The following is a 224642-nucleotide window of genomic DNA, read 5'->3' as shown; positions in this document are numbered from 1 at the left end:
TGCGCCCGGCACGCGAACGTTGCACTTGAATATCCAGTGCGCGCAGCCCTCGGCAATAGGGGTGCGCTTTAACGGGACGCCAGCCGATGGACAGAGTTTTCGTTTTGGGCGTGAGGGGCGTTTTCGTGTGCGTCTCAGACATGCCCTGGTGGATGGACGTGCGGTGCAATGGGCTGTAGCGCACGCGCCAGGTGAGGCGACCAGTGGGCAGTTGTTGCCAGGCAAAGTCTTACTGGCGCAGGTGTCGGGCCGACGATTGTCGGCTCAGGTCGACATCGACGCTGAACTGCCCTTCAGCGCCTTGCAGGTACGCAGCCTGACGTTGCTGGAGGGGCAGGGCAGTTTCGAGTGGGTCAGTTCGGCTGTTCCACTGAACCAATGAAGTTGGCCAGCTCCGGGGTTTGAGGGTTGGCGAACAGCACCTTGGGATCGCCCACCTCATGCACCTTACCCTGGTGCATGAACACCAGCTTGTCGCCGACCTCCCGGGCAAAGCGCATTTCGTGGGTCACCATGATCAGAGTCATGCCGTCTTTGGCCAGTTGGCGCACCACGCTGAGCACTTCATTGACCAGTTCCGGGTCCAGGGCCGAGGTGATTTCATCGCACAGCAGCACTTTAGGCGACATCGCCAGGGCCCGGGCAATGGCGACGCGTTGCTGCTGGCCGCCGGACAACCTATCCGGGAATGCGTCGAATTTTTCCCCCAGCCCCACGCGCTCCAGCATTTGTCTTGCCAGTTGCGCAGCCTTCGCCTTAGGCACCTTCTGCACCACCTGCGGCGCGAGCATGACGTTTTCGCCCACGGTCAGGTGCGGGAACAGGTTGAATTGCTGGAACACCATGCCGACTTTCTGCCGCAGGCTGCGCAGATCGGCGCGAGCGGCGTCGAGGTATTCGCCGTCGACTTCGATCACGCCATCGTTGATCGATTCCAGGCCATTGAGCGTTCGCAGCAGGGTGGATTTACCCGAGCCGCTGCGGCCGATGATCGCCACCACCTGGCCTTCTTCTACGGTGAGGTCGATGCCCTTGAGCACGTGGTGATCGCCGTAATACTTATGCAGGGCGGAAATTCTAAGCAGAGGCATGCAGTCTCCTTTCCAGGTAGCGCGCACTGAGGGACAAGGGGTAGCAGAGCAGGAAGTAACCGAGGGCCACCAGGCCGTAGACCATAAAGGGCTCGAAGGTCGCATTGGCGAGCATGCCGCCGGTCTTGGTCAGTTCGGTGAAACCGATGATTGAGGTCACCGCGGTGCCTTTGACCACTTGCACCGAGAACCCCACCGTTGGCGCGACGGCAATCCGCAGGGCCTGTGGCAGGATCACATAGCGCAGTTGCTCCAGTGGGTTCAGCGCCAGGCTGGCCGACGCTTCCCACTGCCCGTGGGCGATGGAGTCGACGCAGCCACGCCAGATTTCGGCGAGGTAGGCGCTGGTAAACAACGTCAGGGCAATCGCCGCTGCCAGCCAGGGCGAAATGTCTACCCCCAGCAGTGCGACGCCGAAGAACACCAGAAACAACTGCATCAACAGCGGCGTGCCCTGGAACAGCTCGATATAGGTGCGTGCAATATTGCGCGCGAAGGCTTTCTTGCTGATGCGCAGGGTCATCACCAGCAAGCCGATCACACCGCCGCCGATAAAGGCCACCAGCGACAACAGCAAGGTCCATTGCAGCCCTGTCAGCAGGTTGCGCACGATGTCCCAGAACGAAAAATCACTCATCGGCTGTTCCTCATCACAAAACGCCGGCCGATCCAATTGAGCAACTGGCGAATCATCAGCGCCATGCACAGGTACACCAGAGTGGTCAGGGCGTAGGTTTCAAACGCACGGAAATTACGCGATTGAATGAAGTTGGCGGCAAAGCTCAGCTCTTCCGTGGCGATCTGCGAACACACCGCCGAACCGAGCATCACGATGATGATCTGGCTGCTCAGAGCCGGCCACACCTTGCCCAGCGCCGGCAGCAGCACCACTTGGCGGAACGCCTCGAAACGTGTCATCGCCAGCGCGGCGGCGGCTTCCAGTTGCCCGCGTGGGATGGCCTGGATACCGGCGCGGATAATCTCCGTGGAGTAGGCCCCCAGGTTGATCACCATCGCCAATACGGCGGCCTGCCACTCGGTGATCTTCAGCCCCAGGGACGGCAGGCCGAAGAAGATGAAAAACAGTTGCACCAGGAACGGCGTGTTGCGGATCAACTCGACATACACGCCGAAGAACCAGGCGAACGGCTGGATCTTCCACGCGCGCACCACCGCCCCGACGGTACCCAACGCCACCCCAAGGATCGCGCCGATGGCTGTCAGCTCAAGGGTGAACAGCGCGCCGCGCAGCAGCAGGTCGGTATTGGCCAGCACGGGTACAAAGTCAAATTGATACGCCATGAGTCAGCTCCGTCGTATCAAAGGTCGGCGGGCAGCGGCTCTTTGAGCCAATGCATCGCGTTCTTTTCCAGGCTGCCATCGGCCTTGGCCGCGACCAGGATCTGGTTGACCTTGTCCAGCAACGCCGGCTCGTTTTTGTTCACGCCTACGTACACCGGCGAGTCTTTGAGTTTCACTTTCAGCGCCGGTACGCGTTTCGGGTTGCGTTCGCTGATCGCCACCATCACCACGTTGCCGCTGGCGATCAGGTCGACCTGGCCTGCCAGGTAGGCGGCGATGGTTGAGTTGTTGTCTTCGAAGCGCTTGATCGTGGCTTCCTTGGGCGCCACAGCGGTCAGCTCGATGTCTTCAATGGCGCCGCGGGTCACGCTGATGGTCTTGCCTTTGAGGTCGTCGGTGCTGCTGATGGCGGCGTCAGGTGGGCCGAACACGGCGAGGTAAAACGGCGCGTAGGCCTTGGAGAAGTCGATGACTTTTTCCCGCTCCGGATTTTTGCCCAGGCTGGAAATCACCAGGTCGACCTTGCCGGTGGTGAGGAATGGAATGCGGTTGGTGCTGTTGACTGGCGTGAGCTCCAGCTTGACCTTGAGTTGGTCGGCCAGCAGCTTGGCGGTGTCGATGTCCAGACCGCGAGGCTTCATGTCGGGGCCGACCGAGCCGAATGGTGGAAAGTCCTGGGGCACGGCGACCTTGAGGGTGCCACGGGCGACGATATCGTCCAGACCGTTAGCCTGGGCGGGTGCCTGGCTCAGCATCAGGCTGGCAAACAGGGCAGTGAGCAGGGCGCTGTAGCGCTTGGTCATGGCAACTCTCCGAAGGGCGAAGGAATTTTCTGAGTTCGACTGCCGGAGGTGATTGCACAGCCCATGCCAGCATGCTCGAAATCGTCCGTAGCGCTGGAGTTTGTTGAGGTGCAGTGGTCTTACTGGTCTGAACAGTGCTTGGGTTTTTCGCACCCTTTTCGAGCGCCGCTAAAACCCGGCGAGCCCCTTTGGGGCGTGGCTTGCCGTCGGCCTTGAATAGCTTTACAACTAGCCGCTCAGTTGTCTGGAAACTTGAGTTTTTATGAATTCCATCGCCCAAGCGGTACCGGAAGCGGCCCTGCAGGCCATCCGTAAACTGATCAAGGAGCAGGGCTTCGGGCCGGGCGACGCCTTGCCGTCCCAGCGCGACCTGGCGGTTCAGTTGGGCGTGAGCCGGGCATCGTTGCGCGAAGCGTTATCGTCGTTGAGCGCCTTGGGTGTGGTCAGTGTGCAGCCGGGCAAAGGAGTGTTTGTGCAGGCGGCGCAAGAGCCGCCAGGGTTTGCCTGGCCCTTCGCCGCGCAGGCCACGCCGTTGGATATCTTCCAATTGCGCTATGCGCTTGAAGGATTTGCGGCGGGGTTGGCGGCGGTGACGTTGACGATTGATGCGCTGGACAGCCTTGAAGACAACGTCGAGGCGATGCGCAAGGTGCTCAAGGCCGGCGACTTCGAAGCGGCCGCCCGGCTGGACTTCGAATTTCACCGGCGCATCCTGATGGCCAGTGGCAATCAAGCGATGGTGAGCATCCTGAGTGCCAGTGCCGAGGTCTTTCTGGAAAGCCAGAAACTACCGTTCATCCGGCCGGAGCGAGCCATGGAAACCTGGCAGGAACATCGCAAAATTCTGCGGGCGCTGGCCCGGCGCGCCAGTGCCGCCGCTCAGAAAACCATGCAGGAACATGTACGTAATGCAGCGTTGCGTACTGGCATCGCGTTCGTGACGCCCGTGTCACCCTGAGTGGGGCCATATCCAAACTCATGCACCACCATAGCAAGACTCAATCAGAGGCGGCTTCCTGAACGGGGGAAGGGCGGCTATGATGGGCAACGTTTTTTTTGCTTACAATCCGGAGACATCCATGAGCAACGATCTTATCAAGCACGTCACCGACGCGACCTTTGAGGCCGAAGTACTCAAGGCTGCCGGCCCGGTGCTGGTTGACTACTGGGCTGAATGGTGTGGCCCTTGCAAAATGATCGCTCCGGTCCTGGACGACATTGCAACCACCTATGAAGGCAAGTTGACCATTGCCAAACTGAACATCGACGACAATCAGGAAACTCCGGCCAAGCATGGCGTGCGTGGTATTCCTACGTTGATGCTGTTCAAGAACGGCAACGTCGAAGCGACTAAAGTCGGTGCGCTGTCCAAGTCCCAGCTGCAAGCTTTCCTCGACGCCAACATCTAAGCGTCGCCAAAAAAGCCCCGCAAAATCGCGGGGCTTTTTCGTGAAACAGGGCTAGACGCTCCGAAACTCAGGTGGTACATTCGGCCCCGCACTGGTTTCTCCACTGCCCCCTGCAAGCCGTCGCCGACGCACTCCTTTTCGATTAGTAAGCGATCCTGTCGCCTTCTCTGCGGCGCGGCCTCATTAAGCCAAAAGCTTAATTTCCCCCCTCCATAAATGATTACGTCATTCCTATATGAATCTGACTGAACTCAAGCAAAAGCCGATTACCGACCTGCTCCAATTGGCCGAAGAAATGGGCATAGAAAATATGGCCCGTTCGCGCAAGCAGGACGTGATTTTCTCCCTGCTCAAAAAGCACGCGAAAAGCGGCGAGGAAATCTCCGGTGATGGCGTGCTGGAGATTCTCCAGGACGGCTTCGGCTTCCTCCGCTCCGCAGACGCTTCCTATCTCGCAGGCCCAGACGATATCTACGTCTCGCCGAGCCAGATCCGTCGCTTCAACTTGCGCACCGGTGACACCATCGTTGGCAAGATCCGACCTCCGAAGGAAGGCGAGCGTTATTTCGCCCTGCTCAAGGTCGACACGATCAACTTCGATCGTCCGGAAAACGCGAAAAACAAGATTCTCTTCGAGAACCTGACCCCGCTGTTCCCGACCGTGCGCATGAAGATGGAAGCCGGTAACGGTTCCACCGAAGACTTGACCGGTCGTGTCATCGACCTGTGCGCGCCGATCGGCAAAGGCCAGCGTGGCTTGATCGTTGCGCCGCCGAAAGCCGGCAAGACCATCATGCTGCAGAACATCGCAGCGAACATCGCACGCAATAACCCTGAAGTTCATTTGATCGTATTGTTGATCGATGAGCGTCCGGAAGAAGTAACCGAAATGCAGCGCACCGTGCGCGGCGAAGTGGTTGCCTCGACGTTCGATGAGCCGCCAACTCGCCACGTGCAGGTTGCCGAAATGGTGATCGAGAAGGCCAAGCGCCTGGTCGAACACAAGAAGGACGTGGTGATCCTGCTCGACTCCATCACTCGTCTGGCCCGTGCCTACAACACCGTGATCCCGAGCTCCGGCAAGGTATTGACCGGTGGTGTCGATGCCCACGCCCTGGAGAAACCGAAACGTTTCTTCGGCGCTGCGCGGAACATCGAAGAAGGCGGCTCGCTGACCATTATCGCCACCGCGCTGGTTGAAACCGGCTCGAAGATGGACGAAGTGATCTACGAAGAGTTCAAGGGTACCGGCAACATGGAACTGCCGTTGGACCGTCGTATCGCGGAAAAACGCGTGTTCCCGGCGATCAACATCAACCGTTCCGGCACCCGCCGCGAAGAGTTGCTGACAGCCGACGACGAACTGCAGCGCATGTGGATCCTGCGCAAGCTGCTGCACCCGATGGACGAAGTTGCTGCCATCGAGTTCCTGATCGACAAGCTGAAAACCACCAAGACCAACGACGAGTTCTTCCTGTCGATGAAGCGCAAGTAACACGCCGCTGTTGGTCCGAAAGAATGGTGCCCCCAGGGGCGCCATTTTTTTTGCGCATTTTTTAAACGCATTCCGTGACCAAATGCACCGCGATAAGCTGCCAGCGGCCTTCAGAGCAGGTAGGATGTACGCCTATTTTACGGGTGGCATGGTTAATGAAATTCAAGGATCTTCGGGATTTCGTGCAGCAACTTGAGCAGCGCGGAGAGTTGAAACGTATCCAGATGCCGATTTCCCCGGTGCTGGAAATGACTGAGATTTGCGACCGTACCCTGCGTAACAAGGGCCCGGCGCTGCTGTTCGAAAACCCGACCGGCTATGACATTCCGGTGCTCGGCAACCTGTTCGGTACCCCCGAGCGCGTGGCCTTTGGCATGGGCGCCGAGTCGGTCAGCGAGTTGCGCGAGATCGGCAAGCTGCTGGCTTTCCTCAAGGAACCCGAGCCGCCCAAGGGTTTGAAGGATGCCTGGTCGAAGCTGCCGATCTTCCGCAAGATCATTGCCATGGCCCCCAAAGTGGTCAAAGACGCGGTGTGCCAGGAAGTGGTCATCGAAGGCGACGACGTCGACCTGGCGATGCTGCCGGTGCAGACCTGCTGGCCTGGCGACGTCGGCCCGCTGATTACCTGGGGTCTGACCGTCACCAAGGGCCCGAACAAGGACCGCCAGAACCTCGGCATCTACCGTCAGCAAGTGATCGGTCGCAACAAGGTGATCATGCGCTGGTTGAGCCATCGCGGCGGCGCTCTGGACTTCCGTGAGTGGTGCGAAAAGCACCCTGGCAAACCGTTTCCGGTTTCCGTGGCCCTGGGCGCCGATCCGGCGACCATTCTGGGGGCTGTGACCCCGGTGCCGGACAGCCTGTCCGAATACGCCTTCGCCGGTCTGTTGCGCGGTAACCGTACCGAGCTGGTGAAGTGCCGTGGCAACGACCTGCAAGTGCCGGCCACTGCAGAAATCATCCTCGAAGGCGTGATTCATCCGGGCGAGATGGCCGATGAAGGCCCTTATGGTGATCACACCGGCTATTACAACGAAGTCGACAGCTTCCCGGTGTTCACCGTGGAGCGCATCACGCACCGCATCAAGCCGATCTACCACAGCACCTATACCGGGCGGCCGCCGGATGAGCCGGCTATCCTGGGGGTGGCGTTGAACGAAGTATTCGTGCCGATCCTGCAGAAGCAATTCCCGGAAATTACCGACTTCTACCTGCCGCCGGAAGGCTGTTCGTACCGCATGGCTATCGTGACCATGAAGAAGTCGTACCCCGGCCACGCCAAGCGGGTAATGCTGGGTGTGTGGTCGTTTTTGCGACAGTTCATGTACACCAAGTTCGTTATTGTCACGGATGACGACATTAACGCCCGCGACTGGAACGACGTGATCTGGGCCATCACCACGCGCATGGACCCCAAACGCGACACGGTGATGATCGACAACACGCCGATCGACTACCTCGACTTTGCGTCGCCGGTGTCGGGCCTGGGTTCGAAGATGGGCCTGGACGCCACCCACAAATGGCCGGGTGAAACCACCCGCGAGTGGGGCCGGGTGATCGTCAAGGATGAAGCCGTCACAGCCCGTGTCGATGCGATCTGGAAAGAATTGGGAATAGATTGATGCGTGTAACCCTGCAACCTTCCGGCGCTGTGCTGGAGCTGGTCCCCGGCGAACGAATCCTCGAAGGTGCGCGCCGCCTGGGCTATGAATGTCCTCAAGCCTGCCGCAACGGCGTGTGCCACGTGTGTGCGGCGCTGCTGGTGGAAGGACGTGTGCAGCAAGCCGGTGAGGTGCGTGATCACGGTGAGTTCTACACCTGCATCGCCGAGCCGCTGGAAGATTGCGTTGTGTTGTGGGATGGCGTGCTGGCGCCGGGAGAGTTGCCGTTGCGCAAGTTGTCGTGCCAATTGAGCGAGTGCGTGGAGGTGGGTGGCGATGTGTGGCGCGTACGCCTGCGCGCCCCAGCCGGCAAGGCCGTGCGTTACCACGCAGGCCAATACCTGATGATTGAACGGGAAAACGGCGAGAAATCGGCGTTTTCCCTGGCCTCGGCGCCCCATGCCGGGCGCGAGCTGGAGTTGCACGTGCTGGTCCGTGAGGACAGCGCGCGCAACCTGCTGGAGCAACTGCAACGCACCCGGATGGCGCGCATCGAGCTGCCCTTTGGCGATACCCACCTGGCCGAATTGCCGGATGGGCCCTTGGTGTTGATCGCCGCCGGCACCGGCATGGCGCAGATGCACAGCCTGATCGAGCATTGCCGGGCTACCGGGTTCAAGCACCCGGTGCACCTGTACTGGGGCGTGCGCCGCCCGGAAGACTTTTACACCATTGAGCACTGGGAACAGTGGCAGCAACTGCCCAACCTGTTCCTGCACAAAGTGGTCAGCGACCTGTGCGGTTGGAACGGGCGTTGCGGCCTGCTCCATGAAGCCGTGTGTGAAGACATTGCCGACCTCAAGGCCGTGCACGTCTACGCCAGCGGCTCACCCGCGATGATCTACGGCACGCTGGATGCGCTGGTGGACGCCGGCATGGATGCGCACCAGATGCGTGCCGACGTATTTGCCTACGCGCCGCGCCCTTAGAACCGCACGCCTGCGGTCAGCATCGCCGCATTGAAACCCAGCAACACCAGCTCACTGGCCACGGGCCCGAAGTTCACGCCCACGGAAGGGATGATCGCCGGAGCCACGCCGAAGCGGTTGAGCGGGATTTTATCGCGGTACTTGCCGCGATAGCCCTGCAGCGCGCCTGCGGTTACCTTCACGTAGAGCGGCGACTCGGCGATGTCATAGCGCTTGCCGGCGTAGACGTAATACGAGCGCTGGCTGAAGGAGTTGCGAAACGTCGCCCCGCCATACACCAACCCCGATGCTTCGTTACGCTCCAGATTGATCAGGTCCTGATTATTGTTGTGCTTTGGGTCTGGTGAAAAATGTCGGGTGTAGAGGCTGGTTTGTGCGTACCAGAAGCCTTTGTCGTCTTGAGGGGCCGTGTCGTTAGCCAGGGCGGCAGTGGTCTGCAGCAATAGCAGCAAACCGGAAAAAAGATACTTCATGCATCGACCTCGGTAGTCGTTCGAACGGGCGGCTAATGTGGGTCGCTAAACCCGTGCAGTTTGGCGGGTAATGGCCTGAGGGGCCTGAACCTGCGCTGAAACATGGCCGCCTATGCTTATGCATTTAAGGTATTACTTCTGTAGGAAAAATCTCATTAGGCTATAAGTGCCGCGGAAGGCGGTTTTTTGCGCCATACGGTTGCAGCGCCGCGCTGCGATTACGGTAAAGTTGCTTACATCTGGTAACACACAGGAGCGCAGCGCTTTTCGCCATGACCGCCATAGAAACCGATCTTCTGCAATTGGCTTACCCGCCGCGCCTCGATCTGGGGCCGCAACTCACTCACGAACAGTTAATGAGCTCGATGCAGGCCACCATGGGCCGGCACAAGGGTGGCCCGGTCTGGCTATTTGCGTACGGTTCGTTGATCTGGCGCCCTGAATGTTCATCGACCGAGCGCGTGCGGGCGCGGGTGCATGGTTATCATCGAGGCCTGTACCTGTGGTCTCACGAGCATCGGGGCACGCCGGAGTTGCCGGGGCTGGTGTTCGGGTTGGATCGCGGTGGTTCTTGCAGTGGGTTTGCCTACCGCTTGCCGGAGGACCAACTGGAAGCTTCGCTTTACGCCTTGTGGCAGCGCGAGATGCCTTACCCTTCATACCGTCCGCACTGGCTCAGTTGCCGTCTTGAAGATGGCAGTCAGGTACAGGCGTTAGGGTTTGTTTTAGAACGGCACTTGCCCAGCTACGCCGGTAATTTGCCGGATATCGTGCTCAACCATGTGCTGCAAAGCGCTTGCGGGCGTTACGGTACCACTCGCGATTATGTCGAGCAGACCGTGAACGCCCTGCGCAGCCACGCCATGCCAGACAAGAATCTGGAGGCGCGGCTCAAGCGTTGTGCAAAGGGTTGCTCAGGCGATTAACGCGCCGAGCTGACGCTATTGGTGTGCCACAGCGTTGGGATCAAGAACGCGATCGCCAGCAGGCACGCGCCGACCAACAGGACAAAGCCGCCATCCCAGCCGAAATGGTCCACGGTGTAGCCCATGGCCGCACTCGCGGCCACCGAGCCACCCAGGTACCCGAACAAGCCGGTGAAACCCGCCGCAGTGCCGGCGGCTTTCTTCGGTGCCAACTCCAGCGCCTGCAGACCGATCAGCATCACCGGGCCGTAGATCAGGAAGCCGATGGAGAACAGCGCAATCATGTCGACCATCGGGTTGCCCGGTGGGTTGAGCCAGTACACCAGGGTGGCCACAGTCACCAGCGCCATGAACACAATGCCGGTCAGGCCACGGTTGCCACGGAAGATCTTGTCCGACATCCAGCCGCACAGCAGCGTGCCCGGAATACCCGCCCATTCATAGAAGAAGTACGCCCAGGACGACTTGTCGACCGTGAAGTGCTTGGCTTCCTTGAGGTAGGTCGGTGCCCAGTCCAGTACGCCGTAGCGCAGCAGGTAAACAAAAACGTTGGCGAAGGCGATGTACCACAGCATTTTGTTGCGCAGCACGTACTTGACGAAGATTTCCTTGGCGCTGAATTCGTCTTCGTGGCTGGCGTCGTACCCTTCGGGGTAGTCGTTCTTGTACTGCTCGATCGGCGGCAGGCCCACCGATTGCGGGGTGTCGCGCATGGTGATGAAGGCAAACGCCGCCACCAACAGGGCCACGGTGGCCGGTACGTAGAAGGCTGCGTGCCAGTCGTTGAACCACGCCATCCCCAACAGGAACAGTGGGCCGATCAGGCCGCCGCCGACGTTATGCGCCACGTTCCACACCGACACCACGCCGCCGCGTTCCTTCTGCGACCACCAGTGCACCATGGTGCGTCCACTCGGCGGCCAGCCCATGCCTTGGGCCCAACCGTTGATGAACAGCAAAATGAACATCATGGTCACGCTGGACGTGGCCCAAGGCGCGAAACCGAAAATGAACATCACACCTGCCGACACCAGCAGGCCGAAGGGCAGGAAGTAGCGTGGGTTGGAACGGTCGGAGACCAGGCCCATCAGGAACTTGGACAGCCCGTAGGCAATGGCGATGGCGGACATCGCCAGGCCCAGCTCACCGCGGGTGTAGCCCTCGTCGATCAGGTAGGGCATGGCCAGGGAGAAGTTCTTGCGCAGCAGGTAGTAACCGGCGTAACCGAAGAAAATGCCGGCGAAGATCTGCCAGCGCAGTCGTCGGTAGGTACTGTCTATTTTTTCTTCAGGCAGGGGCGCCTGGTGCGCGGCAGGACGAAAGAAAGCAAACATTCAAGAGCTCCAGATTTCTTGTTTTGACTGCGGATGCGAATGTTACAGTTTCATTACCGAAAATAGCATCGTGTCTTGGCGTCAAACACAGGAAATAAGAGCAATTGCATGTTCTTTAATGAACATGTCGCAGATGAGTAAGTGATGGTCGTGAATAGATTCTTCAGGGGCATGAAGCTCAAATGTGCGCGGGCTTGCTCGCGAATGCGGTGATTCAGTCAGCACTTGTGCTGCTGACGTAGCGTATTCGCGAGCAAGCCCGCACATCTGATTGCATTTCAGGTCAGCGCACCTGCACAACGACCTTGCCGACTGCCTTGCGCTGCCCCAAGTCGTTGATGGCCTGTGCGGCTTGCTCCAGCGGGTAAAGCTGCGACACCAGCGGCTTCAATTTGCCTTCGGCAAACCAGCCAAACAGCTGGTTGAAGTTCGCTGCATTGTCCTGAGGCTGACGCTGGGCGAACGAGCCCCAGAACACCCCAACCACCGCCGCGCCCTTGAGCAATGCGAGGTTCACCGGCAGCTCGGGAATGCGTCCGCTGGCAAAGCCCACCACCAGCAAACGGCCATTCCAGGCGATGGCACGGATGGCCTGGTCAAACAGGTCGCCGCCCACCGGGTCGTAGATCACATCGGCGCCGTTGCCATCTGTCAGGCGCTTGATCTCGTCTTTGAGGCTGGCTTCGCTGTAATTGATCAGATCGTCAGCACCAGCGGCCTTGGCCACGGCGAGTTTGTCGGCGCTGCTCGCCGCTGCGATCACACGGGCGCCCATGGCCTTGCCGATTTCCACGGCGGCCAGGCCCACGCCGCCCGAGGCTCCGAGTACCAGCAGGGTCTCGCCGGGTTGCAGGTTGGCCCGTTGCTTGAGCGCGTGCATCGAGGTGCCGTAGGTCATGCTGAAGGCCGCGGCGGTATTGAAGTCCATGCTCGGCGGGATTGGCAGCACGTTGTAACCCGGCACTGCGACCTGTTCGGCAAAACTGCCCCAGCCGGTGAGGGCCATGACCCGATCACCGACTTTCAGATGGCTGACCTTTTCCCCCACTTCGCTGACCACGCCCGACGCTTCACCGCCCGGCGAAAACGGAAACGGCGGTTTGAATTGGTACTTGCCCTCGATGATCAGGGTGTCCGGGAAATTCACCCCCGCGGCGTGCACGTCCAGCAGGATTTCGTTCTTCTTGATCGCGGGGCCGGCGATCTCTTCCAGCACCAGGGTTTCGGCGGGGCCGAAGGCTTTGCACAGCACAGCTTTCATCGGGCTATTCCTTTTGGTGTCGTGGCCGATAAGTGTAGGAGGGTGCGCCCGTGGGTCAACGAGCATGCCCTGGCCTGATAAGTCGCCATAAGCTTGTACTCAGCCTTGCTAGCGTTATGCTACCCGGCAACCGAATTCGAGGAATGAACTGTGAAAGCGTGGATCCTGTTGATGCTGGCCCTGACCTTGCCGATGGCAGCCCAGGCCGAAGAAGCCAAAGAAGGCGAGGCGCCGAAGGTCAGCTATATCAGCCTGAGCCCGCCGTTTGTGGGCAACTATGGCCTGGACGGCACGGCGAAGCTCAAGGTGTTCAAGGCCGATATCGCCCTGCGCGTGACCGGCACCGAGGCTGCGGCTGCCGTCAAAGCCAACGACGCGTTGATTCGTAACCAATTGGTGGCGTTGTTCACCCAGCAGACCAACGAGGCCATGAGTACGGTCGAAGGCAAAGAGAAGCTGCGCCAGGAAGCCCTCAAGCAAACCCAGCAAGTGATGAACGACGAAACCGGCAAGCCGATGGTCGAGGACCTGTTGTTCAACAACCTGATCATTCAGTAACCGGCGGCGTCACGCGCCAGATCTTCAGCAACGCTGCGCTGAAGGATGGTTCAAGCACGCGATTGCCATGGCCACTGAGGTGGTTGGAGTCGAAGAACAACGGTTTGCCGTTGGCGTCGTAGGCCGAGCAGATCGGGCCGGGGCACAGCAACGGCAACGGGTCCCAGACATGCAGTGCCGGGTAGCGTGATTGCAGTGCGAGCAACACGCCCATTTGCGGTGCGCGCAGCCGTTCAAGTTGCTCACGTGCCATCGTCAGGCCCGGCGCGCAGACAGGGTTCATGCGGTTGAAGCTGTCCGAGCAGCGATTGGGGGCGGCCTTGAACAGCGGTTTCGGGGCATCGATCAGGATGTTGAGGCGCGCTTTCTGCAAGCGGCTCAACAGTCTGTCGGCATCGATTCGCGCGGCGTTGAGGCGCTCGGTGGTCAGCTCGCCAGAGGCCTCGTCAACGAGAACCGCTTCACCCTCCTGCCACCTGCGCCCGGCCAGCTCAGGCATGCGCAACGAAGCGAGAAACACCACGTCACCCGGTTTTGCACGGGCCTCGATTTCCTGAAGTTGGGCTTCGCGGGCAGCGGCGCAGGGTGCAGGGTCGGGGCCGATCAGGCTGACGACGCTGCAACCCCCTTTTTCGTATTCCACCACCGTGATGCCGAGCTTCAGCGAAACAAGCTTGAGCAGGGTGCGGTAGGCCGCTGTGTGCGAATCCCCCATGACGAACAACTGTCGCCCCGCCAGGGCAGGGTCGTTGAAGGTTGCGAAGTCTTCCTGGGGGTAGTGTTTGTAGGCATACCAGGTGTAGGCGTCGCGGGTCTGGCTGAGTGACAGGGCGGCGGGGTTCAGCGCCACCCACTGCGCGCACAGTGCCATCAGGCAGGTAGCACCCAAACCACTCGCAAACGTGAGCCACGCCTTGCGTTGCATGGCCGACCGGCCGCTGCGTATCGGCGTTTCTATGCAGTGATAGGACGTCGCCGCGAGGGCGAATACCAGCACGGGGTAAACCAGCTGTACGGCCAACCACTCCAGCCCGACGGTCCAGCGCAAAAAAACGGCGACCGGCCAGTGCCACAGGTACAGCGAATAGGACAGTCGGCCGATGTAGGTGACCTGCGGAAGCTGCAGCACGCGCTGCACGACACCTGGCGCGCAATCGCCGCGCAATACGATCCCGGCGATCATCAAGAGCGAGCCGGCCACCGTGACCATGGCCCAGGGAAAGGGAAACTGCTTGGGGGCGGCGTACAGGCAACCGACGATCACCAGACCGAGGCCGCCGCCGAGTATGGCTGGGGCCAGGCGATTGAGTCCTGGCGTCACACCGCGTATGCCAATGACTTGAAAAAGGATCGCACCCGCGGCCAGCTCCCAGAAGCGTGCGGGCAACAAATAAAATGCCGACAACGGCGCCGCGTCCACCTCGAAGGCGCTGACGATCAGCGAAGCCATCGCCATCAATGGCAGCAGCGCCCAGACAACGGCTGATCGTTGCCGGTAGCGAAGCCATACAAAAAACAGCGCGGGGAATATCACATAGAACTGTTCCTCAACCCCCAGCGACCAGGTGTGCAGGTAGGGGTTGAGTTCAGCGCTGGGTGAAAAGTAGGTGTCGGTGTTCCAGGCCAGCACCACATTGCTCAGGCCAAAAAACGCCGCGAGGCCGGTGTTGTCGATCAGCTCGCTGAGCCAGAACTGTGGCATGAACATCGCGCCCAGCACAAAGCTCACGCTCAGCACGGTCAGCAGCGCGGGCATGATGCGCAGCAGGCGCCGCCGGTAGAAGTCCGCCAGGTAGCGGCCGAAGGTCAGGTCACGGCGCTCCCATAGCGACTGGCTGATCACATACCCGGAAATCACGAAGAACATGTCTACGCCGGTAAACCCGCCGGGCAACAGACTGAACACGTCCAGGTGGAAGACGATGACGCTGATGACTGCAATGGCCCGCAAGCCATCGATGGCCGGTTTGTACGTGCTGGCGAACTGGGACACGAGAAGGTCCTCTGGCATGGGCGGACCCCGGATTCTGCCAAAGCCTGCCTTGGGCGACGACTGGCCGTTCGGACAGGTGTGGGTGCGGATGTGTCCGGATCAGGACGCCAGGCTTTTGCGGAACCTGGCCAGTGCCACCGCAAAGAACAGCAAGCCAATTGCCGCCAGCGCCAGCAGGTCCGGCCACACCACGCTCGCGCTCGCATCCCGGAACAGGATCGCCGCACTCAGGCTGACAAAATGTGTCGACGGCGAGCCCTGCATGACCCACTGCAGCCAGTCGGGCATGCTGTCCAGCGGCGTACTGCCGCCGGAAAGCAGCAGCATGGGGATAATCACCGGGATCGCCAGCAAGCCGAACTGCGGCGTCGAGCGGGCGAGCGTGGCGAGGAAGATCCCCAGGGCGGTGCTGGCAAACAGGTACAGGGCCGTCACCAGCAGAAACAGGCTCAGCGAACCGGCCAGCGGCACGCCGAGCAAGCCTTTGACCACCACCTCCAAGGAGACCCATGTGCACAGCACCACCACCAACATGTTGCTCCAGATTTTCGCCAGCATGATTTCCAGGGCGGTCAGCGGCAGCACCAGCAGATGGTCGAGGGTGCCGTGTTCGCGCTCACGCAACAGCGCAGTGCCAGTGAGGACGATCGCGAGGATGGTGATGTTGTTGACGATCTGGATCACCGCCAGGAACCAGCCGCCTTCCAGGTTGGTATTAAACAACGCGCGGGTGGTCAGCCGTGCCGGCGAGGCGCTGGCGGTGTCGGCCTGGCCGCTGTAGTCAAGCAGCTCGCCCTGGAAGATCCGCCCGATGTAGCCGGCGCCCATAAACGCTTGGCTCATGGCCGTGGCGTCGACGTTCACCTGCACGCCCGGCTCGCGACCTGCCAACAGGTCCGCCTGGAAGTTGGCCGGTACATTGACCACGAAGGTGTACTGGCCGCTGTCCATTACCTTGTCCAGTTGGTCGTAGGCCAGTGGCGCCGGTGCCTGGAACTCCGGCGGTTGCAGGGCCTCGGCCATCTGCCGTGAGAGTGCGCTGTGATCTTCATCAACAAACGCCACGCTGGCGTTGTGCACGCCGATCACAGACCCGGCGGCAGGCATGTAAATGGCGACGGTGAAGGCATAGAACAGAAACAGCAGCAGCACGCTGTCGTGGCGCAGGCTGGTGAGTTCCTTGATTCCCAGGCGCAGGATATGCGCGAACTTATGCATCACACCTCCTGCTTCTTGAGCATCACCAGGCTCAGCCCGGTGAACCCGACGAAAAACCCGAACAGCGCCAGGCATTGCGGCCACAGTTGGCGCAGGTCCAGGGCCTTGGTGAAGGTGCCTACCGCGATATCCAGGAAGTGACCGGCCGGAAACAGCGTGCCCATCAGCGCAGCCGCCCCTTCCAGGGACGAGCGCGGCACGATCAGCCCGGAAAACTGGATGGTCGGCAGGCTGGTGATGATCATGGTGCCGAGGATGGCCGCGATCTGCGTGCGGGTGAACGCGGAAATCAGCAGACCCATGCTGGTGGTGGCCAGCACGTACAGCAGGCCGCCGAACGCCAGCGTCAGGCCGCTGCCCTTGAACGGCACACCAAACAGCCAACGGTTCATCGCCACCAGCAGCGCCAGGTTGACCAGGCTTACGGCCAGGTAAGGTGCTTGTTTGCCCAGCAGGAACTCCAGGCGTGTGAGCGGCGTGGCGTAAAAGTTGGTGATCGAGCCCAACTCCTTCTCGCGCACGATGCCCAATGCGGTGAGCATCGCCGGGATAAACGCCAGGATCAGCGCCATCACGCCGGGACCGATGGCGTTCACACTGACCACGTCCTGGTTATAACGAAAGCGGGTTTCCAGCTTGGCACCGGCCTGGGTACTGCGCGGCAGGCTGCTCAGTTCGGCCAGTTGCTGCAGGTTGCCCTGATGCACGGCTTCTACATAATTGCGGCTGGTTTCTGCGCGAAACGGCATGCCGCCGTCGAGCCAGGCGGCGACCGTGGGTTGGCGACCGGCGTAGAGGTCGCGACCAAACCCCGGCGGAATCTCCAGAGCCAGTTTGATTTCCGAGCGTTGCAGGCGCCGGTGTAATTCATTGGCGTCCTGGATTGGCGCTTGCTCGGCGAAGTAGCGCGAGCTGCGAAAGGCCTCCAGGTAGGCGCGGCTCTGCGGTGTCTGGTCCTGGTCGTAGACGGCGAAGGCGAGGTTTTCCACGTCCAGGGAGATGCCGTAGCCGAAGATCACCATCATGAACATCGCGCCGAGCAGGGCAAAGGCCATGCGCACTTTATCGCGCAGCAATTCTTTGCCTTCACGGCTGGCCACGGCCAACAAGCGCGGCAGGCTGAAGCCGCGTTTGCCGATGGGGGGCGGGCCCGTTTCGCTGACGGTGTTGGCTGGCGCTGTGGGTTCGGGTTCACCCTGAGCCTGTTCCAGGCACGTGACGAACGCCGCTTCCAGGGTGTCGCCGTGGAACTGCTGCTGCAAGGCATCAGGGGTGTCGCAGGCCAGCACCTTGCCCGCGTGCATCAATGAGATGCGGTCGCAGCGCTGGGCCTCATTCATAAAGTGGGTGGACAGGAAGATGGTCACGCCTTGCTCGCGCGACAGTTCGACCAGCAGCCGCCAGAAATCATCCCGCGCCGCCGGGTCGACGCCCGAGGTCGGCTCATCGAGGATCAGCACTTCCGGGCGATGCAGCACCGCCACGGCCAGGGACAGGCGCTGGCGCAGGCCCAGGGGCAACTCGCCGGAGGGTTGTTCGGCCACCGCGCCCAGGTCAAAGCGCTGGATCAACTCCTCGATACGCCGGCCACGGTCGGCCTTGGGCAGGTCGAACAGCTGCGCGTGCAATACCAGGTTCTGGCGCACGCTGAATTCGCCATACAGCGAGAAGCTCTGTGACATGAAACCCACGCGTTTGCGGGTGGCCAGGTCCTTGGCGTTCACCGGATTGCCGAGCAACGTCGCGCTGCCTTCGGTGGCGGGCATCAGGCCGGTGAGGACTTTCATGGTGGTGGTCTTGCCGCAACCGTTGGAGCCGAGGAAGCCGAAAATCTCCCCCCGGCCGATCGCAAAGCTGACCTTGTCCACCGCCGTGAAATCACCGAAGCGCAGCGTCAGGTCGTGGGCTTCGATGGCGATATCGTGGCTGTCGCCTTCACGCGGCGGTATCACCAGCGGCTGGTTGTCATGGGCGCTGTCGCCCTGGAAGTGAGTGAAGGCCTCGTCCAGCTTGCCGCTCGGCGTCGCTGCGGCAAGTTCGCAACTGAGGCCGTCGGCGATCAGTTTGCCGCGGTCGAGCATCAGGCAATGTTCGAACTGCTCGGCTTCTTCCATGTAGGCCGTGGCCACCAGCAGTGTCAGTTGCGGGCGTTCACTGCGTACGGTGTCGACCAGCTCCCAGAAGCGTCGGCGTGACAGCGGGTCGACGCCGGTGGTGGGCTCATCGAGGATCAACAGGTCCGGGTCATGAATCAGTGCGCAGCACAGGCCGAGTTTTTGCTTCATGCCGCCCGAGAGTTTGCCCGCCGGGCGCTCGGCAAAGCGCGCCAGGTCAGTGGCCAGCAGCAGGTTGTGCATGCGCAGGTTGCAGTCGGCGGTGGACAAGCCGAACAGGGTGGCGAAGAAACGGATGTTCTCGCTGATCGACAGCTCTGGATACAGGTTGCCGCCCAGGCCCTGGGGCATAAAGGCGATGCGCGGGTAGAGGTTGTTGCGGTGTCGGCGGTCCGCGATGGAACCGCCAAGCACTTGCAGTTCGCCGGCCTGGAGCTTTTTAACCCCGGCGATCAGTCCCAGCAGGCTCGACTTGCCCGCACCGTCCGGGCCGATCAGCCCGCAGCGTGTGCCGGCGGGCAGGCTGAAGGTGACGTCGATCAGCGCCTGTTGCTGGCCGTAACGGTGCTTGATACCCGTGGCGTGCAGCGCCAGGCCGGTCATTGCAGGTTGGCCGGCCAGTCGATATCCGCAGTGCGCACGTAACCTGCACCCGGCATGCCGGGCTTGGCTTGAGGCACGGCGCTGGGTTGGGTCAGGCGCAGTTTGACGCGGAACACCAGTTTCTGGCGCTCGTCACGGGTTTCCACTTCTTTGGGGGTGAACTGCGATTTGGCGGCGACAAAGCTGATTTTCGCCGGCAACGGTTGCTGGGGCAGGGCGTCGAGCAGGATCCGCGCGTCGCTGCCGACGGTCAGGCGACCGGTGACGGAGGCGGGCAGGTAAAGGTTCATGTACTGATCACTGGGATCGATCAGCAGCAACACCCGTCCGCCCGCGCCAAGGACTTCGCCGGGCTCGGCCAGGCGCAGTTGGATGATCCCATCGATGGGCGCGCGCAGGCTGCTGTCGTCGATTTCACTGGTGAGCTGGGCGACCTGGGCCTGTGCGGCGCCGATGGCAGCCTTGACCGCATTGACCTGGGCTTGGGCAGCGACCACGGCGGCGTTGCCGGTGTTCTGGCGCGCTTGCTGCTGGTCAATCAATTGGCTGCTGGCGAAGCCGCGTTTGTACAGCTCCTGGGTGCGCCTGAGCTCCTGGCTGGCCAGCAGTTGTTCGCTTTGGCGCAGTTGCACATTGGCTTCGGCGGCGGAGAAGTTTTCCTTGGCGCGCAGCACCTCGGCTTCAGCCTGGGCGCGCTGGGCTTCCAGGGTGCGGGTATCCATGCGCGCCAGCACCTGGCCCTTGAGCACCTTATCGCCTTCGTCCACCCGCACCTCGGCCAGACGCCCGGGGATCTTGGCGGCGATCTGCACTTCGGTCGATTCCAGGCGCCCATTGCCCATGCTCAGGCCTTCGGGCAAGCGGTCCTGGGTGGAGCGCCAGTAACCGAAGCCGCCGGCGCCCACCAGCAGAGCGATCAGTGCGATGGCGAAAACGCGAGAGGTGTGATGGTGCGTCGACATGGCGGCTTCCTGCGGCATTAGCGTCCTAGTTTGACCGGTGCTGCCCTGTAGGCGTTGATGCCGATCAAATGAAGCGCAAGCCTAACCCGGTTAAGCCGTAGATGCATGCGCCGGGGGCGTGACTGCAGGGTTCTGGTCAGCGCAGCGCCAGCACCGCCGCCCATTGTTCGGCGGTCACCGGCATCACTGACAGCCGGCTGCCTTTTTGCACCAGCGGTAATTCGGCGAGGGCGGTTTGCTGTTTGAGGAGCCCCAAACCCAGCACCTTGGGAAACGTTTGGACATGGCAGACGTTAATTGCAGTCCACGGGTTTTTCTCGGGGGTGGCCTTGGCGTCGAAGTAGTGGCTGTCCGGCTCCAGTGCGGTCGGGTCCGGGTAGGCGGCCTCGATGATTTTGCCGATGCCGGCAATGCCAGGCTCAGGGCAACTGGAGTGATAGAAGAAAAATTGGTCACCCACGGCCATGGCGCGCAGGAAGTTGCGCGCCTGGTAGTTGCGCACGCCATCCCAGCGGGCTTCGCCAAGTTTTTCCAGGCCTTTGATAGAGAGTTCGTCGGGCTCGGATTTCATCAGCCAGTAGGCCATTCTTGGGCTCCTGAAAAAGGCAGTGGGCAAGTTGTCGGGCAATTTGATGACAAACCGACGGTCGGTTGGCGTCAAGGTTTGCGTGTTGGTTCACGTTATCGCAGAATGCCGGGATTTTAAGCTTGACGCAGCTGCAACGGACTACTTTGGAACGTTGTTGTCATCGTGTACGAGGTGCCTGAAGGGGGGCAATCGATGCAACGTAAACCGGATTTACTATGGATTTTGGTGATTTTGTTTGGTCTGGGCGTCGTGACCACCGGGTATGCGCAAAGCTTGTGGTCGAACAAGACCGATGCGCCGGTTGAGCTGACTCAACAGCAGCCGCAACCTTTCAAGCGTTAACCCTTCCTTCCAGAACGCCGCTGCTTACAGCGGCGTTTTTGCGATATACCACTGCCTGTCGGTGACGGTGCCCGCCAACGGCACATCCCAGCTGGCCTGTGCCAATCGATCGACTTTCTGACATTCGTGGGCCAGGCCCAACAGCGTCGGCTTGCGCCAGTTTTGGCGGCGGGCCATGTACGCCAGGCTGCGGTCGTAGAAACCGCCACCCATGCCCAGGCGGCCACCCTCGTCATCGAACCCCACCAACGGCAGCAATACCAGGTCCAGCGCCCACACCTGGCGTTGGCGGGCTGCGTTGACCCGTGGCTCCAGAATGCGAAAGCGATTGGGAGACAGTTTTTCCCCTGGTCGCACGCGCTGGAACACCATCTTGGTACGCGGCCATGCGCTCAGTACCGGCAGGTAAGTGGCCTTGCCCCGGCGCTGAGCGGCACGCAGCAGCAATCGCGGATCGATTTCACCGTCCGTCGGCAGGTATAGGGAGATATGTTTGGCCCGGCGAAACAGCGGGTGCTGTGCCAGTTGGCGATACAGGCCATGGGCGGCCTGGCGCTGTTCGCTCGGCGTGAGCGCGCGGCGGGCCTTGCGCAACATGCGTCGAAGGTGCGGACGGGACAGCGGCGCAGGTTCGGTCATGGTTTTCGGCTCATAAAACAATGCCAGTCCGAAGACTGGCATTGAGTTTGGGAATTCAGGCTCCCCGACAGAGCCGCTGTCGACTTAGCCCTTGAACCCGAAAGTTCAAGGTGGAAGATGCAGTAGGCTTTAAGGCTTTCCGTCTAGCGGACATGCACACCAGCCCAACGTGCAACTTCCAGGGTAGTGCGAATCGGCTCAGGGACATCGCCGACTGGCAAACACGCCAGGGAGTGGGGCGAGTATACCTTAAACGGACGCGGCAATCAGCCCTTGGGTGTGTCCGAGTCGGTGGAAAGCGCCAGATCCACGCGTTCGAGCAGGTCACGAACTTGCTCTCGGGTCGAACCGCTGGCCTGTACGTCAGGGCGTTCCTGCTTGTGCAGCAGGTCATGGGTAATGTTCAGCGCGGCCATTACGGCGATACGGTCGGCGCCGATGACTTTGCCGCTGCTGCGGATTTCACGCATCTTGCCATCCAGGTAGCGGGCGGCGCTCACCAGGTTGTTGCGCTCTTCCTGGGGACAGATGATCGAATATTCTTTGTCGAGGATCTGCACGGTGACGCTATTGCTTGAACTCATGAGTCTTGCTCCAGGGCCTTCAGGCGCGAAATCATCGATTCGACCTTACGCCGGGCGATTTCGTTTTTTTCAATGAGGTGAGCGCGTTCCTCGCGCCAGGTCTTTTCCTGAGCTAATAGGAGTCCGTTTTGACTCTTAAGTTGCTCGACCCGAGTAATTAGCAATTCGAGTCTGGCCATCAGCGCTTGCAGGTCGGTGTCTTCCATTGGGTTCCACTGGATTTTGTCTGATGAATGGCAACTGCAGGATAAACGATCTGACGCCCTTGATAGTCTTGGTACGTCTGCCGGTGCTAGGATACAGCGCTCCATTCTAGACATTGCGCCGTCTGGCGCCTAGCTCACCATGCCCATTCAGAACTCCCCGTACGATGCTTTTTCCAAACTGCTGAGCGCCAGCGGTCACCCTTGCTCGCCTGCCGAACTGCACGGCGTGTTGCTGGGCCGCAGTTGCACCGGTGTCGGCTTTGATGCCGACAACTGGCTGGCCGATGTGGCCGAACTGCTGGAAACCGAACCGACCGAGAACGTGCGTAACGCACTGATCGGCCTGCAAGAGATGGTCAAGGGCGAACTGACCGGCGACGACGTCACCGTGGTCCTGCTGCTGCCGACCGACGACGCACCGCTCACCGAACGTGCCGCTGCACTGGGCCAATGGTGCCAGGGCTTCCTCCACGGTTTCGGCGTGAATGCCGGTGGCCTCGAGCTGAGCACCGACGCCAAGGAAGTGTTGCAGGACCTCGCCGCGATTTCCCAGGTGCAAGATGCACTGGAAGAGTCCGAAGACGGTGAAGGCGACTACATGGAAGTCATGGAATACCTGCGCGTCGCGCCATTGCTGCTGTTCACCGAGACCAAGAAGTCCGCTGAACCTGCAGCACCCAAGCCGTCGCTGCATTAAGAAAGGAAACCCATCTGCCCATGATCCATATCCCTAAAGCGGAATACACCCGGCGCCGCAAGGCGCTCATGGCGCAGATGGAACCCAACAGCATCGCGATCCTGCCGGCTGCCGCCGTGGCGATCCGCAACCGCGATGTGGAGCACGTCTACCGCCAGGACAGCGATTTCCAGTACCTGAGCGGCTTCCCCGAGCCCCAGGCGGTGATCGTGCTGATGCCCGGTCGCCAGCACGGCGAGTACGTGCTGTTCTGCCGTGAACGCAACGCCGAACGCGAATTGTGGGACGGCCTGCGTGCCGGCACCGAAGGTGCGATCCGTGTGTTCGGCGCCGACGATGCCTTCCCCATCACCGATATCGACGACATCCTGCCCGGCCTGATCGAAGGCCGCGACCGGGTCTATTCGGCCATGGGCAGCAACGCCGAATTCGATCGGCACCTGATGGAGTGGATCAATGTGATCCGCTCTAAAGCGCACCTTGGCGCCCAGCCGCCGAACGAATTCGTTGCCCTGGATCATTTGCTCCACGACATGCGCCTGTATAAATCGGCGGCGGAAGTGAAGGTGATGCGCGAAGCCGCACGGATCTCCTGTGCGGCCCATGTGAAGGCGATGCAAGCTTGCCGCGCCGGCCTCTACGAATTCAGCCTCGAGGCCGAGCTGGATTATGAGTTCCGCAAAGGCGGCGCGAAAATGCCCGCCTATGGCTCTATCGTCGCCGCCGGGCGCAACAGTTGCATCCTGCATTACCAGCAGAATGACGCGCTGCTCAAGGACGGCGACCTGGTGCTGATCGACGCCGGGTGCGAAATCGACTGCTACGCCAGTGACATCACCCGCACCTGGCCGGTCAATGGCAAGTTTTCGCCTGAGCAAAAAGCGATCTACGAGGTTGTGCTGGCCTCCCAGGAAGCCGCCTTTGCCGAGATCGCGCCGAACAAACATTGGAACCAGGCCCATGAGGCCACCGTGCGGGTCATCACCGCCGGGCTGGTGAAGCTGGGTTTGCTGCAAGGTGATATCGATGAACTGATCGCCAGCGAAGCCTACAAACCCTTCTATATGCACCGCGCCGGCCATTGGCTGGGCATGGATGTGCATGACGTGGGCGAGTACCGAGTGGGTGGTGAATGGCGCGTGCTGGAAGTCGGCATGGCGTTGACCGTGGAGCCGGGGATCTACATCTCGCCGGACAACACCAGCGTGGCAAAGAAATGGCGTGGCATTGGCGTGCGCATCGAGGACGACGTGATAGTGACCAAACAAGGCTGTGAGATTCTGACCAGCGGCGTGCCCAAGACTGTCGCCGAGATTGAAGCCCTGATGGCGGCTGCGCGATGAGTCGGGTCAACCTGGCGATCATCGGCGGCGGTCTGGTCGGTGCGAGCCTGGCGCTGGCATTGCAGGCGGGGGCCAAGGCGCGGGGCTGGAAGATCATGCTGATCGAACCCTTCGCGCCGGGTGACAGCTATCAGCCAAGCTACGATGCGCGCTCCTCGGCGCTTTCGTTCGGCGCCCGGCAGATCTATCAGGGCCTGGGTGTGTGGCAGGCTATTTCCCCGCGTGCCGAGCCGATCAAACAGATTCACGTGTCGGACAAAGGCCGCTTCTCCACCGCGCGCTTGTCCGCCATGGAGGAGGGCGTGCCGGCTCTGGGCTATGTGGTGGAAAACGCCTGGCTCGGCCAATGCCTGTGGCAGGGCCTGGATAAAGATGTGGTGAGCTGGCGCTGCCCTGCGGAAGTCTCGCGCCTGGAGCCACTGCCCGACGGCTACCGCCTGACCCTCAACGACGAAACCGTGCTGGAGTGCGACCTTGCGGTGCTCGCCGATGGCGGCCGCTCCGGCTTGCGCGAGCAATTGGGCATTGGCGTGAAAACCCGGCCTTATAACCAGAGCGCGTTGATCGCCAATATCACCCCGAGTGAATCCCACAACGGCGAAGCCTTCGAACGCTTTACCGATGAGGGGCCGATGGCCTTGCTGCCGCTGCCGGATAACCGCTGCGCACTGGTGTGGACCCGTATCGGCATGGACGCCCAGCGCCTGGCCGGCCTCGATGAGCGCAGTTTTCTGAGCGAATTGCAGGATGTGTTCGGCTATCGCCTGGGCACCCTCAAACAAGTCGGCGCGCGACATTTGTATCCGCTGACCCTGGTGGAGGCCGAAGAGCAAGTGCGTTCGCACCTGGCTATCCTCGGCAATGCCGCCCACAGCCTGCACCCGATTGCCGGGCAGGGGTTCAACCTGTCCCTGCGCGATGCCAACGCCCTGGCCGAGGCCTTGCTGGCCGGGCCGGCGGTACCAGGTGACCTGGCGACCCTGCAGGCCTATCGCGAGCGTCAGCGGCTGGACCAGCAGTTGACCGTGGGCTTCTCCGATCAGGTCACGCGCCTGTTCGGCAGCGCCCAGCCGCTGGTGGCGTTCGGGCGCAACATGGGCCTGTTGGGCCTGGACTTGTTGCCGCCGGCCAAGCGCTGGTTCGCCCGTCAGGCCATGGGCCTGGGTACGCGTCCCGATGCGTAAGTGGCTGGGTGAGCGTCTGGGCAAGGCGCGGTTGTTGCGCTGGGTCATGACCCTGTACCCGCCGTACCTGGGGGCCGGGGTCAGAGTGCGGCACATGAGTGCGGATTTTCGTCATGTCAAAGTGCGCATGGGCCTGGGCTGGTACAACCGTAACTATGTCGGCACCCAGTTCGGCGGCAGCCTGTATTCGATGGTCGACCCGTTCTACATGCTGATGCTGATGGAGAACCTGGGCCGCGATTACATCGTGTGGGACAAGGCCGCGAGCATCGACTTTATCTCGCCGGGCAAAGGCCCGGTATATGCGGAATTTTTCATCGATGACGCTTTGCTGGATGAAGTGCGTCGACAGACCGAAGGTGGCGAGAAGTACCTGCCCCACCTCAAGGTCCAGATTCATGACGGCTCCGGCACCCTGGTGGCGCGGGTCGACAAAACCCTTTACGTGCGGCGCAAGCCGTCAGCGAGACAGGCTTAAAGCATGGACATGCGCGCAGATGTGCTGATTGTCGGGGCCGGAATGGTCGGAAGCGCCCTGGCGCTGGCGTTACAGGGCAGCGGCCTGCACGTGCTGTTGCTCGACGGCAGCCCGCTGAGTGTCAAACCGTTCGACCGCGACGCGGCCTTCGAGCCCCGTGTGAGCGCGTTGTCGGCCGCCAGCCAGCGCATTCTTGAGCGCCTGGGTGTGTGGGACGGCATCATTTCGCGCCGTGCCAGCCCGTATGGCGAGATGCAAGTGTGGGACGGCAGCGGCACCGGGCAGATCCACTTTGCGGCCGCCAGCGTGCATGCCGACGTGCTCGGGCATATCGTCGAAAACCGTGTGGTGCAGGATGCCTTGCTCGACCGTCTGCACGACTGCGACCTGGGCCTTTTGGCCAACGCGCGCCTGGAACAGATGCGTCGCTCCGGCGATGACTGGCTGCTGAGCCTGGCCGATGGCCGTACCTTGCGCGCACCGCTGGTGGTTGCCGCCGACGGTGCCAATTCCGCCGTACGTCGCCTCACCGGTACCGCGACCCGTGAGTGGGATTATCTGCACCACGCCATCGTCACCAGCGTGCGCAGCAGCCAGCCGCACCAGCGCACGGCCTGGCAGCGGTTTACCGATCACGGCCCGCTGGCGTTTTTGCCGCTGGAACGGGACGGGCAGGAAGATTGGTGCTCCATTGTCTGGTCGACCACGCCGGCTGAGTCCGAGCGCTTGATGGCGTTGGATGACGAACCGTTCTGCCGTGAACTGGAGCGCGCCTTCGAAGGGCGCCTCGGCACCGTGCTCAGTGCCGATCCGCGGGTCTGCGTGCCGTTGCGCCAGCGTCATGCCAAACGCTATGTGGCCGAAGGGCTGGCATTGATCGGCGATGCGGCTCACGTGATCCATCCTTTGGCGGGGCAGGGCGTGAACCTGGGCTTTCTCGATGCGGCAGTGCTGGCCGAAGTGCTGTTGTCGGCCACTGAGCGCGGTGAGCGCCTGGCGGATGTGAAAGTGCTCAGCCGTTACGAGCGTCGGCGTATGCCGCACAACCTGGCGCTGATGGCCGCGATGGAAGGCTTTGAACGGCTGTTCCAGGCCGATCAACTGCCGTTGCGCTGGTTGCGTAATGCCGGCTTGAAGATGGTCGACCAGATGCCCGAAGCCAAGGCGGTATTTGTGCGCCAGGCCCTCGGATTGACCGGGGATCTGCCGGAGCTGGCCAGGCCCTGAGGCATCTGTGCAACATCTGGTAACGCCTCCGCCAAGCGTTACCAAATGTGAGTCCCTATCATTTGCGCTCCCTTTGCAAACGAGAGACCGCACCTATGTTGGCACCCAAGCGCCTTCTGACTGCCCTGGCACTCACCCTGATCGGCAGCACCACCGTGCAGGCAGCCGACGAAGTGGTGGTCTACTCCTCGCGCATCGACGAACTGATCAAGCCGGTGTTCGACGCCTACACCAAAAAGACCGGTGTGCAGGTCAAGTTCATCACCGACAAGGAAGCCCCGCTGATGCAGCGCATCAAGGCCGAGGGCGAAAACGCCACCGCCGACCTGCTGCTCACCGTCGATGCCGGCAACCTCTGGCAAGCCGAGCAGATGGGTATCCTGCAACCCTTCACCTCACCGGTGATCGACAAGAACATCCCCCTGCAATACCGCTCCTCCAAACACGCCTGGACCGGCTTGAGCCTGCGCGCGCGGACCATCGCCTATTCCACTGACCGGGTAAAACCGGCAGAGCTGACCACCTACGAAGCCCTGGCCGACCCGCAGTGGGCAGGACGTCTGTGCCTGCGTACGGCGAAAAAGGTCTACAACCAGTCGCTGACTGCGACCCTGATTGAAACCCACGGCGCGGCCAAGACCGAAGAAATCATCAAGGGCTGGGTGAATAACCTTTCCACCGACGTGTTTTCCGATGACATCGCTGTTCTGGAAGCGATCAACGCCGGGCAATGCGACGTGGGTATCGTCAACACCTACTACTATGGTCGTCTGCACAAGCAGAAGCCGGACCTGGCGGTGAAGCTGTTCTGGCCGAACCAGGGCGACCGTGGTGTGCACGTGAACCTGTCGGGTATCGGCCTGACCAAGCACGCGCCACACCCGGAGGCTGCCAAGGCCCTGGTGGAGTGGATGACCACGCCTGAGGCGCAACAGATCTTTGCGGACGTGAACCAGGAGTTCCCGGCCAACCCGGCGGTACCGCCGTCGGCCGAAGTGGCCACCTGGGGCAAGTTTGTTGCGGACACCTTGCCGGTGGAAGTGGCGGGCAAGCGTCAGGCTGAGGCGATTCGGTTGATGGATCGGGCGGGCTGGAACTAAGTACAATCTGCGCGACACCGCAGGTCTAAATGTTAGCGGCGACTTCAAGATTTTCATTTTCATGAGAGTTTTTCCTTGGCCCACCCCGCCCAACGCCGTTGGTACCTGCCGGTCTTCACCGTCGCCGCCCTGGTGCTGCTGCCGCTGAGCGTGCTGTTGCTGTCCTGGCAAAGCATCGACGTGCAGATCTGGTCCCATCTCTGGGAAACCCAGATGCCGCGTCTGCTGGGCAATACCTTGACCCTTGTGCTCGGCGTTGGCATCGGCGTGACACTGCTGGGCGTCAGCCTTGCCTGGTTGACCAGCCTGTGTGAGTTCCCTGGGCGACGCTGGCTCGACTGGGCATTGATGCTGCCGTTCGCCATTCCGGCTTATGTGTTGGCCTTTGTATTTGTTGGCCTGCTGGACTTCTCGGGCCCGGTGCAAACCCTGCTGCGAGATTGGCTCGGCAGCGGCTTGCGCCTGCCGCGCGTGCGCTCCACCAGCGGCGTGATCATTGTGCTGGTGCTGGTGTTTTATCCCTACGTTTACCTGTTGGCGCGCAGCGCATTCCTATCCCAGGGCAAAGGCTTGATGGAGGCTGCACGGGTGCTGGGGCAATCGCCGTGGCAAGCGTTCTGGCGGGTGGCACTGCCGATGGCGCGGCCAGCGATCGGTGCCGGGGTTGCGCTGGCGTTGATGGAGACCCTGGCGGATTTCGGTGCGGTCTCGGTGTTCAACTTCGATACGTTCACCACGGCCATTTATAAGACCTGGTACGGCTTTTTCAGCCTGTCCAGCGCAGCCCAACTGGCCAGCCTGTTGCTGCTGGTGGTGATGCTGGTGTTGTACGGCGAACGCCGCGCACGGGGCGCCAGCCGCCCGAGCAACGAGCGACCACGGGGCAAGGCGCTGTACCACCTGACCGGTTTCAAGGCGGCAGCGGCCAGTACCTGGTGTGGTCTGGTGTTCGCGTGTGCCTTTGTGATCCCGGTGCTGCAACTGGTCGCGTGGTTCTGGCAGCGCGGGCGGTTCGATCTGGATGAACGCTATGCGGGGCTGATCGTACATACCCTTTATCTTGGCGGCATTGCGGCGCTGATCACGGTGAGCGTGGCGCTGGTGCTGGCCTTCGCCAACCGTCTGGCGCCGACACGGGCGATTCGCTCCGGTATCAGTCTGGCCAACGTCGGCTATGCCTTGCCGGGCTCGGTGCTGGCAGTGTCGATCATGTTGGCCTTCAGCTACCTGGACCGTGAACTGGTGGTGCCGCTGTCGGGCTGGCTGGGCGGTGCGGGTAAGCCGTTGCTGCTGGGCAGCCTGTCGGCGCTGGTGCTGGCGTATCTGGTACGTTTTCTGGCGGTGGCCTACGGACCGTTGGAAAACAGCCTGGCACGCATCCGGCCTTCATTGCCGGAAGCCGCGCGCAGTCTCGGCGTGAGTGGACCACGACTGTTTTTCAAAGTGTATCTGCCGCTCTTGCTCCCCGGAACCTTGAGCGCGGCGTTGCTGGTGTTTGTCGATGTGCTCAAGGAAATGCCGGCCACCTTGCTGATGCGCCCGTTTGGCTGGGACACGCTGGCGGTGCGGATCTTTGAAATGACCAGCGAAGGCGAGTGGGCGCGGGCCTCTTTGCCGGCACTGACGCTGGTGCTGGTGGGCCTGCTGCCGGTCATTGGGTTGATTCGACGCTCTGCTCGACCCATCGGTTAGGTGCCAGTCCTACGGCTTGCGGCTACAATGCGCGGCATTCGGTGCGCTCCGCCTTTCGGATCGGGTCGCTGTACGTGGCTGTAGCCCTTGCTTTTCAAGGTTTTCAGCACGAACAGCAACGCTGCGCACCTTCGCCAAGCCCGGAAGGAGAAACCCATGGGACAGCGTACGCCTCTGTATGACCTGCATCTCGCCCTCGGCGCGAAAATGGTCGATTTTGGCGGTTGGGATATGCCTCTGCACTACGGCTCGCAAGTTGAAGAGCACCATCAGGTGCGACGCGACTGCGGGGTGTTCGATGTATCTCACATGACCGTGATCGATGTCACAGGCCCCCAGGCCAAGGAATGGCTGCAGCACTTGCTGGCCAATGATGTGGATCGTTTGCACGGCTGCGGCCGTGCGTTGTACAGCGCCATGCTCAACGAGCGCGGCGGCGTGGTGGACGACATGATCGTGTACCGCACCGAGGCCGCGTACCGGCTGGTGGTCAACGCCGCCACCCGTGATCAGGACATGGCCTGGATGCAAGCGCAACTGGGCAGCTATCAGGTGCAACTGCATGAGCGGTCGGAGTTGGCCATGCTCGCCATTCAAGGCCCCAATGCCCGGCAGAAAATTGCCGAACTGGTCACCCAATCGCGCGGTACCCTGATTCACCAGCTCAAGCCCTTTGAAGGCCAGGCCGATGGCGATTGGTTCATCGCCCGCACGGGTTACACCGGCGAAGACGGCCTGGAAATTGTCCTGCCGGCCGATCAGGCCCCAGGCTTTTTCAACGACCTGGTGGGCGCCGGTATTTCACCTATCGGCCTTGGCGCGCGGGACACCCTGCGCCTTGAAGCCGGCATGAACCTGTACGGCCAGGACATTCACCCGGACGTTTCGCCCTTGGCGGCGAACATGGCCTGGAGCATCGCCTGGGAGCCCGCCGCGCGTAATTTCATCGGCCGTGCAGCGCTGGAGGCCGAGTTGGCGGCCGGTGTGCAGTTCAAATTGGTTGGGCTGGTGCTGGAAGAGCGTGGTGTTTTACGGGCTCATCAGGTTGTTCGCATCGCCAATGTTGGCGAAGGAGAGATCACCAGTGGTAGTTTCTCTCCTACGCTTAGCAAATCCATTGCCCTGGCGCGTGTACCGACGGCGACTGCCGATCGGGCCGAAGTGGAAATCCGCGGCAAGTGGTACCCGGTTCGAGTGGTCAAACCGACCTTTGTGCGCCATGGCAAAACCTTGATCTAACCTTCCGGCAGGCCAATGGCCGCTGACACTTTTTCTTGAGGACACAGACTATGAGCAATATCCCTGCGGACCTGCGTTTTGCCGAAAGCCACGAATGGGCCCGTTTGGAAGCCGACGGTACTGTGACCGTCGGCATCTCCGACCATGCCCAGGAAGCGTTGGGGGATGTGGTGTTTGTTGAGCTGACAGAAGTGGGCAAGGTGTTTGCCGCTGGAGATCAATCGGGCGTAGTTGAGTCAGTGAAGGCCGCTTCGGATATCTACTCGCCGATTGCGGGCGAAGTGATTGCCGTGAACGAGGAACTGGGTGGCAGCCCTGAGCTGCTGAACTCCGACCCTTACGGCGCCTGGATCTTCAAGCTCAAGCCAAGCGACGCGGCCGAAGTGGGCAAATTGCTGGATGCCGCCGGTTACAAATCCGCTATCGGCGAGTAAACGCAAGACCGATGTGGGAGGGCGCAAGCCTCCCTCCCACATTCAAGCGCCGCCGGTGGTGAGTGTCAGTTCGCTTTCAGCACTGCCTTGACCGCCGCCACCGACCGTTCCACGTCCGCCTCTGTCATCGCCGTAAACATCGGCAACGACACGATCAAACGCCCAACCCGCTCCGCCACTGGAAACATCCCCTCCTTGAACCCCTGCGCCCGATACAGGCTAAGCAGGTGAATCGGCGGATAGTGATAGCCAATACCCACGCCTTGGGCTTGCATCTGCTCCATGAAGGTCGCGCGGGCGGGCAAGCCATCCTGGCGTTCCGGCAGCACCAGTTGGAACAGGTGCCAGTTGCTGTTTTCGAAATCTGCCGGGGGCAATTGCGCGCCATACCTTTCTTCAAAATCACTGCCAAAGCACTTGAAGTAGTGCCGCGCCAGGTTCTGGCGGTGGGCGGTGATCTGTTCGATGTGGGCAAACTGCCCCAGCCCGATGGCGGCGGCGATATCGGTCATGTTGAACTTGCCGCCCAACACGTCCACATCCAGGCCGTCGAAGCCGCTGCGGGTCACGCCCTGCAAGCGGTATTTTTCTGCCAGGCGTGCCTCTTCGGCGTTATTCAACACCAGGCAACCGCCCTCGGAAGAGGTGATGTTCTTGTTGGCCTGAAAACTGAACGACACGAAGTCTCCCGTGGCACCGATACGCTCTCCATCCCAGCTGGAACCCAGGGCCTGGGCGGCATCCTCGACGATACGCAGGTTGTACTTGTTAGCCAGGGCGTAAAGCATCGGCATATCCACAGGCAGGCCGGCCAGGTACACCGGGATGATTGCCTTGGTGCGCGGCGTGATCGCCGCTTCCACCTGGGCCAGGTCGATATTGCGGGTGACCGGGTCGATATCGGCAAACACCGGTGTGGCGCCCACCTCCAGGATCACGTTCGCCGTGGCGACCCACGAGATCGGTGTGGTGATGACCTCATCCCCCGGCCCGATACCGGCGATGCGCAGGCCGATCTCCATGGTGCAGGTGCCAGAGTTGAATGTGCGCACCGGACGGCCGCCAAAGTACTCCGACAGCTGGGCCTCGAACGCCTGGACTTTCGGCCCGCTGGTGATCCAGCCCGAGCGAAGCACATCGCCTACCGCCGAAATAGTGGCTTCATCGATAGTAGGTTTGGAGAACGGCAGAAAGGGCTGTTGGCTCATAGCGACGAAGGCGTCCGTTTCAGATTGGCGATGAATGAGAGGCTTATCAGTGCGGATATGGTTGCACGGCATGACTGAATATAGCCTGTCGCCTGTGAATGAATCGTCACGTCGCGGGCAAAAAAATGCCGCTGTAGCAGCGGCATTTTTTAAAGCGGGGGGTATCACTCGGTGACAGCGTTTTTCGCGAGGATGGCGTTGGCCAGTTCCATGTCCGTGGCTTGCAGGCCAGGGTTCTCGGCGCGGACTTTTTGCATGGCGGCTTCCAGGTATGGGCCACGGATCCCGCCATCGCTGGCCACGAAGCTGCCCGCGTCGTCCTGGGCGGCAACTACCAGCTTGTGGTCCTTGAAGGTCAGGTACGTCGAGCCGGTGGTGGCGCCCGACGAGATGACATTGCGCCAGAAGCTATCGGCCATGGCTGAACCGACAGGAAGGGAAAGCACAGCGAGGGTTGCGACAGCATATTTGAGACGCATGATGGGTGACTCCGGTGGGGTTATCTGAGGGTTTTGATTGTAGATAGCGCAACCGAGTTCCATCACTGACTAAACAGTTTCAACTTTTAATATCACACCGTCCTGACCCACTACTCGGACTTGAGCGCCTACGGGGCTGTCCGGGCCGGTCACCATCCACACACCATCGCCGACTTTGACTTTGCCCCGGCCGTCCACGATGGCTTGATGCACCAGGAAGGTACGACCGATCAGCTCCGAACCCCGCTCATTCAGCCCCGGCTGATCACTGGCCTTGGCACTGCTGCGCTGGCGTTTCCACCAGTACACCGCCGTCAGTATCGACAGCACTGCGAACAGCAGCAGCTGCCACTCCAGACCAAGTGGCGGTACCAGGAACTTGATCACGCCCACGGCAGCAGCGGCGATACCCATCCACAACAGGTAACCACCGGCGCCGAATACCTCAAGAATCAGCAGCACCGTGCCCAGTGCCAGCCAATCCCAAAATGACAGGTGCTGCAGGAAATCCCACATGGCCTCAGCCTTTCTTGTTATCGAACGTTGCCTTGACGATCTCGCCGATACCGCCGACCGCACCAATCACCTGGCTTGCTTCCAGCGGCATGAGAATCACCTTGCTGTTGTTGGCAGAGGCCAGCTTGCCCAAGGCGTCGATGTATTTCTGGGCGACGAAGTAGTTGACCGCCTGCACGCTGCCCGACGCGATGGCTTGCGACACCACCTGCGTTGCACGCGCTTCTGCCTCGGCCTGACGTTCACGGGCCTCGGACTCCAAAAACGCCGCTTGCCGGCTGCCCTCGGCCTCGAGGATCTGCGCCTGCTTCTTGCCTTCGGCCGTCAGGATCGCCGATGCCCGCAGGCCCTCGGCTTCCAGGATTTGCGCACGCTTGATCCGCTCGGCTTTCATCTGGCCGGACATGGCGGCCATCAAGTCGGCGGGTGGGCTGATGTCTTTGATTTCGATACGCGTGATCTTGATGCCCCACGGTGCGGTGGCTTCGTCCACGGTTTTGAGCAGTTTCTCGTTAATGCCGTCGCGCTGACTGAGCATGGCGTCCAGTTCCATGGAGCCGAGTACCGTACGGATATTGGTTTGCAGCAGGTTGCGAATGGCATGTTCGAGGTTGTTGACCTCGTAGGCGGCCTGGGCGGTATTGACCACTTGGAAGAAGCACACAGCGTCGATCTGCACCGTGGCGTTGTCGGCCGTGATCACTTCCTGAGGCGGGATGTCCAGCACGCTTTCCATCACGTTGATCTTGCGACCAATGCGGTCCATGACTGGAATGATGATATTCAGGCCGGGCTTGAGCGTGTTGGTGTAGCGGCCAAAACGCTCGACCGTCCATTGGTAGCCCTGGGGTACTACCTTGAAGCCCATGAACAGGATGGCGATGGCCAAACCCACGAAAAGAAGCAGTACGGTTCCGATCTGCATGGCGATTCCCTATCTGATGGTGTCAGTGACACGATGTCCGGCCGATTGTAGCGGTGTTGTCACCGATAAGAACGGTTTCAAAGCGCTGCAAGCAAGGGTTTTGTTACTGAATCACCGGGCGTCACCCGTAATACCTCCGCCATGGTGGTCAGCCCTGCCTTCACCTTTCCCATGCCGGCTGTGCGCAGGTCACACATCCCTTGCTCAATCGCGGCCCTCCGTAACGACTGCACATCGGCGCCTGGCGTGATGAGCGCTTTGATCGCCTCGTTCAGCACCATGACCTCGTACACCCCTGCTCGGCCCCGATACCCGCTGTTTCGGCATTGCGCACAGCCAATGGCCTCGTACACCTCACCCGCCGCCTTTTTGCAGTGGGGGCACAGCACGCGTACCAATCGCTGGGCCATCACTCCCAGCAAGGTGGCCTTGATCAAATAATGAGCAATACCCAGCTCCTGCAAACGGCTGATAGCGCTGGGTGCGTCGTTGGTGTGCAGCGTCGACAGCACCAGATGCCCGGTGAGCGCGGCCTGGATCGCCATTTCTGCGGTTTCCTGGTCGCGTATCTCGCCGATCATGATGATGTCGGGGTCTTGGCGCAGCAGGGCGCGGATGCCGCTGGCGAAGGTCAGGTAGATGTTGTGCTGCACCTGCATCTGGTTGAACGCCGGTTCGACCATTTCTATCGGGTCTTCCACCGTGCACAGGTTGACCTCGCGGGTCGCCAGTTGCTTGAGCGTTGTATAGAGGCTGCTGGTCTTGCCCGAGCCGGTGGGTCCGGTGACCAGAATGATGCCGCTGGTCTGGCGAGTCATGGCGTGCCAGCGCTGCTGGTCCTCGGCGGACAGGCCCAACTGATCGAAGTCCTTGAGCAGCACCTGAGGGTCGAAAATCCGCATCACCAGCTTTTCGCCGAAGGCGGTGGGCAAGGTCGACAGGCGCAACTCAACCTCGACACCCACCGGGCTTTTGGTCTTGACCCGGCCGTCCTGAGGTCTGCGTTTTTCCGCGACGTTCATCCGGCCCAGGCTTTTCAGGCGGCTGACCACCGCCATCGTGACGTGAGGAGGGAATTGATACACATCGTGCAACAGCCCATCAATGCGAAAGCGCACCTGCCCCTGCTCACGGCAGGGTTCGACATGAATATCACTGGCGCGCTGGGCGAAAGCGTACTGCAACAGCCAGTCGACGATATGGACGATATGCGCGTCGTTGGCGTCCGGCTCCTGGTCGCCGCTGCCAAGGTTAAGCAGGTCGAAGTTACCCTGCGATGCCGCTTTTGGATCCGCACCGCTGACGGACTTTGCCAGCCGGTAAAACTCGCCGATACAGCGCTGGATTTCCTGAGGGTTGGCCACCACGCGCTTGATGGAACGCCTGAGCATCTGCGCCAGCCCGGCTTCCCAACCGGTCACATTGGGCTGGGCGCTGGCGACGGTGACGGTGTGCGCATCCACTGCGACGGCAAGAATGGCGTGGCGTTGGGCAAACCCTTGGGACATCAGCGGCACCAGCTTTGCCACATCGATCTTCAAGGGATCAATGCGCAAATAAGGTTGCCCGACATGCAGGGCAAGCCAATGGGTCAGGGTTTCCAGGCAGGGCCCCTGGGCTGCGATGCATTCCAGCGGGTGCTGGGTATTGCCGGCCGGCAGCGCGCACAAACGTTGAGCAATGTCGGCGGTGATAAGCCCAGCCTCGAGCAAAGGCGGCAGCAACGCATGCAGTTCCAATCGCTGATCAACAGACATGAAGGTGTTCCTGGATATCTTGGACGTCATCCCAGGCTAGTCGGCCCCTGAATATCCTCCCTTCACTGTGTATTGCAGGCTTTTACCGGGCGGCCGCAATGACCGCCTGAGGCCCGACGGAATCAGCCGACCACATGTCCAGCGTGCACACGTTGATCAAGTTTCGGATCTTTTCGCCGATCACTTGGGCCCGGTGCCAGCTCAGGCCATCTATCACAATGTCGATATTCAACAGGCCGTCTGCGCGGGTTACGGTGACTTGGCTGGGCGTTAAAAACTGCAAAGCGAAAAAGTTGAGTACCCGACAGAGCACGTCAGGCTCGGCCTCGGCGGCGACCCTGTAATGGGCTTGGCAATGAGCGGTGCTGACGGCCCAGGCATCGACGCGACCGGTTGGGTGGTGGGTTTCGACGGCGTGCATGCTGATTCTCCAGATTCGACGGAAGAAATTTTTACATGCGCTTGCGGAGATTTCTTATCTAAGATGGGCTCGAATTGCACCTTATTGAATGAATCAATTCAAGGTAACGACCATAAAAGGTATTTTTATGCGCAGCGAGTTGGACGCTTACGACCGCCGTATCCTGGCCCTGCTACAAGAAGATGCGTCGCTCTCCAGTGCGCAGATCGCCGAGCAGGTCGGCCTGTCCCAGTCGCCATGTTGGCGGCGGATTCAGCGGCTCAAGGACGAGGGTGTGATTCGTGGCCAGGTGACGCTGCTGGACCGTAAGAAAATAGGCCTGAACACGCAGATTTTCGCCGAGGTCAAACTCAACGCCCACGGCCGATCCAACTTCACGGAGTTCACCGATGCCATTCGAGGCTTTCCGGAAGTATTGGAGTGCTATGTATTGATGGGCGCGGTGGATTTTTTACTGCGCATCGTGACGTCGGACATTGAGGCGTACGAGCGGTTTTTCTTCGAAAAACTGTCGATGGTGCCGGGGATTCAGGAGGTCAATTCGATTGTGGCGTTGTCCGAGATCAAATCGACCACCAGCCTGCCAGTGTTGCGCTGACAGGCTTGCCCGCGATGGTGATTACAGGCGCAGCAGCGTCTTCCACGCACGGTTCTGGTACACCGCAATCGCCTGATGCATCCGCGCATCCAGCGACTCATCGGTGATTGGCTGGTTGGCCAGTTGCGCTAACTTGTTCAGCTCGCCGTACAAGCGGTCCAGTTCCGGAATGTCCACCACATGACGTGCGTGGTGCAGCCAGGCCTGGATGCGTTCGATACGCGGCAGTTGCTCGGCCAAGTCTTCCGGTTGTTGCTGGTAGCGCGACAGTTGCAGCGCAACGGCGTCGTCGGCCAGCAGGCGTGGCAGCCAGTTGGTGATTTGCGCGGCGCCCTGGCGGTTGCCACGGACGTTACGCTCGGCGGTCCAACTGCGGGCCAGCAGCCAGCGCGAGGTGTTCAGCGAGAACAGGCCCCAGCGCACGTCTTGCAGTTCTTCGGCGAACTGCTCGGGTGCGGCTTTGCGGATGTCTTCGTCGTCATCACCGGCCTGTACCAGTGGGCGCCAGTCTTCCAGCAAGGCGTCCAGTGCACTGCGCAACTCGCTGGTGGATTGGCGCGGTGCGGCCTGGCCGAGGCTGCCGATCAGCGCGCGCAATTCACCGAGGTTGTCGACCCAGTCCTGCAGCAGGCGCCAGTGACCATTGAAGCGGTATTGCTCGGCCAGACGCTGGCTGCTGCCCAACAGGTGCCACATGATCGCGGCAAATGCGTCGTCCAACGGCATTTCGGCGTGGATCTGCGGCGCTGGCAGGCTCAACGAGTAACTGCCGGCGTCATATAGACGGTAGCCGCGCTCAGCCTTGCTGATATCGCAGGGCATCAGGGCCAGGGTGGCTGCCAGTTCGGCGGCCAGTTCCAGCAGGGCCGCCGGCTCGCCTTCGCGCAGTTCCAGTTCCAGCTCGCAGATTTCTTCTTTCTGCTTGCCGACCACCACGTGGCCCAGGTCCAGGGCAGCTTCGATCACCACCTTGGCTTTGCCACGACCCCAGGCGATTTCAGCGCGTTCACGCACGAAATCGGTGGTGAAGATTGGCTTGAGGGTTTTTTTGTCCAACTCGGCCAGTTGCTCGGGCCAGCATTCGCCGTCGAGTTTTTTCACGTCGAGCTTGGCTTTGGGCAGATCCCAATTGTACTCATTGCGTTCCGACAAGCCTGCGACGCTTTGGCCACGGGTCTTGAGGGTCTGGATGATCTCGTCACCGTCTTTGCGCAGGCGCAGGGCGACTTTGGCCTGGGCCAGGTCACGCTCTGGGGTGTCGAAATACTGGTTCATCAACTCACGGCGTTCCCAGCCACTTTTGTTGCGTTTTTTCAGTAGCGGGTGCTCACGCAGTGCGGCGAGTGTTTCGCGGCTGACGCGGAGCTTGATTTCGGTTTCTTTCTGCATGGCCGGAAAATCCAGGATCGGGAGCGCAGCCGGGGAAAAAGGTGGCTGCCAAGGCCGTGCAGTGTACAGGACTGAGCCCGGCAACGCGCCGCAACGGTTTATTGTGTCGTGCAGATGGTTCTATAGTGGGGTTCATCCGGGAAGTAGAGAGACCGCGCATGCCGTTACCCACTATGAAAGAGCAGTTCGCCGCGCTGATTGCCGCGCCCTCGGTCAGTTGCACTCAAGCGTCTCTCGACCAGACCAACCGCCCGGTGATCGATTTGCTCGCCGGTTGGCTGGGCGACCTGGGGTTTTCCATCGACATCCAGTCCGTCAGCCCCGGCAAGTTCAACCTGCTGGCCACGTTCGGCAGTGGGCCGGGCGGCCTGGTGCTGGCCGGCCATAGCGATACGGTGCCTTATGACGCGGCGCTATGGAAAACCGACCCGCTCAAGCTGACGGAAGTCGACGGCCGCTGGGTAGGATTGGGCAGTTGCGACATGAAGGGCTTTTTTGCTCTGGCGATCGAGGCGGTCTTGCCGCTGCTGGATCAGCCCTTCAAGCAACCATTGCTGATCCTGGCGACGTGCGATGAAGAAAGCTCGATGTCGGGCGCTCGTGCCCTGGCCGAGGCCGGTCGCCCGCTGGGCCGCGCGGCGGTGATCGGTGAGCCCACGGGCCTCAAGCCGATCCGCCTGCACAAAGGCGTGATGATGGAGCGCATCGACATCCTCGGGCAAAGCGGCCATTCGTCGGACCCAAGACTGGGCCACAGCGCCCTCGAAGCCATGCATGACGCCATCGGCGAACTGCGCGGCCTGCGTCTGGCCTGGCAGCGCGAATACCGCAATCCACAATTCAGCGTGCCGCAGCCAACGATGAACTTCGGCTGCATTCATGGTGGCGACAACCCCAACCGCATCTGCGGCCAGTGCTCTCTGGAGTTCGACTTGCGACCTTTGCCGGGCATGGACCCCGAGGTGCTGCGCGCGGCCATCCGGCAGAAGCTCGAACCTCTCGCCGAGCGCCATCAGGTCAAGATCGACTATGCGCCGCTGTTCCCCGCGGTGCCGCCGTTCGAGCAGGCTGAAGACGCTGAACTGGTGCGGGTCGCGGAACGATTGACCGGTCATCGTGCCGAAGCAGTAGCGTTCGGCACCGAAGCGCCTTATCTTCAGCGCCTTGGTTGTGAAACCCTGGTTTTGGGCCCTGGCGATATAGCCTGTGCTCACCAGCCGGGCGAATACCTCGAAATGTCACGCTTGACGCCTACAGTGCGTCTATTGCGAGAGCTGATAGAACACTACTGCCTCAAGCCTGCATAAATTAACCCCTGCCTGTTCGTCCATAGAGACAAGGAGAGTGAGCGTGTCGCCAAGCCTGTTCCGACGATAACCATCAGCCCGCTGTGCGTTTTCACGATTCATCTTTTTTCGGCTGCTTTTTATTACAGGCCCAGGTGTTATGCCCGAATACGTCAATTGGCTTCGTCACGCTTCGCCCTACATCAACGCCCACCGCGACTGCACTTTTGTGGTCATGCTGCCCGGCGATGGTGTGGACCACCCCAATTTCGGCAATATCGTCCACGACCTGGTGCTGCTGCACAGCCTGGGTGTGCGTCTGGTTCTGGTCCACGGTTCGCGCCCGCAGATTGAAGCGCGCCTTGAAGCGCGCGGCCTTACCCCGGCTTACCACGAAGGCCTGCGCATCACGGATGCGGCAACGCTGGAGTGTGTGATCGACGCGGTTGGCCATCTGCGTATCGCGATCGAAGCGCGCTTGTCGATGGACATGGCCTCGTCGCCAATGCAGGGTTCGCGTCTGCGGGTGGCCAGCGGCAATCTGGTGACTGCGCGCCCGATCGGCGTGCTCGAAGGTGTGGATTACCACCACACCGGCGAAGTGCGCCGCGTCGATCGCAAAGGCATCAACCGTCTGCTGGACGAGCGCTCCATCGTGCTGCTGTCGCCCCTGGGTTATTCGCCCACCGGTGAGATCTTCAACCTGGCCTGCGAAGACGTCGCCACCCGCGCCGCCATCGATCTGGGGGCCGACAAACTGTTGCTGTTCGGCGCCGACCTCGGCCTGATCGATGAAAACGGTCGTCTGGTGCGCGAACTGCGCCCGCAACAGGTGCCGGCCCACCTGCAACGCCTGGGCAGCAGCAACTACCAGGCCGAACTGCTCGATGCGGCGGCCGAAGCCTGCCGGGGCGGGGTAGGGCGCAGTCATATCGTCAGCTATGCCGAAGACGGTGCGTTGCTCACCGAGCTGTTCACCCGCGACGGTGGCGGCACGCTGGTGGCGCAGGAGCAGTTCGAACTGGTACGCGAAGCGGCGATTGAAGACGTTGGCGGCTTGCTCGACCTGATCAGCCCGCTGGAAGAACAGGGCATTCTGGTACGCCGTTCGCGGGAAGTGCTGGAGCGTGAGATCGAGCAGTTCAGCGTGGTCGAGCGCGAGGGCATGATCATCGCGTGTGCGGCGCTGTATCAGATCGCCGACTCGGACGCGGGCGAGCTGGCGTGCCTGGCGGTCAACCCGGAGTATCGCCATGGCGGGCGCGGTGATGAGTTGCTGGAACGCATTGAAACCCGTGCCCGTGCCCAGGGCCTGAAGACCTTGTTCGTTCTCACCACCCGTACTGCCCACTGGTTCCGCGAGCGCGGTTTCGTGCCGAGCAGCGTCGACCGTCTGCCGTCGGCGCGGGCCTCGCTGTACAACTACCAGCGTAATTCGAAGATTTTCGAAAAGGCCCTGTAACCCCCGGTTTTGGGAGCACCCTCAGATCTGATTGCAGGAGCAAGCCTGCTTCTTCAGTCAGATCGCGGGTCGCTCTCAAACGCTGAATAGTCCGGCAGCGCCGTCTCAACTTACCCCTGCTCCTTCAAGCATTTCGCTGTTTCCCGATCGCCTTCGCTGTGCCGCCTTTGAGCAGCGCTTCGGTTTGCTGTGCCTTACGCACTACCCATGCTTTAGAAGTATTGATTTGCGCCGATATGTTGAAGACGACGTTGGCTAAATGGCGCAAGTCTGCCGCCGCCGGAGGGCTTGAACCGAGGTTGCCGATGTGTATATCGCCCGGCACAAGGGCGGTGAGTACTCGCGGCCGGCTGTCAAAGCGGCCCCTTAGACAGCTAAAGAAATTATTAGTGACACAAAAACTGTAACAAATTGACGGGAGGATATGCCTTTCGCCATCATGGCGTCGCCTTTTTGATCGTGGGTGACGTATGCGGCAGAGCGTCCATACTGATCGATCTAAAAAAGTGCTAAAAAATACCCTTTAGGAATTAGCTTATGGAGCGTCGAGTCTTCCCTGGCTGGACCGCGCTATGCAAATGCTTATTCCTGGATCGTATGAAAAAGAATGAAATAATTCTTTTTGGGTTTATGAAAAACTCATTACCCTGCAGGGACCAAATCAACGGTGATTAGACCAAGGTAGTAGACACACAAGGTTACGATTGACTTGCCAGTCACTATCCGGTGCTAATCGCGCATCTGTGGATCGAGGGCGTCAGACCTGAGACCAAAGAAATACAAAAATTAGAAACGAGAGGAGCGGTACATGAAGAAGTCCACCTTGGCTTTGGCTGTAGCTTTGGGCGCAATCGCCCAGCACGCAGGCGCTGCCGGTTTCATCGAAGACAGCAAGGCCACACTGGGTTTGCGTAACTTCTACATCAACACTGATAACCGTGACGACGCTACCAAAGCGGCCGGCGCGCAGAACAAGGCGGAAGAGTGGGGCCAAGCTTTTGACCTGCGCTTCATCTCCGGTTACACCCAAGGCACCGTAGGCTTCGGTCTTGACGCTATCGGCCTGCTGGGCGTGCGTCTGGATTCGGGTGGCGGCACCAACGGCGCCACCGCTGCGTCGACTGGTAATGCTGGCTCTTACGGCGGTACGGTTTTCCCGAGCAAGTCCAATGGCGAAGCCGTTGATAACTACTCCAGCCTGGGCCTGACCGCTAAAGTCAAGATCTCCCAGACCGAACTGAAGTTGGGTACTTTGCAGCCTAAGCTGCCGGTCATCGTCACCAACGACGGTCGTCTGTTGCCGCAAACTTTCCAGGGTGGCCAGATCACCACCAACGACATCAAGGACCTGACGCTGGTTGCCGGTCAGATCGAAAAAGCCAAGGGTCGTAACTCCAGCAACGTCGAGAACCTGTCTCTCGCGGGTGCCAACGGCCGTACAGCTGCTGGTCGCGACACCAACAAGTTCTACTACGCTGGTGGCGACTACAAGATCACCAAAGACCTGACTGCCCAGTACTACTACGGCAATCTGGATCAGTTCTACAAACAGCACTTCCTGGGCTTGCTGCACAACTGGGCGATTGGTCCAGGCGTGTTGAAAACCGACTTGCGCTACTTCAATAGCCGCGCTGACGGTGCCAACAGCCACGACGCCAACTACTTCACCACCGGTGACTACGGCACTACCGCTGCTGGCGCTAACGTCACCAAAGGTAAAGTCGACAACAACCTGTACAGCGGCTTGTTCCTGTATTCGGTGGCCGGTCACACCTTCGGTGGTGGTTATCAGGTCAGCAACGGTGACAGCGACTTCCCATGGTTGAACCAAGGCGACGGTTCGTCGGCTTACTTGACCACTGACTCGCAGATCTCCAAGTTTGCCCGTGCTGGCGAACGTACATGGCAAGCTCGCTACGCGTATGACTTCGCTAAAGTGGGTGTGCCAGGTTTGACTGCTGGTGTGGTTTACCTGCGTGGCGACAATATCGATACCCGCGGTCGAGTGGGTGTTGCCCAGGTCCAAACAAACTCCAATGGCGCGAACGAGTGGGAGCGTGACATCACTGTTGCCTACGTCGTACCAGAAGGTACGTTCAAGAACGTCGGTGTGGCCTGGAAAAACGCCATGTGGCGCAACGATATTGCCGGTCAGCGCAACCAAGACGAAAACCGCGTAATCGTCAGCTACTCGCTGCCACTGCTGTAATAGCGTAAAGCTGTTGTAAGACCGTAAAACCTTGCCCGGCGCAACGCCGGGCAAGGTGTCTTGCTTTTCAAGTCGGGCTAAACCCCCGCAAGCCCTTCCTGAACCCCTCTTTACAGCGTCTCAAGGCCTTCTCGAACCTTGAAAGCGATGTTGCACCTCGCCCTTTCCCGCGTCCAATGAACACATTTTTAATATTCTTTTATCGTCTAGATAAATCGATATTTATTCTTTTTAAATAATCTGCAATCCATGCACAGTAGGCTCCATAAGCATTCATCAGGAGCCACACCATGAGCCTAAGACTGGGCGATATCGCCCCCGACTTCGAACAGGATTCCAGCGCAGGAAAGATTCGTTTCCATGAATGGCTGGGCGATAGCTGGGGTGTGTTGTTTTCCCACCCGGCGGATTTCACCCCGGTGTGCACCACCGAGCTGGGGTTTACCGCCAAGCTCAAGGATGAATTCGCCAAGCGTGGCGTCCAGGCCATCGCCCTGTCGGTCGACCCGGTGGACTCGCACCACAAGTGGATTGAAGACATCAACGAAACCCAGCACACCGTGGTCAACTTCCCGATCCTGGCTGACGCTGACCGCAAGGTCTCGGACCTGTACGACCTGATCCACCCGAACGCCAGTGACACCCTTACCGTGCGTTCTTTGTTCGTGATCGACCCGAACAAAAAGATTCGCCTGACGATTACTTATCCGGCCAGCACTGGGCGTAACTTCCATGAAATCCTGCGGGTTATCGACTCGCTGCAGCTGACCGACAACCACAAGGTCGCCACGCCCGCCAACTGGCAGGACGGTGATGATGTGGTGATCGTGCCGTCGCTCAAGGATGAAGAAGAGATCAACAAGCGCTTTCCCAAGGGTTACAAGACAGTGAAGCCCTATCTGCGGCTCACCCCACAACCCAATCGCTGAAGCTCGGGGGCTTGTCCCCGATGGCGTCACCAAGTGCACTGCCTTTCAAGCTGAATGACACAGGGGTTTTCAGGCCGTTTCCACGGCCTTTTTTTCGTCTGGTGACTTCAAAACCGTATATGCAATTAAAGAATAAACAAATGAAAAAATAAGATTTATAGATATATAAATCTACTGATAAGGTCTGTTCCATCTTGGCGCCATCGCCCACCCAGCGAACCGCCGGCACTTGCTCAAGGAATCCCTGCATGTTGGTCGTCACACTTGGAGGCAGTCCCAGTCAGCGTTCCCGTTCCGGGGTCCTGCTGGAAAAAACCCGTCAATGGTTGCAAGACAAAGGCGTTGAAGTGGTGAGTTACCAGGTACGGGACTTCCCGGCCGAAGACCTGCTGCACGCACGCTTCGACAGCCCAAAGGTCATCGACCTGCTGCAACAGGTGGCTAACGCCGACGGCCTGGTGATCGCCACGCCGGTGTACAAGGCGTCATTCTCCGGGGCGCTGAAGACCGTGCTCGACCTGCTGCCTGAACGCGCGCTGGCCCACAAGGTCGTGTTGCCGATGGCCACGGGCGGCAGCATCGCCCACATGCTGGCAGTGGACTATGCCTTGAAACCGGTGCTGTCGGCGCTGAAGGCCCAGGAATTGCTCCACGGCATTTTTGCCGAAGACAGCCAGATCGCCTATGGCGAGGGCAGCGTTCAGGCGCAACTGGTGCCGGTGCTCGAGCAGCGTTTGCACGAGGCGCTTGAAACGCTCTACAGCGCCATGGCCCGTCGCCCGAAACCGCTGGACCCCCATGTATTGAATGATCGTTTGTTGACTGCTCGCTGGAGCATCTAAGCCTCACCCCTTTAAGAAACACTCACCTTACTCAGCCGCCAACGGCCAAGCAGGTGCAGCCAAAACCCTCATCGCATAATTGGAGAGAGCGCCATGCGCACTGTCATTTTGCGTCGTGGTCTGGTCGCACTGTTTGCTGCGGCTGTGTCCTTCGGCGCCATTGTTCAAGCCCAAGCCGCAGAGACCTTGCGGATCGGTTATCAGAAATACGGCACCCTGGTGCTGCTCAAAGCCAAGGGCACCCTGGAAAAACGCCTGGCCGCCAAAGGCGTGCAGGTGCAGTGGACCGAGTTTCCCGGTGGGCCGCAATTGCTCGAAGGCCTGAACGTCGGTTCCATCGACTTCGGCGTGACCGGCGAAACCCCGCCCGTGTTCGCCCAGGCGGCCGGTGCCGATCTGCTCTACGTCGCCTACGAGCCGCCCGCGCCGACCAGTGAAGCGATCCTGGTACCCAAGGACTCGACGATCACATCCGTGGCCGAGCTCAAGGGCAAGAAAATCGTGCTCAATAAAGGCTCCAACGTGCACTACCTGTTGGTACGTGCCCTCGAAGACGCCGGCCTGAAATACACCGACGTGCAGACCGTTTTCCTGCCGCCCGCCGATGCCCGCGCCGCGTTCGAGCGCGGCAGCGTGGACGCCTGGGTGATCTGGGACCCGTACCAGGCCGCCGCCGAGAAACAATTGCAAGCCCGCACCCTGCGTGACGGTACCGGCATTGCCGACAACCACCAGTTCTACCTGGCCACCAAGCCGTATGCCGAGCAACACCCGGACGTGATCACGGCACTGGTGGAAGAAGTGCGTGCAGTGGGCGAATGGTCCAAGGCCAACCCGCAGGAAGTCACCGAACAAGTCGCACCGCTGCTCGGCCTGCCGGCTGACATCACCCTGACCTCGGTGAAGCGCCAGGGCTACGGCGCGCTGTTTCTCACGCCTGAAGTGGTCGCCGCCCAACAAAAAATCGCCGACAGCTTCTACCAACTCAAATTGATCCCTAAACCCTTGAGCATCAAGGACGTGATCTGGACGCCACCGGCCGCTGTGGCCAAAGCGCCGTAATCCGACTTTCTTCAGGAGACAACTCCATGAGCCTCACTATTTTCTGGTTCCTGCCTACCCACGGCGACGGCCATTACCTCGGCACTGCCGAAGGCGCCCGCGCTGTCGATCACGGTTACCTGCAGCAAGTGGCCCAGGCCGCCGACCGTCTCGGCTTCGGTGGGGTGTTGATTCCCACCGGGCGCTCCTGCGAAGACTCCTGGCTGGTGGCCGCCTCGCTGATCCCGGTGACCCAGCGCTTGAAGTTTCTCGTCGCCCTGCGCCCCGGGATCATCTCGCCGACGGTGGCCGCGCGTCAGGCGGCGACCCTGGATCGTCTGTCCGGCGGTCGTGCGTTGTTCAACCTGGTGACCGGCGGTGACCCGGAAGAGTTGGCCGGCGACGGCTTGTTCCTCAGTCATGAAGAGCGCTACCAGGCGTCAGTGGAGTTCACCCGTATATGGCGCCGCGTGCTGGAAGGCGAAACCGTGGATTACGACGGCGAACATATCAGCGTCAAAGGCGCCAAATTGCTCTACCCACCGATCCAGCAGCCACGTCCGCCGCTGTACTTCGGCGGCTCCTCGGAAGCGGCCCAGGACCTGGCCGCCGAACAAGTGGAGATGGTGCTGACCTGGGGCGAGCCGCCGGCGGCTGTCGCCGAGAAAATCGAACAGGTACGGGCCAAGGCCGCCAAGCTGGGGCGTACCGTGCGTTTCGGTATTCGCTTGCATGTGATCGTGCGCGAAACCAACGATGAAGCGTGGAAGGCGGCCGACAAGCTGATCTCCCATCTGGACGACGACACCATCGCCCGTGCCCAGGCTTCCCTGGCGCGCTTCGACTCGGTCGGCCAGCAGCGCATGGCAGCGTTGCACGGCGGCAGCCGCGACAACCTGGAAGTCAGCCCCAACCTGTGGGCCGGCGTCGGCCTGGTGCGCGGCGGTGCCGGTACGGCGTTGGTGGGCGATGGCCCCACCGTCGCCGCGCGGGTCAAGGAGTACGCCGCGCTGGGTATCGACACCTTTATCTTCTCTGGTTATCCGCACCTGGAAGAGTCGTATCGCGTCGCCGAACTGCTGTTCCCGCACCTGGATATCGAGCGTCCGGAGTTGCCCAAGAGCGCCGGCTATGTGAGCCCGTTCGGCGAAATGGTCGCCAACGACATCCTGCCCAAAGCCGCGTCACAGAGCTGAGGCGGCGTTATGAGCTACGAAAAAATAAGCCATCGTGTCGCACCCTGGGTGCTGCCGGTTTTGTTGCTGGCGGTGTGGCAATTGTCGGTGTCGGCGGGCTGGTTGTCGACGCGCATCCTGCCGGCTCCCAGCGCGGTCATTGACGCCGGGGTTCGCCTAGTGGCCAGCGGTGAAATCTGGACGCACCTGGCCATCAGTGGCTGGCGCGCGGGCCTGGGATTTGTGATCGGCGGCGGCATCGGCCTGGCGCTGGGGTTTATCACCGGTTTGTCGGCGTGGGGCGAGCGCCTGCTGGACAGCTCGGTGCAGATGATCCGCAACGTGCCGCACCTGGCGCTGATCCCGCTGGTAATCCTGTGGTTCGGCATTGACGAAACCGCGAAGATTTTCCTGGTGGCCCTCGGCACGTTGTTCCCGATTTACCTCAACACCTATCACGGCATCCGCAACGTCGACCCGGCGCTGGTGGAAATGTCGCGCAGTTACGGGTTGTCCGGCTTCAGCCTGTTCTGGCAGGTGATCCTGCCGGGGGCGCTGCCGTCGATCCTGGTGGGTGTGCGCTTTGCCCTGGGCTTTATGTGGTTGACGCTGATCGTGGCGGAAACCATCTCGGCCAGCTCAGGCATCGGTTACCTGGCGATGAACGCCCGTGAATTCCTGCAGACCGACGTGGTGGTGCTGGCCATCGTGATGTACGCGATCCTCGGCAAATTGGCCGACCTGGCCGCGCGCGGTCTGGAGCGCGAGTGGCTGCGTTGGCACCCGGCGTATCAAGTGAATAAAGGCGGTGCGGCATGACGGCTCAACAACCTGCGCGCCTGCTCAAAGGAATCCCCCTGGCGGTGCGCAAACTGCGCAAGTCGTTCGGTGCCCGTGAAGTGCTCAAAGGGATTGATCTGCACATTCCGGCGGGCCAGTTCGTGGCGGTGGTGGGGCGCAGCGGTTGCGGCAAAAGCACCTTGCTGCGCCTGCTGGCCGGCCTGGACAACGCCACTGATGGCGAGCTGCTGGCCGGTTCCGCGCCGCTTTGCGAGGCAATCGAAGACACTCGGTTGATGTTCCAGGAAGCCCGTTTGCTGCCCTGGAAAAAGATCATCGACAACGTGGGCCTGGGCCTTAAAGGCAACTGGCGCCCTAAAGCACTGCAAGCCCTGGAGGCGGTCGGCCTCGCTGAGCGCGCCCATGAATGGCCGGCAGCGTTGTCCGGTGGCCAGAAGCAACGCGTGGCCCTGGCCCGTGCGTTGATCCACCAGCCGCGCCTGTTGCTGCTCGATGAGCCGCTCGGCGCGCTGGATGCACTGACCCGCATCGAGATGCAGCAACTGATCGAAAACCTGTGGCGCACGCACGGTTTCACCGTGTTGCTGGTGACCCACGACGTCAGTGAGGCTGTATCGATTGCCGACCGGGTCATCCTGATTGAAGACGGCGAAATCGGCCTGGACCTGATCGTCGACCTGCCCCGCCCACGGGCCCGTGGCTCCCACCGCCTGGCCGCGCTGGAAGCCGAAGTGCTCAACCGTGTGCTGGCGTTACCCGGCACCCCGCCGGAACCCGAACCTGTTTCACCGCTGCCCACGCAACTGCGTTGGGCGCAATAAAGCAGCGGCACGCTTCGAGCTTGCCGCTATTTCGACTCGAGGAGAAATCGCATGACTATTAAAGCCATCAACGTACGTAACCAGTTCAAAGGCACCATCAAGGAAATTGTGGTCGGCGACGTACTGTCGGAAATCGACGTGCAGACGGCATCGGGCATCGTGACTTCGGTGATCACCACGCGCTCGGTCAAAGAGCTGGAGTTGGTGATTGGCAGCGAAGTGATCGCCTTTGTGAAATCCACCGAGGTGTCGATTGCCAAGTTGTAAGGGGCGTTGTTTTTGAGGCCGTTATCGAGGGCTTGCCCTTGATGAGGTCGACCTCGTCAGCGCTTGGGCAGGTAAGCCGGTAAATACAGCCCCACATACGCATCAAACACGCGCATGCCTTCTTCCGCCATGCGCGGTGTGATCTGCCCGTGCTGATGCACCGAGCGCGCGTACACGCGGTCGCTCAGCTCCAGCGCCAGGGCGAACACGTCCACGTCATGGGGTAAAGCCGGCACCTCGAAGTGTCGGTTGAAGACCTCCAGCATCAAATCCCCCAGCTCCAGATCATGTTGTCGATCTGCCTGAGTCACTTCGGTGAGGCCGTGCTGCGTCAGGATCAACTGGCGGGCGGCGGCGTCCTGGCTGTACACGCTGAGCATGCGCTGCTCGATCACGCAGGACAGGTCGCGCCAGTGTTTGAGTGAGTCGTGATCGATCGGCGCCTGAATGGCTGCGCGAAACGCCGCGTGAACATCGGCCGTCAAGGCCTCCAACAGCGCCGGCACACTGGCGAAAAAGTGATACACCGACGACGGCGGAATCTGCGCGCGTTCGGCCACGCTGTAGATCGACAACCCGGCCACGCCTTCGGCGGCCAGCAAGGTGCGGGCTGCGTCAAGAATCGCATCAATCCGGGCCTGGCTGCGGGCGCGGGGTTTGCGAGGGGCAGCGGCGGGGCGGGTGGTCATGGAAGTCTCCTACAAGGCAGAGCGCATTGTACGCAGAGCTTGAGGATGATCCATACCTGGGAGGAGGCTGTGGTGAGTGTGCTTATGCGTAGAGCCGGCTTGCCGTGGTGCGCGGGCTTGTCCCGCGCCGGGCTGCGAAGCGGCCCCAATAAAAAACGCCGAGTTCTTCTGAAAGAACTCGGCGTTGGTGTTTAGGGCTGCTTAGCAGCCCGGCGCAGGACAAGCCTGCTCACCACAACATTTAATACAGCAACCGCTTACACGGTATGCAGGTACCAGTTGTATTCAAGGTCGGAGATGGAGTGTTCGAACTCTTCCAGCTCACTTTCCTTACAGGCGACGAAGATATCGATGTATTTAGGATCGATGTACTTGGCCATGACCTCGCTGTCGTCCAACTCGCGCAGCGCATCACGCAGGTTGTTCGGCAGGCTCTGCTCGTTTTGCTCGTAGCTGTTGCCTTCCACGGGTGCGCCCGGTTCGATCTTGTTGGTCAGACCGTGGTGCACGCCTGCCAGGACCGAAGCCATCAGCAGGTAAGGGTTGGCGTCTGCACCGGCCACACGGTGTTCGATACGTACGGCATCGGACGCGCCGGTTGGTACGCGAATCGCCACGGTGCGGTTGTCCAGGCCCCAGCACGGCGAATTCGGCACGTAGAACTGTGCGCCGAAACGACGGTAGGAGTTGACGTTGGGGCAAAGGAACGCCATCTGGGCGGGTAGGGTCTCCAGCACACCGCCGATCGCATGACGCAATGCGGCGTTCTGCTCGGGATCCTCACTGGCGAAGATGTTCTTGCCGTCTTTGTCCAGGATCGAAATGTGTACGTGCAGCCCGTTGCCTGCCTGGCCTGGGTAAGGCTTGGCCATGAAGGTGGTGTCCATCTCATGGTCGTAGGCGATGTTCTTGATCAGGCGCTTGAGCAGTACCGCGTAGTCGCAGGCCTTGATCGGGTCGGCCACGTGGTGCAGGTTCACTTCGAACTGCGCCGGGGCACTTTCCTTGACGATGGCGTCAGCCGGGATACCTTGCTCTTTGGCCCCTTCCAGAATGTCCTGGAGGCAGTCGACGTATTCGTCGAGGTCATCGATCAGGTAGACCTGTGTCGAGTGCGGGCGTTTGCCGGAGATCGGCGAGCGGGGTGGTTGTGGCCGGCCGTTCACGTTCTCCTGGTCGATCAGGTAGAACTCAAGCTCGAAGGCGGCACAGATGGTCAGACCCAGATCGTCGAATTTGCTGACGACTTGGCGCAGGACTTCGCGCGGATCGGCGAAGAAAGGTTCACCTTCAAGTTCGTGCATGGTCATCAGCAATTGCGCGGTAGGGCGCTTTTGCCAGGGCTCATTGCACAGGGTGTCGGGGATTGGATAACAGATTCGGTCAGCATCACCGATGTCCAGACCCAGGCCGGTGCTTTCCACCGTTGAGCCGTTGATATCCAGGGCAAATAAAGAGGCAGGCAGGTTAATGCCCTTCTCGTAAACCTTGTGGAGGCTGGTGCGTTCGATGCGCTTGCCGCGCACCACACCATTCATATCCGCAATTAGAAGGTCTACGTACAGAACCTCAGGATGATCCTTAAGGAACGCGTTCGCTTCGTTAAGCTGAACGGCACGCGGGGGTACCGACATGATGCAACACCTTTGTTGTTAAAAATATCAATCATTGATCTTTTCTGGTTTCAGTCAACCCGAACGGCATGCCGAAGTCAAGCGAGGCCTTTTTTGCCCTAAAAAAGCGCTCCGGTGGCTTTTTTGCGGGGTTTTGGGGCGGTTTTACGGGTTTGACCGGCTTGGGACTCGCGGGCTTGAGCGGGCCGTGTTGTATTTTTTACGGGGGTGTTGTGTAAAAAAATGAACAAGGCTAAGCTCGATTCAAACCCATAACAGCAATAATACCGGGGTGTTTCATGTTTCACCTGCCGCCACTCGGCGTCTCTGCCTGCTTGTGCCAGGCGTTGCCCGCAGTCCGTTCGCCCCGCGTGAATGCCTATGCTCCGGCCAATATTCTTGACGGCCAGTCAAACCTCTTCTTTGCCTCCTCACCTGCCCCCGATCGGCCTCTCTCTGCGCGGGCGATCATGATTCTGCACAACTTTGGCCTGAGGAATGCAACGTTGCAGCAAATGGCAGGTAAGCTCCTACCCTGAACGAAAAAACGACGCGGATGCTGCGTCAACCAACGCCTGGCCTTTAACGGATGCCAGGAAACCCAGCCCAGAGGCATTTATGAGTAACAACCTCGACCAGCTCACCGATTGGTTGAAAGACCACAAGATCACAGAAGTCGAATGCATGATTGGCGACCTGACCGGCATCACCCGGGGCAAGATTTCGCCGACCAACAAGTTCATCGCCGAAAAAGGCATGCGTCTGCCCGAGAGCGTTCTGTTGCAGACCGTGACCGGCGACTACGTCGAAGACGATATCTATTACGAATTGCTCGACCCGGCCGACATCGACATGATCTGCCGTCCCGACCAGAACGCCGTGTTCCTGGTGCCTTGGGCCATCGAGCCGACCGCCCAAGTGATCCACGATACCTACGACAAGCAAGGCAACCCCATCGAGTTGTCGCCGCGCAACGTGCTCAAGAAAGTCCTCAAGCTCTACGCCGACCGCGGCTGGCAGCCCATCGTGGCGCCGGAGATGGAGTTCTACCTGACCAAGCGCTGCGAAGATCCGGACTTCCCGCTGCAACCGCCGATCGGCCGTTCCGGGCGTCCGGAGACGGGTCGCCAGTCCTTCTCTATAGAAGCGGCCAACGAATTCGACCCGCTGTTCGAAGACGTCTACGACTGGTGCGAACTGCAAGAACTGGACCTCGACACCCTGATCCACGAAGACGGCACCGCGCAGATGGAAATCAACTTCCGTCACGGCGATGCACTGTCCCTGGCCGACCAGATCCTGGTGTTCAAGCGCACCATGCGTGAAGCCGCGCTCAAGCACAACGTGGCGGCCACCTTTATGGCCAAGCCGATGACCGGCGAGCCCGGCAGCGCGATGCACCTGCACCAGAGCATCATCGACATCGCCACCGGCAAGAACGTCTTCTCCAATGAAGACGGGACCATGAGCCAGCTGTTTCTCAACCACATTGGCGGTCTGCAGAAATTCATTCCCGAACTGCTGCCGCTGTTTGCCCCCAACGTGAACTCGTTCCGTCGCTTCCTGCCCGACACCTCGGCACCGGTGAACGTGGAGTGGGGCGAAGAAAACCGTACCGTCGGCCTGCGCGTGCCGGATGCCGGCCCACAGAACCGTCGCGTGGAAAACCGCCTGCCGGGCGCCGATGCCAACCCGTACCTGGCGATTGCCGCCAGCTTGTTGTGCGGCTACATCGGCATGGTCGAAGGCCACAACCCGAGCGCACCCGTGGTGGGTCGTGGTTACGAGCGCCGCAACCTGCGCCTGCCGTTGACCATCGAAGACGCCCTGGAGCGCATGGAAAACAGCAAGACCATCGAGAAATACCTGGGTCAGAAATTCATCACAGGCTACGTCGCGGTCAAGCGGGCCGAGCATGAAAACTTCAAGCGCGTGATCAGTTCGTGGGAGCGGGAATTCCTGCTCTTCGCCGTCTGATGCGCCGGGCGCCCGGGGCAACCCGAGCGCCCTTCACTGAAAAGTCTAGGAGATTGGTATGTCCAGCAACAACCCGCAAACCCGCGAATGGCAAGCCTTGAGCAGTGATCACCACCTGGCGCCGTTCAGCGACTTCAAGCAATTGAAAGAGAAAGGCCCGCGGATCATCACCAAAGCCCACGGCGTGTACTTGTGGGACAGCGAAGGCAACAAAATCCTCGACGGCATGGCCGGCCTGTGGTGCGTGGCGATCGGTTACGGTCGCGATGAACTGGCCGACGCCGCCGCCAAGCAAATGAAAGAACTGCCGTACTACAACCTGTTCTTCCAGACCGCCCACCCGCCGGTGCTGGAACTGGCCAAGGCCATTTCCGACATCGCGCCGGCCGGCATGAACCACGTGTTCTTCACCGGTTCCGGCTCCGAAGGCAACGACACCATGTTGCGCATGGTCCGCCATTACTGGGCGATCAAAGGCCAGCCGAACAAGAAAACCATCATCAGCCGCAAGAATGGCTACCACGGCTCGACCGTGGCCGGCGCCAGCCTGGGCGGCATGACTTATATGCACGAGCAGGGCGACTTGCCGATTCCTGGCATCACCCACATTGCCCAGCCGTACTGGTTCGGCGAAGGCGGCGACATGAGCCCCGATGAGTTCGGGGTCTGGGCCGCCAATCAATTGGAAGAGAAAATCCTCGAGCTGGGCGTGGACACCGTCGGCGCCTTTATTGCCGAGCCGATCCAGGGTGCCGGCGGCGTGATCGTGCCGCCTGCCACGTACTGGCCGCGCATCAAGGAAATTCTCGCCAAGTACGACATCCTGTTTATCGCCGACGAAGTGATCTGCGGTTTCGGCCGTACCGGCGAATGGTTCGGCAGCGATTTCTACGACCTCAAGCCGCACATGATGACCATCGCCAAGGGCCTGACCTCGGGCTATATCCCGATGGGCGGCCTGATTGTGCGCGATGACGTTGTGGCAGTGCTCAACGAAGGTGGCGATTTCAACCACGGTTTCACTTACTCCGGCCACCCGGTGGCTGCGGCGGTTGCCCTGGAAAACATCCGCATCCTGCGCGAAGAGAAAATCGTTAACCGCGTTCACGACGAAACGGCACCGTATTTGCAAAAGCGTCTGAGGGAGCTGGCTGATCACCCGTTGGTGGGCGAAGTTCGTGGTGTGGGCATGCTCGGTGCGATCGAGCTGGTGCAAGACAAGGCCACCCGCAAGCGTTATGAAGGCAAAGGCGTGGGCATGATTTGCCGCAACTTCTGTTTCAACAACGGCCTGATCATGCGCGCCGTGGGCGACACCATGATCATTTCGCCGCCGCTGGTGATCAGCAAGGCTGAAATCGACGAACTGGTGACCAAGGCGCGCAAGTGCCTGGACCTGACTTTGGAAGCATTGCAGGGCTAAGTGCTAGGCTCAGTGCCAAGCACACTGGGCAGTTATAAATGTAGGGGCTTTGGTTGAAAGCCGGCCCCTGAACTTGCCAGACTGTCGCCCTGTTTTGTTGCCCTCTCGAAGGGCCGCTGAACATAAAAAAACGTGGCCCAAAAAAGAAAAAATTGGAGCATCACCAAATGAAGGCATTAGGTTTGAAGAACGCTGGCAAGACCCTCCTCGCCTTGTCCCTGATGGGCGCAATCGCGGGCGCGGCCCAGGCAGACGATAAAGTGCTGCACGTCTACAACTGGTCCGACTACATTGCACCGGACACCATCGCCAACTTTGAAAAAGAGTCGGGCATTAAAGTGGTGTACGACGTGTTCGACAGCAACGAGACCCTCGAAGCCAAGTTGCTGGCAGGCAAGTCCGGTTACGACATCGTCGTACCGTCGAACAACTTCCTCGCCAAGCAGATCAAGGCCGGTGTCTACCAGGAGTTGGACAAGTCCAAGTTGTCCAATTACGGCAACCTGAACAAATCCCTGCTTAAAGCCGTATCGGTCAGCGACCCGGACAACAAGCACGCGTTCCCGTACATGTGGGGCTCGATCGGCATCGGCTACAACCCGGACAAGGTCAAGGCCGCGCTGGGCGTGGACAAGATCGATTCGTGGGACGTGCTGCTCAAGCCAGAAAACATCGCCAAGCTTAAAAGCTGCGGCGTGAGCTTCCTCGATTCGCCGACCGAAATGCTGCCGATCGCGCTGCATTACCTGGGCCTGCCAACCGACAGCCAGAAAAAAGCCGACCTCAAGCAAGCCGAAGATCTGTTCCTCAAGATCCGTCCTTCTATCGGCTACTTCCACTCCTCCAAGTACATCTCGGACCTGGCCAACGGCAACATCTGCGTGGCCGTGGGTTACTCGGGTGATATCCAGCAGGCCAAGTCCCGCGCGGCTGAAGCCGGCGGCAAGGTCAAAGTGGCCTACGACATTCCGAAAGAAGGCGCCGGTAGCTTCTTCGACATGGTCGCTGTCCCTAAAGATGCCGAAAACGTCGACGCTGCTTATAAGTTCATGAACTACCTGCTCAAGCCGGAAGTCATGGCCTCGATCACAAACAGCGTGCGTTTCCCGAACGGTAACGAGAAAGCCACGGCACTGGTTGATAAAGACATCACCAGCGATCCAGGTATCTACCCGCCAGCGGATGTGCAAGCCAAGCTCTACGCCATTGCTGATTTGCCTGCTGCCACCCAGCGTGAAATGACGCGCAGCTGGACCAAGATCAAGTCCGGCAAGTAAGCCGTAAAACCGGTGGGAGGGGGAAATCTCCCCCTCCCACACATTAAATGACAGAAAGTTTTGCCGGATCGGTTTATCGAGGGTAAGTTGCGCGCCGGTTTTGTTGCCGGGCAGCCACTTCAAGGCCCAACTATTTAAGAGGACCTCCACTTGCCAATTTCTTTATTTCGTCAAGCCATGCTGGTGGGCGCAGGTATCACGCTGGCTGTCAGCGTGCAGGCTGCACCGACGGTGCATATTTATAACTGGTCGGACTACATCGGTAACGACACCCTGGCCAACTTCGAAAAGGCCACCGGCATCAAGCCCGTGTATGACGTGTTTGATTCCAACGAAACCCTGGAAGGCAAGTTGTTGGCCGGGCGTACCGGTTATGACGTGGTGGTGCCGTCCAACCACTTCCTCGGCAAACAGATCAAGGCCGGGGCGTTCCAGAAGCTCGACAAGTCGTTGCTGACGAACTACGTGAATCTTGACCCGGCGTTGCTCAAGCGCCTGGAGAAAAACGATCCGGGTAATCAGTACGCCGTGCCGTACCTGTGGGGTACCAATGGCATCGGTTATAACGTCGACAAAGTGAAGCAAGTGCTGGGCGTCGACAAGATCGACTCCTGGGCGGTGCTGTTCGAGCCGGAAAACATGAAAAAGCTGGCCACCTGTGGCGTGTCGTTCATGGACTCGGCTGATGAAATGCTGCCAGCGGTGCTCAACTACATGGGTTTGAACCCCAACAGCACCAACCCTGAAGACTACAAGAAGGCCGAAGAAAAGCTGCTTAAAGTGCGGCCCTACGTGACCTACTTTCATTCCTCCAAATACATCTCGGACCTGGCCAACGGCAACATCTGTGTGGCGGCCGGTTTCTCGGGTGATGTGTTCCAGGCCAAGGCCCGCGCCAAAGAGGCGGGCAAGGGCGTGAACATCGCCTACGCGATTCCGAAAGAAGGCGGCAACCTGTGGTTTGACGTGCTGGCGATCCCCAAGGATGCCACCAACGTCAAAGAGGCCCATGCCTACATCAACTATTTGCTGCAACCTGAGGTCATCGCCCAGGTCAGTGATTACGTCGGTTATGCCAACCCTAACCCAGGGGCGGACAAACTGATGGAGCAATCGATACGCACCGACGAAGCGGTTTACCCACCGCAGGCGGTTCTCGAGCGGACATTCGTCAACTTCGAGCTACCCCCGAAAGTGCAACGTTTAATGACCCGTAGCTGGACCAAGATCAAGACGGGCAAGTAAGGCTCAAATTATCCTGGGTTCGTCCGCCTCGGGCGAACTGCACCATTTTTTTTGGGAGTTTCGTAAATGGCAGTTGCCTCCGGCGCCTATAAGAAAGCCCTCGAGGGCGACCAGACACCGAAAAAGGTGCTGGTCAAAATCGACCGGGTCACAAAGAAGTTCGACGAGACGATTGCCGTGGACGATGTGTCCCTGGAAATCAAGAAAGGCGAGATCTTCGCCTTGCTCGGCGGTTCGGGTTCGGGCAAATCCACGTTGCTGCGCATGCTCGCAGGCTTCGAACGCCCCACCGAAGGTCGCATCTACCTCGACGGTGTGGACATCACCGACATGCCGCCCTACGAGCGGCCGATCAACATGATGTTCCAGTCCTACGCCTTGTTTCCGCACATGACCGTCGCGCAGAACATCGCCTTCGGCCTGCAGCAGGACAAGATCCCCAAGGCTGAGGTCGACGCTCGTGTGGCCGAGATGCTCAAGCTGGTGCAGATGAGCCAATACGCCAAGCGCAAGCCGCACCAGTTGTCCGGCGGCCAGCGCCAGCGTGTGGCCCTGGCGCGTTCCCTGGCCAAGCGCCCGAAACTGCTGCTGCTCGATGAGCCCATGGGCGCCCTCGACAAAAAGCTGCGCTCGCAGATGCAGCTTGAGTTGGTGGAGATCATCGAGCGCGTGGGCGTGACCTGCGTGATGGTGACCCACGACCAGGAAGAGGCCATGACCATGGCCGAGCGCATTGCGATCATGCACTTGGGCTGGATCGCCCAGATCGGCAGCCCGATCGACATCTACGAAACGCCTACCAGCCGCCTGGTGTGCGAGTTCATCGGCAACGTCAACATCTTCGACACCCAAGTGGTGGACGATGCCGAAGGCCACGCGGTGCTCAAGTGCCCGGACCTGGACCGCGATATCTACGTAGGCTACGGCATCCCCACTTCGGTGGAAGACAAGTCGGTGACCTATGCGATTCGTCCGGAAAAGCTGCTGGTGACCACCGAAATGCCGACCTGCGAACACAACTGGTCCAGTGGCAAGGTGCACGACATCGCCTACCTGGGCGGCCACTCGGTGTTCTACGTGGAACTGCCAAGCGGCAAGCTGGTGCAGTCCTTCGTCGCCAACGCCGAGCGCCGCGGCCAGCGGCCGACCTGGGGTGATCAGGTGTACGTCTGGTGGGAAGACGACAGCGGCGTGGTACTTCGCTCATGAACATGAAAAAGCTCAAGCGGCGCTTGCACCGCATCGTCCCCAGCGGCAAGCAGGTGGTCATCGGGATACCGTTCCTGTGGCTGTTCCTATTCTTTGCCCTGCCGTTTTTCATCGTACTGAAAATCAGCTTTGCCGAAGCCGACGTGGCGATCCCGCCGTATACCGAGATCTACACCTACGTTGAGCAAAAGCTGCAGGTCGTGCTGAACCTGGCCAACTACGGTTTGCTCGCCGGTGACGAGCTGTACATCGCCGCCTACCTGGGTTCGCTGAAAATGGCGTTCTTCAGCACGCTGCTGTGCCTGCTGATCGGCTACCCGATGGCCTACGCCATTGCCACCGCGCGCAAAGAGATGCAGACCGTGCTGGTGCTGCTGATCATGATGCCGACCTGGACCGCGATCCTGATCCGTGTGTACGCCTGGATGGGCATCCTCAGCAACAACGGCCTGCTCAATGGTTTCCTGATGTCCATGGGGCTGATCAACGAGCCGGTGCAGATCCTCAACACCAACATCGCGGTGTATATCGGCGTGGTTTATTCGTACCTGCCGTTCATGATCCTGCCGCTGTACGCCAACCTGGTGAAGCATGACCAGAGCCTGCTGGAAGCGGCCTCTGACCTGGGTTCGAGCACCTTCAACAGCTTCTGGAAGATCACCGTGCCGCTGTCCAAGAACGGCATCATCGCCGGCTGCATGCTGGTATTTATCCCGGTGGTGGGCGAGTTCGTGATTCCGGAACTGCTCGGCGGCCCGGAAACCCTGATGATCGGTAAAGTATTGTGGCAAGAGTTCTTCAACAACCGTGACTGGCCGGTGGCGTCTGCCCTGGCGGTAGTGATGCTGGCGATTTTGATCGTGCCCATCATTCTGTTTAACCGCAGCCAAGCCAAAGAAATGGAGGGCAAGATATGAAGCGCGTCAGTTTCTCAAGCTTCATGCTGGTGGCGGGGTTGTTGTTCATCTACCTGCCGATGCTGATTCTGGTGATCTATTCGTTCAACGAATCCAAGCTGGTGACGGTGTGGGGCGGTTGGTCGATCAAGTGGTACGTGGGCCTGTTGGACAACACCCAACTGATGGGCTCGGTGGCGCGTTCGCTTGAGATCGCCTGCTATACGGCGGTGGCGGCGGTGGCACTGGGCACCTTGGCGGCGTTCGTGCTTACGCGCATCAGCCAGTTCAAGGGTCGCACGCTGTTCGGCGGCCTGGTGACGGCGCCTTTGGTCATGCCGGAAGTGATCACCGGTCTGTCGCTATTACTGCTGTTCGTGGCCATGGCGCAGATGATCGGCTGGCCCCAGGAGCGTGGCATTGTCACCATCTGGATCGCCCATACCACCTTCTGTGCCGCGTACGTAGCGGTGGTGGTGTCGGCGCGCTTGCGTGAGCTGGACCTGTCGATCGAAGAAGCGGCGATGGACCTGGGGGCGCGGCCGTGGAAGGTGTTCTTCCTGATCACCATCCCGATGATCGCGCCGTCCCTGGCGGCGGGCGGCATGATGTCGTTCGCGCTGTCCCTGGATGACCTGGTACTGGCCAGCTTCGTGTCGGGCCCGGGCTCGACTACCTTGCCGATGGAAGTGTTCTCGGCCGTGCGCCTTGGGGTCAAGCCCGAGATCAACGCCGTGGCGAGCCTGATCCTGTTGGCGGTGTCGCTGGTGACCTTCCTGGTGTGGTTCTTCAGCCGTCGTGCCGAGGAACACCGCAAGAAGGCCATTCAGCAGGCGATTGAAGAAGCCGCCGCAGATGGCTGGCAACAGCCGGACAAGCGTCGGGCTCCGGCGCCGGTCTAACGGCCGTAACAGGCGCAAAAGGTGGGAGGGGGCTTGCCCTCGATGGCGGTGGATCAGTCGATGCTGCAGTGACTGACTCCCTGCTATCGGGGCAGGCCCCTCCCACATTTGCTTGCACTTCGACTCGGCTACGCCCGGCACCTGCCGGGCCGAGCTATCGGGCAGGCATCAGCTTTAACGTGCCGCGGGTATTCGCCGTGACTTCCTCGTCGGTGAAGTGCGCCTGTTCGTACCCACCTTCGATGTAGGTTTGCGCCTGGTCGCTGTAGTGGCGGTCAAACGGTACCCCGCTTTGGCCGACGGGGTTGATGGTCAGGGCATGGGCCACGTCGGCGAAGTCGATCAGACGGCGGGTCGACGGCCCGTAGGTCACCGGCCAAGGCGCCGGGCCGATAGGGGCCGACTGATTGTTCGGCACTTCGTGGCTGCCGGGCGCCGGGAAGGGGCCGACGTTGACGATCAGGTCCAAGGGTTTTTGCGAACCGAGCGGATGGCCGTGGGTGAGGGTGTGGGCCTTGCCCCATTGCCATTGGGCCGGGTCGTCGCCGAAGGCGGCCTTGAGGTGCGCCAGGCTGTTGTCCCAGGCAAGTTTGACGGTGTCGGCGCGTTTGCCGTCCCACCAGGGCGAAGCAGGGTCGGCCGCCAGGCGTGGCAGGGCGGCGTCGATCACGCGGGTGCTGAGCAGGGTCTTGAACATGGCATCGCCCAGCTTCGGGTGGAAAGCTGCATCCGCCAGGTTGAACAGGAACTGGTTGAACAGCGTGGCGCTGGTGGAGTCGAGTGGGTAGTCGCCTTTCCACGTGGCCAATTGCTCCACCTGTTTCAATTGCGCCGGGTCCTTGACCACCTCACGCAGTACCGGCAACAGCGGTGCCAGCAGGCGCGGGCCGAACGCGGTGGTGGTGCCCAGTTGCAAGGCCTGGCTGTTATCCACATCCCACTTCACGCTTTTGTCGCTCAACTGCGCGTTCAACTGCTGGCCCCGGTCGGCCAGGTTGTAATAGCCGGGGATCTCCATGCCAGTGGGCGATACCGGCTGGGCGTTGGCCGACACCACATACCCGCGTGCCGGGTTTTCTTCCTGGGGGTTGGCGCTGAAGGGGTAGAAGCCCAGCTTGTCGGCCTGGGCGGTGCTGCCGTCGAGGATAAACCCGGCCGCGGCGCCTGCCGGGCGGATCGGCAACTGTGCCGCCGCCCACCAGCCGATGTCGCCCTTGGCGTTGGCCCACACGATATTCAGCCCCGGCGCGGAGACCTTGGCCGCCGCGGCTCGCGCTTTGGCCAGGGTATCGGCGCGGTTGAGCTGGTAGAACCCGTCGAGGATCGGGTTTTGGGTGTCGAGGAACGCCCACCACATGGCGATCGGCGTCTTGCCGGCGCTCTCACCGAGCACGTCATTGATGATCGGCCCGTGGGGCGACTGGCGCAGGGTGAGGGTGACCGGTGCCTGGCCCTTCACGGCGATCTGCTGCTCGCTGCTGGTCATGTCGACCCACTGCTCGTGGTACCAGACTTGATTGGGGTTGGCCGGGTTGACCTTCTCGGCGATCAGGTCGAGGTCATCGTTCTGGAACATGGTCAGGCTCCAACCGAAATCCAGGTTGTGCCCCAGGAACGCCACCGGCACCAGTGCGTTGTGATAGCCATACAGCTCAAAGCCCGGCGCCGACAAGTGCGCCTCGTACCACACCGATGGCACCGAGAACCGGATATGGGGGTCACCCGCCAGCAGCGGCTTGCCGCTTTTGGTGCGGCTGCCGCTGACGGCCCAGGCGTTACTGCCTTCGAACTGCGGCAAGCCGTTATCGGCCAGTGCCTGGTCGCTCAGGGCGGCGATGGCGCCCAGGGTCTGCCAGTCGCTGGCGGCAAGGTTGAGCGCGCCCTTGGGTTGCCAGCCGAGGTCGAAGACGTTCAGGTAATTGCTGCCCAGCTCGTCGCGCACGTAAGTCAGCAGAGGCTCGGTACGAAACGCTGCGGCAAAGCTGTAGGCCAGGTAACCGGCGACGCTGATGGTGTCTTCGGCGGTGAACCGGCGCTTGGGGATGCCCAGTACGTCGAACTCCATGGGGCTGGCGTGGCTGTCCTGATACTGGTTGATGCCGTCCAGGTAGGCTTGCAGGGCCTTCCACGCGGCGGACTCGTGGTCCATGTGTTCCACATAGCTCAAGGCGCGCTCACGAATGCGCAGACTGCGAAACAGTTTGTCGGTCTCGAGCAGCTTGGGCCCCAGCACCTCGGCCAGTTCGCCACGGGACAGGCGCCGCATGATTTCCATCTGGAACAACCGGTCCTGCGCATGCACATAGCCCAGGGCGCGATACAGGTCGGCCTCGTTTTCGGCGCGGATATGCGGCACACCACGGTCGTCATAGCGCGCCGTGACCGAGCCTTGCAGGTTGGCCAGCGTGACCGTGCCCTGGCGGGTGGGCTGCTTGCTGTACACGTACCAACCGGCGCCGAGGCCGATCAACATCAGTAGAACCGCGAGAACCCGCAAGACGCGCTTCATGGACTGTCCTTACCTGCAATGGAGTGACTAACGATCTTTAGGCCACGAACAATAGCAGCCCACCGCCAGGGTGTGCGTGGCATTCACTTCACGCCCCGCGCCAAGGGCTTTGAGGATCGGCTCGATAAAGCTGTTGCTCGAATTGCACGTCAGCCCTTCGCTGTAGGGGCCGAAGTACGCAAGTTTGCCATTGCGATCCCAGATGCCCACGGCCGGGCTGGCCGGTACTTGGTCGGCGCCGGGCAGGGCGGCGAGGGTTTTCATGTGGCGCAGGTTGTCGGGCAGTTGGCCGTGGCTGCCAGGCTTTTGCAGTGCGTAGAACTCCACCCCTTGGGGCGCGTACTGCTCGATCAATTCGCCCAGGTGCTGCTGGTTGCCGACGTTGCACGGGCAGGCCGGGTCCCAGAAGTGCACCAGACGGATCGGGCCCGGGCCGCTCAATTCGGCGGGCAGGCGCAGCGGGTCGCCGGAAAACACGGCCGTGTGTTCGCTGAAGGCGCGCAGGTAGCGGCCCTGGAACCAGTCATACGCGGCCCACAGCACGCCGGCGCAGATAACCAGGATCAGGCTGGCGAACAGGGCGGTACGGTAGGGCTGTCGCATTCAGATCTATCCTCGAAGGTCGCGTAGCTTGCCATGCTTGCCCTGACAGATGAATATCGCAGCTCGATATTCATCTTCGCCGCAAGTCTGGAACCCTTTATGCCCGTCACCTTTGACCCCGATCATCTGCGCGACAGCTTGCTCCCCCTGGTGGATGCGCAACCGCTCAGCGCCGAGGCGCGGGTGTACCAGCGTTTCTACGGCCTGGATCTGGCTGCACGCAATGTGCCGGCCGTGAGCCGCCTGGGACGTTTCGAGGTGGACGGGTTCACGGTGGTGGCCCAGGTGTGGTGGCCGCCGGTGCCGGTGGCGACGATGTTCCTGTTCCATGGCTTCTACGACCACATGGGCTTGTATCGCCACGTGGTGGATTGGGCGTTGGATCAGGGTTTCGTGGTGATCGCCTGCGACCTGCCGGGCCATGGCCTGTCCAGCGGCGCCCGAGCCAGCATCGATGACTTTGCGGTGTATCAGCAGGTGGTGCAGGCGCTGTTTGCCCAGGCCGAGGCCCTGCAACTGCCGCAACCCTGGCACTTGTTCGGGCAGAGCACCGGTGGCGCGGTGGTGGTGGACCATTTACTCCACCACGGCGCCGACAGTCCGGCCCAGGGCAAGACCTTTTTGTTGTCACCGTTGGTGCGCCCGCGTGCCTGGGGCTGGTCACAGCTGAGCTATTACCTGCTGCGCCCATTCGTCAACGGCATCGCGCGGCGGTTCAGCGAGAACACTAACGACCCTGAATTCAAACCCTTTTTGGAAGCCGACCCGCTCCAGCCGCGCCAACTGCCCACCGCCTGGGTGGGGGCACTGTCGCGTTGGATCAAACGCATCGAAGCGGCGCCGCGCAGTTCGCGGCGACCGTTGATCGTGCAGGGCGAGGAAGACATGACGGTGGACTGGCAGCACAACCTGCAGGTGCTGCGCGGCAAGTTCGATCAGCCTGAGATGTTGATGCTCAAGCGTGGTCGGCATCACTTGGCCAATGAGATTCCGGAGATTCGCGAAGAATACTTCCAGTATTTGACGGACCATCTCAAGTAAGGCGATCCAACGGTGAGAGGGGGCGGGCGCCTGTCCTTATTTTACGGCGCCAGGCTGGAGGTGCTCTGGCCGACTGCCAGTCCCGCACGAATCGCCGCCAACGCCGCCTGGTAGTACGCCTTGCCCTCCGGCGACTCTGCAAACGTTGCGAATTCTTCCAGTTCAGGGTCAGACAAATCGCGATAGACATACAGCAGCGTGTTGTTCAGGTCATTGCCGATCTGCTGCATCAAACGCTCGCGCTGTCCATTCAACATACCCTGGGCCTGACCGCCGCCGAGCAGGCCGGGGATCATCTGGCTCAAGCTGTCAGCGGCCACACCGGCGATCGCCAGGCTCACTTCGGCGCCGGCTTCGCGGGCAGGCAGGGCCTGGGCCAAGTGGCCGATGATCAGGCTGCGGGTGGCGTCGGCTTCGATCCTGGGCAAACCCTGAGCGTTTTTCGCCAACTGGTCGCGGCGGGTGGCGAGCAGTTCGGCTGCGACAATCTTGCGTCCCAATGGCGACTGGAAGAACGCCAGGGCGGGCTTGGGGTCCGCCAGGTGCTTGCGCAGTTGCGCCTCGGCACGTTGGTCCATGGGCTGGGCGGCAAAGCGTTTATTACTGTTGTCCACCAGCGCCTGGTACACCGCCGGCGGCAGACTATTGCGATAGCGCTGCTGGGCGGCACTGAGGGCGTCATTGAAATGCGCACGTTGTTCGGCCCAGCCGGCGACCTTGTACAACTGGTCATGGCCGTCTGCCCAGGCGGGCAAAACGCAGAACATCAGCAAGGAAAAAAACAAACGACGCATATGGACTCCTGTCAGTCGGCCACTATTGTCCGTGTCGGGCGTAGGATTTGTCGAGAAGTCCTATCAGTCACCTGACTAAAGTGCATTCACACGCTCGACGGCGCTGTCGGATTCACAGGCGTATGGATACTATGCGCGCCATGCAAATACCCCTTGATCACCCACTGCTGCAACGCATCGTCGACGACCTGGCCGAAAAAGGCTGGTCGCAGCAGAACGGCTTCCTGCCCCAGGCTCTGACCCTGGAACTGGCGGCTGAGTGCCGTAAACGTGCGGCCGAGGGTGAACTGGCCCCGGCGGCGGTGGGGCGCGGGCTGTCGCAGGAGATTCGCGAGGGTATTCGCGGTGACCATATCCAGTGGCTGGAGGAGGGCGACGCCGCCGTCTGTGACAGCTACATGCTGCTGATGGACAGCCTGCGTCTGGCGATGAACCGGGGTTTGTTCCTCGGCCTGGAAGACTTCGAAAGCCATTTCGCGATGTACCCGCCGGGCGCGTTTTACCTCAAGCACCTGGACCGATTCCGCGATGATGATCGGCGCATGGTCTCGGCGGTGATCTACTTGAACGACGCCTGGCTGCCCGAGCATGGCGGCCAGTTGCGCATGTACCTCAAGGACGGCGTCGAATACGATGTGGTGCCCACCGGCGGTTGCCTGGTGGTGTTCCTGTCGGGCGAGGTGCCCCACGAAGTCATGCCTGCCACGCGCGAACGGCTGTCCCTCACCGGCTGGTTTCGTCGGCGGGGCAACGAGCCGTTTTAACATGCAAAAGATCCTGATCAGCCGCTGTCTGTTGGGCCACAAGGTGCGCTACGACGGTGGTGCCAGCGGGCCATTTGACCAGCTCGCCGCGTGGCAAGCCGAAGGCCGGGTGGTGGCGATTTGCCCGGAAGTGGCCGGCGGTTTGCCGACGCCCAGGCCTGCGGTGGAGATTGGCGGCGGGCAGGGCGCGGATGTGTGGGACGGCCGCGCGAGCGTGCTGACGGCCGAGGGCGAAGACTTCAGCGCCGCCTTTCTCGATGGCGCGTGGCAGGCCCTGGCGCTGGTGCAGCGGCACAACATCCGCATCGCTGTGCTCAAGGCCAACAGTCCGTCGTGCGGCAACCTGCTGACCTACGACGGCACCTTCCGCGGCGTGAAGGTGCCGGGTGAAGGCGTCACGGCGGCGCTGCTCAAGCGCCATGGCGTGCAGGTGTTCAGTGAGTTGGAGTTGCCGGAGGCGGCACAGGCGTTGGCGCAACTGTAGGGGCCTGGTCTTCGAACCACTTCTGCCACAGTGCCTTTAGTCGCCCATCGTCCTTCACGCGCTTCAATGCCCCGTTCAAACTCGTCTTGAAGGCCGGGTTACCTTTCTGGAACGGGATCGCCAGCTCAGACTTCTCGTCATAAACCTCGCTGAAATCGAACCGATCCTTCATCTCGGCAGTCATAGCGATATGGTTGATGGCCACGTCGTATTTGCCGGTTTCCACACCTGGCAGCAGGTCGGCGTCATCGGTGGTGATAAACGAGGAGCGCACGTCCATTTCTTTTGCCAGCAGTTCACCCAACTCGACTTCAAACCCGGTGAGCTTGTCGCCCTCCTTGAAGTTGTAGGGCGGGGTATTGGCTTCAAGGGCTATGCGCAGTTCACCGCGATCATTGACGTCGTCGATCAGTTCGGCATGAGCCAAGGGGCTCAGAAGAGGTAGCAAAAGTAACAGGCCAGGCGAGAAGCGCATGGTCACTCCTAAAGAATTTGAATGTGCGAGGCGCCGTTCAGCATCGCTTTGCTAGGGTGGTGAGTGCCTTGGACAGCAATTTGTCGCGAAGTTGTCACAACCCTACAGATTTCACAGAAAAACTGGAGAAGCGAATGAAAGCCCTTTTGTCCCGTGCAACGATTGCCAGCCTGCTGCTGGGCACCTCGATGTTGGCCGGCGCCGCAGACCTTCCTCGTACGCCTGCGCCTAAAGGCGCTGAAGTGTTTATCGTCTCGCCCAAAGATGGCGCGACCGTCGACAAAACCTTCACCGTCAAATTCGGCGTCAAGGGCCTGGACCTCGAGCCGATCGACAAACAAGTGCCTAACGCCGGCCACCACCACCTGCTGGTCGACCAGGACGTGAGCGCACTTAAAGCAGATGAGGCGATTCCGGCCACGGCTACCTCGATTCACTTCGGCAAGGCGCAAACCGAAACCGAGCTGACCCTGACCCCAGGCAAGCACACGCTGCAACTGGTGGCTGGCGATAACGTACATCGCCAATTCGAGCCCACGGTAGCGTCGAAAGTCATCACGGTTAACGTCAAGTAAGCTGTGTTCAGATAAAAAAATGGGAGGCCCTCGCGGGTCTCCCATTTTTTGTGCAGCGTTTAAAGCCTTAGAACAACACGCGGCTACGGATAGTGCCGTTGATGTGCTGCAGCTTCTCTTGCGCCAGGTCCGAGTACTCGGCATCGACGTCGATGACCACGTAGCCGACCTTCTCGTTGGTCTGCAGGAACTGACCGGAGATGTTGATGCCGTTTTCCGCGAAGACCTTGTTGATCTCCATCATCACGCCAGGGATGTTCTGGTGGATGTGCAGCAGACGGTGCTTGCCAGGGTGAGCCGGCAGGGCCACTTCCGGGAAGTTTACGGACGATACCGAGGTACCGTTGTCGCTGTACTTGACCAGTTTTTCCGAAACTTCCAGGCCGATGTTGGCTTGGGCTTCAGCGGTGGAACCGCCGATGTGCGGGGTCAGGATCACGTTGTCCAGGCCACGCAGCGGGCTTTCGAAGATGTCATCGTTGGAGCGCGGCTCCACCGGGAACACGTCGATAGCGGCGCCGATCAGGTGCTTGTCCTTGATCGCGTTGGCCAGGGCGTCCAGCTCGACCACGGTGCCGCGTGCTGCGTTGATCAGGATGCCGCCCTTCTTGATAGCGCGGATTTCCTTCTCGCCGATCATCCACTGGGTTTCAGCGGTTTCCGGAACGTGCAGGGTGACGATGTCGGACATGCCCAGCAGCTCGGTCAGGCTCGACACCTGGGTGGCGTTGCCCAACGGCAGTTTGGTCAGGGTGTCGTAGAAGAACACCTGCATGCCAAGGCCTTCAGCCAGCACCGACAGCTGAGTGCCGATCGAGCCGTAACCGACGATACCCAGCTTTTTGCCACGGATTTCGAAGGAGTTGGCCGCGCTCTTGATCCAGCCGCCACGGTGGCAGGAAGCGTTCTTCTCAGGAATGCCGCGCAGCAACAGGATGGCCTCGGCCAGCACCAGCTCCGCAACGGAACGGGTGTTGGAGTACGGTGCGTTGAACACCGCGATGCCGCGCTCGCGCGCTGCGTTGAGGTCGACCTGATTGGTGCCGATGCAGAAACAGCCAACTGCCACGAGTTTCTTGGCGTGATCGAAGATCTCTTCGGTCAGTTGAGTGCGGGAGCGTATGCCGATGAAGTGCGCGTCGGCGATCTTTTCCTTGAGCTGGGCTTCCGGCAGAGAACTGGTGATGTACTCAATGCTGGTGTACCCGGCGGCTTTCAGAACGTCGACAGCCGATGGGTGGACGCCTTCCAGAAGAAGGAACTTGATCTTGCTCTTATCGAGAGAAGTCTTGCTCATCTGCGTAAACCTGTATCCCGGAGAAAAATGGCAGGGAATCGAGCAGCGCAAGCTGACCCGGACGGCAGGAAAGCCGTCACCGCAGAAACGCCCTTGGGCTCTGTCCTGCGGGGGCGGTATGCTAGCATACGCGCCCCGCTAACACTCATTCCTGCGACGTGAAGCGTTCTCAGGATGACCATGAATTGTTCGAGAGTTCTGTCGATGACCCATCCTGCCCTGATTGATGAGCTAAAGACCCTGGTTGAGCCCGGCAAAGTGCTGACCGACGCCGACTCCCTGGAGGCTTACGGCAAGGATTGGACCAAGCACTTCGCACCCGCGCCCACCGCCATCGTCTTTCCCAAGACGATCGAGCAGGTCCAGGCCATTGTGCGCTGGGCCAATGAACGCAAGGTGGCGCTGGTGCCATCGGGCGGTCGCACCGGCCTGTCGGCAGCCGCTGTGGCGGCCAATGGCGAAGTGGTGGTGTCCTTCGACTATATGAACCAGATCCTCGACGTGAACCTCACCGACCGCACCGCCGTGTGCCAGCCGGGCGTGGTCACCAAGCAATTGCAGAACGTCGCTGAAGAAAACGGCCTGTACTACCCGGTGGACTTTGCATCGTCCGGTTCGAGCCAGATTGGCGGCAATATCGGCACCAATGCCGGCGGAATCAAGGTCATTCGCTACGGCATGACCCGCAACTGGGTGGCCGGCATGAAAGTCGTTACCGGCAAGGGTGACGTGCTGGAACTGAACCGCGACCTGATCAAAAACGCTACCGGCTACGACATGCGCCAACTGTTCATCGGCGCCGAAGGCACCCTGGGCTTCGTCGTCGAAGCCACCATGCGCCTGGACCGGGCGCCGAAAAACCTCACTGCCATGGTGCTGGGCACCACCGATTTCGACTCGATCATGCCGGTGCTGCATGCGTTCCAAAGCAAGCTGGACCTGACCGCCTTCGAGTTCTTCTCCGACAAGGCCCTGGCCAAAGTCCTCGGCCGCGGTGACGTGCCGGCACCGTTCGAAACCGAGTGCCCGTTCTACGCGCTGCTGGAATTCGAAGCCACCACCGAGGAAGTGGCCAACCACGCCCTGGAAACCTTCGAGCACTGCGTGGAGCAGGGCTGGGTGCTCGACGGGGTGATGAGCCAGAGCGAAACCCAACTGCATAACCTGTGGAAGTTGCGCGAGTACATCTCCGAGACCATCTCCCACTGGACGCCGTACAAAAACGATATTTCGGTCACTGTCTCCAAAGTGCCGGCGTTCTTGAAGGAAATTGACGCGATCGTCGGCGAGCACTACCCGGATTTTGAAATTGTCTGGTTCGGCCACATCGGCGACGGCAACCTGCACCTGAACATCCTCAAACCGGAAAGCCTCAGCAAAGACGAGTTCTTCGCCAAGTGCGCTACCGTGAACAAGTGGGTGTTTGAAACCGTCGAGAAGTACAACGGCTCGATCTCCGCCGAACACGGCGTGGGCATGACCAAGCGCGATTACCTGCACTACAGCCGTTCCGCGGTTGAGATCGAATACATGAAAGCCGTCAAAGCGGTGTTCGACCCGAACGGGATTATGAACCCGGGCAAGATCTTCGCTGTTTAACCGCCCCTGAAGGAGTCGTTTCATGAGCTACCAGCACAAGTATATCGACGGCACCAGCATCCACTTTCCGGTGGGTAAAGTGGTGTGCATTGGGCGTAACTACGCCGAACATGCCAAGGAACTGGACAATCCGGTTCCGACTGAGCCGTTGCTGTTCATCAAGCCAGGCAGCTGCGTGGTGCCGTTGGAAGGCGGGTTCGCCATCCCGACCGAGCGCGGTTCGGTGCATTACGAAGCGGAAATCGCGGTATTGATCGGCAAACCGCTGTCGAACAAACCGAGCCGTGAAGAAGTGCTGGATGCCATCTCCGGCTTCGCCCCGGCCCTGGATTTGACCCTGCGCGACAAGCAGGCCGAACTCAAAGCCAAGGGCCTGCCGTGGGAAATCGCCAAGTCTTTCGACGGCGCGGCGGTGCTGGCGCCTTTTGTGGTGAGCAGCACCTTTGCCGACTTCACCGACATCGGCATCCGCCTGACCATCAATGGCGAAGTGCGCCAGAACGGCAACAGCGCGCAGATGCTCAACCCGATCATCCCGATGATCCAGTACATGGCTGGCTGCTTTTCGCTGCAGGCCGGTGACGTGATCCTCACCGGCACCCCGGCCGGCGTGGGCCCGCTGAATGTGGGCGATGAGCTGGTGCTGGAACTGTCGGGCGTCAATCGCTTCGAAAGCGTCGTTCGCTGAGGTCTGACCCGGCGCACTGGATCTCTGTGGCAAGCCCGCTTGCTGTAATAGGCGGGCTTGCTGTGGTAAGCGGGCTATTTGTTGTAGTCGGCTTTTTGTGGTGAGCGGGCTTGCCCCGCGCTGGGCTGCGCAGCAGCCGTCAAGCTCCTACGCCTTCGCCACACCCCCCCATCCGGTCTTTTTGCATTTTTTTCACACGCCATCCGGATAATCCCCAGCCTCCAGGGCGCGGGCCTGTTGATCCTGTGCTATCACCTAACGCTGACTTTCCGGAAAAGCGCCCAATGGCCGTGCCTCTGCCCTCCGTTACACCCAAGCCGCGTTCTCGTTTTGCCCTGCGCTGGTATTCCTGGCTGCTGCTGGCAGGGGTGATCGTCTATGGCGTTTCCTGGGCCATGCATTGGGACGACCGCGGCGTACTCTGGGTGCTGGAACGTTTTGAAACCCCAGCCGAACGCAGCGAAAGTGTATGGCTGCCGGACTACCACGTGGTCATCGATGCCAAGGTGTTGCCGGGCATGGAGAAAGACGAGGCCTCGGATGTGGCCTATAACCCGCAGACCAAAACCCTGTTTTCGGTCATGGGCAAAAACCCCTTCCTCGTCGAGTTGAACCTGCAGGGCGATGTACTGCGCAAGATGCCGCTCAACGGCTGGGACAACGCGGAAGGCGTAACGGTGATGGAAGACGGCATGATGGCGATCGTCGATGAGCGCCAGCATGGCCTGACCCTTGTCAAGGTTGATGCCACCACCCAGCAACTTAATAAGGCCGATTTCCAGACGGTCGACCTGGGGCCCTCCAAAGACCAGAACAAAGCCTTTGAAGCGGTCGCGTGGGATAAGCGCCACCAACAGTTGGTGCTGGGCGAAGAGCGCCCACCGGCGTTGTTCACCTGGAAAAGCGATGGCAGCCAGCCTCTGGTTGGCGACAAGCAGAAACTGGCCAGTAAAGAGCTGGACATGCGCAACCTTTCGGCCCTGGCCGTGGACCCACGCACGGGCCACCTGCTGGTGCTCTCGGCTGACTCCCACTTGCTGCTGGAGCTGGACGAGAAGGGCGAACAAGTCAGCTTCATGACGTTGCTTGGCGGATTCAACGGGCTCAAGGACACGATCCCGCGTGCGGAAGGGGTGACCATGGACGAGAACGGCACGCTGTACATCGTCAGTGAGCCGAACCTGTTCTACCGTTTCGAAAAGCAGAAATAGCACACCGATTACGTCGCATACCTCGCTGGCAGCGGCATTCGCCAGACATTTGGGCGCGTTTAAGTTTAAATTCAGACAGGCGTGATATTCATTCGCCACTTTTGATTTTGAGCCCGCCCCGATGCGTCGATTAGCCCGCCCCAAACCCATCCTATATGTACTCGCGCTGATCGCCCTGATCAGCGCCGGGGCTGTTGCGCAGCACTTTCGCCTGTTCGAGCGCGCCTGGTTCAACTGGCAGGCATGGCGCCAGCCGGCAAATGCCGGTTCGATTGGCCTGGCGGATTACCGGGTGGCCGTGGAGGCCCAGGTCATCGAGGGGCTTGATGACGATGTCTCGGCGCTCACCTACGACCCGGTGCGCAAAAGCCTGTTTACCGTCACCAATAAAAATGCCGAGCTGATCGAATTGTCGCTGGAGGGCAAGATCCTGCGGCGTATTCCCCTGGTGGGCTTTGGTGATGCCGAGGCAGTGGAGTTCATCAGCGACAACATCTACGTCATCACCGATGAGCGCCAGCAGCGTCTGATCAAGGTGCATGTGGACGACGACACCCAGTTTCTCGACGCCGGCGACGCTGAACAAATGACCTTGGGCGTGCATGTCGGCGGTAACAAGGGGTTTGAGGGGTTGGCCTATGACTCGGTGGGCAAGCGTCTGTTCGTGGCCAAGGAGCGCGACCCGATGCTGATCTACGAGGTCCACGGTTTTCCCCATTTCAAGCCGGAAAAGACCTACTCGGTGCACGTGGTCAACAACCCCAAGCGTGACGCCGGGCTGTTTGTGCGCGACCTGTCGAGCCTGCAATACGACGAACGCAGCGGCCACTTGCTGGCGCTGTCGGACGAGTCGTTTCTGGTATTGGAGCTGGATATCGACGGTCGCCCGCTGAGCAGTCTTTCTCTACTCAACGGGCGCCATGGCCTGAACAAGCGAGTGCCGCAGGCCGAAGGCATCGCCATGGATGACGAGGGCACCTTGTACCTCGTCAGCGAGCCGAACCTGTTCTACGTGTTCAAAAAACCGGTCAGGCCTTAAGGGTTTTCACGCCTTCTGGCGTACCCAGCAGCAACACATCCGCCGGACGCGCGGCGAACAGGCCATTGGTGACCACGCCGACAATGGCGTTGATCCGGGTTTCCAGTTCTACCGGGTTGGTGATCTGCATATTAAAGACGTCGAGGATGATGTTGCCGTTGTCGGTCAGCACGCCTTCGCGGTACACCGGGTCGCCGCCCAGTTTGACCAGCTCGCGGGCCACGTGGCTGCGGGCCATCGGGATCACTTCCACAGGCAGCGGGAACGCACCGAGCACCGGCACCAGCTTGCTGGCGTCGGCGATGCAGATGAACGTCTTGGCCACGGCCGCGACGATCTTCTCGCGGGTCAGGGCCGCGCCGCCGCCTTTGATCAGGTTCAGATGTTCGTCGCTCTCATCGGCGCCGTCGACGTAGAACTCCAGGTCGCTCACGGTGTTGAGCTCATACACCGGAATGCCATGACCCTTGAGGCGCGCGGCAGTGGCTTCGGAACTGGCCACGGCGCCGTCGAACGCGCCCTTGTGTTGGGCCAGCGCATCGATAAAGCAGTTGGCAGTGGAGCCGGTGCCGACACCGACGATGCTCTTGTCGTCGAGTTTAGGAAGGATTAAATCGACGGCGGCCTGGGCCACTGCCTGTTTGAGTTGATCCTGGGTCATGCGTGCTCCGGAACGGGCGGGGAGTTATCGAGGCGCGCGAGTATAACCCAACAAAACCTCGGGATTCGTGTGGTCGTACGGCCAAAAGCCGGGTTAGACTCCTCGGCCCTGCCCAACCCGCCCAGTGATTTCCGCCGATGCTTGAACAGTACGTCAAAAAGATCCTCACCTCGCGCGTTTACGACGTTGCCGTAGAAACTCCGCTGCAGACCGCCCGCCAGCTCTCCGAGCGCCTGGGTAATAACGTCTGGCTCAAGCGCGAAGACCTGCAGCCGGTGTTCTCGTTCAAGATTCGCGGTGCGTATAACAAGCTGACTCAATTGACCGCCGAAGAGCGCGCGCGTGGCGTGGTCACGGCCTCGGCGGGCAACCATGCCCAGGGCCTGGCCCTGGCGGCCAAGGTGCTGGGGGTCAAGGCGACTATCGTGATGCCCAAGACCACCCCGGAGATCAAGGTCGAAGGCGTGCGTTCTCGTGGCGGTAAAGTGGTGTTGCACGGTGATTCCTTCCCGGAAGCCCTGGCCTACTCGCTGAAGCTGGTCGACGAAAAAGGCTACGTCTACATTCACCCCTACGATGATCCGCACACCATTGCCGGGCAGGGCACCGTGGCGATGGAAATCCTGCGCCAGCACCCGGGGCCGCTGGACGCGATCTTCGTACCGGTAGGCGGCGGCGGCCTGATCGCGGGGATTGCGGCGTACGTGAAATACCTGCGGCCGGAGATCAAGGTCATCGGCGTCGAGCCGGACGACTCCAACTGCCTGCAAGTGGCGATGGCTGCGGGCGAGCGCGTGGTGTTGCCGACCGTGGGGCTCTTTGCTGACGGCGTGGCGGTGGCGCAGATCGGTCAGCACACCTTTGATATCTGCAAAGACTATGTCGATGAAGTGATCACCGTGAGCACCGATGAAATCTGTGCTGCGATCAAGGACATCTACGACGACACCCGCTCCATCACCGAACCGGCTGGCGCATTGGGCGTGGCGGGGATCAAGAAGTACGTGGAGACCCGTGGTGTCAGCGGCCAGACGTTTGTCGCGATCGACTCCGGGGCCAACGTCAACTTCGATCGCCTGCGCCATGTGGCCGAGCGTGCCGAGCTGGGTGAAGGGCGCGAAGCGATCATCGCCGTGACCATTCCCGAGCAGCCGGGCAGCTTCAAGGCGTTCTGCGAGGCTGTAGGCAAGCGCCAGATCACCGAATTCAACTACCGTTACCATTCCGGCAGCGAGGCGCACATCTTCGTTGGCGTGCAGACTCACCCCGAAACCGACCCACGCAGTGCGTTGATCGCCAGTCTCACTGAGCAGGGCTTTCCGGTGCTGGACCTGACGGAAAACGAACTGGCCAAGCTGCACATCCGCCATATGGTCGGCGGCCATGCGGCCCACGTCAGCAACGAAGTGGTGTTTCGCTTCGAGTTCCCGGAGCGTCCGGGGGCGCTGTTCAACTTCCTGAACAAACTGGGCGGGCGCTGGAACATCTCGATGTTCCACTACCGCAACCACGGCGCGGCCGATGGCCGAGTGGTCGCGGGGCTGCAAGTACCGGCGAACGAACGTCATCTGGTACCCGCAGCGCTGGAGGCCATCGGCTACCCGTACTGGGATGAGAGCGACAACCCGGCCTACACGCTGTTCCTCGGTTGAGCGACTACGCTGAGGATGCGGCCTTTAAGGAAGACGACACATGGAAACCCTGACCACCCTGAAAGTTATCCACATCGCGGCCACCGTGCTGTTGCTGCTCAGCGGCCTGGGCCTGGCGCTGTTGACCTGGCGCAAACGCAGCGCCGGCCCGGCGGTCAGTCTGCAGCGGCCGGGGGCGTTCGTGTGGCTGTTGATGGGCATTTGCCTGGTGAGCATGCCGTTCACCGGCTGGTGGCTGGTGCACCTGACCGGCTGGCCGCTGGGACAGACCTGGATTCTGGGCTCCAGCCTGATTTACACCGTCGCGGCGCTGGCCTGGTTCTGGCTGCTGGCGCGACTCAATCGCCTGCGTAAAGGCGAGGGCGGCAGCGTGAACTTCACGCTGGTGCTCGCAGTGGTGAGCCTGATGGGGTTTGTGGCGATTGCGGGGTTGATGGGGGCCAAGCCGGTTTAAGGCTCGCCCGCGACAGGGTCATCAGCTACGCAGGGTAATCACCGGCCAGCCGCGCTTCTCGGCCTCGGCGCGAAGATTAGGATCCGGGTCCACGGCCACCGGGTGCGTTACCTGCTCCAGCAGCGCTAAATCATTCATCGAGTCGCTGTAGAAATAGCTGTCTTCCAGGCTATGGCCAGTCTCTTGCAGCCAGCGATTCAAGCGCGTCACCTTGCCTTCACGGAAGCACGGCACGTCAGTGCTGCGCCCGGTGTAGCGGCCATTTTCCATCTCGCACTCGGTGGCGATCAGGGTGTCGACGCCCAGGCGTGCGGCAATTGGCGCGGTGACGAACCGGTTGGTGGCGGTGATGATCACCAGCTTGTCGCCGGCGGCGCGGTGCCTGGCCAGCAGCTCTGAGGCCTGCGGCAGCATGATCGGCTCAATGCAGTCGCGCATATAGTCGTTGTGCCACTCATTGAGTTGGGCCATCTCGGTACGGCCGAGAATCTCCAGGCAGAAGTTCAGGTAGGCGGCGTTGTCCAGCTGGCCGGCCAGGTAGTCCTGGTAAAACTCGTCGTTGCGAGCTTTGTAGGCCACCGCGTCAAGAATCCCGCGCTCGCACAGGTAATCGCCCCACGCGTGGTCGCTGTCACCGCCGAGAAGGGTGTTGTCCAAGTCGAATAAAGCCAGGCGCATTGCAGTTACTCGCTGAAAAGTCTGTAAAAAGGCGTCCAGAATACGGTCTTTTCACAAGAGTGCACATAAGCTAAGAAGCCTCGTTGCCGCTTGCGCAAGCTTTGTGGAACAATGCGGCGACATGCGTTTGCGAGGTTGTTGCCGTGATCGACCCCGATGGTTTCCGTCCTAATGTCGGGATCATTCTTACGAATGATGCCGGACAGGTGCTATGGGCTCGCCGAATCAACCAAGATGCCTGGCAGTTTCCTCAAGGTGGAATCAACCCCGACGAAACCCCTGAAGACGCCTTGTACCGTGAGTTGAATGAAGAAGTCGGCCTTGAGCGTGAAGATGTGCAAATTCTGGCCTGTACCCGTGGCTGGTTGCGCTATCGTTTGCCGCAACGCCTGGTGCGTACCCACAGCCAACCGCTGTGCATCGGCCAGAAGCAGAAATGGTTTCTCCTGCGCCTGATCTCTAACGAGCAGCGGGTGCGGATGGATTTGACCGGTAAACCGGAGTTCGATGGCTGGCGTTGGGTCAGCTATTGGTACCCGTTGGGCCAGGTGGTGACATTCAAGCGCGAAGTTTATCGTCGCGCTCTCAAAGAGCTTGCCCCGCGCCTTTTAGCGCGCGACTGACGACGGAGTTCGACCCCGAGCCATGCTCAATACGCTGCGCAAGATCGTCCAGGAAGTTAACTCCGCCAAGGATCTCAAGGCGGCGTTGGGGATTATTGTGTTGCGCGTCAAGGAAGCCATGGGCAGCCAGGTCTGCTCGGTTTACCTGCTGGACCCAGAGACCAACCGTTTTGTGCTGATGGCCACGGAGGGCTTGAACAAGCGCTCCATCGGCAAGGTCAGCATGGCGCCCAATGAAGGTCTGGTTGGCCTGGTGGGGACGCGTGAAGAACCCTTGAACCTTGAAAACGCGGCCGATCACCCGCGTTACCGCTACTTTGCCGAAACCGGCGAAGAGCGCTATGCGTCGTTCCTCGGCGCACCGATCATTCACCACCGCCGCGTCGTCGGCGTGTTGGTCATCCAGCAGAAAGAACGCCGCCAGTTCGATGAAGGTGAAGAAGCCTTCCTCGTGACCATGAGCGCGCAGCTCGCCGGGGTTATCGCCCACGCCGAAGCCACGGGTTCGATTCGGGGTCTGGGCCGTCAGGGCAAGGGTATCCAGGAAGCGAAGTTCGTCGGTGTGCCGGGCTCGCCGGGTGCCGCCGTCGGTACGGCCGTGGTCATGTTGCCGCCGGCCGACCTCGATGTGGTGCCGGACAAGTCCATCGACGACATCGACGCCGAAATCAAACTGTTCAAGACGGCCCTCGAAGGCGTGCGCGCCGACATGCGCAATCTGTCGACAAAACTGGCCACCCAACTGCGCCCCGAAGAGCGTGCGTTGTTTGATGTGTACCAGATGATGCTCGACGACGCGTCGCTGGGCAACGAAGTCAAAACCGTGATCAAGACCGGCCAGTGGGCCCAGGGCGCACTGCGCCAGGTGGTTACCGATCACGTCAACCGTTTCGAATTGATGGATGACGCCTACCTGCGCGAACGTGCCTCGGATGTGCGCGACCTCGGTCGCCGTCTGTTGGCCTATCTGCAGGAAGATCGCACCACCAACCTGGTCTACCCCGACAACACCATCCTGATCAGTGAAGAACTGACGGCCACCATGCTCGGCGAAGTGCCCGAAGGCAAGCTGGTGGGTCTGGTGTCGGTATTGGGCTCGGGTAACTCCCACGTTGCGATCCTGGCCCGGGCCATGGGGATTCCGACGGTGATGGGGCTGGTAGATCTGCCGTATTCCAAGGTCGACGGCATCGACATGATCGTCGACGGCCATCGCGGTGAAGTCTTTACCAACCCCAGCGACGTGCTGCGCAAGCAATACGCCGAAGTGGTTGAAGAAGAGAAACAACTGGCGCTGGGCCTCGATTCGTTGCGCGAACTGCCGTGCGTGACCACCGACGGCCATCGTGTACCACTGCTGGTCAACACTGGCCTGCTGGCCGACGTTGCCCGCGCGCAACAGCGTGGCGCCGAAGGGGTGGGGCTGTACCGCACCGAAGTGCCGTTCATGATCAACCAGCGTTTCCCGAGCGAGAAGGAGCAGCTGGCGATTTATCGCGAGCAACTGCAGGCCTTCCACCCGTTGCCGGTGACCATGCGCAGCCTGGACATCGGCGGCGACAAGTCACTGTCGTATTTCCCGATCAAGGAAGACAACCCCTTCCTTGGCTGGCGCGGTATCCGCGTGACCCTCGACCACCCTGAAATTTTCCTTGTACAGACCCGCGCCATGCTCAAGGCCAGCGAAGGCCTGAACAACCTGCGCATCCTGCTGCCGATGATCTCCGGCACCCATGAGTTGGAAGAAGCCCTGCACCTGATCCACCGCGCCTGGGGCGAAGTGCGCGACGAAGGTGCCGACGTACCGATGCCGCCGATTGGCGTGATGATCGAAATCCCGGCGGCGGTGTACCAGGCCAAAGAGCTGGCGCGGCAAGTGGACTTCCTGTCGGTGGGCTCCAACGACCTGACCCAATACCTGCTGGCCGTGGACCGTAACAACCCACGGGTGGCCGACCTCTACGACTACCTGCACCCGGCGGTGCTGCAAGCGCTGCAACACGTCGTGCGCGACGCCCACGCCGAGGGCAAGCCGGTGAGTATCTGCGGTGAGATGGCCGGCGACCCGGCTGCGGCGGTGCTGTTGATGGCGATGGGCTTTGACAGCCTGTCGATGAACGCCACCAACTTGCCAAAGGTGAAGTGGATGCTGCGCCAGGTTGAACTGAGCATGGCCAAGGACCTGCTGGCCGAGTTGATGACCATCGACAACCCGCAAGTTATCCACAGCTCGCTGCAACTGGCGCTGAAGAACCTGGGGCTGACACGCATGATTAACCCGGCTTCCGCCAAAACCTTGTAACCGATCGTTCCCACGCTCTGCGTGGGAATGCAGCACCGGGCGCTCTGCGTTCGCCTTTAAAGCGTGACGCAGAGCGTCACAAGAGGCATTCCCACGCAGAGTGGGGCGATCATGCCGCTAAATTCTGAGCTCTACTTCACCCAGCCGCCCCCCCATCGGCCCAAAACTACGCTCCACCATCTGTCGCGTCCCATCGGCATTCACAATAAGCGCCGTACTGGCTCGTGTCCCATAAGTAGGGCTGGCGATAAACACGCTCGACAACAGACTTTCGGTGGCCAGGCCGACGCCGGTATCCGGTAACTCGGCAAAGGGGGCGGTCTGCGAATCGCTTAATATGTCCAGCAAGGCCTCAGGCTGCGGGTTATCCAAGCCTTCACGCAATGCTGCCTTGGCCTTGACCAGCTTCGGCCAGGGCGTATCCAGGCCCGCATTGGATACGCCATACACGCCTTCCTTCAAACGTGTCGGTTCAGTCTCGTTGGCGTTGTAGTGCCACAGCTCATCTTGCGTTCCCAGCAGCAGGTTGAAGCCGGCATATTCAATCGAGCGGCCGTTAACTTCGGCCAAATAGTCGTCAACGGACAGCGATCCACTGAGAAACCGCGCAACCAGTTCCCCGCGCGACTTGCGTGCCGGCGGCTGGTGCGGATCACGGATATTGGTCAGGGCTGCAAATCGCCCATCGGCATTGACCCCCAACCAGGTGCCGCCCGCTTCCAGATCGCGGCCGGCATAGACATGGGGCGCATCTTCCCACTGGGCCAAGGGCAGGCTGGGGCGTGCGTAGAACTCGTCGCGGTTGGCCGCGACGATCAGCGGTTGGGCGTGGCCCGGTCGCCAGGCGAAAACAATCAGGCACATCAGGTCGTCCCTTTTGTGTTTTTTGCCACTCTACCGACTCAAGCAAAGGCGTTCCATCGTATCCAGTTGGGTCGCATGCCTTCCATCCGTTAACATGCCGGACTTGCTTCGGGGGCTCCCATGGAATTTGTGCTGTATTTGCTGCTGGGTGCCTGCGCGGGCGTGCTCGCCGGGCTGTTTGGCGTAGGCGGCGGGATCATTATTGTGCCGGTGCTGGTGTTCAGCTTCACCTTGCAGGGTTTCGATCCCCAGGTGCTGACCCATCTGGCGGTGGGCACCTCCCTGGCGACCATCATCTTTACGTCGGTCAATGCCGTGCGCGAGCATCACCGACGGGGCGCGGTGCGGTGGCCGATCTTTGTGTGGATGACGGTGGGCATCCTGATCGGCGCGGGCTTTGGCGCACTTACTGCCGAGGCGATTTCCGGCCCTCACTTGCAAAAGATCATCGGCGTTTTCGCATTGATCATCGCTGTGCAGTTGGCTCTGGAGGTCAAGCCCAAGGCCAGCCGCATGGTGCCGGGCAAGCTCGTGCTGACCCTGGCCGGCACGGTGATTGGCTGGGCCTCGGCGATTTTCGGCATCGGCGGCGGCTCGCTGACGGTGCCCTTTTTGACCTGGCGCAGTGTGCCGATGCAGCAGGCGGTGGCGACGTCGTCTGCCTGTGGCCTGCCGATTGCCCTGGCCAGTGCGTTAAGTTTCATGATTCTGGGCTGGCATGACCCCCTGCTGCCCGCCCATAGTCTGGGGTTCGTGTATTTGCCGGCGCTGCTGGGCATAGCCCTGACCAGCATGGTGTTTGCCCGCTTCGGCGCGCGCCTGGCACACCGGTTGTCGCCGCGGTTGCTCAAGCGCCTGTTCGCTGCTCTGCTGTTTTGCGTCGGCTTAAACTTTTTGTTGTAACGCAGGCTTAATCGCGCACGGGCATGGTCCGGGCGCTATCACGAATGATTGAACGAGGAGTCGCAATGCTGCCTTACCCGCAGATCGACCCGGTGGCCCTGGCCATCGGTCCGCTGAAAATCCACTGGTACGGGTTGATGTACCTGATCGGCATCGGCGGCGCCTGGCTGCTGGCCTCCCGACGCCTGAACCGTTTCGACCCGACCTGGACCAAGGAGAAACTCTCCGACATGGTGTTCTGGCTGTCGATGGGGGTGATCGTCGGCGGGCGCCTGGGGTATGTGCTGTTTTACGATCTGCCTGCGTACATCGATAACCCGACGCTGATTTTCGAGGTGTGGAAGGGCGGCATGGCGTTCCACGGTGGGTTTATCGGCGTGATGATCGCCGCCTGGTGGTTTGGCCGGCGCAACGGCAAGTCGTTCTTCCAACTGATGGACTTTGTCGCGCCACTGGTCCCGATCGGCCTGGGTGCCGGGCGCATTGGTAACTTTATCAATGCCGAATTGTGGGGCAAACCGACCGACGTGCCATGGGCCATGGTCTTCCCGCCGTTCAGCGACCCGGCGCAATTGCCGCGTCATCCGTCGCAGCTGTACCAGTTTGCTCTCGAAGGCGTGGCGTTGTTCGTGATTCTCTACCTCTTCTCGCGCAAGCCGCGTCCGACCATGGCCGTTTCCGGCATGTTCGCGCTGTTCTACGGGATCTTCCGCTTTATCGTCGAGTTCGTGCGCGTGCCGGATGCACAGTTGGGCTACCTGGCGTGGGGCTGGTTGACCATGGGGCAGGTGCTCAGCATCCCGATGATCCTTGTCGGCCTGGGGCTGCTGTGGTGGGCGTACAATCGCCCGCAGCCGCTGAAGCACACCGCGCTTTGAATTCGAATGCCGGGGCCTGCTGGGCCTCGGCTTCAACGATACAGGTAATGACATGAAGCAATATCTCGAACTACTGAACGACGTCGTGACCAATGGCCTGACCAAGGGCGATCGCACCGGCACCGGCACCAAGGCCGTGTTCGCCCGTCAGTACCGGCATAACCTGGCCGATGGCTTCCCGCTGCTGACCACCAAGAAGCTTCACTTCAAAAGCATCGCCAACGAGCTGATCTGGATGTTAAGCGGCAATACCAACATCAAGTGGCTCAACGAGAACGGCGTAAGAATCTGGGACGAATGGGCCACCGAAGACGGTGACCTGGGCCCGGTGTACGGCGAGCAGTGGACGGCCTGGCCGACCAAGGACGGCGGCAAGATCAACCAGATCGACTACATGGTCGAGACGCTGAAGACCAACCCCAACAGCCGTCGCATCCTGTTCCACGGCTGGAACGTCGAGTACCTGCCGGACGAAACCAAGAGCCCCCAGGAAAACGCGCGCAACGGCAAGCAAGCCCTGCCACCGTGCCACTTGCTGTACCAGGCATTCGTGCATGACGGCCATTTATCGATGCAGTTGTATATCCGCAGCTCCGATGTATTCCTCGGCCTGCCCTACAACACCGCCGCCCTGGCGCTGCTCACCCATATGCTGGCCCAGCAGTGCGACCTGATCCCTCACGAGATCATCGTCACCACCGGCGACACCCACGCCTACAGCAACCATATGGAACAGATCCGGACCCAGCTGGCGCGTACGCCGAAGAAGCTGCCGGAACTGGTGATCAAGCGTAAGCCTGCGTCGATCTACGACTACCGGTTCGAAGATTTCGAGATCGTCGGTTACGACGCCGACCCAAGCATCAAGGCCGATGTAGCCATTTAAAGGCTGCCTCGAGCTGAATGTGGGAAGGGCGAGCCGCTTCCCACATTTCTGAACCCGGCTGACTCAATGGCCGTGGCTTCTGCCTACATGCGAAGGCTCAGCCTCGCTGGCCTGCACACTGCCGCTGACTTCCAGCCGCTGCAAAATCCCGCACTGATCAAGGTCCGGCCCACTGCCGCAGCGTTGGCGCAGATCCAGCAACTGGTCCTGCAACGCCAACAGCCCATCGATCCGCGCTTTCACATGGTGGATATGCTCATCGATCAAGGCATTCACGCTTTCGCACTGGTCCTGCGGGCTGTCGCGCAGGCTGAGCAGGCTGCGGATTTCTTCCAGGGTCATGTCGAGGCTGCGGCAATTGCGGATAAAGATCAGGCGCTCGGTGTGCGCCTGGGTGTACACGCGGTAGTTGGCGTCCGTGCGCGCCGGGGGCGGCAACAGGCCTTCTTTCTCGTAATAACGGATGGTTTCCACCTGACAGTCGGTCAGTTTGGCCAGTTCGCCGATCTTCATCGCAGCAATCTCCAAATGGGTGCTTGACCCTATAGTGGCTACAGGGTCTTTACTTGGCAACAGGCACCTTACGGACGCGACAGAATGAGCGATTCCCTCCACACCCCGCACAAACATGACCATGATCACGATCACGGCCCCAGGAAACTCACGCCGGTCCACGACCACGACCATGGCGGCTCCTGTTGTTCCGGCGCGCCGGCACCGGCTCTGGTGCAACTGAGCGAAGCGCCCACCGCGGGCTCGCGCCTGAGCACTTTCCGCATCGAGGCGATGGACTGTCCCACCGAGCAGACGCTGATCCAGAACAAACTGGGCAAGCTCGCCGGTGTGCAGCAGCTGGAATTCAACCTGATCAACCGCATCCTCGGCGTTACCCATGACCTGCCGAGCACGGCACCGATCATCGACGCGATCAAATCACTGGGCATGCAGGCCGACCCGATCGAAGAAGGCACACCGGCCGCCGAACCGCCGGCCAAGAAGCACTGGTGGCCGCTGGCGCTGTCCGGCTTTGGTGCGTTGGGCGCTGAAGTGCTGCACTTCACGGATGCTGCACCTACCTGGGTGATCGCCATCGTGGCGCTGGTGTCGATCCTCAGCGGTGGCCTCACCACCTATAAAAAGGGCTGGATTGCCCTGAAGAACCTCAACCTGAACATCAACGCGCTGATGAGCATAGCCGTCACCGGCGCGATCCTGATCGGCCAATGGCCGGAAGCCGCCATGGTGATGTTCCTGTTCACCGTTGCCGAGTTGATCGAAGCCAAGTCCCTGGACCGTGCGCGCAATGCCATCAGTGGCTTGATGCAGATGACCCCGGAACAGGCCACCGTACGGCAGGTCGACGGCAGTTGGGCGGAACAGGAAGTCAAAAGCATCGAACTGGGTGCTATCGTTCGGGTTAAGCCCGGTGAGCGGATTGGCCTGGACGGCGAAGTCACTGCCGGCCAGTCCACCATCGACCAGGCGCCGATCACCGGTGAAAGCCTGCCGATTGAAAAGACCGTGGGCGACAAGGTCTTCGCCGGCACCATCAACCAGGCCGGTTCGCTGGAGTACGCCGTGACGGCAGCGGCCAATAACTCGACCCTGGCGCGGATCATTCACGCGGTGGAGCAGGCCCAGGGCGCGCGCGCACCGACTCAGCGCTTTGTCGACAGCTTCTCCAAGGTCTACACCCCGGCCGTTTTCCTGTTTGCCCTGGGTGTGGCCGTCATTCCACCGCTGTTTATGGCCGGCGTGTGGTTCGACTGGATCTACCGTGCCCTGGTATTGCTGGTGGTCGCCTGCCCATGCGCGCTGGTGATCTCCACCCCGGTGACCATCGTCAGCGGCCTGGCGGCTGCCGCGCGTAAAGGCATCCTGATCAAGGGCGGTGTGTACCTGGAGGGCGGGTACAAACTCGACTACCTGGCGCTGGACAAGACCGGCACCATCACCCACGGCAAGCCGGTGCAAACCGATTACCTGGCGCTGTTCCCGAATGTGGAGTCCAGCGCGCCAGCCCTGGCCGCCAGTTTGGCCCGGCGCTCTGACCACCCGGTGTCGATGGCGATCGCCAACGCGGCTGTGGATAAAAACCTGTCGAACCACGTTGTGGATAACTTCGCAGCCCTGGCCGGTCGCGGTGTGCGCGGTGACATTGAGGGCCAAACCTATCACCTGGGCAACCATCGCCTGGTAGAAGACCTTGGCCTCTGCTCGCCGGAGCTGGAAGAAAAACTCTTCGCCCTGGAGAAACAAGGCAAGTCCGTGGTGCTGTTGCTCGACAAGTCCGGCCCCCTTGCCCTGTTTGCCGTGGCCGACACGGTCAAGGACAGCAGCCGCGAAGCCATCCGGCAGTTGCACGAACTGGGCATCAAGACCCTGATGCTCACGGGCGACAACACCCACACCGCCAAGGCGATTGCGGCCCAGGTCGGCATCGATCAGGCCCAGGGTGACCTGCTGCCCACCGACAAACTGCATGCCATTGAAGCCCTTTACAGCCAGGGCCACCGCGTGGGCATGGTTGGCGACGGTATCAACGACGCGCCAGCCCTGGCCCGCGCCGAGATCGGCTTTGCCATGGCAGCGGCGGGCACGGACACGGCCATCGAAACCGCCGACGTGGCGCTGATGGACGATGATTTGCGCAAGATCCCGGCTTTCATTCGGCTGTCGCGACAAACGTCGAGTATCCTCAAGCAGAACATCGCCCTGGCGTTGGTGATCAAGGCGATCTTCCTGGCGGTCACTTTCCTGGGCATGGCCACTATGTGGATGGCGGTGTTCGCCGATATGGGCGTGAGCCTGCTGGTGGTGTTCAATGGCCTGCGTCTGTTGCGCAAATAGGGTTGAGAGGCTGGTGTGCTGAGTGCTGAGCTAAAAGCGTTTTACAAGGTCGCCCGCCTGGGCAGCATCACCCAGGCGGCGAAAAAACTCGGCCTGAGCCAACCCACCGTCACCACCCAGATCCGCAACCTCGAAAGCCAGTACGGCGTAGAGCTGTTCTACCGTGGCGGCCGTCGTCTGACCGTCAGTGACGAGGGCGCGCGGCTGCTGCCGATGGTCAAGGCGCTGTTGCAGCAGGAAGCGGATATCGAGTTTTTCCTGCGTAACAATGGTCAGGTGCAGGGCGCCTTGCGCATTGCTGCGACCGCGCCGTATTACATCCTTGATCTGGTCAAAGCCTTTCGCGAGCGCTTGCCGCAGGTGGAGGTGTCCGTGGAAATCGGCAACTCCCAGCAGGTACTCGAAGCACTGGACGATTACCGCGTCGACGTCGCCGCCTCGTCGCAATTGCTGGAAGACCCGCGCTTGATTCGCCGCGTGCTCGGTACCGACCCGTTGGTGCTGGCGGTGCACCGCAATCACCCCCTGGCCACACTCGAGCATGTACCGTTGACCGCACTGGCCGGGCATACGTTGCTGATGCGCGAAGCCGGCTCCACCACCCGCCGCCTGACCGAAGAGATGCTGCACGGCGCCGGCGTGAGTTATGGCCCGCTGCTGGAAATCGGCAGTCGAGAGTCGATCCGCGAGGCGGTGCTGCGCAACATCGGCATCAGCATCATCGCGCGTCAGGAAGTGCCCCATGACCCGCAACTGCGCGTGCTGACCATCGAGAACGCGCCGCAGATTCCGGAGTACCTGTACTGCCTCAAGGAACGCAAAGGCGCGCGGCTGCCGGCGGCGTTTTTGGGGTTGGCTCAGGAAATGTCGCCGCTCTGAGGTGGTGTGGTGCTGGCCTTGAGGGCCAATCGGAGGCGATCCTGCGATTGCGACAGACCAGGCGGCCCATTTTTGAATCGCCTACCCAAATCCATCAATACCACTATCACTCCCTTTTGCCTTCCTGCCACATGAGCGACGCATTGCCTGCCTAGCATGGCTCTCATCAGTTTGATGAGGTGCCACCATGAACACAGCCCTGAGCCAACCCGGCGCGCCGATGAAAGTGCGCGGTATCCAGAAACGCTTCGGCGCCTTTGCGGCGTTGGACGACGTGTCCCTGGACGTCGCCGCCGGCGAGCTGGTGTGCCTGCTGGGGCCGTCCGGTTGCGGCAAGACCACCTTGCTGCGTTGCATCGCCGGCCTGGAGCGCCAGGACAGTGGCGAACTTTACCTGGGCAACCGCGACGTTTCCCTGTTGCCACCGCAGGCGCGGGACTACGGCATTTTGTTCCAGTCCTACGCGCTGTTTCCCAATCTCACTGTCGAAGCGAACATCGGCTACGGCCTCACCGGCAGCGGCCGCGATGAAGTGCGCCAGCGCGTCGGGCAAATGCTGGCGTTGGTCGGCCTGGTGGGCAGCGAAAAGAAATACCCCGGTCAACTCTCCGGTGGCCAGCAGCAACGGGTGGCCCTGGCCCGAGCGCTGGCGCCTGCGCCTTCGTTGTTGTTGCTCGACGAACCCATGTCGGCCCTCGACGCGCGTGTGCGTGAGCACCTGTGCACCGAGCTGCGCCAACTGCAACGCCGCCTTGGCATCACCACCTTGATGGTCACCCACAACCAGGACGAAGCCATGTTGATGGCCGATCGCATTGCGGTGATGAACAACGGCAAGGTCGAGCAATACGCCACGCCCCAGGAGATTTACGACCGCCCGGCCACACCGTTCGTGGCGGAGTTTGTCGGCCAGGGCAACTGGCTGCCGTTCAGCCGCAACAGTGCCAGCCATGCCCAGGTCGGCGGGCTGAACATGCGTCTGGCCGATGACGCCGGTGTGGCCAAGTCCGGCCGCCTGTTCTGCCGCCCGGAAGCCATCAGCGTCAACCCGCCGGTGCACGAAGAAAACCTGTTCCCGGCCAAGGTTCGCGAGATCACCTTCCTTGGCAACCGCTGCCGCATGAGCTTTGAACTGGAACAACTGCCCGGTCACCCACTGCTGGCCGAACTGGCTCCCGAAGCCATGCCGCGCCTGGGCGCTCAGGACATTTGGGTGGCGTTGCCGCCGCGCAGCCTGCAGGTATTTGCCTGAAATGGCCGTTGATATGAGCGTGCCGCTGCCCCGCGAGGTGTCCCGTGCCGAAGCCGGCGACCGCTTGTTCGTGGTCGGCGGCAAACTGCTGTGGTTGTGCCTGCTGGGTGTCGCGGTATTGATGCCCTTGCTGGCGATTTTCTGGCGCGGGTTCAGCAGCGAAGCCGGGCAGGGCGGTGGTCTTGTGGCGGCACGAGAACTGCTCATCAGCGCAAATTTCCACTGGCTGCTGGGCAACAGCCTCAAAGTCTCCTTCAGCGTGGCGACCATCGTCGTACCGTTGGCTTACCTGTTTGCCTTCGCGCTGCAACGCACGCTGATTCCTGGCAAGGCGATCTGGCGCGGTCTTTCGCTGCTGCCGCTGATGGCGCCGTCAATGCTGCCAGGCATTGCGCTGGTGTACTTGTTTGGTAACCAGGGCCTGCTGCGCGGGCTGCTCGCGGAGAATATCTACGGGTTCTGGGGGATTGTGCTGGGTGAGGTGATCTACACCTTCCCGCACGCGCTGATGATTCTGCTGTCGGCGCTGTCCCTGGCGGATGCGCGACTGTTCGATGCGGCGTCAAGCATGGGCGCCAGCCCCGCCCGGGCGTTTCGCAGCATTACCTGGCCGGCCACGCGACAAGCCGTCTTTGCCGCGTTCTGCCTGGTGTTCACCCTGACCATCACTGACTTCGGCGTGCCCGTGGTGGTCGGTGGTGATTACCAAGTGCTGGCGCTGGAGGCCTATAAAGCCGTGGTCGGCCAGCAGCAGTTTGGTCGTGGCGCGTTGATCGGCATGGTGTTGCTGCTGCCGGCGCTGTTCAGTTTTGGCGTGGATGCGTGGTTGCGCCGTCGTCAGGGCGACGCCATGAGTGGCCGCGCCCAAGTGTTCCAGCCGACACCCTCGCGGTTAAGGGATGGCTGCTACCTGGCCATCGTCCTGCTGATCTGCGGCGTGTTGCTGCTGGTGTTCGGCATGGCGGTGTATTCCTCGCTGGTCAAATTCTGGCCGTACAACCTGTCGCTGTCGCTCAACCACTACCAGTTCGAAGACACCGCAGGCGGTGGCTGGCTGGCCTATCGCAACAGCCTGACCATGGCCTTGTGCACGGCATTGGTCGGCAGCGTGTTGATCTTCACCGGCGCCTACCTGATGGAAAAAACCAAAGGTCAGAGAAGCCTCAACCTGGCGCTGCGCCTGCTCAGTTTTGTGCCGATGGCCGTGCCGGGACTGGTGCTGGGGTTGGGCTATGTATTTTTCTTCAACCTCAACGGCAACCCGCTCCATGTGTTCTACGGCACCATGACCCTGCTGGTGGTGTGCACCATTGCTCATTATTTGACCACCGCGCAGATGACCGCCACCACGGCCCTGCGCCAGTTGGACAGCGAGTTCGAAGCCGCCGCGCTGTCGCTCAAGGCGCCGCTGTACCGCCACTATCTGCGCGTCACCGTGCCGATCTGCCTGCCGGCGTTGCTGGACATCGTGCGCTACTTGTTTGTGTCGGCGATGACCACCGTGTCCGCCGCGATCTTCCTCTACAGCCCCGACACCCTCCTCGCCGCCGTCGCCGTATTGAACATGGATGACGCCGGCAATGTGGGCGGTGCGGCGGCGATGTCGACCCTGATCCTGTTCACCTCGGGCGGCGTTTCGCTGCTGCTGGCGTGGGCTTCACGTGGCGCGTTGCGCCGTTCCCAAGCCTGGCGCCAGCGTGCGCCGGGCCAATAAACATCCTGAAGGAGGTGCTCCATGTTCAAGCCCCTGGCGCTGGTCGCTGCGGTACTCACTGCATTCAGCCTGAATGCCTTCGCCAAGACCGAGCTCACCGTGTACACGGCCCTCGAAGCCGAGCAGTTGAAGACCTACAAAAAGGCCTTCGAGCAGGCCAACCCCGACGTCGAGATCAAATGGGTGCGTGACTCCACCGGCATCATCACTGCCAAGCTGCTGGCCGAAAAAGCCCGGCCCCAGGCGGACGTGGTGTGGGGCCTGGCCGCCTCCAGCCTGGCGATCCTCGACCAGCAGGGCATGCTGGACAACTACGCGCCGAAGGATCTGGACAAGATCGGCAAAAATTACCGCGACGCCGCCAACCCGCCGGCCTGGGTGGGCATGGACGTGTGGGCCGCGACCATTTGCTTCAACACCGTCGAAGCCGAGAAGCAAGGCCTGACCAAGCCGGTGAGTTGGCAAGACCTGACCAAGCCTGAGTACAAGGGCAAGATCGTCATGCCTAACCCGGCATCCTCCGGTACCGGCTTTCTGGATGTGAGCGCCTGGCTGCAGACCTTCGGCGAGAAGCAGGGCTGGCAGTACATGGACGACCTGCACCAGAACATCGGCCAGTACGTCCACTCCGGTTCCAAGCCTTGCAAACTGGCGGCGTCCGGTGAGTTCCCGATCGGTATTTCCTTTGAATACCCGGCCGTGCAGCTCAAGCGCCAAGGCGCGCCGCTGGACATCATCCTGCCCAAGGAAGGCCTGGGTTGGGACATCGAAGCGACCGCCGTGATCAAGGGCACCGCCCACGCCGAGGCAGCGAAAAAACTGGCTGACTTTTCGGCCAGCCCCGCCGCGATGGAGCTGTACAAGGACAACTTCGCCGTCCTCGCTCAGCCCGGTGTTGCCAAGCCGCAGACCGAATTGCCGGCCGACTATGAGCAACGGTTGATCAAAAACGACTTCGCCTGGGCCTCGAAGAACCGCGACAGCATTTTGACCGAGTGGCGTAAGCGTTATGACGGCAAGTCGGAGAAGGTTGCCGGTCAGTAGGTTTTTTTCGTCAGGGCCAGTGGCCTCATCGGGGGCTTGCCCCCGATAGCGGTCTTGAAAACAGGACATTACCAATGACACACCACAGCGACCTGCTGATCATCGGCGCCGGTATCCTCGGCCTGTCCCACGCCTACGCAGCCGCCAGGCGCGGGCTCAAGGTCAAGGTGTTCGAGCGCAGCGCCACGCCGTTGGGGGCGTCGGTGCGCAACTTCGGTCAGGCATTGGTCACGGGCCAACCGCCTGGGCCGATGCTCGAGCTGGCACGGGAAAGCCGCGAGATCTGGGGGCACTGGGCCCAGGTGGCGGGGGTGCAACTCAAGCGCAATGGTTCGTACCTGTTCGCCCGGACCGAGGCCGAAGAGCAACTGTTGGAAGCGTTCTGCGCCGGACGTGCACAGCAACATGGCTACCGCGTCGAGTTGCTGCAAGGCGCGGCGCTGAAGGCGTTGTATGGCGGCCAGTTTGGCCATCACCGCGCGGCGTTGCACGGCAAGGACGATCAGCAGCTGTATTCGCGCGAAGCGATCCCGGCGCTGATCCACTACCTGAGCCAGGTATTGAACGTGGAGTTTCACTTCTCGACCCTGGTGCGCGAGGTCGAACCGGGCCAGCTGCACAGCACGGCGGGCAGTTTTCGGGGCGAGCAGATCATTGTGTGCTCCGGGCACGATTACCAGACCCTGCTGGCCGAGGCGATCACGCAGCTCAATCCACAGATCTGTCGCCTGCAAATGCTGCGCGCGCGGCCGGCGCTTGACCTGAACCTGCAACACGCATTGCTCACGGGCCTCAGTTGTGTGCATTACGGCGCGTTCGCCGACTTGCCGGAAGCAGCAGCGGTGCAGGCGCAGATCCTGCGTGAAGCACCGCACCTGCACCAACACGGGATTCACCTGCTGATCAGCCCGACGCCCCATGGCGAACTGATCATCGGCGACTCCCACGACTACGGCAGCGATGCATCACCGTTCAATGCCGAGCAGGTCGACGACTGGCTGATCGAACTGGCCGAGCACACCTTGGGGTGCAAGGTTCAGGTGCTGGAGCGTTGGCAGGGGGTGTACGGCGCGCGCGGGCCTGGACCGTTTTCGTTCCTGCGCGTGGCACCCGGCGTGAGCGCCGCGTTGATGCACACCGGAGTGGGGATGAGTGTGGGCCCGGCGATGGCCGAGCGGAATATCACGGCATTGTGGGGGCAGGTGCTATGACCCGTGCGCAGGTGGTGGCCGAGGTCTTCGGTTTGTACGAACAGCACGGCCAGGCCGATTACATCGGCGAGCCGGTGTCGCAGATCGAACATATGTCCCAGGCCGCACAGCTGGCAATGGCTGAAGGCTTTGATGATGAGGTGGTGCTGGCGGCGTTTTTCCACGATATCGGGCATATCTGCGGGCAGGGCGGCGAGCCTATGGGTGGTTACGGCGTGGCCAGCCATGAGCGGCTGGGGGCCGATTATTTGCGGCGCGCAGGCTTCGGCGAGCGCATGGCCAGGCTGGTGGAGTATCACGTGCAGGCCAAGCGTTACCTGACGTTCAGCCAGCCTGACTACTACGCCCGTCTGAGCGAAGCCAGCCGCCGGACCCTGGCTTACCAGGGCGGGCCCATGAGCGCCGAAGAGGCCCAGGTGTTCGAACAGGACCCGCTGTGCGCGGTGAGCCTGCGCATGCGCCAATGGGACGAGCACGCCAAGGAGATGCACGTGTCATTGATCGACCTTGAGCTGCTCAAAGCCAAAGCGTTGCAGTTATTGGCCGATCAGGACGCGTCCAGCCGCTGAGCCAGGGCCTGGACCTGTTCCTGGCGTTCAGCCTGGCTCAGTTTCGCGTGCGGGTTGAGGGATGACCATTGCGGGTGGGCGCGAGCCTTGTGCAGCGCGTCCGGCAATTTACCCTCGCGCCAGGTTTTGTCCTGGGGCGTGTCGACCTTGATGCTGTGCATCGCCGCATGCCCGCGCTGGTTCAAGGCCTTGAGCAGTTGGCGCTGGCGCAGGGCGAGCAGACGCAGCACGCTGTCGTCGACGGTGAGTTCGCGCTGGCCTTTGATCTTGCCCAGCAGGCGGCCGCCATAGCTGCGCGCGGTTTGCAGCGCGCCTCCGGCAATCGCACCGGCGATGGCGGCGGCGCCGAGTGTCAGCCCGCCGACGAGCAAGTCCACCCCGGCCCCGGCGGCGGCGCCTGCGGCGATGCCACCGCCCACGCGCACGCCGAGTTGTTTGAGGGTTTCCGGGTTGAACAAGTCGTCACCCCAGCGCCCGTCCAGCAGCGGTAAATCGCTGGCGGCGGCGTCCTGCGGGCGGAAACCGAACAGCTTGAGCAGGGCCTCCACGCATTTTTGCTCGCGCTGACGCACGGCTTTGCGCAGATCGCTGATGGCCTGGGGTTCGTCTTCGGTGACCACGCTGCGCCGACAGGCCGCGCAGTCGATCAACAGCTCGGCGATCAACCGGGCGGCGCTTTGCTGGCGGGCCTGGCGTTGGGCTTGCTGATCAAGGATCAAGCGTTCCAACTGCGGCCGTGCGTTCTCCAGCAGCAGGGCCAGGCTTTCATACAGGCGGCGCTCGCCGTCTTCGGGCGGCGCGACACTGTCGAAACGCACCAGTGCATGCAGGCCCAGGCGGGCCAGGGCTTCGCGCCAATCGGGCTCGCGATGGTCGCTGCTGCTGACGAAGTTGAGCACCGGCAGCAACGGCTTGCCGCAACTGGCCAGCACTTGCAGCTCATCGCGGTACTTGGCCAGCACCGGCTCGCGGGCGTCGATCACATACAGGCCGGCATCCGAGGCCAGCAGTTGGCGCAACACCTTGGCTTCCTGCTCGAAACGCTGGCGGGCCTCGCTGCCTTCGAGAAACCGCGCAAGGCGCGCCGGACCGTCCAGGCGTTCGCCGGGTCGATCGAGGCGTTCCAGATAGTCGAGCAGGGCGATGGCATCTTCCAGGCCGGGCGTGTCGTACAGCTCCAGCAAGGCGTCGCCGTCCACCGACAACCGTGCGCCTTCCACATGCCGCGTGGTGCTGGGGCGATGGGATACTTCGCCAAAGCCCACATCGCGGGTCAGGGTGCGCAGCAGGGAGGTCTTGCCCACGTTGGTGTGGCCGACCACGGCGAGTTTCAGCGGTTTAGTCATGGCCGGTCTCCAGCCAATTGAGCGGCGCGCAGTCGGCGAACGGCAGTTCCAACTGTTGCAGCGCGGTGTGCCAATCGCCCAGGCGCGCGGCGTCCAGTGCCTGGCCCGGTGGGGCTTGCAGCAACCAGACACGGGTGGCCGTGGCGCTGCGTGCCAGCTCGGCGATCAACGCCAGGCTGCCACGGTCGGGCGAGCGGCGAGGGTCGCAGGCAATGGCCAGGCGGGCGGGCGGGAAGCGGGTGAGCTGATCCAGCAGTTTGTGGCGCGATTCGCGGCTGTCGAGGATGCCGGCATTTTTGACGTTGGCCGGCAGTTTCGGTGGCCAGGTGTGTGTGTCGTCCAGTTCGATGGCCACCAGCAGCGCACCGTCGCTGTCCAACTCACTCACGCCTGCCGTGGCGTGGTGTAACTGTTCGGGCGCGGCGTCGTTGACCCCCAGGCGTTCGCTGCTCGGCATCAGGCGTTCGCGCAGTTGCGCGTAGCCGGGCAGGTTGAGGTCCAGGTGCAAGGCGGCGCGCCCGCGGTGCCAGCGCCACAGGCATAGCAGGGCGAGGATCAAGCGCGGCAGCACGCCGTAGACCAGCAGCACTCCGACCAGCCAGGCGGCCCAGGCCTGGCGGGCGCTTTCGACAGTGAGCGCGGCGTCACCGCTGGCGCGGATCATCTCGACGCTCGGCACGTTAAACCCGAGCAAGGCCGGCAGACTGCCGAGGGCCTGGGTGGCGGCGACAAACGTATCGGCTCCGAGAATGGTGGTTTCCCACACAAAGCCGTAGCGCCGGGTGGCGAGCAGTGTCAGCACAATGACCAGGGCGCTGAGAAGCGCCAGCAACCACAGGCCATTGACCAGCACGCCCACGGCCCAGCGATTGAGCTTTTGCCGTTGCAGCAGCAGTAACAGCGCGGGCGCCAGTTGAGCGGCCTTGGCGTCGCGGGCGAGTTTTTCGCTGAGCCACAACCACAGGCGGCCGAGGCTGGCGCCGTGCTCGCCGGCAAACAGCAGGCCCAGGGCCCAACTGAGCAGCAGGATCAGGTTCACGCCGAGCAGGCTGCCCAGGGCCCAGAACACATTTACGGGGGTTAAACCGTTGCCCAGCGCGGCAAATGCCAGCCCGGCACCGCTGATGATCGCGACTATCGCCAGCAGCACCAGCGCCAGGCGCGCGCCTTGCAGCCAACGGGTGAGGGCGGGGGTGAGGCCATCGCGCTCGGCCAGGTGCAACGCGCGCTGCTGGATGCGCGTCGGCAGGTCGCCGCCCGCGGTGCGGGCCAGCCGGTTGGCTTCCAGGTCGTCCAGGGCGCCGGCGTGTTCTTCACGCAAGCGCACGGTTTCCGTCAGCCAGAGTTTTTGCAGAGGAGTCAGTACAGTCACGCGCCGTCCTGTCGTGTCAGTGAGCCTGGAGCATAACCGCTGGGTCGCGGCTCTGGTATTCTCGTCGCCATGAAAAAAACTCTCCCTTTAAGCCTGATCGCAGCCCTCGGTGAAAACCGCGTGATCGGCGTCGACAACAGCATGCCCTGGCACTTGCCAGGGGATTTCAAATATTTCAAGGCCACCACGCTGGGCAAGCCCATCATCATGGGGCGCAAGACCTGGGACTCCCTGGGCCGACCGCTGCCGGGGCGCTTGAACCTGGTGGTCAGCCGTCAGACCAACCTGGTGCTGGAAGGTGCGGAAGTTTTTCCGTCGCTTGAAGCCGCCGTGGCACGGGCTCAAGCCTGGGCGCTGGAGCAGGGCGTGGATGAGCTGATGCTGATTGGCGGCGCGCAGTTGTATGCGCAGGGCCTGGAACACGCGGATCGCCTGTATTTGACGCGCGTGGCGCTGAGCCCGGAAGGGGATGCTTGGTTTCCGGCGTTTGATGCGCAGCAGTGGAAGCTGGTTTCCAATCTGCCGAATCCCGGCGAAGGTGATAAGCCGGCATACAGCTTTGAGGTGTGGGAACGCGGCTAAGATCGTCCCCGCTCGGAGCGGGGAGCGTGTGGTTTTATCGATCCGGCACGAAGTAGGCTCTCGACAATAAACTCGTCATAAGTTCGCCCCGAACCTCCTACTAAACAATGAGTTTTAACGGCATCCACTCATCGTGATCCAGGATCAAGCAGGGTAAACGTCAGTGTCTTGATCTGAAGATTTTCTGCATAGGTAAAAATCAGTTTGGCGTTTGGATGAGTTTGCGAGTCTAGCCGATAAGAATCCCAACCCCCAATCGCCGTATTCAAGGGCAATTTCGTCATTCCCCTTGACTCCAGCGGCGCTCCGAAAGCGGCCCGCACACCAGATTGATTCCTCACCAGTGAAAATGGTTTGGGTAGCTCTCCGGCGTATGACGTCATCCCCTTCATAGTCTCAAGCAGGATAATGTGAAGAGTTTCCAGATTTTTTGTCTGCGCCGAAAAGCTCAACTCAAGTCCCGCACCAGGCTTTAACGTTAACGAGTCACGCCCTTGGTAAAGCTCGCTTAAAGGCTGACTGGGTACGGTACCTTCAGCGACCAAGACGTCATGATGGCGCCCAAGGTTTTTAATCCATTTTTCAATGGTTCTGCCGTCCATTAGTACCACCCTGTTCCTGATTGAGTTTGTGCAATTGCTCACGGGCTGCTTCGATTTTTAACTCGCTATAGCCCTCTTCCAACAAACCCGGCTTGATTGCATTAAAGTTCCGATCCGTGGCGGCTCGTAAATTGAAAACGTCATGAGCTTGTTTCGCCTTGGTATTGCGCCCACCGTAAGTCTCGCTGAATTTTTGATGCACCCGAGCGGGAATCGCTATCGCAGAGGCTTGCCTCAGGTATATCTGAACCTCCTGCTCGGTAATACCAGGGAACGTGGCCTTCAAACTGGCCTCAAGCACCTTTCGTGACGGAATATGATCAATGTCTAAACCGTCCCCCCGGCTTCGCGCGCTGAGATCACCATAAACCCCCACCTCAAGCGGACTCACCGCAGGCTTGGCAAACACCAAATACAACGGCGGCAAACCCGAATCAGCCGGAAACGAAATGATCGCATCCTGCCAGGTAACATCCTCAGCTTCGCGCCCAGGGTAGTGACTGATTGCCGAATCCTGCCCCACGGCAACCGGATGCACGAACAAATTATCCAGGCGCTCCGATGTGCCTGGATACGGGCTCGGCGCACTGACCACCGGCCCTTTATTTGGCGTCCAGGTAATGCTGATGCCATCCAGCACGGCCACCATCGCGCTTTTGTCCGTATTCCATCTAGCTTGCGCAACGGGTACACGATCAGCGCCACTGTCAGCCTTGGTATGTATGCCGTAAACACGCAGCTCACCTGACTCATCCTGGCGAAACTGAAACCGCACCCGTGTACTGGCCGAGCGCATTCCTGCCAGTTGTTCCGGGGTATATAACGTTGAATCACCGATATCCCGTGGCCAGAAAGCCAGCAGCATGACATTGAGTGCTGCACTGGCTCCTGCCAGCCCGCCGCGTACGGCCCAGGCACCCAGGTCGCTGCCGAGCGTTCCTGCGATCCTCCCGACAACGCCCGCCGTACCGGTCGAAGCCATGACGGCCGTGGTGCCAAAATTTCTGGCGTGTTCAGGGCTCGTTCAAAGCGCTGATTGGCGATCAGCTCCGGCGGTGGAACGCATTTACACCTGCAGAGATCACCCTCCAGCGCCGCTTGTTTGCCGCCCCATAATTCGCGCAGGCGAGGGCCGGCAAGCTCAATGACGCCTTCAGTACTGCATGCCGGACACGCAACCCGGTCACCCTCCCTGGCGATCATTTGGCCGTTGAAACTGGTTCGCTCCATGCCGCTGATCACTTCGCCGCCTGCGGTGGTCTTCGCGCCCGTCATGATGTTGTAGCGCCTCACCTGTGGCGCTCCAGGCAGAAGTCGAGGCTGGCGTTGATTGGGCGCGGGATATCTTCGGGTATGCCGGGTTCTTTGGTAATCGGTCTGCGAACCTGCGTACAGCTGTCACCCTCTTCGCGAGCAAGCCCGCTCCCACATTTTGACCGAGTTCCAACATGGGAATGGGGTCGAATGGAGGAGCGGGCTTGCCCCCGATAGCGGTCCATCAGGCCTGCGCTAATTCCGCGTGCTCTTCGGCCTCCAACAGCGTCTTGTCCGTCTGGCCCATGATCTGGCTGGTAATCGCCCCGGCCGTCATTGAACCGTTCACGTTCAACGCTGTGCGGCCCATGTCGATCAGCGGCTCCACGGAAATCAGCAGCGCCACCAATGACACCGGCAACCCCATGGCCGGTAGCACGATCAGTGCGGCAAAGGTCGCGCCGCCGCCCACGCCGGCCACACCGGCCGAACTCAGGGTCACAATCGCCACCAGGGTCGCGATCCACAGCGGGTCCAGCGGGTTGATGCCCACGGTCGGCGCCACCATCACCGCCAACATCGCAGGGTAGAGCCCGGCGCAGCCATTCTGGCCAATGGTGGCGCCAAACGAGGCGGCGAAACCGGCGATGGATTGCGGGATGCCCAGGCGACGGGTCTGGGCTTCGATGCTCAGCGGGATCGTCGCCGCGCTGGAGCGGCTGGTGAAGGCAAAGGTCAGCACCGGCCACACCTTGCGGAAAAACCGCAACGGGTTGACCCCGGCCAGCGACAGCAGCAGGCCGTGCACCACGAACATCAGGCCCAGGGCCAGGTACGACACCAGCACAAAACTGCCGAGCTTGATGATGTCTTGCAGGTTGGAGCTGGCGACGACCTTGGTCATCAGCGCCAGTACGCCGTACGGGGTCAGCTTCATCACCAGGCGCACCAGGCGCATCACCCAGGCTTGCAGGGTGTCGATGGCGTTGAGCACTTTCTGGCCTTTTTCCACGTCGTCCTTGAGCAGTTGCAATGCGGCAACGCCCAGGAAAGCGGCGAAAATCACCACGCTGATGATCGACGTCGGTTTGGCCCGAGCCAGGTCGGCAAACGGGTTGGCCGGCACGAACGAGAGCAGCAGTTGCGGGATATTCAGGTCGGCGACCTTGCCTGCGTAATCACTTTGGATCACTTGCAGGCGCGCCATTTCCTGGGTGCCGGCCACCAGACCTTCGGCGGTCAGGCCGAACAGGTTGGTCAGGGCGATGCCGATCAGCGCCGCAATGGCGGTGGTGAACAGCAGCGTGCCGATGGTCAGGACGCTGATCTTGCCCAGGGACGCTGCGTTATGCAGGCGCGCCACTGCGCTGAGGATCGAAGCGAATACCAACGGGATCACGATCATTTGCAGCAGTTGCACGTAGCCATTGCCGACCAGGTCGAACCAGCCGATAGAGGCCTTGAGCACCGGGTTGCCGGCCCCGTAGATACTGTGCAGCGCCACACCGAACGCCACGCCGAGGACCAGCGCGAGCAGGACCTTTTTGGCCAGGCTCCAGTGAGTACGACGCGTCTGTGCCAGGCCCGATAACAGGGCCAAGAACACCAATAAGTTGAGAATCAGGGGCAGATTCATTAGAGCTCCGTTGAGAAGGCAGCCAATCGCGTGAGCCTGCGATTGCGAACCGGGAAGCCTAACAGCTTGAAATATAATGATTTAATATCGTTATGGAATGGCAAGTGTCGTTTTTGGAATAAGCCGGTGACGCTCAGGCGTATGTCGCTGGCGGGATCAGGACGCGCACGGTCGTGCTCGACATGGGAACTGTCACAGGGATTTGTTAGCGTCGATGTCTTTCACTCAGGGAGACACCGCCTATGAAGCTCGCGCCGAAACTACTGGTATCCGCCGCACTTTGCCTGGGGCTCGCCAGCCAGGTGTTTGCCGCCACCGAGTTGAAACACTGGCCAGCGCCTGCCGCCAAACAGCTCAACGACATGATCGCCGCCAACGCCAACAAGGGTAATTACGCGGTGTTCGACATGGACAACACCAGCTACCGTTACGACCTCGAAGAGTCCCTGCTGCCCTACATGGAAAACAAGGGCCTGATCACCCGCGACAGCCTCGATCCGTCGCTCAAACTGATGCCGTTCAAAGACACCGCCGAGCATAAAGAGAGCCTGTTCAGTTACTACTATCGCCTGTGCGAAGTGGACGACATGGTCTGCTACCCGTGGGTCGCCCAGGTGTTTTCCGGCTTTACCCTCAAGGAACTCAAGGTCCAGGTCGATGAGCTGATGGCCTCCGGCAAGCCCGTTCCGGTCACCTATTTCGAAGGCGACGCGGTGAAAAAGTCCGAGGTGCAACCGCCGAAAGTCTTCACCGGTCAGGCCGAGCTGTACAACAAGTTAATGGAAAACGGCATTGAGGTGTACGTGATGACCGCCGCCTCGGAAGAGTTGGTGCGCATGGTCGCGGCCGATCCGAAGTACGGTTACAACGTCAAACCCCAGAATGTCATCGGTGTGACCACGTTGCTCAAGGATCGCCAGACCGGCGAGCTGACCACCGCACGCAAACAGATCGCTGCCGGCAAGTATGACGAAAAGGCCAACCTCGGCCTGGAACTCACGCCGTACCTGTGGACGCCTGCGACCTGGATGGCCGGCAAGCACGCCGCAATCCTTACCTACATCGACGAATGGAAAAAACCGGTGATCGTCGGCGGCGATACGCCCACCAGTGACGGCTACATGCTGTTCCATGATGTGGACGTGGCCAAGGGCGGCATCCACCTGTGGATCAACCGCAAAGACAAGTACATGACCCAGCTCAACGGCATGATGGCCAAGCACGCGGCGGCGCAGGCCAAGGAAGGGTTGCCGGTGACGGCGGACAAGAACTGGGTGATCGTCAAACCTGAAGAAATCCAGTAACCGCCTGTCAACCATGTGCCCGGTTTATACCGGGGCCAACCCCCTCCCACCGTTTGATCTTCCTTGTTCCTGGGTTTTCTCCAGGCAAAAAAATGCCCCGCACTGTGCGGGGCATTTTTATGCGCGGGGCTTACAGGCCGTCGAGCATTGCTTTGTTGCGCACGGCGCCCTTGTCGGCACTGGTGGCCAGCAGCGCGTAAGCCTTCAGCGCCGTGGTCACTTTACGTGGCCGTTTCTCAACCGGCTTCCAGCCTTTCTTGTCCTGCTCGACCCGGCGTGCCGCCAGTTCTTCATCGCTGATCAACAGGTTGATCGAGCGGTTCGGAATGTCGATCAACACCTTGTCGCCATCCTGCACCAGGCCAATCGCGCCGCCGGCGGCCGCTTCCGGCGAGGCGTGGCCGATGGACAGGCCCGAGGTGCCGCCGGAGAAACGGCCGTCGGTGAGCAGCGCGCAGGCTTTGCCCAGGCCTTTGGACTTGAGGTATGACGTGGGGTACAGCATCTCCTGCATACCCGGGCCGCCTTTCGGGCCTTCGTAGCGGATGATCACGATGTCGCCTTCCTTCACTTCGTCAGCGAGGATGCCGCGGACCGAGCTGTCCTGGCTTTCGTAGATCTTGGCGCGGCCTTCGAAGACGTGGATGGACTCATCCACACCGGCGGTTTTGACCACGCAGCCGTCGAGGGCGATGTTGCCGTACAGCACGGCCAGACCGCCTTCCTTGGAGTAGGCGTGTTCGACACTGCGGATGCAGCCGTTTTCACGGTCGGCGTCCAGGGTGTCCCAACGGGTCGACTGGCTGAACGCGGTCTGGGTCGGGATGCCCGCCGGGCCGGCCTTGAAGAAGGTATGCACGGCTTCGTCGTCGGTCTGGGTGATGTCCCACTTGGCGATGCCTTCGGCCAGGGACTTGCTGTGCACGGTCGGCAGGTCGGTGTGCAGCAGGCCGCCACGGGCCAGGGAGCCGAGGATCGAGAAGATCCCGCCGGCGCGGTGCACGTCTTCCATGTGGTACTTCTGGATGTTCGGCGCGACTTTGCACAGTTGCGGCACGTGACGGGACAGGCGGTCGATGTCGCGCAGGTCGAAATCGATCTCGGCTTCCTGGGCCGCGGCCAGCAAGTGCAGGATGGTGTTGGTGGAACCGCCCATGGCGATGTCCAGGGTCATGGCGTTTTCGAACGCCTTGAAGTTGGCGATGTTGCGCGGCAGCACCGACTCATCGTTCTCGGTGTAGTAACGCTTGCACAGCTCGACGATGGTACGGCCGGCCTGCAGGAACAGCTGCTCGCGGTCGCTGTGGGTGGCCAGTGTCGAACCGTTGCCCGGCAAGGCCAGCCCTAAGGCTTCCACCAGGCAGTTCATCGAGTTGGCGGTGAACATGCCGGAGCACGAACCGCAGGTCGGGCAGGCACTGCGCTCGTATTCCGCGACCTTCTCGTCAGATGCGCTGGAATCGGCGGCGATGACCATGGCGTCGACCAGATCGAGGCCGTGGCTGGCCAATTTGGTCTTGCCGGCTTCCATCGGGCCGCCGGAGACGAAGATCACCGGAATGTTCAGGCGCAGGGCGGCCATCAGCATGCCGGGGGTGATCTTGTCGCAGTTGGAGATGCACACGATGGCGTCGGCGCAGTGGGCATTGACCATGTATTCCACGGAGTCGGCGATGATCTCGCGGCTCGGCAGGGAATACAGCATGCCGTCATGGCCCATGGCGATGCCGTCGTCCACGGCGATGGTGTTGAATTCCTTGGCCACGCCGCCGGCGCGTTCGATTTCGCGGGCGACCAGTTGGCCCAGGTCCTTGAGGTGGACGTGGCCCGGTACGAACTGGGTGAACGAGTTGGCAATCGCGATGATCGGCTTCTTGAAGTCGTCATCCTTCATCCCCGTGGCACGCCACAGTGCGCGCGCGCCGGCCATGTTGCGGCCGTGGGTGGATGTTTTCGAGCGGTAATCTGGCATGGAGCACTCCGGGCGGCTAATCAGGTATTACTTAATCAGGTGCTAAAGGGAAGTGAGCTTCTAATGACGTCTGGAACACCCGAAAAATGGCACTGGTGTCCGGAAGTTGCCGCAAACGTTACGGGATCGCCGTGCGCAGTGGCCTTGAGCTCATAAACCCGCCGGGGGATGACTGGCGATGAATAGGGCCGATTCTACACCGCTGGCGGCTGGAGGGAACCGGGCAATACTCAGGGCCGCAGGCTTTGTTTAGATTGGCGGCCCTTTGCCCCCACCCCACTTCAAAGGGATTGGAATGCCCGGTATCCATCGCTTTCCAGGCGTCTACCTGCTGATCGGCCTGATCCAGGGAATCGTCTTCTTGCTCGCGCCCGTGATCCGGCAGCCTTAACCCCCTCCCGTGCGGCGATTGGTCACCAGCCCCCACAGGCCGAAACCGATAAAGCTAAGGGCGATGGTCAGCAGCAGGTAATCACCAGCCTGGGCCAGTGCCGCGCTGCTGACGGCGGCAGTGAGGAACATGATGCTGTTGCCCGCCGACGCGGCGGTACCGGCGCTGCTGGAAAACAACAGCATCGCCGCCGAGATTGCGGCGGGCCGCACCAACGTGACGGCCAGGGCACTGAGCAGCATTGGGATCAGTAGGGTAACGGAGGTGATTGCATCCAGGCTGATGATCAGCGTTAACAGCACGCCGGCGCCGCAGAGTAATCCCAGACCTATGTTGATTTGCCGGGACAGCGGCATGCGTTTCTGCAAAGACGATGCCGCCACGCCGCCGAGCAGGTAGGCAACGCCATACACCGTCAGCACCAGGGCGTATTGGTACTCGGAGAGCTGCAGGGCATCCATGAAAATCAACGGTGTCACGCTGATCAGCGCGAAATAGCAGGCGAACACCAGCGCGGCGATCCACCAATAGCGCAGGAAGTCGCGACTGCCGGCCACCGCCTTGAGTGTGCTGATGATCGATACGGGCGCGCGATCGGGGCTTGCGGACTTGGACGGCAGGATGCAGGCCGCATGGAGCAGCATGCCCGACGCCATTACGGCGAACCCGTAGAAACTGCCTTGCCAGTCGAAGGTGGTTTGCAGCCAGGAACCGATCAGCGGCGACAGCGCGACAAATGAGCCGCTGAAGGTCATGTAATAGAGCCGGACCCTGGCTCGATCCTCCTCGTCAAACAAGTCCTCTACCAGGGCGTGGCCCAATACAAAAAAACCGCAGCCCATGGCCTGCACCGAGCGAAATAACAGGAGCGTCAGGTAGTCCGGGGCCATCGCGCAGCCCAGCGCGCCCACAATCGACAGCGTAATGCAGCCGAGCAGCACCTCTTTGCGCCCCCATTTATCCGACAGCGGGCCGGCGATCAGTTGTGAGATCGAAAACATCAGGGTGAACAGGCCGATCGACAGCGCGATGTCTGCACTCGGCGTGTCGAATCTGGCGGCGAGGGCAGGGAAGGAGGGCAGCAGGATATTGATCGGGAAAAAGCTGATCAGGGAGATGCAGGTGATGAGGATGAAGCGCGAGCGTTTGGACCCAGACATGGTGAGTGTTTTCCGGCGTAAAACCAGAAACCGATACTAGTCTGCGAAAAATGGAATTCAATCAGGAGTGTTGTGGGACGCTTCTTGGAAGGATGTGGCTTTTAGCGGTAGGAAAAATCTCGTGCAACGAAAAAAGGTGGGAGCCGGTTCCCACCTTTGATCGGCGCGTTACTTAGCTGTTAGGCAACAACCGGCACGTAATGCTCTTGATATACCGCGTCTCCGCGATCGCCGGGTGCACCGGATGGTCCGGGCCCTGGCCGCCGCGTTCGAGCATCTGGATGTTGCGGTCCAGGTGGCGGGCGCTGGTCAGCAGGATATTTTGCAGGTCGTCTTCCGGCAGGTGCATGGAGCACGAAGCGCTGACCAGGATGCCGTCCTTGCTGAGCAGGCGCATGGCTTGCTCGTTAAGGCGGCGATAGGCGCCTTCGCCGTTTTTCATGTCTTTTTTGCGTTTGATGAAGGCCGGTGGGTCGGCGACGATCACGTCGAAGCGCTCTTCGCTGGCTTTGAGCTCTTTCAACGCTTCAAACACGTCGCCTTCGATGCAGGTCATCTTCTCGGCAACGCCGTTCAGCGCAGCGTTGCGCTCTACGCCATCAAGGGCGAAGGCGGAGGCGTCGACGCAGAACACTTCACTGGCGCCGAAGGCGGCGGCTTGCACGCCCCAGCCGCCGATGTAGCTGTACAGGTCGAGCACGCGCTTGCCTTTGGCATACGGCGCCAGGCGGGCGCGGTTCATGCGGTGGTCGTAGAACCAGCCGGTTTTCTGGCCCTGGATCACCGGGGCTTCGAACTTGACGCCGTTCTCTTCCAGTGCCACCCACTCCGGCACCAGGCCGAACACGGTCTCGACGTAGCGGTTGAGGCCTTCGGCATCGCGCGCGGCGGAGTCGTTCTTGAACAGGATGCCGCTTGGCTTGAGCACTTGGGTCAGGGCGGCGATCACGTCTTCTTTATGGGCTTCCATGGTCGCCGAGGCGATCTGCACCACCAGGATGTCGCCGAAACGGTCGACTACCAGGCCCGGCAGGAGGTCGGAATCACCGTAGACCAGGCGGTAGAACGGCTTGTCGAACAGGCGGTCACGCAGCGACAGCGCAACGTTGAGGCGGTGCACCAGCAGCGACTTGTCCAGTGGCAACTTGATGTCGCGCGACAGCAGGCGCGCGCAGATCAGGTTGTTGGGGCTCATGGCCACGATGCCCAGGGTCTTGCCGCCGGCCGCTTCGAGGATGGCCTGATCGCCTGCCTGAAAGCCGTGAAGAGGGGTGGCGGCCACGTCGATTTCGTTGCTGTAGACCCACAGGTGGCCGTTGCGCAAACGACGATCGGCGTTGGCTTTGAGACGCAGGCTTGGCAGGGACATGACGTCGCTCCGGAAAAAAGAGCGGGAGTATACCTGTTGCGGCACGCTTCATGTGGGCGCCGACTTGCCTGCGATGCGGGCGGCGCGGTGTATCTGACGTACGGCGTGAATACCCTCGCAGGCGGGCTGGATACCACATTTGATCCGGTTTCAGTTCAGTATTTGGGTGTCGGCCGAGTCTTTATAAGGGTTAGAATCCTCGTCTAGCCCAGAGTGTGTACTTATGTCCCAAGAACTTTCCGCCGAACAGATCCAGCAGGCCCTGCAAGGCATCAGTGTGCCGCCGCAGCCGCAAATCATGGTGGATTTGCAAATGGAGCAGTACATGCCCGACCCGGACCTGGAGGTGATCGCGCGGTTGATCGCCCAGGACCCGGGCCTTTCCGGCGCGTTGCTGAAGATCGTCAATTCGTCGCACTACGGGCTGAGCAACAAGATTGCTTCGATCCAGCGTGCGGTGAACCTGCTGGGCAGCCGGTCGGTCATCAACCTGATCAATGCCCTGTCGATCAAGGGCGAGATGAGCGATGACACCATCGTCACCCTCAATCGCTTCTGGGACACCGCCCAGGATGTGGCCATGACCTGCCTCACCCTGGCCAAACGCACCGGCTCCCAGGCGGTCGATGAAGCCTATGCCCTGGGGCTGTTCCATGATTGCGGCGTGCCGCTGATGCTCAAGCGCTTCCCCAGCTACATGACGGTGCTGGAAGAAGCCTACGCCAACGCCGGGCCCGATTGCCGCGTGGTGGACACCGAGAACAATGCGTTCAATACCAACCATGCCGTGGTGGGTTACTACACCGCCAAGTCCTGGCGCCTGCCGGAGCACGTGACTGACGCCATCGCCAATCACCACAACGCTTTGGCGATTTTCAGCGACGAGTCGTCGCGCAATCCACAACTCAAGAATCTGTTGGCCATCCTGAAAATGGCCGAGCACATCTGTTCGTCCTGCAAAGTGCTGGGCAACCAGGCCGTTGACCACGAGTGGAACGCGGTGGGGCATCTGGTGTTGGACTACGTGGGCCTGTCGGACTACGACTTCGAGAGCATGAAGTTGTCGATCCGCGAGCTGGGCGCGCACTGACCCTTCCATCACGAGGTACACATGCCCGAGTTACCCGAAGTCGAAACCACCCGACGCGGTATCGCCCCGCACCTGGAGGGCCAGCGCGTCAGCCGTGTGGTGGTGCGTGAGCGGCGCCTGCGCTGGCCCATCCCGGAAGACCTGGATGTGCGCCTTTCGGGGCAGCGCATCGTGCTGGTGGAGCGGCGGGCCAAGTACCTGCTGATCAACGCCGAAGTGGGCACCCTGATCAGCCACCTGGGCATGTCGGGCAACCTGCGCCTGGTTGAAGTCGGTATGCCGGCGGCCAAACATGAACACGTGGACATCGAATTGGAGTCCGGCCTGGCCCTGCGCTACACCGACCCACGGCGTTTCGGCGCGATGCTCTGGAGCCAGGACCCGCACAACCACGAGTTGCTGATCCGCCTGGGCCCGGAGCCGTTGACCGATCTGTTCGATGGCGATCGCCTGTTTCAGCTGTCCCGTGGGCGCTCGATGGCGGTGAAGCCGTTCATCATGGACAACGTCGTGGTGGTGGGCGTGGGCAATATCTATGCGACAGAAGCGCTGTTTGCAGCGGGGATTGACCCACGCCGCGAGGCCGGCGGCATTTCGCGGGCGCGCTATTTGAAACTGGCGATTGAGATCAAGCGTGTGCTGGCCGCTGCCATCGAGCGCGGCGGTACAACGTTACGCGACTTTATCGGCGGCGACGGACAGCCAGGGTATTTCCAGCAGGAATTGTTCGTCTATGGGCGTGGCGGCGAGGCATGCAAGGTCTGCGGCACCGAGCTGCGCAACGTGGTGCTGGGGCAGCGCGCGAGTGTGTTCTGCCCGAGGTGTCAGCGCTGATCGTGCTATCGGGGGCTTGCCGCCGATAAGGCCCTCACACGCCAACAGGCTTAAGCCTTACCGGTAATCTTCCGGTACTTCTCCATCAACTGCGCTTCAGTCTCCGGATGGGCTTCATCCAGCGGAATGCAATCGACCGGGCACACCTGCTGGCACTGAGGTTCGTCATAGTGACCGACACACTGGGTGCACAGGTTGGGGTCGATCACGTAGATCTCCTCACCTTGGGAAATCGCCGCGTTCGGGCACTCGGGTTCGCAGACGTCGCAATTGATGCAATCGTCGGTGATGATCAGGGACATGGAAACTCCTGCCAGGGCTGTCAGCCAGGGCATCTGAAAACGAATGCGCGCAATTGTGCCGCATTGGCGCCCGCAGTGCGAGCGGGTCCGACTTGTGGCCGATCGTCTGGCTGTCTGTGCGGTTGCCTGTAGTGAGCAGGCGTGCTCGCTACAGCAGCGAGCGCACTCACCACAGGTTACTTCTTGAAGCGCAGCGTCAGTGCTTCGGCCACGGCCGGGTGCACGAACTTGGTGATATCTCCGCCCAAGGCGGCGATTTCACGGACCAACGTCGAGGAAATGAACGAGTAACGCTCCGACGGCGTGAGGAACAGGCTCTCGACGTCCGGCGCCAGTTGGCGGTTCATGTTGGCCAGCTGGAATTCGTATTCGAAGTCCGACACCGCGCGCAGGCCACGCAGGAACACATTGGCGTTCTGCTCTTTGGCGAAGTGCGCCAGCAATGTCGAAAAGCCCACCACTTCCACGTTAGGCAGGTGCTTGGTGACCTCACGCGCCAGCTCCACGCGCTGTTCCAGAGGAAACAGCGGGTTTTTCTTGGGGCTGGCCGCGACCGCGATGATCACATGGTCGAACAAGCGAGAGGCACGTTCGACCAGATCGCCATGGCCTTTGGTAATCGGGTCGAAGGTACCTGGGTACAACACTCGGTTCATCGCGTCGTCCTGGCGGAGTCCGTTGGGGAACCGGATGGTATCGCAGCCATCCCGGTCGGGAAAGTCGACTTATGTAGATAGAGGCCGCGTATCGAACGTTTTTTCACGCTGTTTTCAGACGTTCGGCCAAAGCTGTGGCCAATTGCGCGGTCAATCCATACACCGACAATTGCGGGTTGGCCCCAATACTGGTGGGAAACAGCGAGCCGTCGTGGATCGACAGGTTGCGCAGTTGATGATGACGACCGAGGCTGTCGGCCACGGCATTTTTCGGATCTTCCCCCATGGCGCAGCCGCCCATCACATGGGCGCTGCCCAGGCAGGTGCGATGCAGTTCCAGGTTCAGGCCGTCGATCAGCGTACGGGCTTCGGCCAGGGTTTTGACATAGCGCGCATCGTGGTGCAGCGGCTTGACGGACTTGGCACCCGCCGCGAACTGGATCTCGGCCATGCTGTGAAACGCGCGGCGCAGGCCATCCCAGGCGTAAGGCGAGACCTGATAGTCGAGCACCGGCGTGCCGTCGCCGCGCAGTTCCACGTTGCCGCCGGGGCTGTCGGGGTGGAAACCGTCGCGCAGCAGCGCGAGCATGGCGTGGGTATTGGGCAGTTGGCTCATGTCCAGGGCGTTTTGCGTGCCATAGCCGCCGAGCAAGGTGCTGGCCAACGCCGGATGTAAGGGCGGCGCCTCGAGCTTGTAGGACATTCTGCCGGTGGTGCCGTCCAGCCATTGGAAGTGATCGGAGTAGATCGACTGCGGCGCGCCATAGAACGGGTTGATCAGCTCATCGAACAATGCTGCGGAGAAATTCACCAGGTGCAAAAAGGTGCGCTTGCCCAGCCGCGCGTGCGGATCGGGTGCGTCCGAGCGCATCAGCAATGCCGGGCTATTGATACCGCCCCCCGACAGCACATAGTGCTTGGCCTTCACCGTGATCTTGCGTCCGGTGGGCGCCACACAGCGCGCGTCCATGGCCAGGCATTCCAGGCTGCTGATGCTGTCGCCGCTGTAATTGAGGCGTTCGGCGCGCGCCAGGTAGAGCAGCTCGCCGCCTTTTTCCAGGGTGGCGGGGATGGTCGTCACCAGCATCGACTGCTTGGCGTTGACCGGGCAACCCATGCCGCAATAGCCCAGGTTAAAGCAGCCACGCACGTTGCGCGGGATCACATGCCAGCTGTAGCCGAGTTGCTCGCAGCCCTTGCGGATCACGTCATTGTTGGCGTTCGGCGGTATGGCCCAGGGCGCGATGCCCAGGCGTTGCTCCATCTTTTCGAACCACGGCGCCATCTCGCTGCTGCTGTGGCCTTTGATCGCGTATTCGCTGGCCCAATGGGCGAGAGTCGCGTCCGGTGTGCGAAAGCTCGACGTCCAGTTGATCAAGGTGGTGCCGCCCACGGCCCGCCCCTGCAGGATGGTAATGGCGCCGTCCTTACTCATGCGGCCGATGCCTTCCTGGTACAGGCTGGTGTAGGCCTCGTCCTCGAGCAGCTTGAAGTCGCTGCTGGTCTTGAGCGGGCCTTCTTCGATCAGCAGCACCTTGAAACCGGCGGCGCTGAGGATCTCGGCGGTGGTGCCGCCGCCGGCGCCGCTGCCGATGATGGCGACGTCGGCTTCCAGAGTCAGGTCGCTGTCGAGGGCGGCGCCGTTATGGGTTTTCCAGCCGCGGGCCAGGCCGTCGCGGAACAGATCGGGTACGGGCATCGGGATCGTCTCTTGTTTTTATTGTGGGGGATGCGGCTCAGATTTTCGGCGGACCGGGGTAACCGCAATGCCCCCAGGACAGCGGTTGGAAGTACCAGGCCATGATCACCAGCTTGAGCAGCGAGCCCTGGCCCATGCGCAGCAGGTTGAGGTAGCTGTTCTCCCAACGGTGCAAAAAGTCTCGGATCTGTTCGCTGCCGGCGTTCTCCCAACTGCCCCAGATACCGGTCAAAGGTCCGCGGGTGATGCCCATGCTCAACACGTCGAACAGTTGCTGGGTGAGCTTGAACATCTCCGGCGACAGGTGCTGCAGGCTGAAGTCGAGTTTTTTCAGGGTGTCTTCGACGCCGCTGGCGACTTCCTGGGCGCTGGCAACACCTTCCAGCAATACCGGGATCACGGCGCGCAGAAAGGGCAGATCACTGCTGCGCAATAGCGCGAAGCCACTGGCCGGGGTGCTGCTGGAGCAGCCACTGAGGCTGGCACCGAGCCCTGCGGTGGCTAAAAAGGCGCTGGCGCACAGGCCGAGTTTCAAGACGCCGCGCCGTGACAGCGCGGGTGAGTCAATCAGGCTAGGGTTCATTGTTTTTATTGTCCCGAGGGTGGCGTTTTCAGCGGATAAACAGCTTCTGGATCAACTTCTGGATTGATTTGCCATAAGGCGGGTAGATCAACCTGGCGGCGTTCAGACGCTGTTTCACCAGCACGCCTTTGGCCTTGCTGAAGGTCAGGAAGCCTTCATGGCCGTGGTAATGGCCCATGCCCGAGGGGCCGATGCCACCGAACGGCATGTCGTCCTGGGCCACATGCAGCAGGGTATCGTTCAGGCACACGCCGCCGGAATGGGTTTCGTGGAGTACGCGGTTCTGTTCGCCTTTGTTGTAGCCGAAGTAGTACAGCGCCAGTGGGCGAGGGCGCCTGTTGATGTAGGCAAAGGCTTGATCGATGCCGCGATAGGGCACGATCGGCAGCACGGGGCCGAAGATCTCGTCCTGCATCACGGTCATGTCGTCGCTGACATTCAGCAGCAGGCTGTGGGCCATGCGTCGCCCTTGGCCTGTTTCGTACAGCGGAATCAGGGTGGCGCCTTTGTCGGTAGCGTCCTTCACGTAGGCGTTTAGCCGGGCCAGCTGTCGCTCGTTGATGATCGCTGTGTAGTCCGGATTGTCGGTCAGCGTCGGATAAAACCCGCGTACGGCATTGCTGTAGGCTTCGACGAAAGCGTCGACGCGGTCTTCCGGCACCAGCACGTAGTCCGGCGCCACGCAGGTTTGTCCGGCGTTCAAGGCTTTGCCGAAGGCGATGCGCTCGGCGGCGTCCTTGAGCGGCACGTCAGCGGAAACGATCGCCGGCGACTTGCCGCCCAACTCCAGGGTGACCGGCGTGAGGTGCTCGGCTGCGGCACGCATCACGTGCTTGCCGATGTTGGTGGCGCCGGTAAACAGCAGGTGGTCGAAACGCAGCCTGGAAAACGCCATGCCCACGTCGGCCTCGCCCAGCACCACACAGACCAGGTCCTCGGGGAAGATCTTCGCCAGCAGTGTTTTGAGAAGTTCGCCGGTGGCCGGGGTGGATTCACTGAGCTTGAGCATCACCCGGTTGCCCGCCGCCAATGCACCGACCAACGGGCCGATGGCCAGGTAGAGCGGGTAGTTCCACGGCACGATCACCCCCACCACACCCAGCGGTTGGTAAATCACTTTGGCTGACGCGGGTTGGAAGGCAATGCCTACAGCGCGGCGGGAAGGTTTCATCCAGCCCTTGAGGTGTTTGCTGGCGTAGTGAATGCCGTGCAGGCTGGGCATCAATTCGGCGAACAGAGTTTCGTCCGCGCTGCGGTGGCTGAAATCCTGGCTGATTGCGTTGATCAGTGCCTGGCGTTCATCGCTGAGCAGGTCCCGCAGCGCCTTGAGCCATTGTTGGCGTTGCGTGGCCGGTGGCATCGGGTTGGCCGCATAGGCCCGACGTTGAGCGTCGAACAGGTCCTGGAGGTGTTCCAGTGCCTGGGAATCTTGCAGGTAAGCAACGTTGGCAGACATGGCGAGGCACCGATTGTTATTGGTCTGCCTGGATTTTTAGAGTCATTACTCTAAATTGTCAAATAACATTGCAGTAACATCCAGATTTATCCTGGCAAGGATAGGCCGTAAGATGGTGCATCACGTGTATAGAAGCTGATTCCCCTATGGCACCACGAGTAAAGACCAGCGAGCGCATTGTGCAAACCAGCCTGGAGCTTTTTAACCAGCAGGGCGAGCGCAGTATCAGCACCAACCACATCGCCGCCCACATGGAAATTTCGCCGGGCAACCTGTACTACCACTTCCCCAACAAGCAGGCGATCATCGCCGTACTGTTCCGTGAATACGAAGCGCTGGTGGACAGCTTCCTGCGGCCGCCCCAGGGGCGTGCGATGGTGGTAGAGGACAAGCGCTTTTACTTGCAGGCCGTGCTGGCTGGCATGTGGCGCTACCGGTTTTTACACCGTGACCTTGAACATTTGTTGGAGAGTGATCCGGAACTGGCCACCGGCTATCGGCGTTTCTCCCAGCGTTGCCTGACCCAGGGCGGTGCTATTTATCAAGGGTTTGTCGATGCGGGCATCCTCAGCATGGACCCGGTGCAAACCGAGGCCCTGACCCTCAATGCGTGGATCATCCTTACCTCCTGGGTGCGGTTTTTATGCACCACCAATGAAAACTCTGCCCACCTGAGTGCCGAAGCCATCAAGCGCGGGGTGTACCAAGTGCTCGTGTTGGAGGCAGGGTTTGTCACGCCCCAGGCCAAAGAGGCGGTGGATGCGTTGTTCAAAGAGTTTTACGTGCCGCTGAACCAGGCACTGGAAGAAGTGAAGTAAGTCTTTCCCCATGCATTTGCAGGAGTTCGTCATGCCGCTTGCCCAACTGATCAGCCCCCAGCAATTGGCCGAACGCCGCACCTTGGCGGGGCTTGTACTGCTGGATTGTCGCTTTGCCCTGGAAGACCCGGATTACGGCCTTTGCAGTTACGCCGAAGGGCATATCGAAGGCGCGCAGTATGCTGACCTTGAGCGCCACCTCAGCGGGCCGGTTGTCAAAGGCGTGACCGGTCGTCATCCCCTGCCGGCAGCGGATACGTTGATCCAGCAACTGCAGGCCTGGGGCATCAACCCTGATAGCGATGTGGTGCTTTACGACGACGGTCCTGGCGCCTACGCCGCGCGCGCATGGTGGCTGCTGGCCTGGCTGGGCAAGCGTGACGGCGTGTTTATTCTGGATGGCGGCCTCAAGGCCTGGCACAGCGCCGGTTTCCCGTTGAGTCTGGATGCGCCGGTGACCGAGCCTGGGACGTTTGTCGGCACGCCGGACAACCAACTGTTGCTGGACGCCGACCAACTGCAAAAGCGTCTGGGCCAACCCGGCCTGACCTTGATCGACGCCCGCGCCCAACCGCGTTTTCGCGGCGACATGGAACCCATCGACCCCGTTGCCGGGCATATTCCCGGTGCGCAATGTGCGGCATTTAGCGAAAACCTCGGCAGCGACGGTCGCTTCCTGCCGGCCGATCAACTCCAGCAGCGGTTTGCCGCGCAGTTGCAGGGGCGTGATCCGCAGGAACTGGTGGCGTATTGCGGCTCCGGCGTGACGGCGTGCCATAACCTGTTCGCCCTGAGCCTGGCGGGATACCCCCTGGGCAAGTTGTATGCGGGGTCGTGGAGTGAGTGGATCACCGACCCGGCGCGGGCGATCGCTACCGGCGACTGAGCAGCCAGGCTGGAATCCGGCGTTCCAGGTAGTAACCGGGGCGCCTGAGCGAGCCGTCGACAAACCCCACATGCCCGCCCTTGGCCAGCAGCTCGAATTCGGTACAGGCCGACAGTTCGCTGGCTTCCGGCAGGCTGTGGGCGAACACGAACGGGTCGTCGGCGGCCTGGATGATCAAGGTCGGCGTGCGGATCGCACCGAGGTAATAGCGGCTCGACGCGCGGCGATAGTAGTCCTCGGCACTCAGGAATCCGTGCAGCGGCGCCGTGACCCGGCCGTCGAAATCCCAGAATGTGCGCATCTTCTCCAATGACCCCAGGGCCTCCAGAGTTTTCAGCCCGTCCGCTTGGCCATCCTGCACGAACTGACGTTGCTTGGCGCGGATATACGCCAGCATCTCGCGCATGAAGTGTTTCTGATACACCCGCGAAAACCCCAGCCCGATGCGATCGGCGCACTGGTCCAGGCGGAACGGCACCGATACCGCCGCGGCGCCCTGCAGGCCGGAGGCTTCGCCGGTTTCACCCAGGTGCTTGAGCAGCACGTTACCGCCCAGGGAATAACCCACCGCATACAACGGCGCCAACGGTCGCCTGGCTCGCAGATGGGCAATCGTTGCCGCCAAATCTTCGCTGGCGCCCGAGTGGTAACTGCGGGCCAACAGGTTCGGCTCGCCGGAACAGCCACGCCAGTTCAAGGCCACACTGGCCCAGCCCTGCGCCGCCAGGACTTTTTGCAGGCCAGCCACATAGGGCGAATTGGACGAGCCGGTCAGGCCATGCAGCACCAGCACCAAGGGCGCCTGTGCGTCATGGGGGCCATGCCAGTCGAGGTCGAGAAAATCGCCATCGTCCAGCCACAGCCGTTCGCGCTGGCGCTCGATATGGGTCGTTGGGCGCCACAGCGGTCCCCACAGTGTTTGCAGGTGCGGGTTGCCAAGGCCGAAGGCGGGTTTGAATCGTTCAGAAGAAGGGTTCATGCAGATCTCTGTGGCAAGCGCTTATTGTGGTGAGCGGGCAAACCCGCTCACAACGCATGCACTCACTGAGGCAATTCGGCGCGCTCAACCAATCGATGCCACAACGCGTAATACACCCGTCCGGACTTCTGCTCGCGGTGCAGGCGCCATGCGCCCGGCAACCCGAGGGTGGACGGTGCGGTCTCGCTTTCAGTGTAGATCCACGCGTCCGGCGCCAGCCATTGGCGCTCTTCCAGCAGGGCGCAGACGGTCGGCAGCAGGTTCTGGTTGAACGGCGGGTCGAGGAACACCACGTCGTATTCACTGGCCGCCTGGGTTTCCAGATAGCGCAGCGCGTCGGCGGTTTGCACCTGGCCATTGGTGCAGCGCAGGGTGCCCAGGTGCTCCTTGAGGCTTGAGACCGCTACGTTACTGGCGTCCAGTGCCTGCGCCTGGGCCGCGCCACGGGACAGCGCCTCCAGGAACAGCGCGCCACTGCCGGCGAACGGGTCCAGTACCTTGGCGCCCGCGATATACGGTGCGAGCCAGTTGAACAGGGTTTCGCGCACGCGGTCCGGCGTTGGGCGCAGGCCCACGACGTCAGGGAAGCTCAGCTTGCGGCTGCCCCATTCACCACCAATGATGCGCAGTTGGCCCACACCGTTGTGGACGTTGTGGACAGGTTTTTTCGGGCGAGATGAACTGGCCATTAATGCTCCGGAACCCCGAGCGGCTGCTCGGCGGGTTTATCAGTGGGGGGCGGTAGTGGCTTTTGCGCAATCGTTGGGCCGGCGGTCACGATGACCATCTTGTCGGCGCTCAAGTGTTTGTTCAAGGCAGCCTTGACCTGCTCTACGGTCAGGGCCTGGGATTGTTTCATGAAATCTTCCAGATAGCTCAGCGGCAAGTTGTAGAAACCCATGGCGCCGAGTTGGCCGACGATATCGGCATTGCTCGCGGTGGACAGCGGGAAGCTGCCGGCCAGCTCGCGCTTGGCGTCATCCAGTTCTTTCTGCGTCGGGCCGTTCTTGAGGTATTCGGCCAGCACGTCCTCGACCAGGCGCAGGGTGCCGCCGCTCATTTCGGCGCGAGTCTGCAGGTTGATCATGAACGGGCCACGCACCTGCATCGGCGAGAAGCCGGAGTAGACGCCGTAGGTCAGGCCGCGCTTTTCGCGCACTTCGCTCATCAAACGGGTGCCGAAGCCGCCGCCGCCGAGGATCTGATTGCCCAGGGACAGCGCGGCGTAGTCCGGATCGGCGCGGTCGATGCCCAGTTGCGCGAACAACAGGTGGGTTTGCTTGGATGGGAACTCGATATGGCTCAGGCCGGCCTTTGGCTCCGTCGGCTGGGCAATCCTGGGCAGGGCCGGGCCTTTGGGCAGCGACGCAGATACCTTGGCGGTCATGGCTTCAGCTTCGGCGCGGGTGAGGTCGCCCACCACCGCAATCACCGCGTTGCCGGCGGCATAAGCCTTGGCATGGAAGGCCTGCAACTGCGCCAGCGTGATCTTCGGCACGCTTTGCGGGGTGCCTTCGCTAGGGTGTGCGTAAGGGTGGTCGCCATACAGGCGCTTGAACAGCTCCAGGCTGGCCAGTTTGCCGGGGTTCTGCTTCTGGTATTCGAAGCCGGCGAGGATCTGGTTCTTGATGCGCGCCAGGGAATCGGCCGGGAAGGTCGGCTTGCCGATCACCTCGTCAAACAGGTTCAGGGCGGCGTCGCGTTTGTCGCTGGCGCTCAAGCTGCGCAGGGACACCAGCGCCATATCGCGGTAAGCGCCGTTGCCGAAGTCGGCACCCAGGCCTTCAAAACCACTGGCGATCTGGCTGACATCCTTGCCCGGCACGCCTTCGTTGAGCATGGCGTTGGTCATGAGTGCCAGGCCGGGCACGTCGCCGTCCTGGCTGCTGCCGGCGGCAAACAGGATGCGCACGTCGAACATCGGCAGTTCATGGGCTTCCACGAACAGCACCTTGGCACCTTCGGCGGTGGTCCAGGTTTGCACGTCGAGCTTGCGGTTGGTCGGCGCCTTGCCATCCAGCTCCGCCAGCGATTGCAATTTGTTGGTGGACTGAGCCTTGTCCAGCGCCTGGCTGGCCACGGATTCGCTGGGGCGCAGGAAATACACGGCACTGGCCGCGATCAAGGTGACGGCGATCAGGCCGGGCAGGATCAGGCGGCTGTTTTTGCGATCACTCATGAGCGGTCTCCTCGGGCAAAACATGGGCGACGCTCAGACGTTCGCGGGTGAAATAGGTGCGTGCGGCCTTTTGGATATCTTCCGGGGTCACGCTTTGCAGGTCCGCCAATTCGCTGTCCATCAGCTTCCAGGACAGACCGACGGTTTCCAGGGAGCCAATGGACGTGGCCTGGCTGGTGATCGAGTCGCGCTGGTACACCAGGCCGGCAATGACCTGGGCGCGGATACGTTCCAGTTCCTCAGCGGTGGGCGGTTTGGCTTTGAGCTCTTCGAGCAGGCGCCACAGGCCTGCTTCCGCCTGGGCGATGGTCTTTTTCTTCTGCTGATTGGGCGTCGCCGTCAGCATGAACAGGGTGTCGCCACGGGTGTAGGCGTCGTATTGGGTAGAGGCGGCCGAGACCAGTTCCTCGCCGCGCTCCAACTGCTCGGAGATGCGCGCGCTGTAGCCGCCGTCCAGCAGGGCCGAGATCAGGCGCAGGGCCTGGACCGAACGTTTGTCTTCGGCAGTGGCCAGGCCAGGGACGTTGAAGCCCAGGATCACGCTCGGCAATTGGGTCTGCACGTGCATGGTCAGCAGGCGCTCGCCGGGTTCGGCCAGTTCCATCGGGATCTTGGCCGGTGGCACGTCACGCTTGGGGATCGGGCCGAAGTAGCGCTGGGCCAGGGTTTTCACTTCATCCGGGGTAACGTCGCCGACCACTACCAGGGTGGCGTTGTTCGGCACATACCAGGATTGGTACCAGTGGCGCAGTTCTTCGACTTTCATGCGGTCCAGGTCGGCCATCCAGCCGATGGTCGGCGTGTGGTAGCCGCTGGCCGGGAACGCCATGGCCTTGAAGCGCTCATACGCCTTGGACATTGGGTTGTCGTCGGTGCGCAGGCGGCGCTCTTCTTTAATAACCTCGATCTCGCGGCTGAACTCGTCGGCCGGCAGGCGCAGGCTGGCCATGCGGTCGGCCTCGAGCTCAAAGGCCACGCCCAGGCGGTCACGGGCCAGCACCTGGTAATACGCGGTGTAGTCATCACTGGTGAATGCATTTTCTTCAGCGCCCAGGTCGCGCAGGATCAGCGAGGCTTCGCCGGGGCCGACTTTGGCGCTGCCCTTGAACATCATGTGCTCCAGGGCGTGGGACAAACCGGTCTGGCCCGGGGTCTCGTAGCTCGAGCCCACCTTGTACCAAACCTGGGAAACCACCACCGGGGCGCGATGATCTTCGCGTACGACGACCTTGAGGCCGTTGTCGAGGGTGAATTCGTGGGTGGGTTGTGGGTCGGCAGCCAAAGCTGAAAGAGGCAGACAAACTGTGCTGAACAGCAGGCCTGCGGCGCGGCGGGCTAGAGCATTCATTCGTTTTTAAACCTGTTGGGCTGCCCGCTTGGTCTTAGCGTCGGCGGGCGAGGAGGTGCTAGGATACTGGTCGAATATACGGACGGCCACTGCGGCAGTCTTGTGTAGGCCCTATTTAGGCCTTACAAAATGTTGCGCATGAACGAGCTGGCTAAAAAACAGTCTGTTACGCATCGAATTTTATTTACCGGCGTGCCGCTCTGGCGCGTCGCTACCTTGAGATAGCCGTCTCCATGTTTGGTTCCAACGACGACAAGAAGACCCCAGCCGCGGCTGGCGAGAAGAAAGGCCTGTTCGGATGGCTGCGCAAAAAGCCGCAGGAAACCGTTGCTGAACAGCCGCAGGTTCACGCTGAGCCGACCCCCGAACCCCTAATAGAAGCCCAACCGGTAGCCCAGGCACCGGAGCCGGTGGTATTGCCGATGGGCGAGCCGGTGTTGCAGCCGGTGGTGGAAACCAAGCCGGAACCAGCCCTCGAACCAGCCCCTGAGCACACGCCATGGCCCGAATTGCCGGTGGCCGAAGAGCCCGTGGCGCTGGTTGAGAATGTGCAGGCTGAGCACGTGGTGCCGCCGATCCCTGCGGTCGTCGAGCCGGTGGAGGTCGTGGTTCAAGCGCCGCCAGTCGAAGTCCCGGTGCCGACCGCTCCTGCTGTTGTCGAGCCAGCGCCTGCCGCCCCATCAGTCGAAACCGGTAAAGCCGGCTTCTTTGCCCGCCTCAAGCAGGGCCTGAGCAAAACCAGCGCCAGCATCGGCGAAGGGATGGCCAGCCTGTTCCTGGGCAAAAAAACCATCGATGACGAGTTGCTGGAAGACATCGAAACCCGCCTGCTCACCGCAGATGTGGGCGTTGAAGCCACCGCCGTGATCATTCAGAGCCTGACCCAGAAGGTCGCGCGCAAACAGCTCACCGATGCCGACGCGCTGTACAAATCCTTGCAGGCTGAGCTGGCCGCCATGCTCAAACCGGTGGAAGCACCGCTGGTGATCACCCCGAACAAGCCGTTCGTGATTCTGGTGGTGGGCGTCAACGGCGCCGGTAAAACCACCACCATCGGCAAATTGGCCAAGAAGCTGCAGCTCGAAGGCAAGAAAGTCATGCTCGCCGCCGGCGACACCTTCCGCGCCGCGGCTGTCGAGCAGTTGCAGGTATGGGGTGAGCGCAACAAGATCCCGGTGATTGCCCAGCACACCGGCGCCGACTCCGCTTCGGTGATCTTCGACGCCGTGCAGGCCGCCAAGGCCCGTAACATTGATGTGCTGATCGCCGATACCGCTGGTCGCCTGCACACCAAAGACAACTTGATGGAAGAACTGAAAAAAGTGCGCCGGGTGATCGGCAAGCTGGACGCCGATGCGCCCCACGAAGTGCTGCTGGTGCTGGATGCCGGTACCGGCCAGAACGCCATCAGTCAGGCCAAACAATTCAATCAGACGGTGCAACTGACCGGCCTGGCGTTGACCAAGCTCGACGGCACGGCCAAGGGCGGCGTGATCTTTGCGCTGGCCAAGCAGTTCGGCTTGCCGATTCGTTATATCGGCGTCGGTGAAGGCATCGACGATCTGCGCACTTTTGAAGCTGAACCCTTTGTAGAGGCGTTGTTTGCCGAGCGGGAGCGTTCATGATTCGATTCGAACAGGTCGGTAAACGCTATGCCAACGGGCATGTGGGCCTGCATGAGCTGAGCTTTCGAGTGCGCCGCGGCGAGTTCCTGTTTGTGACCGGCCATTCCGGCGCGGGTAAAAGTACTTTGCTGCGCCTGCTGCTGGCCATGGAACGCCCGACGACCGGCAAGCTGTTGCTGGCAGGTCAGGATCTGGCCACCATCAGCAATGCGCAGATCCCTTTCCTGCGCCGTCAGATCGGCGTGGTGTTCCAGAACCACCAGTTGCTGTTCGATCGTACCGTGTTCAACAACGTTGCGCTGCCGTTGCAGATCCTCGGGCTGTCCAAGGCCGAAATCATCAAGCGTGTGGATTCGGCCCTGGAGCGCGTGGCGCTGTCGGACAAGACCGACCTCTACCCTGGCGACCTGTCCACCGGCCAGCAACAGCGCGTCGGCATCGCCCGCGCCATCGTCCATCGCCCGGCCTTGCTGCTGGCGGACGAACCCACCGGTAACCTCGATCCGCGTCTGGCGGCCGAGATCATGGGGGTGTTCGAAGACATCAACCGCCTGGGTACCAGCGTATTGATCGCCAGTCACGACCTGGCGCTGATCGCTCGCATGCGCCACCGCATGTTGACCTTGCAACGCGGGCGCCTGATCGGTGACGGGGAGGCTGGCGTATGAGTGCCACACGTAGTCCTAAAGTGTCCGAACGCGTTGCGCCGAAGCCGGCCGACCCGCAACCGAAAAAGAAAAAACACGACGAAGACGACGGTCCGGACTTCAGCACGCTGCTGCGCGCCTGGATCGAAAGCCATCGCGCCAGCCTGCTGGACAGCCTGCGTCGCCTGGGCAAACAGCCGATCGGCAGTTTTTTCACCTGTCTGGTGATGGCCGTGGCATTGAGCCTGCCGATGGGTTTGTCGCTGCTGCTCAATAATGTGGAGCGCCTGGGCGGTTCCTGGCAGCGCGCGGCGCAGATTTCGCTGTACCTGAACCTGGATGCCAGCACGCAGCAAGGCGAGGCGTTGCGCGACGACATCAAGAACATGCCGGGGGTTGCAGATGCTGAGTATGTCAGCCGCGATCAGGCGCTTGAGGAGTTCCAGCAACAGTCCGGCCTGGGTGAGGCGCTTAAAGAGCTGCCGCAGAACCCGCTGCCGGGCGTGGTGCTGGTGACGCCGAACGAAGTCGACAAGACTGCCCTGGAGGCCCTGCGACAAAAACTCGCAGAGATGCCTAAGGTGCAACAGGCGCAACTTGATCTAGTCTGGGTAGAACGCCTGGCTGCCATTCTCAAGCTGGGTGATCGCTTTGTGTTCGGCCTGACAGTGCTGTTGGTGTCTGCATTACTTTTGGTGATAGGTAATACCATTCGTCTTCATATTGAAAACCGTCGCATCGAGATAGAAGTGATTAAACTGGTCGGCGGCACGGACAGTTATGTGCGTCGTCCTTTTCTGTACATGGGCGCGCTTTATGGCTTTGGTGCGGGGATTTTGTCCTGGGCCGTCCTGGCATTCGGCCTGAACTGGCTGAACGACGCGGTCGTCGGGCTCGCCGGCTTGTACGGCAGCGATTTTGCGTTGGCCGGCGTACCGGTGGCAGATGGTCTGAGTCTCTTGCTTGGTGCGGTCCTGTTGGGGTATATCGGTGCGTGGATTGCGGTCGCACGGCATTTACGTGAGCTGGCACCGAAGTAGTTAATGTCAGATTAATGTGGTTTCGTTTGTATTGACCGTATCAGTGGTTTAGGGAACTTGTCCTACGGTTCCCGGTCAATTTTCGCAGTGCTGAACTGCACGAGTTATGTGAGTCGGAGGTTTTTTCGTATGACCACTTCTTTGCAACCTGCTTATGCCTTGGTGCCGGGTGCGAACCTGGAAGCCTATGTGCACACGGTCAACAGCATTCCATTGCTGACGCCCGAGCAGGAGCGTGAACTGGCCGAGAGTCTCTACTATGAGCAGGATTTGGGGGCGGCTCGGCAGATGGTGCTCGCCCACCTGCGTTTTGTCGTACATATCGCCCGTAGCTATAGTGGCTACGGCCTGGCCCAGGCTGACCTGATCCAGGAAGGCAACGTTGGCCTGATGAAGGCGGTCAAGCGCTTCAACCCTGAGATGGGTGTGCGCCTGGTGTCGTTTGCTGTGCACTGGATCAAGGCGGAAATCCACGAGTTCATCCTGCGCAACTGGCGCATCGTGAAAGTCGCGACCACCAAGGCCCAGCGTAAATTGTTCTTCAACCTGCGCAGCCAGAAGAAACGCCTGGCTTGGCTGAACAACGAGGAAGTCCACCGTGTGGCCGAAAGCCTCGGTGTGGAACCCCGTGAAGTGCGCGAGATGGAAAGCCGCCTGACCGGCCATGACATGGCGTTCGATCCGGCTGCCGAAGCGGACGACGACAGCGCTTTCCAATCGCCGGCCAACTACCTGGAAGACCACCGGTACGACCCAGCGCGTCAACTGGAAGATGCCGACTGGAGCGACAATTCTAACCACAACCTGCACGAAGCGCTGGAAGTGTTGGACGACCGCAGTCGTGACATCCTCTATCAGCGTTGGCTGGCTGAAGAAAAAGCCACACTGCATGACCTGGCGCAGAAGTACAACGTGTCGGCCGAGCGGATTCGTCAGCTTGAGAAAAGCGCGATGAACAAGCTGAAGTTGTCGATCGCGGCTTAAATGCTCCGATAAAACAAAAAATGCCCTGATCGAAAGATCGGGGCATTTTTGTTTGTGTTCGAAAGATCTCAAGCCTGACTCGGTCGAATGTGGGAGCTGGCTTTGCGGTGTGTCAGTCAGCCCAGGGGGCTTTGCGTGCGTTGTTCAGCTCCACCAGATACCCATCTCCACCCAATTGGCTCATCTGCTGACGAATCCATGCCGCTCGCCGCGCGACATAAGCCGTCGGATGGCTGGCACTCCACACCCGCGGGTTAGGCAGTACAGCCGCCAGATAACTGGCCTGCTGCCGCGAAAGCCCCTTGGCGCTCACCCCAAAGTGATGCCGCGCCGCTGCTTCTGCGCCAAACACCCCTTCGTCCCATTCCACGCTATTGAGGTACACCTCAAGAATCCGCTGCTTGGGCCACAGCACCTCGATCAGCCCGGTAAACCAGGCCTCCAGGCCTTTGCGCAGATAACTGCGGCCGGACCACAGGAACAGGTTTTTCGACACCTGCTGGCTCAAGGTGCTCGCGCCGCGAATCGAGCCGCCGCGCTCGTTGTGCAGGATCGCCGCCTGGATCGCGCCGAAATCGAAGCCCCAATGCTGCGGGAAGCGCTGGTCTTCACCGGCCATCACCGCCACTTTGAGGTCGTCGGAGAGCTCGTCCCACGGCACCCAGGTGCGTTGCAGGTCAATGGGTTCGCCGTCGAACAGGGATTCGATCTTGCGCTCCACCATCAATGCAGTGAACGGTGGGGGAACGAAACGGAACAGCAGCACCAGTAGAACACTGCCGATGGCAAACCATTTCACGACATTGAGAAAGCGTTTGAAGAGGAGACGCAGCATAGAGATGGCTTGGCCGAACCCGTTGAGCGGGCCATTATACAGACCCTGCCCGATGAGTCTGACTGGAGTTCCCCATGCTGCGTAGCTTTCTGATGCTGGCCGCGTTTTTCGGCTTTACCGGTGTCGCCCTCGGCGCCTTCGCCGCCCACGGCTTGAAAAACCGCCTGAGCGCCGACTACCTGGCGATCTTCCACACCGGCGTGACCTATCAGTTGGTGCACACCCTGGCGCTGTTCGGCGTGGCGCTGCTGCTGGCGCATATTCCCGGTCGTCTGGTGACGTGGGCCGGCGTGTCCTTTGTCGTCGGTATCCTGCTGTTCTCTGGCAGCCTGTATGTGTTGACCACCACGGGTATCAGCAAACTCGGCATCATCACGCCCTTCGGCGGGTTGGCGTTCCTGCTGGGTTGGTTCTTGCTGGGCCTGGCCGCCTGGCGCTTGCAGCTGACCGCTTAACGCTTGGAGCTGACCTTTAGGTGTCAATCGGGCTAGAATGCTGGCCCCTAAAAACGATGGCGGCCCGTGGCATGCGCATTCTGTTGAACGGCGAATCCTTTGAACTGCCCGACGGTGAAACCGTTGCGGCCCTGCTGACCCGCCTGGACCTGACCGGGCGGCGTGTCGCAGTGGAGCTCAACCTGGATATCGTCCCGCGTAGCCAGCACGAAGGCACCGCGCTCAGCGAAGGTGACCAGGTCGAAGTGGTTCACGCCATCGGCGGCGGCTAGTCGCCTGTCCGGATTCTGCAGAACCTCACCCCATTACGAGGATTTCCCATGAGCATCGTTCGTAGCGACAAGCCCTTTGTCCTGGCCGGCCGTACCTACCAGTCCCGTCTGCTGGTCGGCACCGGCAAGTACCGCGACATGGAAGAGACCCGCCTGGCCATTGAAGCCTCCGGTGCTGAAATCGTGACCTTCGCCGTGCGCCGCACCAACCTCGGCCAGATCGAGGGCGAGCCGAACCTGCTCGAAGTGCTGTCGCCGGACCGCTACACCTTTTTGCCAAACACCGCCGGTTGCTACGACGCCATCGAAGCCGTGCGCACCTGCCGCCTGGCCCGTGAGCTGCTCGATGGGCATAACCTGGTGAAGCTGGAAGTGCTGGCCGACCAGAAAACCCTGTTCCCCAACGTGATCGAAACCCTCAAGGCCGCTGAAACCCTGGTCAAGGAAGGCTTCGACGTGATGGTTTACACCAGCGACGACCCGATCATCGCCCGCCAACTGGCCGAAATCGGCTGCATCGCGGTGATGCCGCTGGCCGGTCTGATCGGTTCGGGTCTGGGTATCTGCAATCCCTACAACCTGCAGATCATCCTCGAAGAAGCCAAAATCCCGGTGCTGGTGGATGCGGGCGTGGGCACGGCCTCCGACGCGACCATCGCCATGGAGCTGGGCTGTGACGCTGTGCTGATGAACTCCGCCATCGCCCATGCCCAGAGACCGGTCATGATGGCCGAGGCTATGAAACACGCCATCGTCGCAGGTCGCCTGGCCTACCTCGCCGGCCGCATGCCGAAAAAACTCTACGCCAGCGCCTCTTCGCCGCTGGATGGTCTGATCAAGTAAGAGCCATTGATGACTGAATCAAACGAAACGCCGAACACCCTGGAAGAAGGCGACGAGTCCAAGCACCGCCGCATCAAGAGCTTTGTGATGCGCGCCGGTCGCATGACCGAAGGCCAGCAAAAGGGCCTGGAGCAAGGTACGCCGCTGTTCGTGTTGCCCCTGGCCGACGCGCCGGTGGATTACGACCAGGTGTTTGGCCGTTCGGCCCCGCGTTCCCTGGAAATCGGCTTTGGCATGGGCCACTCGCTGCTGGAAATGGCTGCGGCTTCGCCGGAGCAGGACTTCATCGGCGTGGAAGTGCACCGCCCAGGTGTCGGTGCGCTGCTCAATGGCGTGTTGACCCAAGGCCTGACCAACCTGCGGGTCTACGACTGTGACGCGATCGAAGTGCTCAACCGTTGCATCGCCGACAACAGCCTCGACCGCCTGATGTTGTTCTTCCCGGACCCATGGCACAAATCCCGTCACCACAAGCGGCGTATCGTTCAGGCATCCTTTGCCGAGCTGGTGCGCAGCAAGCTCAAGATGGGCGGCATCCTGCACATGGCCACCGACTGGGAACCGTATGCCGAATACATGCTGGAAGTGATGAGCGTCGCGCCTGGCTACCGCAACCTGGCCGAAGACGGTAAATGCGTGCCACGCCCGGCGGAGCGCCCGATCACCAAGTTCGAGCGCCGCGGCGAGCGGTTGGGGCATGGGGTGTGGGATTTGAAGTTCGAGAAGGTGGCGTAACCCGCCCCTCAGTAGAAAGGCAATCCAATGTGGGAGGGGCTTGGCTCCTCCCACATTTTTTTGTGCCGGGCTTGAGGTCAGCGGCGGTCGGCAACGACGCCAATCAACACCAGCACCACCACCAACACGGGTGCCAGGCTGTAGTTATTGAACTGGCTCAACCCTCGCACAATCCACGGGGTGGCGTAGATCAATGCTGCGCCGCTGCCGATCATGCACAGCAGGGCCATCAACGGTACGCGCAAGGCGCCGGCGACGCTGCCCAGGCGGGCCTCGACCCAGCCTTTGATGTCTGCGCCGAACAGCACCAGCAAACAGCCGACAAGGGCCAGGGAGATTTCCGACAGGTTGCTGCGGCTCCAGCGGGATACGGTGGCTAGCAGGTCGAGTACCAAATCCATTCGATTTCCTTAAGAGCGCTCAGCTCAAAAACTTCTGCAACAGGTCATTGAGAAAAAGTTGCCCGCGGTCGGTCGCCGCCAGGCGTGACGGTTCGACCTGCATCAGGCCACTTTGTTCTGCATCACGACGCGCGTCGTCAAGGCTCGCCAGGTCGAGGCCGGTGCGTTCGGCGTAGAGCTTGGCGTCGACACCTTCGGTGAGGCGCAGCGCGTTCATCAGGAACTCGAAAGGCAACTCGTCGTTCGTCAGTTCTTTCGCGCCGGCCTGGAAGCTTTTGGCCGGGTTGAGGTAGTCCTTGGGTGCACGGGTTTTCCAGGTGCGTACGATGCGCCCGTCCGGATGGCTGAGCTTGCCGTGGGCGCCGGCGCCGATGCCGATAAAGTCGCCAAAGCTCCAGTAGTTCAGGTTATGTCGGGCCGGCCGGCCGGTTCTGGCATAGGCCGACACTTCATATTGCGCGTAACCGTGCTCGGCGAGCAGGGCCTGGCCGGCTTCCTGGATATCCCACAGCGTGTCGTCTTCGGGCAGCGCGGGCGGCTGGTTCCAGAACACGGTGTTGGGCTCAAGGGTCAGTTGGTACCAGGACAAATGGGTAGGGTTGAGCGCGATTGCCTGGCGCAAATCGCTCAGGGCGTCATCCAGGGATTGATCGGGCAGGCCGTGCATCAAGTCCAGGTTGAAATTTTCGAACCCGGCCTGGCGCGCCATGCCGGCCGCGCGCACCGCCTCGTCGCCGTTATGGATGCGGCCAAGGGCGGCGAGTTTTTCCTGCTGGAAGCTCTGGATACCGATGGACAGGCGGTTGATTCCCAGCTTGCGGTACGCCACGAACTTCTCTTGTTCGAACGTGCCGGGGTTGGCTTCCAGGGTGATCTCGATATCGCCGGCAAACGCAATGCGCGCTTCTACACCGTTGAGCAGACGGCCCAGTGCTGCGGCGCTGAACAGGCTGGGCGTGCCGCCACCAAAGAAAATCGAGCTCAGTTGCCGGCCATACACGGCGTGCAGGTCCTGGTCCAGATCGGCCAGCAAGGCGTCCACGTACTCTTCTTCCGGCAGCACTTCGCTCGCGGTGTGGGAGTTGAAGTCGCAATACGGGCATTTGCGCACGCACCACGGGATGTGGATATACAGCGCCAGGGGCGGCAGCACCGGCAGGGCCGCCCGAGGTGTTTGCGCGCCACCGTGGATCAGCGGCAGCACCGGGGTGTCGTGGGTCATTTCAGGCTCAGGCGTTGGCGCAGCAGAGCCATTGCGCGGGCGCGGTGGCTGATCTGGTTTTTGTCGGCCGGGCTCAGTTCGGCGCTGGAGACATTGCGCTCCGGCACCCAGAACAGCGGGTCATAACCAAAACCCTGCTCACCGCTGGCCGCCTGCAGAATGCGCCCGTGCCACAAGCCTTCGCAGAGGATCGGCAGCGGGTCATCGGCGTGTCGTACCAGGGCCAGCACGCAGACGAACTGCGCGCCGCGCTCGGCGTCCGGCACACCCTTGAGGGCGTCCAGCAGCTTGGCGTTGTTGGCGGCGTCGCCTTTGCCGTCGGCGTAACGGGCCGAGTAGATACCAGGGGCGCCGCCGAGGAAGTCCACGGCCAGGCCCGAGTCATCGGCCAATGCCGGCAGGCCGGAGATGCGCGCGGCATTGCGTGCCTTGAGGATGGCGTTCTCGACGAACGACAGGCCCGTTTCCTCGGGCTCCACCTGGCTGAACTCGCCAATCGAGCGCAGTTGCACGGACTCGCCGAGCATGGCCTGGAGTTCTTTGAGTTTGCCGGCGTTGTGGCTGGCCAGTACGAGTTGTGTGAGCGTCATCAGTTGGCCGGGAACAGTTCTTGGTTGAATTGGAAACCGTGGGCTTTGCCGCCGGTTTCGACGTTGATGGTGAACGTCTTGTATTCGCGCTGCGTCACGGAGTAGGGCGCCAGGTAGCTGATCCCGCCTTTCTCTTCGATTTGCTTGAACGTCAGGATCTCGCTTTTACCGCCCAGATCCTTGATGGTGCCGGTCACCTGCGCCGTGACCGGGGTTACGCCCTTGATCACGGTCACATTGATCAGTCCTTTTTCCTTGCTGCGTACCACGCCGATTTTCTGGGCGGTTTCTGGTGACAGGAAACTTGAGGTGAAGGTGTTGTAGTGAACGGTGATATCGCCGAAGTCTTTCTTGCGATTAGCGTCGATCGTGTCGGCGGCCATGGCGTTGGCACCCAGGCACGCGGTCAGTAGAAAAATAGCCAAGCGACTCATGAGCGTCCCTCCTGAAAATGATTAGACGGCAATTTTGTGGTCGGTCAGGCCAGGACTGCTGACCCGGTAGATACCGATTTCGCCCAACAGATTGGGCCATAGCTTACTCGCCCAGCCGTGACGATGCTGTTGATCGACGGCAAGGCGGTTGATCACCTTGGCTTGACGCTCGCCGCACAGCGCTTCGAAGTCTTCGAAGGTGCAGAAATGGATGTTCGGGGTGTTGTACCAGGTGTACGGCAGAAAGTCCGACACCGGCATGCGGCCCTTGGTGGCCAGGTACCAGCGGCAGCGCCAGTGCCCGAAGTTGGGGAAGGTGATGATGCACTGGCGGCCGACGCGCAGCATCTCATCGAGAATGCGGTCCGGGTAATGCACCGCCTGCAGGGCCTGGGTCATCACCACGATGTCGAAGCTATTGCTGGCAAAGTTGCCCAGGCCCTTGTCCAGGTCCTGCTCGATCACGTTGATGCCCTTGGCCACGCACTGGGCAATGTTGTCCGGGTCGTTTTCAAGGCCGTAGCCGGTGACTTGCTTGTTGTCCCGCAGCCAGCTCAGCAGTTCGCCATCGCCGCAGCCCAGGTCGAGCACGCGGCTGCCGGCGGGTATCCATTCTTGGATGATGTCCAGGTCGGCTCTCATGGCGTTCTCACAAAGTTATGCGGTTCATGTAGTTACTGAAGGCCTGCAGGTAGCGCGGGATCGGAATCAGGAAGGCGTCGTGGCCTTGCGGAGCGTCGATCTCGAGGTAGCAGACGTCTTTGCGCGCCGCCATCAGGGCATCCACCAGTTCACGGGAGCGGGCCGGCGAGAAGCGCCAGTCGGTGGTGAATGACATCACACAGAACTTGGCCGTGGCACCTTCGAAGGTTTTGGCCAGGTCGTCGTCGTGATTCGCCGCAGGGTCGAAGTAGTCCAGGGCCTTGGTCATCAGCAGGTAGGTATTGGCGTCGAAACGCCCGGAGAACTCCTCGCCCTGATAACGCAGGTAGCTTTCCACCTGGAACTCGACGCTGTGGAAGTCGTAGTTGAGTTTCTCGCTCTTGAGGCCACGGCCGAATTTCTCGCCCATGGAGTCGTCGGACAGGTAGGTGATATGCCCGACCATGCGCGCCAGCATCAAACCGCGCTTGGGGATCACGCCCGCTTCCTGGAACGAACCACCGTGGAACTCCGGGTCGGTGAGGATCGCCTGGCGTGCCACTTCGTTGAAGGCGATGTTCTGCGCCGACAACTTGGGCGCCGAGGCGATGGCCAGGCAATGGCGCACGCGATCCGGGTAGGTGATGGTCCATTGCAGCGCCTGCATACCGCCCAGGCTGCCGCCGATCACGGCCGCCCATTGGTTGATACCCAACACGTCGGCCAGGCGCGCCTGGCTGTGCACCCAGTCTTCCACGGTGAGCACCGGGAAGTCGGCACCGAACGGTTTGCCGGTTTCCGGGTTAAGGCTGCTGGGGCCGGTGGAACCATTGCAACCGCCGAGGTTGTTCAGGCTGACCACAAAGAACTTTTGCGTGTCGATAGGCTTGCCTGGGCCGATGCAACTGTCCCACCAGCCGGGCTTGCGCTCGTCGACGCTGTGGAAGCCGGCGGCGTGGTGATGGCCGGACAAGGCGTGGCAGATCAGCACGGCGTTGCTCGCCGTGGCGTTCAGTTGGCCGTAGGTTTCATAAATCAGGTCATAGGCAGGCAGCGAACGACCGCAGGCCAGGGCCAGCGGTTCGCTGAAGTGCGCCACTTGGGGCACGACCAGTCCAACAGAATCGGGGGGGAAGGCAGTTGGCATCGACCCTGCTCTCGTTTAAATGAGGCGTAAGTCTAAAGACCGCTGCACCCAGCGGCAAGCAAAGGCCCGCTCGGATTCAATTCAATATGCAGATACAAAAAGTGGGAGCGAAAGAGTCCGCCCCCACCCGTTGCGCGCATTCAGATCAGGCCGAACAGTTCCTTGGGCATGAGCGCGTAGAACGCCAGCCGTGGAACGACCCAGCTTTGGATCAGTTGGATCACGATAAACGCAAAGATCGGCGAGATATCCAGGCCGCCCAGGTTGGGAATCAGGCGACGGAACGGCGCCAGCACCGGCTCGGTGATCTGGAAGACCAGTTCGGCGCCAGGGCTGCGACTGCCGGGAGCGACCCACGAGAGAATCACGCTGATGATCATCGACCAGAAGATGATCTTCAAAAACAGCGAGAAGATGCCGATCAGCGCCCAAGGCAGCAGCAGTACGGTGAAGGCCTGGTAGCCGTTGAGCGTCAGGATCACCACGAACAGCAGGATCTGCAGCAGCAGTGCCAGCACCAGCGATGACATGTCCAGGCCGAACAGGCTCGGGATCACCCGGCGCAGCGGCTTGAGCAGCGGTTGGGTGGCCTTCACCACGAATTGGCACAACGGATTGTAGAAGTTCGCCCGCACCAGTTGCAGGATAAAACGCATCAGCACGATCAGCAGGTACAGGCTGCCCAGGGTCTGGATGATGAAGATAAGGGCGTCATTGAGTCCAAGCATCATGTATTCCTTCGTAGGGAGACGACTATTTGCCCAGCTGCTCGGCCATCTCGGCCGAACGATGTGCCGCGGCACCCAGAGCTTTTTCCACCAGGGCTTCAAACCCCCCGGCCTGGAACGATTCGATCGCGGCCTGCGTGGTGCCGCCTGGGGAGGTCACGCGACGGCGCAGCTCGGCAGCGTCCACCTCACTGGAAACGGCCATCTTCGCAGCGCCCAGGGCGGTTTGTTCGGCCAGTTGCTCGGCGACGTCCTGGGGCAGGCCCAGTTTGACACCGGCGGCGGTCATGGCTTCGATCAGCAGGAAGAAGTACGCCGGGCCGCTGCCGGATACGGCCGTGACGGCGTCCAATTGTTGTTCCTGCTCCAGCCACACGGCGATGCCCACGGCACCCAGCAGCGTCTGAGCCTGGTCACGCTGTGCAGCGCTCACCTGGGCCGTGGCGTACAGGCCGCTCACACCCTGGCGCAACAACGCCGGCGTGTTGGGCATGCAGCGTACGATTGGCTGGGCGCCGAGCCAGTTGTTCATGCTGTCGCAGGTGATGCCGGCGGCGATGGACACCACCAGTTGGTGCGGTTGCAGGCTGGGGCGCAAGCTCTCGCACACGGCCTTCATGGCTTGCGGTTTGACTGCCAGCACGATCACGTCGACGCCTTGGATGGCCTCGGCGTTGTCGGCAAAGGTCTCAATGCCGTGTTCGGCGCTGACGCGGGCGCGAGTGTCTGCGCCTGGGTCGCTGGCGCGAATCTGCTCGGCGCCCAGGCCTTTGGCCCGCAGGCCGCCAATCAGGCTGGCCGCCATGTTACCGGCGCCGATAAAGGCAATACGCGTGTCTTTCATGACAGGTCCTTAGCTAAATGGAAGTCAGCCATTTCAAGGCTGGCCGTAGTCGCGGGCACCAAACAGGGCGGTACCGATCCGCACCCAGGTGGCGCCTTGGGCAATGGCCGACTCAAGGTCGTGGCTCATGCCCATGGAGAGTGTGTCGAGCGGCAGGTTCAAGCTGGCTTGCAGGTCGCGCACGGTCGCGAAGGCCGCATCTTGCTCCGCCCGGTCATCGGTCGGTTCGGGGATCGCCATCAAGCCTCTTAGCTTCAAGCGTGGCAGGGCGCTGATCGCATTGGCCAGGGCCGGCAGGTCGGCGGGCGTACAGCCGGACTTGCTGGCTTCGCCGCTCACGTTGACCTGGATGCAGATGTTCAGCGGCGGCAGGTCGGCCGGGCGTTGCTCGGACAGGCGTTGCGCAATTTTGAGGCGGTCCACGGAATGCACCCAAGCGAAGTGCTCGGCGATGGCACGAGTCTTGTTCGATTGAATGGGGCCGATGAAGTGCCAACTCAAGGGCAGGTCGGTTAATTCAGCCTGTTTGCCCAGGGCTTCCTGCAGATAGTTTTCGCCAAAGTCGCACATCCCGGCGGCGTAGGCTTCGCGCACGGCCTGGGCGGGTTTGGTCTTGCTCACGGCCAGCAGATGGATGCTGTTTGCGTCACGGCCCACTGCGTCGGCCGCGGCGCGGATGCGCTGGCTAACCTGGCCGATGTTGTCTGCTATCGTCGACATTCAAGATGCGCCCGTGGATATGGAGTCCGCGGCATTCTACTGGAAATGGAAAGCCCTATGGATATCACTGAATTGCTGATGGTCGGCGTGCGCCGGGGCGCCTCCGACCTGCATCTGTCGGCCGGCCTGGCGCCGATGCTGCGCGTGGATGGCGAGGTCTGGCCACTGGATACACCGGTGCTGTCAGCCTTGCAAGTGGCGGATTTACTCAGGCCGTTACTCAACCAATACCAGCAAAAGGATTTCGAAACATCTCTTGAAACGGATTTTGCCTTCGAACTGCCCGGTCTGGCCCGGTTCCGCGCAAACGTGTTCCAGCAGGATCGCGGCATGGGCGCGGTGTTTCGCACCATTCCATCCGAGGTTCAGAGCTTGGAGCGCCTCGGGTTGGGAGAAGTCTTCGAGCGCATCGCGTTGTTGCCACGTGGCCTGGTGCTGGTGACCGGGCCGACCGGCTCAGGCAAGTCCACCACGCTGGCGGCGATGATCGATTACCTCAACAAGCATCGGCGCCAGCACATCCTCACGCTGGAAGACCCCATCGAATTTATCCACACGCCGAACACCGCGCTGATTAACCAGCGCCAGGTACACCGCGACACCCATAGCTTTTCCACCGCTCTGCGCTCGGCGTTGCGCGAAGACCCGGATGTGATTCTGGTGGGCGAGTTGCGTGACCTGGAAACCATCCGCCTGGCGCTTACGGCGGCCGAGACCGGGCACCTGGTCTTCGGGACCTTGCACACCACCTCGGCGGCGAAAACCGTGGACCGGCTGGTGGACGTGTTCCCGGCAGGCGAGAAAGCCATGGTGCGCTCAATGCTGTCGGAGTCGCTGCAAGCCGTGGTGTGTCAGGTACTGATCAAGAAGCTCGGCGGTGGGCGCGTGGCCGCCCATGAAATCATGCTGGGCACGCCGGCCATTCGTAACTTGATTCGCGAGGACAAGGTGGCGCAGATGGTCTCGGCCATTCAGACCGGCGGGGCGTTGGGGATGAAGACGTTGGATATGAGTTTGAGGGCGTTGGTCGGGGAGGGTGTGATCAGCCGGGAAGAGGCCCGAGAGAAGGCGAGGGTGCCCGCAGACATCTGAAGCCTTTGGAGCAATAAACATCAAATGGGGAGCGAGCAAGCCCGCTCCCCCATGGTTTACTGCATTTCAGCCTGGTGTCAGCGCTGGACAACCCGCAGGTTGTTGTTCTGCTCTTTGGGCAGAACCCGCTTGGCAATCACGTAGTTCTTGTTCCAGAACGGCTTCTTCAGGGTGTCGATGCTCACCGATTTGCCACGACGCGGTGCGTGGATAAAGCGGTCGTTGCCCAGGTAGATGGCGACATGGTTCACCTGGCGGCTCTTCAATTTGAAGAACAATAGGTCACCCGGTTTCAAGTCCTTGCGGTCAACCTTCTGCCCGTGGCCCGCGGCCATGGCGTTGGAGGTGCGCGGCAAATCGACCGCTTTTACGTCGTTGAACGCGTATTTCACCAAGCCGCTGCAATCGAACCCTTTACTTGGGCTGCTGCCGCCCCAACGATAAGGAGTACCGAGCACGTTTACGGCGCGGCTGAGGACGTTGCTGCTTTGCTTGGTGTTGACGGCCATCAGGCCAGGTGTTGCCTTACCGTGGGCCTTGCTCAGTTGAGTCGGGCGGCTGACGGTGGGCTTTACCGATTTGGCAGTGGTTGGCGTGCTGTGAACTTTAGGGGTGAAACCGTTAACGTTCGGAAGTCGTTGCTCACGATTGGTGGCGTGGGCGGCCAATGGCATTAATAGGCAAATGGTTAGCCATGTCTTGAAAAATGGTCGCATTAGGCGTGGCTCTTATGGGTTTGCGCGCAACTTTATAACAGCTTTTGGTGTCGTTCTCAGGCCGTTTGTCGACTGAACCTTGACGTCAAAATCAGGAAAAACGCGACGATTCGCCGCAATTGTCCGACACAAGTCAGGTGGCATAAGGCTTTCAGGGGAGAGAAGATACCATTTGCCGTACGTCGGGTGCCTGTAAAAAAGTCACAAAGAAAGTGAAAAAATTTATCTATCGACGCAAAAGAGGTACGCGATGAACACCTATCAACAGGTTGGTCCGCAGCACGACACCCACAGCAAGGTGATTGGCTACCTGCTGTGGATTTTCGGTTTCACCGGGGCGCATCGCTTTTATTACGGTAAACCTGTTACCGGTACGATCTGGTTTTTCACCCTTGGCCTGCTGGGCATTGGCTGGCTGATCGACCTGTTCCTGATCCCTGCCATGGACCGTGAGGCCGAGTTGCGCTTCACCGCCGGGCCCGTTGAATACAACGTGGCCTGGATACTGTTGGCGTTTCTCGGGGTGTTCGGTGTGCACCGTATGTACATGGGCAAATGGATCAGCGGGCTTATCTACCTGCTGACCGGCGGCTTGTTCCTGCTGGGGGTGCTGTATGACTTCTGGACGCTGAATACGCAGGTTTCGATTCGCAATGCCGAGCGCAACGGCGGCCGCTGAATCTCCAGGCCTTATTGAGAGCCCAATGTGGGAGGGGCAATCCCCTCCCACAGTCTTTTACCGTGCCCGCTTCAGGCCTGGTAGCTGATGTGCCCGTCGACCAAGGTGTAACGCACTGTCGCCGGCAATACATGACCGATGAACGGGCAGTTTTCGCCCTTCGACAGCCAGTGTTCCCCGGCAATCGTGGAACTGGCCGGGTCGAACAGTACCAGGTCCGCCGCCGAACCCACCGCCAACTTGCCTGCCGGCAGGCGCAAGGCCTCTGCCGGGCCGGCGCTCAGGCGTGCCAGCAGTGTCGGCAAGTCCAGCAAGCCATCCTCCACCAGCGTCATCGCCAATGGCAGCAACAGTTCTACGCTGCTGATGCCCGGCTCCGTTGCGCCAAACGGTGCCAGCTTGGCATCTCGTTCGTGGGGTTGGTGGTGGCTGGAAATGGCCGAGACCACGCCCGATTTCACCGCCGCACGCAGACCGTCACGATCGGCCAGGGTGCGCAGGGGCGGTTGCACGTGGTACAGGCTGGAGAAATCGATCAGCGCCTCATCCGTCAGGATCAACTGATACAGCGCCACATCCGCAGTCACCGGCAGGCCGCGGGCTTGTGCCTGGGCGATCAGGGCCACGCCCCTGGCGCTGGTCAACTGGCTGAAGTGCGCGCGTACGCCGCTTTGCTCCACCAGCAGCAGGTCGCGGGCCAGGGCCACGGTTTCGGCGGTTTCGGGAATGCCCGGCAGGCCGAGGAAGCTGGCCACGGCGCCTTCATGGGCCAGGCCACCTTCGGCCAGGTCGCGGTCCTGGGAGTGAAAGATCACGGTCAGATCGAAGGTGGCTGCGTATTCCAGGGCACGGCACAGGGTGCGGGTGCTGCGGAAACTCTCAAGGCCGTTGCCGAAGGCCACGCAACCGGCGTCGCGCAGGGCAATCAGCTCCGCCAGTTGTTCGCCTTCCAGGCCTTTGCTCAGGGCGCCGATAGGGAACACTTTGCAGTTGCCGGCTTCACGGGCGCGGTCGAGGATCAGCTCGGTGACTGCCGACGTGTCGAGAACCGGCTTGGTGTGCGGTGGGCAGCACAGGCTGGTCACACCACCGGCCGCAGCGGCGCGGGTTTCGCTGGCGATGCTGCCCTTGCGGCTGTAGCCCGGCTCGCGCAGGGCGACGTTCAGGTCCACCAGCCCAGGCGCGGCCACCAGGCCTGTGGCATCGATGGTCTGGCTGGGGCTGAAGCCTGCCGGCGCAGCGCCGAGGGCGATGATCTTGCCGGCTTCCAGATGTAAATCGGTCACTTGATCCAGGCCGCTGGCCGGATCGATAACGCGAGCGCCAAGAATGCTGAGCTTCACTGTGCGTTCTCCTGCTCGAATTGACGTTGCGCGGTCTGCCCGCTCATGGCCATGGACAACACCGCCATGCGCACGGCGATCCCGTAGGTCACCTGGTTGAGAATCACCGATTGGTTGCCGTCGGCCACCGCCGACTCAATCTCCACCCCTCGGTTGATCGGGCCGGGGTGCATCACGATGGCATCCGGCTTGGCGCCGGCCAGGCGCGCGGTGGTCAGGCCGAACAGGCGGTAGAACTCGCCCTCGCTCGGCAGCAGGCCACCGGCCATGCGCTCGCGTTGCAGGCGCAGCATGATCACCACGTCCACGTCCTTGAGGCCTGCTGCCATGTCGGTATAGACCTTCACGCCGTACTGCTCGATACCAATCGGCAGCAGGGTCTTGGGGGCGATCACGCGGATGTCCGGGCAGCCCAGGGCTTTGAGGGCCAGCATGTTCGAGCGGGCTACACGTGAGTGCAGGATATCGCCGACGATGGCCACCGAGAGGTTTTCAAAGCTGCCCTTGTGCCGACGGATGGTGAGCATGTCGAGCATGCCCTGGGTCGGGTGGGCGTGGCGGCCGTCGCCGCCGTTGATGATCGCCACCTGCGGGCACACGTGCTCGGCGATGAAGTGCGCGGCGCCGGAGTCGCCGTGGCGCACCACGAACATGTCGGCGGCCATGGCTTCCAGGTTGCGCAGGGTGTCGAGCAGCGTTTCGCCCTTGCTCGCCGACGAGGTGGACACGTTCAGCGTGATCACATCGGCCGACAACCGCTGGGCCGCCAGCTCGAAGGTGGTGCGGGTGCGTGTGGAGTTCTCGAAGAACACGTTGCAGATGGTTTTACCGCGCAGCAGCGGGACCTTTTTCACCGCCCGGCCTCCGACTTCGAGGAACGAGTCGGCGGTGTCGAGGATTTCGGTGAGCAGTTCGCGGGGCAAACCGTCAAGGGACAAGAAATGTTGCAACTGGCCCTGAGCATTGAGCTGCAGCGGGCGCTTGGCATCTAGAGGCGTCATCGCGGGGACTCTGTACAAGGCGGTTTAAAGGGCAAGGTCTTGCAGTTCGAGTTCGAGCGGCGTGGGACCGGACAATTTTACCCGTTGGTGGGCGGCAAGCGACAGCGTGGCGCCGACCACATCTGGGCTGATCGGCAGTTCGCCGGCATCCAGGTCCAGCAGGCAGACCAGCGTGATACTGGCTGGGCGGCCATAGTCGAACAGCTCATTCATGGCGGCACGAATGGTGCGGCCGCTCATCAGCACGTCGTCGATCAGCACCAGGTGCTGGCCTTCGACCTCGAACGGCAGTGCCGAGGGTTGCACTTGCGGGTGCAGGCCGTTCTGGCTGAAGTCGTCGCGGTAGAAGGACACGTCGAGGGTGCCCAGGGGCGAGTCGCTGCCCAGTTCTTTCAGCAACGCCTGGGCCACCCATACACCACCAGTGCGAATGCCGATAAAACGCGGTTCGCTGATGGCGCGGTGTTCCAGATGCGCCTTGAGGCGTATCGCCATCTGGCTGATCAGTTCGGCGGGATTGGGCAGGCTCATGGTGGCTCCTTCAAGGCCTTGCTGTAGGCAAGTTCCGGGCTCAAACGTAAGAAGACGCGGCAAGCCGCGTCAGTCAGGATTCAAATAAAGCGGTGTTTTCATCCAGCCAGCCCTGCAACAGCAAGGCGGCGGCAATGGCATCCACGGGGTTGTCGCGGTAGCTGCCCTTCTGCCCGCCACGGTCACGTCGCTCACCCTTGGCTTCAAAGGTGGTCAGGCGTTCATCGTGGGTATAGAAGGGGATGTTGTAGCGGCCGTTGAGGCGGCGGGCGAACTTTTCGGCGCGCAGGCACATGTCGCTGGGGGTGCCATCCATGTTCAGAGGCAGGCCGACCACCACCGCGTCGGGCTTCCACTCTTTGATCAGGGCTTCGACCTGATCCCAGTCCGGTATGCCGTTCTGGGCTTTCAAGGTGCACAGCTCACGGGCCTGGCCGGTGATGACCTGGCCGACCGCAACGCCGATCTGTTTGGTGCCGTAGTCAAAACCCAGGATCAGACGCAAGGCCATCAGGCGTGCCCCGCCTGGCTGGTCAGCAGGCTGAGGTTGACCCGCAGCTTGGCCGCGGCGGCTTCCAGGCGCAGTTCGCTGGCGGTGTTGAACAGGATATCGGCGTCAAACGGGCACGTCAGCCAGGCGTTGCTGGCCAGTTCCGCTTCCAATTGCCCGGCTTCCCAACCGGCATAACCCAGGGTGATCACGCTGTGCTCAGGGCCCACCCCGTCCGCGATGGCGAACAGCACGTCCTGGGAGGTGGACAGTGACACGCCGTCCAGATCCACCGTGGCCTGGAACGTCGGCCCGGTCGGGTGCAGGACAAAGCCGCGATCGGTCTGTACCGGCCCGCCGATGTAGATCGGCACGTGCTGGCACCGCGCGGGCGGGTCGATCTCGGGGCGCAGTTGCTCGAGGATATCGGCCAGGCTCAACTCTTGCGGACGATTCACCACCAACCCCATGGCACCATTGGCCGTGTGCTCGACGATGTAGGTCAAGGTCTGCGCAAAGTTCGGGTCGGCCATATGGGGCATGGCGATCAGGAATTGGTGCTTGAGGTAGGTCGGGCTGACATTTTTCATGTCCGCTAGTGTGGCGTTGGAGGGGCGAACTGACAAGCTGGAGTTGTCGTGAGCACGCCCGCTGCGCCCAAAAGGGAGTGGTCAGTTGCTGGACAACCGATCGCCCTTGGCGAACTTCCAGGTGCGGATGATTTCCAGGCGGTCCACGTCATTCAAGTCGCCGCTGAACGGGGCGAAAGGCGCGGCCAGACGCACGATGCGCTGGGCGGCCTGGTCCAGCAGGGGTTGGCCTGATGACTCCAGCACCTGCACTTCATATAACGAACCGTCGCGATTGATCGACACCAGCAAGCGCAAATTGCCATAGATCTGCTGGCGACGGGCCTCTTCAGGGTAGTTGAGGTTGCCGATGCGCTCGACCTTCTTGCGCCACTCATCTTTATACCAGGCGCCTTTGTCGCGCATGGTCGAGGCGGCGTTCAAGCGGTAGATACGCGGGCGTTTGGCGTACAGCTGTTGTTCCTGGGCCAGTTCGGCTTCCAGGCTGGAAATTTCGTCGGACAGTGTCGAGCTGTCGAAGGTCGGCGCCGGCTTCACCGGTTCAGGCGTCGGCTCGGTCTTGGTCTTTTCGCGCTGGGCCGGGGCTTTCTGCGGCTTGGGCGCGACAGTGGTCACCGCTGGCTTGGGCGTGGTTTGCTTGACCTCGGGCTTGGGGGCCGGAGGTGGCGTGACCTTATTGACCTTGTTGTCCTGGAACGGCGCCACTTCAGTGGTTTTGGGGATGGCCTTCTTGTCGAGGGTGCCGCTGCCTTGCTGATTGTCCTGGGCCAGAAAATCTGCCTTCTCGGGCTTCTTTTCACTTTTGAACGTGGCGAGGGTGATTTCCAGGGTTCTGGTGATCTGCTTGGGCTCGACCATGGTGAACCCCACGCCGAGGAGCAACGCCAGGTGAAGCAGTGCGGCGAGGAACAAGGTAAATCCGAGCCGATCAGCCGGGCGCACGCCGCGATGGGAGAGTTCGGGGGGCAGATCGGACGGCAGAGGCATAAAAACCAACATCGCTGGTATCGGGGTTCGGCATGATAGCGCAATGTTGGTTTTTAGCTTCAAGCGACAAGTTACAAGCTGCAAGCCTGAGCGCTATTCGCCTTGAACTTTCAACGGCGGCTTGAGGCTTGCAGCTTCGCTTCTATCGCAGCCATCAGCATTTCGCCGATGTTCGTGCCAAAGGCATTGTCGATCTCGCGGATACAGGTCGGGCTGGTGACGTTGATTTCGGTGAGGTTCTCACCGATCACGTCCAGCCCGACAAACAGCAAGCCCTTTTCACGCAGCGTTGGACCGACTTGAGCGGCAATCCAACGGTCCTTGTCCGACAACGGTCGCGCCTCGCCACGACCACCGGCCGCCAGGTTGCCACGGGTCTCGCCGGCCGCCGGGATGCGTGCCAGGCAGTAATCCACCGGCTCGCCGTCGATCATCAGGATGCGCTTGTCGCCGTCCTTGATCGCCGGCAGGTAGGCCTGGCCCATGATCTGCTGGGTGCCCAGGGCTGTCAGGGTTTCGAGGATGACCGACAGGTTCGGGTCGCCTGCGCGATGACGGAAGATCGAGGTGCCGCCCATGCCGTCCAGCGGCTTTAGGATCACATCGCCATGCTTGGCGGCAAACTCACGCAGCACATCGGCGCGGCGGCTGACCACGGTCGGTGGGGTGCATTGTGGGAACAGGGTGGCGAACAGCTTTTCGTTGCAGTCGCGCAGGCTCTGCGGCTTGTTGACGATCAGCACGCCCGCGCGCTCGGCTTGTTCCAGCAGGTAAGTGGAATAGACGAATTCCATGTCGAACGGCGGGTCCTTGCGCATCAGGATCACATCCAGATCGCTTAGAGGGCTGTCGATCTCATCCTGCAGTTCGAACCACTTCTCGGGGTTGGCGAACACCTGCAGCGGGCGCATGCGTGCGCGGGCTTCGCCGTCGCCCTGGTAAAGGTCGCGTTGTTCCATATAGAACAGGGTCCAACCGCGGGCCTGGGCAGCCAGGAGCATGGCCAGCGAGCTGTCCTTTTTATAGGAAATGCTGGCGATAGGGTCCATGACAATGCCGACGCGAACGCTCATGGGGGATTTCCTCTAGCAAATTAGGGCGCATAAAAGTGGCGTCAGAGTGGCGCTGCGGCTGTTGTGGGTCAAGGAAAAACCACCGGGCGGGTGCCTCGATAGATTGCTCTCCGAGACTGTGCTAAAAAGACTGCCACGGCGCAGCGGCCCCTGAGTTCCAAGGCCTGCGGCGCTCATCCTGTGAGACATCAGGCAGTACGCACCAAAAACCGATTCGCTGTGGCGATGGTAGAGCAGATATGGAACAGCATTCCAACGCCTTGAGAGTGATGGTGATCGATGACTCGAAAACGATCCGCCGCACCGCCGAGACATTGTTGAAGAACGTGGGATGCGACGTCATCACGGCCATCGACGGTTTCGATGCCCTGGCCCGGATTGTTGATCATCACCCGCACATTATCTTTGTCGACATCATGATGCCGCGCCTGGATGGTTATCAGACCTGCGCCCTGGTGAAGAACAACCCGGCGTTCAAGTCGATCCCGGTGATCATGCTGTCCTCCAAGGACGGCCTGTTCGACAAGGCCAAGGGGCGCATCGTGGGTGTCGATCAGTTTTTGACCAAGCCTTTCAGCAAGGAAGAACTGCTGGGTGCGATCAAGGCCTACGTGCCGGGATTCGCCGCAGTAGAACAAGCACACTGACGCCGCCCCACAAGGGCCGGCGCCGACCAATGTAGCGGGGAAAACCATGGCACGTGTTCTGATCGTCGACGATTCGCCGACTGAAATGTACAAATTGACCGGCATGCTGGAAAAGCACGGCCACCAGGTGCTCAAGGCCGAGAACGGCGCCGACGGCGTCGCCCTGGCCCGCCAGGAAAAGCCCGACGCCGTTCTGATGGACATCGTGATGCCGGGCCTCAATGGCTTCCAGGCCACGCGCCAGTTGTCCAAGGAGCCGGAAACCAACGGCATCCCGATTATCATCATCACCACCAAGGATCAGGAAACCGACAAGATCTGGGGCGCGCGCCAGGGCGCCAAGGATTACCTGACCAAGCCGGTGGATGAAGAAACCCTGATCGCCACCTTGAACAAGGTGCTGGCCGGCTGACGGCACGCCATCATGACCGAGTCGCAAACTGCCTTCGAGCTGTTGCTGGATATCGACCGCCGCTGCCGCCTGCTGGCCGCCGACCTGCCGTCCCAGGAAACTCGCCTGCACCGCTGGAGCGGCATCGGCTTTCGCCTGGGCGACGGCTGGTACGTGGCGCCCATGGGCGAAGTTGCCGAGGTGTTGCATGAGCCGCGTTGCACTTTAATGCCCGGGGTCAAGACCTGGGTCAAGGGTGTTGCTAACCTGCGCGGGCGTTTGCTGCCGGTGATGGACCTGGGCGGTTTCCTGGGGCTGGCGCTGTCCAGGGCACGCAAGCAACGGCGGGTGCTGGTGGTGGAATACAACGATCTGTTTGTCGGGCTGCTGGTGGATGAGGTGGTGGGAATGCAGCATTTCGCACAAGACGCCTTGTTGGCCAACCCCGACCCCAGCGCGCCGTTTATCAGCGGCCAGTTCGACGGCGACCCGCTGTGGCAGGTTTTCAGCCCCTTCGCTCTGGCGCAGGCCCCAGGCTTCATGGATGTCGCCGCATGACCACCGCTACCACGCCCAAACCTCAGACCGGCTCGCGCAGCCGCTCGCAGATCATCGTGCTGTTTATCGCGTTGATCGTGTTCATCATGCTGTTGTTCGCCAACTTCGCGTACCTCAACACCCAGTCCACCTATGACAAACAGTACATCGGCCACGCCGGTGAACTGCGCGTGCTCTCGCAACGCATCGCCAAGAACGCCACGGAAGCTGCCGCGGGCAAGGCGGCGGCGTTCAAGCTGTTGGGCGAGGCGCGCAACGACTTCGCCCAGCGTTGGGGCTACCTGAAAAAAGGCGACCCGGACACCGGCCTGCCAGCCGCTCCCAGTGCGGTACGCGCCGAAATGCGCGCGGTGCAGACCGACTGGGAAGCCCTGCTGAAAAACACCGACGCGATCCTCGCCAGCGAGCAGACCGTGCTGTCCCTGCACCAAGTGGCCGCCACCCTGGCCGAAACCGTGCCGCAATTGCAGATGGAGTCGGAAAAAGTCGTCGACATCCTGTTGCAGCGTGGCGCCCCGGCCAGCCAGGTGGCGGTGGCCCAACGCCAGTCGCTGCTGGCCGAACGCATCCTGGGCGCGGTCAACACTGTGCTGGCGGGGGATGAAACCGCCGTGCAGGCCGCCGATGCCTTTGGCCGCGATGCCGCGCGCTTCGGCCAGGTGCTCAATGGCATGCTCAACGGCAACCCGAGCCTGCGCATCACCCAGGTCGAAGACCACGACGCCCGCGCACGGCTGACGGAAATCGCCGAGCTGTTCGAGTTTGTCTCCGGCTCCGTGGATGAAATCCTCGAAACCTCGCCGCAGCTGTTTCAGGTCCGCGCCTCGGCGAGCAATATTTTCAATCTGTCGCAAACCCTGCTCGATGAAGCCTCGCACCTGGCCAGCGGTTTCGAAAACCTCGCCAGCGGGCGCAGTTTCGACACCATCGGCGGCTATGTGCTGGGCCTGCTGGCATTGGCCTCGATTATCCTGATTGGCCTGGTGATGGTGCGCGAGACCAACCGCCAACTGCACGAGACCGCCGAGAAGAATGAGCGCAACCAGAACGCGATCATGCGCCTGCTCGATGAAATCGAAGACCTGGCCGACGGCGACCTCACCGTGACTGCCTCGGTGACCGAAGACTTCACCGGCACCATCGCCGACTCCATCAACTATTCCGTGGACCAACTGCGGGACCTGGTGGCCACCATCAACCTCACCGCGGGGCAAGTGGCGGGTGCGGTCCAAGAGACCCAGGCGACCGCCATGCACCTGGCCCAGGCTTCGGAGCACCAGGCCCAGCAGATCGCCGAAGCGTCCACGGCGATCAACCAGATGGCCCAGTCCATCGACCAGGTGTCGGCCAATGCCGCCGAGTCCTCGGCGGTGGCGGAGCGCTCGGTGGAAATCGCCAACAAGGGCAACGAGGTGGTGCACAACACCATCCATGGCATGGACAACATTCGCGAACAGATCCAGGACACCGCCAAGCGCATCAAACGCCTGGGCGAGTCGTCCCAGGAGATCGGCGATATCGTCAGCCTGATCGACGACATCGCCGAGCAGACCAACATCCTCGCCCTGAACGCCGCGATCCAGGCGAGCATGGCCGGGGACGCCGGGCGCGGTTTTGCGGTGGTGGCCGATGAAGTCCAACGGCTGGCCGAGCGCTCGTCGGCGGCTACCCGGCAGATCGAGACCCTGGTCCGTGCGATCCAGGCCGACACCAATGAGGCCGTGATTTCCATGGAGCAAACCACCACCGAAGTGGTACGCGGCGCGCGGCTGGCCCAGGATGCCGGTGTGGCGCTGGAAGAGATCGAAGGCGTGTCGAAAACCCTGGCGGCGCTGATCCAGAGCATCTCCAACGCGGCGCAGCAGCAGACCTCGTCGGCCGGGCAGATCTCGCTGACCATGAACGTGATCCAGCAGATCACCACCCAGACCTCGTCGGGTTCCACCGCGACCGCCGAGAGCATTGGTAACCTGGCGAAAATGGCCAGTCAGTTGCGCAGGTCGGTGTCGGGTTTCACCTTGCCGGCGGCCAAACAGGCTGAGGATTGAAACGCGCTCCCACCGCAGATATTCGTTGGCTTGAGATCCTGGCAATACACGCAACTCAAAAATTCTCACCGGAGTGAATATGGTTGATCGGCACGACTACGTGGCCCTCGAATGGGTCAAGGGCGACATTGCCGAAACCCTGAAACAGGCCCGATCGGCGCTGGATGCGTTTGTCGAAACCCATGACGACGACGTCATCGACCAATGCCTGGCCGGTATCCACCAGGTGCACGGCGCCTTGCAAATGGTCGAGTTCTACGGCGCGGCGCTGTTGGCCGAGGAGATCGAAGCACTGGCCCTGGCGCTCAAGGCCAGACAGGTCAGCCAGCGCGACGAGAGCATCCGCCTGCTGCAACAGGCTCTTGGCCAACTGCCGCTGTACCTCGACCGCATACACAGCGCCCGCCGCGATTTGCCCTTGGTGGTGCTGCCGCTGCTCAACGACTTGCGCAGTGCTCGCGGTGAAAGCCTGCTCTCGGAAACCAGCCTGTTCAGCCCGCAACTGCTGTCGATTGCACCGCTGCCCGACGAAGCCCTGGCCCACCGCGCGGTACCGGACCTTCATGAGCAACTGCGCCAATGGCACCAGCTGTTGCAACAAGCCCTCGCCGGGCTGCTGCGCGAAGACCACGGCCCGAGCAACCTGGAAGACATGGCGCGGGTGTTCGCGCGCCTTGAGGCTCTGTGCCAGGGCGCGCCGCTGTTGCCGTTGTGGCAAGTCGCTTCGGCGCTGGTCGAAGGCATGCTCACGGGTGTCGTCGCCAACAGCCCGGCACTGCGCAGTTTGCTCAAGGCCAGTGACAAGCAACTTAAACGCCTGCTGGCCCAGGGCATCGGTGGTATCAACCAGCCGGCGCCGGACGACCTGCTCAAAAGCCTGCTGTTCTACGTGGCCAAAGTCACCCGGCCGACACCGCGCATGCAAAGCCTTAAGGAGCGCTACGGCTTGGACGAGGCGTTGCCTGACAGCGCCGTGGTTGACGCCGAGCGCGCGCGCCTGGCCGGACCGGACCGCAATGCCATGGGTTCGGTACTGGGGGCGTTGTGCGAGGAACTGGTACGGGTCAAGGAACGCCTCGACCTGTTCGTGCGCAGCGACCGACAGCACACCGGCGATCTCGATGCGCTACTGGCACCGTTACGGCAGATCGCCGATACCTTGGCGGTGCTGGGGTTTGGCCAGCCGCGCAAAGTGATCATCGACCAGTTGGCTGTGGTGCTGAGCCTGGCCCAGGGGCATCGCGAGCCCAATGACGCGGTGCTGATGGATGTGGCCGGCGCACTGCTCTATGTGGAAGCCACACTGGCCGGAATGGCCGGTACCGTCGAATCGCAAAGCCGCGAAGAAAGCCGTCTGCCGACCACCGACCTGAGCCAGATTCACCAGTTGGTGATCCGCGAGTCCTGCCAATGCCTGCGCCAGGCCAAAGAGCTGGTGATCGATTGTATTGAAGCCGATTGGGACCGCCAGCGCCTGGAGTCCCTGCCCGAACTGCTGAGTCAGGTACGCGGCGCGCTGGCGATGATTCCGCTGCCCCGTGCAGCGAGCCTGATGCGCGGCTGCACCGATTACGTCGATGAACAATTGATGATCAACGACGGCGTGCCGTCCGAGACGCAGTTGGCGCATTTCGCTGACGTGATCAGCAGCCTGGAGTACTACCTCGAACGCATGCTCCAGGACCCCGACGCTGCCGGTGAGCAGGTGCTGGAACTGGCCACCCAAAGCCTCGCGGCGCTGGGCTATCTGCCGGCGGAGAAACCCTGGCGCCAGGCACTGGTGGCGCCCGATGGCGCGCTGTCGGGCGAAAGCACGCCCAGCCAGTCCCAGTTCGACGCATTGGCCAACCCAACGTCGCGTCTCAACCCGCCGGCCCAGCAACGTCCCGGCAGCCTGTTGCCGCCGCCGGTCGATGAAGAACCCATCGACGACGAACTGCGCGAAGTCTTCCTCGAAGAAACCGACGAAGTCCTTGAGGTACTGCACAGCTACCTGCCCAACAGCGCGGACAAAACCGCCCAGGCCGAAATGCGCCGCGCCTTCCATACCTTGAAAGGCAGCGGCCGCATGGTGCGTGCCCTGGTACTGGCGGAGCTGGCCTGGGCCGTGGAAAACCTGCTCAACCGCGTGCTCGAGGGCAGCATCGCCCTCGGCCCGCAGGTGCAACAAGTGCTGGATGACGCGGTGGCCGTGCTGCCGGAGTTGATCGCTGACTTTGCCACGCACGACCAACACCAGCGCGATGAAGTCGATGCCCTGGCCGCCCGCGCCCACGCCTTGGCCAGCGGCGCCGCCGTGTCGACCGCCGAGCTCCACGACCCGATGCTGCTGGAGATCTTCCGCAACGAAGCCCAGAGCCACTTGGACAGCCTCAACCACTTCCTGCAACAGGCCGCCGAACATGTGCCGCTGCAGGTCAGCGATGAACTGCAGCGCGCGCTGCATACGCTCAAGGGCAGCGCCTACATGGCCGGCGTGCTGCCGATCGCCGAGTTGGTCCGCCCGCTCGATCACCTGACCCGCGAATACAAGGCGCACCGCCTGCCGCTGGACCTGGACGAAGTGGAATTGCTACTGGAAGCAGAGGCGCTGTTCCAGCGTGGGTTGCACCAGCTGGACCGAGACCCGCTGGTGCCAATCAAAGGCGCGGACGACTTGATCCAGCGTACCCAAACCTTGCTCGAACATCAGTTGGCCGCACTGCTCGAGGCGCCAAATACAGGCCTGCGCATCAAGCGCGACCCGCAACTGATCACCAACTTCCTGGCCCAGGGCATGGACATCCTGCTCGACGCCGAAAGCCTGCTGCGCCGTTGGCAGCAACACCCCGGCGAGCGCCAGGAACTCACCGCGCTGCTGGATGAATTGACCACCTTGGGGGAGGGCGCACACATCGCCGACCTGCACCCCATAGACGAATTGTGCGAAGCCTTGCTTGACCTGTACGGCGCGGTGGAAGAGAGCAGCCTGGCGGTCAGCGAGCGGTTTTTCCATGAGGCCGAACAGGCCCATGAAGCGCTGATCAACATGCTCGACCAACTGGCCGCCGGCCAGGAAATCAGCCCGGCACCGGCACGTGTGCACGCCCTGCGCGATTTGCTGGACGGGGCCCTGGACCCATCGGCCACCGGGCTGATCAAAAGCGACGGCGGCCGCGCCCCAAGCATCGCCGAGCTGGGGGCCGCAACGGCGCAGCTCAACCATGAAACGACGATGGACGATGAGATCGTCGAGATCTTTCTCGAGGAAGCCGTGGACATCCTCGACAGCGCCGGGCAGTCGCTCAAACGCTGGTTGCTGGAGCCGGACAGCGTCGCGCCGTTGTCCTCGTTGCAGCGCGACTTGCACACCCTCAAGGGGGGCGCGCGCATGGCCGAAATCGGCGCGGTGGGTGATCTGGCTCACGAGTTGGAATGCCTCTACGAAGGCCTGGTGGACCGTCGCTACAGTTACAGCGCCCAGCTGTCGCAGGTGCTGATGGCCAGTCATGAACACCTGGCCCTGCAGTTGGAAGAATTGCAACAGCAGCAGCCTCTGAGCGACAGCGCCGAGTGGGTCGCCAAACTGCGCGCGATACGCCAGAGCAGCACGCCGGCGGTGCAGGCCCCCGCCCCGCAAGCATCGGGCACTGACCCCGAGTTGCTGGACATTTTTCTCGAAGAAGCCGCCGATATCCTCGATAGTTCAGGCAGTGCATTGCTGCGCTGGCAGGCCGAGCCGAACAATCGCCAGGAAGTCGAAACCCTGCTGCGCGACCTGCACACCCTCAAGGGGGGGGCGCGCATGGTCGAGATCGGGCCGATTGGCGACTTGGCCCATGAACTGGAGTTTCTCTACGAAGGGCTGTCTGCCGGGTCGCTCGCGCCATCGCCGGAACTGTTTGCGTTGTTGCAAGGCTGTCATGACCGTCTGGCCCAGATGATCGACGCCGTGGCGGACGGGTTGCCGGTGGGCTCGGTGGACAAGCTTATCGAACGCATTAGAAGTCTGGTTCACCCCAGCGATGAGCCTGTGGTGCCGGTGGCGTTGCCGCCGGGCAAGGCCGAAACGGCGGTGGACCCCGCCGCGGATATGGTGAAAATCTCTGCCGAGCTGTTGGACGACCTGGTCAACCTGGCCGGTGAAACTTCGATCTTTCGCGGGCGTATCGAACAGCAAGTCAACGACGCGCGCATTGCCCTGCACGAGGTGGAAACCACCATCGAGCGCATGCGCGACCAACTGCGCCGCCTGGATACCGAAACCCAGGGGCGCATCCTCAGCCGTCAGCAGGCTGAGGCTGAGCGCCTGGGCTACGAAGAATTCGACCCGCTGGAAATGGACCGCCATTCCCAACTGCAGCAACTGTCGCGCGCGTTGTCCGAATCGGCCTCCGACCTGATGGACCTCAAGGACACCCTGGACCGTCGCAACGAAGATGCGCACGACCTGTTGCAGCAACAGGCGCGCATCAACACCGAGTTGCAGGAAGGCCTGATGCGTACGCGCATGGTGCCGTTCGAACGCATGCTGCCGCGTCTCAAGCGTATCGTGCGCCAGGTGGCGAGCGAATTGGGCAAGGACGTGGAGTTCGTCGTGGGCAACGCCGAAGGCGAGATGGACCGCAACGTGCTCGAACGCATGGCGGCGCCGCTGGAACACATGCTGCGCAACGCCGTCGACCACGGCCTGGAATCGCGCGAGGTGCGGTTGGCGGCCGGTAAACCGGAGAAGGGGCGCGTCACGCTGGACCTGACCCACGAAGGCGGCGATATCGTGTTCGACCTGCGCGACGACGGTGCCGGCGTGCCGCTGGAAGCGGTGCGGCGCAAGGCGATCAAGCGCGGCCTGCTGGCGCCCCATCAAGAGATGAGCAACCGCGATGTATTGCAGTTCATCCTGCAACCGGGTTTTTCCACCGCCGAAAAGATCACGCAGATTTCCGGGCGTGGCGTGGGCATGGATGTGGTGCATGAAGAAGTGCGCCAACTCGGTGGTTCGATGGTGATCGACTCGACAGCGGGCGCGGGCGTGCACTTTCGCATTCGCCTGCCGTTTACCGTGTCGGTCAATCGTGCGCTGATGGTGCAGTGCGCCGACGATCAATACGCAATCCCGCTCAACACCATCGAAGGCCTGGTGCGGGTGCTGCCCCATGAATTGGCGGGGCACTATCAGCAGGACCCGCCGTGCTACGAATACGCCGGCCAGCGTTATGAATTGTTCTACCTGGGCGATCTGCTGCACACCGTCGCCCGCCCCAAACTGCTCGGCCAATACCAACCTGTGCCGGTGTTGCTGGTGCAATGCAATGAGCGGCACGTTGCGGTGCATGTGGACGCCATGGCCGGCACGCGCGAGATCGTGGTCAAGGGCCTGGGACCGCAGTTTTCCGGGGTGCAGGGGCTGTCCGGGGCGACCATTCTGGGCGACGGCCGCGTGGTGCTGATCATCGACTTGCTTGCGCATATTCGCGCGCGATCACCGGCCTTGCCGGCGCAGGCGGTGGATGCGCCGCTGATCCTCAACGACCCGCTGAAAAAACGCCCGCTGCTGGTGCTGGTGGTGGACGACTCGGTCACCGTGCGCAAAGTCACCAGCCGCCTGCTGGAGCGCAACGGCATGAACGTGCTCACCGCCAAGGATGGTATCGACGCCCTGGCCGTGCTCGAAGAGCACAACCCGGACCTGATGCTGCTCGACATCGAGATGCCGCGCATGGACGGTTTCGAGGTCGCCACGCAAGTGCGCAACGACCCGCGCCTGATGCGCCTGCCGATCATCATGATCACTTCGCGTACCGGCCAGAAACACCGCGACCGCGCCATGGCCATCGGTGTTAACGACTACCTTGGCAAGCCGTACCAGGAATCGGTGCTGCTGGAGAGCATCGCTTATTGGAGCAAGTCCCATGCTTGATCACCGCACCAGCCAACTAACCGGCCTGCTGCTGCCCCTGGCTGACCGTCACCTGGTGCTGCCCAACGTCGCCGTGGCCGAACTCATCGACTTCCAGCGCGGCGAACCGGCCAGCGACGCACCGCCCTGGTATCTGCGGCAAGTCACCTGGCGCGACCGGCAGATACCCTTGATCAGCTTTGAAGCGGCCTGCGGCGAAGCCAGCTTGACCGGCGAACGCTCACGCATCGTAGTGTTGAACGCCTTGGGCGGGCGGCCGACGTTGAAGTTCATTGCGCTGGTGATCCAGGGGATTCCGCGCTCGTACAAGCTGGATAGCGAATTGAGCTACGTCGACGTGCCGCTGTGCCCGCTGGAACTGGCGGCGGTGCAAGTGGGCGAACATGTGGCAAGGGTGCCGGATTTAATGGGGCTGGAGGCGCTGCTGGTGGAGTCCGGACTGGCCTGAGCACGTGTCGAGTTATTAATGCTGCACTTAACTCTTGATTATCGTTTTCGGTTAGAGCTGCTCATTTTTTATCAAATTAGAGTGAGCAGTAACATTTTTATCAGGGCGATATTATTGTTTTCGCCTACTATCCCCTCGTTGTTATCATTTTTAAACGCTCGTCGGGGGATTCGATAATGCAGGTAGGCTTCAAGGCACTCGCCGACCAATACAGCATTGCGCTTGCTCAACCCCTACGCGTCGAATCGGTAATCGGTACGACCCGCATGAGCCGTGAGAGCGATGGACATGTGGAACGCAAGTATCCCGCCAGCTACCAGCCATCGGACGACTTCGCGGGGCATTTTGAGTTTGGGCTCAAGTACGAAGAGATTCACCTCGAGTTTTTTGCCCGTCTGTTTGCCACGGTTGGCCCGACACCAATCGAAGACTGGTGCCGGCGAGCGCCCTTTGGTCAATATGCTCGCCGTGCTGGATTTCTCTATGAGTGGCTGACGGGGCAGCACCTTGACGTACCGGATGTCACCAATGGCGGTTATATCAATGCCATATCAGCCCAGCATTACCTGACGCGAGTTGAGCTTCTACGGATACGGCGCTGGCGCATCAACAATAATTTTCCCGGTACGCCAGCGTTCTGCCCCTTGGTGCGCCGTACCGAATCTGTTCAAGAAGCGCTGCAATTTGACGTGGGCGGGGCCCTTCGCGAGCTGAACCAAACCTTTGGCGCTGACATCCTGATGCGCACGGCCAGTTGGCTGACGCTCAAGGAGTCGCGGGCCAGCTTTCTGATCGAGCAAGAGTCAGACAAAGCCGACAGGATCCAGCGGTTCGCCCACGTGATCGCCAAGTACTGCGGTCGTATCGAGAGCCCGTTGAGCAACGACAGCCTGCACACATTGCAAGCCGGTATTTTGGGGCACGATGCGTTCGGGTTGGGTTTGCGACGCTCACCGGTCTTTGTGGGGCAAGCGACGATGCGCGAGGACATCGTGCACTACATCGCGCCTGCCTTCGATGGACTGCCGCACTTGCTCGGTGGCCTCGAAGCATTCGAACTGGCCACGCGCGGCGCCGAGCCGTTGGCTCGGGCGGCGGCAATCGCTTTTGCCTTTGTGTATATCCATCCGATGCGCGATGGCAATGGTCGGATTCATCGTTTCTTGATCAACGATATGTTGATCCGTGATAAAGCGGTGCCGGAGGGCGTGATCCTGCCTGTATCGGCCACTATCACCAGTTCGATTGATTTTCGGGCGCGTTATGACCGTACGTTGGAAGTGTTTTCGCGACCATTCATGCAACGCTATGCAGCTTCCTATCGTTTTGGAAAAGCTGCCGTCTACGAAGACGGCACCTCAAGCAACCTGGTCTTCGATGACTACGCCGACGCGCACTTTGCATGGCGCTATCCGGATCTGACCGAGCACGTGCTGTACACGGCGCAGGTCGTGGCGCATACCGTCCGCACCGAGATGGCCGATGAAGCGCGAGTGCTCATCATCTTCCAGCTTGCCCAGGAGCGGCTCAAGGACGTGCTGGAAATGCCGGATCCGGACGTGAACCGCATCATTCGCTCGCTCAAGGAAAATGGCTGGCAGGTATCCGGGAAACTGAAGAAAGCCTATCCGCAGTTGGACGATTCAGGCCGCGCAGAGCGTGTTGTGGAAGCCGTGCGATCGGCGTTTGAGGAGCGAGAAGTGGGGAGTGGCGAAGAGTGATCGGGGCAGTTTTGGGCCGTGCATGAACTTCTCGTGGACTACCCTTGGAACTACAAGAAGCGAGGACGTCAGTACTAGGCTTTTGGTAATTTCAATTACGGTGCTACAGGTACGGTACTGGGGATTCCCGAGCATGTTCTGTTACGGGCGGCAGGCGTCGCTCAAACATTCGCAAAAACCACCATGCCTGAGTTTGGACCATGGTGGGGCGGTGACCCTTTTGGCGACGATCCTCGCGATCAATATTGGATAAGCAGGGGCGTTGAGTATGCAATTTCTCAGGGCTACTAAGGGCCTCTTACCTGTCCTGCGTAACTGCCTTCTGGTGGCCTGCCTGATATACATCGGGGCCAATTGGATCATGTCATCCGGTACGCCCGACTTGGACGAAGTGGTTTTGAAACACGCCTTGGGCAACGGCAGTTCAATTTATGGCGCGCGTGACGGGCAGGGCGGCGCGACAGTGGGCTTTTCCTACAGGTACTACGTTCATAAGGACTTGGGCAGTGATCAAGAGATACTGACGGCACTGGTCTCGGCACATCCATTTCTAAAAACCAAGGAGCCTGATGTTCAAGTGACCCAGGCGGATGGAACCATCCGGCTCATTGTCCGTGGGGAAGTTTATGAGTACCGCAGCTACCCGCTTGAAGGTTTGGGGGCTGTGAGCATAGACATGAGGTTATAGACCTGCGCCTGCTGGCTTCGGATTTTTCCCGCAAGATTTTGGGCTGTGCGTGAACTTGTCGTGGGTGCTCAGCGCGCCTAGTCTTCGTCCCGTCATCGCAAAAAACGGTGACACGGACGTGCAAGTCCGGTTACATGTCGGCGCACCAACGCCCATAGCCATTCAGCGGGCGTTTTTTATGCTTGCTGTACTTGTTATGGCGGCTGTGCGCGGGAGATCCCTCGGGGTCTGCCGGGGTCCGATATGCCCGGTCTTGCACACCTGCGCACAGCTGCCACCTTATTCGCGTGCAAGCGGAAGAGGGCAGTCTTCATCCCATATCGGAGTTGTAAATCATGGTCAAACCTACCCCCAATCCACCCCTCTTCACCGTAACCCCCCACCAAGACACCGAAACCCTGCTGGTCAACGCCAGCGAAACCCTGTCCTCCCTGAACGCACTCACTTGCAACCTGGCCTTCGACCTGGACACTTCCCCGCGCGCCATCATGCTCGGGATCCAGCAAATGGCCGAGTTGGGGCAGTTGCTCGTGGATCAGGCACTGGAAAACATTTCCCCCTCGCCAGCGGCTTAGAACTTGATCGTTCCCAAAAAGGGGCTGATCAGTCCCTTTTTGGGGCTGTAATCTCGCAGGCACCACATTTAGATCATCTTTCGACTCGGGTCAGCGTTTGTTGATACTCCATTACTCCAACCGTAATAATCCACCGCCCAGCTTGATTGATGGCCCCCCGATTCACTCCTAAGGTAAGCCCCACGACAGCAAACCCGTGGAGCGACCATGACAACAACAATAACCCCCGACTCGCGCTGGACGCGGCGGCGCGACGAGAAGCAGCGGCGGCTCGGGCTGGTCAAAACGTACGCAGACGGCGCGGTGTTGCCTGGCGACCGGATCGTCGAAGCGCTCGAGGCGCTGATCCTCCCCGGCGACCGCGTGGTGCTGGAAGGTAACAACCAGAAGCAAGCCGATTTCCTCTCGCGCTCCCTGGCCAAGGCCGACCCCGCCAAGCTCCACGATTTGCATATGATCATGCCCAGTGTCGGCCGTGCCGAGCACTTGGACCTGTTTGAAAAGGGCATCGCCCGCAAGCTCGATTTCTCCTTCGCCGGCACCCAGTCCCTGCGCATCAGCCAGTTGCTGGAAGACGGCTTGCTGGAAATCGGCGCGATTCACACCTACATCGAACTCTATGCCCGCCTGGTGGTGGACCTGATCCCCAACGTGGTGCTCTCGGCCGGGTTCATGGCCGACCGCGCCGGCAACATCTACACCGGCGCCAGCACCGAAGACACCCCGGCGCTGATCGAACCGGCGGCGTTCAGCGATGGCATCGTCATCGTGCAGGTCAACCAGTTGGTGGACGACGTCACCGACTTGCCCAGGGTCGACATCCCCGCCAGTTGGGTGGATTTTGTGGTGGTGGCCGACAAGCCGTTCTACATCGAGCCGCTGTTCACCCGCGACCCGCGCCATATCAAGCCGGTGCATGTGCTGATGGCGATGATGGCGATCCGTGGCATCTACGAAAAACACAACGTGCAGTCGCTCAACCACGGCATCGGCTTTAACACCGCTGCCATTGAGCTGATTCTGCCCACCTACGGTGAGTCCCTGGGCCTTAAGGGCAAAATCTGCCGCAACTGGACCCTCAACCCGCACCCCACGCTGATCCCGGCGATCGAAAGCGGCTGGGTCGAAAGCGTGCATTGCTTCGGCACCGAACTGGGCATGGAAAACTATATCGCCGCGCGGCCGGACGTGTTCTTCACCGGTCGCGATGGCTCGATGCGCTCTAACCGGATGTTCTGCCAACTGGCCGGCCAATACGCGGTGGACCTGTTCATCGGCGCCACCCTGCAGGTCGACGGCGACGGCCATTCCAGCACCGTGACCCGTGGCCGCCTCGCTGGTTTTGGCGGCGCGCCGAACATGGGCCACGACCCCCGCGGCCGCCGTCACAGCACCCCGGCCTGGCTGGACATGCGCCACGACGACGCGCCGCAAGCTTTGCTCGAACGCGGCAAAAAACTCGTGGTGCAAATGGTCGAGACCTTTCAGGAAGGCGGAAAACCGACCTTTGTCGACACCCTGGATGCGGTGGAGGTGGCGCGCAAAAGCGGCATGCCCCTGGCGCCGATCATGATCTACGGCGACGACGTCACCCACCTGCTCACCGAAGAAGGCATCGCCTACCTGTACAAGGCGCGCTCCCTGGAAGAGCGCCAGGCGATGATCGCCGCCGTCGCCGGAGTGACCGCCATCGGCCTGCGCCACAACCCCAAGGACACTGCGCGCATGCGCCGCGAAGGCCTGATCGCTTTGCCCGAGGACCTGGGGATTCGCCGCACCGACGCCTCCCGCGAGTTGTTGGCCGCCAAAAGCGTGGCCGATCTGGTGGAGTGGTCCGGTGGCTTGTACAACCCGCCCGCCAAATTCAGGAGCTGGTAGATGCGCGCTCTCGAACTGCATGAACTGAGCCTCGCCGAGCGCCTGGCCGACATGGCGGTCGATGCGCTGATCGACGAAGCCGACCTGTCGCCTAAACCCGCCCTGGTGGACCGTCGCGGCAATGGCGCCCACAGCGATTTGCACCTGGGCCTGATGCACGCCTCGGCGCTGTCTTTGTGGCCGATGTTCAAGGAAATGGCTGAAGCCGCGATTGAGCTGGGGGAAGTCGGCCTGCCGCTCCGCGAAGCGCTCGGGCGCATCGGCCGCGAAGGTGAGCAGGCGATGCTCGTCACCACCCAGGGTGTGAATACCCATCGCGGTGCGATCTGGGCGCTGGGTTTGCTCACCGCCGCCGCTGCCCTGGCGCCGCGCGCGGTCACCCTGACGGCCGCCCGATTGGCCCTGCTCAACGACCGCTATGCACCCCAACCGCTGAGCCACGGTGCGCAAGTCGCCCAGCGTTATGGCGCCAGGGGGGCCCGTGAAGAAGCGCAACTGGGCTTTCCCGCGGTGACGCAACGCGGCCTGCCGCAGCTGCACAAGAGCCGCCGCCAGAACGCCGGCGAACAGAGCGCGCGGCTTGACGCCCTGCTGGCGATCATGACCGAGCTGGCCGACACCTGCGTGCTCTACCGTGCCGGCCCCGAAGGCCTGCACGTGATGCAACGCGGTGCCCAAGCGGTGCTGGATGCCGGTGGCAGCGCGACCCTCGCCGGGCGCCGCCAATTGCACGAACTGGATGACCAACTGCTGGCCCTGAATGCCTCCCCCGGTGGCGCCGCCGACCTGTTGGCCGCCTGCCTGTTTATCGACCGCCTCGACGGAGCGTTGTGATGGAAACCTTATCCTTTGAATTCCCCGCCGGGCAGCCACCTACCGGCCGTGCGCTGGTGGGTTGCGTCGGCTCGGGCGACCTGGAAGTGCTGTTGGAACCGGGCGTGCCCGGCACCCTGACCATCCAGGTGCAGACCTCGGTCAATGGCGCGCAGCAACGCTGGCAGCACCTGTTCGAGCGGATCTTCCAGGAGCAGACGCCACCGGCATTGAACATTGATATCCACGATTTCGGCGCCACCCCCGGTGTGGTGCGCTTGCGCCTGGAGCAGGGTTTCGAGGAGATCGGCCATGACTGACTTGCTCGCCAAACACAGCTTTGTCGAACTCGGTGCGCGCCAGCGGGCCAAGGCCTTGCTGGACGCCGGCTCCTACCGTGAACTGCTCGACCCGTTCCAACGTGTCATGTCGCCCTGGCTCAGCCGCCAAGGCGTGGTCCCCCAGGCTGACGACGGGGTCATCATCGCCAAAGGCAGCATTGATGGCTTGCCGGTGGTGATCGCGGCCATCGAAGGCAACTTCCAGGGTGGCAGCCTTGGTGAAGTCGGCGGCGCAAAAATCGCCGGCGCGCTGGAACTGGCTGCCGAAGACAATCGCAACGGCGTGCCGACCCGTGCCGTGCTGCTGCTGGAAACCGGCGGCGTGCGCCTGCAGGAGGCCAACCTGGGGCTGGCGGCGATTGCCGATATCCACGCGGCGATTGTCGATCTGCGCCAGTACCAGCCGGTGATTGCTGTGGTGGCGGGCAGCGTGGGCTGCTTTGGCGGTATGTCGATTGCTGCCGGCTTGTGCAGCTACCTGGTGGTTACCCGTGAGGCCCGCCTGGGCCTGAACGGTCCGCAGGTGATCGAACAGGAAGCCGGCCTGGAAGAATACGATTCACGCGACCGGCCTTTTATCTGGAGCCTCACCGGGGGTGAGCAGCGTTTCAACAGTGCCCTGGTCGACCGTTATGTGGCCGACGACGTGGTGCAGATCCAGCAGACCGTCACGACGTTGTTGCACGCAGGCGTACCCGCTCGGCAGCGCAGTCGCCAGGCCGATTTTTACCTCGCGCGTCTGGCCGAACTGGACACCACCGCGCAAATCGACCCGGCGACGGTTCGCGATCTGTATCAGGGAGAACGCTCATGAGAGGGTTGCAGTGGTTTAACGCGTTGAGCGCGGGGGCCGCGCCCGTCGCCGGGCTGCCGGACTCAGTGAAAGTGGCCGACGGCATGTTGGGTGAACAGGCGGTGCGTTTCATTGCCGTGGTCACCGACGCGCAAAACCGTTTCCCCCGTGCGCGCAACGGCGAAGTTGGCCTGCTCGAGGGCTGGGGCCTGGCCAAGGCGGTGGATCAAGCCATTGCCCTTGGCGACAAGCGCCCCATCATTGCCATCGTCGACGTACCAAGCCAGGCGTATGGCCGTCGCGAAGAAGCCCTCGGCATCCATCAGGCCCTGGCTGGCGCTGCCGACAGCTACGCCCGCGCCCGCCTGGCCGGGCACCCGGTGATCGCGCTGCTGGTGGGCAAGGCCATGTCCGGTGCATTCCTGGCCCACGGCTACCAGGCCAACCGCCTGATCGCCCTGCGCGATCCCGGTGTGATGGTGCACGCCATGGGCAAGGCTTCAGCGGCGCGGGTGACCCTGCGCAGCGTAGAAGAACTCGAAGCCCTGGCCGCCAGCGTGCCGCCCATGGCCTATGACATCGACAGCTTCGCCAGCCTCGGCCTGTTGTGGGAGACCTTGTCGGTCAGGCGGATCGAACAGCCCACGGCCGAGGATGTGACGCGAGTCAGCGAGTGCCTGGTGAGTGCGATCAAGGACGTGGACGGCTGTGAGTTGAGCGGCCGTCTCGGCGCCCCTCACCGCGCGGCCTCCAGTCACGTCCGCCAACTGCTGCGGGAACAATGGTGAACGCCCACGACTTGCTCTGGGGCATGACCCCGGCGCACCTGCCCGCCGACGCACCGGCCTGGGCGGTGGAAGCTATCAGCGCCGGCCACCCGGTGGTGGTGCGTCGTGCCGTTGCCCCGGCGGGCCAGGTGGCGGTGGGCGTGCGCGGGCGTTTGCGCGAGCAGCGCCTGGCAGCCCATATGCCGATTGCCGCCGTGCGTCGGCGTGTGGTGCCTGAAGCGCTGCGCGGCGTGATCTCGCCCCGTGACCTGCCGGCATTACAGGCGCTGGAGCAACTACGACCCGTGCTGGCGCAGGCCAATTGGGGCGTCAGTGGCAGCGCCGGCTTTGAGTTGGCCACTGGCATTGAAGCGTTGCACGCCCTGAGCGACCTGGATTTGATTCTGCGTGCGCCGCAGCCGCTGGCGCGCGAGCTTGCCCGCGCGCTGCTGGCGAAATTGGACAAGGCGCCGTGCGCGGTAGACCTGCAATTGCAAACCCCGTTTGGCGCGGTGGCCTTGCGCGAATGGGCCGGCCCCTCACGGCGCGTGCTGCTCAAAACCGCCAGCGGTGCGCAGCTTGTCCTCGACCCCTGGCAGGCCGTGGCATGAGCAGCTTGCTGGTGTTTCCAGGACAGGGTGCGCAACGGCCGGGCATGCTCCAGTCGTTATCCCCTGACGTCCTGGATGAAGCCAGCGATGCCTTGGGGGAAGACGTTCGCCTGCTCGATAGCGCGAACGCCCTCGCGTCGACCCGCGCGGTTCAGCTGTGCCTGCTGATCGCCGGCGTGGCCCACGCGCGTCTGCTGCAACACACGCCGGATTACGTGGCGGGCCTGTCCATCGGCGCCTACCCGGCGGCGGTGATCGCCGGTGCGCTGGATTTTGCCGATGCAGTCCGCCTGGTCAGCCTGCGCGGTGAATTGATGCAACAGGCTTATCCGCACGGCTACGGTATGACCGCGCTCATCGGCCCGCCGTTATCCACCGTTGAAACCTTGTTGGCCGAGGTGCACAGCCCCGAAACACCGGTGTACCTGGCTAATATCAATGCCGATAACCAGACCGTGATCGCCGGCAGCGACGCCGCGATGAACCGCGTCGCCCAGCGTATCAAGGGTAATGGCGTGGCCCGGCGCCTGGCCGTGAGCGTGCCGTCCCATTGCGCGCTGTTGGAGGAACCGGCCCGGACACTGGCGCAGGCCTTTGTGACACTCAAGGCGCCGCGCATCACCTACCTGAGCAGCACCCGCGCGCGACCGGTGCACAACCCGGAACAGCTGCGCGATGACCTGGCTTTTAACATGTGCCGCATCGTTGACTGGCGCGGCACCGTGCAAAGCGCCTACGAGCGCGGCGTGCGTCTGCAAATCGAACTGCCACCGGGCGCCGTGCTCACCGGGCTGTCGCGCCGGGTGTTTGAACAAGGCACGGTGATCGCCTGCGAAGGCGCGCGCCTGGATACGTTGCAGGCCCTGCTGACAGAGGAGGAGCGCCGCCACCGATAAAGCACCACCCAAGGCTTTCGAAGCACAAAAACAACAATGTCGATCGAGCACTTTGAGGACAACAATAATGATTATTTACGGTGTGGCTTTTTTGGCGTTCTGCACGTTGGCAGGGCTGTTTATCGGTGAGCTGTTAGGCAAGTTGCTGGGTATCCCGGCCAACGTCGGCGGGGTGGGTATCGCCATGCTGCTGTTGATTGGTCTGGGCAGTTACCTGGCCAAGCGCGGTCTGTTTACCGGCAAATCGGAGCAGGGCGTGAGCTTCTGGGGGGCAATCTATATTCCGATCGTGGTGGCCATGGCCGCCCAGCAAAATGTGTATGGCGCCATCAGTGGCGGGCCCATGGCGATTCTGGCCGGGACCCTGGCCGTGGTGCTGGGCTTTGCCCTGGTGCCGGTGCTGGTACGCATCGGCAACCGTGAGCCGAGTGCGGTTGTTCCCACCAAAGAAGCCGGGTGATTGCCATGTACGAATCCATGATGAAAGTGATCACCGGCTACGGCCTGATCAGCGGTTTCGCGATAATCGGCCTGACCATGTGGGTCTCCTACTGGATCTCCGACACCTTCACCAAGGGCCGTCTGCATGGCTCGGCCATCGCCATTTTGCTGGGGTTGGTGCTGTCTTACGTGGGCGGCGCCTTCACGGGTGGCTCCAAGGGGGTGGTGGATATTCCGCTGTTATCGGGCATCGGGCTGTTGGGTGGGGCGATGCTGCGGGACTTCGCAATCGTCGCCACGGCGTTTGGCGTGAGTGTGGATGAGCTGAAACGCGCCGGGTTTGTGGGCGTGCTGGCGTTGTTTGTCGGGGTGGGCTCATCGTTCGTCGCTGGCGTCGGCGTGGCCATGGCGTTCGGCTACACCGATGCCGTGAGCCTCACCACCATTGGGGCGGGCGCGGTGACCTACATCGTCGGGCCGGTCACAGGGGCGGCGATTGGCGCCAGCTCCGAGGTGATGGCGCTGTCGATTGCCGCCGGGTTGATCAAGGCGATTCTGGTAATGGTCATGACCCCGTTCGTGGCGCCGCTGATTGGCCTCAACAATCCTCGCAGTGCGGTGATCTTCGGCGGGTTGATGGGCACCTCCAGTGGTGTGGCGGGCGGGCTGGCGGCGACCGATCCGAAACTGGTGCCTTATGGCTGTCTGACTGCGGCGTTCTATACGGCGCTGGGGTGTCTGCTGGGGCCGTCGTTGTTGTTTTTGCTGATGCGCGGGTTGGTGGGCTGACGACGGATGTGCGTTGTCTGGTCTGGCGCCATCGTGGGCTTGCCCCGATGGCGGCGTGTCAGGCGGTCAGCTGCCGGTTGGCATACATCCGGCACTCGGCCAACAACGCCAGCAAATTAGGGTCACGCTCCTTGGCCTTGAGGAACACCACCCCAATATGCTGCTGCAGGCGATACTTGGCTTGCAGCGGTATCAGCTTCACGCGGTTCTCATACACCGCGGCAATCCGCCCCGGCAGCAGCGCATAGCCCACCCCCGAACTGACCATGCTCAACAGCGTGAAGATGTCGTTGACCTGCATCGCCACCTTCGGCTCGAACCCCGCCTGCTTGAACACACGGTTGCCGTCCTGGTGGGTGGCGAAGCCTTGGGTGAGGGTGATGAAGGTCGCGTCGCGCACGTCGGCCAGGTCGATTTCGCGGGCGCGGTCCAAGGGCGAGTCGGCCGGGGTGGCGAGGAAGATGTCGTCGGAGAACAGCGCGATCTGTTCGCAGTCCGGGTCGTTGGCGTGTTCGTCGAGGGAGATCAGGATCGCGTCGACTTCCATGTTCTTGAGCTTGTAGAGCAGGTCGAAGTTGGAGCCCAGGATCAGGTCGATGTTGAGTTCACTGCGGCGGATTTTCAGGCCCATGATCAGCTGCGGTACGGTCTTTACCGTCAGCGAATACAGCGAGCCCAGCTTGAAGCGCTCGGCCGAAAACCCTGCGGCTTCGCGGGTCAGACGTACGCTGTCGACCACATCGGCCACCAGTTTCTGCGCGCGTTCTTCAAGTACGTAGGCGCTTTCCAGCGGCGTGAGGTTGCGCCCTTCATGTTTGAACAGGGGGCAGCGCAGGGCGTTTTCCAGCGAATGAATGGCGCGGTGCACGCTGACGTTGCTGGTTTGCAGTTCGGCGGCGGCGCGGGCGAGGTTGCCGGTGCGCATGAACGCCAGGAAGATTTCGAGTTTTTTGAGGGTGAATTCTTCGTCGATCAGCATGGCCGTGGGCTCTTGTTCGAATGCGCTCGATTGTGCCCGCAAAACCGCGCCGCGTCGCCGGAACGTCATACGAGGCTTGCACTCTGATGCGCAAGGCGGGAGGCTTGCCGCCAGCGGCTAACGGTTACAGGAGGTCAATGACAGATGTATCACGGGGAACGCTTCAACGCCTGGAGCCATTTGCTCGGTGCAGTCGCGGCGTGTATTGGCGTCGTGTGGATGTTGGTGGTGGCGAGTCTGGATGGCAGCCCCTGGAAGATCGTCAGCGTGGCGATTTATGGCTTTACCCTGATGGTGTTGTACAGCGCGTCGACCGTGTACCACAGCGTGCGCGGGCGGCGTAAACAGATCATGCAGAAGGTCGATCACTTTTCGATCTACCTGTTGATCGCCGGCAGCTACACGCCGTTTTGCCTGGTAACCCTTCGCGGCCCGTGGGGCTGGACGCTGTTCGGCATCGTGTGGGGTCTGGCGGTGATCGGCATTCTGCAGGAGATCAAGCCGCGCTCCGAGGCGCGCATCCTGTCGATCGTGATCTACGCGGTGATGGGCTGGATCGTGCTGGTGGCGGTCAAGCCGCTGCTGGCCGCACTGGGCACGGCCGGGTTTACCTGGCTGGCCGCGGGCGGGGTGTTGTACACGGTGGGCATTATCTTTTTTGCCCTGGAGGATCGCCTGCGCCATTCCCATGGGATCTGGCACTTGTTCGTGATCGGCGGCAGCCTGCTGCATTTCGTGGCGATCATGCATTACGTGCTGTGACCTGACCTGCGCGGTCTTACAGGCGCTCCAGCCATTCGCGGGCGCGGTCGCCAAACATCTCCAGCAGCTTGGCCAGCATATGCGGTGGCGGCTCATTGGCGCGGGTCAGTGCGTACAGCGTGATGGGCAGCGGCGGGCTGAGTGGACGGATGCAGGTGGTGGCCGTCGAGGCGCCCAAGGCGGTGAAGGGGTCGATCACGGTTAACCCCGCGCCGGATTCCACCATCGCACGGGCCAGTGAGTAGGTTTGCACCGAGATCGTCACCCGCGGTGCGGGCTCGACACTTTCCAGGTAACTGTCGAGCCTCGCCGCCAACGGGTCGGCGCTGGACAGGCCGATCAACGGCGCGCCGGCCAGGTCGGCCAATGGCAGCGGCCGATGCAGGTCGGCATTCGGCCAATAGCCCTTCGACGCCAGCGCCACCAGCACACCATTGGCCAGCACTTGGGTGGTCAGCCCTGGGTGGCCGGAGAAGTTGAGTGTCAGCGCCAGGTCGATCTCGCGCATCAATAGCTTTTGCACCAGTTCGCGGCTGTGGTCGCTGGACAGCTCGCAGGCGATGTCCGGGTAATCGCGTTTCCACGCCAGGATCGTCGGAGGCAGCAAAGACAGGGCCAATGCCGGGATCGCGCCAATGCGTACACTGTGCCCCGGCGCACGCCGCAAACTCTTGGCCAGGCGCCGCACGCCCTGCAGGCTCGCGGTGACTTTCTCGACTTCGCTTTCCAGCGCCAGGGCTTCCGGCGTGGGCTGCAATTTGCCGCGCACCCGCAGAAACAGCGGGAACCCCAGCTGCAACTCGGCGTGTTGCAGCACCTTGGTCACTGCCGGTTGCGACACATGCAGCAACTGCGCGGCGGCGCTGACGGAGCCGGTCTGGCGGATGGCTTGGAAGATCTCGATATGACGCAGGCGCATGGCAGGTCCATAACCTTTGTTTATGGGTGGCTCATCTTTATTCATTGTCGGCGGCCTGTCACCTGCGCCTACGCTTGAGGCCTCTTGATTCAACGGTGGGTGGCAGGGATGGTGTGCATCATTGGCGGCGGGGTGATCGGTTTGGCCAGTGCTTACGCGTTGGTACGCGCAGGCCATGACGTGACCGTGATCGACGCCCGCGACAGCCTTGGCAGCGAAACCAGTTTCGCCAACGGTGGGCAATTGTCTTACCGCTATGTTGCACCGTTGGCGGATGCCGGCGTGCCACTGCAAGCGCTTGGCTGGCTGCTGCGCGGCGATTCTCCACTCAAACTGCGCCCGCGCCTTGACCCCCAGCAGTGGCGTTGGATGGCGGCCTTTCTCGGCGCTTGCCGTCACTCGGTGAACACCCGCAATGCCGCCCACCTGCTGCGCCTGGCGACGCTGAGCCAGAGCACCTTGCAGCAATGGCGCGAGGACGATCGCCTGGACGGCTTCGACTGGCGGCGCAATGGCAAGTTGGTGATGTTTCGCACGGCCGCTCGCTTCGACCAGGCGCGCGGCAAGGTCATCGATAACCGGCACCAGCAGGTGCTGTCGGCCGCCGAATGCGCGGGCCTGGAGCCGGCGTTGGCGGGCGGTGGTTTTGTCGGCGGTATCCATACGCCGAGCGAGGAGGTGGCCGATTGTCATGGGTTCTGCCAGCAGTTGGCGGCCCGGCTCGCCGCCTCGGGGCGCTGTACCTTTTTGCTGGGGCGCAAGGTGACCGCAATTCGCCACGCGAACGGGGTGGTGCACGCCATCGAACTGGGTAACGACGTGATGCCGGTGCAACGACTGGTGCTGGCAGCCGGGCATCGCAGCGCCGAGTTGGGGCTGCCGGGCCTGGCGCTGCCACTGTACCCGCTCAAGGGCTACAGCCTGAGCGTGCCGATTGGCGCGCAGCACCAGGCCCCGAACGTAAGCATCACCGATTACGAGCGCAAGGTCGTCTACGCGCGGATCGGCGAGCAACTGCGGGTCGCGGCCATGGTGGATATCGTCGGCTTCGATGCCGGCCTTGAGCCCAAGCGCCTGGCGCTGATCAAGCGTCAGGCGGTCGAGACATTTCCTGCGGCCGGCGACTACGCCCACGCGGTGGAATGGGCCGGCATGCGGCCTGCCACCCCGACCGGAGTGCCGCTGATTGGTGCCAGCGTCTATCGCAACCTTTGGCTGAACCTGGGCCACGGCGCATTGGGCTTTACCCTCGCGTGCGGCAGCGGCCAATTGCTGGCCGAATTGATCGACCAGCGCACGCCTTCCATCGATATGCAGGGCCTGTCGCCCCGCGCCGCATAAGGGATGTACCCATGAGCATCAACCGAATCCGCAGCAACGAGCGTCTCAGTGGCGCCGTGACCTTCAAGGACCTGGTGTTTGTGTCGGGCCAAGTGCCGGACGCCGGCCAGGACGTGGCGACACAAACCCGCGAGGTGCTGGACAAGATCGACGCGCTGCTGGCCCAGGCGGGCAGCGACAAAGATCATTTGCTCAACGCGACCCTCTACCTCAAAGACATCGACAGCGGCTTCGCACCGATGAACGAGGTGTGGTGCGCCTGGCTGTCGCCGGGGCAGGCGCCCACCCGCACTGCCGTGCAGGCACAACTGGCGCGGCCGAGTGTGCTGGTGGAAATCAGCGTGATTGCCGCCCGTAAATAACTTCACAGACCAACGGAGCATAACAATGAAAAAGATCCTGTTGACCGGCTGCACCCTCGGGCTTTTGTTGGGCGCACAGGCCTACGCCAATGAACCGGCCCTGGACGGTACGCTGAGCAAAATCGCTAACGCCAAGGCCATCACCTTGGGGTATCGCGATGCCTCGGTGCCGTTTTCCTACGTAGGGGACAGCAGCGGCAAACCCATGGGCTATTCGGTGGACCTGGCGGGCAAGATTGTCGAGCGTATCCAGCAGAAAATCGGCCTGGCCGATCTTCAGGTGAAGTACAACCTGGTGACTTCCCAGACCCGTATCCCGCTGGTGCAGAACGGCACCGTTGATCTGGAATGCGGCTCCACGGGGGTGACGGCCGAGCGGCAGAAACAGGTGGCGTTTTCCTACGGGTTTATTTACGTAAAGGGCCAGTTGCTGACGGCCAGGGACAGCGGCATCAAGGGCTTCACCGACCTGGCGGGCAAGAACGTGGTGACCACCGCCGGCACCACGAACGAGCGCTTCCTCAAAAGTTATAACGCCGAGCACAAGGCCAATATGTTCGTGATCAGCGCCAAGGACCACGGTGAAGCGTTCAAGATGCTTGAGACCGGCCGCGCGGTTGCGTTCTACATGGATGACGCATTGCTTTACGGTGAGCGCGCCAAGGCCAAGGATCCGCACCATTGGGTCGTGGTGGGCGAGGAGCAATCGCGGGAGATCTACAGCTGCATGGTGCGCAAGGACGACCCGCAGTTTCTCGCGGTGGTCAATGACACCTTGGGCGACTTGTACCGCAGCGGCGAGATCAACGGGATTTACCAGCGCTGGTTTGAGCAGCCGATTCCGCCCAAGGGCTTGAACCTGGAGTTCCCGATGACCCGCGAGTTGAAGGCGATTATCGCCAAGCCGGTCAGTGACCCAGTGGAGTGATAACCCAAGCCATTTTTGATTGAGTTTGCAACGGGGGTTAGAAGTCGCCCCACAGCTGTTGGGCGACGGCCAATGCGACTACGGGCGCGGTCTCGGTGCGTAACACGCGCGGGCCCAGGCGCGCGGCGTGGAAGCCTGCATCCGTGGCGGCGTCGACTTCAGCGTCGGTCAGCCCGCCTTCCGGCCCGATCAGGAACGCCAGGCTCGACGGCTTGGCATGGCTGACCATCGGCTCGGCGACCGGGTGCAGCACCAGCTTGAGGTCCGCCTCGGCGTGCTTGAGCCAGTCCGCCAGCAACAGCGGTGGGTGAATCACCGGAACGGTGGAGCGTCCGCATTGCTCGCAGGCACTGATCGCCACCTGGCGCCAGTGCAGCAGGCGTTTGTCGGCGCGCTCGTCCTTGAGGCGCACTTCGCAGCGCTCGCTGAAAATCGGCGTGATCGCGTTGACCCCCAGCTCCGTGGCTTTCTGAATCGCCCAATCCATGCGCTCGCCCCGGGACAGGCCCTGGCCGAGGTGGATGTGCAGCGGCGATTCACTCTGGCCCGCGAAGTGTTCCGTCAGTTGCACACTGACGCGTTTTTTACCGACCTCCAACAATGTGCCGCGAAACTCCTGGCCGGAGCCGTCGAACAGTTGCACGGCGTCGCCTTCGACCATGCGCAGGACGCGGCTGATGTAATGCGCCTGGGCTTCGGGCAGTTCAACGTCGCCGAGGCTCAGTGGGGTGTCGGTGAAAAAGCGGGACAATCTCATGTCGGTTCTCTGAAAAATTACAAAATCTTTGAAGTAAACGGGATCAGCCCGGATCACGAAAGCCTGGGTGAAAGTCCTTCGGCACGGCAACGCTGACCTTGCTGTTGGTCGCAATATCGATGCCTTCGCTGGCCACTTCGGCGAGGAAGTCGATCTGCTCGGGCGTGATCACGTACGGCGGCAGGAAATACACCACGCTGCCCAACGGCCGCAACAGCGCCCCACGTTGCAGCGCGTGCTCGAACACCTTCAGGCCACGCCGCTCCTGCCATGGGTAGGCGGTCTTGGTGGCCTTGTCCTGGACCATCTCAATGGCCAATACCATGCCGGTCTGGCGCACTTCCGACACGTGGGGATGATCAACCAGGTGGGCCGTGGCCGTGGCCATGCGCCGGGCCAGGGCCTTATTGTTTTCGATGACGTTGTCTTCTTCGAAAATATCCAGGGTCGCCAGGGCCGCCGCGCACGCCAGCGGGTTGCCGGTGTAGCTGTGGGAATGCAGGAAGGCGCGCAGGGTTGGGTAGTCGTCGTAGAACGCGTCATAGACATCGTCGGTGGTGACGACGGCGGCCAGCGGCAAGTAACCGCCGGTCAAGGCCTTGGACAGGCACAGGAAGTCCGGGCGGATGCCGGCCTGTTCGCAGGCAAACATGCTGCCGGTACGGCCGAAGCCCACGGCGATTTCGTCGTGGATCAAGTGCACGCCGTAGCGGTCGCAGGCTTCGCGCAGCAGCTTGAGGTACACCGGGTGGTACATGCGCATGCCGCCGGCACCCTGGATCAAGGGTTCGACGATCACCGCGGCAACCGTGTCGTGGTGGTCGGCCAGGGTCTGCTCCATTGCCTGGAACAGGTTGCGCGAGTGTTCTTCCCAGCTCATGCCTTCGGGGCGCAGGTAGCAATCCGGGCTCGGCACTTTAATGGTATCGAGCAGCAGCGCCTTATAGGTCTCGGTAAACAGCGGCACGTCACCCACCGACATCGCGGCGATGGTTTCGCCGTGGTAGCTGTTGGTCAGGGTGACGAAGCGCTTTTTGTTCGGCAGGCCGCGGTTGAGCCAATAGTGGAAGCTCATCTTCAGCGCGACTTCGATGCACGACGAGCCGTTGTCGGCGTAGAAACAACGGGTCAGGCCTTTGGGGGTCATGGCGACGAGGCGTTCGGACAGCTCGATCACAGGCTGATGGCTGAAACCCGCGAGGATCACGTGTTCCAGCTGATCCACCTGCTCCTTGATGCGGCTGTTGATGCGCGGGTTGGCGTGGCCGAACACGTTGACCCACCAGGAGCTGACGGCGTCGAGGTAGCGCTTGCCTTCGAAGTCTTCCAGCCAGACGCCTTCACCGCGTTTGATCGGGATCAGCGGCAGTTGCTGGTGGTCTTTCATCTGGGTGCAGGGATGCCACAGCACCGCGAGGTCGCGTTGCATCCACTGGTTGTTCAAGCCCATCGGTGATCTCCTCGAAGCGGTCCTGCGGGCGGCGCAGGCGAAACAATCGCGCAAGCCTATGCAATGGACGGCTGTGTCACAACCCATTACGCATGAATTGGCAGTAAACACAGGACGGACTGTCACGTTTCTTCTGGATAGTCCTTAATCCTTGGTTAATTTACTGTTCATACCCTCAAGATCACATTTCTCGATATTTCAAAGCGAAATTTTCCGCTTTAATTCGATAGGTAAACCGCTAGTCTTGGGCGCAGCTCTTTCGGGATTAAGTTCATGCAGTTACGCAATTCACCGGCCCGCTATGGCTGGGTCAGTATGGTGTTGCACTGGGGCGTGGCCCTGGTGGTGTTCGGCCTGTTCGCCCTGGGCTTGTGGATGGTCGGCCTGGACTACTACAGCGCATGGCGTAAAGACGCGCCGGACCTGCACAAGAGCATTGGCATTACGCTGTTTGCCCTCATGCTGGTACGTATCGTCTGGCGTCTGCTCAGTCCGCCGCCACCGCCGCTTGCCAGCTACAGCCGGATGACCCGTATCGGGGCCGCGTTTGGCCATGCGTTCCTCTACATCGGCTTGTTTGCCGTGATGGTGGCCGGTTACCTGATTTCCACCGCAGACGGTGTCGGTATCCCGGTGTTTGGCCTGTTTGAGATTCCTGCCGTGGTTTCCGGTCTGCCGGACCAGGCAGACACCGCCGGCGTGGTGCATTTGTACCTTGCCTGGGTGTTGGTGGTCTTCGCCGGCTTGCACGGCGTAGCTGCGTTGAAACACCACTTTATCGATCGTGATGCGACCCTTACGCGAATGCTGGGTCGCAAAGCCTGATGTTCAACCTCGACTCACAAGGAATAGAAAGTATGTTGAAAAAGACCCTCGCTGCTCTGGCAATCGGTACCGCTCTGCTGTCGGCAGGCCAGGTCATGGCGGCTGACTACAAGATCGATAAAGAAGGCCAGCACGCCTTCATCGACTGGAAAATCAGCCACCTGGGCTACAGCTACATCCACGGTACCTTCAAGGACTGGGACGGTACCTTCAGCTGGGATGCCGCCAAGCCTGAAGCCAGCAAAATCGCTGTCGATGTGAAGACTGCCAGCCTGTGGTCCAACCACGCAGAACGTGACAAGCACATCGCCAGCAAGGATTTCCTGGACGTTGCCAAGTTCGCTGACGCCAAGTTCGTATCCACCGCGGTTAAATCCACCGGTGAGAAAACTGCTGACGTGACCGGCGACCTGACCTTCCACGGCGTCACCAAGCCAGTGGTCTTCAAGGCCACCTTCAACGGTGAAGGCAAGGATCCATGGGGCGGAGAGCGTGCCGGCTTCAATGCCAAGACGACCGTTAACCTGAACGACTTCGGCATCAAAGGCCCAGGTCCGTCCTCGCAGACCGTTGACCTGGACATCTCGCTGGAAGGCGTGAAGCAGAAGTAATCAGCTTCTCTGCGTTACTGTCAAAGCGCCGACCTCAGGGTCGGCGTTTTGCTGTGTGCAGGATGCCAGGCTGTCTTGATAGAGGGCGATCTGGTCCTTGAGCCAGTGATGCAGATCGCTCAGCGCTGCCGAAGGTTTGCGGCCGGCAGGCCACACCAGGTAGTAGCGTGAGGCGTGCGCCGGCTCGACCTCTGTCAGCTTGACCAACTCCCCGCGTTGAAGCAGCCCATGGGCAATCGAGCGTCGGGTCAGTGCGACGCCGTGCCCAAGCCTGACGGCTTCGAGCATTAACGTGGAATCGGTGAACTCCAGCGAAGCGTGAGGGCGTACCCCTTCCACGCCAGCGGCGCCAAGCCAGATTGGCCAGCTTTCACTGGCGTGCAACAGCGGCAGCTCGAGGACGGCCTGCGCCGTGTCCGGCAGTACGCCGTGGTTGAAGTCGCGCGCGGCGACCACCAGCAACGAATCCCCCATCAATGCCTCGCAATGCACATCCGGCCACTGGCCGTGGCCGAAGCGGATCGCGCCATCGAGTGGGCCTTGCCCGAAATGGCTGAACTCCATGCTTGATTCCAGCCTCAGGTGCAACGCGGGGTAAGCGGCCCTGAAGTCATGTAAACGCGGGAGTAACCAATGCATGGCATAGGAGGGCAATACCGAAACGGTTAACTGCGGGTGTTTGGTTTTCGCCAATAACTTTTCGGTTACCCCGGCGATCTCGCCCAGTGCCTGTCTGATCTGGTAGGCATACACGCGGCCCTCATCAGTCAGCGTCAGCGAGCGTTTGCTGCGAATGACCAGCGCCAGGCCCAAATACTCTTCAAGCGAGCGGATTTGATGGCTGACGGCACTGTGGGTGACGTGCAGTTCGAGCGCGGCCAGGTTCACCTTGCCCAGCCTGGCCAAGGCCTCGAAGGCACGTAACGCCGCGAGGGGAGGGAGTTTCAATAGGTGAATTCCTTTCACGTAAAAGCCTAATAATAGCCGCTATACCTGAAACGAGTGGGCTACCGATAATGGCGCCAAGTTATTTATTCAACTAACACCGTTCTCGGAGTTGTGCTCATGATTGAGGAAATTCAAGCGTTTCTGAAAGACTACTTTAATGTCTTGCAAACCCAGGACTTGAAAAAGTTCGATCACGTATTCCATCGTGGCTGCGTGTTATACAGCGCGCAGAATTCAGTGGTGGTGGTTCGACCGTTCGATGAATACCGGAGCATGGTTGAGGGGCGTGAATCGCCGCGGGCCGGCGGTTTTCCGCAACTTGATGAAGTGTTGATGATTGACGTGATGTCGCCGGAAATGGCCATGGTCAAAGTACGTTTGCGCTTGTTCAATAACCTGATGGTGGACTACTTGAACTTGATGAAAGTGGAGGGGCGCTGGATGATCTTCGCCAAACTCTTTCATAAGGCCGGTGAAGTAACGGCTTAATAAGCCCAGCGCCGCATACAAAAACGCCCCGAACAGTCGGGGCGTTTTTTGTATGGAAAAACTCAGCGGTTGCGGGTCAGCAGCGCTGGTTTTTCACCACGAGGACGGCCTGGCAACTGATCCAGTTGCTCGGGTGTCGGGAAGCGGTCGGCTTTCGACTCCTTGTGGATGATTTTGGGGGCTGGGCCGCCGCGCGGGTTCTGCACTGCTGGCTCGGACGAACGAGGCTGGTCGTCACGGGCCGGGCGGCGGTTGTTACTGCGCGAGTCTTCGCGACGGGCCTGGCCGTCACGCGGTGCGCCATTACGCGGACCGCTGCGCTTGGCAGGTGGCGTACCGGTGGTGCCGCCGCTGCTGTTGCGCGGGCCGTTCTGACGTCCGCCCTGAGGTTGGCCACCGCGTGGAGCTGCGGTACCTGCGCCCTGTGCCGGGGCACCTGGACGACGGCCACGGCCTTGTGCCGGTTTGGCCTGGGGCACGTAGTCAACGCGATTACCGAAGTTATCCACGTCGTCGTCAAGGAACTCGTCCGGTGCGCGGTCAGCGGCGGCGCGTGGCGGCTGGCTCGGCTGGCGCTGTTCGCGGGCCGGGGTGCCTTCACGTGGCTTCTGCTCACGGGCCGGGCGTTCGCCGCGGCCGTTGGTTGGCGCTTTGTCTTTGCCGCCCTTGTCCTTGCCCTTGTCGCGACGACCGCCGCCGCCACCACCGCCGTTCGGGCCATCGCCCTTTGGACCGCGTGGGTTGCGTGGGTTACGCACATCGGGACGTTCGCGTACTTCAGGCTTTTCGGCCTCTACGGCGCTGGCGTCGAAGCCCATCAGGTCGCCGTCGGCGATTTTCTGCTTGGTCATGCGCTCAATGCTTTTCAGCAGTTTTTCTTCGTCCGGTGCTACCAGGGAGATGGCTTCACCCGAACGACCGGCACGGCCGGTACGGCCGATACGGTGCACATAGTCTTCGTCGACGTTCGGCAGTTCGAAGTTGACCACGTGCGGCAACTGGTCGATATCCAGGCCGCGAGCGGCGATATCGGTGGCGACCAGGATGCGCACGGAGCCGGCCTTGAAGTCGGCCAGGGCTTTGGTGCGCGCGTTCTGGCTCTTGTTGCCGTGGATGGCGACGGCGGTGAGGCCGTGCTTGTCCAGGTATTCGGCCAGGCGGTTGGCGCCGTGCTTGGTGCGGGTGAACACCAGTACCTGTTCCCACGCACCGTGAGTGATCAGATGCGCCAGCAGCGAGCGCTTGTGGCTTGCGGCCAGGCGGAATACGCGTTGCTCGATACGCTCGACCGTGGTGTTCGGCGGCGTGACTTCGATGCGTTCCGGGTTGTGCAGCAGCTTGCCGGCCAGGGCAGTGATGTCCTGGGAGAACGTTGCCGAGAACAGCAGGTTCTGACGTTTGGCCGGCAGGCGGGCGAGGACCTTTTTCACGTCATGGACAAAGCCCATGTCGAGCATGCGGTCGGCTTCGTCCAGCACGAGGATTTCCACGTGGGACAAGTCGACGCTGCCTTGGCCGCACAGGTCGAGCAAGCGACCAGGACAGGCTACCAGCACGTCAACACCACGGGACATGGCCTGAACCTGTGGGTTCATGCCGACGCCGCCGAAGATGCAGGCGCTGACGAACTTCAAGTCGCGGGCATACAGCTTGAAGCTGTCGTGCACCTGGGCGGCGAGTTCGCGAGTGGGGGTCAGGACCAGTACGCGCGGTTGGCGCGGGCCGTGACGCTGGGATTTGTCCGGGTGACCGTTGGGGAACAACCGCTCCAGAATCGGAAGGGCGAAGCCGCCGGTTTTACCAGTACCTGTCTGAGCCGCAACCATAAGATCGCGACCTTGCAACACGGCGGGAATGGCCCGCTGTTGCACCGGAGTAGGCTCGGTATAGCCCGCTGCCTCGATGGCGCGGACTAAAGCCTCGGAGAGACCGAGGGAAGCAAAGGACATGAGTAATCCTGTTTTAGTTAGGGCTTGGCCCAAAGGGATAATCTTGCCGGGCGTGAATGGCGCTTAGGGGAGCGCAACCCCGTCCGGTCCTGCTGCGTCTGGCGGGCACTCCACCGGCTCGCGCGGGCTGAAAGCTGCGCTGTAGCGGGGTTGGGTGCCGTTTTCAAGACCCGAGCGGCCGGGCGTGAGCCTGGCGGAAAGGCCGGAGTATAACAGAGCAATCACGGCGCGCCGCTTTCCTGCTGCTCAACGGTGCGTTCTGAGGCCGTAATCGCTGGGATTCCACTATATTTGGCACTCAACGTGGCGTAAGCCGGCTCTTGTTTGAAGCGTTTGAGCTCGGCGGCAAAGCGTTGCACCAGCAAATCCATGCCCGCGCCGCGGCGTACCGCGAGGTATTGCTGCTGGCGGCTGACCACCAGCGGTGCCTGGCTGACCTTGTCCTCCAGCGCCATGGTTTTTATCACATGCTGGCCCACTCGGCGGTCGGTGATCACCAGGTCGATGCGCCCCAGCAGCAATTTGCCGAAATTGGCCTCATGGCTGGGCGCCGGTTCGCGGGTGAACAAGGAAGACTCGCTGAAGGGCGTGCCGTACAGGTAGCCCGGTGATGTGCCTACCGAGAGGCCTTGCAGATCCTTCAGGTGTTGGACCGGATGGCGGCGGTCATTGGCATAGAACAGGACGAATTCGACTTCCGACAGCGGCTCGCTGGGGTACAGCAGCAAGGCCTCTCGCTCGTGGTTGTGGAAAATATCCAGTACGCCATCGGCATGGCCTTGCTCAAGCATCGCCAGACAACGCTTCCAGGGAAGGAACTGCCATTGCACTTCGACCCCCAGGCGCTGGAACACGATCACCGTAGCTTCGTAGTCCAGCCCCTGCATGGTGCCCTGTTCGTCATATACGTAAGGCGCCCAGGGTTCGGTGACAATGCGCAATTTCTCGCCGTAAGCGGCCGGGCTCAGGAGAGTAAAGAGGGCAGCGGTCAATAACTTCAGAATGACGGGCATGCCCCGAGGTTACGACGCCCAGCCGCTAAAGAGAAGCGCTGGCACACGCTTCTTCGGGGCGCCTTATTTTGTGGGCGATGTCATCAAGTGTTCATAGATGGCTGCACGGCGCTCACCAAGAATCAGGCGCACCACCGGGTTGGCGAACCAGTGTTCGAGCTGGTGCGCGTCCACCGGGCATTTCTGACGCTCTTCCTGGTTCTGCCGGGCCTTTTCCCACCACACCGGGCCACAGGCCTGGTCGAACTCATTCTCGTGCTCGTAGCAACCGTAGAGGATCTCGCGGATGAACTGCTGCTTGTGTTTGGGCAGCGCCAGGGTGATCAGCTTGTACATCAAGCGCTGCAGGCGTGGCGGGCGGGGCAGGTGGGCGGAGACCTTGCGGGTGTCTGCCAGCGCCTGGGCGCAGATCGGGTCGGCGGCGTGCTTGGCGATCCAGGCCTTGACCTTGGCGCGGAACAACTGCTTTCGGCTCCAGTAGTGGTGGATCAGGTCCGGGCACTGGCGCACGTTGAGCGTGCGGTATGCGGATACCGACAGGCAGAACTCTTCCAGGGTGTAAGCGCCCTGGGCCATGGGGAACAGTTCGTCCATCAGCTCGATCGAGCGATCCAGTATGTGCGCATCCTGGCGCGTCAGACCCATGACGCCGGAATTGAGCAGCCACATGTCATCGTCTGCCAGGCCTTTGTCTGCCAGGTGCCGGGCCAGGGTCTTATACAGCACGCTTTCACGGTTATCGCCGTATTTGGCCTGGAAGGCATTGCACAGCACGGTGCCGGGAGCGACGCGTTCGAACAGCGCCATGGGTGAATCGTGGAAAAAAGTGTCGGTGTCGATCAGCAGGGCTCGCTCTGCCGTTTGCAACACGTGACGCAACAGCACGTGTTTGGTGCGGAAGTGGTAACCGTGGGGCTCGCTCCAGCGCTTGCGCGTGGCTTCGTCCAGCGTGTGCACATTTACCGGCAGGCCGATATAGGGGGCAGCGTTGTCACTGAACACCTGAATGTCCAAGGGCATGTCCTGGGCACCGCCCAACTGCGTCAAGGCACTCGCGATGCTGAATACCGCTTCCTGATGGTAAGTCTCGGCACCGAAAACCAGGTAAACCAGTTGCGGGCGAGGAGTCGGGGACGCTGTATTCATGTACTGCTGGCTTCCATTCCGGGGATATGTAGATGAAAAAAAGCCCCCGTAATCACGAGGGCCCGGTGTTGCCATTAAACAGGCCTAGCGTGGCAGTTTAAGGTTGTTCCAGATAGCCAGGCTCGGCTCAGCCTGGTTAAGGGTATAGAAATGCAAGCCTGGCGCGCCACCTTGTAACAAACGTTCACACATTTCGCTGATGACCTGCTCACCAAACGCTTGGATGCTCTTGACGTCATCGCCGTAGGCTTCCAACTGCTTGCGCACCCAGCGTGGGATTTCTGCGCCGCAGGCGTCGGAGAAACGTGCCAGCTTGCTGTAGTTGGTGATCGGCATGATGCCCGGCACGATTGGGATATTCACACCCAGGGCCCGCACACGCTCGACGAAGTAGAAGTAGCTGTCGGCGTTGAAGAAGTATTGGGTGATCGCGCTGTCGGCGCCGGCGTTGGCCTTGCGCACGAAGTTCTTCAGGTCTTCTTCGAAATTACGCGCCTGGGGGTGCATCTCCGGATAAGCCGCCACTTCGATATGGAAGTGATCGCCGCTTTCTTCGCGGATGAAGCTCACCAGGTCATTGGCGTAGCGCAGCTCACCGCTGGCCATGCCCATGCCGGACGGCAGGTCGCCACGCAGGGCGACGATGCGCTGGATGCCGGCAGCCTTGTATTGGGTCAGCAGGCCGCGCAGGTCGTCCTTGCTGTCGCCCACGCACGAGAGGTGCGGAGCGGCGGGAACTTTGACTTCGCTTTCCAGCTGCAACACGGTGTTGATCGTGCGATCACGGGTCGAACCGCCGGCGCCGTAGGTGCAGGAAAAGAAGTCGGGGTTGTAGCTGGCCAACTGCTTGGCAGTCGCCATCAGTTTTTCATGCCCAGCATCGGTCTTGGTCGGGAAGAACTCGAAGCTGTAGCGACGGTCTTGGGACATGGGATATCTCCAGCTGCAAGTTGCAAGCTTCAGGCGGCAAGAGGGCGGTACGCCTGATCTTGTCGCGTGAAGCTCACATCGCGCAGCTGCTTAAGGAGCAATGAAGTAGCAAGTCTGCATCACAAGCGCTTTTACTGGCCGCTTGCATCTGGAAACTTGCAGCTGCTTAGTAACGATAAGCGTGCGGCTTGAACGGACCTTCGACGGTCACGCCGATGTAGTCGGCCTGGGTCTTGGTCAGTTGAGTCACCACGCCGCCGAAGCCGCGGACCATTTCCAGGGCCACTTCTTCGTCGAGCTTCTTCGGCAGCACTTCCACGGTCAGGCGTTCGGCTTTCTGGGCCGGCGACAGGTCGGCGTATTTCTGGCCGAACAGGAAGATCTGGGCCAGCACCTGGTTGGCGAACGAGCCGTCCATGATGCGGCTTGGGTGGCCGGTGGCGTTACCCAGGTTAACCAGACGGCCTTCAGCCAGCAGGATCAGGTAGTCGTCGTTCTGTGGGTCGAAATCGCCAGCGCCGGTACGGTGAACCTTGTGTACCTGCGGCTTCACTTCTTCCCATGCCCAGTTCTTGCGCATGAAAGCGGTGTCGATCTCGTTATCGAAGTGCCCGATGTTGCACACAACAGCACGCTTTTTCAGGGCTTTGAGCATGTTCGCGTCGCACACATTCACGTTGCCGGTGGTGGTCACGATCAGGTCGATTTTACCCAGCAGGGCCTTGTCGATGCTGGCTTCGGTGCCGTCGTTGACGCCGTCGATGAACGGCGAAACCACTTCGAAACCGTCCATGCAGGCTTGCATGGCGCAGATCGGGTCGACTTCGGAAACTTTAACGATCATGCCTTCCTGGCGCAGGGATTGGGCCGAACCCTTGCCCACGTCACCGTAGCCGATCACCAGGGCTTGCTTGCCCGACAGCAGGTGGTCGGTACCGCGCTTGATCGCGTCGTTCAGGCTGTGACGGCAGCCATACTTGTTGTCGTTCTTGCTCTTGGTCACCGAGTCGTTGACGTTGATGGCCGGGATTTTCAGCTCGCCCTTGGCCAGCATGTCCAGCAGGCGGTGAACGCCGGTGGTGGTTTCTTCGGTCACGCCGTGGACGCGATCAAGGATGGCCGGGTATTTCTTGTGCAGCAGCTCGGTCAGGTCGCCGCCGTCGTCGAGGATCATGTTGGCATCCCACGGCGCGCCATCCTTGAGGATGGTTTGCTCCAGGCACCACTCGTACTCTTCTTCGGTCTCGCCTTTCCAGGCGAATACCGGGATACCGGCAGCAGCGATAGCGGCAGCGGCCTGGTCCTGAGTCGAGAAAATGTTGCAGGACGACCAACGCACTTCGGCACCCAGGGCAACCAGGGTTTCGATCAGCACGGCGGTCTGGATGGTCATGTGGATGCAGCCGAGGATCTTCGCGCCCTTGAGCGGTTGCTCTGCGGCGTACTTGCGACGCAGACCCATCAGGGCTGGCATTTCGGATTCGGCGATAAAGGTTTCGCGACGGCCCCAGGCGGCGAGGGACATGTCGGCGACTTTGTAGTCGTTGAAATCTGCAGGCGTGTTGACAGCGCTCATGAAGAGCCTCCATTCGTAGTGTGCGAATGGGCGCCGTTGTGCGTTTAGTATCAGGCCAGAACAACCAGGCCGGACAACGCCCCATCCGAGCCTGACAGGTTGAACCTGCTGCAGCGCCCCTCGGACAGGTGGCGGGAGAACGGTGGTGGCCGTTCGAAATCGGGGAGGATTATAGCTTTCTTTATCCGGCCAGTGGCAAGTAACACGCTACAAGCGGCAAGTTAGAGCGAATCGGCTTTTACTTGCAGCTTGTCGCTTAAAACTTGAAGCTGGGGCCGTAACCCAATCGCCAAACACCTCAGTCCCGGAGCCCCCATGAACTTCCACACCCGCAAATGGGTAAAACCTGAAGACCTCAACCCCAACGGCACCCTGTTCGGCGGCAGCCTGCTGCGCTGGATCGACGAAGAAGCGGCGATCTACGCGATTGTCCAGTTGGGCAACCAGCGCGTGGTGACCAAGTACATCTCCGAAATCAACTTCGTCAGCGCCTCGCGCCAGGGCGACATCATCGAACTGGGCATTACTGCCACCGAGTTCGGTCGCACCTCCATCACCCTCACCTGTGAAGTGCGCAACAAGATCACCCGCAAGAGCATCCTGACCGTCGAGAAGATGGTCTTCGTCAACCTCGGCGAAGACGGTTTGCCGGCCCCGCACGGGCGTACCGAGATCAGGTACGTCAAGGATCAGTTCAAGGAAGACGACATCAGCGAGTAATCCTTCGCGGGCCAGTGAACGCTATTGATCGGCCGTAGGTCGTACCTGAACATCGCCCCCCTGTTCAGGTATCACCATGGCCACGCAAGAAGACGGCAAGACCCCCAATCTGTCGCAGGAAGAGCAACAGGATGTAGACGACAACCAGCCGCCTCGCGCGGCGGTACTGCATGAAATTATCCGCACCCAGGGCGACCAGGAACTCGAGCGCAATGTTGCGGCGTTGTGGTGGTCGGCGCTGGCCGCGGGGTTGACCATGGGCCTGTCGCTGATGGCCATGGGATTGCTCAATTCGCGCCTGCCCGAGGGTGAGGCGTTCAAGGTGATCGCCAGCTTCGGTTACTGCGCGGGCTTTTTGGCGGTGATCCTCGCGCGCCAGCAGCTGTTTACCGAAAACACCCTGACGGCGGTGTTGCCGGTAATGAGCAAACCCACACTGGCGAACGCCGGGCGCTTATTGCGGCTGTGGTCGGTGGTGCTGGTTGGCAACCTCTGCGGCACCTTGCTGGTGGCGTATGTGATGTTGCATTTGCCGATCTTCGACACAAAGACCGACCAGGCTTTCCTGGAGATCGGGCGCAAGATCATGGAAAACAGCCCCGGCCAGATGTTTGCCAAAGGCATCGTCTCCGGCTGGATGATCGCCACCATGGTGTGGATGATCCCATCGATGGAAAGCGCCAAGATGTGGATCATCATATTGATCACTTACCTCATGGCGCTGGGGGATTTCACCCATATCGTGGTGGGGTCTGCCGAAGTGTCTTACCTGGTGTTTGCCGGTGAGTTGCCGTGGAAGGATTTCTGGCTGGTGTTCGCCGGCCCCACGCTGGCCGGCAATATTATCGGGGGCAGCTTTATCTTCGCCCTGATCAGCCATGCGCAGATTCGCAGTGAGGGCAGCTTGCCCGGCAAAAAGGCGGCGGACCCGAGGCATCCGCCGCGGGTTAATAAGAATCAGCGAGGCTGAGTTGCGCAAGCGCTAAAAACTTTACGCAAAATTTATGGGGCTCAAAGGCTGCCTGTCCGATACTGCGCGGCGCTAATTCGGCAGGTTACCTTTCCATGTCTCTCGCAGCACTGAGGCTCGTTGGCTTCATCCTGGGCATTTTTTTGATCACGCTGGCCGTGAGCATGGTCATTCCGATGCTCACGTTGGTGGTGTTTGAGCGCAGCGATGATCTGTCGGCCTTTCTCTGGTCGAGTGTGATTACACTCATCTGCGGCCTCCTGTTGGTCGCGCGCGGGCGACCCGAGACGGCCCAGCTCCGCCCCAGGGACATGTACCTGCTGACTACCGCCAGTTGGGTCGTGGTTTGCACATTTGCGGCATTACCCATGGTATTGATCAGCAAGATCAGCTACACCGATGCTTTTTTTGAAACCATGTCCGGCATCACCACCACGGGTTCAACCATTCTGGTCGGTCTGGATAGCGCCTCGCCGGGGTTATTGATCTGGCGCTCAATGTTGCACTGGCTCGGTGGTATCGGTTTTATCGGCATGGCTGTAGCGATCCTTCCGTTATTGCGAGTGGGGGGCATGCGTCTTTTTCAGACAGAGTCCTCAGACTGGTCGGAGAAAGTCACGCCCCGCTCCCACGTGGCGGCCAAATCCATTCTCTTTCTCTACCTGGGCCTTACCAGCGCGGGCGCGCTGGTGCTCTGGATGTGCGGCATGACGCCATTCGAAGCGATCAACCATGCAATGTCGTTGATCTCAACGGGTGGGTTCTCAACCTCGGATGCGTCACTCGGACACTGGCCGCAGCCCGCGATTCACTGGGCAGCCGTGGTTATCATGATTATGGGCAGCCTGCCCTTTACCCTGTACGTCGCCACGTTACGTGGTCATCGGCGTGCACTGATCAACGATCATCAGGTTCGGGGTTTTATTGGGTTCCTGATCGTCACTTGGCTGATTGTGGGGACGTGGCTGTGTTTGCACAGTGATTACGGTTGGTGGGATGCGTTTCGACTCGTGGCGGTCAATGTCACCTCGGTCGTCACGACGACGGGCATTGCGGTCGGCGATTACACGTTGTGGGGCAGCTTCGCCGTTCTGTTGTTCTTTTATCTGACGTTCGTCGGTGGATGCTCGGGCTCCACGGCTGGCGGCCTCAAAATCTTTCGCTTTCAGGTAGCAGCCGCGTTGTTGGTCAGTAGTTTGAAGCAACTGATCCATCCAAGGGCCGTGATACAGAAAAAGTACAACGGCCATCCCATTGACGAAGAGATCGTGCGTTCGCTTTTGACCTTTTCATTTTTTTTCACCATCACCATTGCAATGATTGCATTGGGTCTCGGATTGATCGGGCTGGATTGGACGACGGCCTTGAGTGGCGCAGCTACGGCGGTATGCAATGTCGGGCCGGGCCTGGGCACGATCATCGGGCCTGCCGGAAATTTCTCCTCACTTCCTGATGCCGCAAAATGGTTGCTGACGATTGGCATGCTGCTGGGACGCCTGGAGATACTCACCGTGCTGGTATTGATCACACCGGTTTTTTGGCGTTACTAGTGCGAGACGTGGATGCTGTCGGCGGGCGAGCGCGATAGAACCTTTTACTGCGTCATGGCTCATAGCGTTAGGTGCGACTTGGGGTTTTTACTGCTAGAACTCCAGTTGATGCATAAAACGACAAAAGGACGACGTGATGACGGCTGCTTTCTGGTGTGTGTTGATCGCCATTTTTCTGCCTTACCTGTGTACAGGTGTGGCCAAGTTCAGTGGCGGCAAATTTGGCGCGCGTGACAATCACGACCCGCGGGCTTTTCTGGATAACCTCGAGGGGATCGCCAAGCGCGCCCACAGTGCACAGCTCAACAGCTTTGAAGTCACCCCGGCGTTCGCGGCGGCGGTGATTATCGCTCACCTGGCCGGCACGGCCGAGTTGGTGACTATCAACGTGCTGGCCGTGTTGTTCATCACCAGCCGCCTGCTGTACATCATTTGCTACCTGGCTGACTGGGCGATCCTGCGCTCGCTGGTGTGGGCGGTGGGTATGGCGCTGATTGCGAGTTTCTTTTTTGTCTCGATCTAAACGTTAATGCACACCTGTGTGGGCGGGTTTGTGCTTGTTGTGGTGAGCGGGTAGCCCGCTCACAGAAAAACTCCTCGCTCGACACGACCTGTCAGCTCCCGGCAGGCGCATCCGGCACCTGCGGCAACGCCGCGCCTTTGGGCCACAACATCCAGATCTGTCCCTGCTGCTTCATATTTCCCGCCAGTTCACCCGCTGCATTGCCGGTGCCCCAGAACAAATCCGCGCGTACTTCGCCGGTGATGGCGCCGCCGGTATCCTGCGCCGCAACCGGGCGCGCCAGTGGCGTGCCGTCAGGCTTGGTGGTCGACAGCCACAACAGGCTGCCCAGCGGAATGACCTTGCGATCGACCGCTACGCTGTAGCCGGCGGTGAGTGGCACGTTCAGCGACCCACGTGGGCCTTCATTGCTGTCGGGGCGGACACTGAAGAACACGTAGCTGGGGTTGCTGGCCAGCAGTTGCGGGATCCGCTCTGGATGCGCCTTGGCCCAGGCGCTGATGGCGCCCATGGTCACGTCTTCTTTCTTCAGCTCGCCTTGCTCTACCAGCCAGCGGCCGATAGGGCGATAGGGGTAGCCATTCTGGTCGCCATAACCGACGCGCAACTGGCGCCCATCTTTGAGTTGAATACGGCCCGAACCCTGGATCTGTAGAAATTGCAGGTCCATCGGATCTGTCAGCCAGGCAATCGGTTTGGCGGTGGAGCCTTGCCCGTTGATCGCGCCTGCATCGTCGTAGGGTTTGAGCACGCGGCCTTCAAGGCGACCGCGCAGGCGCTTGCCCTTGAGCTCGGGGTAAATGCTCTCCAGGTTGACGATGATCAAGTCATCCGGCACGCCGTATACCGGCACATGGGCGGTCGCGGTCTTTGTCAGGCTGCCGGGGTAGACCGGTTCGTAGTAGCCGGTGATCAAGCCGTTCGGAGTGTTATCGGCCGAACGCAGGCCGAACACATCCAGGCGCTCCTGGAGAAAGCTGCGTACTGCCATGGCATTGCCCGGCACGGTGGCGGCTGCGGCGCAGGTCGTGCCCCAGACCGGGTCGGCCTTGAGGCGTTGGCAGGCGCTGCGCCAGGATTCAAAGCCGGCCAGCAAGTCGCTGTCGGACACGGCGGGCAGGGCGTCCCACGGCGCGCTTACGTAGGTGGCGACGGCATGGGGTTTGGCGGGCTCGTCTTTGGCGGTTTCCTTGCCGGCATTGTTGCCCGCATCGCAACCGGCCAGCAGCGCGATCATTGGCAGAGCCCATAACAGACGGCTCCGGGGTTTCAGCGTGAGGTTCATACAAACAATTCCTGAAGCGATTGCCCACGCCGTACTGTCGCGGGACAACCCTTATTATTAATAGGGCTATTGGTCTTTGCGGGCGGGGCGAGGATACTGGCCGCCGTTTCCTGTGACCCTGAGCCACCATGACTTTTAAAAAAATGACGGTTGTACTGCTGGCCTGCCTGACGCTGTCCGCCTGCGGCGGTGTCGATCCGAATTCGCCGCTGGGCCAGCGCAAGGCGATCTTCAAGCAGATGCTCAAGACCGCTGAAGACCTGGGCGGCATGCTGCGTGGGCGCATCCCGTTCGACGGCGCGAAATTCGCCGAAGGCGCGGTCAAACTCGACGCGTTGTCTCATGAGCCGTGGCAGCACTTTCCGAGTGTGCGCGAGGAAGATCACACCAGCGCCAAGGATGACGTGTGGCAAAAACAGGCGCAGTTCCAGCAGTTGGCCCGCGACCTGGAAGCGGCCACCGGTGAATTGGTGATCGCCAGCCAAGTGCAGCCTTACAAGGCCAGCAATCTGGCACCTGCCGTGCAGAAAGTCGAAGATGCCTGCAGCGCCTGCCATAAACAGTTCCGCGACCACTGACCGGTTTTACTGATCGAGCTCTTCCACTGCGTCCTGCAACTCTTTGCGGGACTCGGCGAGCTTGTCTTTACGCTTGTTGATCTTATCTGCGTCGCCCTTTTTCATCGCCTTGTCGAGGTCGGCCTGACGGCGGCTGACTTCGTGTTTGGCATCGAGCACCTTGTTTTCCCGTTCTTTTTTCAGGGCTGCGTCGGTGCAGTTGGCGGTGACCTCGCTCAAGGCTTTTTCCAGGCCAGCCTGTTGGTCGCTATTGCCGTGGGCCTTGGCCTGTTCGATCTGGGTGCTGATGGCTTGGCGTTTGGCAGCACAGCCGGTGAGTTGCGGGGCTTCTTCGGCCAGCAGCGGCGTCGCCATGCAGCTTGCAACGGTCAGCAGGGCAAAAGGGGCTAGAAATTTCATGTGGAACTCCAGGGTCGCAAATGGCAGGGTGAATTCTGCGGTGGTTTAAAGGCGGCCGGGTGGGGTTCAAAACCCGTCTATCCCGGCCACGCGTAATGTCTCGGCCAGCGCCTGTACCTGCGGGTCGCGAAAGAAAGCGCTCAGCTGCGCCGCACGACGCGGGCCTATGCCATCAATGGCCAGCCAGGCTTGACTGTCTCTGGCGACCAGTGTCTGCCAACCGCCCTCCAGGTTGCTGCGTGCCACAGGCGGTACGCCCAAGGCTTTGAGCCATTGTGCAAAGGGTCGCTGCCGCGCGCTTTGGAGGCTGTCGAGCACGCGTGTGCGCCTGTGATCGCCCAAGCCATCAATGGTAGCAAGCTCTGCTGCGTCAAGGGTCAACCAATCGAGAAAGCCTGCGATTAGACCGGCCTGGATCAATACGTTCCACGTCTCGCGCCCCATGTGAGGCAAGGCCAGGCCCTGATTACTGCTCAACCAGGCGAGGCGCGCGAGCAATTGTTCTTCGCAGCCAGGGTCCAGTTGCCAGCAACTCAAGGCATGAAAGTCCCGAGGTTCGGGCACTGGCAGGTCGACTCTGGTGCTATTGCGCAAAATCACATCGTCCAGCCGGGGGATCACCTGCCCGGCGAGGCTGATGGACACTTGGTCGCCAGGGCGAATATCCAGTGCTTGCCAGCGCTTCAACGAGCCGGCGCTGACTCGGCTGATTTGCCGGTCATCGAGGCGCACTGGCTCCAACTCAAGGATGGGCGTAATGCGCCCGGTGCGCCCGATTTTGAAGTGAACCTTGCGCACCAGTGCCAAGGCTTTGGATGCCGGGTACTTCCAGGCGACAGCCCAGTAAGGTGCGCTGACCTGCCAACGTTCGGCGGGCGCGCGCAGTGCCTGGTGCAGCACCACGCCGTCACTGGCAAATGGCAGTGGGTGGTCATACCAATAGGTGCGCCAGTAAGCGGCTTCGGTGATGTTGCGCACGGGGTGGCTGTAGCGCTGGCTGTCAGTGAACCCCCAGCGGGCCAGGATGGCCAGGCGTTCGCTGAACGCTGTCGGGCCTTCTGGCCACGACCAGACGAACAGGCCGATGCCCGCAGCGTCGGCGTCGCTGAGCCGTCGGCGGTTCATCAGTCCGGCCACTTTGCTGCGGGCATTGAGCCCACCTTCTGTTGATTGCACATGGTTGTCGAGGCGCCAATAGAGTTCGCCTTGCAGCACCAGGTCGATGGGCTCCGGCAGTTGCTGGACGATGCCTGGAATCTTGCGCGCAGACGCTGACCAGTCCTGGCCGAGTGCGCCGTCGCCGCGGCTGATCAGCTGCTTCAACCGCCCCTGGCGGTACACGAGAGTCACCGCGACGCCATCGACTTTGGGTTGCACCCACACATCCTGGCGCGTGCTCAGCCAGGTGTCGACGGCGTGTTCATCCAGCAGTTTATCCAGGCCGGTGTGGGCAACCGGGTGAGGCAAGGTGCCCCGCGAAGTGGCCAGCGGGTTGTCTGGCGCTGCGGTGGGCGAGGCGACACACCGGCGCCACAGGGTGAGACGTTGGCGAGCCTGGTCGTAGAGTTCATCACTGACGGGGGATTGGCCGAGGCGGTGGTAGCTGTCATCCCACAGACGGACCTGTTCGGCCAGGGTGCCGACCTGTGTTCGAGCCTCATCGGGGCAGTCTTCAGCCCAGGCCCAGGAGGAAAACGCGATGAATAAAAAAGCGATCAGTAAGAGCATCTTGAGCATCCTTGCTCGAAAGGGGCGCCCAGCCTAAATGATCCGCGCGACCACAAAAAAGCCCCGACGGCGCGGGGCTTTTTACGGCGTGTTTCTGTTTACTTGAACAGACCGCCCAGGGCTTTCACGGCATCTGGCTTATCCGCTTTGGCTTCCTGGGTTTGCTGCTTGGCGTCGGCTTTAGCCTGGGCTACAGCAAGTTTGTCACAACCTTTGTTGATCTGGTCTTGCGCCGCTTTGAAGGCTTTGACTTTCAGGGTGTCTTTGCTGGCTTCGGCGGCATCGATCTTGGCCTGCAGGTCGGCCGATTGCTTCTGGCAGTCGCCGGAGTTGCCGCCACCCAACTGGGACGTCAGGGCACCGCTCAGTGCGCTCAGGTCGGCGGCGTGGGCCGGCAGGGCGAACAGGCTGAGCAACAGGGCGGCAGGGGCGAGCGTGGAGATGCGCATGAAAAACCTCAATGTTCGATTGCCGTGCGCTGAATAATCCCGGGCTGGCGCAGGGCAATATCCAAATAAGGTAGAGGGCCCGAGAGGGCGCGGATTCTAGTGGGCCATTATTTGGCCTGCAAGGTTTGGATCCAAAAAATGTGACCGTCACCGCGAATCGTCAGCCAATAAAAAGCCCCGCCGGTCAAACCCGGCAGGGCTTTTTGAAACCGCGAGCGATTACAGGCCGGCAGCGATGCGCAGGTCGTTGGCGCGGTCGGTTTTTTCCCAGGTGAAGGTGGTGAAAGTGTCGTCACCCACGGTCTTCTGCGCAGGGGTACGGCCAAAGTGGCCGTAGGCTGCGGTTTCCTGGTACATCGGGTGCAGCAGATCAAGCATGGTGGTGATCGCGTAAGGGCGCAGGTCGAAGATCTCGCGCACCAGTTTGACGATCTTGTCATCGCTGATCTTGCCGGTGCCGAAGGTATTCAGCGAGATCGACGTAGGCTGGGCCACGCCGATTGCGTACGACACCTGGATCTCGCAACGCTCGGCAAGGCCCGCAGCGACGATGTTCTTGGCCACGTAACGACCGGCGTACGCCGCGGAACGGTCGACCTTGGATGGGTCTTTACCGGAGAACGCGCCACCGCCGTGACGGGCCATGCCGCCGTAGCTGTCGACGATGATCTTGCGACCAGTGAGGCCGCAGTCACCCACCGGGCCACCGATGATGAACTGGCCGGTCGGGTTGATGTGGAACTGGGTGTCCTTGCTCAGCAGTTCGGCAGGCAGTACGTGCTTGACGATCAGCTCCATCACGCCTTCACGCAGGTCTGCGTAGGAAACGTCCGGGTTGTGCTGGGTCGACAGTACAACGGCGTCGATGCCGACGACTTTGCCGCCTTCGTAGCGGCAGGTCACCTGGGACTTGGCGTCCGGGCGCAGCCATGGCAGCAGGCCGGATTTACGTGCTTCGGCCTGACGTTGTACCAACTGGTGCGAGAAGGTGATCGGTGCAGGCATCAGCACGTCGGTTTCGTTGCTGGCGTAGCCGAACATCAGGCCCTGGTCGCCGGCGCCCTGGTCTTCCGGCTTGGCGCGGTCGACACCTTGGTTGATGTCTGGAGACTGCTTGCCGATGATGTTCATCACGCCGCAGGTCGCACCGTCGAAACCGACGTCGGAGCTGTTGTAGCCGATGTCGGTGATCACATCACGAACGATCTGCTCCAGGTCAACCCAGGCTGTGGTGGTCACTTCGCCGGCGATGATCGCTACACCGGTTTTCACCAGAGTCTCGCACGCCACGCGGGCGAACTTGTCTTCAGCAATGATGGCGTCCAGCACCGCATCAGAAATCTGGTCGGCGATTTTGTCCGGATGCCCTTCAGACACGGACTCGGAGGTGAAAAGGGAGTATTCGCTCATCTCGATGTTTTCCTGATATTACCGATGGTGAGTGTCGCCAGCCGGTCGCTGAAAATGGCGGACCTGTATCTGGAAACCATTACGTAAGCCTACATAGAGGCTTTCCCCGGGAACGAGCCCCGCAGCGGTGGCCCAACGGGCCAGATCGTCCTGTTCAAAACCCAACCAGAGATCACCGCAGGCCTCCCTGGCCCAATTCTGGTTGTGGCTGCATAAATCCGTAACCAAGAGGCTACCGCCGGGGTGCAGCAACCCGGCCATTTGCTTGAGGGCGTCGGCGGGAGCGGCGAAATGGTGCAAGACCATGTTCAGCACCACGCAGTCGGCCCGCAGGCTGGTGTCATTCAGGGCGTCGGCCAACTGCAGGCTGACGTTGCCCAGCGCTTCGCGTTCGCACAATTGGCGCGCCAGTTCGAGCATCGCCGGGCTGTTATCCAGCGCCGTGACCTGGTGAAAACGCCGCGCCAGGTCCGGCAGGAAACCGCCATCTCCAGGCCCGACTTCCAGTGCTGTGGCTTTCTCACTGAAGCTCAGCTTGTCGAGCAGCGCCAGTACGCTGTCGCGGTATTGGGCAAGGCCGGCGATCAGGTCTTGCTGGGCGCGAAACTTCTCTGCCACCCGTGCGAAAAAGTCCTGGCTCGCGGCTGCGCGTTGCCCATGAACCTGGCTGATACGCGCTTGCACGTCGCCTGGCAGGCTCAGGTTGTCCACTTCTTCCAGCAGCGCGGCGTGCAGCTTGCCGCCGAGCAGGTCGGTGTGGGGCAGGGCGCGGCGGTAAAAAATCGCATTGCCTTCGCGGCGGGTGGCCACCAGATCGGCCTGGGACAGCACCTTCAAATGGTGGCTCATGCCGGACTGACCAATGGCGAAGATCTGCGCCAGTTCCAGTACGCCGAAGGAGTCGTTGGTCAGTGCACGCAAGACGTTCAAGCGCAACGGGTCGCCGGCTGCCTTGCACAAGGCTGCCAGTTCATCGCTGTCGTCGGGACGCAGTGAGGGCACGGATAGGTTCATAAGGCCAGCAGTCTAGTGACGGGGTGGGCTCCTCGCAAGGCCAATATCAAAAAGTTTTGATATTGGTCGATAAGTGGCGGTTATAAGCAGTCGCTATAGCCTTTAGACGAACGCATGGTCGGATTCTGCAAGTCAATGGCGCGCAAACCGCAGGAAAAACACCTGCAAGTGACTATCTGTCATTGCCCGCAGGCGGTGGCTGAGGGAAAATGCCGGTCCTTTTTTCCCGTTTCTTTTACGCAACCCCCAGGAGATCAGCGATGCCCAGCCGTCGTGAGCGTGCCAACGCCATTCGTGCCCTCAGCATGGATGCCGTGCAAAAAGCCAACAGCGGCCATCCCGGTGCCCCGATGGGCATGGCGGATATCGCCGAAGTACTTTGGCGTGACTATCTGAAACACAACCCAAGCAATCCATCGTTCGCCGACCGCGACCGCTTCGTGCTGTCCAACGGCCACGGCTCGATGCTGATCTACTCGCTGCTGCACCTGACCGGCTACGACGTCACCATCGATGACCTCAAGAGCTTCCGCCAGCTGCACAGCCGCACCCCGGGGCACCCGGAATTCGGCTACACCCCAGGCGTCGAGACCACCACCGGTCCCCTGGGCCAAGGCCTGGCCAACGCCGTTGGCTTCGCGCTGGCTGAAAAAGTCCTGGGCGCACAGTTCAACCGCCCTGGCCACGACATCGTCGACCACCACACCTATGTGTTCCTGGGTGATGGCTGCATGATGGAAGGCATCTCCCACGAAGTCGCTTCCCTGGCCGGCACCCTGGGCCTGGGCAAGCTGATCGCGTTCTACGATGACAACGGCATCTCCATCGACGGCGAAGTCGAAGGCTGGTTCACCGATGACACGCCTAAGCGTTTCGAAGCCTACAACTGGCAAGTGATCCGCAATGTCGACGGCCACGATCCGGAAGAGATCAAGATTGCCATCGACACCGCTCGCAAGAGCGCGCAGCCGACCCTGATCTGCTGCAAGACCACCATCGGCTTCGGCTCGCCGAACAAACAAGGTAAAGAAGACTGCCACGGCGCCCCACTGGGTGACGCGGAAATCGCCCTGACCCGTGAAGCGCTGAAGTGGAACCACGGTCCGTTCGAAATCCCGGCCGACATCTATGCCGAGTGGGATGCCAAGGAAAAAGGCCTGGCGACAGAAGCCGAGTGGGACCAGCGCTTTGCTGCCTACTCCGCCGAGTTTCCGGAACTGGCCAACGAACTGGTACGTCGTCTGGCCGGTGACCTGCCTGCCGACTTCTCGGAGAAAGCCTCGGCCTATATCGCTGAAGTGGCGGCCAAGGGCGAAACCATCGCCAGCCGTAAAGCCAGCCAGAACACCCTGAATGCCTTTGGCCCGTTGCTGCCTGAGTTCCTCGGCGGTTCGGCCGACCTGGCCGGTTCCAACCTGACCCTGTGGAAAGGCTGCAAAGGTGTCTCGGCTGAAGACGCCAGCGGCAACTACATGTACTACGGCGTGCGTGAATTCGGCATGAGCGCCATCATGAACGGCGTGTCCCTGCACGGCGGCCTGGTGCCTTACGGCGCGACCTTCCTGATGTTCATGGAATACGCCCGCAATGCCGTACGCATGGCCGCGCTGATGAAAAAGCGTGTGATCCATGTCTACACCCACGACTCCATCGGCCTGGGCGAAGACGGCCCGACGCACCAGCCGGTCGAGCAATTGACCAGCCTGCGCACCACGCCGAACCTCGATTGCTGGCGCCCAGCCGACGCGGTGGAATCCGCCGTGGCCTGGAAGCATGCCATCGAGCGTAAGGACGGCCCTTCGGCGCTGATCTTCTCGCGCCAGAACCTGCAACACCAGGTGCGTACCGACGCGCAGATCGCCGACATCAGCCGTGGCGGCTACGTGCTCAAGGACTGCATCGGCGAGCCGGAGCTGATCCTGATCTCCACCGGTTCCGAAGTGGGCCTGACCGTTCAGGCGTACGACAAGCTGACCGCCCAGGGCCGCAACGTGCGTGTGGTGTCCATGCCGTGCACCAGCGTGTTCGAAGCCCAGGACGCCGGCTACAAGCAATCGGTCCTGCCGTTGCAGGTCAGCGCACGTATCGCCATCGAAGCGGCGCACGCCGACTACTGGTACAAGTACGTGGGCCTGGAAGGCCGCGTGATCGGCATGACCACCTACGGTGAGTCGGCGCCGGCGCCAGCGTTGTTTGAAGAGTTCGGTTTCACCCTGGAAAACATCCTGGGTCAGGCTGAAGAGCTGCTGGAAGACTAAGTCAGTCTGCGTTGTCTGGACTGGCGCTATCGCGGGCAAGCCCGCTCCCACATTTGGATCTCGGTCTATTGTGGGAGCGGGCTTGCCCGCGATGGCGTCAGAGCATTCAACACCGAACTAACCTTGATCGAGAACCCCATGCACCAACCGCGTCCTTACAAAGTTGCACTCAACGGCTACGGCCGCATTGGTCGTTGCGTCTTGCGTGCGCTGTTCGAGCGAGGTGCGGCGGCCGGGTTTGAAATTGTCGCGATCAACGATTTGGCCGACATGGCCAGCATCGAATACCTGACACGCTTTGACTCCACCCACGGCCGCTTTCCCGGCGAAGTGCGGGTCGATGGCGATTGTCTGCATATCAACGGCGACTGCGTACAAGTACTGCGCAGTGCCACCCCCGAGGGCATCGACTGGGCGGCGCTGGGCGTCGACCTGGTGCTGGAATGCTCCGGTGCCTATAACACCCGTGCCGATGGCCAGCGTTTCCTCGACGCCGGCGCGCCGCGAGTGCTGTTTTCCCAGCCAATGGCCAGTGAGGCGGATGTCGACGCCACCATCGTCTACGGCATCAACCAGGATGGCTTGACCGGCCGTGAACTGCTGGTGTCCAACGCCTCCTGCACCACCAACTGCAGCGTTCCGTTGTTGCGTCTGCTGGATCAGGCGATCGGCATCGATTATGTGTCGATTACCACGATCCACTCGGCGATGAACGACCAGCCGGTGATCGACGCCTATCACCATGAAGACCTGCGCCGTACCCGCTCGGCGTTCCAGTCTGTGATTCCGGTGTCCACCGGCCTGGCCCGTGGCATCGAACGCCTGCTGCCGGAACTTGCCGGGCGAATTCAGGCCAAAGCGGTACGGGTGCCGACGGTGAACGTGTCCTGCCTGGACATCACCTTGCAAACCGTGAGCGACACCGATGCCGTGGAGGTCAACCGGATTCTGCGCGACGCCGCCACCAGCGGTCCGCTCAAAGGCTTGCTGGCCTACACCGAGTTGCCCCACGCCAGTTGTGATTTCAACCATGACCCGCATTCGGCGATTGTCGATGCCAGCCAGACCCGCGTTTCCGGCCCGAGGCTGGTGAACATCCTGGCCTGGTTCGACAACGAGTGGGGTTTTGCCAACCGCATGCTGGACGTTGCAGAGCACTTTCTGCACGTTGCCTCCAAACAACCTCAACAGTAATTCAGGAACTGCGACCCATGACCGTGTTGAAGATGACCGACCTCGATCTGCAAGGTAAGCGCGTGCTGATTCGCGAAGACCTCAACGTCCCAGTCAAGGACGGTGTTGTCACCAGCGATGCGCGAATCCTGGCCTCGCTGCCGACCATCAAGCTGGCCCTGGAAAAAGGCGCGGCCGTGATGGTCTGCTCCCACCTGGGTCGTCCGACCGAAGGTGAGTTCTCCGCCGAAAACAGCCTCAAGCCTGTGGCCGACTATCTGAGCCGTGCCCTGGGGCGCGAGGTGCCGCTGGTCGCTGATTACCTGGGCGGCGTTGATGTGAAGGCCGGCGACATCGTGCTGTTCGAAAACGTGCGCTTCAACAAGGGCGAGAAAAAGAACAGCGACGAACTGGCTCAGCAGTACGCGGCCCTGTGCGACGTGTTCGTGATGGACGCGTTCGGCACCGCACACCGCGCTGAAGGTTCGACCCACGGCGTGGCCAAGTTCGCCAAAGTCGCGGCGGCCGGCCCGCTGCTGGCGGCTGAACTGGATGCGCTGGGCAAGGCCCTGGGCGCTCCGGCACAACCGATGGCCGCCATCGTGGCGGGCTCCAAGGTGTCCACCAAGCTGGACGTGCTCAACAGCCTGAGCCAGATCTGCAACCAATTGATCGTCGGCGGCGGCATTGCCAACACGTTCCTGGCGGCCGCCGGCCACCCGGTGGGCAAGTCCCTGTATGAGCCGGACTTGCTGGACACTGCACGTGCCATCGCGGCGAAAGTCAGCGTGCCATTGCCGGTTGACGTGGTTGTGGCCAAGGAATTCGCCGAAAGCGCCACCGCCACCGTCAAGCTGATTGCTGACGTGGCCGACGACGACATGATCCTGGACATCGGTCCGCAAACCGCGGCCAATTTCGCTGAACTGCTCAAAGCGTCCCAGACCATCCTGTGGAACGGCCCGGTCGGCGTGTTCGAATTTGACCAGTTCGGCAACGGCACCAAAGTGCTGGCCAAGGCGATCGCAGAAAGTTCGGCATTCTCGATTGCCGGCGGCGGCGACACCCTGGCGGCCATCGATAAATATGGCGTTGCTGAGCAGATCTCCTACATTTCTACCGGTGGCGGCGCATTCCTGGAATTTGTCGAAGGCAAAGTCCTGCCTGCCGTTGAAGTGCTGGAAACCCGGGCCAAAGGTTAAGGCGCGTGATCCGGACAAGGAGTCTTTCCATGATCAAGTCGTTGGCATTGGTGATCGCAGCGGGCCTGTTGGCCGGCTGCGGCAGCACGCCAAACGCAGCGCCTGAGGCCAAAACGCCCGCAGCGGCGCTGAAAAAGAGCTGCTACCAGGCTGACTGGCAAGCCGAGACCATGCCGGTGATCAACAAGCGCATCGGCAACGAACGGCTGGAGAAATACGACTCCGCGCCCAACGGTCAGGAACAGGGTTGCCCTTGACGGGTCTGATCAACTAACCGACAGCAGTGACGGCCCCTGGGCCGTCGTTCGAGGATTGGCAATGAAAGGCGTTTTCGCCCTGGCAGCCCTGGCTTTACTGGCCGGCTGCAGCAGCATGAACATGTTCAACAAGGCCGAGCCGCAAGGTCATTGGACCACCTGGACCTGCGACAGCAAGGCTGAGGTCAATTGGCGCTTCGCTGACGCGGCCAAATCCGAGGTTGATGTACGCCTGGGTGGTTCCGACCAGGTTTACCGCCTTAAACAGGACGTTGCCGCCTCGGGCGTGCTGTACAGCAACGACCAGTTGGCGTTTCACACAAAAGGTGAGGAAGGCCTGGTTTACTGGGTTGCCACCGACGATTTGATCGGGCGCGGCTGCAAGGCCCAATAAGATCTCGAATTTGACTGGATCCAAATCCACTGATTGGGTTCAAAGATCGAATGCGCGCTGGGCCTCACACAGCAATAACGATTCAGCAGGCCAGGTGTGCAAACCCTGACCGGCAATAACTTGAATAGCAGCCGCCGCTACGGCAGGCTTGCACGATTAACGACCCTCGACCGGGAGAGACAACACAATGGCACTTATCAGCATGCGTCAAATGCTGGACCACGCAGCCGAGTTCGGCTACGGCGTCCCAGCCTTTAACGTCAACAACCTTGAGCAGATGCGCGCCATCATGGAAGCCGCTGACAAGACCGACTCCCCAGTGATCGTCCAGGCTTCGGCTGGTGCGCGCAAATACGCCGGCGCCCCATTCCTGCGTCACCTGATCCTCGCCGCGATCGAAGAGTTCCCGCACATCCCGGTGTGCATGCACCAGGACCACGGCACCAGCCCTGACGTGTGCCAGCGTTCCATCCAGCTGGGCTTCAGCTCGGTGATGATGGACGGCTCCCTTGGCGAAGACGGCAAGACCCCGACCGATTACGAGTACAACGTACGCGTCACCCAACAAACCGTCGCCATGGCTCACGCCTGCGGCGTTTCGGTTGAAGGCGAGCTGGGCTGCCTGGGTTCACTGGAAACCGGTATGGCCGGCGAAGAAGACGGCATCGGCGCCGAAGGCGTGCTGGATCACAGCCAGATGCTGACCGACCCGGAAGAAGCCGCCGACTTCGTGAAGAAGACCCAGGTCGACGCCCTGGCCATTGCCATCGGCACCAGCCACGGCGCTTACAAGTTCACCAAGCCGCCTACCGGCGACGTGCTGGCCATCGACCGCATCAAGGAAATCCACAAGCGCATCCCCAACACCCACCTGGTGATGCACGGTTCCTCTTCGGTCCCGCAAGAATGGCTGGCGATCATCAACCAGTACGGCGGCGACATCAAAGAAACCTACGGCGTACCGGTTGAAGAAATCGTCGAAGGCATCAAGTACGGCGTGCGCAAGGTCAACATCGACACCGATCTGCGCCTGGCATCCACTGGTGCGATGCGTCGCCTGATGGCCACCAACCCGAGCGAATTCGACCCGCGTAAATTCTTCGGCGCCACCGTGACCGCCATGCGTGATGTGTGTATCGCACGTTATGAAGCGTTTGGTACTGCCGGCAATGCGTCGAAGATCAAGCCGATCTCGCTGGAAGCGATGTACCAGCGGTATTTGAAAGGTGAGTTGAACGCCAAGGTCAACTAAGCCTCAGGCGTTCACGGAAAGCCCGCAGCGATGCGGGCTTTTTTGTGGATGGGAATTGGTCAGTTCGCGAAGTCCGGCAGGCCCTGACCCGTCACTGGTGATCTATATCCAACTTGGCGAACGTCACCTTCGCGCCTTCTTTGCTGTCCCCGCTGTTGTCCTGCACATACGCGCCTGCCTTGAAGTACAGCGGCTTGGCCGCCCAGGCGGCACCGATGCGTTCGTTCCATTCGCTGTCGGCGGCGTACACGCTGAGCAGCCCGGCTTTGTTGAGGTTGATCACGTAGGTAAAGCTTTTTTCCAGCGGCACATTGGAGGCGACGATAATCACGCGGCTCTCGTCTTCATCCGGGCGCATGCGCACTTTGGCCACGATGTTGCCGGTCTGGGTTTTTTCCTTGAACTGGTATTCGAGTTTGATCAGCGGTTTTTGGCTGTCATAGGCGTGGATCTGGCCGATGACGATCTTGCCGGTGGAAGGCACTTGGTTGACGGCCAGTGTGGCGCGCAGAAAATTGTCGGCCTCGGGGTAGGTCCAATTGCGCAGGCGGCCATCGGCGTAGGTTTCGCGCAGTTCGCTGCGCGGGTAGATGGCGTTTTCGGTGCGGGTGCCGGTCACAGGGGTCCAGAATTGCACGTTGCTGCCTTCGGCCTGGAAGTACTGGTCGTTGAAGCCATTGAGCAGTTTCGGCGTTTCGATGGTCGCGGGAGGCGAGCCGACCGGAATGCTCAAGTTCCAAGTGGAGAGGTCGATCATGGTGATGGCCTTTTACAGGGGGTGAAGGCTTTGGCCCGGGGGGCCTTACAGGTTCTTTATAGGCGGTGAGCGGCCGGTTGTTAAACGTTTGCTGGCAATTTATTGGCGCCAGAGGAATGCCAAAAAGCCATGTTTCCCATGGGTCGTGGGCTGCAGGGTGTGACCGTTAGTCGGCTGACTGAACTTTGGCGCAATGATGGCATCCACGTCACTTCTGATTTAGAGGATCCAGGGCTAGAGTGAGACCTCAATGTTTGTCCGGGTTTTCTCTCAGACGTGACCGGAGTAGACCTTAAGGAAGAGTCCCAGCATGGAATGCGCTCCACATCACGGCGATGGCAGTTCGGTTCTTCTGGTGGTCGATGACTACCCGGAAAACCTGATCAGCATGTGTGCGCTTTTGCAGCGTGATGACTGGCAGGTGGTCACGGCCTCATCCGGCGTGGAAGCCCTCGAATTGTTGTTGCTGCATGAAGTCGACCTGGTGCTGCTGGATGTGATGATGCCGGGCATGGACGGCTTCGAAGTCGCCCGCTTGATGCGCGGCAGCCAGCGCACGCGCATGACCCCGATCATCTTTCTAAGTGCCAACGCCCAGTCGCCCGCTGCGGTGCTGGAAGGCTATGCCAGCGGCGCTATCGACTACCTGTTCAAACCCTTTGACCCGCACATTCTCAAGCCCAAGGTCCAGGCATTGCTGGAGCACCAACGTAATCGCCGGGCCCTTCAGCGTTTGAGTCATGACCTGGAATCCGCTCGCGCTTTTAATGCCTCGGTATTGGACAACGCCGCCGAAGGGATCCTGGTGGTGAGTGAGGAGGGCGTTATCGAGTACGCCAATCCGGCGATTTCGCGACTGCTTAATGCCACCATGGATGAATTGCAGGGGCAGCCGTATTTGAGCTTCCTGCAAAAACCTCATGTGCCTGCCTGGGCTGATTCTCAGATGTACGCCGCTTATCGCAAGGGCGAAATCTGGCGCCTGCACGACGCGCTGCTGCGTACCGGTCGTGGTCAGCAAGTGCCGGTGGCCTTGTCATGCGCGCCGTTGCCGGCCGAGCAGAAAGCCATGGTGGTGACGGTGCTGGACATGTCCGAAGTGCGCCACCTGCATCAGCAGTTGGAGTTCCAGGCCGTGACGGACCCGCTGACCGGGCTGCTGAACCGGCGCGGTTTCTATCAGACGGTGGAAAACACCCTGTCGCGCAGCGAGCGTAGCGACCAATCGTTGGTGTTGCTGTACCTGGACCTGGACGGCTTCAAGCGGGTCAACGACTCCCTCGGGCATGATGCCGGCGATCGCGTGCTGCGCTGGGTGTCGGAGCAGCTACAGGGCTGCCTGCGCTCCTACGACATTATCGGGCGCATGGGCGGGGATGAATTTACCGCGCTGCTGGAGCTTGAGTTTCCGGAGCAGGCAGCGAAAATTTCGGAAAAGCTGATCGAGCGAGTGTCCGTTTGTCAGCAAGTCGACGGTTTGGATGTCATGCTCGGCGTCAGCATCGGCATTGCGACGTTCCCGGACTGCGCCTCGGATCTGTCTGGCCTGTTGCGCGCGGCCGACATCGCCATGTACGAAGCCAAGCGTGCGGGGCGTCAGCAATATCGTTATTACGACCAGGAAATGAACGGTCGTGCGCGCTCGCGCCTCATGCTTGAAGACAGCGTGCGTACCGCGATTCAAAACAAGGATTTCACGCTGGTCTACCAGCCTCAGGTCTCCCTGGCAGACGGGCGTCTGCGTGGCGTCGAGGCGTTGTTGCGCTGGCAGCACCCCAGCGTCGGCGATGTATCGCCGGGGCTGTTTTTGCCGTTGTTGGAAGAAGCACGGCTGATCAGCCAATTGAGCGCATGGATTTACCATCAGGTCGCCGCCCAGCGTCAGGCGTGGCACAGCACCTTTGATGATGAGTTGGTGCTGAGCGTGAGCTTGAGTGCCAGTCAGTTCAATGCGCCTAACCTGGCTAACCAACTGCAGCAGGTGATAGAGCGGCATGGGTTGCAGGCCTGGCAGTTGGAGGTGGAAATCGGTGAGGAATGCCTGATGAGCAATTTGGAGGAGGCCACCAAGCAGCTCAAGTTACTGCGCAGAATCGGCGTGCGCATCGCGCTGGATGATTTCGGCTCGGGGCAGTGCTCTCTGGCGCATCTGCGCGATTTGGAATTCGACACCCTCAAACTCGATTCGCAACTGGTCGCGCGCTTGCCGGGCTCGTTACGGGATGCGGCGATGGCGCGCAGCATTATCGAGCTGTGCGGCCATTTTGACGTGCTGGTGGTGGCCGAGGGGGTGGAAACTCAGGAGCAAGCCCACTGGCTCAAGGCGCATGGTTGTTCGTTTATCCAGGGGCCGTGGGCGGCGCAGCCCTTGATCGCCGAGGACATCGCCAACTGGTCCCGCGCCCGCCTGCGCTGAATTCGCTACACTGGCGCCCATTCGAACCTGTTGCAGACCTCAATGACCGCGCTGAAATACCTCCAGGCCTACCCGCCCGCTCTCCAGGAACAAGTGCGCCAACTGATCGCCAAGGACCAGTTGGGTGCTTACTTGGAGCAGCGTTACCCCGAACGTCATGCGGTGCAGAGCGACAAGGCCTTGTACGCCTATGCCCTGGCCTTGAAGCAGGAACACCTGCGCAACGCGCCGGCCATCGACAAAGTGCTGTTCGATAACCGCCTGGACCTGACCCATCGCGCCCTCGGGCTGCACACAACGATTTCCCGGGTGCAGGGCGGCAACCTCAAATCCAAGAAAGAGATCCGTATTGCCTCGCTGTTCAAAGAGGCGCCGCCGGAGTTTCTGCGCATGATCGTGGTGCACGAGCTGGCGCATTTTAAGGAATCGGACCACAACAAGGCGTTCTATAAACTCTGCGACTACATGATGCCGGGCTACCACCAGGTGGAATTCGACCTGCGGGTGTACCTCACGTATCGCGACCTGCAGGGCAAACCCTGACCGCACAAGGCGATCGACCATGGATGTGAGCAAGACCAAAAGCAGTTTCTACCGCCGCCTGTACGTGGCGTACTTGATCGACAGCGGGCTGGCCAGCAGCGTCCCGGCGCTGACCGATGCCACCGGCATGCCCCGGCGCACGGCGCAGGACACGATTGCGGCATTGGCCGACCTGGATATCGTGTGTGAATTCGAGCAGCAAGACGGCGCACGCAATCATGCCGGGCACTATCGGATTCGTGACTGGGGCGCGATTGATCGGCGCTGGATCGAGGCCAATCTCGACCAGATCAAGCGGGTATTGGATTATCCCTGAGCCTGTGGCGTGCCCGCCAAAGAAGGCCCGCGCTTATAACGCCTTGTGCATACCGATATGGGGGATGTCATCTTCCAGATATTCCTCTCCCGCCACCACAAACCCGTATTTCCCGTAATACCCCTGCAAATGTGCTTGGGCCGACAGGAAAATCGGCGTCTCTGGCCAGATGTCATCAATGCGCTTGAGGGCTTCTTCCATCATCAGGTGGCCCAGCCCGGTGCCCCGTGCCACCGGCGCGACGATCACGCGGCCGACCACCACGTCGCCGCCCTGGGATTGCGGGTCCAGCAGCCGCAGGTAGGCAACCAGCTCGTCGCCGTTCCAGGCCATCAGGTGGTGTGTATCGCCCGCCAGGTCTTGCCCGTCGATGTCCTGATACACGCATTTCTGTTCCACAACGAAGACTTCGCTGCGCAAACGCAGGATGGCGTACAGCTGTTCCTTGCCCAGGTCAGTGTGGTGTTTGCAGACCCAATCGACTGTCATGGTGTGTTCCCAGGTAAATGTCTGTTCTGGATAGTAAGCGCGGCGGGCAAAGGTGTCTAAATCAACTATTTTTGTGAATGAAATCAAATAGCCATCATCGAGTGCGTTCGCCGCCCGTTTCTTTGTGTAATCTTCAGCTACTGTTAGATCCTCAGGCATTGCCTGAACCCAGGCCCCCGCCTGCCCGCCAAGGACTTTGAGCATGCTGCGACTCTCTCGTGCCGTTGCGTTGATTGGAGTGTTTTTGCTGGCGGCGCCTGCGTTCGCGGAGCGTCTGCGTCTGGTCGCCGATGCCTGGCCACCCTTTACCGACGCGACCTTGATCAATGGCGGGCTGGCCACCGATATCGTCAGCACGGCGCTGGCCCGCGCGGGCTATGCCAGTGACTTCGAACAAGTGCCGTGGGCCAGGGCGCTGAAGGGCATTGGCGATGGACGCTATGACGTGCTGATCAATGCCTGGTATGACGATGCCCGCACACACCTGGGGCAGTTCTCCGGTGAATACCTGCTTAACCGTGTGCGTTTTATCAAGCGCCGCGATGACCCTATCGAGTTTCAGAACCTTCAACAGCTGCACGACTACCCCATCGCCGTGGTGCGCGGGTACGCCTATTCAGCGGCGTTCGATACAGACATGCAGCTACAGAAAGTGCCTGTGCATAACTTCGCCATGGCCGTGCGCATGCTGGCGGCGCAACGGGTGCGGCTGACGGTGGAGGACGAGTATGTGGCGCGTTATTACCTCGCGCGTGAATCGGCCCGGGTGCGTGATGTGTTGGAGTTCTTGCCCAAGCCGTTGAGCGAAAACAGCCTGCATATCCTGGTGAGCCTGAAGAACCCGGCGCATGAGCAGATTGTGGCCAACTTCGACCGTGAGATCGCCAGGATGAAGGCCGATGGCAGCTACGCGCGGTTGATGAAGCTGCACGGCATGTGATCAGTGCGTGCCGGCAGAGAGCGTGCCCGCCAGGGGTCAGGCGTTGGCGGTGTCTTTGATCAAATGCGCGGCCAGTGTGCGCAGCGGCCCCAGTTGCCGGCAAATCAGCGCCAGTTGTGTCTGCACCAGTCGTTGCCCCTCATCGATCTCATCCGGCATCTGCTCCAGCTCGGCGGCCAGGGCTTCCTCGGCGTCGCTTTGGATCGCAATGGGCTGTTTATTGGCCAGCCCGGTGGCGATCTCATCAATGCTCGCTGCCAGGTTTTTACCCGCGCCGTCGATCAAGTGTTCGCGTACGTCGGCCGGCAATAGCGTCTCGCGGTGCGCACCGAGCCCCGACAGATAACTGAGCAAGGTATGGGACAGCACCAGGAAGCGGAAGCCCACGTCCGCCTCCTTACGGAAATGCCCCGGCTCCATCAGCATGTTGGCCAGGGTGGTAGACAGCGCGGCGTCGGCGTTGTGCGCGTTGCGGCGGGCCAGGCGGTAGGCCAGGTCGTCGCTTTTGCCGGCGGCATACTGCTGCATGATCTGGCGCAGGTAGATGCTGTTGCAGGTCAGGGTGTTGGCCAGCACCTTGTTCAAGCGCCGGCCTTGCCAGTCCGGCAGGAACAGGAACACCGCGAGGCCCGCGATCAGGCTGCCGATCAAGGTGTCGAACAGGCGCGGCAAAAACAGCCCGTAGCCGTCGCCCACCTGGTTGAAGCAGAACAGCACCATCAGGGTGATCGCGGCCGTGGCCAGGGTGTAACGCGTGGTGCGGTTGATAAAGAACACCAGGCCTGCGGCAATGGCGAACATCGATTGCACCAGGGGGCTCGGGAACAGGTCGAACAGCGCCCAGGCCACGGTGAGGCCGATGGCGGTGCCGATGATCCGCTGGCCGAGCTTGCGCCGTGTCGCGCCGTAGTTGGGCTGGCACACAAACAGCGTGGTGAGGATGATCCAGTAACCCTGGGAGGCGTGGATCACATGCAAGGTGCCGTAGCCGATGGTCAGCGCCAGGGACAGGCGCAGGGCGTGGCGAAACAGCAGTGAGGTGGGCGTGAGCTGGGTGCGCAGGCGCGTCCACATTTCTTTAAGGTTGCGCGGTGCGCGGTCCAGCAGGTTGCTGTCGGTGGCATCGGCCAGGGCGTCGGGGTTGCTGGCGTCGCCGAGCAGGCGGTCGAGGGTGGACAGGTTGGCGGCCAGGGCGCGCAACGAACGCAGGAGGCCGCGCCAGGCCGGGTTGCTCTGGATGCGCAGGTGCTCCAGGGAGGCGTTCAGGTCGCTGAGGGCCTGGGCGAAGCTGTCGTCATAGATGAACGGCTGGCGCAACTGGATCGATTCGGCCAGGGCCTGGCAGGCCTTGCCCTGCTGGCGTAGCAGGCGCTGGCAGCGGAACAGCACGTCGCTGTGGAAGAACGCGTCGGCCAGGGCGTTGTAAGGGTAGTGGGAGGAACTGGCACGTTCGTGGATGTCCTGGGCCAGGAAGTAGAGCTTGAGGTAGCGGCTGACTTTGGAGCCTGGCCGGCCATTGCCCACGCGGTGCAGGATGATTTCCTTCGCGGCATTCAACGCCGCCACCACCCGGCCGTTTTGCTGGGCCAGTTCCAGGCGGCGCGCTTCGACGTCCAGTTGGCGGATCGGTTCGAACAGTGAGGATTTGAGTTTGAGGTAACGCCCCAACTCACGGAACAAACGCGCCAGGCTCTGCTGCACCGGCTGGTTGGAAAACAGCGCCTGCCACAGCACCGACAGTGCGCCGTACCAGGCGGCGCCGGCCACCAGCAGCAGCGGCTCGTGCCAGAAATCACTGACCGCGCCACCGCGCTGGTCCACGCCGATCATGGTGTAGACCGACAGAATCAACGTGGCGGAAGCAATCGCGCCATAGCGCTCGCCCAAGGCGCCGAGCATGGTCAGGGCGAAGGTCGCCAGGGCCAGGGAGATGGCGAACACCCACGGGTAGGGGAACAGCAGCTCCACCGACAGCGCGGCAATGCTGAAACACACCAGCGTCACGGCCAGGGCGTTGAGGCGGCCTTGCCAACTGTCGTCGGTCTCGGCCAGGGCGCTGGCGATAATCCCCAGGAACAGTGGGATCAGCAGCGTCATTTCATCCTGATACCAGCACAGCGCCATGCTGCCGGTGAGGGCGATGAACACCCGAATGCTGTAACTGAATTTATCCAGCGCCCACAGGCGCCGCATGGACTGCTTGAACGAGGTCGATGACATGAAGTCTGGAGTCTTCCGGGACGATGCCGCTAAATTGAGCCATCAGTGACGCCACGGCAAGGGTGGTGATCACATCTGAGCGCAAATTTTTCCAGGCACACCGGCCCTCCCACATGTGACCGAGTGCATCCTTCAGACGTATTGCGCCGCCGCGTAGCCCGAGGCCCACGCCCACTGGAAGTTGAACCCGCCCAGGTGGCCGGTCACATCCAGCACCTCGCCGATAAAGTACAAACCGGGGCTCTTCAGCGATTCCATGGTCTTGGACGACACTTCCCGCGTGTCCACCCCACCCAGCGTCACCTCGGCCGTGCGATAACCCTCGGTGCCTGCCGGCACCAGTTGCCAGCCCCCGAGTTTTTGCGCGATATCGGCAATTTCGGCGTGGGTGTATTGCTTCATCGGCTTGGACACAAACCAGGTCTCGGCCAGCAGGTTGGCCATCTTCTTGGTAAAGATTTCACCCAGCAGGGTTTTCAGTTCGCTGTTGGGGCGCTCGGCCTGTTGCTGTTGCAGCCAGGTGTGGGCGTCGTGGTCGGGCAGCAGATTGATTTCAACCGTGTCGCCGGATTCCCAGTAAGAGGAAATCTGCAGGATCGCCGGGCCGCTGAGGCCACGGTGGGTAAACAGAATGTTCTCGCGAAAGCTCTGGCCGTTGCAGCTGACCAGGCAGTCCACGGACGTGCCCGACAACTCGGCGCACAGCTCCTTGAGCTGATCGGTGATGGTGAACGGCACCAGCCCTGCCCGGGTCGGCAGCAGTTCGTGGCCGAATTGCCGGGCCACCTGGTAGCCGAAACCGGTCGCGCCCAGGGTCGGAATCGACAAGCCACCAGTGGCGATCACCAGGGATTCACAGCGCAGCTCACCCAGGGTGGTCTGCAACTGATAGCCGTTTTCCAGCCTGGCGATTTCCTCGACGGCGGTGTCCAGGTGCAGGCTCACGCCGGTCTGGATGCACTCGTCGAGGAGCATGCCGAGGATGTCGCTGGACTTGTTATCGCAGAACAGTTGGCCGAGTTTCTTCTCGTGGTACGGCACGCCGTGCTTGGTCACCAGCCCGATAAAGTCCCATTGGGTGTAACGGGCCAGCGCCGATTTGCAGAAGTGCGCGTTGTGCGACAGGAAGTTGGCCGGCTCGGTGTACAGGTTGGTGAAATTGCAGCGGCCACCGCCGGACATCAGGATCTTTTTACCGGCCTTGTTCGCGTGGTCGATCAACATCACCTTGCGCCCACGCCCGGCGGCGGTCAGCGCGCACATCAAGCCTGCGGCGCCGGCGCCAATGATCACAACTTCGGTCGAGCGCACAGCGAGGTCCTCATACAAATTCTGATTTCAAAGACAGTCAACGGTGGGAGGGGGCAAGTCGCACCGCCCCTCCCACACCGGATCTGCGATAGATGCGCAGATCGTGTGTTACAGGATCCGCACGCGCAGCGAACGGCCTTTGATCTTGCCGTCATTCAAACGCTGCAGTGCCTGCTTGGCGATGCCGCGTTCCACGGCCACGAAGGCCTGGAAGTCAAAGATCGCGATCTTGCCGACCTGGGCACCGGGGATGCCGGCATCGCCGGTCAGCGCGCCAAGGATGTCGCCTGGACGAACCTTGTCTTTACGCCCGGCGGCGATACACAGGGTGCTCATGACCGGCAGCAGCGGGCCACCGCTTTGCGGCTTGAGGTTGTCCAACTGGTCCCAGTTCAGCGGCGACTTCTGCAGTTGCTCGATGGCCTGGGCGCGGTGCGCTTCGGACGGTGCTACCAGGCTGATGGCGATGCCAGTCTCACCGGCGCGGCCCGTACGGCCGACACGGTGGATGTGGATTTCCGAGTCGCGGGCCAACTCGACGTTGATCACCATGTCCAGCGAGTCGATGTCCAGGCCACGGGCAGCGACGTCAGTGGCTACCAGCACCGAGGTACTGCGGTTGGCGAACATCGCCAGCACCTGGTCACGGTCGCGCTGTTCCAGGTCGCCATGCAGGCCAACGGCGGAAATGCCCTTGGACGTCAGGTGATCCACGGTTTCCTGCACTTGCTGCTTGGTAAAGCAGAACGCCACGCAGGAGGCCGGGCGGAAGTGCGCCAGGACCTTGGTCACCGCTTCCATGCGCTCTTCTGGCGAGATCTCGTAAAAGCGCTGCTCGATCTGGTCGTCGGAGTGGAACGCTTCGGCCTTCACTTGTTGCGGCGCGCGCATGAACTTGGACGCCAGTTGCTTGATGCTCACCGGGTACGTGGCCGAGAACAGCAGGGTCTGGCGGCGTGGCGGGGTCTTGCTGATGATGTCTTCGATGGCGTCGTAAAAGCCCATGTCGAGCATGCGGTCGGCTTCGTCGAGAATCAGCGTATTCAAGCCGTCGAGCACCAGCGAACCCTTGCGCAGGTGTTGCTGGATGCGGCCCGGCGTGCCGACGATTACGTGGGCGCCGTGTTCCAGCGAGGCGATCTGTGGCCCGAGGGACACGCCGCCGCACAGGGTCAATACCTTGATGTTGTCTTCGGCGCGGGCCAGGCGACGGATTTCCTTGGCGACCTGGTCGGCCAGCTCACGGGTGGGGCACATGACCAGCGCCTGGCAGCCGAAGTAACGCGGGTTGATCGGGTTCAACAGGCCGATACCGAATGCAGCGGTTTTGCCGCTGCCGGTCTTGGCCTGGGCAATCAGGTCCAGCCCTTTGAGGATCACCGGCAAGCTTTGCGCCTGGATCTGCGTCATCTCGACATAACCCAGCGAGTCGAGGTTAGCCAGCATGGCGGCGGACAGGGGCAAAGTATTAAAAGCGGTGGCGATCGTAGTCACGGGACTGGCTCTGCAAAACAAAATGTCGCGCAGTGTAGCAGGCCCCCTTGGGTTTCTTTGTATGTTCTCGACGAGGAGTAGGGGGCCAGCGGCAAGTTATCAGCGGCAAGCCCCAGGCTTGAAGCTTACAAGTTGAAGCGTGCAGCTGCTTCAATGCTCAATATGCTGCTCCGGGCTGGCCGCGCGTTTGCCGTCTTTTGGCGACAGTTGCAGGAAGATCGCCGCCGCCAGCATCGCCATGATGCCCACCGTGAGGAAGGTCAGTTGGAAGGCGCCGAGCACGGTGCTCACGCCGTCATTGCCGGACTCCGCCGTAAAGCCGCCGAGCAGCGCGCCGGCACAGGCCACGCCCAGGCTCAGGGACAGTTGCGCCACCACCGACAGCAAACTGTTGCCGCTGCTGGCCTGGGCGTCGTCGAGGTCGATCAGGGTCACGGTATTCATCGCGGTAAATTGCAGGGAGTTGATCGCCCCCAGCACCGCCAGCATCGCTAACAGCAACGGGTAGGGCGTGTGCTCGCTGACCAGCCCCATGCTCGCCAGCATGATCCCCAGCGCCAAGGTGTTGCCGGTGAGCACCACACGGTAACCCAGGCGCTCGATCAGCGGCCGCGCCACGGACTTGGCGAGCATCGCCGCCGCCGCCAGGGGCAGCATGCTCATGCCGGCCTCCGAGGGCGAATAACCCAACGCCACCTGCAGCAGCAGCGGCACCAGGAACGGCAGCGCGCCGCTGCCCAGGCGGGCGAACAGGTTGCCCAGAATGCCCACGGCAAACGTGCGCGTCTTGAACAGCGCCGGCGAGAACAGCGGGTTGTCGATATGCCCGGCGCGCAGCCAGTACGCGGCCAGGCACGCCAGCCCACCGAACAGCAGCAACATCACCCGCAAGTGCGGCAGGTGCAGTTCGCCCAGACCCTCCATGGCGATGGTGATCAGCACCATCGCCGCGCCAAACAGTAGGAAGCCCGCGCCATCGAAGCGCGTGCGTTCGCTGCCGCGAAGGTCGGGGATGAATTTCCACACGGCGTAGCAACCGATCATGCCCACTGGCAGGTTGATCAGGAAGATCCAGTGCCAGGTCAGGTATTGCACCATCCAGCCACCCGTGGTCGGGCCGAGCAACGGACCGAGCAGGCCGGGGATGGTGATGAAGCCCATGATCCGTACCAGTTCGGAGCGGGGGTAGGCGCGCAGCACCACAAGTCGCCCGACCGGCAGCATCAACGCGCCGCCCAGGCCCTGGACCACCCTTGCGCCCACCAGCATGGTCAAGCTGCTGGACAGGGCGCACAGCAAGGAGCCGATGCTGAACAGCATGATCGCGCTAAAGAAGATTTTTTTGGTGCCGAAGCGGTCGGCGATCCAGCCTGATGCCGGTATCAGCAAGGCGACGGTGAGCATGTAGGCGATGATCACCCCTTGCATGCGCAGCGGGTTTTCCGCGAGGTCCTGGGCCATCGCCGGCAGTGCCGTATTCAGGATCGTCCCATCCAGCGACTGCATGAAGAAGGCAATCGCCACCACCCAGGGCAGCCAGCGGGCGGTCTTGGCATCGAGCGGGGCGTTCGGCATGGGATCCCTTTGTTAGCAAGCTATGTGTTGGCGATTATGCGCCATTCGTCCCGCCTTTTCCCACTGGCGGTTCGTCTAATTCCGACAGCGCCGCGTGCTCGCCCACCAGGAAATTCAATAGCGCGCGGTGCACCGCCAAGGCCGCTTCGCGGGACTCCAGATCAAGCAGATGGCCAGTGTGTTCGGCCACGGCGAAGCTGCTGCGCCCCACGTAGCTTTTGAACAACAGGGCCTCGGCGGCTGGGGTGTATTCATCCAGGCTGCCGTTGAGGAAGTGCACTGGCGTTTCGATCTGGCGCAGCGCCGGCAGGTAGTTGCCATCCCCCATCGCCAGCACCTGGTGGATGTGGAAGCGGGCCTGGCGATATTCGGTGGTGGCCATGTTGGACAGGTGGCGGTGGTTATTGCGCTTGAGCCGTGGCGACAGGTATTTGCCGACCGTCTCGTTGAGCAGATGGCCGACAGCGGATTTGTCGTCGGCCTCGATCAGCACACGCACGCGCTCCACGTAGTCGAGCATCGCCTGATTGAGGTTCGGCGCCAGCGCCATCACCACCGAGCTCTCGATCGACGGCGGGTTGTGCGCCAGGGTCAGCAGTGTCGAGATGCCGCCCCAGGAGGCCGATACCAAGTGGTTGACCTCAAAGCGCTCCACCAGCGCGCGCAGCATCTGCACTTCGTCGTCCTTGGTCACCAGCTCCAGGTCGATGTTGTATTCGCGGGAATAGCCGGAGAAGGGCAAATCGAACAGCAGCACATTGAAATGCTCGGCCAGGCATTTGCTGGTGCGGGCGAAGGAACGCGTGGTGGACAGTGCGCCATTGACCATCAGCACCGTCTTCTTTTGCGGGTCGTGGCCCAGTCTCTCCACGTGAACGTTGTAGTGCTTGAACAGCTTTTCTATGACAAAACTTCCATGGTTCATGTCAACGCTCCAGCTTGCCTAATCCAGGCAAGGTCGTGCATCACGTGCGGGCACGCGGGTTGAATGGCGTTACGCCGCTAGCCTTTATAAAGGGGAATCTGGAGCGGGACAACAGGCCCAATGACCAACGGGTGGAGTCAGCGAAGGTTCGTCGGGGGCGATGGGAATCGCCTGTAGGCGGTGGAGCGCCTACAGGCGAAACAGGGTCAGAGGGTCAATGTAAGGCGCTTGACCAAGGCCCCCGGCAATAAGTTGGACGCGGTGTTGCGTTGCCCGTAGGTGCTGGCCGACAGCAACAGCTCTCGCTCAGCGGTCAGGGCCTCCAATTGCGAACCGAGCAAGCTGTACACGCTGTCATCAAAACGCATGGTGCTGACCGGCGCCTTGATCTCGCCGTCTTCGACCCAGAACGTGGCAAAGCGCGTCATGCCGGTCAGGCGTGCGGCCGGCAGGTCGGAGTAGTTCAGGTACCACAGGTTGCTGATGTACAGCCCGGTGCCCAGTTGCTTGAGGATATCGGCCTGGGCCAGGTTGCCCGCCGCCATCTGCAGGGCGCTGGGGGATTCGTCGCCGCTGGCGCCGTTGGCACTGAGGCCGTATTCGGCGGCGCTGCGTGAGTTCACCAGTTGGCCGTCGGCCTTGCCGGCGTTGATCAGCGTGACATCACTGCGTGGGTAGCCCTCCGTGGAGAACGCCTGGCTCAACGACCCGCTGATCTGCTCGGTCACCGTCACCAGCGGGCTCAGCTGTTGCTCTGCGGCGTACAGGCGTTGCAGCGAACTGCCTTTGCTGGCGATGGCCTGGGCGGAGAACCCGCCCCAGGTGATGATGCTGATGATTTCTTCCAGCGCGGCCGGTGCCAGGTAGGCGCGGTATTGTCCGGGCGGCAAGGGGTGCAGCGGGCGGTCGAGAAACGTCAGTTGCTCGCGCGCCTGCTGCAGGCGCGCGGCGAACTCGGCGCTGTCCCAGGTGTGCCCGGCGTAGCTGGCTTTAACGGCTTCGCCATTGGCGTGGAACAGGCTGAAGTCGAAGTTGAAGCTATTGGCCTGGTGCCAGCCGAATGCGCCTGATGAACTGGCGAACCCACGGCTGATCGGGCCGGCCGCGTAGATGCCGACCAGATCGACACCGTCTGCCGCTTCGCTGATGGCATCCAGCACTGTGGTGATGTCGGGCAACGGCCGGGCCTGTTCGTTGTTGCTCTGCCAGGCGGTGGGGTTGAGCAACAGGTAGGGGTCTTGGGGCAGCAAGGGCAAGGTCTCGCGCAGTTGCTGCAAACCTGCGGCGAGGCGCTGGCGGTCCAGCTCGGGTTCGCCGGCCAGGGTGATGCCGAGGTCGGCGTGGCGCCCGTCGTTGATCAGCTTGAGGGTGAGGCTGGCCTGTTGCACCTGTCCGGCCTGGCGCACCTTGGCATGGTTGAACCGCACGAACTCGGACGCTTCGGCCGCGTAGCCCAGATGAAACTGCTCGTTGTCGGTGATGGCGTGCTTGAGCCAGTCCACCAGTGCCTTGAATGTGTTCATCAGGCATCTCCCCCGAATACGTCGACGTTGCTGAACACACAGGCCGGCGAGGCGTGGCCCACGCGGATGACCTGGTTGGGTTCGCCCTTGCCGCAGTTCGGCGTGCCCAACACCTGGAAGGTGCTGGCGTCGCCCACGGCGCTGAGGTTGCGCCAGAACTGGGCGGAAATCGCCCGATAGTTGGGGTTCTTCACCACGCCTTTGAGTTCACCGTTTTCGATCAACTGGCCCCATTCGCAGCCGAACTGGAATTTGTTGCGCGCGTCATCAATGGACCACGAACGGTTGGTCGACATCAGGATGCCGTGTTCGATGCCGCCCACCAGTTGCGCGAAGCTTTTGTCACCCGCTTCGATATTCAGGTTGGCCATGCGGTCGATCGGTGGACGGTTCCAACTGCTGGCGCGGCTGTTGGCCACGCCGCTCATGCCTGCGCGAAATTGCGACAGCGCCCCGCCCAGCGGCTTGAGCAGCAGCCCTTCGCGAATCAGGAACTGTTTGCTGGCAGGGGTGCCGTCGTCGTCATGGCTGTAGCTGGCGAGTTGCTCGGGGATGTCCGGGTCGAAGGTCACGTTGAGCAGCTCGGAGCCGTATTGCAGATGGCCGAAGTCGCTGGCCTTCACAAAACTGGTGCCGGCGTAGTTGCGCTCGTCACCGAGGATGCGGTCCAGCTCCAGCGGGTGGCCAATGGACTCGTGGATCTGCAGGATCATCTGGTCGGGCATCAGCAGCAGGTCGCGCGGGCCTTGGGGCGTGTTCGGCGCCAGCAGCAGTTGCAGGGCTTCGTCGGCCACCCGTGGCGCGGCACCGATCAGGCCGAAGCGGCTGATCACATTAAAACCGCCTTGCTGGCCGAAGTTCGTGCCGCCGAGGGTGCGGGTCTGGCTGTCGTTGCCGTCAAAAGCAGTGACGTTGACGCCGGGGAACACGAAGCGCTGGGCCTGGCGCAGTTCGGCGCCGGCGCTGTTGAGGTAGATCTGCTCGACGTGGGTCAGGCCCAGGCTCACGTCCCAACTGACCAGGCGCTCATCCTTGGGCACGGCCGCGCACTCGTCGCCCAGCAGTTGGTAGCAGTCGCTCAAGGATGGGAAGGGCTGGTCGAGGTCGGGCGACAGGTAGTCGGCGACGTCGCTGGACACGGGTTGCTCGCGCAGGTCGAGCAGGGCGTGGGGCAAAATCCGCCGGGCTTGCTGTTCAGCACGCTCAAGGGCGGCTTGCAGGCCGGACAGGGAAATATCGTGGGTTGCAGCGTAGGCTTCCACGCCGTTGAGGCGCACGGTGAGCATGGCGCCCTCATCGTGACTCAGGTGCGGTGGTTCTGCGACGTTCTTGCGTACCGACAGGTACTGGCCGGATTCGCGTACGTAGCGCAGGGAAAAGAAATCGGCGCGAGTGCGCAGGGCACTGAAGTGCTGTTTGAGTGTGGCGTGGTGGTCGAACATGGGGCCTTCCTTGTGGGCGGCTCAGCGCGGGCAGGCAAACAGAGTAGGCCTGGGCTGGGGAGCGATCAAGGAGAGGTGATTCTTTGTGGCAAGTGCCCCTTGTGGCGAGCGGGCTTGCCCCGCGTTGGGCTGCGCAGCGGCCCCAAAAATCTTGGGAGCGCTACGCACTTCAACGCGGGGCAAGCCCGCTCACCACATGGTTTAGCGTTATTGCGCCATTGGCCCCACTTCACGCATCGGCTTGCCACGCACCGGTGCATCGCCGGCGACGTAGTAGTCGGCGGTGCTGCGCGGCAGCGGCTTGCGGCCACGGATCTTGTCGGCGATTTTCTCGGCGATCATGATCGTTGGCGCGTTCAGATTGCCGGTGGTGATGATCGGCATGATCGAGGCATCGACCACGCGCAGGCCTTGCATGCCATGCACGCGACCTTCGCCGTCGACTACTGCCATCTCGTCGGTGCCCATCTTGCACGAGCAGGACGGGTGGAACGCGGTCTCGGCGTGTTCCCGGATGAACGTGTCGAGTTGCTCATCGGTCTGCACTTCGATACCTGGGCTGATTTCTCGGCCACGGTATTGATCGAGCGCCGGCTGCTGCATGATTTCGCGGGTCAGGCGGATGCCGTCACGAAACTCCTGCCAGTCCTGTTCGCTGGCCATGTAGTTGAAGAGGATGCTCGGGTAGTCCCGTGGGTTCTTCGACTTCAACTGCACGCGGCCACGGCTTGGCGAGCGCATGGAACCCATGTGCGCCTGGAAGCCATGTTCTTTCACACCGTTGCTGCCGTTGTAGTTAATCGCAACCGGCAGGAAGTGGTACTGGATGTTCGGCCACTCGAATTCTTCGCGGGTGCGGATAAAACCGCCCGCTTCGAACTGGTTGCTGGCGCCGATGCCGGTGCCGTTGAACAGCCATTCGGCACCGATGGCCGGCTGGTTGTACCAGAGCAGCGAAGGGTACAGCGACACCGGCTGGGTGCATGCGTATTGCAGGTACAACTCAAGGTGATCCTGCAGGTTTTCGCCGACGCCAGGCAGGTCGTGGACCACCGGGATGTCGAGGCTTTCGAGCAGTTTGGCCGGGCCTACGCCGGAGCGTTGCAGCAATTGCGGCGAAGCGATTGCGCCGCTGCACACCAGCACTTCTTTGCGGGCACGGGCTTCAACGCGCTCTTCGGCCGCGCCGATCAGGTAACGCACACCGACGGCACGCTTGCCTTCGAACAACACTTTGTCGGTGAGGGCGTGGGTGACGATGGTCAGCGTGGAGCGCTTTTTGGCGGTGTCCAGGTAACCGCGAGCGGTGCTGGCGCGACGGCCGTTCGGCGTGACGGTACGGTCCATCGGGCCGAAGCCTTCTTGCTGGTAACCGTTCAAGTCTTCGGTACGCGGATAACCGGCCTGCACGCCGGCTTCGACCATGGCGTGGAACAGCGGGTTGTTGCCCGCTTTAGGCGTGGTCACGCTGACCGGGCCATCGCCGCCGTGCCAATCGTTAGGGCCGATGTCGCGGGTTTCGGCTTTACGGAAGTACGGCAGGCAGTCGAGGTAGGCCCAGTCTTCCAGACCTGGCAGCTTGGCCCAGTTGTCGTAGTCCATGGCGTTGCCACGGATGTAGCACATGCCGTTGATCAGCGAGGAACCGCCCAGGCCCTTGCCGCGCCCGCACTCCATGCGGCGGCCGTTCATGTGCGGCTCTGGATCGGTCTCGTAGGCCCAGTTGTAGCGACGGCCTTGCAGCGGGAACGCCAGCGCAGCGGGCATCTGGGTACGGAAGTCGAGACGGTAGTCGGGGCCGCCGGCTTCCAGCAGCAAAACGGTGACGCCTTCGTCTTCGGTCAGACGGGTCGCTAAGGTGTTGCCCGCAGAACCTGCGCCAACAATGATGTAGTCGTATTCTTGAGTCATCTGTACTCCGGGGGAGCTGCAAGCTCCAAGCTTCAAGCTGCAAGAAAAAGCAGCGAGCGGTGTGGATGAGAGAGGCGGCAAACGCCAACTGCTTTTACGTGCAGCTTGACGCTTGCCGCTAAAGGCTCATCAGAAGACGGATGCGTAATCGCCCAGCTCGACTTGCACGGACTTGATACGCGTGAAGTTATTCAGCGAGCTGATCCCGTTCTCACGGCCAACACCCGACTGCTTGTAGCCACCGACCGGCATTTTGGCGTCGGACTCGCCCCAGGCGTTGATCCAGCAGATACCGGCTTCCAGTTGATGAATCACGCGGTGCGCGCGGTTCAGGTCTTTGGTGACCAGGCCGGCGGCCAGGCCGAAGTCGGTGTCGTTGGCGCGGCGGATCACTTCTTCTTCGGTCTCGTAGGTGAGGATGCTCATCACCGGGCCGAAGATTTCCTCACGCACGATCACCATGTCGTCGGTGCAATCGGTGAACACAGTCGGTGCCACGAAGGCGCCTTTGGCGAAGTCGCCTTCAGTCAGGCGGTCGCCGCCGCAGAGCAGGCGCGCACCTTGCTCTTTGCCTTTGGCGATGTAGCCCAGCACGCTTTCCATGTGGGCGAAGCTGACCAGCGGGCCGAAGTTGGTGTTTTCGTCTTCCGGGTTACCGATGCGGATGCGTGCGACACGCTCGACGATCTTGGCTTCGAACGCGGCTTGCAGGTGCTTGGGCACAAACACGCGGGTGCCGTTGGTGCAGACCTGGCCGGAGCTGTAGAAGTTGGCCATCATCGCGGTATCGGCGGCGCGGTCGAGGTCGGCGTCGTCGAAAATGATCAGCGGCGACTTGCCACCCAGCTCCATGGTCACGTCTTTGAGCGAGGAGCTCGACGCGCTGGCCATGACTTTCTTGCCGGTGTCGGTGCCGCCGGTGAACGAGACTTTCTCGATGCGCGGGTGCTCGGTCAGCCAGGTGCCGACTTCACGGCCGCTGCCGGTCAATACGTTGAACACGCCTGCGGGAACGCCGGCTTCGGTGTAGATCTCGGCCAGTTTCAGGGTGGTCAGCGAGGTGACTTCGCTGGGCTTGAAGATCATCGCGTTGCCCGCGGCCAGGGCCGGCGCGGATTTCCACAGGGCGATCTGGATCGGGTAGTTCCACGCGCCGATACCGGCCACCACGCCCAGCGGCTCGCGGCGGGTGTAGACAAACGAAGTGTCGCGCAGCGGAATCTGTTCGCCTTCGATGGCTGGCACCAGGCCTGCGTAGTATTCCAGCACGTCGGCGCCGGTGACGATGTCGACGTACTTGGTTTCGGAGAAGGCTTTACCGGTGTCCAGGGTTTCCAGGGCAGCCAGTTCATCATTGCGTTCGCGCAGGATGTCGACGGCACGACGCAGGATGCGCGAACGCTCCATGGCGGTCATGGCAGCCCAGATTTTCTGGCCTTTTTCAGCGCTGACCACGGCACGTTCAACGTCTTCTTTCGTTGCGCGTTGCACTTGGGCGAGAACTTCACCGTTAGCCGGGTTGATGGCTTCGAAGGTGGCATCGCTGCCAGCGTCGCTGTAGCCGCCGTCAATGTAGAGTTTTTGCAGGTCGAAACGGGCCATAAAGTCCTCGCAAGTGCATAAGTGGTTGGCGTTACCCGCCGCAAAGTGGGCCATGAGGGTGTGGCAACACTGAGCGGCAGACGTTCAGGGGTTGAGCGTTTATAAGGGCTCTAACTCACCTGCTTGGCCAATTGGAAATCCATGTATTCGTAAGCGATGCGCTGCGCCTGTTCGGTGTCGAAAGCGTCTCCCGACAGGGCGCCGCGCAACCACAAGCCGTCGATCAGGGCCGCCAGGCCTCGGGCTGCGCTGCGTGCTTCAGGCGGCGGCAGCACCCGGCGGAACTGAAAACACAGGTTGGAATACAGGCGTTGATCGTTGATCCGCTGCAACCTGTGCAAAGACGGGTGGTGCATGCTGGTGGCCCAAAAGGCCAGCCAGGTTTTCATTGCCGGGCCATTGACCTGGCTGGCGTCGAAGTTGCCGGCGACGATCACCTGAAGGTGAGCGCGTGGGCTGTCATCGTTCAACGCTTTTCGACGATCGTTGACGTTCTCCATCAGCACGCTCATCAAGTACTGCATCGTCGCTGCGATCAGGCCGTTCTTGTCCCGAAAGTAGTGACTGATGATGCCGTTCGAGACGCCGGCCAAACGGGCGATCAGCGCAATGCTGGCATCTCCCATCCCGACCTGATCGATGGCCGTCATCGTGGCGTCGATCAACTGCTGGCGGCGTATGGGTTGCATACCGACCTTGGGCATGTAGCACCTCTCCTTAGGCCTGCCGAGGGGCGATGAACGCCCGTCGACTTGGAGGCCAGTCTATTTTGTTTTGATTGAACGTTCAATCAACAAAGAATAAGCTCTGCGACAAATCGTCGCTGCTGTCAGGTTTTTCCTACCTGCAGACGGCGACATCTGACACCTGGAAAACCGCTGAAACGCCCCATGTACCGCTTCGGTGGGGGTCAGTGATTTTCGGGGTGTCTTTATAACACCCGTCCGTCGACTGCCGAAAAATCGATGGTCTGGGATAACCGTTGCCTTGTGTTTCTCTCTCGCACTGCCCGGAGCATCTGCGCCATGAGTTCTGCCTCTCTTATAAAGACCCCACCGGAAAAGGTACGGGTCAACGGTTGGGTGTTCTACACCTCCACCGCGCTGATTCTGTTGCTGACGGCCATTCTGATCATTGCCCCGCAGGAGGCCGGGCGCCTGCTCGGCGTCGCCCAGGCCTGGCTGTCGAAAAGCTTCGGCTGGTACTACATGGTGGTCATCGCCGCCTACCTGGTGTTCGTGGTCGGCCTGGCGTTTTCGTCCTACGGCAAGCTCAAGCTGGGTTCCAAGGACGACACCCCGGATTTCAGCTACGGCGCCTGGGCCGGCATGCTGTTCTCGTCGGGCATCGGCATCTCGTTGTTGTACTTCGGTGCGTCGGAGCCGCTGGATCACTATTTCAACCCGCCCGAAGGCGCAGCGGCCAGCAATGGCGCAGCGCGCCAGGCGTTGCAACTGACGTTCCTGCACTGGGGCCTGCATGGCTGGGCGATCTACGCATTGGTCGGCCTGGCCGTGGCCTACTTTGCGTATCGCCATAACCAGCCGCTGGCCTTGCGTTCGGCGCTGTACCCGCTGGTGGGCGAGCGTTGGGTCAAGGGCGCGGCCGGCCACGCGGTGGACGGTTTCGGCATGTTCGTCACGCTGTTGGGCCTGGTGACCAACCTGGGGATCGGCGCGATGCAGGTGTCGTCCGGTTTGGAAAACCTGTTCGGCATGGCGCACAGCAATACCAACCTGCTGATCGTGATCATCGTGATGAGCACCGTGGCGACCATCGCAGCCGTGTCGGGTGTGGAGAACGGTATTCGCCGCTTGTCCAACCTCAACATCGTGCTGTTCAGCGGCTTGCTGATCTTTGTGCTGCTGTTCGGCCCGACCCTGCACCTGCTCAATGGCCTGGTGCAGAACACCGGTGATTACCTCAACGGCATCGTGCTGAAAACCTTCGACCTCTATGTGTACGAGGGCGATGGCGACAAAACCGAACGCTGGATGGGCCTGTGGACCTTGTTCTACTGGGCCTGGTGGATTTCCTGGGCGCCATTTGTGGGCATGTTCATCGCACGTATTTCCCGTGGGCGCACGGTGCGTGAACTGGTGGCCGGCGTCTTGCTGATCCCGCTGGGCTTCACCCTGGCCTGGCTGTCGATCTTCGGAAACTCGGCGCTGGACCTGGTGCTCAACCACGGTGCCGTGGAGTTGGGCAAGACGGCGTTGGAGCAGCCGTCCATGGCGATCTACCAATTGCTGGAGCACTACCCGGCGTCGAAAATCGTCATTGGTGTGTCGATCTTCGTCGGTTTCGTGCTGTTTCTGACCCCGGCGGATTCCGGCGCGGTGATGATGGCCAACCTTTCGTGCAAAGGCGGCAACGTGGACGAAGATGCGCCGCACTGGTTGCGGATCTTCTGGTCGGCGGTGATCACGCTGGTGACCATCGGCCTGCTGTTTGCCGGCAACTTTGAAGCCATGCAAACCATGGTGGTGCTCGCGGGTCTGCCGTTCTCGGTGGTGCTGATTGTGTTTATGTTCGGTCTGCACAAGGCGATGCGCCAGGACGTGGCCATCGAACAGGAGCAGGCGCAGTTGGCTGAACGCGGGCGTCGTGGTTTCAGCGAGCGCTTGACGGCCCTGGACCTGCAACCGAGCCAGGCCACCGTGCAGCGTTTTATGGACAAGCACGTAACGCCGGCGCTGGAAGAGGCCGCGACGGCGTTGCGTGATCAGGGCCTGGACGTGCAGACGCTGTTGGGCAAATCCAAGCGCTGCATTGGCGTGCGTATCGAAATGGAGGAGGGCAACCCGTTTGTCTACGAAGTGAGCCTGGATGCTTACTCGGCAGCGCCGAACGACATGCCTGAAGAAGAGCGCACCCGCTATTACCGTGCCGAGGTGTACCTGCACAACGGGCCTCAAGAGTACGACCTGATGGGCTTCGCCCAGGCGCAGATTACCCGGGACGTGCTCGATCAGTTTGAAAGCCATCGGCAGCTCCTTGGCCGTGTCTATAGCTGATGGTTGCAACGAGCGGCGCCTTCACCCGCGCCGTTTGGTTAATCTGCATACAGATCAAAACCTGTGTACGGGCCAGCCCGCACACAGGTTTGCTTCGCGGTGCGGCTTAACCCAGGTTCTTGCCCAGCAGGGCATGGTAGAGCTCAGTGTCCCCTAGAATGCCGACCACTTTGTTGTTGTCGTGCAACACCAACTTGTTCCCCGTCTGGTAACGAATCTGCAATGCATCGCGCATGCCGATATTCGAATCCACCAGCGTCGGCACGCGACCCAAACCTTCCATTGCTTGCCCTGGCGCCCAGTTCTGCAGGTTCATCACCACGCCATTCTGCCGCGCGCCCTGGATAGTGTTGCCTTCGGCCAGGTCCAGCCACGAGTCGCCGCCCGGATCCAGGCACACCGAACCGTTGACCCGCGTGCAGTTGTCCAGCGTGCGCATCAGGCTGCGGCCGCACAACACGTTCAGCGGGTTGGTGTGGGCGACGAAGGTGCGCACATAGTCGTCCGCCGGGTTCAGCACGATCTCTTCCGGCACGCTGTACTGGATGATCTTGCCGTCTTTCATGATCGCAATACGGCTGCCCAGCTTGAGCGCCTCGTCGAGGTCGTGGCTCACGAACACGATGGTCTTGCTCAGCTTGCGTTGCAGCTCCAGCAACTCGTCCTGCAAACCCTGGCGAATCAGCGGGTCGAGGGCCGAGAAGGGTTCGTCCATCAGCAGGATGTCGGCGTCCATCGCCAACGCACGGGCCAGGCCCACGCGCTGCTGCATGCCGCCGGACAGTTCATCGGGCTTCTTGTTACGCCACTGGGTCAGGCCCACCAGCTCAAGTTTCTCGTCCACCAGCTTGCGTCGTTCTTTCTCGGGGCGGCCCTGCATTTCCAGGCCGAAGCTGATGTTCTCGCGCACCGTCAGCCAAGGCATCAGGGCGAACTTCTGGAACACCATGGCGATGCGCTTGGTGCGCATCATTTTCAGCTCGGCGGGTGTGCAGGAGGCGATGTCGATCTGGCGACCTTCATGCTCCACAAACAGTTGGCCGCGGCTCACGGTGTTGAGGCCGTTGATGCAGCGCAGCAAGCTTGACTTGCCGGAGCCCGAGAGGCCCATCAGCACGCAGATCTCGCCTTTCTCGATGTCCAGGCTGGCGTTTTCAACGCCGACGATCTGCCCGGTCTTTTTCAGAATCTCGTTACGGCTCATGCCCTGGTCCAGCAGCTTGAGCGCTTCGCGTGGGTCTTTTGAGAAGATCACGTCGACCTTGTCGAATCGGATAATGCTCATGCATCACCCCCTACTTTAGCGTCGGGTTGTTTGCAGATGCGGTCGAGCATGATGGCCAGCAACACGATCGCCAGGCCCGCTTCAAAGCCCAGGGCGATGTCGGCGGTGTTCAGCGCGTTGACCACCGGCTTGCCGAGGCCATCGGCGCCCACCAGCGCGGCGATCACCACCATCGACAACGACAGCATGATGCATTGGGTAATGCCGGCGGCGATGCTCGGCATGGCGTGGGGCAACTCAATGCGCGAGAGCAACTGACGGCGCGAGCAGCCAAAGGCCTTGCCGGCGTCCATCAACTCTTGCGGTACATCGCGGATACCCAGGTAGGTCAGGCGGATAGGCGCGGCAATCGCGAACACCACCGTGGAAATCAGCCCAGGCACTACACCCAGCCCGAAGAGGGTCAGGGTCGGGATGAGGTAGACGAAGGTCGGTACGGTCTGCATCAGATCGAGCACCGGCCGCATCATGGTGAAGAACATCGGCTTGTGCGCGGCAACAATGCCCAGCGGCACGCCGATGACCACGCAGACCAGGGTGGCGAACAGCACCTGCGCCAGGGTCTCCATGGTTTCCTGCCAGTACCCCAGGTTGAGGATCAGCAGGAAGGAGGCAATGACAAAAACAGTCAGTCCCCATTTACGTTGAATAAAGTGAGCCAGCAGCGCAATCAGACCGATCAATGCCAGCGGATTGAACCAGGTCAGCGCAAACGTCACGCCGTGGATCATCGTTTCCAGTGTCGATGCGATTGCGTCGAAATAGTTGGCGCCGTGTTGGGTCAACCATTCAACGAAGGCAGCGATGTACTGGCCTAGTGGGATTTTCTGTTCAGTCAGCATGGTAGTGAATGTCCACATGCGAAGAGGGAAACGTCCCGGGCCAGCGCACCAGCCCGGGGTCAGCGGAGTTACTTGTCGAGGTACGCTTTGACGGCGGCAAGGCCGGGTTGGCCGTCCACGGTGGTGACACCGGCGAGCCAGGTGTCGAGCACTTGCGGGTTCTTTTTCAGCCAGGCCTTGGCGGCGGCGTCGGGCTTCATCTTGTCGTCCAGGACGTTACCCATCAGGGTGCTTTCCATGTTCAAGGTGAAGACCAGGTTCTTCAGCAGTTGGCCAACGTTGCTGCATTCCTGGGTGTAGCCCTTGCGCACGTTGGTGTAGATGGTGGCCTGGCCGTAGTTGGGGCCGAACGAGTCGTCACCACCGGTCAGGTACTTCATCTTGAAGCGGGTGTTCATCGGGTGCGGTTCCCAGCCGAGGAACACGATGGCCTGGTCGCGCTTGGTGGCGCGTTCAACCTGGGAGAGCATGCCGGCTTCGCTGGACTCGACCACCTTGAAACCGGCGGTTTTGAGGCCGAAGGCGTCTTTGTCGATCAGTGTCTGGATGGTGCGGTTGCCGTCGTTACCCGGCTCGATGCCGTAGATCTTGCCGCCCAGCTCATCCTTGAATTTGGCGATATCGGCGAAGTCTTTCAGGCCTTTGTTGTACAGCGCTTCAGGGACTGCCAGGGTGTACTTGGCGTTCTCGAGGTTAGCGCGCACGGTTTCCACGGTGCCGGCATCACGGTACGGCTTGATGTCGTTTTCCATGGTCGGCATCCAGTTGCCGAGGAAGATGTCCATGTTCTTGCCGTCGGCCAGGGACTTGTAGGTCACTGGTACCGAAATCATCGTGGTGCGCGGCTTGTAGCCCAGGCCCTTGAGGATTTCGCTGGTGGTCGCGGTGGTGACGGTGATATCGGTCCAGCCGACATCGGAGAAGTTGACGGTCTTGCACTGTTCCGGTTCTGCGGCGTGTGCCATGACTGGCAAACTCAGCATGGCGGCCAACAACAACGAGGGTGAACCTTTCATCTGGGTAGACTCCTGTGTTTTTTCTGGCGGCATTCGCCGCGCTTTATAAGTGTTGCGGTTGGAGCGTGCGACGACAGCTCTGCCACGGTGCCTTGCAAACGAGTCGAGACTGATCATGTACCAGTGAAAATCTGACGCCTACAGGGTGCGTCGTATCCAGTACAGGGAGGGTCGTATCCAGTGTCGGTGACGTCGCTTACAGGTTTTTACCAGGGTAAAACCACAGGTTTTGCCCTTCTGCACCGCAAAAAACGGCCAAAACAGGCGTTCGCACGCAAGCGACGCTGGTGAGCATGGGTGCGTCGGTGTGAGACGCCGTGACGGGCAACAAAAACTGGATGATGCCGCCATCTGGGCGATCTGAGCGTAGCAGCTCGTTCAAGCCCGGCCCGTGCTTATCGAGGAGTTCCACGTTAATGGCTATCAGCGTTTTCGACCTGTTCAAGATCGGCATCGGGCCTTCGAGTTCTCACACCGTGGGCCCCATGCGTGCCGCGGCGTTGTTCGTTCAAGGCTTGCGTGAACGTGAATTGTTGGAGCAGGTGCGACGCGTTGAAGTTCAGCTGTACGGCTCGTTGTCGGCCACCGGCATCGGCCACGGCAGCGACACTGCCACCATCATGGGCCTGATGGGCGAGTGGCCGGACGCGATCGATCCGTCGCAAATCGGCGTGCGCATTCACACCCTGCGCGAAACCGACACCCTGCTGCTGGACGGGCGCTTGCCCGTGCCGTTCGTGTGGGCCCGGGACATGCGCCTGCTCGACGAAAACCTGCCCTTTCACCCCAACGCCATGACCCTGGTGGTGTTCGGTGATGACGGCGAACTGCGCCGCGACACCTACTACTCCGTCGGTGGCGGTTTTGTGGTGGATGAAGCCCAGGCCCAAAGCGGCGTGGCGGACATGGACCGCACCGTACTGCCCTATGACTTTTCCAGCGCCGCCGAGCTGTTGCAACTGTGCAAGACCCATAACCTGCGCGTCGCCGAATTGATGCTGGCCAACGAAAAAGTCTGGCGCTCCGAAGAAGATATCCGCAGCGGCCTGATGAAACTCTGGCACGCCATGCAGGACTGCGTGGAGCAGGGCCTCAAACACGAAGGCATCCTGCCCGGCGGCCTGAACGTACGCCGTCGCGCCGCCAAGTTGCACCGCAGTCTGCAGGAGCTGAACAAACCCAACGTGATCGGCTCGACCTTGAGCGCCATGGAATGGGTCAACCTGTTCGCCCTGGCGGTCAACGAAGAAAATGCCGCCGGTGGGCGCATGGTCACCGCACCGACCAATGGCGCGGCGGGGATCATCCCGGCGGTGCTGCACTATTTCATGAAGTTCAGCGAAGAAGTCACCGAAGCCAACGTGGTCGACTATCTGCTTGGCGCCGCGGCAGTGGGCATCCTGTGCAAAAAGAACGCGTCGATCTCCGGTGCCGAAGTCGGTTGCCAGGGTGAGGTGGGTTCTGCATGCGCGATGGCTGCGGCAGGGCTCGCGGAGATCCTCGGCGCCACGCCGGAACAACTGTGCAACGCCGCCGAAATCGGTCTGGAGCATAACCTCGGCCTGACCTGCGATCCGGTGGGCGGGCTGGTGCAAGTGCCGTGCATCGAGCGCAATGCGATTGCAGCGGTCAAGGCGATCAACGCCGCGCAAATGGCCCTGCGTGGCGACGGTCAGCACTTTATCTCGCTGGATCGGGTGATCCGCACGATGCGCGATACCGGAGCGGATATGCATGACAAGTACAAAGAGACTTCGCGGGGCGGCTTGGCGGTCAGCGCAGTCGAGTGCTGAGGCCGGGTCGCCTGCATCGGGGGGCGTGCCCCCCGATGGCTGAGATCGGGTCAGAACTGCTCATAAAGTGAACACTCAAACCAAAAGCGCCACCTTTTGGCGCGTCGCAAACAGATAAGTAGCTTGCGAACGATTTGCCCTCGATCACGCGTCCCCCGTGCGTTGGGTGACAGACTTATCCCACACCCCTCAAAGCGCCTTCCCACAAGTGCTACCGATCTGCTCACGGCTCAGGCAGACCTGCTCTCACATCGTTTTCAGGCTATATCCCGCACTTCCTGCGCGGGCTTATATAGACGCATCAACAGGTCGTTTTCAGGATTTATTGAATACGTATTCAATTTCAGGCACGGCATTTGCTCTATCCATTCAAAGCCTCTCCTCGTTATGGACGAGGAGTGCAATAACAAGAGCCTCGCCTGAGGCCATTACCCGCTTTGTGTGAGGAGATTACCGCGATGACGTCGTTCAACTCAGGGGCCCAACCCCAGAACCGTGCGCCTCAATCCATCGGCTTTTTGCTGCTGGACAATTTCACGCTGATTTCC

217 protein-coding genes, 1 other RNA gene, 1 pseudogene and 1 riboswitch (2 of these 220 cut by a window edge) are annotated in these 224642 nt (G+C 61.3%); of the genes and pseudogenes, 118 read left to right on the top strand and 101 right to left on the bottom strand.

What is annotated here, in order from left to right:
- On the top strand, window positions 1-382 hold the 3' portion of the coding sequence (locus PSH59_RS25030; protein ID WP_305393906.1) for a hypothetical protein. It extends 152 nt beyond the left edge of the window; 382 of the gene's 534 nt are visible here — the last part of the coding sequence; its start codon lies off the left edge, out of view; its stop codon occupies window positions 380-382.
- On the opposite strand, the gene PSH59_RS25025 is transcribed toward PSH59_RS25030, so the two are convergent.
- Genes PSH59_RS25025 through PSH59_RS25010 form a run of 4 tightly spaced genes read right to left on the bottom strand, consistent with a single transcriptional unit; the run spans window position 354 to window position 3196 of the window.
- Window positions 354-1091, bottom strand: coding sequence for an amino acid ABC transporter ATP-binding protein (locus PSH59_RS25025; RefSeq protein ID WP_305393905.1), 738 nt, complete (start codon window positions 1089-1091; stop codon window positions 354-356). The genes PSH59_RS25030 and PSH59_RS25025 overlap by 29 nt on opposite strands.
- On the bottom strand, window positions 1078-1728 hold the full coding sequence (locus PSH59_RS25020; RefSeq protein WP_305393904.1) for an amino acid ABC transporter permease: 651 nt from the start codon (window positions 1726-1728) through the stop codon (window positions 1078-1080). Before PSH59_RS25020 ends, PSH59_RS25025 begins: the two co-directional genes overlap by 14 nt.
- A complete protein-coding gene (locus PSH59_RS25015) occupies window positions 1725-2393 on the bottom strand; it encodes an amino acid ABC transporter permease (protein WP_305393903.1) in 669 nt (222 codons plus the stop codon). The genes PSH59_RS25020 and PSH59_RS25015 overlap by 4 nt, the downstream gene beginning before the upstream one ends.
- A 17-nt stretch (window positions 2394-2410) precedes the next feature.
- Complete coding sequence (locus PSH59_RS25010) at window positions 2411-3196, bottom strand: transporter substrate-binding domain-containing protein (RefSeq protein ID WP_305393902.1); 786 nt, start codon at window positions 3194-3196, stop codon at window positions 2411-2413.
- 262 nt (window positions 3197-3458) lie between these two features.
- Between PSH59_RS25010 and PSH59_RS25005 the strand changes: the two genes are divergently transcribed.
- From PSH59_RS25005 to PSH59_RS24985, 5 genes are all read left to right on the top strand, one after another.
- Window positions 3459-4154, top strand: coding sequence for a FadR/GntR family transcriptional regulator (locus PSH59_RS25005; RefSeq protein WP_305393901.1), 696 nt, complete (start codon window positions 3459-3461; stop codon window positions 4152-4154).
- A 121-nt stretch (window positions 4155-4275) separates the two neighbouring features.
- The gene (gene trxA / locus PSH59_RS25000) at window positions 4276-4605 is read left to right on the top strand and encodes a thioredoxin TrxA (RefSeq protein WP_015886460.1); all 330 of its coding nucleotides are present in this window, start codon (window positions 4276-4278) and stop codon (window positions 4603-4605) included.
- A 235-nt stretch (window positions 4606-4840) separates the two neighbouring features.
- Entirely contained in the window at window positions 4841-6100 is a 1260-nt protein-coding gene (gene rho, locus PSH59_RS24995; protein ID WP_003176825.1) for a transcription termination factor Rho, read from the top strand.
- A 155-nt stretch (window positions 6101-6255) separates the two neighbouring features.
- Window positions 6256-7722 carry a 4-hydroxy-3-polyprenylbenzoate decarboxylase gene (gene ubiD, locus PSH59_RS24990; protein ID WP_248081715.1) on the top strand — a complete coding sequence of 489 codons (1467 nt, stop codon included), beginning with the start codon at window positions 6256-6258 and terminating at the stop codon, window positions 7720-7722.
- On the top strand, window positions 7722-8690 hold the full coding sequence (locus tag PSH59_RS24985) for a CDP-6-deoxy-delta-3,4-glucoseen reductase (protein WP_248081713.1): 969 nt from the start codon (window positions 7722-7724) through the stop codon (window positions 8688-8690). The genes ubiD and PSH59_RS24985 overlap by 1 nt, the downstream gene beginning before the upstream one ends.
- Here the strand turns inward: PSH59_RS24985 and PSH59_RS24980 are convergent.
- Window positions 8687-9163, bottom strand: coding sequence for a sn-glycerol-3-phosphate transporter (locus PSH59_RS24980; protein WP_305393900.1), 477 nt, complete (start codon window positions 9161-9163; stop codon window positions 8687-8689). The two genes, PSH59_RS24985 and PSH59_RS24980, sit on opposite strands and share 4 nt — an antisense overlap.
- 272 nt (window positions 9164-9435) lie before the next feature.
- On the opposite strand from PSH59_RS24980, the gene PSH59_RS24975 reads away from it, so the two are divergent.
- Window positions 9436-10089, top strand: coding sequence for a gamma-glutamylcyclotransferase (locus tag PSH59_RS24975; protein ID WP_248081709.1), 654 nt, complete (start codon window positions 9436-9438; stop codon window positions 10087-10089).
- On the opposite strand, the gene glpT is transcribed toward PSH59_RS24975, so the two are convergent.
- Window positions 10086-11423, bottom strand: a complete 1338-nt coding sequence (gene glpT, locus PSH59_RS24970) for a glycerol-3-phosphate transporter (RefSeq protein WP_248081707.1) — start codon at window positions 11421-11423, stop codon at window positions 10086-10088. The genes PSH59_RS24975 and glpT overlap by 4 nt on opposite strands.
- Window positions 11424-11706: 283 nt before the next feature.
- Window positions 11707-12684 carry an NADPH:quinone oxidoreductase family protein gene (locus PSH59_RS24965; protein ID WP_305393899.1) on the bottom strand — a complete coding sequence of 326 codons (978 nt, stop codon included), beginning with the start codon at window positions 12682-12684 and terminating at the stop codon, window positions 11707-11709.
- A gap of 150 nt (window positions 12685-12834) precedes the next feature.
- On the opposite strand from PSH59_RS24965, the gene PSH59_RS24960 reads away from it, so the two are divergent.
- Window positions 12835-13242 carry a flagellar basal body-associated protein FliL gene (locus PSH59_RS24960; RefSeq protein ID WP_065950441.1) on the top strand — a complete coding sequence of 136 codons (408 nt, stop codon included), beginning with the start codon at window positions 12835-12837 and terminating at the stop codon, window positions 13240-13242.
- Here PSH59_RS24960 and PSH59_RS24955 read toward each other — a convergent pair.
- The 5 genes from PSH59_RS24955 to PSH59_RS24935 all read right to left on the bottom strand — a co-directional run bounded on the left by PSH59_RS24955 (window position 13232) and on the right by PSH59_RS24935 (window position 20718).
- Window positions 13232-15235, bottom strand: coding sequence for an acyltransferase family protein (locus PSH59_RS24955; RefSeq protein ID WP_305393898.1), 2004 nt, complete (start codon window positions 15233-15235; stop codon window positions 13232-13234). The genes PSH59_RS24960 and PSH59_RS24955 overlap by 11 nt on opposite strands.
- Window positions 15236-15334: 99 nt before the next feature.
- Window positions 15335-16453 (bottom strand): ABC transporter permease, encoded by a 1119-nt coding sequence (locus tag PSH59_RS24950; RefSeq protein ID WP_248081699.1) that lies wholly within the window; start codon window positions 16451-16453, stop codon window positions 15335-15337.
- The gene (gene rbbA / locus PSH59_RS24945; protein ID WP_305393897.1) at window positions 16453-19170 is read right to left on the bottom strand and encodes a ribosome-associated ATPase/putative transporter RbbA; all 2718 of its coding nucleotides are present in this window, start codon (window positions 19168-19170) and stop codon (window positions 16453-16455) included. Before rbbA ends, PSH59_RS24950 begins: the two co-directional genes overlap by 1 nt.
- Window positions 19167-20132: an HlyD family secretion protein gene (locus PSH59_RS24940; RefSeq protein WP_305393896.1), complete on the bottom strand. Its 966-nt coding sequence runs from the start codon at window positions 20130-20132 to the stop codon at window positions 19167-19169. The genes rbbA and PSH59_RS24940 overlap by 4 nt, the downstream gene beginning before the upstream one ends.
- 136 nt (window positions 20133-20268) lie before the next feature.
- Window positions 20269-20718: an EVE domain-containing protein gene (locus PSH59_RS24935; protein WP_305393895.1), complete on the bottom strand. Its 450-nt coding sequence runs from the start codon at window positions 20716-20718 to the stop codon at window positions 20269-20271.
- Window positions 20719-20913: 195 nt separating this feature from the next.
- On the opposite strand from PSH59_RS24935, the gene PSH59_RS24930 reads away from it, so the two are divergent.
- A complete protein-coding gene (locus PSH59_RS24930) occupies window positions 20914-21063 on the top strand; it encodes a hypothetical protein (protein WP_092355790.1) in 150 nt (49 codons plus the stop codon).
- Between the two features lie 24 nt (window positions 21064-21087).
- On the opposite strand, the gene PSH59_RS24925 is transcribed toward PSH59_RS24930, so the two are convergent.
- The 4 genes from PSH59_RS24925 to PSH59_RS24910 all read right to left on the bottom strand — a co-directional run bounded on the left by PSH59_RS24925 (window position 21088) and on the right by PSH59_RS24910 (window position 22492).
- Window positions 21088-21702, bottom strand: coding sequence for a 5-formyltetrahydrofolate cyclo-ligase (locus PSH59_RS24925; RefSeq protein WP_305393894.1), 615 nt, complete (start codon window positions 21700-21702; stop codon window positions 21088-21090).
- A gap of 57 nt (window positions 21703-21759) precedes the next feature.
- Window positions 21760-21938: non-coding RNA, 6S RNA (gene ssrS, locus PSH59_RS24920), on the bottom strand.
- A gap of 30 nt (window positions 21939-21968) precedes the next feature.
- Window positions 21969-22286, bottom strand: coding sequence for a cell division protein ZapA (locus PSH59_RS24915; RefSeq protein WP_248081685.1), 318 nt, complete (start codon window positions 22284-22286; stop codon window positions 21969-21971).
- On the bottom strand, window positions 22283-22492 hold the full coding sequence (locus PSH59_RS24910; protein WP_007982902.1) for a TIGR02449 family protein: 210 nt from the start codon (window positions 22490-22492) through the stop codon (window positions 22283-22285). The genes PSH59_RS24915 and PSH59_RS24910 overlap by 4 nt, the downstream gene beginning before the upstream one ends.
- A gap of 139 nt (window positions 22493-22631) precedes the next feature.
- Here PSH59_RS24910 and PSH59_RS24905 point away from each other — a divergent pair, with 139 nt between their 5' ends.
- The 9 genes from PSH59_RS24905 to gcvH all read left to right on the top strand — a co-directional run bounded on the left by PSH59_RS24905 (window position 22632) and on the right by gcvH (window position 31886).
- Window positions 22632-23189, top strand: coding sequence for a YecA family protein (locus PSH59_RS24905; protein WP_248081684.1), 558 nt, complete (start codon window positions 22632-22634; stop codon window positions 23187-23189).
- A gap of 20 nt (window positions 23190-23209) precedes the next feature.
- Window positions 23210-24532 (top strand): Xaa-Pro aminopeptidase, encoded by a 1323-nt coding sequence (pepP, locus tag PSH59_RS24900; RefSeq protein ID WP_248081683.1) that lies wholly within the window; start codon window positions 23210-23212, stop codon window positions 24530-24532.
- Entirely contained in the window at window positions 24529-25716 is a 1188-nt protein-coding gene (gene ubiH / locus PSH59_RS24895; protein ID WP_305393893.1) for a 2-octaprenyl-6-methoxyphenyl hydroxylase, read from the top strand. Before pepP ends, ubiH begins: the two co-directional genes overlap by 4 nt.
- Window positions 25709-26194: a DUF4442 domain-containing protein gene (locus tag PSH59_RS24890; protein WP_305393892.1), complete on the top strand. Its 486-nt coding sequence runs from the start codon at window positions 25709-25711 to the stop codon at window positions 26192-26194. The genes ubiH and PSH59_RS24890 overlap by 8 nt, the downstream gene beginning before the upstream one ends.
- A 9-nt stretch (window positions 26195-26203) precedes the next feature.
- Complete coding sequence (locus tag PSH59_RS24885; RefSeq protein ID WP_305395332.1) at window positions 26204-27421, top strand: 2-octaprenyl-3-methyl-6-methoxy-1,4-benzoquinol hydroxylase; 1218 nt, start codon at window positions 26204-26206, stop codon at window positions 27419-27421.
- Window positions 27422-27516: 95 nt separating this feature from the next.
- Window positions 27517-28521, top strand: a complete 1005-nt coding sequence (locus tag PSH59_RS24880; protein ID WP_248081675.1) for an extracellular solute-binding protein — start codon at window positions 27517-27519, stop codon at window positions 28519-28521.
- A gap of 75 nt (window positions 28522-28596) precedes the next feature.
- Window positions 28597-30213 (top strand): iron ABC transporter permease, encoded by a 1617-nt coding sequence (locus tag PSH59_RS24875; RefSeq protein WP_305393891.1) that lies wholly within the window; start codon window positions 28597-28599, stop codon window positions 30211-30213.
- Between the two features lie 156 nt (window positions 30214-30369).
- Window positions 30370-31452, top strand: coding sequence for a glycine cleavage system aminomethyltransferase GcvT (gene gcvT, locus PSH59_RS24870; RefSeq protein WP_248081669.1), 1083 nt, complete (start codon window positions 30370-30372; stop codon window positions 31450-31452).
- Between the two features lie 50 nt (window positions 31453-31502).
- Window positions 31503-31886, top strand: coding sequence for a glycine cleavage system protein GcvH (gcvH, locus tag PSH59_RS24865; protein ID WP_305393890.1), 384 nt, complete (start codon window positions 31503-31505; stop codon window positions 31884-31886).
- 65 nt (window positions 31887-31951) lie between these two features.
- On the opposite strand, the gene PSH59_RS24860 is transcribed toward gcvH, so the two are convergent.
- The 6 genes from PSH59_RS24860 to PSH59_RS24835 all read right to left on the bottom strand — a co-directional run bounded on the left by PSH59_RS24860 (window position 31952) and on the right by PSH59_RS24835 (window position 37192).
- Window positions 31952-33094: a DegT/DnrJ/EryC1/StrS aminotransferase family protein gene (locus PSH59_RS24860; RefSeq protein ID WP_305393889.1), complete on the bottom strand. Its 1143-nt coding sequence runs from the start codon at window positions 33092-33094 to the stop codon at window positions 31952-31954.
- A 164-nt stretch (window positions 33095-33258) separates the two neighbouring features.
- Complete coding sequence (locus PSH59_RS24855) at window positions 33259-33573, bottom strand: DUF2388 domain-containing protein (protein WP_135290698.1); 315 nt, start codon at window positions 33571-33573, stop codon at window positions 33259-33261.
- Window positions 33574-33642: 69 nt separating this feature from the next.
- Window positions 33643-34089 (bottom strand): NfeD family protein, encoded by a 447-nt coding sequence (locus PSH59_RS24850; RefSeq protein WP_248081663.1) that lies wholly within the window; start codon window positions 34087-34089, stop codon window positions 33643-33645.
- A gap of 4 nt (window positions 34090-34093) precedes the next feature.
- On the bottom strand, window positions 34094-35014 hold the full coding sequence (locus PSH59_RS24845) for an SPFH domain-containing protein (protein WP_248081662.1): 921 nt from the start codon (window positions 35012-35014) through the stop codon (window positions 34094-34096).
- Between the two features lie 77 nt (window positions 35015-35091).
- Complete coding sequence (locus PSH59_RS24840) at window positions 35092-36771, bottom strand: GspE/PulE family protein (protein ID WP_305393888.1); 1680 nt, start codon at window positions 36769-36771, stop codon at window positions 35092-35094.
- 82 nt (window positions 36772-36853) lie between these two features.
- Window positions 36854-37192: a hypothetical protein gene (locus PSH59_RS24835; protein WP_305393887.1), complete on the bottom strand. Its 339-nt coding sequence runs from the start codon at window positions 37190-37192 to the stop codon at window positions 36854-36856.
- 127 nt (window positions 37193-37319) lie between these two features.
- Between PSH59_RS24835 and PSH59_RS24830 the strand changes: the two genes are divergently transcribed.
- Window positions 37320-37790, top strand: a complete 471-nt coding sequence (locus PSH59_RS24830) for an Lrp/AsnC family transcriptional regulator (RefSeq protein WP_248081659.1) — start codon at window positions 37320-37322, stop codon at window positions 37788-37790.
- A 21-nt stretch (window positions 37791-37811) separates the two neighbouring features.
- Here the strand turns inward: PSH59_RS24830 and PSH59_RS24825 are convergent, their stop codons facing one another.
- Window positions 37812-39179 (bottom strand): inorganic triphosphatase, encoded by a 1368-nt coding sequence (locus PSH59_RS24825; RefSeq protein ID WP_305393886.1) that lies wholly within the window; start codon window positions 39177-39179, stop codon window positions 37812-37814.
- Between the two features lie 158 nt (window positions 39180-39337).
- Between PSH59_RS24825 and argE the strand changes: the two genes are divergently transcribed.
- The 10 genes from argE to PSH59_RS24775 all read left to right on the top strand — a co-directional run bounded on the left by argE (window position 39338) and on the right by PSH59_RS24775 (window position 50012).
- Window positions 39338-40486 (top strand): acetylornithine deacetylase, encoded by a 1149-nt coding sequence (gene argE, locus PSH59_RS24820; protein ID WP_248081656.1) that lies wholly within the window; start codon window positions 39338-39340, stop codon window positions 40484-40486.
- A 139-nt stretch (window positions 40487-40625) separates the two neighbouring features.
- Window positions 40626-41927 (top strand): amino-acid N-acetyltransferase, encoded by a 1302-nt coding sequence (argA, locus tag PSH59_RS24815; RefSeq protein ID WP_248081654.1) that lies wholly within the window; start codon window positions 40626-40628, stop codon window positions 41925-41927.
- An 808-nt stretch (window positions 41928-42735) separates the two neighbouring features.
- On the top strand, window positions 42736-44136 hold the full coding sequence (locus PSH59_RS24810; RefSeq protein ID WP_248081652.1) for an OprD family porin: 1401 nt from the start codon (window positions 42736-42738) through the stop codon (window positions 44134-44136).
- A gap of 290 nt (window positions 44137-44426) precedes the next feature.
- Complete coding sequence (locus tag PSH59_RS24805) at window positions 44427-45065, top strand: peroxiredoxin (protein WP_305393885.1); 639 nt, start codon at window positions 44427-44429, stop codon at window positions 45063-45065.
- 248 nt (window positions 45066-45313) lie between these two features.
- Window positions 45314-45907, top strand: a complete 594-nt coding sequence (gene ssuE / locus PSH59_RS24800) for an NADPH-dependent FMN reductase (RefSeq protein ID WP_248081646.1) — start codon at window positions 45314-45316, stop codon at window positions 45905-45907.
- Window positions 45908-46000: 93 nt separating this feature from the next.
- On the top strand, window positions 46001-46969 hold the full coding sequence (locus PSH59_RS24795) for a sulfonate ABC transporter substrate-binding protein (RefSeq protein ID WP_248081644.1): 969 nt from the start codon (window positions 46001-46003) through the stop codon (window positions 46967-46969).
- Between the two features lie 26 nt (window positions 46970-46995).
- The gene (gene ssuD / locus PSH59_RS24790; RefSeq protein ID WP_248081642.1) at window positions 46996-48144 is read left to right on the top strand and encodes an FMNH2-dependent alkanesulfonate monooxygenase; all 1149 of its coding nucleotides are present in this window, start codon (window positions 46996-46998) and stop codon (window positions 48142-48144) included.
- Between the two features lie 9 nt (window positions 48145-48153).
- Window positions 48154-48942: an aliphatic sulfonate ABC transporter permease SsuC gene (gene ssuC / locus PSH59_RS24785; RefSeq protein ID WP_305393884.1), complete on the top strand. Its 789-nt coding sequence runs from the start codon at window positions 48154-48156 to the stop codon at window positions 48940-48942.
- Complete coding sequence (gene ssuB / locus PSH59_RS24780) at window positions 48939-49745, top strand: aliphatic sulfonates ABC transporter ATP-binding protein (protein ID WP_248081638.1); 807 nt, start codon at window positions 48939-48941, stop codon at window positions 49743-49745. Before ssuC ends, ssuB begins: the two co-directional genes overlap by 4 nt.
- Window positions 49746-49796: 51 nt before the next feature.
- Entirely contained in the window at window positions 49797-50012 is a 216-nt protein-coding gene (locus tag PSH59_RS24775) for a molybdopterin-binding protein (RefSeq protein WP_003176783.1), read from the top strand.
- A gap of 56 nt (window positions 50013-50068) precedes the next feature.
- Here the strand turns inward: PSH59_RS24775 and PSH59_RS24770 are convergent, their stop codons facing one another.
- Together PSH59_RS24770 and PSH59_RS24765 are read right to left on the bottom strand one after the other, a co-directional pair.
- A complete protein-coding gene (locus PSH59_RS24770) occupies window positions 50069-50701 on the bottom strand; it encodes a TetR/AcrR family transcriptional regulator (protein WP_248081636.1) in 633 nt (210 codons plus the stop codon).
- A gap of 257 nt (window positions 50702-50958) precedes the next feature.
- Entirely contained in the window at window positions 50959-52335 is a 1377-nt protein-coding gene (locus PSH59_RS24765) for a glutamine synthetase family protein (RefSeq protein ID WP_201140833.1), read from the bottom strand.
- 597 nt (window positions 52336-52932) lie between these two features.
- Here PSH59_RS24765 and PSH59_RS24760 point away from each other — a divergent pair.
- The 7 genes from PSH59_RS24760 to PSH59_RS24730 all read left to right on the top strand — a co-directional run bounded on the left by PSH59_RS24760 (window position 52933) and on the right by PSH59_RS24730 (window position 61243).
- Window positions 52933-54291, top strand: coding sequence for a glutamine synthetase family protein (locus tag PSH59_RS24760; RefSeq protein WP_057014226.1), 1359 nt, complete (start codon window positions 52933-52935; stop codon window positions 54289-54291).
- Window positions 54292-54349: 58 nt separating this feature from the next.
- Window positions 54350-55714, top strand: coding sequence for an aspartate aminotransferase family protein (locus PSH59_RS24755; RefSeq protein ID WP_248081634.1), 1365 nt, complete (start codon window positions 54350-54352; stop codon window positions 55712-55714).
- A 182-nt stretch (window positions 55715-55896) separates the two neighbouring features.
- On the top strand, window positions 55897-56991 hold the full coding sequence (locus PSH59_RS24750) for a polyamine ABC transporter substrate-binding protein (RefSeq protein ID WP_282445978.1): 1095 nt from the start codon (window positions 55897-55899) through the stop codon (window positions 56989-56991).
- A gap of 150 nt (window positions 56992-57141) precedes the next feature.
- Entirely contained in the window at window positions 57142-58236 is a 1095-nt protein-coding gene (locus PSH59_RS24745) for a polyamine ABC transporter substrate-binding protein (RefSeq protein WP_305393883.1), read from the top strand.
- Window positions 58237-58302: 66 nt separating this feature from the next.
- Complete coding sequence (locus PSH59_RS24740) at window positions 58303-59445, top strand: ABC transporter ATP-binding protein (protein WP_248081630.1); 1143 nt, start codon at window positions 58303-58305, stop codon at window positions 59443-59445.
- Window positions 59442-60362: an ABC transporter permease subunit gene (locus tag PSH59_RS24735; RefSeq protein WP_248081628.1), complete on the top strand. Its 921-nt coding sequence runs from the start codon at window positions 59442-59444 to the stop codon at window positions 60360-60362. Before PSH59_RS24740 ends, PSH59_RS24735 begins: the two co-directional genes overlap by 4 nt.
- Entirely contained in the window at window positions 60359-61243 is an 885-nt protein-coding gene (locus PSH59_RS24730) for an ABC transporter permease subunit (RefSeq protein ID WP_003176774.1), read from the top strand. Before PSH59_RS24735 ends, PSH59_RS24730 begins: the two co-directional genes overlap by 4 nt.
- A gap of 154 nt (window positions 61244-61397) precedes the next feature.
- Here the strand turns inward: PSH59_RS24730 and PSH59_RS24725 are convergent, their stop codons facing one another.
- Together PSH59_RS24725 and PSH59_RS24720 are read right to left on the bottom strand one after the other, a co-directional pair.
- Window positions 61398-63752: a penicillin acylase family protein gene (locus PSH59_RS24725; RefSeq protein ID WP_305393882.1), complete on the bottom strand. Its 2355-nt coding sequence runs from the start codon at window positions 63750-63752 to the stop codon at window positions 61398-61400.
- A 27-nt stretch (window positions 63753-63779) separates the two neighbouring features.
- Complete coding sequence (locus tag PSH59_RS24720; RefSeq protein ID WP_305393881.1) at window positions 63780-64355, bottom strand: DUF6436 domain-containing protein; 576 nt, start codon at window positions 64353-64355, stop codon at window positions 63780-63782.
- A 99-nt stretch (window positions 64356-64454) separates the two neighbouring features.
- Here PSH59_RS24720 and PSH59_RS24715 point away from each other — a divergent pair, with 99 nt between their 5' ends.
- Window positions 64455-65396, top strand: coding sequence for an alpha/beta hydrolase (locus PSH59_RS24715; protein WP_305393880.1), 942 nt, complete (start codon window positions 64455-64457; stop codon window positions 65394-65396).
- Window positions 65397-65437: 41 nt separating this feature from the next.
- Here the strand turns inward: PSH59_RS24715 and PSH59_RS24710 are convergent, their stop codons facing one another.
- Window positions 65438-66190 (bottom strand): DUF2059 domain-containing protein, encoded by a 753-nt coding sequence (locus PSH59_RS24710; RefSeq protein ID WP_248081620.1) that lies wholly within the window; start codon window positions 66188-66190, stop codon window positions 65438-65440.
- A gap of 131 nt (window positions 66191-66321) precedes the next feature.
- Between PSH59_RS24710 and PSH59_RS24705 the strand changes: the two genes are divergently transcribed.
- The gene (locus PSH59_RS24705) at window positions 66322-66954 is read left to right on the top strand and encodes a 2OG-Fe(II) oxygenase (RefSeq protein WP_305395331.1); all 633 of its coding nucleotides are present in this window, start codon (window positions 66322-66324) and stop codon (window positions 66952-66954) included.
- A 1-nt stretch (window position 66955) separates the two neighbouring features.
- The gene (locus tag PSH59_RS24700; protein ID WP_305393879.1) at window positions 66956-67438 is read left to right on the top strand and encodes a DUF523 domain-containing protein; all 483 of its coding nucleotides are present in this window, start codon (window positions 66956-66958) and stop codon (window positions 67436-67438) included.
- Here the strand turns inward: PSH59_RS24700 and PSH59_RS24695 are convergent.
- Window positions 67389-67913, bottom strand: coding sequence for a transporter substrate-binding domain-containing protein (locus PSH59_RS24695; RefSeq protein ID WP_248081617.1), 525 nt, complete (start codon window positions 67911-67913; stop codon window positions 67389-67391). The two genes, PSH59_RS24700 and PSH59_RS24695, sit on opposite strands and share 50 nt — an antisense overlap.
- Before the next feature lie 134 nt (window positions 67914-68047).
- Here PSH59_RS24695 and PSH59_RS24690 point away from each other — a divergent pair, with 134 nt between their 5' ends.
- Window positions 68048-68488: a DUF4399 domain-containing protein gene (locus PSH59_RS24690; RefSeq protein ID WP_248081615.1), complete on the top strand. Its 441-nt coding sequence runs from the start codon at window positions 68048-68050 to the stop codon at window positions 68486-68488.
- Between the two features lie 67 nt (window positions 68489-68555).
- Here PSH59_RS24690 and serA read toward each other — a convergent pair whose 3' ends face one another.
- Window positions 68556-69785, bottom strand: coding sequence for a phosphoglycerate dehydrogenase (serA, locus tag PSH59_RS24685; protein ID WP_248081613.1), 1230 nt, complete (start codon window positions 69783-69785; stop codon window positions 68556-68558).
- A 204-nt stretch (window positions 69786-69989) separates the two neighbouring features.
- Between serA and PSH59_RS24680 the strand changes: the two genes are divergently transcribed.
- The 4 genes from PSH59_RS24680 (at window position 69990) to PSH59_RS24665 (ending at window position 74322) form a co-directional block, all read left to right on the top strand.
- Window positions 69990-71384, top strand: a complete 1395-nt coding sequence (locus PSH59_RS24680) for an FAD-binding oxidoreductase (RefSeq protein WP_248081612.1) — start codon at window positions 69990-69992, stop codon at window positions 71382-71384.
- A gap of 22 nt (window positions 71385-71406) precedes the next feature.
- Window positions 71407-72072, top strand: coding sequence for a fumarylacetoacetate hydrolase family protein (locus tag PSH59_RS24675; protein WP_305393878.1), 666 nt, complete (start codon window positions 71407-71409; stop codon window positions 72070-72072).
- A gap of 284 nt (window positions 72073-72356) precedes the next feature.
- A complete protein-coding gene (locus PSH59_RS24670) occupies window positions 72357-73283 on the top strand; it encodes an SdiA-regulated domain-containing protein (protein ID WP_305393877.1) in 927 nt (308 codons plus the stop codon).
- A 121-nt stretch (window positions 73284-73404) separates the two neighbouring features.
- Window positions 73405-74322: an SdiA-regulated domain-containing protein gene (locus PSH59_RS24665; RefSeq protein ID WP_305393876.1), complete on the top strand. Its 918-nt coding sequence runs from the start codon at window positions 73405-73407 to the stop codon at window positions 74320-74322.
- On the opposite strand, the gene rpiA is transcribed toward PSH59_RS24665, so the two are convergent.
- On the bottom strand, window positions 74312-74983 hold the full coding sequence (gene rpiA / locus PSH59_RS24660; RefSeq protein ID WP_248081604.1) for a ribose-5-phosphate isomerase RpiA: 672 nt from the start codon (window positions 74981-74983) through the stop codon (window positions 74312-74314). The genes PSH59_RS24665 and rpiA overlap by 11 nt on opposite strands.
- Before the next feature lie 137 nt (window positions 74984-75120).
- On the opposite strand from rpiA, the gene ilvA reads away from it, so the two are divergent.
- A complete protein-coding gene (gene ilvA, locus PSH59_RS24655) occupies window positions 75121-76635 on the top strand; it encodes a threonine ammonia-lyase, biosynthetic (protein WP_248081602.1) in 1515 nt (504 codons plus the stop codon).
- A 40-nt stretch (window positions 76636-76675) separates the two neighbouring features.
- Window positions 76676-77089 carry a DUF2269 family protein gene (locus tag PSH59_RS24650; RefSeq protein WP_305393875.1) on the top strand — a complete coding sequence of 138 codons (414 nt, stop codon included), beginning with the start codon at window positions 76676-76678 and terminating at the stop codon, window positions 77087-77089.
- 21 nt (window positions 77090-77110) lie between these two features.
- Here the strand turns inward: PSH59_RS24650 and PSH59_RS24645 are convergent, their stop codons facing one another.
- A complete protein-coding gene (locus PSH59_RS24645) occupies window positions 77111-77767 on the bottom strand; it encodes an HAD family phosphatase (RefSeq protein WP_305393874.1) in 657 nt (218 codons plus the stop codon).
- A 143-nt stretch (window positions 77768-77910) separates the two neighbouring features.
- Here PSH59_RS24645 and PSH59_RS24640 point away from each other — a divergent pair, with 143 nt between their 5' ends.
- Window positions 77911-78390: an RNA pyrophosphohydrolase gene (locus PSH59_RS24640; RefSeq protein WP_003176750.1), complete on the top strand. Its 480-nt coding sequence runs from the start codon at window positions 77911-77913 to the stop codon at window positions 78388-78390.
- A 22-nt stretch (window positions 78391-78412) separates the two neighbouring features.
- The gene (gene ptsP / locus PSH59_RS24635; protein ID WP_305393873.1) at window positions 78413-80692 is read left to right on the top strand and encodes a phosphoenolpyruvate--protein phosphotransferase; all 2280 of its coding nucleotides are present in this window, start codon (window positions 78413-78415) and stop codon (window positions 80690-80692) included.
- A gap of 117 nt (window positions 80693-80809) precedes the next feature.
- Here the strand turns inward: ptsP and PSH59_RS24630 are convergent, their stop codons facing one another.
- The gene (locus PSH59_RS24630; RefSeq protein WP_248081597.1) at window positions 80810-81556 is read right to left on the bottom strand and encodes an NRDE family protein; all 747 of its coding nucleotides are present in this window, start codon (window positions 81554-81556) and stop codon (window positions 80810-80812) included.
- A 120-nt stretch (window positions 81557-81676) separates the two neighbouring features.
- On the opposite strand from PSH59_RS24630, the gene PSH59_RS24625 reads away from it, so the two are divergent.
- The 3 genes from PSH59_RS24625 to PSH59_RS24615 all read left to right on the top strand — a co-directional run bounded on the left by PSH59_RS24625 (window position 81677) and on the right by PSH59_RS24615 (window position 84223).
- Window positions 81677-82459: a sulfite exporter TauE/SafE family protein gene (locus PSH59_RS24625; RefSeq protein WP_305393872.1), complete on the top strand. Its 783-nt coding sequence runs from the start codon at window positions 81677-81679 to the stop codon at window positions 82457-82459.
- Between the two features lie 65 nt (window positions 82460-82524).
- A complete protein-coding gene (lgt, locus tag PSH59_RS24620) occupies window positions 82525-83337 on the top strand; it encodes a prolipoprotein diacylglyceryl transferase (RefSeq protein WP_248081595.1) in 813 nt (270 codons plus the stop codon).
- A 52-nt stretch (window positions 83338-83389) separates the two neighbouring features.
- Window positions 83390-84223, top strand: coding sequence for a thymidylate synthase (locus PSH59_RS24615; protein WP_248081594.1), 834 nt, complete (start codon window positions 83390-83392; stop codon window positions 84221-84223).
- 63 nt (window positions 84224-84286) lie between these two features.
- Here PSH59_RS24615 and cadR read toward each other — a convergent pair whose 3' ends face one another.
- Window positions 84287-84736 carry a Cd(II)/Pb(II)-responsive transcriptional regulator gene (gene cadR / locus PSH59_RS24610; protein ID WP_248081593.1) on the bottom strand — a complete coding sequence of 150 codons (450 nt, stop codon included), beginning with the start codon at window positions 84734-84736 and terminating at the stop codon, window positions 84287-84289.
- Between the two features lie 84 nt (window positions 84737-84820).
- On the opposite strand from cadR, the gene PSH59_RS24605 reads away from it, so the two are divergent.
- The 7 genes from PSH59_RS24605 (at window position 84821) to PSH59_RS24575 (ending at window position 93742) form a co-directional block, all read left to right on the top strand.
- The gene (locus PSH59_RS24605; protein WP_305393871.1) at window positions 84821-87073 is read left to right on the top strand and encodes a heavy metal translocating P-type ATPase; all 2253 of its coding nucleotides are present in this window, start codon (window positions 84821-84823) and stop codon (window positions 87071-87073) included.
- Between the two features lie 15 nt (window positions 87074-87088).
- A complete protein-coding gene (locus tag PSH59_RS24600) occupies window positions 87089-87952 on the top strand; it encodes a LysR family transcriptional regulator (protein WP_248081589.1) in 864 nt (287 codons plus the stop codon).
- Window positions 87953-88139: 187 nt separating this feature from the next.
- The gene (locus tag PSH59_RS24595) at window positions 88140-89204 is read left to right on the top strand and encodes a putative 2-aminoethylphosphonate ABC transporter ATP-binding protein (RefSeq protein WP_305393870.1); all 1065 of its coding nucleotides are present in this window, start codon (window positions 88140-88142) and stop codon (window positions 89202-89204) included.
- 1 nt (window position 89205) lies between these two features.
- Complete coding sequence (locus PSH59_RS24590; RefSeq protein WP_305393869.1) at window positions 89206-90918, top strand: putative 2-aminoethylphosphonate ABC transporter permease subunit; 1713 nt, start codon at window positions 89206-89208, stop codon at window positions 90916-90918.
- 21 nt (window positions 90919-90939) lie between these two features.
- Window positions 90940-91962 carry a putative 2-aminoethylphosphonate ABC transporter substrate-binding protein gene (locus PSH59_RS24585; RefSeq protein ID WP_248081583.1) on the top strand — a complete coding sequence of 341 codons (1023 nt, stop codon included), beginning with the start codon at window positions 90940-90942 and terminating at the stop codon, window positions 91960-91962.
- 74 nt (window positions 91963-92036) lie between these two features.
- Window positions 92037-93173, top strand: coding sequence for a TIGR03364 family FAD-dependent oxidoreductase (locus tag PSH59_RS24580; RefSeq protein ID WP_305393868.1), 1137 nt, complete (start codon window positions 92037-92039; stop codon window positions 93171-93173).
- On the top strand, window positions 93170-93742 hold the full coding sequence (locus tag PSH59_RS24575) for a phosphonate degradation HD-domain oxygenase (RefSeq protein ID WP_305393867.1): 573 nt from the start codon (window positions 93170-93172) through the stop codon (window positions 93740-93742). The genes PSH59_RS24580 and PSH59_RS24575 overlap by 4 nt, the downstream gene beginning before the upstream one ends.
- On the opposite strand, the gene PSH59_RS24570 is transcribed toward PSH59_RS24575, so the two are convergent.
- Window positions 93721-95088: a DUF3482 domain-containing protein gene (locus PSH59_RS24570; RefSeq protein ID WP_305393866.1), complete on the bottom strand. Its 1368-nt coding sequence runs from the start codon at window positions 95086-95088 to the stop codon at window positions 93721-93723. The two genes, PSH59_RS24575 and PSH59_RS24570, sit on opposite strands and share 22 nt — an antisense overlap.
- Window positions 95081-96460, bottom strand: a complete 1380-nt coding sequence (locus PSH59_RS24565) for a DUF2868 domain-containing protein (protein ID WP_305393865.1) — start codon at window positions 96458-96460, stop codon at window positions 95081-95083. Before PSH59_RS24565 ends, PSH59_RS24570 begins: the two co-directional genes overlap by 8 nt.
- Window positions 96461-96529: 69 nt before the next feature.
- Between PSH59_RS24565 and PSH59_RS24560 the strand changes: the two genes are divergently transcribed.
- Window positions 96530-97042, top strand: coding sequence for a dihydrofolate reductase (locus tag PSH59_RS24560; RefSeq protein WP_305393864.1), 513 nt, complete (start codon window positions 96530-96532; stop codon window positions 97040-97042).
- 128 nt (window positions 97043-97170) lie between these two features.
- Here PSH59_RS24560 and PSH59_RS24555 read toward each other — a convergent pair whose 3' ends face one another.
- The 4 genes and pseudogenes from PSH59_RS24555 to PSH59_RS24540 form a co-directional block, all read right to left on the bottom strand.
- Entirely contained in the window at window positions 97171-97644 is a 474-nt protein-coding gene (locus tag PSH59_RS24555) for a DUF6392 family protein (protein ID WP_248081571.1), read from the bottom strand.
- A complete protein-coding gene (locus PSH59_RS24550) occupies window positions 97625-98626 on the bottom strand; it encodes an S-type pyocin domain-containing protein (RefSeq protein ID WP_305393863.1) in 1002 nt (333 codons plus the stop codon). The genes PSH59_RS24555 and PSH59_RS24550 overlap by 20 nt, the downstream gene beginning before the upstream one ends.
- 137 nt (window positions 98627-98763) lie before the next feature.
- Window positions 98764-98874, bottom strand: a pseudogene (locus PSH59_RS24545) (hypothetical protein); the annotation flags it as partial.
- 268 nt (window positions 98875-99142) lie between these two features.
- A complete protein-coding gene (locus PSH59_RS24540) occupies window positions 99143-100534 on the bottom strand; it encodes an L-cystine transporter (RefSeq protein ID WP_305393862.1) in 1392 nt (463 codons plus the stop codon).
- 242 nt (window positions 100535-100776) lie between these two features.
- Between PSH59_RS24540 and PSH59_RS24535 the strand changes: the two genes are divergently transcribed.
- Complete coding sequence (locus tag PSH59_RS24535) at window positions 100777-101838, top strand: haloacid dehalogenase-like hydrolase (protein WP_305393861.1); 1062 nt, start codon at window positions 100777-100779, stop codon at window positions 101836-101838.
- Between the two features lie 130 nt (window positions 101839-101968).
- Here the strand turns inward: PSH59_RS24535 and ilvD are convergent, their stop codons facing one another.
- The 3 genes from ilvD to PSH59_RS24520 all read right to left on the bottom strand — a co-directional run bounded on the left by ilvD (window position 101969) and on the right by PSH59_RS24520 (window position 106730).
- Window positions 101969-103810: a dihydroxy-acid dehydratase gene (ilvD, locus tag PSH59_RS24530; RefSeq protein ID WP_305393860.1), complete on the bottom strand. Its 1842-nt coding sequence runs from the start codon at window positions 103808-103810 to the stop codon at window positions 101969-101971.
- Window positions 103811-104197: 387 nt separating this feature from the next.
- The gene (locus tag PSH59_RS24525; protein ID WP_305393859.1) at window positions 104198-105361 is read right to left on the bottom strand and encodes an MFS transporter; all 1164 of its coding nucleotides are present in this window, start codon (window positions 105359-105361) and stop codon (window positions 104198-104200) included.
- 172 nt (window positions 105362-105533) lie between these two features.
- Window positions 105534-106730, bottom strand: coding sequence for a class I SAM-dependent rRNA methyltransferase (locus PSH59_RS24520; RefSeq protein ID WP_071490392.1), 1197 nt, complete (start codon window positions 106728-106730; stop codon window positions 105534-105536).
- A gap of 277 nt (window positions 106731-107007) precedes the next feature.
- On the opposite strand from PSH59_RS24520, the gene PSH59_RS24515 reads away from it, so the two are divergent.
- Both PSH59_RS24515 and mutM read left to right on the top strand, forming a co-directional pair.
- Complete coding sequence (locus PSH59_RS24515) at window positions 107008-107820, top strand: HDOD domain-containing protein (protein ID WP_248080693.1); 813 nt, start codon at window positions 107008-107010, stop codon at window positions 107818-107820.
- A gap of 21 nt (window positions 107821-107841) precedes the next feature.
- Complete coding sequence (gene mutM / locus PSH59_RS24510) at window positions 107842-108654, top strand: bifunctional DNA-formamidopyrimidine glycosylase/DNA-(apurinic or apyrimidinic site) lyase (protein ID WP_248080665.1); 813 nt, start codon at window positions 107842-107844, stop codon at window positions 108652-108654.
- Between the two features lie 50 nt (window positions 108655-108704).
- On the opposite strand, the gene PSH59_RS24505 is transcribed toward mutM, so the two are convergent.
- From PSH59_RS24505 to PSH59_RS24485, 5 genes are all read right to left on the bottom strand, one after another.
- Window positions 108705-108956: a YfhL family 4Fe-4S dicluster ferredoxin gene (locus tag PSH59_RS24505; RefSeq protein WP_010564414.1), complete on the bottom strand. Its 252-nt coding sequence runs from the start codon at window positions 108954-108956 to the stop codon at window positions 108705-108707.
- Window positions 108957-109132: 176 nt separating this feature from the next.
- Window positions 109133-109612 (bottom strand): pantetheine-phosphate adenylyltransferase, encoded by a 480-nt coding sequence (gene coaD, locus PSH59_RS24500; RefSeq protein WP_022641651.1) that lies wholly within the window; start codon window positions 109610-109612, stop codon window positions 109133-109135.
- Window positions 109613-109715: 103 nt separating this feature from the next.
- The gene (locus PSH59_RS24495) at window positions 109716-111311 is read right to left on the bottom strand and encodes a GMC family oxidoreductase (RefSeq protein WP_305393858.1); all 1596 of its coding nucleotides are present in this window, start codon (window positions 111309-111311) and stop codon (window positions 109716-109718) included.
- Window positions 111312-111348: 37 nt separating this feature from the next.
- Entirely contained in the window at window positions 111349-111894 is a 546-nt protein-coding gene (locus PSH59_RS24490; protein ID WP_248080659.1) for a twin-arginine translocation pathway signal protein, read from the bottom strand.
- A gap of 28 nt (window positions 111895-111922) precedes the next feature.
- Window positions 111923-113350: a coniferyl aldehyde dehydrogenase gene (locus PSH59_RS24485; protein ID WP_305393857.1), complete on the bottom strand. Its 1428-nt coding sequence runs from the start codon at window positions 113348-113350 to the stop codon at window positions 111923-111925.
- Window positions 113351-113496: 146 nt separating this feature from the next.
- Here PSH59_RS24485 and PSH59_RS24480 point away from each other — a divergent pair, with 146 nt between their 5' ends.
- Entirely contained in the window at window positions 113497-114168 is a 672-nt protein-coding gene (locus tag PSH59_RS24480; protein ID WP_248080653.1) for a TetR/AcrR family transcriptional regulator, read from the top strand.
- 31 nt (window positions 114169-114199) lie between these two features.
- Window positions 114200-115054 carry a sulfurtransferase gene (locus PSH59_RS24475; RefSeq protein ID WP_305393856.1) on the top strand — a complete coding sequence of 285 codons (855 nt, stop codon included), beginning with the start codon at window positions 114200-114202 and terminating at the stop codon, window positions 115052-115054.
- Here PSH59_RS24475 and PSH59_RS24470 read toward each other — a convergent pair.
- From PSH59_RS24470 to PSH59_RS24455, 4 genes are all read right to left on the bottom strand, one after another.
- The gene (locus PSH59_RS24470; protein ID WP_305393855.1) at window positions 115041-116033 is read right to left on the bottom strand and encodes a hydrolase; all 993 of its coding nucleotides are present in this window, start codon (window positions 116031-116033) and stop codon (window positions 115041-115043) included. The two genes, PSH59_RS24475 and PSH59_RS24470, sit on opposite strands and share 14 nt — an antisense overlap.
- Before the next feature lie 62 nt (window positions 116034-116095).
- On the bottom strand, window positions 116096-116722 hold the full coding sequence (gene rsmD, locus PSH59_RS24465) for a 16S rRNA (guanine(966)-N(2))-methyltransferase RsmD (RefSeq protein WP_248080644.1): 627 nt from the start codon (window positions 116720-116722) through the stop codon (window positions 116096-116098).
- Window positions 116722-118212 (bottom strand): pitrilysin family protein, encoded by a 1491-nt coding sequence (locus PSH59_RS24460; protein WP_305393854.1) that lies wholly within the window; start codon window positions 118210-118212, stop codon window positions 116722-116724. Before PSH59_RS24460 ends, rsmD begins: the two co-directional genes overlap by 1 nt.
- Window positions 118205-119560, bottom strand: coding sequence for a pitrilysin family protein (locus PSH59_RS24455; protein WP_248080638.1), 1356 nt, complete (start codon window positions 119558-119560; stop codon window positions 118205-118207). Before PSH59_RS24455 ends, PSH59_RS24460 begins: the two co-directional genes overlap by 8 nt.
- A 233-nt stretch (window positions 119561-119793) precedes the next feature.
- Here PSH59_RS24455 and ftsY point away from each other — a divergent pair, with 233 nt between their 5' ends.
- From ftsY to rpoH, 4 genes are all read left to right on the top strand, one after another.
- The gene (gene ftsY, locus PSH59_RS24450) at window positions 119794-121185 is read left to right on the top strand and encodes a signal recognition particle-docking protein FtsY (protein WP_305393853.1); all 1392 of its coding nucleotides are present in this window, start codon (window positions 119794-119796) and stop codon (window positions 121183-121185) included.
- A complete protein-coding gene (gene ftsE / locus PSH59_RS24445; RefSeq protein ID WP_003176700.1) occupies window positions 121182-121853 on the top strand; it encodes a cell division ATP-binding protein FtsE in 672 nt (223 codons plus the stop codon). The genes ftsY and ftsE overlap by 4 nt, the downstream gene beginning before the upstream one ends.
- Complete coding sequence (ftsX, locus tag PSH59_RS24440; RefSeq protein WP_305393852.1) at window positions 121850-122872, top strand: permease-like cell division protein FtsX; 1023 nt, start codon at window positions 121850-121852, stop codon at window positions 122870-122872. Before ftsE ends, ftsX begins: the two co-directional genes overlap by 4 nt.
- A 129-nt stretch (window positions 122873-123001) precedes the next feature.
- Window positions 123002-123856: an RNA polymerase sigma factor RpoH gene (rpoH, locus tag PSH59_RS24435; RefSeq protein ID WP_003176698.1), complete on the top strand. Its 855-nt coding sequence runs from the start codon at window positions 123002-123004 to the stop codon at window positions 123854-123856.
- Window positions 123857-123968: 112 nt separating this feature from the next.
- Here the strand turns inward: rpoH and mtgA are convergent, their stop codons facing one another.
- Window positions 123969-124691: a monofunctional biosynthetic peptidoglycan transglycosylase gene (gene mtgA, locus PSH59_RS24430; RefSeq protein WP_248080630.1), complete on the bottom strand. Its 723-nt coding sequence runs from the start codon at window positions 124689-124691 to the stop codon at window positions 123969-123971.
- A 74-nt stretch (window positions 124692-124765) separates the two neighbouring features.
- Between mtgA and PSH59_RS24425 the strand changes: the two genes are divergently transcribed.
- The 4 genes from PSH59_RS24425 to trmB all read left to right on the top strand — a co-directional run bounded on the left by PSH59_RS24425 (window position 124766) and on the right by trmB (window position 126996).
- Window positions 124766-125146, top strand: coding sequence for a DUF423 domain-containing protein (locus PSH59_RS24425; RefSeq protein ID WP_248080627.1), 381 nt, complete (start codon window positions 124766-124768; stop codon window positions 125144-125146).
- Between the two features lie 71 nt (window positions 125147-125217).
- Window positions 125218-125418, top strand: a complete 201-nt coding sequence (gene thiS, locus PSH59_RS24420; protein ID WP_248080624.1) for a sulfur carrier protein ThiS — start codon at window positions 125218-125220, stop codon at window positions 125416-125418.
- 48 nt (window positions 125419-125466) lie between these two features.
- Window positions 125467-126261 carry a thiazole synthase gene (locus PSH59_RS24415; protein WP_248080621.1) on the top strand — a complete coding sequence of 265 codons (795 nt, stop codon included), beginning with the start codon at window positions 125467-125469 and terminating at the stop codon, window positions 126259-126261.
- A 9-nt stretch (window positions 126262-126270) separates the two neighbouring features.
- Window positions 126271-126996: a tRNA (guanosine(46)-N7)-methyltransferase TrmB gene (gene trmB / locus PSH59_RS24410; protein ID WP_305393851.1), complete on the top strand. Its 726-nt coding sequence runs from the start codon at window positions 126271-126273 to the stop codon at window positions 126994-126996.
- A gap of 77 nt (window positions 126997-127073) precedes the next feature.
- Here the strand turns inward: trmB and PSH59_RS24405 are convergent, their stop codons facing one another.
- The 9 genes from PSH59_RS24405 to PSH59_RS24365 all read right to left on the bottom strand — a co-directional run bounded on the left by PSH59_RS24405 (window position 127074) and on the right by PSH59_RS24365 (window position 133724).
- Window positions 127074-127397, bottom strand: a complete 324-nt coding sequence (locus PSH59_RS24405; protein WP_010207241.1) for a DUF3392 domain-containing protein — start codon at window positions 127395-127397, stop codon at window positions 127074-127076.
- A gap of 19 nt (window positions 127398-127416) precedes the next feature.
- A complete protein-coding gene (hemW, locus tag PSH59_RS24400; RefSeq protein ID WP_305393850.1) occupies window positions 127417-128619 on the bottom strand; it encodes a radical SAM family heme chaperone HemW in 1203 nt (400 codons plus the stop codon).
- A complete protein-coding gene (gene rdgB / locus PSH59_RS24395) occupies window positions 128616-129212 on the bottom strand; it encodes an RdgB/HAM1 family non-canonical purine NTP pyrophosphatase (protein ID WP_248080690.1) in 597 nt (198 codons plus the stop codon). The genes hemW and rdgB overlap by 4 nt, the downstream gene beginning before the upstream one ends.
- Window positions 129209-129643, bottom strand: coding sequence for a DUF4426 domain-containing protein (locus PSH59_RS24390; protein WP_248080614.1), 435 nt, complete (start codon window positions 129641-129643; stop codon window positions 129209-129211). Before PSH59_RS24390 ends, rdgB begins: the two co-directional genes overlap by 4 nt.
- Window positions 129644-129664: 21 nt before the next feature.
- Entirely contained in the window at window positions 129665-130285 is a 621-nt protein-coding gene (gene metW, locus PSH59_RS24385; protein WP_248080612.1) for a methionine biosynthesis protein MetW, read from the bottom strand.
- 7 nt (window positions 130286-130292) lie between these two features.
- Window positions 130293-131432 carry a homoserine O-acetyltransferase gene (locus PSH59_RS24380; RefSeq protein ID WP_248080609.1) on the bottom strand — a complete coding sequence of 380 codons (1140 nt, stop codon included), beginning with the start codon at window positions 131430-131432 and terminating at the stop codon, window positions 130293-130295.
- A gap of 140 nt (window positions 131433-131572) precedes the next feature.
- Complete coding sequence (locus PSH59_RS24375) at window positions 131573-132160, bottom strand: YggT family protein (protein ID WP_248080608.1); 588 nt, start codon at window positions 132158-132160, stop codon at window positions 131573-131575.
- 25 nt (window positions 132161-132185) lie between these two features.
- Window positions 132186-133004 (bottom strand): pyrroline-5-carboxylate reductase, encoded by an 819-nt coding sequence (gene proC, locus PSH59_RS24370; protein WP_305393849.1) that lies wholly within the window; start codon window positions 133002-133004, stop codon window positions 132186-132188.
- 33 nt (window positions 133005-133037) lie between these two features.
- Window positions 133038-133724, bottom strand: coding sequence for a YggS family pyridoxal phosphate-dependent enzyme (locus PSH59_RS24365; RefSeq protein ID WP_248080603.1), 687 nt, complete (start codon window positions 133722-133724; stop codon window positions 133038-133040).
- A 57-nt stretch (window positions 133725-133781) separates the two neighbouring features.
- Here PSH59_RS24365 and PSH59_RS24360 point away from each other — a divergent pair, with 57 nt between their 5' ends.
- On the top strand, window positions 133782-134816 hold the full coding sequence (locus PSH59_RS24360) for a type IV pilus twitching motility protein PilT (RefSeq protein WP_305393848.1): 1035 nt from the start codon (window positions 133782-133784) through the stop codon (window positions 134814-134816).
- Between the two features lie 77 nt (window positions 134817-134893).
- On the opposite strand, the gene PSH59_RS24355 is transcribed toward PSH59_RS24360, so the two are convergent.
- Window positions 134894-135532 carry a C40 family peptidase gene (locus PSH59_RS24355; RefSeq protein WP_248080597.1) on the bottom strand — a complete coding sequence of 213 codons (639 nt, stop codon included), beginning with the start codon at window positions 135530-135532 and terminating at the stop codon, window positions 134894-134896.
- A gap of 250 nt (window positions 135533-135782) precedes the next feature.
- On the opposite strand from PSH59_RS24355, the gene PSH59_RS24350 reads away from it, so the two are divergent.
- The gene (locus PSH59_RS24350; RefSeq protein ID WP_248080594.1) at window positions 135783-136211 is read left to right on the top strand and encodes an NINE protein; all 429 of its coding nucleotides are present in this window, start codon (window positions 135783-135785) and stop codon (window positions 136209-136211) included.
- Between the two features lie 71 nt (window positions 136212-136282).
- Here PSH59_RS24350 and PSH59_RS24345 read toward each other — a convergent pair whose 3' ends face one another.
- The 7 genes from PSH59_RS24345 to gshB form a co-directional block, all read right to left on the bottom strand.
- Window positions 136283-137554: a dihydroorotase gene (locus PSH59_RS24345; RefSeq protein WP_305393847.1), complete on the bottom strand. Its 1272-nt coding sequence runs from the start codon at window positions 137552-137554 to the stop codon at window positions 136283-136285.
- On the bottom strand, window positions 137551-138555 hold the full coding sequence (locus PSH59_RS24340; protein WP_248080588.1) for an aspartate carbamoyltransferase catalytic subunit: 1005 nt from the start codon (window positions 138553-138555) through the stop codon (window positions 137551-137553). The genes PSH59_RS24345 and PSH59_RS24340 overlap by 4 nt, the downstream gene beginning before the upstream one ends.
- Before the next feature lie 24 nt (window positions 138556-138579).
- Window positions 138580-139086 (bottom strand): bifunctional pyr operon transcriptional regulator/uracil phosphoribosyltransferase PyrR, encoded by a 507-nt coding sequence (gene pyrR, locus PSH59_RS24335; RefSeq protein ID WP_248080585.1) that lies wholly within the window; start codon window positions 139084-139086, stop codon window positions 138580-138582.
- A gap of 73 nt (window positions 139087-139159) precedes the next feature.
- Window positions 139160-139597 (bottom strand): Holliday junction resolvase RuvX, encoded by a 438-nt coding sequence (gene ruvX / locus PSH59_RS24330; RefSeq protein ID WP_248080582.1) that lies wholly within the window; start codon window positions 139595-139597, stop codon window positions 139160-139162.
- Complete coding sequence (locus PSH59_RS24325) at window positions 139597-140166, bottom strand: YqgE/AlgH family protein (RefSeq protein WP_248080579.1); 570 nt, start codon at window positions 140164-140166, stop codon at window positions 139597-139599. Before PSH59_RS24325 ends, ruvX begins: the two co-directional genes overlap by 1 nt.
- An 81-nt stretch (window positions 140167-140247) precedes the next feature.
- The gene (locus PSH59_RS24320) at window positions 140248-141153 is read right to left on the bottom strand and encodes an energy transducer TonB (protein WP_248080576.1); all 906 of its coding nucleotides are present in this window, start codon (window positions 141151-141153) and stop codon (window positions 140248-140250) included.
- A gap of 110 nt (window positions 141154-141263) precedes the next feature.
- Complete coding sequence (gene gshB / locus PSH59_RS24315; protein WP_305393846.1) at window positions 141264-142226, bottom strand: glutathione synthase; 963 nt, start codon at window positions 142224-142226, stop codon at window positions 141264-141266.
- Between the two features lie 239 nt (window positions 142227-142465).
- Between gshB and pilG the strand changes: the two genes are divergently transcribed.
- The 19 genes from pilG to madM all read left to right on the top strand — a co-directional run bounded on the left by pilG (window position 142466) and on the right by madM (window position 162530).
- On the top strand, window positions 142466-142873 hold the full coding sequence (gene pilG / locus PSH59_RS24310; RefSeq protein ID WP_010564379.1) for a twitching motility response regulator PilG: 408 nt from the start codon (window positions 142466-142468) through the stop codon (window positions 142871-142873).
- A 46-nt stretch (window positions 142874-142919) separates the two neighbouring features.
- Window positions 142920-143285: a twitching motility response regulator PilH gene (gene pilH, locus PSH59_RS24305; RefSeq protein ID WP_014720320.1), complete on the top strand. Its 366-nt coding sequence runs from the start codon at window positions 142920-142922 to the stop codon at window positions 143283-143285.
- A gap of 12 nt (window positions 143286-143297) precedes the next feature.
- Window positions 143298-143822: a chemotaxis protein CheW gene (locus PSH59_RS24300; RefSeq protein ID WP_305393845.1), complete on the top strand. Its 525-nt coding sequence runs from the start codon at window positions 143298-143300 to the stop codon at window positions 143820-143822.
- Window positions 143819-145870: a methyl-accepting chemotaxis protein gene (locus PSH59_RS24295; RefSeq protein WP_248080567.1), complete on the top strand. Its 2052-nt coding sequence runs from the start codon at window positions 143819-143821 to the stop codon at window positions 145868-145870. Before PSH59_RS24300 ends, PSH59_RS24295 begins: the two co-directional genes overlap by 4 nt.
- Window positions 145871-145949: 79 nt before the next feature.
- Window positions 145950-151769: an Hpt domain-containing protein gene (locus PSH59_RS24290; protein ID WP_305393844.1), complete on the top strand. Its 5820-nt coding sequence runs from the start codon at window positions 145950-145952 to the stop codon at window positions 151767-151769.
- Complete coding sequence (locus tag PSH59_RS24285; protein ID WP_248080561.1) at window positions 151762-152217, top strand: chemotaxis protein CheW; 456 nt, start codon at window positions 151762-151764, stop codon at window positions 152215-152217. The genes PSH59_RS24290 and PSH59_RS24285 overlap by 8 nt, the downstream gene beginning before the upstream one ends.
- A gap of 176 nt (window positions 152218-152393) precedes the next feature.
- Window positions 152394-153938 (top strand): Fic family protein, encoded by a 1545-nt coding sequence (locus PSH59_RS24280; RefSeq protein WP_305393843.1) that lies wholly within the window; start codon window positions 152394-152396, stop codon window positions 153936-153938.
- Between the two features lie 117 nt (window positions 153939-154055).
- Window positions 154056-154229 (top strand): hypothetical protein, encoded by a 174-nt coding sequence (locus PSH59_RS24275; protein WP_370694440.1) that lies wholly within the window; start codon window positions 154056-154058, stop codon window positions 154227-154229.
- A complete protein-coding gene (locus PSH59_RS24270) occupies window positions 154207-154626 on the top strand; it encodes a hypothetical protein (protein ID WP_370694388.1) in 420 nt (139 codons plus the stop codon). Before PSH59_RS24275 ends, PSH59_RS24270 begins: the two co-directional genes overlap by 23 nt.
- A 335-nt stretch (window positions 154627-154961) precedes the next feature.
- Window positions 154962-155201 (top strand): DUF6124 family protein, encoded by a 240-nt coding sequence (locus tag PSH59_RS24265; RefSeq protein ID WP_305393841.1) that lies wholly within the window; start codon window positions 154962-154964, stop codon window positions 155199-155201.
- 207 nt (window positions 155202-155408) lie between these two features.
- The gene (mdcA, locus tag PSH59_RS24260; RefSeq protein WP_305393840.1) at window positions 155409-157079 is read left to right on the top strand and encodes a malonate decarboxylase subunit alpha; all 1671 of its coding nucleotides are present in this window, start codon (window positions 155409-155411) and stop codon (window positions 157077-157079) included.
- The gene (locus tag PSH59_RS24255) at window positions 157080-157913 is read left to right on the top strand and encodes a triphosphoribosyl-dephospho-CoA synthase (protein ID WP_305393839.1); all 834 of its coding nucleotides are present in this window, start codon (window positions 157080-157082) and stop codon (window positions 157911-157913) included.
- Window positions 157913-158212, top strand: a complete 300-nt coding sequence (locus PSH59_RS24250) for a malonate decarboxylase subunit delta (RefSeq protein ID WP_248080542.1) — start codon at window positions 157913-157915, stop codon at window positions 158210-158212. Before PSH59_RS24255 ends, PSH59_RS24250 begins: the two co-directional genes overlap by 1 nt.
- Window positions 158205-159047 carry a biotin-independent malonate decarboxylase subunit beta gene (locus PSH59_RS24245; protein ID WP_305393838.1) on the top strand — a complete coding sequence of 281 codons (843 nt, stop codon included), beginning with the start codon at window positions 158205-158207 and terminating at the stop codon, window positions 159045-159047. The genes PSH59_RS24250 and PSH59_RS24245 overlap by 8 nt, the downstream gene beginning before the upstream one ends.
- On the top strand, window positions 159044-159814 hold the full coding sequence (gene mdcE, locus PSH59_RS24240) for a biotin-independent malonate decarboxylase subunit gamma (RefSeq protein WP_305393837.1): 771 nt from the start codon (window positions 159044-159046) through the stop codon (window positions 159812-159814). Before PSH59_RS24245 ends, mdcE begins: the two co-directional genes overlap by 4 nt.
- On the top strand, window positions 159808-160404 hold the full coding sequence (locus PSH59_RS24235) for a malonate decarboxylase holo-ACP synthase (protein ID WP_305393836.1): 597 nt from the start codon (window positions 159808-159810) through the stop codon (window positions 160402-160404). The genes mdcE and PSH59_RS24235 overlap by 7 nt, the downstream gene beginning before the upstream one ends.
- Window positions 160401-161300 carry a malonate decarboxylase subunit epsilon gene (gene mdcH / locus PSH59_RS24230; protein WP_305393835.1) on the top strand — a complete coding sequence of 300 codons (900 nt, stop codon included), beginning with the start codon at window positions 160401-160403 and terminating at the stop codon, window positions 161298-161300. The genes PSH59_RS24235 and mdcH overlap by 4 nt, the downstream gene beginning before the upstream one ends.
- 67 nt (window positions 161301-161367) lie before the next feature.
- On the top strand, window positions 161368-161760 hold the full coding sequence (gene madL / locus PSH59_RS24225; protein ID WP_248080527.1) for a malonate transporter subunit MadL: 393 nt from the start codon (window positions 161368-161370) through the stop codon (window positions 161758-161760).
- Window positions 161761-161765: 5 nt separating this feature from the next.
- A complete protein-coding gene (gene madM, locus PSH59_RS24220) occupies window positions 161766-162530 on the top strand; it encodes a malonate transporter subunit MadM (protein WP_248080524.1) in 765 nt (254 codons plus the stop codon).
- Between the two features lie 58 nt (window positions 162531-162588).
- Here madM and PSH59_RS24215 read toward each other — a convergent pair whose 3' ends face one another.
- On the bottom strand, window positions 162589-163509 hold the full coding sequence (locus PSH59_RS24215) for a LysR substrate-binding domain-containing protein (RefSeq protein ID WP_248080521.1): 921 nt from the start codon (window positions 163507-163509) through the stop codon (window positions 162589-162591).
- A gap of 144 nt (window positions 163510-163653) precedes the next feature.
- Here PSH59_RS24215 and PSH59_RS24210 point away from each other — a divergent pair, with 144 nt between their 5' ends.
- Complete coding sequence (locus PSH59_RS24210) at window positions 163654-164271, top strand: hemolysin III family protein (protein WP_248080518.1); 618 nt, start codon at window positions 163654-163656, stop codon at window positions 164269-164271.
- Between the two features lie 16 nt (window positions 164272-164287).
- Here the strand turns inward: PSH59_RS24210 and PSH59_RS24205 are convergent, their stop codons facing one another.
- On the bottom strand, window positions 164288-165190 hold the full coding sequence (locus PSH59_RS24205; protein WP_305393834.1) for a LysR family transcriptional regulator: 903 nt from the start codon (window positions 165188-165190) through the stop codon (window positions 164288-164290).
- Window positions 165191-165289: 99 nt separating this feature from the next.
- Between PSH59_RS24205 and PSH59_RS24200 the strand changes: the two genes are divergently transcribed.
- From PSH59_RS24200 to PSH59_RS24190, 3 genes are read left to right on the top strand one after another with little or no spacing between them, the layout of a single operon-like run.
- Window positions 165290-166531, top strand: a complete 1242-nt coding sequence (locus tag PSH59_RS24200; protein ID WP_248080686.1) for a D-amino acid dehydrogenase — start codon at window positions 165290-165292, stop codon at window positions 166529-166531.
- 11 nt (window positions 166532-166542) lie between these two features.
- A complete protein-coding gene (locus tag PSH59_RS24195; RefSeq protein ID WP_305393833.1) occupies window positions 166543-166893 on the top strand; it encodes a RidA family protein in 351 nt (116 codons plus the stop codon).
- Between the two features lie 25 nt (window positions 166894-166918).
- Window positions 166919-167821 carry a transporter substrate-binding domain-containing protein gene (locus PSH59_RS24190; protein ID WP_305393832.1) on the top strand — a complete coding sequence of 301 codons (903 nt, stop codon included), beginning with the start codon at window positions 166919-166921 and terminating at the stop codon, window positions 167819-167821.
- Between the two features lie 37 nt (window positions 167822-167858).
- On the opposite strand, the gene PSH59_RS24185 is transcribed toward PSH59_RS24190, so the two are convergent.
- Both PSH59_RS24185 and PSH59_RS24180 read right to left on the bottom strand, forming a co-directional pair.
- Window positions 167859-168578: a 16S rRNA (uracil(1498)-N(3))-methyltransferase gene (locus tag PSH59_RS24185; protein WP_305393831.1), complete on the bottom strand. Its 720-nt coding sequence runs from the start codon at window positions 168576-168578 to the stop codon at window positions 167859-167861.
- A 43-nt stretch (window positions 168579-168621) separates the two neighbouring features.
- On the bottom strand, window positions 168622-170028 hold the full coding sequence (locus PSH59_RS24180; RefSeq protein ID WP_305393830.1) for an adenosylmethionine--8-amino-7-oxononanoate transaminase: 1407 nt from the start codon (window positions 170026-170028) through the stop codon (window positions 168622-168624).
- Window positions 170029-170301: 273 nt separating this feature from the next.
- Here PSH59_RS24180 and PSH59_RS24175 point away from each other — a divergent pair, with 273 nt between their 5' ends.
- Together PSH59_RS24175 and PSH59_RS24170 are read left to right on the top strand one after the other, a co-directional pair.
- The gene (locus PSH59_RS24175; protein ID WP_248080502.1) at window positions 170302-170853 is read left to right on the top strand and encodes a cytochrome b; all 552 of its coding nucleotides are present in this window, start codon (window positions 170302-170304) and stop codon (window positions 170851-170853) included.
- Between the two features lie 32 nt (window positions 170854-170885).
- The gene (locus tag PSH59_RS24170) at window positions 170886-171464 is read left to right on the top strand and encodes a YceI family protein (protein ID WP_305393829.1); all 579 of its coding nucleotides are present in this window, start codon (window positions 170886-170888) and stop codon (window positions 171462-171464) included.
- Here the strand turns inward: PSH59_RS24170 and PSH59_RS24165 are convergent, their stop codons facing one another.
- On the bottom strand, window positions 171465-172412 hold the full coding sequence (locus PSH59_RS24165) for a LysR substrate-binding domain-containing protein (protein ID WP_305393828.1): 948 nt from the start codon (window positions 172410-172412) through the stop codon (window positions 171465-171467).
- A 117-nt stretch (window positions 172413-172529) separates the two neighbouring features.
- On the opposite strand from PSH59_RS24165, the gene PSH59_RS24160 reads away from it, so the two are divergent.
- On the top strand, window positions 172530-172901 hold the full coding sequence (locus tag PSH59_RS24160) for a nuclear transport factor 2 family protein (protein WP_248080497.1): 372 nt from the start codon (window positions 172530-172532) through the stop codon (window positions 172899-172901).
- Window positions 172902-172963: 62 nt separating this feature from the next.
- Here the strand turns inward: PSH59_RS24160 and PSH59_RS24155 are convergent, their stop codons facing one another.
- The 5 genes from PSH59_RS24155 to ahcY all read right to left on the bottom strand — a co-directional run bounded on the left by PSH59_RS24155 (window position 172964) and on the right by ahcY (window position 179515).
- Window positions 172964-174850: a DEAD/DEAH box helicase gene (locus PSH59_RS24155; protein WP_305393827.1), complete on the bottom strand. Its 1887-nt coding sequence runs from the start codon at window positions 174848-174850 to the stop codon at window positions 172964-172966.
- A 221-nt stretch (window positions 174851-175071) separates the two neighbouring features.
- Window positions 175072-175863, bottom strand: a complete 792-nt coding sequence (locus PSH59_RS24150; RefSeq protein WP_305393826.1) for an ABC transporter substrate-binding protein — start codon at window positions 175861-175863, stop codon at window positions 175072-175074.
- Window positions 175864-175926: 63 nt separating this feature from the next.
- Complete coding sequence (locus PSH59_RS24145) at window positions 175927-177009, bottom strand: hypothetical protein (RefSeq protein ID WP_305393825.1); 1083 nt, start codon at window positions 177007-177009, stop codon at window positions 175927-175929.
- Window positions 177010-177093: 84 nt separating this feature from the next.
- A complete protein-coding gene (metF, locus tag PSH59_RS24140) occupies window positions 177094-177939 on the bottom strand; it encodes a methylenetetrahydrofolate reductase [NAD(P)H] (RefSeq protein ID WP_248080485.1) in 846 nt (281 codons plus the stop codon).
- 166 nt (window positions 177940-178105) lie between these two features.
- Entirely contained in the window at window positions 178106-179515 is a 1410-nt protein-coding gene (gene ahcY, locus PSH59_RS24135; RefSeq protein WP_248080484.1) for an adenosylhomocysteinase, read from the bottom strand.
- A gap of 21 nt (window positions 179516-179536) precedes the next feature.
- Window positions 179537-179643, bottom strand: a riboswitch (S-adenosyl-L-homocysteine riboswitch).
- A gap of 187 nt (window positions 179644-179830) precedes the next feature.
- On the opposite strand from ahcY, the gene PSH59_RS24130 reads away from it, so the two are divergent.
- The 4 genes from PSH59_RS24130 to PSH59_RS24115 all read left to right on the top strand — a co-directional run bounded on the left by PSH59_RS24130 (window position 179831) and on the right by PSH59_RS24115 (window position 183278).
- Window positions 179831-180235, top strand: coding sequence for an acyl-CoA thioesterase (locus PSH59_RS24130; RefSeq protein ID WP_090401687.1), 405 nt, complete (start codon window positions 179831-179833; stop codon window positions 180233-180235).
- Window positions 180236-180311: 76 nt separating this feature from the next.
- Complete coding sequence (locus tag PSH59_RS24125; protein WP_248080480.1) at window positions 180312-181205, top strand: formate/nitrite transporter family protein; 894 nt, start codon at window positions 180312-180314, stop codon at window positions 181203-181205.
- 95 nt (window positions 181206-181300) lie between these two features.
- The gene (locus tag PSH59_RS24120) at window positions 181301-182755 is read left to right on the top strand and encodes a TrkH family potassium uptake protein (protein WP_305393824.1); all 1455 of its coding nucleotides are present in this window, start codon (window positions 181301-181303) and stop codon (window positions 182753-182755) included.
- A 136-nt stretch (window positions 182756-182891) separates the two neighbouring features.
- On the top strand, window positions 182892-183278 hold the full coding sequence (locus tag PSH59_RS24115; protein WP_248080474.1) for an MAPEG family protein: 387 nt from the start codon (window positions 182892-182894) through the stop codon (window positions 183276-183278).
- A 91-nt stretch (window positions 183279-183369) separates the two neighbouring features.
- Here PSH59_RS24115 and PSH59_RS24110 read toward each other — a convergent pair whose 3' ends face one another.
- Complete coding sequence (locus tag PSH59_RS24110; protein ID WP_305393823.1) at window positions 183370-184563, bottom strand: murein transglycosylase A; 1194 nt, start codon at window positions 184561-184563, stop codon at window positions 183370-183372.
- 128 nt (window positions 184564-184691) lie between these two features.
- Between PSH59_RS24110 and PSH59_RS24105 the strand changes: the two genes are divergently transcribed.
- On the top strand, window positions 184692-185141 hold the full coding sequence (locus PSH59_RS24105) for a cytochrome c (protein ID WP_248080470.1): 450 nt from the start codon (window positions 184692-184694) through the stop codon (window positions 185139-185141).
- Between the two features lie 6 nt (window positions 185142-185147).
- Here PSH59_RS24105 and PSH59_RS24100 read toward each other — a convergent pair whose 3' ends face one another.
- The 5 genes from PSH59_RS24100 to PSH59_RS24080 all read right to left on the bottom strand — a co-directional run bounded on the left by PSH59_RS24100 (window position 185148) and on the right by PSH59_RS24080 (window position 190141).
- Window positions 185148-185540, bottom strand: coding sequence for a DUF1090 domain-containing protein (locus PSH59_RS24100; RefSeq protein ID WP_248080468.1), 393 nt, complete (start codon window positions 185538-185540; stop codon window positions 185148-185150).
- Between the two features lie 66 nt (window positions 185541-185606).
- Window positions 185607-187268: an NAD-dependent DNA ligase LigB gene (ligB, locus tag PSH59_RS24095; protein WP_248080466.1), complete on the bottom strand. Its 1662-nt coding sequence runs from the start codon at window positions 187266-187268 to the stop codon at window positions 185607-185609.
- Between the two features lie 98 nt (window positions 187269-187366).
- Window positions 187367-187717, bottom strand: coding sequence for a hypothetical protein (locus PSH59_RS24090; protein WP_305393822.1), 351 nt, complete (start codon window positions 187715-187717; stop codon window positions 187367-187369).
- 219 nt (window positions 187718-187936) lie between these two features.
- Complete coding sequence (gene metK, locus PSH59_RS24085; protein WP_024077850.1) at window positions 187937-189127, bottom strand: methionine adenosyltransferase; 1191 nt, start codon at window positions 189125-189127, stop codon at window positions 187937-187939.
- Window positions 189128-189145: 18 nt separating this feature from the next.
- Window positions 189146-190141 carry a metalloregulator ArsR/SmtB family transcription factor gene (locus PSH59_RS24080; protein WP_305393821.1) on the bottom strand — a complete coding sequence of 332 codons (996 nt, stop codon included), beginning with the start codon at window positions 190139-190141 and terminating at the stop codon, window positions 189146-189148.
- A 260-nt stretch (window positions 190142-190401) separates the two neighbouring features.
- Between PSH59_RS24080 and tkt the strand changes: the two genes are divergently transcribed.
- The 6 genes from tkt to fba all read left to right on the top strand — a co-directional run bounded on the left by tkt (window position 190402) and on the right by fba (window position 196677).
- Window positions 190402-192399: a transketolase gene (tkt, locus tag PSH59_RS24075; protein ID WP_248080460.1), complete on the top strand. Its 1998-nt coding sequence runs from the start codon at window positions 190402-190404 to the stop codon at window positions 192397-192399.
- A 138-nt stretch (window positions 192400-192537) separates the two neighbouring features.
- Window positions 192538-193593 carry an erythrose-4-phosphate dehydrogenase gene (gene epd, locus PSH59_RS24070; RefSeq protein WP_248080458.1) on the top strand — a complete coding sequence of 352 codons (1056 nt, stop codon included), beginning with the start codon at window positions 192538-192540 and terminating at the stop codon, window positions 193591-193593.
- A gap of 17 nt (window positions 193594-193610) precedes the next feature.
- Window positions 193611-194774, top strand: a complete 1164-nt coding sequence (locus PSH59_RS24065) for a phosphoglycerate kinase (protein WP_248080457.1) — start codon at window positions 193611-193613, stop codon at window positions 194772-194774.
- A 29-nt stretch (window positions 194775-194803) separates the two neighbouring features.
- A complete protein-coding gene (locus PSH59_RS24060) occupies window positions 194804-195031 on the top strand; it encodes a hypothetical protein (RefSeq protein ID WP_305393820.1) in 228 nt (75 codons plus the stop codon).
- Between the two features lie 61 nt (window positions 195032-195092).
- The gene (locus PSH59_RS24055) at window positions 195093-195425 is read left to right on the top strand and encodes an MliC family protein (protein WP_305393819.1); all 333 of its coding nucleotides are present in this window, start codon (window positions 195093-195095) and stop codon (window positions 195423-195425) included.
- Window positions 195426-195612: 187 nt separating this feature from the next.
- Complete coding sequence (gene fba / locus PSH59_RS24050; RefSeq protein WP_003177554.1) at window positions 195613-196677, top strand: class II fructose-bisphosphate aldolase; 1065 nt, start codon at window positions 195613-195615, stop codon at window positions 196675-196677.
- Between the two features lie 91 nt (window positions 196678-196768).
- Here the strand turns inward: fba and PSH59_RS24045 are convergent, their stop codons facing one another.
- Window positions 196769-197434: a polysaccharide lyase family 7 protein gene (locus PSH59_RS24045; RefSeq protein WP_305393818.1), complete on the bottom strand. Its 666-nt coding sequence runs from the start codon at window positions 197432-197434 to the stop codon at window positions 196769-196771.
- Window positions 197435-197744: 310 nt separating this feature from the next.
- Here PSH59_RS24045 and PSH59_RS24040 point away from each other — a divergent pair, with 310 nt between their 5' ends.
- Genes PSH59_RS24040 through PSH59_RS24030 form a run of 3 tightly spaced genes read left to right on the top strand, consistent with a single transcriptional unit; the run spans window position 197745 to window position 200709 of the window.
- Complete coding sequence (locus PSH59_RS24040) at window positions 197745-199850, top strand: bifunctional diguanylate cyclase/phosphodiesterase (protein WP_248080447.1); 2106 nt, start codon at window positions 197745-197747, stop codon at window positions 199848-199850.
- Window positions 199851-199892: 42 nt separating this feature from the next.
- Complete coding sequence (locus tag PSH59_RS24035) at window positions 199893-200393, top strand: M48 family metallopeptidase (RefSeq protein ID WP_305393817.1); 501 nt, start codon at window positions 199893-199895, stop codon at window positions 200391-200393.
- 19 nt (window positions 200394-200412) lie between these two features.
- Window positions 200413-200709, top strand: coding sequence for a helix-turn-helix domain-containing protein (locus PSH59_RS24030; protein WP_248080443.1), 297 nt, complete (start codon window positions 200413-200415; stop codon window positions 200707-200709).
- A 33-nt stretch (window positions 200710-200742) separates the two neighbouring features.
- Here the strand turns inward: PSH59_RS24030 and PSH59_RS24025 are convergent, their stop codons facing one another.
- The gene (locus PSH59_RS24025; RefSeq protein WP_305395329.1) at window positions 200743-201198 is read right to left on the bottom strand and encodes a GNAT family N-acetyltransferase; all 456 of its coding nucleotides are present in this window, start codon (window positions 201196-201198) and stop codon (window positions 200743-200745) included.
- Window positions 201199-201400: 202 nt separating this feature from the next.
- Between PSH59_RS24025 and PSH59_RS24020 the strand changes: the two genes are divergently transcribed.
- The gene (locus PSH59_RS24020; RefSeq protein WP_305393816.1) at window positions 201401-202138 is read left to right on the top strand and encodes an ABC transporter substrate-binding protein; all 738 of its coding nucleotides are present in this window, start codon (window positions 201401-201403) and stop codon (window positions 202136-202138) included.
- Between the two features lie 36 nt (window positions 202139-202174).
- Here the strand turns inward: PSH59_RS24020 and yccS are convergent, their stop codons facing one another.
- The 10 genes from yccS to betI all read right to left on the bottom strand — a co-directional run bounded on the left by yccS (window position 202175) and on the right by betI (window position 216845).
- A complete protein-coding gene (gene yccS / locus PSH59_RS24015) occupies window positions 202175-204358 on the bottom strand; it encodes a YccS family putative transporter (RefSeq protein ID WP_248080439.1) in 2184 nt (727 codons plus the stop codon).
- 132 nt (window positions 204359-204490) lie between these two features.
- Entirely contained in the window at window positions 204491-205669 is a 1179-nt protein-coding gene (locus tag PSH59_RS24010; protein ID WP_305393815.1) for an NAD(P)/FAD-dependent oxidoreductase, read from the bottom strand.
- Window positions 205670-205777: 108 nt separating this feature from the next.
- Window positions 205778-207115, bottom strand: a complete 1338-nt coding sequence (gene dbpA, locus PSH59_RS24005; RefSeq protein ID WP_248080683.1) for an ATP-dependent RNA helicase DbpA — start codon at window positions 207113-207115, stop codon at window positions 205778-205780.
- A gap of 198 nt (window positions 207116-207313) precedes the next feature.
- Window positions 207314-208738 carry a multidrug transporter subunit MdtD gene (gene mdtD / locus PSH59_RS24000; protein WP_248080435.1) on the bottom strand — a complete coding sequence of 475 codons (1425 nt, stop codon included), beginning with the start codon at window positions 208736-208738 and terminating at the stop codon, window positions 207314-207316.
- A gap of 34 nt (window positions 208739-208772) precedes the next feature.
- Entirely contained in the window at window positions 208773-209663 is an 891-nt protein-coding gene (locus tag PSH59_RS23995) for an alpha/beta fold hydrolase (protein ID WP_305393814.1), read from the bottom strand.
- 206 nt (window positions 209664-209869) lie between these two features.
- Complete coding sequence (locus PSH59_RS23990; protein ID WP_305393813.1) at window positions 209870-211186, bottom strand: TldD/PmbA family protein; 1317 nt, start codon at window positions 211184-211186, stop codon at window positions 209870-209872.
- Window positions 211186-212628: a TldD/PmbA family protein gene (locus PSH59_RS23985; RefSeq protein WP_305393812.1), complete on the bottom strand. Its 1443-nt coding sequence runs from the start codon at window positions 212626-212628 to the stop codon at window positions 211186-211188. Before PSH59_RS23985 ends, PSH59_RS23990 begins: the two co-directional genes overlap by 1 nt.
- Window positions 212629-212835: 207 nt before the next feature.
- Window positions 212836-214539, bottom strand: a complete 1704-nt coding sequence (gene betA, locus PSH59_RS23980) for a choline dehydrogenase (RefSeq protein WP_305393811.1) — start codon at window positions 214537-214539, stop codon at window positions 212836-212838.
- A 129-nt stretch (window positions 214540-214668) separates the two neighbouring features.
- Window positions 214669-216141, bottom strand: a complete 1473-nt coding sequence (gene betB, locus PSH59_RS23975; protein WP_305393810.1) for a betaine-aldehyde dehydrogenase — start codon at window positions 216139-216141, stop codon at window positions 214669-214671.
- Between the two features lie 110 nt (window positions 216142-216251).
- Window positions 216252-216845, bottom strand: coding sequence for a transcriptional regulator BetI (betI, locus tag PSH59_RS23970; RefSeq protein ID WP_248080422.1), 594 nt, complete (start codon window positions 216843-216845; stop codon window positions 216252-216254).
- Window positions 216846-217223: 378 nt separating this feature from the next.
- Here betI and PSH59_RS23965 point away from each other — a divergent pair, with 378 nt between their 5' ends.
- Window positions 217224-219158, top strand: a complete 1935-nt coding sequence (locus PSH59_RS23965; protein ID WP_305395328.1) for a BCCT family transporter — start codon at window positions 217224-217226, stop codon at window positions 219156-219158.
- A gap of 106 nt (window positions 219159-219264) precedes the next feature.
- Here the strand turns inward: PSH59_RS23965 and choV are convergent, their stop codons facing one another.
- The 3 genes from choV to PSH59_RS23950 form a co-directional block, all read right to left on the bottom strand.
- Window positions 219265-220443 carry a choline ABC transporter ATP-binding protein gene (choV, locus tag PSH59_RS23960; RefSeq protein ID WP_248080421.1) on the bottom strand — a complete coding sequence of 393 codons (1179 nt, stop codon included), beginning with the start codon at window positions 220441-220443 and terminating at the stop codon, window positions 219265-219267.
- A complete protein-coding gene (gene choW / locus PSH59_RS23955; RefSeq protein WP_248080420.1) occupies window positions 220440-221285 on the bottom strand; it encodes a choline ABC transporter permease subunit in 846 nt (281 codons plus the stop codon). Before choW ends, choV begins: the two co-directional genes overlap by 4 nt.
- 68 nt (window positions 221286-221353) lie before the next feature.
- Complete coding sequence (locus PSH59_RS23950; protein ID WP_248080419.1) at window positions 221354-222301, bottom strand: choline ABC transporter substrate-binding protein; 948 nt, start codon at window positions 222299-222301, stop codon at window positions 221354-221356.
- Between the two features lie 416 nt (window positions 222302-222717).
- Here PSH59_RS23950 and PSH59_RS23945 point away from each other — a divergent pair, with 416 nt between their 5' ends.
- Window positions 222718-224094: an L-serine ammonia-lyase gene (locus tag PSH59_RS23945; protein WP_248080418.1), complete on the top strand. Its 1377-nt coding sequence runs from the start codon at window positions 222718-222720 to the stop codon at window positions 224092-224094.
- Window positions 224095-224552: 458 nt separating this feature from the next.
- Window positions 224553-224642, top strand: partial view of a GlxA family transcriptional regulator gene (locus PSH59_RS23940; protein WP_099585767.1) — the 5' portion only. The gene runs 1014 nt beyond the window's last position; the window shows 90 of its 1104 coding nt (coding positions 1-90); it begins with the start codon at window positions 224553-224555; the stop codon falls past the right edge of the window.

Source organism: Pseudomonas sp. FP2309, from assembly GCF_030687575.1.
Taxonomy (GTDB): domain Bacteria; phylum Pseudomonadota; class Gammaproteobacteria; order Pseudomonadales; family Pseudomonadaceae; genus Aquipseudomonas.
The sequence above is the reverse complement of the archived record's forward strand: the minus strand, read 5'-3'. Positions and strand labels throughout refer to the sequence as shown.

What these genes read in the sequence shown, in the direction of transcription:
- PSH59_RS25025 (WP_305393905.1), bottom strand. Translation starts at nt 1,091, where the DNA reads ATGCCTCTGCTTAGAATTTCCGCCCTGCATAAGTATTACGGCGATCAC.
- PSH59_RS25020 (WP_305393904.1), bottom strand. Translation starts at nt 1,728, where the DNA reads ATGAGTGATTTTTCGTTCTGGGACATCGTGCGCAACCTGCTGACAGGG.
- PSH59_RS25015 (WP_305393903.1), bottom strand. Translation starts at nt 2,393, where the DNA reads ATGGCGTATCAATTTGACTTTGTACCCGTGCTGGCCAATACCGACCTG.
- PSH59_RS25010 (WP_305393902.1), bottom strand. Translation starts at nt 3,196, where the DNA reads ATGACCAAGCGCTACAGCGCCCTGCTCACTGCCCTGTTTGCCAGCCTG.
- PSH59_RS25005 (WP_305393901.1), top strand. Translation starts at nt 3,459, where the DNA reads ATGAATTCCATCGCCCAAGCGGTACCGGAAGCGGCCCTGCAGGCCATC.
- trxA (WP_015886460.1), top strand. Translation starts at nt 4,276, where the DNA reads ATGAGCAACGATCTTATCAAGCACGTCACCGACGCGACCTTTGAGGCC.
- rho (WP_003176825.1), top strand. Translation starts at nt 4,841, where the DNA reads ATGAATCTGACTGAACTCAAGCAAAAGCCGATTACCGACCTGCTCCAA.
- ubiD (WP_248081715.1), top strand. Translation starts at nt 6,256, where the DNA reads ATGAAATTCAAGGATCTTCGGGATTTCGTGCAGCAACTTGAGCAGCGC.
- PSH59_RS24985 (WP_248081713.1), top strand. Translation starts at nt 7,722, where the DNA reads ATGCGTGTAACCCTGCAACCTTCCGGCGCTGTGCTGGAGCTGGTCCCC.
- PSH59_RS24980 (WP_305393900.1), bottom strand. Translation starts at nt 9,163, where the DNA reads ATGAAGTATCTTTTTTCCGGTTTGCTGCTATTGCTGCAGACCACTGCC.
- PSH59_RS24975 (WP_248081709.1), top strand. Translation starts at nt 9,436, where the DNA reads ATGACCGCCATAGAAACCGATCTTCTGCAATTGGCTTACCCGCCGCGC.
- glpT (WP_248081707.1), bottom strand. Translation starts at nt 11,423, where the DNA reads ATGTTTGCTTTCTTTCGTCCTGCCGCGCACCAGGCGCCCCTGCCTGAA.
- PSH59_RS24965 (WP_305393899.1), bottom strand. Translation starts at nt 12,684, where the DNA reads ATGAAAGCTGTGCTGTGCAAAGCCTTCGGCCCCGCCGAAACCCTGGTG.
- PSH59_RS24950 (WP_248081699.1), bottom strand. Translation starts at nt 16,453, where the DNA reads ATGCATAAGTTCGCGCATATCCTGCGCCTGGGAATCAAGGAACTCACC.
- rbbA (WP_305393897.1), bottom strand. Translation starts at nt 19,170, where the DNA reads ATGACCGGCCTGGCGCTGCACGCCACGGGTATCAAGCACCGTTACGGC.
- PSH59_RS24940 (WP_305393896.1), bottom strand. Translation starts at nt 20,132, where the DNA reads ATGTCGACGCACCATCACACCTCTCGCGTTTTCGCCATCGCACTGATC.
- PSH59_RS24935 (WP_305393895.1), bottom strand. Translation starts at nt 20,718, where the DNA reads ATGGCCTACTGGCTGATGAAATCCGAGCCCGACGAACTCTCTATCAAA.
- PSH59_RS24930 (WP_092355790.1), top strand. Translation starts at nt 20,914, where the DNA reads ATGCAACGTAAACCGGATTTACTATGGATTTTGGTGATTTTGTTTGGT.
- PSH59_RS24925 (WP_305393894.1), bottom strand. Translation starts at nt 21,702, where the DNA reads ATGACCGAACCTGCGCCGCTGTCCCGTCCGCACCTTCGACGCATGTTG.
- PSH59_RS24915 (WP_248081685.1), bottom strand. Translation starts at nt 22,286, where the DNA reads ATGAGTTCAAGCAATAGCGTCACCGTGCAGATCCTCGACAAAGAATAT.
- PSH59_RS24910 (WP_007982902.1), bottom strand. Translation starts at nt 22,492, where the DNA reads ATGGAAGACACCGACCTGCAAGCGCTGATGGCCAGACTCGAATTGCTA.
- PSH59_RS24905 (WP_248081684.1), top strand. Translation starts at nt 22,632, where the DNA reads ATGCCCATTCAGAACTCCCCGTACGATGCTTTTTCCAAACTGCTGAGC.
- pepP (WP_248081683.1), top strand. Translation starts at nt 23,210, where the DNA reads ATGATCCATATCCCTAAAGCGGAATACACCCGGCGCCGCAAGGCGCTC.
- ubiH (WP_305393893.1), top strand. Translation starts at nt 24,529, where the DNA reads ATGAGTCGGGTCAACCTGGCGATCATCGGCGGCGGTCTGGTCGGTGCG.
- PSH59_RS24890 (WP_305393892.1), top strand. Translation starts at nt 25,709, where the DNA reads ATGCGTAAGTGGCTGGGTGAGCGTCTGGGCAAGGCGCGGTTGTTGCGC.
- PSH59_RS24885 (WP_305395332.1), top strand. Translation starts at nt 26,204, where the DNA reads ATGCGCGCAGATGTGCTGATTGTCGGGGCCGGAATGGTCGGAAGCGCC.
- PSH59_RS24880 (WP_248081675.1), top strand. Translation starts at nt 27,517, where the DNA reads ATGTTGGCACCCAAGCGCCTTCTGACTGCCCTGGCACTCACCCTGATC.
- gcvT (WP_248081669.1), top strand. Translation starts at nt 30,370, where the DNA reads ATGGGACAGCGTACGCCTCTGTATGACCTGCATCTCGCCCTCGGCGCG.
- gcvH (WP_305393890.1), top strand. Translation starts at nt 31,503, where the DNA reads ATGAGCAATATCCCTGCGGACCTGCGTTTTGCCGAAAGCCACGAATGG.
- PSH59_RS24860 (WP_305393889.1), bottom strand. Translation starts at nt 33,094, where the DNA reads ATGAGCCAACAGCCCTTTCTGCCGTTCTCCAAACCTACTATCGATGAA.
- PSH59_RS24855 (WP_135290698.1), bottom strand. Translation starts at nt 33,573, where the DNA reads ATGCGTCTCAAATATGCTGTCGCAACCCTCGCTGTGCTTTCCCTTCCT.
- PSH59_RS24850 (WP_248081663.1), bottom strand. Translation starts at nt 34,089, where the DNA reads ATGTGGGATTTCCTGCAGCACCTGTCATTTTGGGATTGGCTGGCACTG.
- PSH59_RS24845 (WP_248081662.1), bottom strand. Translation starts at nt 35,014, where the DNA reads ATGCAGATCGGAACCGTACTGCTTCTTTTCGTGGGTTTGGCCATCGCC.
- PSH59_RS24840 (WP_305393888.1), bottom strand. Translation starts at nt 36,771, where the DNA reads ATGTCTGTTGATCAGCGATTGGAACTGCATGCGTTGCTGCCGCCTTTG.
- PSH59_RS24835 (WP_305393887.1), bottom strand. Translation starts at nt 37,192, where the DNA reads ATGCACGCCGTCGAAACCCACCACCCAACCGGTCGCGTCGATGCCTGG.
- PSH59_RS24830 (WP_248081659.1), top strand. Translation starts at nt 37,320, where the DNA reads ATGCGCAGCGAGTTGGACGCTTACGACCGCCGTATCCTGGCCCTGCTA.
- PSH59_RS24825 (WP_305393886.1), bottom strand. Translation starts at nt 39,179, where the DNA reads ATGCAGAAAGAAACCGAAATCAAGCTCCGCGTCAGCCGCGAAACACTC.
- argE (WP_248081656.1), top strand. Translation starts at nt 39,338, where the DNA reads ATGCCGTTACCCACTATGAAAGAGCAGTTCGCCGCGCTGATTGCCGCG.
- argA (WP_248081654.1), top strand. Translation starts at nt 40,626, where the DNA reads ATGCCCGAATACGTCAATTGGCTTCGTCACGCTTCGCCCTACATCAAC.
- PSH59_RS24810 (WP_248081652.1), top strand. Translation starts at nt 42,736, where the DNA reads ATGAAGAAGTCCACCTTGGCTTTGGCTGTAGCTTTGGGCGCAATCGCC.
- PSH59_RS24805 (WP_305393885.1), top strand. Translation starts at nt 44,427, where the DNA reads ATGAGCCTAAGACTGGGCGATATCGCCCCCGACTTCGAACAGGATTCC.
- ssuE (WP_248081646.1), top strand. Translation starts at nt 45,314, where the DNA reads ATGTTGGTCGTCACACTTGGAGGCAGTCCCAGTCAGCGTTCCCGTTCC.
- PSH59_RS24795 (WP_248081644.1), top strand. Translation starts at nt 46,001, where the DNA reads ATGCGCACTGTCATTTTGCGTCGTGGTCTGGTCGCACTGTTTGCTGCG.
- ssuD (WP_248081642.1), top strand. Translation starts at nt 46,996, where the DNA reads ATGAGCCTCACTATTTTCTGGTTCCTGCCTACCCACGGCGACGGCCAT.
- ssuC (WP_305393884.1), top strand. Translation starts at nt 48,154, where the DNA reads ATGAGCTACGAAAAAATAAGCCATCGTGTCGCACCCTGGGTGCTGCCG.
- ssuB (WP_248081638.1), top strand. Translation starts at nt 48,939, where the DNA reads ATGACGGCTCAACAACCTGCGCGCCTGCTCAAAGGAATCCCCCTGGCG.
- PSH59_RS24775 (WP_003176783.1), top strand. Translation starts at nt 49,797, where the DNA reads ATGACTATTAAAGCCATCAACGTACGTAACCAGTTCAAAGGCACCATC.
- PSH59_RS24770 (WP_248081636.1), bottom strand. Translation starts at nt 50,701, where the DNA reads ATGACCACCCGCCCCGCCGCTGCCCCTCGCAAACCCCGCGCCCGCAGC.
- PSH59_RS24765 (WP_201140833.1), bottom strand. Translation starts at nt 52,335, where the DNA reads ATGTCGGTACCCCCGCGTGCCGTTCAGCTTAACGAAGCGAACGCGTTC.
- PSH59_RS24760 (WP_057014226.1), top strand. Translation starts at nt 52,933, where the DNA reads ATGAGTAACAACCTCGACCAGCTCACCGATTGGTTGAAAGACCACAAG.
- PSH59_RS24755 (WP_248081634.1), top strand. Translation starts at nt 54,350, where the DNA reads ATGTCCAGCAACAACCCGCAAACCCGCGAATGGCAAGCCTTGAGCAGT.
- PSH59_RS24740 (WP_248081630.1), top strand. Translation starts at nt 58,303, where the DNA reads ATGGCAGTTGCCTCCGGCGCCTATAAGAAAGCCCTCGAGGGCGACCAG.
- PSH59_RS24735 (WP_248081628.1), top strand. Translation starts at nt 59,442, where the DNA reads ATGAACATGAAAAAGCTCAAGCGGCGCTTGCACCGCATCGTCCCCAGC.
- PSH59_RS24730 (WP_003176774.1), top strand. Translation starts at nt 60,359, where the DNA reads ATGAAGCGCGTCAGTTTCTCAAGCTTCATGCTGGTGGCGGGGTTGTTG.
- PSH59_RS24725 (WP_305393882.1), bottom strand. Translation starts at nt 63,752, where the DNA reads ATGAAGCGCGTCTTGCGGGTTCTCGCGGTTCTACTGATGTTGATCGGC.
- PSH59_RS24720 (WP_305393881.1), bottom strand. Translation starts at nt 64,355, where the DNA reads ATGCGACAGCCCTACCGTACCGCCCTGTTCGCCAGCCTGATCCTGGTT.
- PSH59_RS24715 (WP_305393880.1), top strand. Translation starts at nt 64,455, where the DNA reads ATGCCCGTCACCTTTGACCCCGATCATCTGCGCGACAGCTTGCTCCCC.
- PSH59_RS24710 (WP_248081620.1), bottom strand. Translation starts at nt 66,190, where the DNA reads ATGCGTCGTTTGTTTTTTTCCTTGCTGATGTTCTGCGTTTTGCCCGCC.
- PSH59_RS24705 (WP_305395331.1), top strand. Translation starts at nt 66,322, where the DNA reads ATGCGCGCCATGCAAATACCCCTTGATCACCCACTGCTGCAACGCATC.
- PSH59_RS24700 (WP_305393879.1), top strand. Translation starts at nt 66,956, where the DNA reads ATGCAAAAGATCCTGATCAGCCGCTGTCTGTTGGGCCACAAGGTGCGC.
- PSH59_RS24695 (WP_248081617.1), bottom strand. Translation starts at nt 67,913, where the DNA reads ATGCGCTTCTCGCCTGGCCTGTTACTTTTGCTACCTCTTCTGAGCCCC.
- PSH59_RS24690 (WP_248081615.1), top strand. Translation starts at nt 68,048, where the DNA reads ATGAAAGCCCTTTTGTCCCGTGCAACGATTGCCAGCCTGCTGCTGGGC.
- serA (WP_248081613.1), bottom strand. Translation starts at nt 69,785, where the DNA reads ATGAGCAAGACTTCTCTCGATAAGAGCAAGATCAAGTTCCTTCTTCTG.
- PSH59_RS24680 (WP_248081612.1), top strand. Translation starts at nt 69,990, where the DNA reads ATGACCCATCCTGCCCTGATTGATGAGCTAAAGACCCTGGTTGAGCCC.
- PSH59_RS24675 (WP_305393878.1), top strand. Translation starts at nt 71,407, where the DNA reads ATGAGCTACCAGCACAAGTATATCGACGGCACCAGCATCCACTTTCCG.
- PSH59_RS24670 (WP_305393877.1), top strand. Translation starts at nt 72,357, where the DNA reads ATGGCCGTGCCTCTGCCCTCCGTTACACCCAAGCCGCGTTCTCGTTTT.
- PSH59_RS24665 (WP_305393876.1), top strand. Translation starts at nt 73,405, where the DNA reads ATGCGTCGATTAGCCCGCCCCAAACCCATCCTATATGTACTCGCGCTG.
- rpiA (WP_248081604.1), bottom strand. Translation starts at nt 74,983, where the DNA reads ATGACCCAGGATCAACTCAAACAGGCAGTGGCCCAGGCCGCCGTCGAT.
- ilvA (WP_248081602.1), top strand. Translation starts at nt 75,121, where the DNA reads ATGCTTGAACAGTACGTCAAAAAGATCCTCACCTCGCGCGTTTACGAC.
- PSH59_RS24650 (WP_305393875.1), top strand. Translation starts at nt 76,676, where the DNA reads ATGGAAACCCTGACCACCCTGAAAGTTATCCACATCGCGGCCACCGTG.
- PSH59_RS24645 (WP_305393874.1), bottom strand. Translation starts at nt 77,767, where the DNA reads ATGCGCCTGGCTTTATTCGACTTGGACAACACCCTTCTCGGCGGTGAC.
- ptsP (WP_305393873.1), top strand. Translation starts at nt 78,413, where the DNA reads ATGCTCAATACGCTGCGCAAGATCGTCCAGGAAGTTAACTCCGCCAAG.
- PSH59_RS24630 (WP_248081597.1), bottom strand. Translation starts at nt 81,556, where the DNA reads ATGTGCCTGATTGTTTTCGCCTGGCGACCGGGCCACGCCCAACCGCTG.
- PSH59_RS24625 (WP_305393872.1), top strand. Translation starts at nt 81,677, where the DNA reads ATGGAATTTGTGCTGTATTTGCTGCTGGGTGCCTGCGCGGGCGTGCTC.
- lgt (WP_248081595.1), top strand. Translation starts at nt 82,525, where the DNA reads ATGCTGCCTTACCCGCAGATCGACCCGGTGGCCCTGGCCATCGGTCCG.
- PSH59_RS24615 (WP_248081594.1), top strand. Translation starts at nt 83,390, where the DNA reads ATGAAGCAATATCTCGAACTACTGAACGACGTCGTGACCAATGGCCTG.
- cadR (WP_248081593.1), bottom strand. Translation starts at nt 84,736, where the DNA reads ATGAAGATCGGCGAACTGGCCAAACTGACCGACTGTCAGGTGGAAACC.
- PSH59_RS24605 (WP_305393871.1), top strand. Translation starts at nt 84,821, where the DNA reads ATGAGCGATTCCCTCCACACCCCGCACAAACATGACCATGATCACGAT.
- PSH59_RS24595 (WP_305393870.1), top strand. Translation starts at nt 88,140, where the DNA reads ATGAACACAGCCCTGAGCCAACCCGGCGCGCCGATGAAAGTGCGCGGT.
- PSH59_RS24590 (WP_305393869.1), top strand. Translation starts at nt 89,206, where the DNA reads ATGGCCGTTGATATGAGCGTGCCGCTGCCCCGCGAGGTGTCCCGTGCC.
- PSH59_RS24585 (WP_248081583.1), top strand. Translation starts at nt 90,940, where the DNA reads ATGTTCAAGCCCCTGGCGCTGGTCGCTGCGGTACTCACTGCATTCAGC.
- PSH59_RS24580 (WP_305393868.1), top strand. Translation starts at nt 92,037, where the DNA reads ATGACACACCACAGCGACCTGCTGATCATCGGCGCCGGTATCCTCGGC.
- PSH59_RS24575 (WP_305393867.1), top strand. Translation starts at nt 93,170, where the DNA reads ATGACCCGTGCGCAGGTGGTGGCCGAGGTCTTCGGTTTGTACGAACAG.
- PSH59_RS24570 (WP_305393866.1), bottom strand. Translation starts at nt 95,088, where the DNA reads ATGACTAAACCGCTGAAACTCGCCGTGGTCGGCCACACCAACGTGGGC.
- PSH59_RS24560 (WP_305393864.1), top strand. Translation starts at nt 96,530, where the DNA reads ATGAAAAAAACTCTCCCTTTAAGCCTGATCGCAGCCCTCGGTGAAAAC.
- PSH59_RS24555 (WP_248081571.1), bottom strand. Translation starts at nt 97,644, where the DNA reads ATGGACGGCAGAACCATTGAAAAATGGATTAAAAACCTTGGGCGCCAT.
- PSH59_RS24550 (WP_305393863.1), bottom strand. Translation starts at nt 98,626, where the DNA reads ATGGCTTCGACCGGTACGGCGGGCGTTGTCGGGAGGATCGCAGGAACG.
- PSH59_RS24540 (WP_305393862.1), bottom strand. Translation starts at nt 100,534, where the DNA reads ATGAATCTGCCCCTGATTCTCAACTTATTGGTGTTCTTGGCCCTGTTA.
- PSH59_RS24535 (WP_305393861.1), top strand. Translation starts at nt 100,777, where the DNA reads ATGAAGCTCGCGCCGAAACTACTGGTATCCGCCGCACTTTGCCTGGGG.
- ilvD (WP_305393860.1), bottom strand. Translation starts at nt 103,810, where the DNA reads ATGCCAGATTACCGCTCGAAAACATCCACCCACGGCCGCAACATGGCC.
- PSH59_RS24525 (WP_305393859.1), bottom strand. Translation starts at nt 105,361, where the DNA reads ATGTCTGGGTCCAAACGCTCGCGCTTCATCCTCATCACCTGCATCTCC.
- PSH59_RS24520 (WP_071490392.1), bottom strand. Translation starts at nt 106,730, where the DNA reads ATGTCCCTGCCAAGCCTGCGTCTCAAAGCCAACGCCGATCGTCGTTTG.
- mutM (WP_248080665.1), top strand. Translation starts at nt 107,842, where the DNA reads ATGCCCGAGTTACCCGAAGTCGAAACCACCCGACGCGGTATCGCCCCG.
- PSH59_RS24505 (WP_010564414.1), bottom strand. Translation starts at nt 108,956, where the DNA reads ATGTCCCTGATCATCACCGACGATTGCATCAATTGCGACGTCTGCGAA.
- coaD (WP_022641651.1), bottom strand. Translation starts at nt 109,612, where the DNA reads ATGAACCGAGTGTTGTACCCAGGTACCTTCGACCCGATTACCAAAGGC.
- PSH59_RS24495 (WP_305393858.1), bottom strand. Translation starts at nt 111,311, where the DNA reads ATGCCCGTACCCGATCTGTTCCGCGACGGCCTGGCCCGCGGCTGGAAA.
- PSH59_RS24490 (WP_248080659.1), bottom strand. Translation starts at nt 111,894, where the DNA reads ATGAACCCTAGCCTGATTGACTCACCCGCGCTGTCACGGCGCGGCGTC.
- PSH59_RS24485 (WP_305393857.1), bottom strand. Translation starts at nt 113,350, where the DNA reads ATGTCTGCCAACGTTGCTTACCTGCAAGATTCCCAGGCACTGGAACAC.
- PSH59_RS24480 (WP_248080653.1), top strand. Translation starts at nt 113,497, where the DNA reads ATGGCACCACGAGTAAAGACCAGCGAGCGCATTGTGCAAACCAGCCTG.
- PSH59_RS24475 (WP_305393856.1), top strand. Translation starts at nt 114,200, where the DNA reads ATGCCGCTTGCCCAACTGATCAGCCCCCAGCAATTGGCCGAACGCCGC.
- PSH59_RS24470 (WP_305393855.1), bottom strand. Translation starts at nt 116,033, where the DNA reads ATGAACCCTTCTTCTGAACGATTCAAACCCGCCTTCGGCCTTGGCAAC.
- rsmD (WP_248080644.1), bottom strand. Translation starts at nt 116,722, where the DNA reads ATGGCCAGTTCATCTCGCCCGAAAAAACCTGTCCACAACGTCCACAAC.
- PSH59_RS24460 (WP_305393854.1), bottom strand. Translation starts at nt 118,212, where the DNA reads ATGAGTGATCGCAAAAACAGCCGCCTGATCCTGCCCGGCCTGATCGCC.
- PSH59_RS24455 (WP_248080638.1), bottom strand. Translation starts at nt 119,560, where the DNA reads ATGAATGCTCTAGCCCGCCGCGCCGCAGGCCTGCTGTTCAGCACAGTT.
- ftsY (WP_305393853.1), top strand. Translation starts at nt 119,794, where the DNA reads ATGTTTGGTTCCAACGACGACAAGAAGACCCCAGCCGCGGCTGGCGAG.
- ftsE (WP_003176700.1), top strand. Translation starts at nt 121,182, where the DNA reads ATGATTCGATTCGAACAGGTCGGTAAACGCTATGCCAACGGGCATGTG.
- ftsX (WP_305393852.1), top strand. Translation starts at nt 121,850, where the DNA reads ATGAGTGCCACACGTAGTCCTAAAGTGTCCGAACGCGTTGCGCCGAAG.
- rpoH (WP_003176698.1), top strand. Translation starts at nt 123,002, where the DNA reads ATGACCACTTCTTTGCAACCTGCTTATGCCTTGGTGCCGGGTGCGAAC.
- mtgA (WP_248080630.1), bottom strand. Translation starts at nt 124,691, where the DNA reads ATGCTGCGTCTCCTCTTCAAACGCTTTCTCAATGTCGTGAAATGGTTT.
- PSH59_RS24425 (WP_248080627.1), top strand. Translation starts at nt 124,766, where the DNA reads ATGCTGCGTAGCTTTCTGATGCTGGCCGCGTTTTTCGGCTTTACCGGT.
- thiS (WP_248080624.1), top strand. Translation starts at nt 125,218, where the DNA reads ATGCGCATTCTGTTGAACGGCGAATCCTTTGAACTGCCCGACGGTGAA.
- PSH59_RS24415 (WP_248080621.1), top strand. Translation starts at nt 125,467, where the DNA reads ATGAGCATCGTTCGTAGCGACAAGCCCTTTGTCCTGGCCGGCCGTACC.
- trmB (WP_305393851.1), top strand. Translation starts at nt 126,271, where the DNA reads ATGACTGAATCAAACGAAACGCCGAACACCCTGGAAGAAGGCGACGAG.
- PSH59_RS24405 (WP_010207241.1), bottom strand. Translation starts at nt 127,397, where the DNA reads ATGGATTTGGTACTCGACCTGCTAGCCACCGTATCCCGCTGGAGCCGC.
- hemW (WP_305393850.1), bottom strand. Translation starts at nt 128,619, where the DNA reads ATGACCCACGACACCCCGGTGCTGCCGCTGATCCACGGTGGCGCGCAA.
- PSH59_RS24390 (WP_248080614.1), bottom strand. Translation starts at nt 129,643, where the DNA reads ATGAGTCGCTTGGCTATTTTTCTACTGACCGCGTGCCTGGGTGCCAAC.
- metW (WP_248080612.1), bottom strand. Translation starts at nt 130,285, where the DNA reads ATGAGAGCCGACCTGGACATCATCCAAGAATGGATACCCGCCGGCAGC.
- PSH59_RS24380 (WP_248080609.1), bottom strand. Translation starts at nt 131,432, where the DNA reads ATGCCAACTGCCTTCCCCCCCGATTCTGTTGGACTGGTCGTGCCCCAA.
- PSH59_RS24375 (WP_248080608.1), bottom strand. Translation starts at nt 132,160, where the DNA reads ATGCTTGGACTCAATGACGCCCTTATCTTCATCATCCAGACCCTGGGC.
- proC (WP_305393849.1), bottom strand. Translation starts at nt 133,004, where the DNA reads ATGAAAGACACGCGTATTGCCTTTATCGGCGCCGGTAACATGGCGGCC.
- PSH59_RS24365 (WP_248080603.1), bottom strand. Translation starts at nt 133,724, where the DNA reads ATGTCGACGATAGCAGACAACATCGGCCAGGTTAGCCAGCGCATCCGC.
- PSH59_RS24360 (WP_305393848.1), top strand. Translation starts at nt 133,782, where the DNA reads ATGGATATCACTGAATTGCTGATGGTCGGCGTGCGCCGGGGCGCCTCC.
- PSH59_RS24355 (WP_248080597.1), bottom strand. Translation starts at nt 135,532, where the DNA reads ATGCGACCATTTTTCAAGACATGGCTAACCATTTGCCTATTAATGCCA.
- PSH59_RS24350 (WP_248080594.1), top strand. Translation starts at nt 135,783, where the DNA reads ATGAACACCTATCAACAGGTTGGTCCGCAGCACGACACCCACAGCAAG.
- PSH59_RS24340 (WP_248080588.1), bottom strand. Translation starts at nt 138,555, where the DNA reads ATGACGCCTCTAGATGCCAAGCGCCCGCTGCAGCTCAATGCTCAGGGC.
- pyrR (WP_248080585.1), bottom strand. Translation starts at nt 139,086, where the DNA reads ATGAGCCTGCCCAATCCCGCCGAACTGATCAGCCAGATGGCGATACGC.
- ruvX (WP_248080582.1), bottom strand. Translation starts at nt 139,597, where the DNA reads ATGGCCTTGCGTCTGATCCTGGGTTTTGACTACGGCACCAAACAGATC.
- PSH59_RS24325 (WP_248080579.1), bottom strand. Translation starts at nt 140,166, where the DNA reads ATGAAAAATGTCAGCCCGACCTACCTCAAGCACCAATTCCTGATCGCC.
- PSH59_RS24320 (WP_248080576.1), bottom strand. Translation starts at nt 141,153, where the DNA reads ATGCCTCTGCCGTCCGATCTGCCCCCCGAACTCTCCCATCGCGGCGTG.
- gshB (WP_305393846.1), bottom strand. Translation starts at nt 142,226, where the DNA reads ATGAGCGTTCGCGTCGGCATTGTCATGGACCCTATCGCCAGCATTTCC.
- pilG (WP_010564379.1), top strand. Translation starts at nt 142,466, where the DNA reads ATGGAACAGCATTCCAACGCCTTGAGAGTGATGGTGATCGATGACTCG.
- pilH (WP_014720320.1), top strand. Translation starts at nt 142,920, where the DNA reads ATGGCACGTGTTCTGATCGTCGACGATTCGCCGACTGAAATGTACAAA.
- PSH59_RS24300 (WP_305393845.1), top strand. Translation starts at nt 143,298, where the DNA reads ATGACCGAGTCGCAAACTGCCTTCGAGCTGTTGCTGGATATCGACCGC.
- PSH59_RS24295 (WP_248080567.1), top strand. Translation starts at nt 143,819, where the DNA reads ATGACCACCGCTACCACGCCCAAACCTCAGACCGGCTCGCGCAGCCGC.
- PSH59_RS24290 (WP_305393844.1), top strand. Translation starts at nt 145,950, where the DNA reads ATGGTTGATCGGCACGACTACGTGGCCCTCGAATGGGTCAAGGGCGAC.
- PSH59_RS24285 (WP_248080561.1), top strand. Translation starts at nt 151,762, where the DNA reads ATGCTTGATCACCGCACCAGCCAACTAACCGGCCTGCTGCTGCCCCTG.
- PSH59_RS24280 (WP_305393843.1), top strand. Translation starts at nt 152,394, where the DNA reads ATGCAGGTAGGCTTCAAGGCACTCGCCGACCAATACAGCATTGCGCTT.
- PSH59_RS24270 (WP_370694388.1), top strand. Translation starts at nt 154,207, where the DNA reads ATGCAATTTCTCAGGGCTACTAAGGGCCTCTTACCTGTCCTGCGTAAC.
- PSH59_RS24265 (WP_305393841.1), top strand. Translation starts at nt 154,962, where the DNA reads ATGGTCAAACCTACCCCCAATCCACCCCTCTTCACCGTAACCCCCCAC.
- mdcA (WP_305393840.1), top strand. Translation starts at nt 155,409, where the DNA reads ATGACAACAACAATAACCCCCGACTCGCGCTGGACGCGGCGGCGCGAC.
- PSH59_RS24255 (WP_305393839.1), top strand. Translation starts at nt 157,080, where the DNA reads ATGCGCGCTCTCGAACTGCATGAACTGAGCCTCGCCGAGCGCCTGGCC.
- PSH59_RS24250 (WP_248080542.1), top strand. Translation starts at nt 157,913, where the DNA reads ATGGAAACCTTATCCTTTGAATTCCCCGCCGGGCAGCCACCTACCGGC.
- PSH59_RS24245 (WP_305393838.1), top strand. Translation starts at nt 158,205, where the DNA reads ATGACTGACTTGCTCGCCAAACACAGCTTTGTCGAACTCGGTGCGCGC.
- mdcE (WP_305393837.1), top strand. Translation starts at nt 159,044, where the DNA reads ATGAGAGGGTTGCAGTGGTTTAACGCGTTGAGCGCGGGGGCCGCGCCC.
- PSH59_RS24235 (WP_305393836.1), top strand. Translation starts at nt 159,808, where the DNA reads ATGGTGAACGCCCACGACTTGCTCTGGGGCATGACCCCGGCGCACCTG.
- mdcH (WP_305393835.1), top strand. Translation starts at nt 160,401, where the DNA reads ATGAGCAGCTTGCTGGTGTTTCCAGGACAGGGTGCGCAACGGCCGGGC.
- madL (WP_248080527.1), top strand. Translation starts at nt 161,368, where the DNA reads ATGATTATTTACGGTGTGGCTTTTTTGGCGTTCTGCACGTTGGCAGGG.
- madM (WP_248080524.1), top strand. Translation starts at nt 161,766, where the DNA reads ATGTACGAATCCATGATGAAAGTGATCACCGGCTACGGCCTGATCAGC.
- PSH59_RS24215 (WP_248080521.1), bottom strand. Translation starts at nt 163,509, where the DNA reads ATGCTGATCGACGAAGAATTCACCCTCAAAAAACTCGAAATCTTCCTG.
- PSH59_RS24210 (WP_248080518.1), top strand. Translation starts at nt 163,654, where the DNA reads ATGTATCACGGGGAACGCTTCAACGCCTGGAGCCATTTGCTCGGTGCA.
- PSH59_RS24205 (WP_305393834.1), bottom strand. Translation starts at nt 165,190, where the DNA reads ATGCGCCTGCGTCATATCGAGATCTTCCAAGCCATCCGCCAGACCGGC.
- PSH59_RS24195 (WP_305393833.1), top strand. Translation starts at nt 166,543, where the DNA reads ATGAGCATCAACCGAATCCGCAGCAACGAGCGTCTCAGTGGCGCCGTG.
- PSH59_RS24190 (WP_305393832.1), top strand. Translation starts at nt 166,919, where the DNA reads ATGAAAAAGATCCTGTTGACCGGCTGCACCCTCGGGCTTTTGTTGGGC.
- PSH59_RS24185 (WP_305393831.1), bottom strand. Translation starts at nt 168,578, where the DNA reads ATGAGATTGTCCCGCTTTTTCACCGACACCCCACTGAGCCTCGGCGAC.
- PSH59_RS24180 (WP_305393830.1), bottom strand. Translation starts at nt 170,028, where the DNA reads ATGGGCTTGAACAACCAGTGGATGCAACGCGACCTCGCGGTGCTGTGG.
- PSH59_RS24175 (WP_248080502.1), top strand. Translation starts at nt 170,302, where the DNA reads ATGCAGTTACGCAATTCACCGGCCCGCTATGGCTGGGTCAGTATGGTG.
- PSH59_RS24170 (WP_305393829.1), top strand. Translation starts at nt 170,886, where the DNA reads ATGTTGAAAAAGACCCTCGCTGCTCTGGCAATCGGTACCGCTCTGCTG.
- PSH59_RS24160 (WP_248080497.1), top strand. Translation starts at nt 172,530, where the DNA reads ATGATTGAGGAAATTCAAGCGTTTCTGAAAGACTACTTTAATGTCTTG.
- PSH59_RS24155 (WP_305393827.1), bottom strand. Translation starts at nt 174,850, where the DNA reads ATGTCCTTTGCTTCCCTCGGTCTCTCCGAGGCTTTAGTCCGCGCCATC.
- PSH59_RS24150 (WP_305393826.1), bottom strand. Translation starts at nt 175,863, where the DNA reads ATGCCCGTCATTCTGAAGTTATTGACCGCTGCCCTCTTTACTCTCCTG.
- PSH59_RS24145 (WP_305393825.1), bottom strand. Translation starts at nt 177,009, where the DNA reads ATGAATACAGCGTCCCCGACTCCTCGCCCGCAACTGGTTTACCTGGTT.
- metF (WP_248080485.1), bottom strand. Translation starts at nt 177,939, where the DNA reads ATGTCCCAAGACCGTCGCTACAGCTTCGAGTTCTTCCCGACCAAGACC.
- ahcY (WP_248080484.1), bottom strand. Translation starts at nt 179,515, where the DNA reads ATGAGCGCTGTCAACACGCCTGCAGATTTCAACGACTACAAAGTCGCC.
- PSH59_RS24130 (WP_090401687.1), top strand. Translation starts at nt 179,831, where the DNA reads ATGAACTTCCACACCCGCAAATGGGTAAAACCTGAAGACCTCAACCCC.
- PSH59_RS24125 (WP_248080480.1), top strand. Translation starts at nt 180,312, where the DNA reads ATGGCCACGCAAGAAGACGGCAAGACCCCCAATCTGTCGCAGGAAGAG.
- PSH59_RS24120 (WP_305393824.1), top strand. Translation starts at nt 181,301, where the DNA reads ATGTCTCTCGCAGCACTGAGGCTCGTTGGCTTCATCCTGGGCATTTTT.
- PSH59_RS24115 (WP_248080474.1), top strand. Translation starts at nt 182,892, where the DNA reads ATGACGGCTGCTTTCTGGTGTGTGTTGATCGCCATTTTTCTGCCTTAC.
- PSH59_RS24110 (WP_305393823.1), bottom strand. Translation starts at nt 184,563, where the DNA reads ATGAACCTCACGCTGAAACCCCGGAGCCGTCTGTTATGGGCTCTGCCA.
- PSH59_RS24105 (WP_248080470.1), top strand. Translation starts at nt 184,692, where the DNA reads ATGACTTTTAAAAAAATGACGGTTGTACTGCTGGCCTGCCTGACGCTG.
- PSH59_RS24100 (WP_248080468.1), bottom strand. Translation starts at nt 185,540, where the DNA reads ATGAAATTTCTAGCCCCTTTTGCCCTGCTGACCGTTGCAAGCTGCATG.
- ligB (WP_248080466.1), bottom strand. Translation starts at nt 187,268, where the DNA reads ATGCTCTTACTGATCGCTTTTTTATTCATCGCGTTTTCCTCCTGGGCC.
- PSH59_RS24090 (WP_305393822.1), bottom strand. Translation starts at nt 187,717, where the DNA reads ATGCGCATCTCCACGCTCGCCCCTGCCGCCCTGTTGCTCAGCCTGTTC.
- metK (WP_024077850.1), bottom strand. Translation starts at nt 189,127, where the DNA reads ATGAGCGAATACTCCCTTTTCACCTCCGAGTCCGTGTCTGAAGGGCAT.
- PSH59_RS24080 (WP_305393821.1), bottom strand. Translation starts at nt 190,141, where the DNA reads ATGAACCTATCCGTGCCCTCACTGCGTCCCGACGACAGCGATGAACTG.
- tkt (WP_248080460.1), top strand. Translation starts at nt 190,402, where the DNA reads ATGCCCAGCCGTCGTGAGCGTGCCAACGCCATTCGTGCCCTCAGCATG.
- epd (WP_248080458.1), top strand. Translation starts at nt 192,538, where the DNA reads ATGCACCAACCGCGTCCTTACAAAGTTGCACTCAACGGCTACGGCCGC.
- PSH59_RS24065 (WP_248080457.1), top strand. Translation starts at nt 193,611, where the DNA reads ATGACCGTGTTGAAGATGACCGACCTCGATCTGCAAGGTAAGCGCGTG.
- PSH59_RS24060 (WP_305393820.1), top strand. Translation starts at nt 194,804, where the DNA reads ATGATCAAGTCGTTGGCATTGGTGATCGCAGCGGGCCTGTTGGCCGGC.
- PSH59_RS24055 (WP_305393819.1), top strand. Translation starts at nt 195,093, where the DNA reads ATGAAAGGCGTTTTCGCCCTGGCAGCCCTGGCTTTACTGGCCGGCTGC.
- fba (WP_003177554.1), top strand. Translation starts at nt 195,613, where the DNA reads ATGGCACTTATCAGCATGCGTCAAATGCTGGACCACGCAGCCGAGTTC.
- PSH59_RS24045 (WP_305393818.1), bottom strand. Translation starts at nt 197,434, where the DNA reads ATGATCGACCTCTCCACTTGGAACTTGAGCATTCCGGTCGGCTCGCCT.
- PSH59_RS24040 (WP_248080447.1), top strand. Translation starts at nt 197,745, where the DNA reads ATGGAATGCGCTCCACATCACGGCGATGGCAGTTCGGTTCTTCTGGTG.
- PSH59_RS24035 (WP_305393817.1), top strand. Translation starts at nt 199,893, where the DNA reads ATGACCGCGCTGAAATACCTCCAGGCCTACCCGCCCGCTCTCCAGGAA.
- PSH59_RS24030 (WP_248080443.1), top strand. Translation starts at nt 200,413, where the DNA reads ATGGATGTGAGCAAGACCAAAAGCAGTTTCTACCGCCGCCTGTACGTG.
- PSH59_RS24025 (WP_305395329.1), bottom strand. Translation starts at nt 201,198, where the DNA reads ATGACAGTCGATTGGGTCTGCAAACACCACACTGACCTGGGCAAGGAA.
- PSH59_RS24020 (WP_305393816.1), top strand. Translation starts at nt 201,401, where the DNA reads ATGCTGCGACTCTCTCGTGCCGTTGCGTTGATTGGAGTGTTTTTGCTG.
- yccS (WP_248080439.1), bottom strand. Translation starts at nt 204,358, where the DNA reads ATGTCATCGACCTCGTTCAAGCAGTCCATGCGGCGCCTGTGGGCGCTG.
- dbpA (WP_248080683.1), bottom strand. Translation starts at nt 207,115, where the DNA reads ATGCTGGCTAACCTCGACTCGCTGGGTTATGTCGAGATGACGCAGATC.
- mdtD (WP_248080435.1), bottom strand. Translation starts at nt 208,738, where the DNA reads ATGCCGAACGCCCCGCTCGATGCCAAGACCGCCCGCTGGCTGCCCTGG.
- PSH59_RS23995 (WP_305393814.1), bottom strand. Translation starts at nt 209,663, where the DNA reads ATGAACCATGGAAGTTTTGTCATAGAAAAGCTGTTCAAGCACTACAAC.
- PSH59_RS23990 (WP_305393813.1), bottom strand. Translation starts at nt 211,186, where the DNA reads ATGAACACATTCAAGGCACTGGTGGACTGGCTCAAGCACGCCATCACC.
- PSH59_RS23985 (WP_305393812.1), bottom strand. Translation starts at nt 212,628, where the DNA reads ATGTTCGACCACCACGCCACACTCAAACAGCACTTCAGTGCCCTGCGC.
- betA (WP_305393811.1), bottom strand. Translation starts at nt 214,539, where the DNA reads ATGACTCAAGAATACGACTACATCATTGTTGGCGCAGGTTCTGCGGGC.
- betB (WP_305393810.1), bottom strand. Translation starts at nt 216,141, where the DNA reads ATGGCCCGTTTCGACCTGCAAAAACTCTACATTGACGGCGGCTACAGC.
- betI (WP_248080422.1), bottom strand. Translation starts at nt 216,845, where the DNA reads ATGCCCAAGGTCGGTATGCAACCCATACGCCGCCAGCAGTTGATCGAC.
- choV (WP_248080421.1), bottom strand. Translation starts at nt 220,443, where the DNA reads ATGAGCATTATCCGATTCGACAAGGTCGACGTGATCTTCTCAAAAGAC.
- choW (WP_248080420.1), bottom strand. Translation starts at nt 221,285, where the DNA reads ATGCTGACTGAACAGAAAATCCCACTAGGCCAGTACATCGCTGCCTTC.
- PSH59_RS23950 (WP_248080419.1), bottom strand. Translation starts at nt 222,301, where the DNA reads ATGAAAGGTTCACCCTCGTTGTTGTTGGCCGCCATGCTGAGTTTGCCA.
- PSH59_RS23945 (WP_248080418.1), top strand. Translation starts at nt 222,718, where the DNA reads ATGGCTATCAGCGTTTTCGACCTGTTCAAGATCGGCATCGGGCCTTCG.